This window comes from Streptomyces sp. IMTB 2501 (assembly GCF_001953885.1).
Taxonomy (GTDB): domain Bacteria; phylum Actinomycetota; class Actinomycetes; order Streptomycetales; family Streptomycetaceae; genus Streptomyces.
Window position 1 is genome coordinate 1 of the sequence record NZ_MQUS01000018.1, and the last position, 179,478, is coordinate 179,478.

General features: G+C 70.5%; 144 protein-coding genes, 1 tRNA gene and 14 pseudogenes. 100 read left to right on the forward strand and 59 right to left on the reverse strand.

Going from position 1 to position 179,478, the window contains the following annotated elements:
• On the forward strand, positions 1–618 hold a 618-nt coding region (locus AV521_RS27815), incomplete at its 5' end, for a universal stress protein (protein WP_107481043.1).
• A gap of 471 nt (positions 619–1,089) precedes the next feature.
• A complete protein-coding gene (locus AV521_RS27820) occupies positions 1,090–1,428 on the forward strand; it encodes a hypothetical protein (protein WP_076091883.1) in 339 nt (112 codons plus the stop codon).
• A 360-nt stretch (positions 1,429–1,788) separates the two neighbouring features.
• Here AV521_RS27820 and AV521_RS27825 read toward each other — a convergent pair whose 3' ends face one another.
• Both AV521_RS27825 and AV521_RS27830 read right to left on the reverse strand, forming a co-directional pair.
• The gene (locus tag AV521_RS27825; RefSeq protein ID WP_079249428.1) at positions 1,789–2,664 is read right to left on the reverse strand and encodes a sulfite exporter TauE/SafE family protein; all 876 of its coding nucleotides are present in this window, start codon (positions 2,662–2,664) and stop codon (positions 1,789–1,791) included.
• Positions 2,665–2,881: 217 nt separating this feature from the next.
• Positions 2,882–3,538: a phosphatase PAP2 family protein gene (locus AV521_RS27830; protein WP_076091885.1), complete on the reverse strand. Its 657-nt coding sequence runs from the start codon at positions 3,536–3,538 to the stop codon at positions 2,882–2,884.
• 598 nt (positions 3,539–4,136) lie between these two features.
• Here AV521_RS27830 and AV521_RS27835 point away from each other — a divergent pair.
• From AV521_RS27835 to AV521_RS27860, 7 genes and pseudogenes are all read left to right on the forward strand, one after another.
• Positions 4,137–5,591, forward strand: coding sequence for an alkaline phosphatase family protein (locus AV521_RS27835; RefSeq protein WP_079249429.1), 1,455 nt, complete (start codon positions 4,137–4,139; stop codon positions 5,589–5,591).
• Entirely contained in the window at positions 5,591–6,229 is a 639-nt protein-coding gene (locus tag AV521_RS27840; RefSeq protein ID WP_076091890.1) for a hypothetical protein, read from the forward strand. The genes AV521_RS27835 and AV521_RS27840 overlap by 1 nt, the downstream gene beginning before the upstream one ends.
• A 340-nt stretch (positions 6,230–6,569) precedes the next feature.
• Positions 6,570–8,204, forward strand: coding sequence for a penicillin-binding transpeptidase domain-containing protein (locus tag AV521_RS27845; protein WP_076091892.1), 1,635 nt, complete (start codon positions 6,570–6,572; stop codon positions 8,202–8,204).
• A gap of 112 nt (positions 8,205–8,316) precedes the next feature.
• A complete protein-coding gene (locus tag AV521_RS27850; RefSeq protein ID WP_143658656.1) occupies positions 8,317–9,600 on the forward strand; it encodes a hypothetical protein in 1,284 nt (427 codons plus the stop codon).
• 65 nt (positions 9,601–9,665) lie between these two features.
• A pseudogene (locus AV521_RS51145) lies at positions 9,666–9,845 on the forward strand (transposase); the annotation flags it as partial.
• A 63-nt stretch (positions 9,846–9,908) separates the two neighbouring features.
• Entirely contained in the window at positions 9,909–10,604 is a 696-nt protein-coding gene (locus AV521_RS52785; protein ID WP_371917071.1) for a transposase, read from the forward strand.
• Positions 10,605–11,073: 469 nt separating this feature from the next.
• Positions 11,074–12,204 carry a cation:proton antiporter gene (locus AV521_RS27860; RefSeq protein WP_256725707.1) on the forward strand — a complete coding sequence of 377 codons (1,131 nt, stop codon included), beginning with the start codon at positions 11,074–11,076 and terminating at the stop codon, positions 12,202–12,204.
• Positions 12,205–12,731: 527 nt separating this feature from the next.
• Here the strand turns inward: AV521_RS27860 and AV521_RS51155 are convergent.
• Positions 12,732–12,895 (reverse strand): annotated as a pseudogene (locus tag AV521_RS51155) (IS982 family transposase); the annotation flags it as partial.
• 55 nt (positions 12,896–12,950) lie between these two features.
• Positions 12,951–13,424 carry a MarR family winged helix-turn-helix transcriptional regulator gene (locus tag AV521_RS27870; RefSeq protein WP_076091900.1) on the reverse strand — a complete coding sequence of 158 codons (474 nt, stop codon included), beginning with the start codon at positions 13,422–13,424 and terminating at the stop codon, positions 12,951–12,953.
• A gap of 133 nt (positions 13,425–13,557) precedes the next feature.
• Between AV521_RS27870 and AV521_RS27875 the strand changes: the two genes are divergently transcribed.
• Both AV521_RS27875 and AV521_RS27880 read left to right on the forward strand, forming a co-directional pair.
• Complete coding sequence (locus tag AV521_RS27875) at positions 13,558–14,427, forward strand: MBL fold metallo-hydrolase (RefSeq protein WP_076091902.1); 870 nt, start codon at positions 13,558–13,560, stop codon at positions 14,425–14,427.
• Positions 14,428–14,539: 112 nt separating this feature from the next.
• Complete coding sequence (locus tag AV521_RS27880; RefSeq protein ID WP_076091904.1) at positions 14,540–15,112, forward strand: YbhB/YbcL family Raf kinase inhibitor-like protein; 573 nt, start codon at positions 14,540–14,542, stop codon at positions 15,110–15,112.
• Between the two features lie 87 nt (positions 15,113–15,199).
• Here AV521_RS27880 and AV521_RS27885 read toward each other — a convergent pair whose 3' ends face one another.
• Together AV521_RS27885 and AV521_RS27890 are read right to left on the reverse strand one after the other, a co-directional pair.
• Positions 15,200–16,018: an IS5 family transposase gene (locus AV521_RS27885; protein WP_076091906.1), complete on the reverse strand. Its 819-nt coding sequence runs from the start codon at positions 16,016–16,018 to the stop codon at positions 15,200–15,202.
• A gap of 395 nt (positions 16,019–16,413) precedes the next feature.
• Positions 16,414–17,472, reverse strand: a complete 1,059-nt coding sequence (locus AV521_RS27890) for an IS110 family transposase (RefSeq protein WP_076091908.1) — start codon at positions 17,470–17,472, stop codon at positions 16,414–16,416.
• Between the two features lie 281 nt (positions 17,473–17,753).
• On the opposite strand from AV521_RS27890, the gene AV521_RS27895 reads away from it, so the two are divergent.
• Positions 17,754–18,224 carry a hypothetical protein gene (locus tag AV521_RS27895; RefSeq protein WP_143658657.1) on the forward strand — a complete coding sequence of 157 codons (471 nt, stop codon included), beginning with the start codon at positions 17,754–17,756 and terminating at the stop codon, positions 18,222–18,224.
• Between the two features lie 194 nt (positions 18,225–18,418).
• Here AV521_RS27895 and AV521_RS27900 read toward each other — a convergent pair whose 3' ends face one another.
• The gene (locus AV521_RS27900; protein ID WP_076091912.1) at positions 18,419–19,969 is read right to left on the reverse strand and encodes a restriction endonuclease; all 1,551 of its coding nucleotides are present in this window, start codon (positions 19,967–19,969) and stop codon (positions 18,419–18,421) included.
• 266 nt (positions 19,970–20,235) lie between these two features.
• On the opposite strand from AV521_RS27900, the gene AV521_RS27905 reads away from it, so the two are divergent.
• Together AV521_RS27905 and AV521_RS49450 are read left to right on the forward strand one after the other, a co-directional pair.
• Complete coding sequence (locus AV521_RS27905; protein ID WP_076091914.1) at positions 20,236–21,651, forward strand: hypothetical protein; 1,416 nt, start codon at positions 20,236–20,238, stop codon at positions 21,649–21,651.
• Between the two features lie 245 nt (positions 21,652–21,896).
• On the forward strand, positions 21,897–22,070 hold the full coding sequence (locus tag AV521_RS49450; protein ID WP_179023430.1) for a hypothetical protein: 174 nt from the start codon (positions 21,897–21,899) through the stop codon (positions 22,068–22,070).
• A gap of 488 nt (positions 22,071–22,558) precedes the next feature.
• On the opposite strand, the gene AV521_RS49455 is transcribed toward AV521_RS49450, so the two are convergent.
• Positions 22,559–22,708, reverse strand: coding sequence for a hypothetical protein (locus AV521_RS49455; RefSeq protein WP_179023432.1), 150 nt, complete (start codon positions 22,706–22,708; stop codon positions 22,559–22,561).
• A 968-nt stretch (positions 22,709–23,676) separates the two neighbouring features.
• Here AV521_RS49455 and AV521_RS27910 point away from each other — a divergent pair.
• Positions 23,677–23,943: a hypothetical protein gene (locus tag AV521_RS27910; RefSeq protein ID WP_256725698.1), complete on the forward strand. Its 267-nt coding sequence runs from the start codon at positions 23,677–23,679 to the stop codon at positions 23,941–23,943.
• A gap of 190 nt (positions 23,944–24,133) precedes the next feature.
• Here the strand turns inward: AV521_RS27910 and AV521_RS51160 are convergent.
• A pseudogene (locus AV521_RS51160) lies at positions 24,134–24,412 on the reverse strand (radical SAM protein); the annotation flags it as partial.
• Positions 24,413–24,573: 161 nt separating this feature from the next.
• Between AV521_RS51160 and AV521_RS27920 the strand changes: the two are divergent.
• The 4 genes from AV521_RS27920 to AV521_RS27935 all read left to right on the forward strand — a co-directional run bounded on the left by AV521_RS27920 (position 24,574) and on the right by AV521_RS27935 (position 31,118).
• Positions 24,574–25,017 (forward strand): SRPBCC family protein, encoded by a 444-nt coding sequence (locus tag AV521_RS27920; protein WP_076091916.1) that lies wholly within the window; start codon positions 24,574–24,576, stop codon positions 25,015–25,017.
• Between the two features lie 152 nt (positions 25,018–25,169).
• Entirely contained in the window at positions 25,170–27,638 is a 2,469-nt protein-coding gene (locus tag AV521_RS27925) for an MFS transporter (protein ID WP_076091918.1), read from the forward strand.
• 164 nt (positions 27,639–27,802) lie between these two features.
• Positions 27,803–30,256, forward strand: coding sequence for a SpoIIE family protein phosphatase (locus tag AV521_RS27930; protein ID WP_076091920.1), 2,454 nt, complete (start codon positions 27,803–27,805; stop codon positions 30,254–30,256).
• 142 nt (positions 30,257–30,398) lie between these two features.
• A complete protein-coding gene (locus tag AV521_RS27935; RefSeq protein ID WP_076091922.1) occupies positions 30,399–31,118 on the forward strand; it encodes a bifunctional 2-polyprenyl-6-hydroxyphenol methylase/3-demethylubiquinol 3-O-methyltransferase UbiG in 720 nt (239 codons plus the stop codon).
• A gap of 91 nt (positions 31,119–31,209) precedes the next feature.
• On the opposite strand, the gene AV521_RS27940 is transcribed toward AV521_RS27935, so the two are convergent.
• Together AV521_RS27940 and AV521_RS51165 are read right to left on the reverse strand one after the other, a co-directional pair.
• A complete protein-coding gene (locus AV521_RS27940; protein WP_076092135.1) occupies positions 31,210–32,043 on the reverse strand; it encodes an SDR family NAD(P)-dependent oxidoreductase in 834 nt (277 codons plus the stop codon).
• 239 nt (positions 32,044–32,282) lie between these two features.
• The gene (locus AV521_RS51165) at positions 32,283–32,483 is read right to left on the reverse strand and encodes an RICIN domain-containing protein (RefSeq protein ID WP_143658658.1); all 201 of its coding nucleotides are present in this window, start codon (positions 32,481–32,483) and stop codon (positions 32,283–32,285) included.
• Positions 32,484–32,501: 18 nt separating this feature from the next.
• On the opposite strand from AV521_RS51165, the pseudogene AV521_RS52790 reads away from it, so the two are divergent.
• A pseudogene (locus AV521_RS52790) lies at positions 32,502–33,179 on the forward strand (WD40 repeat domain-containing protein); the annotation flags it as partial.
• On the opposite strand, the pseudogene AV521_RS52795 reads toward AV521_RS52790, so the two are convergent.
• Positions 33,154–33,213, reverse strand: a pseudogene (locus AV521_RS52795) (CGNR zinc finger domain-containing protein); the annotation flags it as partial. The pseudogenes AV521_RS52790 and AV521_RS52795 overlap by 26 nt on opposite strands.
• A 315-nt stretch (positions 33,214–33,528) precedes the next feature.
• Here AV521_RS52795 and AV521_RS27970 point away from each other — a divergent pair.
• Complete coding sequence (locus AV521_RS27970; protein WP_076091924.1) at positions 33,529–33,981, forward strand: WD40 repeat domain-containing protein; 453 nt, start codon at positions 33,529–33,531, stop codon at positions 33,979–33,981.
• Between the two features lie 350 nt (positions 33,982–34,331).
• On the opposite strand, the gene AV521_RS27975 is transcribed toward AV521_RS27970, so the two are convergent.
• The gene (locus AV521_RS27975) at positions 34,332–34,655 is read right to left on the reverse strand and encodes a hypothetical protein (RefSeq protein WP_076091926.1); all 324 of its coding nucleotides are present in this window, start codon (positions 34,653–34,655) and stop codon (positions 34,332–34,334) included.
• Between the two features lie 500 nt (positions 34,656–35,155).
• On the opposite strand from AV521_RS27975, the gene AV521_RS27980 reads away from it, so the two are divergent.
• The 7 genes from AV521_RS27980 to AV521_RS28010 all read left to right on the forward strand — a co-directional run bounded on the left by AV521_RS27980 (position 35,156) and on the right by AV521_RS28010 (position 45,012).
• Positions 35,156–35,989 (forward strand): M55 family metallopeptidase, encoded by an 834-nt coding sequence (locus AV521_RS27980; RefSeq protein WP_076091928.1) that lies wholly within the window; start codon positions 35,156–35,158, stop codon positions 35,987–35,989.
• On the forward strand, positions 35,982–37,298 hold the full coding sequence (locus AV521_RS27985) for a M20/M25/M40 family metallo-hydrolase (protein WP_076091930.1): 1,317 nt from the start codon (positions 35,982–35,984) through the stop codon (positions 37,296–37,298). The genes AV521_RS27980 and AV521_RS27985 overlap by 8 nt, the downstream gene beginning before the upstream one ends.
• Before the next feature lie 3 nt (positions 37,299–37,301).
• The gene (locus AV521_RS27990; protein ID WP_076091932.1) at positions 37,302–39,266 is read left to right on the forward strand and encodes a prolyl oligopeptidase family serine peptidase; all 1,965 of its coding nucleotides are present in this window, start codon (positions 37,302–37,304) and stop codon (positions 39,264–39,266) included.
• Positions 39,263–40,186, forward strand: a complete 924-nt coding sequence (locus AV521_RS27995; protein ID WP_076091934.1) for an LD-carboxypeptidase — start codon at positions 39,263–39,265, stop codon at positions 40,184–40,186. Before AV521_RS27990 ends, AV521_RS27995 begins: the two co-directional genes overlap by 4 nt.
• A gap of 228 nt (positions 40,187–40,414) precedes the next feature.
• Positions 40,415–42,199: a CocE/NonD family hydrolase gene (locus AV521_RS28000; protein ID WP_256725699.1), complete on the forward strand. Its 1,785-nt coding sequence runs from the start codon at positions 40,415–40,417 to the stop codon at positions 42,197–42,199.
• A gap of 117 nt (positions 42,200–42,316) precedes the next feature.
• Positions 42,317–42,868 carry a GNAT family N-acetyltransferase gene (locus AV521_RS28005; RefSeq protein WP_076091936.1) on the forward strand — a complete coding sequence of 184 codons (552 nt, stop codon included), beginning with the start codon at positions 42,317–42,319 and terminating at the stop codon, positions 42,866–42,868.
• 182 nt (positions 42,869–43,050) lie between these two features.
• The gene (locus AV521_RS28010; protein ID WP_076091938.1) at positions 43,051–45,012 is read left to right on the forward strand and encodes a DUF5107 domain-containing protein; all 1,962 of its coding nucleotides are present in this window, start codon (positions 43,051–43,053) and stop codon (positions 45,010–45,012) included.
• 5 nt (positions 45,013–45,017) lie between these two features.
• Here the strand turns inward: AV521_RS28010 and AV521_RS28015 are convergent, their stop codons facing one another.
• Positions 45,018–45,365 carry a VOC family protein gene (locus AV521_RS28015; RefSeq protein WP_076091940.1) on the reverse strand — a complete coding sequence of 116 codons (348 nt, stop codon included), beginning with the start codon at positions 45,363–45,365 and terminating at the stop codon, positions 45,018–45,020.
• A 217-nt stretch (positions 45,366–45,582) separates the two neighbouring features.
• Here AV521_RS28015 and AV521_RS28020 point away from each other — a divergent pair, with 217 nt between their 5' ends.
• The 4 genes from AV521_RS28020 (at position 45,583) to AV521_RS28030 (ending at position 49,961) form a co-directional block, all read left to right on the forward strand.
• The gene (locus AV521_RS28020) at positions 45,583–47,013 is read left to right on the forward strand and encodes an NAD(P)/FAD-dependent oxidoreductase (RefSeq protein WP_179023434.1); all 1,431 of its coding nucleotides are present in this window, start codon (positions 45,583–45,585) and stop codon (positions 47,011–47,013) included.
• Positions 47,014–47,063: 50 nt separating this feature from the next.
• Positions 47,064–48,911 carry a transketolase gene (locus AV521_RS28025; RefSeq protein ID WP_076091944.1) on the forward strand — a complete coding sequence of 616 codons (1,848 nt, stop codon included), beginning with the start codon at positions 47,064–47,066 and terminating at the stop codon, positions 48,909–48,911.
• A gap of 88 nt (positions 48,912–48,999) precedes the next feature.
• Positions 49,000–49,140 (forward strand): hypothetical protein, encoded by a 141-nt coding sequence (locus AV521_RS49470; protein WP_179023436.1) that lies wholly within the window; start codon positions 49,000–49,002, stop codon positions 49,138–49,140.
• A 146-nt stretch (positions 49,141–49,286) separates the two neighbouring features.
• Positions 49,287–49,961 (forward strand): GvpL/GvpF family gas vesicle protein, encoded by a 675-nt coding sequence (locus AV521_RS28030; RefSeq protein ID WP_076091946.1) that lies wholly within the window; start codon positions 49,287–49,289, stop codon positions 49,959–49,961.
• Positions 49,962–50,002: 41 nt separating this feature from the next.
• On the opposite strand, the gene AV521_RS28035 is transcribed toward AV521_RS28030, so the two are convergent.
• Positions 50,003–50,824 carry a class I SAM-dependent methyltransferase gene (locus tag AV521_RS28035; RefSeq protein ID WP_076091948.1) on the reverse strand — a complete coding sequence of 274 codons (822 nt, stop codon included), beginning with the start codon at positions 50,822–50,824 and terminating at the stop codon, positions 50,003–50,005.
• A gap of 194 nt (positions 50,825–51,018) precedes the next feature.
• Here AV521_RS28035 and AV521_RS28040 point away from each other — a divergent pair, with 194 nt between their 5' ends.
• From AV521_RS28040 to AV521_RS28050, 3 genes and pseudogenes are all read left to right on the forward strand, one after another.
• The gene (locus AV521_RS28040; protein WP_076091950.1) at positions 51,019–51,672 is read left to right on the forward strand and encodes a histidine phosphatase family protein; all 654 of its coding nucleotides are present in this window, start codon (positions 51,019–51,021) and stop codon (positions 51,670–51,672) included.
• Positions 51,673–51,825: 153 nt separating this feature from the next.
• Complete coding sequence (locus tag AV521_RS28045) at positions 51,826–53,445, forward strand: ABC-F family ATP-binding cassette domain-containing protein (protein ID WP_076091952.1); 1,620 nt, start codon at positions 51,826–51,828, stop codon at positions 53,443–53,445.
• A gap of 48 nt (positions 53,446–53,493) precedes the next feature.
• Positions 53,494–53,801: pseudogene (locus AV521_RS28050) on the forward strand (DUF6158 family protein).
• Positions 53,802–53,832: 31 nt separating this feature from the next.
• Here AV521_RS28050 and AV521_RS28055 read toward each other — a convergent pair.
• The gene (locus AV521_RS28055) at positions 53,833–54,210 is read right to left on the reverse strand and encodes a DUF2795 domain-containing protein (protein WP_076091956.1); all 378 of its coding nucleotides are present in this window, start codon (positions 54,208–54,210) and stop codon (positions 53,833–53,835) included.
• A 1,102-nt stretch (positions 54,211–55,312) separates the two neighbouring features.
• Here AV521_RS28055 and AV521_RS46760 point away from each other — a divergent pair.
• The 3 genes from AV521_RS46760 (at position 55,313) to AV521_RS28070 (ending at position 58,310) form a co-directional block, all read left to right on the forward strand.
• On the forward strand, positions 55,313–55,573 hold the full coding sequence (locus tag AV521_RS46760) for a hypothetical protein (protein ID WP_079249432.1): 261 nt from the start codon (positions 55,313–55,315) through the stop codon (positions 55,571–55,573).
• 212 nt (positions 55,574–55,785) lie between these two features.
• Entirely contained in the window at positions 55,786–57,042 is a 1,257-nt protein-coding gene (locus AV521_RS28065) for an aminotransferase class I/II-fold pyridoxal phosphate-dependent enzyme (RefSeq protein WP_076091960.1), read from the forward strand.
• Positions 56,925–58,310, forward strand: coding sequence for an MBL fold metallo-hydrolase (locus AV521_RS28070; RefSeq protein ID WP_256725700.1), 1,386 nt, complete (start codon positions 56,925–56,927; stop codon positions 58,308–58,310). Before AV521_RS28065 ends, AV521_RS28070 begins: the two co-directional genes overlap by 118 nt.
• 28 nt (positions 58,311–58,338) lie before the next feature.
• On the opposite strand, the gene AV521_RS28075 is transcribed toward AV521_RS28070, so the two are convergent.
• Both AV521_RS28075 and AV521_RS28080 read right to left on the reverse strand, forming a co-directional pair.
• Positions 58,339–58,950 (reverse strand): DedA family protein, encoded by a 612-nt coding sequence (locus tag AV521_RS28075; RefSeq protein WP_076092139.1) that lies wholly within the window; start codon positions 58,948–58,950, stop codon positions 58,339–58,341.
• Positions 58,951–58,964: 14 nt separating this feature from the next.
• Positions 58,965–59,738: an MBL fold metallo-hydrolase gene (locus AV521_RS28080; RefSeq protein WP_076091962.1), complete on the reverse strand. Its 774-nt coding sequence runs from the start codon at positions 59,736–59,738 to the stop codon at positions 58,965–58,967.
• An 85-nt stretch (positions 59,739–59,823) separates the two neighbouring features.
• Here AV521_RS28080 and AV521_RS28085 point away from each other — a divergent pair, with 85 nt between their 5' ends.
• The 6 genes from AV521_RS28085 to dnaK all read left to right on the forward strand — a co-directional run bounded on the left by AV521_RS28085 (position 59,824) and on the right by dnaK (position 67,960).
• Positions 59,824–60,255: a hypothetical protein gene (locus AV521_RS28085; RefSeq protein ID WP_076091964.1), complete on the forward strand. Its 432-nt coding sequence runs from the start codon at positions 59,824–59,826 to the stop codon at positions 60,253–60,255.
• Between the two features lie 165 nt (positions 60,256–60,420).
• Positions 60,421–62,514, forward strand: a complete 2,094-nt coding sequence (locus tag AV521_RS28090) for a phage holin family protein (RefSeq protein ID WP_256725701.1) — start codon at positions 60,421–60,423, stop codon at positions 62,512–62,514.
• A gap of 101 nt (positions 62,515–62,615) precedes the next feature.
• Positions 62,616–63,677, forward strand: coding sequence for a MoxR family ATPase (locus tag AV521_RS28095; protein ID WP_076091968.1), 1,062 nt, complete (start codon positions 62,616–62,618; stop codon positions 63,675–63,677).
• Positions 63,678–63,733: 56 nt separating this feature from the next.
• The gene (locus AV521_RS28100) at positions 63,734–65,467 is read left to right on the forward strand and encodes a hypothetical protein (protein WP_107481048.1); all 1,734 of its coding nucleotides are present in this window, start codon (positions 63,734–63,736) and stop codon (positions 65,465–65,467) included.
• Positions 65,468–65,533: 66 nt separating this feature from the next.
• On the forward strand, positions 65,534–65,959 hold the full coding sequence (locus AV521_RS28105) for an OsmC family protein (protein WP_076091972.1): 426 nt from the start codon (positions 65,534–65,536) through the stop codon (positions 65,957–65,959).
• A 132-nt stretch (positions 65,960–66,091) separates the two neighbouring features.
• Positions 66,092–67,960, forward strand: coding sequence for a molecular chaperone DnaK (gene dnaK / locus AV521_RS28110; protein WP_076091974.1), 1,869 nt, complete (start codon positions 66,092–66,094; stop codon positions 67,958–67,960).
• A gap of 43 nt (positions 67,961–68,003) precedes the next feature.
• On the opposite strand, the gene narJ is transcribed toward dnaK, so the two are convergent.
• From narJ to AV521_RS28135, 6 genes and pseudogenes are all read right to left on the reverse strand, one after another.
• The gene (narJ, locus tag AV521_RS28115; RefSeq protein ID WP_076091976.1) at positions 68,004–68,498 is read right to left on the reverse strand and encodes a nitrate reductase molybdenum cofactor assembly chaperone; all 495 of its coding nucleotides are present in this window, start codon (positions 68,496–68,498) and stop codon (positions 68,004–68,006) included.
• A pseudogene (gene narY, locus AV521_RS50115) lies at positions 68,498–69,028 on the reverse strand (nitrate reductase subunit beta); the annotation flags it as partial. The gene narJ and the pseudogene narY, both read right to left, overlap by 1 nt.
• 12 nt (positions 69,029–69,040) lie before the next feature.
• A pseudogene (locus AV521_RS50120) lies at positions 69,041–69,379 on the reverse strand (hypothetical protein); the annotation flags it as partial.
• A gap of 77 nt (positions 69,380–69,456) precedes the next feature.
• Positions 69,457–70,266 carry an SAM-dependent methyltransferase gene (locus AV521_RS28125; RefSeq protein WP_076091980.1) on the reverse strand — a complete coding sequence of 270 codons (810 nt, stop codon included), beginning with the start codon at positions 70,264–70,266 and terminating at the stop codon, positions 69,457–69,459.
• Between the two features lie 37 nt (positions 70,267–70,303).
• Positions 70,304–71,167, reverse strand: a complete 864-nt coding sequence (locus AV521_RS28130; RefSeq protein ID WP_076091982.1) for a helix-turn-helix transcriptional regulator — start codon at positions 71,165–71,167, stop codon at positions 70,304–70,306.
• 98 nt (positions 71,168–71,265) lie between these two features.
• Positions 71,266–72,099, reverse strand: a complete 834-nt coding sequence (locus tag AV521_RS28135; RefSeq protein ID WP_076091984.1) for a helix-turn-helix domain-containing protein — start codon at positions 72,097–72,099, stop codon at positions 71,266–71,268.
• Positions 72,100–72,135: 36 nt separating this feature from the next.
• Here AV521_RS28135 and AV521_RS28140 point away from each other — a divergent pair, with 36 nt between their 5' ends.
• The 3 genes from AV521_RS28140 to AV521_RS28150 all read left to right on the forward strand — a co-directional run bounded on the left by AV521_RS28140 (position 72,136) and on the right by AV521_RS28150 (position 74,461).
• Complete coding sequence (locus AV521_RS28140) at positions 72,136–73,269, forward strand: ADP-ribosylglycohydrolase family protein (RefSeq protein ID WP_076091986.1); 1,134 nt, start codon at positions 72,136–72,138, stop codon at positions 73,267–73,269.
• Positions 73,270–73,400: 131 nt separating this feature from the next.
• On the forward strand, positions 73,401–73,706 hold the full coding sequence (locus AV521_RS28145; RefSeq protein WP_076091988.1) for a 4a-hydroxytetrahydrobiopterin dehydratase: 306 nt from the start codon (positions 73,401–73,403) through the stop codon (positions 73,704–73,706).
• A 5-nt stretch (positions 73,707–73,711) separates the two neighbouring features.
• On the forward strand, positions 73,712–74,461 hold the full coding sequence (locus tag AV521_RS28150; RefSeq protein ID WP_076091990.1) for a class I SAM-dependent methyltransferase: 750 nt from the start codon (positions 73,712–73,714) through the stop codon (positions 74,459–74,461).
• Between the two features lie 67 nt (positions 74,462–74,528).
• Here the strand turns inward: AV521_RS28150 and AV521_RS28155 are convergent.
• Positions 74,529–74,909, reverse strand: a pseudogene (locus AV521_RS28155) (glycoside hydrolase family 48 protein); the annotation flags it as partial.
• Between AV521_RS28155 and AV521_RS28160 the strand changes: the two are divergent.
• A pseudogene (locus tag AV521_RS28160) lies at positions 74,902–75,939 on the forward strand (glycoside hydrolase family 6 protein); the annotation flags it as partial. The pseudogenes AV521_RS28155 and AV521_RS28160 sit on opposite strands and share 8 nt — an antisense overlap.
• A gap of 35 nt (positions 75,940–75,974) precedes the next feature.
• On the opposite strand, the gene AV521_RS28165 reads toward AV521_RS28160, so the two are convergent.
• Complete coding sequence (locus AV521_RS28165; RefSeq protein WP_076091992.1) at positions 75,975–76,739, reverse strand: phytanoyl-CoA dioxygenase family protein; 765 nt, start codon at positions 76,737–76,739, stop codon at positions 75,975–75,977.
• Between the two features lie 156 nt (positions 76,740–76,895).
• On the opposite strand from AV521_RS28165, the gene AV521_RS28170 reads away from it, so the two are divergent.
• A complete protein-coding gene (locus AV521_RS28170) occupies positions 76,896–77,825 on the forward strand; it encodes a trans-aconitate 2-methyltransferase (protein WP_076091994.1) in 930 nt (309 codons plus the stop codon).
• Between the two features lie 103 nt (positions 77,826–77,928).
• Positions 77,929–78,630: an SDR family oxidoreductase gene (locus tag AV521_RS28175; protein ID WP_076091996.1), complete on the forward strand. Its 702-nt coding sequence runs from the start codon at positions 77,929–77,931 to the stop codon at positions 78,628–78,630.
• Positions 78,631–78,643: 13 nt separating this feature from the next.
• On the opposite strand, the gene AV521_RS28180 is transcribed toward AV521_RS28175, so the two are convergent.
• Complete coding sequence (locus AV521_RS28180) at positions 78,644–79,351, reverse strand: glycoside hydrolase family 75 protein (protein ID WP_076091998.1); 708 nt, start codon at positions 79,349–79,351, stop codon at positions 78,644–78,646.
• A gap of 211 nt (positions 79,352–79,562) precedes the next feature.
• Between AV521_RS28180 and AV521_RS28185 the strand changes: the two genes are divergently transcribed.
• Entirely contained in the window at positions 79,563–80,174 is a 612-nt protein-coding gene (locus AV521_RS28185) for a hypothetical protein (RefSeq protein WP_076092000.1), read from the forward strand.
• Between the two features lie 82 nt (positions 80,175–80,256).
• Here AV521_RS28185 and AV521_RS28190 read toward each other — a convergent pair whose 3' ends face one another.
• Complete coding sequence (locus AV521_RS28190) at positions 80,257–81,093, reverse strand: aldo/keto reductase (protein ID WP_076092002.1); 837 nt, start codon at positions 81,091–81,093, stop codon at positions 80,257–80,259.
• Positions 81,094–81,418: 325 nt separating this feature from the next.
• Between AV521_RS28190 and pqqA the strand changes: the two genes are divergently transcribed.
• Genes pqqA through AV521_RS28230 form a run of 8 tightly spaced genes read left to right on the forward strand, consistent with a single transcriptional unit; the run spans position 81,419 to position 92,245 of the window.
• Positions 81,419–81,586 carry a pyrroloquinoline quinone precursor peptide PqqA gene (pqqA, locus tag AV521_RS47875; RefSeq protein WP_107481047.1) on the forward strand — a complete coding sequence of 56 codons (168 nt, stop codon included), beginning with the start codon at positions 81,419–81,421 and terminating at the stop codon, positions 81,584–81,586.
• Complete coding sequence (pqqC, locus tag AV521_RS28195; RefSeq protein WP_076092004.1) at positions 81,583–82,299, forward strand: pyrroloquinoline-quinone synthase PqqC; 717 nt, start codon at positions 81,583–81,585, stop codon at positions 82,297–82,299. Before pqqA ends, pqqC begins: the two co-directional genes overlap by 4 nt.
• Complete coding sequence (gene pqqD / locus AV521_RS28200) at positions 82,296–82,577, forward strand: pyrroloquinoline quinone biosynthesis peptide chaperone PqqD (protein WP_076092006.1); 282 nt, start codon at positions 82,296–82,298, stop codon at positions 82,575–82,577. The genes pqqC and pqqD overlap by 4 nt, the downstream gene beginning before the upstream one ends.
• Positions 82,574–83,674, forward strand: coding sequence for a pyrroloquinoline quinone biosynthesis protein PqqE (gene pqqE, locus AV521_RS28205; protein WP_076092008.1), 1,101 nt, complete (start codon positions 82,574–82,576; stop codon positions 83,672–83,674). Before pqqD ends, pqqE begins: the two co-directional genes overlap by 4 nt.
• Positions 83,671–84,906 (forward strand): glycoside hydrolase family 105 protein, encoded by a 1,236-nt coding sequence (locus AV521_RS28210; protein WP_076092010.1) that lies wholly within the window; start codon positions 83,671–83,673, stop codon positions 84,904–84,906. The genes pqqE and AV521_RS28210 overlap by 4 nt, the downstream gene beginning before the upstream one ends.
• Positions 84,903–85,688, forward strand: coding sequence for a heparin lyase I family protein (locus AV521_RS28215; protein ID WP_076092011.1), 786 nt, complete (start codon positions 84,903–84,905; stop codon positions 85,686–85,688). The genes AV521_RS28210 and AV521_RS28215 overlap by 4 nt, the downstream gene beginning before the upstream one ends.
• Positions 85,689–85,700: 12 nt before the next feature.
• The gene (locus AV521_RS28220; RefSeq protein ID WP_256725702.1) at positions 85,701–90,200 is read left to right on the forward strand and encodes a glycosyl hydrolase family 28 protein; all 4,500 of its coding nucleotides are present in this window, start codon (positions 85,701–85,703) and stop codon (positions 90,198–90,200) included.
• A gap of 14 nt (positions 90,201–90,214) precedes the next feature.
• Positions 90,215–92,245, forward strand: coding sequence for a PQQ-dependent sugar dehydrogenase (locus AV521_RS28230; RefSeq protein WP_076092013.1), 2,031 nt, complete (start codon positions 90,215–90,217; stop codon positions 92,243–92,245).
• 28 nt (positions 92,246–92,273) lie between these two features.
• On the opposite strand, the gene AV521_RS28235 is transcribed toward AV521_RS28230, so the two are convergent.
• The 4 genes from AV521_RS28235 to AV521_RS28250 form a co-directional block, all read right to left on the reverse strand.
• On the reverse strand, positions 92,274–94,100 hold the full coding sequence (locus AV521_RS28235; RefSeq protein WP_076092015.1) for a long-chain fatty acid--CoA ligase: 1,827 nt from the start codon (positions 94,098–94,100) through the stop codon (positions 92,274–92,276).
• A 229-nt stretch (positions 94,101–94,329) separates the two neighbouring features.
• On the reverse strand, positions 94,330–94,704 hold the full coding sequence (locus AV521_RS52315) for a hypothetical protein (protein ID WP_179023438.1): 375 nt from the start codon (positions 94,702–94,704) through the stop codon (positions 94,330–94,332).
• 192 nt (positions 94,705–94,896) lie between these two features.
• Complete coding sequence (locus AV521_RS28245; RefSeq protein WP_076092019.1) at positions 94,897–95,100, reverse strand: hypothetical protein; 204 nt, start codon at positions 95,098–95,100, stop codon at positions 94,897–94,899.
• 448 nt (positions 95,101–95,548) lie between these two features.
• A complete protein-coding gene (locus AV521_RS28250) occupies positions 95,549–96,418 on the reverse strand; it encodes a LysR substrate-binding domain-containing protein (RefSeq protein WP_076092021.1) in 870 nt (289 codons plus the stop codon).
• 193 nt (positions 96,419–96,611) lie between these two features.
• Here AV521_RS28250 and AV521_RS28255 point away from each other — a divergent pair, with 193 nt between their 5' ends.
• Positions 96,612–97,628: a bile acid:sodium symporter family protein gene (locus AV521_RS28255; RefSeq protein ID WP_079249433.1), complete on the forward strand. Its 1,017-nt coding sequence runs from the start codon at positions 96,612–96,614 to the stop codon at positions 97,626–97,628.
• Here the strand turns inward: AV521_RS28255 and AV521_RS28260 are convergent.
• On the reverse strand, positions 97,578–99,455 hold the full coding sequence (locus tag AV521_RS28260) for a sialidase family protein (protein ID WP_076092026.1): 1,878 nt from the start codon (positions 99,453–99,455) through the stop codon (positions 97,578–97,580). The two genes, AV521_RS28255 and AV521_RS28260, sit on opposite strands and share 51 nt — an antisense overlap.
• A gap of 132 nt (positions 99,456–99,587) precedes the next feature.
• Positions 99,588–100,505 carry a zinc-binding dehydrogenase gene (locus tag AV521_RS28265; protein ID WP_076092028.1) on the reverse strand — a complete coding sequence of 306 codons (918 nt, stop codon included), beginning with the start codon at positions 100,503–100,505 and terminating at the stop codon, positions 99,588–99,590.
• 128 nt (positions 100,506–100,633) lie between these two features.
• On the opposite strand from AV521_RS28265, the gene AV521_RS28270 reads away from it, so the two are divergent.
• Together AV521_RS28270 and AV521_RS28275 are read left to right on the forward strand one after the other, a co-directional pair.
• Positions 100,634–101,074: a MarR family winged helix-turn-helix transcriptional regulator gene (locus AV521_RS28270; RefSeq protein WP_076092030.1), complete on the forward strand. Its 441-nt coding sequence runs from the start codon at positions 100,634–100,636 to the stop codon at positions 101,072–101,074.
• A gap of 19 nt (positions 101,075–101,093) precedes the next feature.
• Positions 101,094–101,621, forward strand: a complete 528-nt coding sequence (locus tag AV521_RS28275; RefSeq protein WP_076092032.1) for an isochorismatase family protein — start codon at positions 101,094–101,096, stop codon at positions 101,619–101,621.
• A gap of 4 nt (positions 101,622–101,625) precedes the next feature.
• Here AV521_RS28275 and AV521_RS28280 read toward each other — a convergent pair whose 3' ends face one another.
• Positions 101,626–102,345: an SDR family oxidoreductase gene (locus tag AV521_RS28280; RefSeq protein WP_076092034.1), complete on the reverse strand. Its 720-nt coding sequence runs from the start codon at positions 102,343–102,345 to the stop codon at positions 101,626–101,628.
• A gap of 149 nt (positions 102,346–102,494) precedes the next feature.
• Here AV521_RS28280 and AV521_RS28285 point away from each other — a divergent pair, with 149 nt between their 5' ends.
• On the forward strand, positions 102,495–103,322 hold the full coding sequence (locus AV521_RS28285) for a LysR family transcriptional regulator (RefSeq protein ID WP_371917070.1): 828 nt from the start codon (positions 102,495–102,497) through the stop codon (positions 103,320–103,322).
• 71 nt (positions 103,323–103,393) lie between these two features.
• On the opposite strand, the gene fdhD is transcribed toward AV521_RS28285, so the two are convergent.
• The 4 genes and pseudogenes from fdhD to AV521_RS28305 all read right to left on the reverse strand — a co-directional run.
• Positions 103,394–104,242 (reverse strand): formate dehydrogenase accessory sulfurtransferase FdhD, encoded by an 849-nt coding sequence (gene fdhD, locus AV521_RS28290; protein ID WP_076092036.1) that lies wholly within the window; start codon positions 104,240–104,242, stop codon positions 103,394–103,396.
• A gap of 7 nt (positions 104,243–104,249) precedes the next feature.
• Positions 104,250–105,710, reverse strand: coding sequence for an NAD(P)H-dependent oxidoreductase subunit E (locus tag AV521_RS28300; RefSeq protein WP_079249434.1), 1,461 nt, complete (start codon positions 105,708–105,710; stop codon positions 104,250–104,252).
• A 4-nt stretch (positions 105,711–105,714) separates the two neighbouring features.
• Positions 105,715–105,942, reverse strand: a pseudogene (locus AV521_RS50125) (molybdopterin dinucleotide binding domain-containing protein); the annotation flags it as partial.
• Positions 105,934–106,739: pseudogene (locus AV521_RS28305) on the reverse strand (2-dehydropantoate 2-reductase); the annotation flags it as partial. The pseudogenes AV521_RS50125 and AV521_RS28305, both read right to left, overlap by 9 nt.
• 195 nt (positions 106,740–106,934) lie before the next feature.
• On the opposite strand from AV521_RS28305, the gene AV521_RS28310 reads away from it, so the two are divergent.
• The 4 genes from AV521_RS28310 to AV521_RS28320 all read left to right on the forward strand — a co-directional run bounded on the left by AV521_RS28310 (position 106,935) and on the right by AV521_RS28320 (position 110,303).
• Positions 106,935–108,269 (forward strand): OFA family MFS transporter, encoded by a 1,335-nt coding sequence (locus AV521_RS28310; RefSeq protein ID WP_076092038.1) that lies wholly within the window; start codon positions 106,935–106,937, stop codon positions 108,267–108,269.
• Entirely contained in the window at positions 108,244–108,378 is a 135-nt protein-coding gene (locus AV521_RS51185; RefSeq protein WP_256725703.1) for a hypothetical protein, read from the forward strand. Before AV521_RS28310 ends, AV521_RS51185 begins: the two co-directional genes overlap by 26 nt.
• A gap of 147 nt (positions 108,379–108,525) precedes the next feature.
• On the forward strand, positions 108,526–109,473 hold the full coding sequence (locus AV521_RS28315; protein ID WP_076092040.1) for a beta-ketoacyl-ACP synthase III: 948 nt from the start codon (positions 108,526–108,528) through the stop codon (positions 109,471–109,473).
• A gap of 152 nt (positions 109,474–109,625) precedes the next feature.
• Positions 109,626–110,303, forward strand: a complete 678-nt coding sequence (locus AV521_RS28320) for a GntR family transcriptional regulator (protein ID WP_076092042.1) — start codon at positions 109,626–109,628, stop codon at positions 110,301–110,303.
• Positions 110,304–110,402: 99 nt separating this feature from the next.
• Here AV521_RS28320 and AV521_RS28325 read toward each other — a convergent pair whose 3' ends face one another.
• The 5 genes from AV521_RS28325 to AV521_RS28345 form a co-directional block, all read right to left on the reverse strand.
• Positions 110,403–111,812 carry an OFA family MFS transporter gene (locus AV521_RS28325; protein ID WP_079249435.1) on the reverse strand — a complete coding sequence of 470 codons (1,410 nt, stop codon included), beginning with the start codon at positions 111,810–111,812 and terminating at the stop codon, positions 110,403–110,405.
• Position 111,813: 1 nt separating this feature from the next.
• Positions 111,814–113,181, reverse strand: coding sequence for an MFS transporter (locus AV521_RS28330; RefSeq protein WP_076092044.1), 1,368 nt, complete (start codon positions 113,179–113,181; stop codon positions 111,814–111,816).
• Positions 113,182–113,409: 228 nt separating this feature from the next.
• Entirely contained in the window at positions 113,410–115,542 is a 2,133-nt protein-coding gene (locus AV521_RS28335; RefSeq protein WP_076092145.1) for an acetate--CoA ligase family protein, read from the reverse strand.
• Between the two features lie 4 nt (positions 115,543–115,546).
• Positions 115,547–116,779, reverse strand: coding sequence for a formyl-CoA transferase (frc, locus tag AV521_RS28340; RefSeq protein WP_076092046.1), 1,233 nt, complete (start codon positions 116,777–116,779; stop codon positions 115,547–115,549).
• An 11-nt stretch (positions 116,780–116,790) separates the two neighbouring features.
• Positions 116,791–118,473 carry a thiamine pyrophosphate-binding protein gene (locus tag AV521_RS28345; RefSeq protein ID WP_076092048.1) on the reverse strand — a complete coding sequence of 561 codons (1,683 nt, stop codon included), beginning with the start codon at positions 118,471–118,473 and terminating at the stop codon, positions 116,791–116,793.
• 285 nt (positions 118,474–118,758) lie between these two features.
• Here AV521_RS28345 and AV521_RS28350 point away from each other — a divergent pair, with 285 nt between their 5' ends.
• Together AV521_RS28350 and AV521_RS28355 are read left to right on the forward strand one after the other, a co-directional pair.
• Positions 118,759–120,195 (forward strand): aldehyde dehydrogenase family protein, encoded by a 1,437-nt coding sequence (locus AV521_RS28350; RefSeq protein ID WP_076092050.1) that lies wholly within the window; start codon positions 118,759–118,761, stop codon positions 120,193–120,195.
• A gap of 178 nt (positions 120,196–120,373) precedes the next feature.
• A tRNA-Leu gene (locus AV521_RS28355) sits at positions 120,374–120,458 on the forward strand.
• A 318-nt stretch (positions 120,459–120,776) separates the two neighbouring features.
• Here AV521_RS28355 and AV521_RS28360 read toward each other — a convergent pair.
• The 4 genes from AV521_RS28360 to AV521_RS28375 all read right to left on the reverse strand — a co-directional run bounded on the left by AV521_RS28360 (position 120,777) and on the right by AV521_RS28375 (position 123,834).
• Positions 120,777–121,181, reverse strand: a complete 405-nt coding sequence (locus tag AV521_RS28360; protein WP_143658659.1) for a recombinase zinc beta ribbon domain-containing protein — start codon at positions 121,179–121,181, stop codon at positions 120,777–120,779.
• 438 nt (positions 121,182–121,619) lie between these two features.
• Positions 121,620–122,774 (reverse strand): MAB_1171c family putative transporter, encoded by a 1,155-nt coding sequence (locus tag AV521_RS28365; protein WP_076092054.1) that lies wholly within the window; start codon positions 122,772–122,774, stop codon positions 121,620–121,622.
• On the reverse strand, positions 122,771–123,295 hold the full coding sequence (locus AV521_RS28370) for a hypothetical protein (protein WP_076092056.1): 525 nt from the start codon (positions 123,293–123,295) through the stop codon (positions 122,771–122,773). Before AV521_RS28370 ends, AV521_RS28365 begins: the two co-directional genes overlap by 4 nt.
• A gap of 35 nt (positions 123,296–123,330) precedes the next feature.
• A complete protein-coding gene (locus AV521_RS28375) occupies positions 123,331–123,834 on the reverse strand; it encodes a hypothetical protein (RefSeq protein WP_256725704.1) in 504 nt (167 codons plus the stop codon).
• 423 nt (positions 123,835–124,257) lie between these two features.
• On the opposite strand from AV521_RS28375, the gene AV521_RS47880 reads away from it, so the two are divergent.
• Complete coding sequence (locus AV521_RS47880) at positions 124,258–125,340, forward strand: cell cycle transcriptional regulator TrcR (protein ID WP_218639369.1); 1,083 nt, start codon at positions 124,258–124,260, stop codon at positions 125,338–125,340.
• A gap of 44 nt (positions 125,341–125,384) precedes the next feature.
• On the opposite strand, the gene AV521_RS28385 is transcribed toward AV521_RS47880, so the two are convergent.
• Positions 125,385–126,101: an IclR family transcriptional regulator gene (locus AV521_RS28385; RefSeq protein ID WP_076092058.1), complete on the reverse strand. Its 717-nt coding sequence runs from the start codon at positions 126,099–126,101 to the stop codon at positions 125,385–125,387.
• Between the two features lie 273 nt (positions 126,102–126,374).
• On the opposite strand from AV521_RS28385, the gene AV521_RS28390 reads away from it, so the two are divergent.
• The 4 genes from AV521_RS28390 to AV521_RS28405 all read left to right on the forward strand — a co-directional run bounded on the left by AV521_RS28390 (position 126,375) and on the right by AV521_RS28405 (position 133,453).
• Positions 126,375–127,427, forward strand: a complete 1,053-nt coding sequence (locus tag AV521_RS28390) for a hypothetical protein (RefSeq protein ID WP_076092060.1) — start codon at positions 126,375–126,377, stop codon at positions 127,425–127,427.
• 63 nt (positions 127,428–127,490) lie between these two features.
• Positions 127,491–128,324: an ACP S-malonyltransferase gene (locus AV521_RS28395; RefSeq protein WP_143658661.1), complete on the forward strand. Its 834-nt coding sequence runs from the start codon at positions 127,491–127,493 to the stop codon at positions 128,322–128,324.
• A gap of 30 nt (positions 128,325–128,354) precedes the next feature.
• Positions 128,355–132,002, forward strand: a complete 3,648-nt coding sequence (locus AV521_RS28400) for an SDR family NAD(P)-dependent oxidoreductase (protein ID WP_076092064.1) — start codon at positions 128,355–128,357, stop codon at positions 132,000–132,002.
• A gap of 161 nt (positions 132,003–132,163) precedes the next feature.
• A complete protein-coding gene (locus AV521_RS28405; protein ID WP_179023440.1) occupies positions 132,164–133,453 on the forward strand; it encodes an MATE family efflux transporter in 1,290 nt (429 codons plus the stop codon).
• Positions 133,454–133,479: 26 nt separating this feature from the next.
• Here the strand turns inward: AV521_RS28405 and AV521_RS52320 are convergent, their stop codons facing one another.
• Positions 133,480–133,758, reverse strand: coding sequence for a DDE-type integrase/transposase/recombinase (locus tag AV521_RS52320; RefSeq protein ID WP_079249438.1), 279 nt, complete (start codon positions 133,756–133,758; stop codon positions 133,480–133,482).
• Positions 133,759–134,687: 929 nt separating this feature from the next.
• Between AV521_RS52320 and hppD the strand changes: the two genes are divergently transcribed.
• The 7 genes from hppD (at position 134,688) to AV521_RS28445 (ending at position 141,745) form a co-directional block, all read left to right on the forward strand.
• Entirely contained in the window at positions 134,688–135,788 is a 1,101-nt protein-coding gene (gene hppD, locus AV521_RS28415; RefSeq protein WP_076092070.1) for a 4-hydroxyphenylpyruvate dioxygenase, read from the forward strand.
• Positions 135,785–136,957: an alpha-hydroxy acid oxidase gene (locus tag AV521_RS28420; protein WP_079249439.1), complete on the forward strand. Its 1,173-nt coding sequence runs from the start codon at positions 135,785–135,787 to the stop codon at positions 136,955–136,957. The genes hppD and AV521_RS28420 overlap by 4 nt, the downstream gene beginning before the upstream one ends.
• A complete protein-coding gene (locus tag AV521_RS28425; RefSeq protein WP_076092072.1) occupies positions 136,954–137,868 on the forward strand; it encodes a phytanoyl-CoA dioxygenase family protein in 915 nt (304 codons plus the stop codon). The genes AV521_RS28420 and AV521_RS28425 overlap by 4 nt, the downstream gene beginning before the upstream one ends.
• Positions 137,865–139,184 carry a PLP-dependent aminotransferase family protein gene (locus AV521_RS28430; RefSeq protein ID WP_076092074.1) on the forward strand — a complete coding sequence of 440 codons (1,320 nt, stop codon included), beginning with the start codon at positions 137,865–137,867 and terminating at the stop codon, positions 139,182–139,184. The genes AV521_RS28425 and AV521_RS28430 overlap by 4 nt, the downstream gene beginning before the upstream one ends.
• On the forward strand, positions 139,181–140,116 hold the full coding sequence (locus tag AV521_RS28435) for a DMT family transporter (protein WP_076092076.1): 936 nt from the start codon (positions 139,181–139,183) through the stop codon (positions 140,114–140,116). The genes AV521_RS28430 and AV521_RS28435 overlap by 4 nt, the downstream gene beginning before the upstream one ends.
• Positions 140,117–140,220: 104 nt before the next feature.
• Positions 140,221–141,321: a prephenate dehydrogenase gene (locus AV521_RS28440; protein ID WP_076092078.1), complete on the forward strand. Its 1,101-nt coding sequence runs from the start codon at positions 140,221–140,223 to the stop codon at positions 141,319–141,321.
• A 46-nt stretch (positions 141,322–141,367) separates the two neighbouring features.
• The gene (locus tag AV521_RS28445; protein WP_076092080.1) at positions 141,368–141,745 is read left to right on the forward strand and encodes a 5-carboxymethyl-2-hydroxymuconate Delta-isomerase; all 378 of its coding nucleotides are present in this window, start codon (positions 141,368–141,370) and stop codon (positions 141,743–141,745) included.
• Positions 141,746–141,862: 117 nt separating this feature from the next.
• Here the strand turns inward: AV521_RS28445 and AV521_RS28450 are convergent.
• Together AV521_RS28450 and AV521_RS28455 are read right to left on the reverse strand one after the other, a co-directional pair.
• Positions 141,863–142,424, reverse strand: a pseudogene (locus AV521_RS28450) (transposase family protein); the annotation flags it as partial.
• A gap of 216 nt (positions 142,425–142,640) precedes the next feature.
• Complete coding sequence (locus AV521_RS28455; protein WP_076092082.1) at positions 142,641–143,399, reverse strand: DeoR/GlpR family DNA-binding transcription regulator; 759 nt, start codon at positions 143,397–143,399, stop codon at positions 142,641–142,643.
• Positions 143,400–143,570: 171 nt separating this feature from the next.
• Here AV521_RS28455 and AV521_RS28460 point away from each other — a divergent pair, with 171 nt between their 5' ends.
• From AV521_RS28460 to AV521_RS52800, 18 genes and pseudogenes are all read left to right on the forward strand, one after another.
• The gene (locus AV521_RS28460; RefSeq protein ID WP_076092084.1) at positions 143,571–144,803 is read left to right on the forward strand and encodes a sugar MFS transporter; all 1,233 of its coding nucleotides are present in this window, start codon (positions 143,571–143,573) and stop codon (positions 144,801–144,803) included.
• A 17-nt stretch (positions 144,804–144,820) separates the two neighbouring features.
• On the forward strand, positions 144,821–145,405 hold the full coding sequence (locus tag AV521_RS28465) for an HAD family hydrolase (protein WP_371917072.1): 585 nt from the start codon (positions 144,821–144,823) through the stop codon (positions 145,403–145,405).
• A complete protein-coding gene (locus AV521_RS28470) occupies positions 145,402–146,013 on the forward strand; it encodes a GPP34 family phosphoprotein (RefSeq protein WP_076092088.1) in 612 nt (203 codons plus the stop codon). The genes AV521_RS28465 and AV521_RS28470 overlap by 4 nt, the downstream gene beginning before the upstream one ends.
• Positions 146,014–146,247: 234 nt before the next feature.
• On the forward strand, positions 146,248–147,516 hold the full coding sequence (locus tag AV521_RS28475; RefSeq protein WP_076092090.1) for an aspartate aminotransferase family protein: 1,269 nt from the start codon (positions 146,248–146,250) through the stop codon (positions 147,514–147,516).
• Entirely contained in the window at positions 147,513–148,466 is a 954-nt protein-coding gene (locus AV521_RS28480) for an inositol monophosphatase family protein (RefSeq protein ID WP_076092092.1), read from the forward strand. Before AV521_RS28475 ends, AV521_RS28480 begins: the two co-directional genes overlap by 4 nt.
• The gene (locus AV521_RS28485) at positions 148,463–149,500 is read left to right on the forward strand and encodes a zinc-binding dehydrogenase (protein WP_076092094.1); all 1,038 of its coding nucleotides are present in this window, start codon (positions 148,463–148,465) and stop codon (positions 149,498–149,500) included. Before AV521_RS28480 ends, AV521_RS28485 begins: the two co-directional genes overlap by 4 nt.
• Entirely contained in the window at positions 149,497–151,374 is a 1,878-nt protein-coding gene (locus tag AV521_RS28490; RefSeq protein ID WP_076092095.1) for a beta-galactosidase, read from the forward strand. The genes AV521_RS28485 and AV521_RS28490 overlap by 4 nt, the downstream gene beginning before the upstream one ends.
• A gap of 98 nt (positions 151,375–151,472) precedes the next feature.
• Complete coding sequence (locus tag AV521_RS28495) at positions 151,473–153,668, forward strand: aminotransferase class III-fold pyridoxal phosphate-dependent enzyme (RefSeq protein WP_076092097.1); 2,196 nt, start codon at positions 151,473–151,475, stop codon at positions 153,666–153,668.
• Positions 153,665–154,069 (forward strand): nuclear transport factor 2 family protein, encoded by a 405-nt coding sequence (locus AV521_RS28500; protein ID WP_076092099.1) that lies wholly within the window; start codon positions 153,665–153,667, stop codon positions 154,067–154,069. The genes AV521_RS28495 and AV521_RS28500 overlap by 4 nt, the downstream gene beginning before the upstream one ends.
• Before the next feature lie 10 nt (positions 154,070–154,079).
• Complete coding sequence (locus AV521_RS28505) at positions 154,080–160,223, forward strand: non-ribosomal peptide synthetase (protein WP_076092101.1); 6,144 nt, start codon at positions 154,080–154,082, stop codon at positions 160,221–160,223.
• Positions 160,220–161,416 (forward strand): cytochrome P450, encoded by a 1,197-nt coding sequence (locus AV521_RS28510; RefSeq protein ID WP_076092103.1) that lies wholly within the window; start codon positions 160,220–160,222, stop codon positions 161,414–161,416. Before AV521_RS28505 ends, AV521_RS28510 begins: the two co-directional genes overlap by 4 nt.
• A 56-nt stretch (positions 161,417–161,472) precedes the next feature.
• The gene (locus AV521_RS28515; protein WP_079249441.1) at positions 161,473–161,682 is read left to right on the forward strand and encodes a ferredoxin; all 210 of its coding nucleotides are present in this window, start codon (positions 161,473–161,475) and stop codon (positions 161,680–161,682) included.
• Entirely contained in the window at positions 161,679–163,082 is a 1,404-nt protein-coding gene (locus AV521_RS28520; RefSeq protein WP_076092107.1) for an FAD-binding oxidoreductase, read from the forward strand. Before AV521_RS28515 ends, AV521_RS28520 begins: the two co-directional genes overlap by 4 nt.
• Positions 163,079–164,305: an MFS transporter gene (locus tag AV521_RS28525; protein WP_079249442.1), complete on the forward strand. Its 1,227-nt coding sequence runs from the start codon at positions 163,079–163,081 to the stop codon at positions 164,303–164,305. The genes AV521_RS28520 and AV521_RS28525 overlap by 4 nt, the downstream gene beginning before the upstream one ends.
• Positions 164,287–165,126 (forward strand): TauD/TfdA family dioxygenase, encoded by an 840-nt coding sequence (locus tag AV521_RS28530; protein WP_076092109.1) that lies wholly within the window; start codon positions 164,287–164,289, stop codon positions 165,124–165,126. The genes AV521_RS28525 and AV521_RS28530 overlap by 19 nt, the downstream gene beginning before the upstream one ends.
• A gap of 29 nt (positions 165,127–165,155) precedes the next feature.
• A complete protein-coding gene (locus tag AV521_RS28535; protein ID WP_076092111.1) occupies positions 165,156–166,448 on the forward strand; it encodes an ATP-grasp domain-containing protein in 1,293 nt (430 codons plus the stop codon).
• Positions 166,449–166,493: 45 nt separating this feature from the next.
• Positions 166,494–167,561: a histidinol-phosphate transaminase gene (hisC, locus tag AV521_RS28540; RefSeq protein WP_076092113.1), complete on the forward strand. Its 1,068-nt coding sequence runs from the start codon at positions 166,494–166,496 to the stop codon at positions 167,559–167,561.
• Between the two features lie 120 nt (positions 167,562–167,681).
• Positions 167,682–167,816 (forward strand): annotated as a pseudogene (locus tag AV521_RS52800) (IS5/IS1182 family transposase); the annotation flags it as partial.
• 613 nt (positions 167,817–168,429) lie between these two features.
• Here AV521_RS52800 and AV521_RS28550 read toward each other — a convergent pair.
• From AV521_RS28550 to AV521_RS28580, 7 genes are all read right to left on the reverse strand, one after another.
• Positions 168,430–169,356, reverse strand: coding sequence for a 4-(cytidine 5'-diphospho)-2-C-methyl-D-erythritol kinase (locus AV521_RS28550; protein ID WP_076092117.1), 927 nt, complete (start codon positions 169,354–169,356; stop codon positions 168,430–168,432).
• Complete coding sequence (locus tag AV521_RS28555) at positions 169,349–172,396, reverse strand: non-ribosomal peptide synthetase (protein WP_179023443.1); 3,048 nt, start codon at positions 172,394–172,396, stop codon at positions 169,349–169,351. Before AV521_RS28555 ends, AV521_RS28550 begins: the two co-directional genes overlap by 8 nt.
• A gap of 49 nt (positions 172,397–172,445) precedes the next feature.
• The gene (locus tag AV521_RS28560; RefSeq protein WP_076092121.1) at positions 172,446–174,293 is read right to left on the reverse strand and encodes a non-ribosomal peptide synthetase; all 1,848 of its coding nucleotides are present in this window, start codon (positions 174,291–174,293) and stop codon (positions 172,446–172,448) included.
• Positions 174,260–174,979, reverse strand: coding sequence for an SDR family oxidoreductase (locus AV521_RS28565; RefSeq protein ID WP_076092123.1), 720 nt, complete (start codon positions 174,977–174,979; stop codon positions 174,260–174,262). The genes AV521_RS28560 and AV521_RS28565 overlap by 34 nt, the downstream gene beginning before the upstream one ends.
• Positions 174,976–175,701 carry a 2-C-methyl-D-erythritol 4-phosphate cytidylyltransferase gene (locus tag AV521_RS50130; RefSeq protein ID WP_218639371.1) on the reverse strand — a complete coding sequence of 242 codons (726 nt, stop codon included), beginning with the start codon at positions 175,699–175,701 and terminating at the stop codon, positions 174,976–174,978. The genes AV521_RS28565 and AV521_RS50130 overlap by 4 nt, the downstream gene beginning before the upstream one ends.
• Positions 175,702–175,803: 102 nt before the next feature.
• On the reverse strand, positions 175,804–177,117 hold the full coding sequence (locus AV521_RS28575; protein WP_076092125.1) for a condensation domain-containing protein: 1,314 nt from the start codon (positions 177,115–177,117) through the stop codon (positions 175,804–175,806).
• Positions 177,114–177,932 (reverse strand): leucyl/phenylalanyl-tRNA--protein transferase, encoded by an 819-nt coding sequence (locus AV521_RS28580; RefSeq protein ID WP_076092127.1) that lies wholly within the window; start codon positions 177,930–177,932, stop codon positions 177,114–177,116. The genes AV521_RS28575 and AV521_RS28580 overlap by 4 nt, the downstream gene beginning before the upstream one ends.
• 172 nt (positions 177,933–178,104) lie before the next feature.
• Here AV521_RS28580 and AV521_RS28585 point away from each other — a divergent pair, with 172 nt between their 5' ends.
• Positions 178,105–179,385 carry an MFS transporter gene (locus AV521_RS28585; protein WP_179023445.1) on the forward strand — a complete coding sequence of 427 codons (1,281 nt, stop codon included), beginning with the start codon at positions 178,105–178,107 and terminating at the stop codon, positions 179,383–179,385.
• Positions 179,386–179,478 lie beyond the last annotated feature (93 nt).

A 179,478-nucleotide genomic window follows, 5' to 3' on the forward strand; every position in this document is an offset into this window, starting at 1 on the left:
GTCACCGTCGGCGAGCCGCTGATGGTGCTGGAGATCGAGTCGCGCACCGCTTCGCTCGTCGTGGTGGGCAGCCGCGGGCTGGGTGCGTTCAGCGGCCTGCTGCTCGGTTCCACCGCCGTGCATTTGGCCGCGCACGGCCGTTGCCCGGTGCTGGTGGTGCGGGGCAGACCGAAGCCGACCGGTCCCGTGCTGTTGGCGGTGGACGGCTCCCCGGCAGGCGAGCGCGCTGTCGAGTTCGCCTTCGCCGAAGCGACGATGCGCGGTGCGGACCTGCTGGCCCTGCACGTGTGGAACACCTGGAGCGAACGGGCCTACGAAGGGCCGGGCGACCCGCTGAACATGGTGGTCGACATCGACCGGCTCCGCGAGGAGGAGCAGCGGCTGCTGGACGACACCCTGTCTCCGTGGCAGACGCGCTACCCCCAGGTCACGGTGGAGCGGCGCCTGGTGCGCTCCCGGATCCGCCCGGCGCTGATCGAAGCGAGTCACGACGCGCAGCTGGTCGTAGCCGGCGCACGTGGCCGCGGTGGCTTCACCGGCCTGCTGCTCGGCTCGGTCAGTCAGGCCCTGCTGCATCACGCACACTGCCCTGTCGCAGTGATTCGCGGCAACGAGTGACCACGGTTTTCTGCCCGTTGGGGGTCGGTCGTCCGACGTGGAAGACGGGGCGCAGGCTTGGAAACTTCCGACGGGGTATCAGGCAGACGACAAGAAGGGCTTCGTGGATCACGTCGCGCCATTCCCATCGGATGCGCAAGAGGCAGAATCCGTAGGTCTGCAAAACTCCGTGATCAAGCACGCTGTGCATGGTTGGCAACCGGAAAGCCCCATGCCGCCTACCCGTGGGGCAGCTTCAGGTCGCGGCCCGAGAGCCGCCGACCTAATCTGGCAGAGAGGCCTTTGCACCTTGGGCATACCGAGCGTGATGCTGCGGGGCCGGCCCCGAGACGTGGCCTTTGCATTCGGTCCGGCTGCAACGTCACACGTGACCGTCGGCAGGTCCACCGTCGGCTGAAGCAGATGCTTCAAACGTGGCCAGACGCCCGTTTCTTCACCGCATGATTCTGGTCTCCCGCCAAGGAGGAAGCCATGCATGCGAAGCAACTCAGAGTCCTCCTCGCAACCCCGGTGGCCGCCGCCGCACTTCTGCTCCCGCTGTCCGCGAACGCGCAGGCCCTCGTGGCGCAGTCTGTGTCGGCGGTAGCGGTCGCACAGCCCGACTCTCCCAGGGTCACCCCATACGACCAGGGCTACAAGGACGGATACCGGGACGGCCTGACGTACGCCCGTGACTGCATCCGCGGCGACTCTCGTGGACGGAACGGCAAGCCCGGGGCTTCTGCTGAGTACAACCGCGGCTACGTCGCCGGCATCATTGCGGCATACCGCTACGGCCACCGGACCTATTGTGGATTTGGGCGCTCCTGACAGGTGGTGCCCCGGCCGCCGGGCCTTTTTACGTCCGGACGGCAGGTCGGCGCGGGAGCGGGGCCCTGTCGGCAGCGAACGGGATCGTCACCTCATGCGCGGCAGCGTGTGCTGTGCCGGATGCCCTGGCAAGGTGAGCGGAGCGGGCAACGGGCTGGGCAAGGTCGAGGTGAAGTTCCGGTGGGAGACCCGAGCCTCGTACGGGGAACCGCTTCGGCAGGCTCTTGGGCGAAGGGGACCATTCGGGCAACAAGAACGGGGGACGCCTCTGTCTACGGTCCGGGTGGATAGTTCTGGGTGTTCCCGGAGTACCTGTCTGGGTCGACAAGGACGCTTGTGAGGGCGGCGGCGTCCTGTCGGTCAGCGCCGGAACAACAGGAGAGCGCTCGCGAGGAGTGTCAGGAAAACGCCGTAGACGCGGGTGAGTCGACGGGGGCTGGTGCTGATCGCCAGGCGCGCACCGAGGTAGGAGGCCGGTACGGCGAGGCCGGTGTAGGCCAGCGCCACCCGCCAGTCGATGTGACCGAGCGCCCAGTGGGCAAACGTGCCGGGCACCGCCAACGCGGCGGAGACCGCCAGTGACGTGGCCAGCGCCCGCTTGACCGGCAGCCGCAGCACGAGCAGGTACAGCGGGGTGAGCAGAAATCCGCCGCTGTTGGCCAGCAGCCCCGACACGAGTCCCACTGTGATGGCGACCGCTACCAGCCGGACCCGCAGGAAGCCCGCCTCCCGCCGGCGCTCCGGCGGTTCCTGCGGGTACACCACCAGGCGCACCCCGATCGCCGCGACCACGCCCTCGGTGGTCCGTACCAGCAACTCGCCGCCGACGTACGGGGTCAGCAGCGCTCCGCCGACCGTCGCCGGCACCCCGACCGCGATACTCCACGCCAGTGTGCGCCGGTCCACATAGCCCCGTTCCCAGTACGCCCCGGAAGCAGCCAGGGTGATCGGCACCGTGGCCGGCAGGGGAGAGCCCAGGGCCAGGAATGCCGGAACCCCGGCTGCGTGCAGCAGTGGCGTGCCCACAGCGGAACCACCCGCGCCGAACAGCCCGGCGAAGAACCCCACCGCCGCGCCGGTCAGGGCGACGACCCACCAGGTCTGGGTGAAGTACCCCGGATCTGCGCCAGGCCACCGGGTCTCCAGCGCGGTGCGGATGGCTGGAGCGAGATCAAGGCCCTGGGCGACGTGCGGGTACCCGAGGTCCACCAGGCTGGGCAGGCAGCGGCGGATCATCAACAGGGCAGGGAAGACGAGCGGTTGGAACGCCGTCGGGTCGGAGTCCGCTGCGACACCGCCAGATCCAGCTGACAGTTCCGGCGGATCGGCTCGAAGACCCACTCACGCGAGCTGTACACGAAGAGGTCTCCCGACACGGCCTTGATCAACGAGTACAGCGTGACTGGCCGAACGGCCCAAGCGCCTCATTACGCCGAGAGCGGCATGTCACACCTCATCGGACCGGGCAATCCCTCTCCGCCCCGGCGGGTGCTGTGGTGAGGACAGGGCGCAGCATTCCGGTGCTCAGGCGGGTGACGAGGGGAACGGCGACCCGGCCCAGGAGACGGCTGACAAGGTAGGCGACGGGCAGGGCGAGGAGGGCTGCGCCGAGCACGTCATGGGGATAGTGGTCGCCGAGGTAGACGCGGGTGAAGCCCTCGAAGAAGGCGAAGACGGTCGCGATGACGGACAGGCGGCAGTCGAGCAGCCACAAGGCGGCAACCGTGGCGAAGGCGGTGGTGCTGTGGCCGCTGGGGAAGGCGTAGTCGCTGCGGGCGGGACAGGCGCTGACGAAGTAGGCGTGCGGTACGGAGTAGCACGGCCGCACCTCCGCGATCAGCTTCTTGGCGACCTCGGCGACTGCGAAGGCGGCCACGACGGCCACGGGTGCGGCCAGGGCGAGGGTCATGGCGCGGGCGTCGTGACGGCGGGCGTTCCACCAGCCGACCAGCATCAGGACTGCGAAGACGCCCAGGCCGGCGTTGGTCCACAGGGCGAGGGGGGTGTTGAGCCACTTCGTGTCGTGGGCGAAGTCGGTGACGGTGGTGAACAGCGAGCCGTCGATGCCGGATCCGTCGAACGCGAGCTGGACCGCAGGGTGGACTGTCATCGGGTCGAATCTCCCAGGTCAGTGCCATGGGCCGGGAGTCGCACATCAACGCACCGACATCCACGGACTTGCGGAAGTCCGGATGCCGGTGATGTGCGGCCATGGGGTAGCGCACCGCCTGGACACGCCGCTGGTGTGCGGACGAGGCCGGGCGATGACCTTCTACATCATGTAGAAGGTCTACGTGACTGTAGACGATCGCTGGGGAGGTAGCCAACCGATGAACACGGGACAGGTTCCAGGCGTAGGCCGGGCGGTCGGCGCGCTTGAGACGGAGACTCTGGCCATGCTTCAGTCCTGCGGGCAGGCGCTGAGGTCCGGCGAGGTCCCGCCGACGCCTCGACGGCAGCCTGGCGTACAGCGCGGCATTGCTGTGCCGAACCCCTGTCGCCCCTCGGCCTCTTGCGCTGTGATGCGCACCCCCTTTACCGCATCCCGGCACTTCTTGACGATCGGATAGCCCTCCGTACTGCCACTGTTCGCCAGTATGACGTGGGGAGTTGGGGGTGGAGTCGAGATGTGTGTTGCCTGTGGGGGGACAGTGCCTCGGGCGGCGGGGGAGGTCTTCGCCGCGCGTTGCCTTCGATGAAGGAGCGGCATGGCAGGGTTCATACGCGGGCGCCGACGGTGGCGTCTTGCGGCGGGGGCGGCCGTCGTGGGTGCGATCGCTGCGGTCACGCTGGTGCCGGGCTCGGCGTCGGCCCATGAGGAGCACCACCCCGCGGCCCACAAGGTCGGCCACGTGTGGACGATCATCCTGGAGAACAAGTCCTACGAGTCCACGTTCACCGGCCTCAACCAGAACAGCTATCTGTGGAAGACGCTGCCCAGCTACGGGGAGCTGCTGACGCAGTATTACGGCACCGGCCACTACAGCCTGGACAACTACATCAGCCTGGTATCCGGGCAGGCCCCGGCGCCGGACAACCAGAACGACTGCCCGCAGTACAAGAACGTCGCGCCGGGGACGCCTGCGGCCGACGGCCAGGTCAACGCGTCGTCGGGCTGCGTGTACCCGTCGTCGGTGAAGACCCTGTTCAACCAGCTCGACTCCAAGCGTGTGCCGTGGAAGGTCTACGCCCAGGACATGGGCAACACCGCCACGCGGGAGAACGCCTACCAGTGCGGCGTGCCCGGCAGCCCGTCCGGCAGCGGCGTGCCGGACCCCGGGGGTGCGACGGCGGCGGACCAGTACGTGCCCAAGCACAACCCGGCGGCCTGGTTCCACTCCGTGATCGACAACCCGAAGGACTGCGCGAACGTCGTCCCGCTGAACGGGCTGCCCGCCACCGCCGGCCACAAGGCCGTCTCCGGTCTGGCGCAGGACCTCAAGAGCGAGGCGACCACGCCGCGCTTCTCCTGGATCACCCCGAACAACTGCTCCGACGCGCACGACGCGACGTGCAAGGGCGACAACCTCTCCGGTGACCCGAACAACCACCAGGGCGGCCTGTATGCCTCGGACAAGTTCCTGGAGAAGGTCGTCCCCGAGATCATGGCCTCGCCCGCGTTCCAGCACGACGGCATGATCCAGGTCATCTTCGACGAGGCGTTCCCGCCCTACAAGATGTACGGCAACTCCATCGCCGACTACACCGGCAACGCCGACAAGAGCCTGAACACCCCCACGGACACCGCCCAGTCGGTGGTGGCGTGCTGCAACGAGCTGCCCGGACCGAACACCTCCCAGCCCGGCGACCAGGCGTTCGGCCAGGACACCACTCCGGGTGGCGGCATCACCGGCGCGGTGTTCATCTCCCGCTTCATCAAGCCCGGTTCGGTCAGCGAGCAGCCCTACAACCACTACAGCTGGCTGCGCAGCATGGAAGACCTCTTCGGTCTGCGCACCGGCGGCACCGACGGCCGCGGCCACCTCGGCTACGCCGCCGCCGACGGACTGCGCCCCTTCGGCCCGGACGTCTACAACAACCCCAGCGGCAACGCTCTGCCCCCGGCGCCCTCCGGAAGCATCGTCTACCCGGCCGTCGCCAGCCGCCACGACCGGGAACACCCGATCGTCAACCCCACACCGGCCGGAAGCACCCAGCACTGATGACCGACTCGCGCCCGGTGGCGCACGGTCGGCCCGGCATCCGCCGGGCCGGCCCCCGCCGCCCGATCCCTCACGCCCTCGGCCTGGCCCTGGCGGCAACCGCGCTGGCCCTGACCGGCTGCTCCAGCCACGCCGCACCGGCCTCGGCGTCCACATCCGCCTCCGACAGCGCCGCCGACACCGTCAAGAACCTGGGCGCGGTACCGATCCCCACCCCGCCCACCGCCCAGGCCACCCCGACCGCCGACGACAAGCACCTGCAGCTCGTGGCGATGGGTGACGCAGTCCACGCCCGCCTGCCCGGCGTCCAGGCCGTCATCCGCGCCTCCGGCCCCGCCGAGGACCTGCCCACGCGCAGCGGCAGCCGCCCGCCGGACCACACCACCGGCACGATCACCATCAGGGCCGACCAGGTCACGGCACCCCTGGCTGTGCGCGCCGGCGACTTCTCCTCCCACGACGAACAGGGCAAGAACGTCGCCCTGACCGCGACCTCGGCCAACAGTGTCACCGCGTCACCCGGGCACTCGGCGACCCTGACGCTGCACGGCACATTCCGCTCGGGCGCGGCCGAACTGACCTGGCGCCACGCGGGCAAGGTCATCGCCATCTGGGACTTCAACATCGAACTCGACTGACAACACGGCTGCGCAGCCCCGCCTCGTCCGCTTCGTCGGGGCTGCCTGCGGCCCATCGGGCCTGCTGTGGTACCCCGAGGATGATGATGTTACCCCGGTGCCCGAAAGGTTCGGTGACCGATGTAGTGTTCTGTCGACCGGCCTCCCGGCGGGGGAACGTGAGCCGTGGGGCAACGAGGAGGGCGCGGAGTCGGGAGGGCTGGAATCCGTCCGGGGCTCCGCGCCCTGCACCCTCGTCCAGAGCGCTGTCCCTCTTCGCTGGCTCGGCAGGCTGGGCTGCCCGGGGCGGGAGTCTGGCGACGGGTGGTGCGGAGATGTCGTCGTGAGAGGGAGCGGGCACGTGCAGGGAGCAGCGAAGATCGCGGTTGTCGGGGGTGCGGTGTCGGTGGCTGTCGCCGGGGTCGCGTTCACCTGCTATGCCCTGGGACAGCCGGGGGCGGGCGGCGATGCCTCGGCGGCCACGCGTTCCGGCGGGGCGAAGCCGGTGAACACTACCCCGCCGTCTGCCCAGGAAGTTCTCAGCACGGCGAAGGCGTTCCTCGCCGCCTGGCAGGCCGGTGACACGGCGAAGGCGGCGGCGCTCACCGACAACGCCAGCGAAGCGGGCACGCAACTGGCCTCCTTCAAGAGCGGTCTGCACGCCACGTCGCTGACGCTGACCGGTGGCAAGCGCGTGACCGGCTTCCAGGTCCCGTTCTCCGTGGGGACGCACCTGGACTACGCCGGGCAGAAGTCGACCTGGTCCTACGACTCGTCGCTGACCGTGGTGCGCGGCACGGACGGCCACGCGGTGGTCAAGTGGATGCCGTCGGTGCTCTATCCGAAGCTGGCGGCAGGTCAGTCGGTGGTGGTCGCGTCGGCCGGCGCCCCACCGGTCAAGGCAGTGGACCGCAACGGCAAGGTACTGGCCGCGGCCCAGTACCCGTCGCTCGCTGGGATCCTCAGCCAGTTGCAGGCCCAGTACGGGACGAAGATGCAGGGCACTCCCGGCAGCGAGATCCGCGTCAAGAACGCCGACGGCAGCGCCGGGCGGGTGCTGCGAGTGCTCGCGCAGGGCAGGGCGGGAAAGCCGCTGCCCACCACGATCGACGCGAAGCTGCAGGCCGAGGCGGAAAACGACGTCAAGAAGCAGGGCCCGGACGCGTCGGTGGTCGCCGTCCAGCCCAGCACCGGTGACGTGCTGGCGGTGGCCATGACCCCGGCCAAGGGCTTCGACAAGGCGTTCCAGGGCACCTACGCGCCCGGCTCCACCTTCAAGGTGATCACCGCCTCGACCCTGCTGGAGAGCGGCAAGTTCACCCCGAGTACGCCGCTGAACTGCCCCCAGTACTTCTCCTACGGGGGCCTCACCTTCCACAACGTGGACAAGATGAAGATCGACCATGCCAACCTGGCCATGGACTTCGAGGCGTCCTGCAACACCGCCTTCATGTCGACGGTCCAGGTCCTGCCGGACGGTGCGGTGGAGAACGAGGCACGTGACGTGTACGGCTTCGGCCTCCACTGGAACACCGGCGCGCCCAGCTTCGACGGGAGTGTGCCGACGACCGGCGGCGCCTCGAAGGCGATGACGTACATCGGCCAGGGCAAGGTCCTCGTCAGCCCGCTCGACATGGCATCGGTGGCCGCCACCGCCAAGGCAGGCGTGTTCCACCAGCCGGTGATCGTGCCGGTCTCCGTGGACAACCGGCAGATCGCCAAGGCGCCCCGGCAGATGAGCGCCTCGGCCGACGCGGCCCTGCGCCAGCTGATGAAGCTCACGGCACAGCAGGGCACCGCGGCGCCGACCATCGGCAATCTGAGCGGCGACGTCGGTGCGAAGACCGGCACTGCCGAGGTGGATGGGCGGCAGAAGCCCGACAGCTGGTTCGTCGCCTACCGTGACGACGTGGCGGCGGCGGCCGTGGTGCCCGCGAGCGGTGAGGGCTACAAGTTCGCGGGGAAGATCGTCACCGCCGTCCTCGCCGCGAGCTGAGACAGCAGCAGGACGACTCAGCGAGTGACCTTGGCGACCGACAGCTATGAATGAGTGGGCTCTGCGCAGTGCGGGTCGGACCCGGACAGCTCCCTCGCCGACGCTGACGGTCGTGGGGCAACCCCGGGCCCGCGCCGCCGTGTGGATGTCCGGGGCAGGAGTCGCGCTGTTCGCTCTGGTGGGCGCGAGCGCACCCAACCACAACACCCTCAGGGCACCGATCCCGTGGCTCCGGCTGCCCGTCATGCCTGGCACCGTCTCCATGGCGCTCACCTGCGCGGCCATCGTGCTGTCGTGTGTGGGCATGCTCGGCATGCTCAACGCCCATGGGCAGGGCTGGAGTCCGAACCCCAGGCTCCTGCTCCGCGTCGGCGTGCTGGCCGTGCTCGTCGTCGCCGATCTCACCCCGGTCGGCTCCTCCGACACCGCCAGTTACGCCGCGTACGGCCGTATCGCCGCGCTCGGCGGCGACCCGTACCTGACGACCCCCGCCCAACTGGGCGGTGCCTACGCCCATCTGGTGAGCGACTCATGGCAGCACACCCCGTCCGTGTACGGGCCGATCGCGAGGTGGTGGCAGGCCGTCGCGGCCTTCGCCGGAGACGATCGGCCCTGGCTGACGATATGGGTGCTGATGCTCGCGAACGCCGCCGCGTTCCTGGTCACCGGCTACCTGCTGATATGCACCGCCGACGATCCGATCCGGGCCGGCCTGCTGTGGATCGCCAACCCGCTCCTGATCGGCGTGCTGGTCGCGGGCGGGCACCTGGACACCCTCGTGGCCTGCCTGGCCGTCTGCGCGGTCCACTTGGCCCGCCGGGCGACCCGATGGCACCACGACCTGATCGTCGGCGGGCTGGTCGGACTGGCGTGCGGCGTCAAAGTGAGTGCCGCTCTGCTCGGCGTCGGACTCGCCTGGCCGATGCTGCGTTCAGGCAACTGGCGACAGATGGTCCGACAGGCAGGCGCGGCCGTGCTGACGCTGGTCCTTCTGTACGGCGCTTACGGTTTGCACGCCCTCGCCCCGCTGTCCGCCGCTTCCCATCTGGTGTCCACCCCCTCGCTGTGGGCGGTGTTCGACCGGTTCGCCGCCGCGGTCCTGAACCCTCGCGCGGCCGAGACCGCCACCGGCGTCCTGTGGCCCCTGCTCCTGCTCGTGCTGGCCTGGATACTCCACCGCCGCGTCCCGGCGGACACTCCCGCGGCCGTCGCCGTACCGTTCGTGCTCGCCTTCGCCTGGGTCCTCGCGGCACCGTGGTCGATGCCCTGGTACACCGCTCTCGCCTGCGCACTGGCCGCCTTGTCCCGCCCAAGCCGCCTCACCCAGTACCTCATCGCGACCACCGCCGTCCTGGCCCTGGTCCACAACAGCGGTGGTCACGGCTGGACGTGGTGAAAGACCACAGGGGGTGTGACCCAGACATGGTCTGAGGGCGGGCACGCTGGGGTGCCTCCAAGGCCAAGACCGACGCGGGCGACAGCATGAAGCTCGCCGACTACCTGCGCACCGACGGCCACCTGCTGCCCCGGCTGGAACCCACCGAGCAGGCCACCCTCGACCTGCAGGCCCTCACCCGGACCCGGGCCGACCATGTCGAGGCCAAAGTCGCCGCCCTCAACCAGCTCGCCGCCCTGCTCGACGAGCACTGGCCCGGCGGCAAAGCCGTCTTCGCCAGCCTGGACAGCGACATCGCCCTGGCCTTCCTGGAGCGATACCCCACCCCGGCCGCCGCGACCAAGCTCACCGCCGGACGGTTTCAAGCCTGGTGCAAGCGCCGCGGGTACTCCGGCCGCCAGCCCGGCAACGTCCTCATCGAGCGCCTGCGCGCCGCTCCGAAGGCCGCCTCCCGTCTCAGCGACACCGTCGTGGCTCAACTCGTCAGCATCCAGGTGGCGCAGGTGCAGGGCATACGCGCCACTATCCACGCCCTGGACAAGGCCATCGCCGAGGCGGTCGAGACCCACCCCTACGCGCCGCTGTTCGCCACCATGCCGCGCATCGGCACGGTCAGCCTCAGCCAGGTCATCGGCGAGATCGGCCCGATCCTGGAACGCGCCCAGACCTGCGAACAGCTCATCGCCGAGGCCGGCGTCGTCCCCGTCACCCGCGCCTCGGGCAAGTCCCGCACGGTCGCCTTCCGCTTCGCGACCAACCGCAGAGCCCGCGTCGCCCTGACTGTGTTCGCCGACAACAGCCGACACGGCAGCGAATGGGCCGCCAAGATCTACAACGACGCCCGGGCCCGCAAGAAGCGACACCCGCACGCCATCCGAATCCTGGCCCGCGCCTGGCTGCGCGTGATGTGGGCCTGCTGGCGCGACGGCACCTGCTACGACCCCGTCACTCACCAAGCCAACAACAAGATCAACACGCCCGTCGAGAAGCCTCTGCCAGCATAGAGGTTGACTCAGGAAACTCACATGCTCACCGCCTTCCCGTACTGACAGGCAGGAAGAGGCTCAGGTGTCGCCTGGTCGGACGACCGTCATGATGCGGATTTCATTACTCATCATGTCACCGAACGGCATGATTTGAGGCTTATCGCGAGGCTGTCAGGAATACTCCGGAAACGTGTCACAGGCCGCTGTGATCAACCCCGACGGCGGGCGCCGGGTGGCGGGGTCAGACGCGGCAACGCGCGCGGCGACCGCATCGACGCCGGGCCGGGCGTACCGCTCCGGGGAGGCGAAGCCGCCCGTCGCGGCCCGCCCCCCGCCCAATCGTGATCCGGCTGACGACTACAGGCCGCGTGTGTCGGGACAGGAATCCCCTGCCGCTGTGGGGACGATACTGGCCGGGCGCGGCAGGCTGTCCGGGGTCTGCCGGACGGCATGTCAGAGGTGTGACGTGGATTTTGCGACGTTGGCGGTGATCTCGCTGGCGGCGCTGCTTGGCCCGCTGCTTGCGCTGCCGCAGCGCTGGCACGTGCCCGTCGTGGTCGGGGAGCTGACCGCGGGGGTGGTCCTCGGGCCGAGCGGCGTCGGCTATCTGCGGCCCGGTAACGGGACCTTCGCCTTTCTGGCGGACATCGGCTTCGCGCTGGTGATGTTCGTCGCCGGGTCGCACGTCCCGGTCCGGGATCCCGGCATGCGTGCCGGACTGCGGGTCGGGGCCCTTCGCGCACTCCTCGTGGCTGTGCTGGCCGTGCCGTTTGGCCTCGGGATCGCCGCGCTGTTCGGTACCGGGCATCCGGCCTTGTACACGGTGCTGCTGGCCTCGTCATCGGCGGCGTTGATCCTGCCGGTGATCGACTCGCTGCAGCTGCGGGGCACGCCGGTGCTGGAGCTGCTGCCGCAGGTGGCACTCTCGGACACCGCCTGCATCGTGGCGCTGCCCCTGGTCATCGAGGCGCAGCGGTCCGGGAGAGCGGCGCTGGGGGCGCTGGCCCTGACGGCCTGTGCGGCCGTCTGCTTCGTGCTCCTGCGTCACCTCGAGCGGACAGGAAGCCGGCGGCGCCTGCACCGGCTGTCACAGAATCGCAAGTGGGCCCTTGAGCTGCGCATCAGCCTGACGATCGTCTTCCTTCTCGCGGCTGTGGCGGTGCGCACGCACGTCTCGATCATGCTGGCCGGGTTCTGCTTCGGGCTCGTGGTGGCGGCCATCGGAGAACCGCGGCGACTGGCCCGCCAACTCTTCGCGGTAACGGAGGGATTCTTCGGTCCGCTGTTCTTCCTTTGGCTCGGCGCCTCACTCGACCTGCGCCAGCTCGGCCGGCACCCCTCGTTCATCCTGCTCGGACTGCTCCTGGGAACAGCCGCCGTCGCGGTCCACGCCGCGATGCGACTGACCGGCCAGCCCGCCTCGCTCGGCACGCTCTGCGCGGCGCAACTGGGCGTGCCCGTGGCCGCCGCGACACTCGGCTCTCAACTGCACGTGCTCAAACCCGGCGAAGCCGCCGCACTGATGCTCGCAGCGCTGGTGACCATCGCGGCGGCGGGCGGCGCGGGCAGCCTGGCCGCCCGCGCCGCGCCGACGAACGCCCCAGCCACGAGCCAGTAGCCCACTGCCGATGCGGTCAGGGGTCCGAGGCCGACCAATGAAGACAAGCACCACCATCAGGGCGGGGCCTCGGCTCAGGTCAGCGTAAGGATGACGAACAGCACCCCGTGTGGCCCCGGCCTCGGGGCTGATGCGTTCGCAGGCTTCGAGATCAAGTAGCTGGAGAGCCGCCGAGGATCCAGCGTCGTCGGCCTGAGGGAACTCGCACTGGCTCGCGCCCCTGGCCGCCATCTCACCAACCTTTTCCGCCTGCACCACGTTCCATCCGCCCCGCCCCGGCACTGCCGATGGGAGGGTCAGGAGCGCGGTTACGAGCAGACGCTCCAGGTCTGGCAAGCGTCGCCGCGCCGGCGGTACCCGAGCACCGTCGCTCGACCCCGTTCGGCCTGGACTTGCAGAGGCAGCTCCTGCCGGGTTGGGCCAGCCGCACAACCGAGGGAGCTCCGGCCTGTTGCTGCCTGCTTGATCACCTCTCATATGAACAGACGGGGCGAAGGCAGCCATGCCTTGCAACCGCTTTGACGGCAGCCGAGATGGGCCTGCAGCACCGCCAGCGTGACCAGCTCCGCGTCGCTCAACCTCGGCGCGATACCCACCGACGGGCGCCAGGTGCCAGCTGAGGTGATTGTTTCAGCAGGTCGTCGGCCCTCACGTACAGGGCGGTGGCCAAGCTGTCGAGATCCGGCTCCACCGATGTCTCCGCCTCCCCTCGAGCTGAGGAACATGGAGTGCGAGGCGGGACCTCGCTACCGAATCAGGTGATCACACTCTTCGACGGCACTTTCGTAACTGCCCAGAAGGAAGGTGTGGATCGCCGTCAGTTGGTCGCCGGAGAAGGCGGCCATCAACCGGCGGCTGCGGGCGTCCATCCCTTCGTAGAACGAAGCGATCCGTTCGAGTCCTGGTGCCGAGGCTTCGACGAGTACGCGTCGGCGGTCCTGCGGGTCCGGTTTACGTCTGACGTATCCCGCCTTCTCCAGGCGGTCGATCATGTGCGTGACCGCGCCGGTGGTGCGCCCGAGCTGAGAGCTGAGTGCGCCGGCAGTGGAGGCTCCGGCGCGGTTGAGTACGTGCAGGCAGAGCAGATCGGTCTGTGCGATGCCGAGTTGCTGGGCGATCAGGTCGTTCAGGCGTCCCAGAGTTCCGGCGAGGTCCGTCATGGACGCAATGATCCGGTTGGCCAGTTCGTCGTTCTGGTCGTCCTGCGGTTTGACGGGCATGCGAGGCACCATTTATCTTCGCGATTCAGATACTTAGTTTTGCAGATACTGTACCCGATGCATCACTTCTGCGGACTGGAGGGTCTGATGCCGACCCCGGTTCGGGTCGTGCTCCCTTGGAAGGAGTCCTGCCATGGACGGCTGGTATGTGGACGACCGCTGCATCAACTGTGATGCCGCCCGACAGCTCGCGCCCGACCTGATCGGCGAGGCCGGCGGACGTTCGAAGTTCCTGCGCCCGCCGAACAGTGAGGCGGAGACGCGGCGCCTCCAAGCGGCCGCCTTCGCCTGTCCCACACGCTCGATCCGCCCGGCGGCCGGGCGGCCGGACCAGGCGCTCGACCCTTTTCCGATGGCCCTGGACGCGGGCGTACTGATGTGCGGGCACAACTCCAGGCACACTGCCGGGGCCAACTCGTACCTGCTGCTGCGGCCGTCCGGTACGGTCATGATGATCGACACACCTCGCTGGAGCCCTGAACTCGCCGAGCGTTACGCGGCTTCGGGCCTCGTCACCGATGTGCTGCTCACACACCGGGACCACGCCGCACACGGCCGCCGCTACGCGAACCATTTCGGCGCCCAGCTGTGGATCCACGAAGGCGACCTCGACGCGGCACCGGACGCGGACCAGGTGATCCGGGGCCTGGAACCCGTGGAGATCAGCGAGGGAGTCACCGCCCATCCACTGCCGGGCCATACCCGGGGCAGCATGCTCTACCTCGCGGATGACCGGTACTGCTTCAGCGGAGACAGCTTCTACTGGTCACGCGCCACCGGTGATCTGAAAGTCACGGAGAGCGTGACCTGGTACTCCATCGAGGAGTTGGCCGCCTCCTTGGCCAGGACGGCCGGACGCCTGCGATTCGAATGGATTCTGCCAGGCCACGGTGACCGCCACCGCCTGACCGCCGACGAGATGTCCCGGCGGCTGCGAACACTGGCCGAACGCACGCGGCTGCTGGAGCCCAGGCCGATCGACTTCACGGCCGTCCGCTGGTGAGGGACCGGCCCAACCGGCAACAGCATCCGCGCAGCCGCACGCCCGACATCGCCGTCTCGGCATGCAACGCGCCCGAGCAGACCCATCCACGTGCTACAGACAAGGACGCACCATGACGATCCTGGGAACCCTCCTGAAGAACAAGCGCGCCGGCGAAGCCAACCTGGCCTGGAACCTCCCCGCCATGGCCGGCCCCGAGGTGCTGGGCCTTCACAGCGCCGATTTCGCACACGAGAGCGTCATCCCCAAGGCCCACGTCGGCAAGCGCGCCGGCGGCGAGAACCGCTCTCCTGCTCTGGCCTGGAGCGCCACACCCGAAAGCACCGCCGAACTGTTGCTGGTCGTCGAGGACATCGACTCTCCCACCCGCACCCCGTTCGTCCACTGTGTTGCCCTACTCGAACCCGATCTCGTCACGCTGCCCACCGGAGCCTTGAACGCAGGGAGTCCGGTCCAGGGAGTGCGGGTACTTCGCTCAGGAATGGGCCGCGGCTACCTGGGCCCCGAACCGATCAAGGGACACGGCGTGCACCGGTACGTCTTCCAATTGTTCGCCCTGCCCACCGCCATCACCTCGGCAGAAGGCAACACAAGGCTGGACACAGCCAAGCCCAGAGCGGTGCTCGCCACCGTGAGCGGTCCGGTCCTGGCCCGCGGCCGCCTCGACGGTCTCTACACACGCTGACATCGCACCGACGGCGCAACAGCAACGCTAGAACGTTCCGTTACACCGGGTTCAAGCCCACACAACCCACGCCTTGGAAGCAATCATCTAGTCAAGGGTGGTCTTCAGGCGACGCCAGCAGATGATGCTGCAGCCGAGGCTGAGGAAGGCTTCGTGGAGGTCGTCGCGGATCTCCCAGCGGATGCGCAGGCGGCGGAACCAGTGCAGGAGCGCGAAGGCGGCTTCGACGACCCAGCGGTGGACGCCCAGGCCGGAACCGTGCCCGGTCCCACGGCGGGCTATGACCGGGCGGATGCCCACCTCACGCACGGCACGGCGGTAGGTGTCGTAGTCGTAGCCGCGGTCGGCGTACAGCATGCCGGGGCGCCGGCGGGGCCGCCCTCGCTTGCCCCTGACCGGCGGCACGGCGCGGACCAGGGGCATCAACTGGGTGACGTCGTGGCGGTTGCCGCCGGTCAGCGAGGCAGCGAGCGGGATGCCGTGTGCCTCCACGATCACGTGGTGCTTGCTGCCCGTCCTGCCCCGGTCCACCGGGGACGGCCCCGTCTTCGCGCCGCCCTTCATCGCCCGCAGATGCGAGCCGTCCACCGCGGCCCGGGAGAAGTCCAGCAGACCGGCCGCCCGTAACTCGGCCAGCAGCAGCTCGTGCAGCGCCTGCCACACCCCTGCCTCCTGCCAGTCCCGCAGCCTGCGCCAGCACGTACTTCCCGAGCCGTAGCCCAGCTCCTGCGGCAGGAACTCCCACGGGATGCCCGTGTACAGCACGAACAGGATCCCGCTGAGTACCTGCCGGTCATCCAGACGCTTGCGCCCCGGATACCGCCTCCGGCGTTCGACCACCGGCAGCAGCGGAACGATCCGCTCCCACAACCCGTCCTCGACCTCCCACGGCCTCCGCTGCCCCACACCCCACCCCGATCCACCGGATGCAAGAACAACACCGACTAACGGCCTGTCATTCCAAGGCAACAGTCGGTCATTTTGCTAGGAGCCCTGATATGTAGGCCGTTTTGTCAAGTGGGCGTGTGAATCTGGCCTCTTCCCGGGTGGGAGGGGCTGCGGTAGGGGCCGGTGGGAGCGTGTCCGGGGTGTGCATGTCGTGGCGACGACGCGCGGTCAGCCTGATATGCGCGGGTTGGATACCGCATGACCGAATGTGCGTCGGGAACGGGCCGCTTGTCTAACATCGGGCGTGGCCTGCGGAGACAGGTTGCCCATAGGGCTACCGCGGGTCGTTCCTCGCGCTGCACGGTCCCCGGACACGCTCCCACCGGCGGTTAGCGGGAGGAGTTGATGCCGTGTCAGTCCTCCATGATGGCCAGGCTCCAGCACCATCCGGACAGTTCCCGGGCGACGGCCACCGCGCTGACAGTGGAGCGTTTGCGGCGCGCGTCCAGATTCGTCCAGCGTTGGTGCAGACGGCGGTTGCCCTGCTCTGCGCGCTGGCGGACCGGGGCGGGGGCCCGGTCGAGCCGGGCGCGCAGGGCGACACCCGGGCGCCGGTAGGGCCGGCGGTGGTGCCAGGCCGCCTCCACCAGCAGCCGCCTGGCGTGGGTGTTGCCGGTCTTGGTGATACCGCCCTGGCGCCGCTGGTCCCCGGAGGAGTCCTCGCTGGGCACCAGCCCCAGGAAAGCGCCGATCGTCGAGCCGGTGAAGCGGCGCCAGTCACCGATCTCGACCGTCAGGCCGAACGCGGTGAGCGTGCCGACCCCACGCAGGCAGGACAGACGGGCCACGACGGGAGCCCAGTCGGGCTGCCCGGCGAGCTCGGTGATGGCCGCATCCAGCCGGGCCCGGCGCGCTTCAAGGCCCAGCACCGTCTCCAGTGCCTCGTCATAGGCCACCCTCAGTCCCGCCTGGTCGAAGCGGTGGCCAGTCAGCCACTGATGATGCACCGCGGTCCAGGCTTTGCCGTCGGTGTAGACGATGCCCTGGCGCAGCAGCAGCTTGGACAGCCTGTGGCGCGACCGCATGAGATCGGCGCACACGTCATCGCGGGCCCGGGTCAGGTCCCGGGCAGCCTCCTGCTCGATGGCGGGCACCCGCACCGCGGGCAGTTCGTCCAGGTGCAGCAGCTTCGCCAGCCGCTGGGCATCACGCTTGTCGGTCTTGACCCGGTCCCCGGCCGGCCGCTCCATCTTCGACGGGGCCGCCACCACACACCGGATGCCGATCTCGTCCAGGGCCCGGGCCAGCACGAAGCCGGTCGGCCCGGCCTCATAAGCGACAGCGGCCGGCTGCGGCAGAGCCTGAGCCCAGGCCACCACATCGGCGGTGTTCGCAACGAGGCGCTCGCTGAACACTTCACCGGTCTCGTAGTCCAGCGCCCAGGCCGTGGTGGAACGCGCATGGACATCCAGGCCGACCGAAGTACGCTCNNCGACTCCGAGGCGGTCACACCCACCGACGCTTCATACGGTCTAAGTGGCCGGTCATCGTGGACGAGGCCACATGGCGGGCGGCGAAGCACGTCCTTGAGGACGAGAGCCGGGCGACGAGCCGGGGACCGGGCCGGCGGTGGCTGCTGTCGGGGATCGCCCGGTGCGGTGTCTGCGACGACGGGACGACCGTGACGTCCGGGTCGCGGGGCGGCCCGAAAGGCACGCGGGGGCTCACGGCGCCGCTGTACCGGTGCCGGAAGATGAAGCACCTGGCGCGCGGTACGCAACCGATCGACCTCACCGTCGAGGAGTACGTGATCCGGCGCCTGTCGCGCTCCGACGCCGTCGATCTCCTCGTCGACGAGACCGCACCGAGGGCGGAGGAGCTGTGGGCGAAGGCCGTTGCCTTGCGGTCCCGAATCAGGTCCCTGACCGACGAGTTCGCGGATGACGACGATGCGGACGCCGCCGTATTCAAGGCCGCTATCCGCAGGATCAAGGCCCGGCTGGCTGACGTCGAGGCGCAGATGGCGCACCTGCAGCGGGCGCGCATCCTGGTGGACATCGTGACCGCCGAAGATTGCGCCAAGGCCTGGAAGGATCTGACGCTGGACCGGCAGCGCGCGGTGGTCGAGACGCTGGCCACGGTAACGCTCCTGCCCGGCCGTCCGGGCAGGGCGCCGTTCGATCCGCGAACGGTACGGATCGAGCCGCTCCAGGGGTTGGGCTGATCCCGCGGGCGGAGCAGCCCGCGCAAGGGGTGCGTGTTCAAGGCGCACCCTTACGGCGGATGCCGCTCGCTCGCCCCTGTGTGACTGTTGACTCGCAGGGCCCCACAGGTTGCCGATGGCCAGTTTTCGCCCGGACGGCCGGGCACCGACGGGAAGATCGGCAGACCAGTTCACGGCCACGTGGTCGTCACAGATCAGGCTGTAGGCGCTGCTTGAGGAGTCGTCGCCTGCGGTCGGCCGCTTCCACGCCCAACAGCCGGTCGCTGCTCGTCGCCACCCTCAGACTCCCACCACTCGGCGACAATGCGCAGCGCGTGGGCGTCTGAAGTCCTGGCCCGCTCGTACGACCACAGTTCGTAGCGCTCCTGCGGCTTGCTGAGGGGATGGTACGAGCGCAGGTTGCATACGATCACGCCAGTGCGATCGATGTCACTTGCCAGATCGTCGGGCGGCTGGAGGTCAGTGCCGTAGAAGGGATTCACCGCCAGGAGGCCGACGACCCAGTCTTCCCCGTCCCAGCGCTGATCGGCGGGCTCGATGACGTACCCCAGCACTTGCAGCGGGATGCGGCTGTCGAATCGCTCTCGGGTGACTGACCGTTCGACCAGTGGACGGAAGTAGCCGCGGCTGGGGACGTCGAACTGCCGGTAGAGCTGCTGCAGCGAGCCAGGGTCCAGCGGTATTCCGATGAGCTGGAAGGAGACATTGCAGCGCATGACGTGGCGCGTTTCGTCTGCGGAGATGCTGCCTGACACGGTGTAGAAACCGCCGTCACAGACTTCGAAGTAGACGAACTCCTCGCTGTGGTGGGGATCTTCAAGCTCACTGGTCCGTCCTTCCCAGTTCCTGAGGGCCTCGGCAAAGCCATCGGCGCCACAGCCATGCCAGTTCCGGCCATGCTGCTGGATGCTCCACTGACTCCGCTCTCCCATCCACCCCAGTTCGTTCAGCGCTTCAAGGAGGCGGAGGAGGTCAGGCTGGCCCCATGCGGTGACCGGCATATCCAGGCACACGCCGCTTCCCGCAGCCGGCACCCAGTCGACATCGGGCAGGTCGAGGCAGAAGACCCCGGGGCTGAACCCTCCTGCTCCGTAGAACCATGGCACCGTGTTCCCGCTGCCGTTGAGCAGCCTGTAGCGGCTCGTAGGCAACTTCCCTGCCTTCTTGCCCGAACTGCGGGCGGCCTTCTCGGCCTCACGCTCCTTTTCGCCGCGATGGACACGCCCGTGGACAACGAGTTCATCGTGTTTCAGGCGAAGAAGGCGGTCCAACTCTTGCGGGTCCCTCAACGCCCTGAGGATGTCGACCTCGTCGAAGACGAGGACCAGTCCATCCCTGCGGTCCCCGACGATCGCCTCGCCCGCTTGCTCGGTGATCCCGGACATGGTGAACAGCAGAGCCACAACAGTGCCGTCGAGACGGCCCAGGCGGCTGCGGACCGCATCTACGACCTTGGATCCGGCAGGTCGGCGCTCCCACTTCGCTTCGACGAGATAGCGGTGGCTGTGGGAGATGACCGCGAAGTCGGTCTGCCGGGGGCGCGCCATCCTCGGGTTGTGCACGACCTGGTAGTGAGCCTGTCGGAACATCCGCTCCAGCAGCGCTTCCAGCTTGTAGCCGCGGCGCTGCGCGTTGGAGACCGACCGCAGAACGGCCAGATCCCGGAGCAGATCCGACTGATGCCAAGGCTCGATTTCGAGGTCGTCGTCCGCTGAGTCAGGGCGTTCCTCGTCGTGGATGGCCATGACTGGTCATCTTGGCGTACGGCTACGACAACGCGGCCCCGCCAGCGGGGCCGGCTGCCCCAGGGCACCCACTCATCGCTCAAGGCCCGTCATCACGAGGTGGCGGGCTGGACCTCGCAGACATGAGAGCCCTTTCACTGCGCACAGAAGAAGGGGAGGATGACGACTGGGAACCCGACTTCGACGTCATGTGACGACGATGCCGGGCACCTTGCGCGCTTCGAGGGCTACTGCCGGAATCCCCCATTCTCTGCGACCATCTGCCCATGGTCGGCAGCAGTGATCGTGCAACGCTTCGCGCCCTGCTAGACAACGCCGTCGCGCCTCTCAGCAACCTCACGCACACCGTGCTGAGTCAGGCCTTCGAGCGATTGGGCATGCCGGCGATCCCCCAGAACGCCGGCAGCAAGCCGACCCGGGTTGAACAGAGCCTTCACCAGGTACCCGACACGGAACTGCCACGACTGGCCCAACGCGTCCTACAGCAGCAGGACTTCCCCTTCCCTGTGCGCCCGCCGCTCCGCCATCAGCTCGAAGACCTGCTGTGGGAAGAGGGCGCACCACCCAGCATCCCCAAGAAGGCCCGCCGTGAACTGGCGCGCGCCCTGTATCTCCCGGATCTCACCCAGCACCATGACCGCTTCCTACATCTACTCGATCGCCTCTGGGTGATCGAGGGACCGGACCTTTCCTTCGACGAGGCCAGCGCGCTGCTGCTGAACGGCACGCGCCCGGTAACGCTGAAGGACCTCATCGAGAAGCACGTCTTCCGCAACAAGGAGGACTGGTCGACCGAGCGGCTCTTCGACAGCCTCGGTGCGTACGAGGCAGGGGACGCCAGGTTCGCCCGCTTCCTGGAAGGCCTGGTCTCGGCGGACGTTCTCCTTGACGAGCACCTGCAGGAGAAGACAGCCAGCACGATCAACGATCACCTCCGCGCCCATGGGATCGAGTTGCGGCCAACCAGCAACGACGGCGGCTACCCGCTCTTCACCCTGGTGTCGACGCGCCTGCACAGCAACCGGAAGCCGAAGAACATCATTTTCGCTTCCCTCGGGAAGCCGGACATCCGTTTTCGGTCCTCGGTGGACAACGACATCGAGATCGTCGGTGGGCCACCAGGTGCCACCCTTGTCTATGACCGAGAGATTCCTGTCGAGGGATTGCGTTGGCATGACCTGCACCGCTGGTGGCAGGACGCCCACGGGTTCACCAGCGAGAGCGACGCCGGTGAAGATCTTTACCAGCGGCTCCTCAGGAGCCTGCCGGGCAACTCACCCGGTCAGAGGAACCTCTTCACGGCCTACCGTACGGCTCGCCCCTTCTGCGCGGATGACCTTGCCCTCCTGCCCGAGGTATGGCTGCACTGGGATCCCAAGACCGTTAAGGAACGCGGCCCCGAAGCGTTGCTGCGTTCCCGCATGGACTTCCTTCTGCTGCTGCCCTTCGGACAGCGTGTCGTCCTTGAGATCGACGGAGTACAGCACTACACGCGCGACAACGGCCGTACCCCCGACACGGCCAAATACGCGGACATGGTCGCCGCCGACCGGGATCTCAAGCTCAGGGGCTACGAGGTCTTCCGCTTCGGCCACGACGAAGTGAAACGGCCCGAGGACGCCAAGGATCTTCTACTCCAGTTCATCCCGGACATGTTCAGCCGCTTCAGAGGCAGACTCTGAAGCCGCAGAGGGGCCCGCTGCCGCGGGACGCCGTCAGGGCCGCGCTCGCTGAGCAGTGCCTGAGGAGCAGGGATGAGCCTCCGGGACCGGCCAGGTTCCGGAGGCTTCGTCGTCATCGTCCCGCCCCACTGCCAGCACGGGCGTAAGCGTTCGTTGCCCAGATGCCCAACGCCTTCACTCCGATCACCCCCGCGGAGCCGTAAACGCTCGTATCCCAGCCCCGGGCGCAGCGGGACACTGGACGCGTGTCACGAGGACTCGGCCGAGTGCAGCGGGCCGTGCTGGCGTACGTGCTCAGCGAGCCCGGCGGCCGCAGCAATGTCGACGGCACCCCGCTGGCCGCCTCGGTCACCCGGCCTCGCCTGCGTCATCTACGGCATTTCCGCGCGGCCTGTACGGGCCGGTGCAGGACTACGTAGACGGCGTCCTGGGCGACTGACGCGTTCCTGAAGTGTGGCTGCTGCTGGTGCGTCGGTTACAGGCGCTTCGCTGTGCGGTCGCGCAGCAGCAGCCACTGACTCGTGTCGGCGCCGCCTGAGCTCGCAGCCGGTCCATGCGAGGCGAGGCGAGGCGAGGCGGGAGGGTGCCCCCTGCGGGCAGGGCCGCCGCGCGAGTGGATAGGGGCGGTGGTCGCGCCCCGCTCTGGGCGCGGCCGAGGTCGTCAGCCGGTGGCGGGTCCGGCCGCCTGGTGCTGCAGGAGTTCGAGTTCGGCGAGCGCGTTGATGAGGGCGCTTCCGCATACGCCGTCGATCTCGGTGTCCGGCCCGACGCGGGTACCGTCCCGGCGACGGCGTCATTTGTTGGGGGCCCGGTCGCTGGCGAGCGAGAAGCCGGGCCTTCGGCATGTGCTGGATGGACTGGCCCCTGTCGGTCTGGTGCTGGAACACCGGCCTGGTGGGGGCCGCTTCTAGGCGGCGATCGGCTTCGGCTCGGTCGGCTTGCGCCGGAGCAGGGCTTTCAGGCGGTCCCGCTGCTCGGGGGTGAGTGGGGGCGCCTGGTCGGCCAGTTCCTGGGCGTAGCGCCGAATGTCGGCGATCTCCGCAGCGGTCAACGCCATCAGTGATCTCCTCGCCAAGGCGTACATCCTCGACGGCGGCCATGATGCTGGACCGCGGCGTCACCGGGCCGGGCAGTTCGCGGCATACATTCCGGTTGGATCGGCCGGCAGGGGAGTGAGGCAGTTCCGGGGGCTCCGACGGCGCCGGCCCGTCGTCCGGCTCCCCGGGGACCGAAGCGCCCTCTGGTCAGGGCATCGGTATCCGTGCGCTGTGCAGCTGCAGTCTGGGGCGTCGGTTCGCAGCCGCAGTGGGTTGAGCGCGGTGCCTGCTCGGCACCGGCTGCCGCCTTGCGAGCCCGGCCTGCCAGGGCTGTCAGCCCTGCGTGGTGTGCGGCTATCGAAGCGGCAACGGCGCCCCCGGCTTGGATGGCCAGTAGGGGGATCGGACGGAGGGCGACAGCGGCCCCAGCTGCAGTCTGTGAGTTGCGCAAGCGCTCGGTAGGCGCCGCACGGTCGGGACGGGAAACGGTCCTTGACGAACGCAGTGTGTCTTACCTGGGCAAAGGACCGGAGCGTCGCTGCGGGGCCAGCCACGCTAGGCCGGTGGTGCCGAGAGTGTTGCCATGCTCCCACGATTCTATCGCGGGGAGTCCCCGATGCGCATTTCTTCCTGAACGCCTCCGACGCACCGTTCCGCTCACTTTGCGTGAATCTGTGTAATGATCATCTGGAGTTGGGGACCTGTCCCCGAGTGGTGGTCCCGACCACGGTCGGCCGGTGCAGGGTTGCTCTCCCCGTGTGCCCCTCTCAACGCGCGCATGTGTATCATGCCCGCGCATCCACGCCGGCGGAGGCATCACTCACTGGCGAGTTCACCATGGCGCAACCGTCGCCCGGCGCCCACGGCGGATGATCGTGCACCCGCCACACGGCCGCGCGATCCCGTCAGGCAGTGCGGGGGCTCATCGACGGGCCCCCGCCTCTCCGCGAACGCCGACGAGATCTTCCGCAACCTGAAGAATCCCAAGATGGCGTCGACCTGGAACAGGCAGGCCGCCACCATGGCGCCCGGCGCGTTCACACGCTCCGTCGGCAGGCGCCTCGCGACCGTCGCCACCGCCCACCTCCAGGTCCGCGACCTCGACCACGGCCTCGAACTCGGCAACCGCAGCGTCGACATCCTCACCCGCGTCCAGTCCGGCCGGGCCATGGACTACGTGGCCGAATTCAACACAACCCTGGCCCCCGTCGGTTACAGGCGCTTCGCTGTGCGGTCGCGCAGCAGCAGCCACTGACTCGCGTCGGCGCCGTCTGAGCGCGCAGCCGGTCCATGCAGCAGCACGGCGTAAGCCGTCCTCTCCGCCTTGCTCGGGGCGGCATACTGGCCTGGCGCCTCCGGGGTTGGGAATGACTTCGTCATGCCTTTCCAGGCCTTGTCCGCGTTCGGAGTGCTGAGCATCGGTCCTCCCGGGCTCAATAGGGTCATGCAGTGCAGTACAAGCACGCGTGCGTGCAGCCCCGATACGGGTTGACCGTCCACTCGAAGGGCATGCGCGAGGCGCCCGGCACCCGGTTCAGCACCGAGCGCGCCCGGACCTCGTGGAAGGTGATTCCTCGGAACTCGGGTGTGTCGAAGGTGCGCGTGGTCACGGCGTCCGCGCCGAACAGCGCGGCCTCGGCGGCCCGGCCGTGCTCGGCGCGCTCCCCGGACGCCGCGGACTCGCCGGACGCCGCGGACTCGACGGTGAGGTTCTCCCAGCGCATGACGCCTCCTCGGTAGCACTGTCGCACAGAATAGAACAACTGTTCCCATGATCGTGCGGCCCCTGGTGAGGAACCTCGATGGCGCCCCCCGATTTGGGTGGCCGGGCACCGGGGTGGTTGGCTTGCCCCAACCCCGAGAAACCAGGTCCTGGAGGAACGCAATGGCGCAGGTCGAGGCCACTACGGAGCGGGTCGTCGCGGCGGACGCGGAGAAGGTGTTCGACGCCCTCGCCGACTACCGCGGCACACGGCAGAAGCTGCTGCCCGAGCACTTCAGCGAGTACGAGGTCCGCGAGGGCGGCGATGGTGAGGGCACCCTCGTGCACTGGAAGCTCCAGGCCACCAGCAAGCGGGTGCGCGACTGCCTGCTGGAGGTCAGCGAGCCCACCGACGGCGAGCTGGTCGAGAAGGACCGCAACTCCTCCATGGTCACCACCTGGCGGGTCACCCCCGCCGGCGAGGGCAGTTCCCGGGTCGTCGTCACCACCACCTGGAAGGGTGCCGGCGGAATCGGCGGCTTCTTCGAGAAGACCTTCGCGCCCAAGGGTCTCGGCCGGATCTACGACGCCCTGCTCGCCAACCTCGCCGCCGAGGTCGAGAAGTAGGCCCAAGCGCCCACCGGTGAAGGGGTGTTGCGCCCCTTCACCGGTTCGAGTGGATCTCCCTTCCCGTCCGAACCGGCCCGTAACTCACGGCAGTTGTTCGCAGTTGTCGCCTTGTGCGCGACATGTGACAGGTGTGACGAGGGGAGCGGTACGTGGGCGGGTCGACTCTGGTGACACACGAGCCGGTCACCACACCGGCGGCGGGGGAGGGGAACGCCCCCCGCGAGGACACCGCGGCACCGCCCCCGCCCGCACCGGCCGACCGGCTCGGCGCGCGCCGGGTCCGATGGGTGTTCTTCGGGCTGCTGCTCGCCCTGCTGCTCGCGGCACTCGACCAGATGATCGTCGCGACCGCACTGCCGAAGATCGTCGGCCAACTGCACGGCCTGGACCGGATGTCCTGGGCGATCACCGCCTATCTGCTCACCTCCACCATCGGTCTGCCCCTGTACGGCAAGCTCGGCGACCTCTTCGGCCGCAAGGGCGTCTTCCAGTTCGCCATCGCCGTCTTCGTCGTCGGCTCCGCGCTCGCCGGCCGCGCCCAGTCCATGGACCAGCTGATCGCCTTCCGCGCGCTCCAGGGCGTGGGCGCGGGCGGCCTCATGATCGGGGTGCAGGCGATCATCGCCGACATCGTGCCGCCCCGTGAACGCGGCCGCTACATGGGCCTGATCGGCGCCGCCTTCGGCCTCGCCTCCGTCGCCGGACCCCTGCTCGGCGGCTACTTCACCGACCACCTCTCGTGGCGCTGGTGCTTCTACATCAACGTCCCCTTCGGCCTGGTCACCCTCGCCGTCGTCACCCTCGTCCTGAAACTCCCCACGCCCGCCGCACGCGGCCGCCGCGGGGGCTTCGACGTTCTCGGCGCGCTGCTGCTCGCCGCCGCCTCCACCTGCCTGGTACTCCTGACCAGCTGGGGCGGCACCGAGTATGCCTGGGGCTCGCGGCAGATCACCGGCCTCGGCGCCGGCGCGTTCGCCGCCGTCGTCCTCTTCCTCGTCGCCGAGCGCTTCGCCGCCGAACCCCTCATCCCGCTCCGGCTGTTCCGCGACTCCGTCTTCAACGTCAGCGCGCTGGTGGGCCTCGTGATCGGCGTCGCCCTGTTCGGCGCCGCCAGCTATCTGCCGACCTTCCTGCAGATGGCCGACGGGGCCAGCGCCACCGAGTCCGGGCTGCTGATGCTGCCCATGATGGCCGGGATCGTCGGCGCCTCCGTCATCGGCGGTCAGCTCATCAGCCACACCGGCCGCTACAAGATCTATCCCGTGCTCGGCGGCGCCGTCTCCGCCGTCGGCATGTGGCTGCTGTCCCGCCTCGAAGTCGGCACGCCCCGGCCGCACTACAGCATCTGGATGGCCGTCCTCGGCGCAGGTATCGGCATGGTGATGCCCGTCCTCGTCCTCGCCGTGCAGAACTCCGTACGGCCCGCCGACCTGGGCACCGCCACCAGCGCCAACAACTACTTCCGGCAGATCGGTGGCAGCGTCGGCGCCGCGGTCTTCGGCACCCTCTTCGCGAACCGGCTCACCGACGCCCTGCGCAGGGAACTGCCGCCGCGCGCCGGCGCCCGGCTGCCCGACCCGGAGTCCATCACCCCGCAGCTGGTCCACGCGCTGCCGCCGGCCTTGCGCGACGCCTACATCCGCGCCTACGCCGACGCGATGCCCCGGATCTTCCTCTACCTCGTCCCGGTGCTCGTCCTCGGTGTGCTCATCGCCTTTTTCCTCAAGGAGAAACCCCTGGTGTCCCACCACACCGCCGAAACCGAGCCCGGGGACGAGACCGTGAACGCCCCGATTCCGCAGGCCCGCCCCCAGCCTTCGGCCGGGGGGACCCCCATCTCGCTTCGCTCGCCGTACGCCGCCGGAATCCCCGTCTGCGGTACGGTGCAGCACCCCGACGGCACCGTGGTGCCCCGCGCCGCGCTCACCCTCATCGACATCGCCGGACAGCAGATCGGGCGGGGCGCGAGCGGCGAGGACGGACGGTACGCGCTCAGCACGCCCGGCTCCGGGGCGTACGTGCTGATCGCCGCCGCCAGCGGGCACCAGCCGCAGGCCGTCTCCGTCACCGTCGGCGAACGGCCCGTCGAGCTAGACGTCCTCCTCGGCGGCGCCGGACGCCTCGCCGGCAGCGTGCTGACCGCCGACGGCAGCCCCGTGCGCGACGCCACCGTCACCCTCACCAATGTGCACGGCGAGGTCGTCGCCAGCACCCGCAGCGGCCGAGAGGGCGGCTATGTCATCACCGAACTGGTCGCCGGCGAGTACACCCTCGCCGCCAGCGCCCCCGCCTTCCGCCCGGCCGCGCTCCCCGTCACCGTGCAGGCCGCCCGCGAGAGCAGGCAGAACGTCGAACTCGCGGGCGGCGCCGTGCTGCGCGGCACCGTCCGGGCGAGCGGCGGGCGGCCCGTGGAGGACGCGCGCGTGACGCTCCTCGACGCCGCGGGCAACGTCGTCGACACCCTCACGACGGGAGCGGACGGCACCTTCCGGTTCGTCGACCTGTCCTCCGGCGAGTACACCGTCATCGCCGCCGGTTACCCGCCGGTCGCCACCGTGCTGCAGGTCGCGGGCGGCGGCCGTACCGAACGGGACCTGCAACTGGGCCACGAGGACTGACAGAGCGCCAGAGGCGGCGCGCGCGGGGCGCTGAGCTGCGCGCCGGTGCGATCCGGTGAAACCAATTCCAGGATTGCCACACATCGCGACCAGCCGCCGCCGTACCGTAGTGACGGGCGGCACAGATCGTTTGCGTACAGCCGTGGGGAGAGAGGGCCTGGGCCATGGACCGTGGCAGCGAGCGGGACACACCTCCCGGGCGCGACGACGGCAGTGCGGCGGCCGGCCGGATTCCACTGGCCGTGGTCGTCGTCGACCGCGACGGCCGGGTGTCCCACTGGAGCAGCGGCGCACGGCGCCTGTTCGGTGCGAGCCGGGAGGACGCCGTCGGGCATCCCGCCGCCGATCTGCTGCCGGTCTCCGGCGCCCTCCCCGAGGACCCGCACGGCGATCGGATGCCGGACGCCTACGAGGTGTACGACGGACTCGGCCCCGATCTGGAGGCCTCGCTCGGCGGCCACACCGCCTACGCCACCGCCGGCCGCGCCCGCCTCGTCCCGCACGGCGAGGAGTCCGGCGGCGAGCGGCTCGACGTGCTCTGGTGGGCCTACCCGCTCGTCGGTCCCGGCCCGTCCCGGCTCCTGGTGCTCGCCGCCGACGCCACCCGGCTGCGCGAGGAACGCGGCTACGACGACGAGACCGCCGAACGCATCTCGCCCGGCTTCGCCCGCCACACCGAACTGCCCGCCTCCGACGAACTGGAACGGCGGCTGCCCGAGATCCTGCCCAACATGGGCCCCGGCCCGAGCGGCCGCATCGTCTCCCAGGTGCTCGAACTCGGCTATCCGGTCCTGGAGTTCAGCCAGTTCGACCGGGTGCCCGTCACCCCGTACTGGGGCGTGCCCCGCCGCCCGGGCCGCAGGCCGGCCGAACCCGTCGTACCGCAGCAGCGCTCCGCACCGCCGCTCGTCCCGGTCGGTGCCGAGCAGGACCTGGAGTACGCCGCGGTGCGCGAGCGGCTGGAGTTCCTCAACGAGGTCAGCTCCGGCATCGGCTCCTCCCTCGACCTCGGCGCGACCATCCGCGAGGTCACCAGCGCCGCCGTACCCCGGTTCGCGGACTTCGCCGGCACCCATCTGCGCGCGGCCGTCCTCGCCGGCGAGGGCTTCCCGGACGGACCGCCGGACGCCAGCACCGTGATGTTCCGGGTGTGGGTCGAGCACAACGACGAACCGGGCCGCTGGGACGACACCGTGCCCGTCGGCGAGGCCTTCGCCTTTCCCGAGCACACTCCGTTCTACAAGTGCATGGTCACCGGCGAACCGGTCCTCGTCCCCCGGGTCACCGAGGAGCTGAGCGAGCGTATCTCCGGCGAGTTCGAGAAGCGCGACCTCAGGCCGCTCATCGGCGGCCGCTCCCTGCTGATCGTCCCGCTCAAGGCCCGCAACGTCGTCCTCGGCTTCATGGTGCTGATGCGCCGCCCGGACCGCCCCGCCTTCGACGACATGGACCGCACCACCGGCGCCGAACTCGCCGCCCGCGCGGGCCTCGTGCTCGACAACGCCCGTATGTACACCTACCAGGAGAACGTCGCCGACACCCTGCAGGACAGCATGCTCCCGCAGGTCACCCCGCGGATGGCCGGCTGCGACATCGCCACCCGCTATCTGCCGGGCACCCGGCTCGGCCGGATCGGCGGCGACTGGTTCGACACCATCAAGCTGCCCGGCTCGCGCACCGCCCTCGTGGTCGGCGACGTCATGGGCCACGGCCTCAACTCGGCCGCGATGATGGGCCAGTTGCGCACGGCCGTACAGACCATGGCCACCATGGAGACCCCGCCCGCCCAGCTGCTGCGCAACCTCGACGACCTGGCCCGCCGGCTCGGCGACACCTACCTCGCCACCTGCCTGTACGCCGTCTACGACCCGATCCGCGGTGACCTGCACCTTGCCAACGCCGGTCACATCCCACCCGTCCTGGTCCGCGCCGAGGACGGCAGCAGCGAACTCCTGGAGCTGCCCACCGGCGCCCCCATCGGCGTCGGTGGCGTCCCGTTCGAGACCACCCGGATCAAGGTCGCGCCCGGCGACCGGCTGGTGCTGTGCACCGACGGCCTGGTCGAGGTGCGCGGCTCCGACATCGGCGAGGGCCTCGCCGCGCTCTGCGAGTCCGCCGCACACCCCGCCGCCTCCATGGACGACGCCTGCGACACCATCATCCGCGCCCTGAACACCCACGGCGGCCGCAAGGACGACGTCGCCCTGCTCATGGCCCGCCTCAACGGCATCCCCGACGACCACGTCGCCGAATGGCGGCTCGACGCCGGACCGCACGAGGTGGCCCGGGCCCGCCGCCTGGTCCGCGAACGACTCCTGCGGTGGGGTCTGCCGCAGGCCGTGGAGACCGCCGAACTGCTGGTCAGCGAGGTCGTCACCAACGCCGTACGGCACGCCGTGAGCGAACCGGTCGGGCTGCGCGTGGTCCGCACCGACGCGCTGCTGTTCGAGGTCACCGACGACGAACCCGGTCTGCCCGCCATGCTGAGCGCCGGCCCCTACGACGAGTCGGGCCGCGGCCTGCGCGTGGTCAGCCGGCTGGCCCGGGAATGGGGCGCCAGCGCCACCGGGCACCGTAAGACCGTCTGGTTCGAACAGGCCGTCGCCGGACGGGGATGACCAAGGGGGCGTGCGGTCCGCCGGTGTACGCCCCCGGGGTTGACCGGTGTCCGTACATCCAGTGAAGGTGGCCTCCCGCCCCTTGCCTCGCCCGAGACCCCCGCGATATCCCGATCACGGAACCGAACCGTGGGGAGAGCGCATGAACGTCTCGGACAAGTACCGCAGCAACTGGGAGAGTTACTGGAGCGAGACCTCCGAACAGGAGGGCGAGGCGATCTGGGACTGCGATCCCGCTCTCTCCGCCGAACCGCACAGCGCCCTGCTCCTGCCCCACGCGGACCCGGCGCGCACCATCGTCGACCTGGGCTGCGGCAACGGCACCCAGACCCGCTACCTCGCCACCCGGTTCGCGCGCGCCGTCGGCGTCGACCTCTCGCACGCCGCCGTCAAGCACGCCCGCCGCGCCACGCCGGACGACACCGTGGAGTTCCAGCAACTCGACCTCACCGACACCGACGCCGTACGGGCCCTGCACCAGCGGCTCGGTGATGCCAACGTCTATATGCGGGCCGTCATCCACCAGAGCGAGCCCGAGGCGCGGCCGGCGGTCGCCGCCGCCGTCGCCGAGATCATCGGCACCGAGGGCCGCGCGTTCGTCGTCGAACTCACCTCCGGCTCCCGGGAGGTGCTGCGGCGCGCCGCGTCCCAGCCGAGCGGCCCGGGGCCCAAGCTGCAGCGTGTCTTCCACCACGGACTCAAGCCCGCCGACGCCGATGACGCGGAGATCCCGCGCGTGCTCGCCGAGGCCGGTCTGAAGGTCCTCGCCGACGGCGAAACGACCCTGCCGCAGACCGAGTTCCTCACCGACGGCACCCGTATCGACCTGCCGGCCCGCTGGTTCGTACTCGCCGGCGAATAGGCCGACCCGACAGGTCACACGGGTGGCGACGCTCCCCGGTGAGCACGCGACGACCCCCGGCGCGTCCCCGCGCCGGTGTCGTCGGGGGCGCTCACCGGGGAGCGGTGGAGACCTCGTCGCCGCGGGGCGCGACGCGGAAGTCGAAGGCGAGAGTGCCCGGATCCAGGGCCGTCGCACCGCCGTCCACGGTGAGCACCGCCCCGTTGACGTACGACGCCGCCGGGGACAGCAGCCAGCCGATCGCCTCCGCGATCTCGCGCGGCTCGCCCGGTCGCCCCTGGGGCAGCAGCCGGGTCGCCTCCGCGTAGGCCGCCTGTACGCCCCCACCGCCCAGGCCCGTGTCCTCGGCGAAGCGGGCCATGCGCCGGTCGGCCATCTCGGTCCGTACCCAGCCGGGACACACGATGTTGGCCCGCACCCCCTGCCTCCCGTAGTCGACGGCCACGGAGCGGCAGAGCTGGAGCAGGGCCGCCTTGGAGGTGGCGTACGGGGCGTTGCTCGTGCCGTTGCGCAGCGCGGACACCGAAGCGACGGCGACCACCGCCCCCTTGGACTCCAGCAGATGCGGGATCGCCGCGCGCAGCAGCAGAAGCGGGCCGGTGACGTTGGTGCGCATCACCTCGTCCCAGTCCCGTAGCGTCAGGTCCCCGACGGCTCCACCGCGCCCGATTCCCGCGTTGAGCACCACCCCGTCGACGCGGCCATGTGTCTCCAGGGCCGCCCGGACGAGGCCGTCGGCCGCGTCGGGCTCCCCGACATCGGACGGATACGCCAGCGCCCCTGTCTCCCGCGCGAGGCGTCGCAGGGGTTCGGCCCGCCGACCCGAGGCGACCACATGGTGGCCCCCTTCGCTCAGCAGCCGCGCCGTGGCCTCCCCGATACCCGAGCCCGCGCCGGTCACGATGACAACTCGCTTGTCCGCCACCACAGTCAAGCTCCCTTCGCCGAGTGCCTCCCGAACGACCGACTCTAGATCCGGGGGCTCCGCCACTGATCATTTCCGGACAGGGCCACGGGTCCTGACGGAGTCGACGAGGAACTGGGCGACATCCACGACCTGGATGGACCGCACGCAGATCGTCGATCGGGCCGGCGAGCAGAACCCACCCGTACGGCGACGGCGCCACCCGGCCCGGCACATCGCGTGCCGGGCCGGGCCGGCGGTCAGAAGTCCCAGCTCTGGCTCGGCGCTCCGTTGCAGCTCCAGCTCACCAGGAGCTGACCGGGCGCAGGGCTGCCCCCCAGGATGTCGAGGCACTTGCCGTTCATCCGGCTACGGATCTCGCTGCCGTTCCGGTACCACCTCTGGTTGATGCCGTGCGCGATCCCCGGCATCCGTCGCTGCCGGCCACCCTCCCCGGCCACACCGACGCGGTCACCTCGGTGGCGTGCAGCCCGGACGGCCACACGCTGGCGACCACCGGCGACACCACCGCCAGGCCGCGGGACGTCACCGACCCCGCGCACCCGCGTCACGTCGACGTGCTGCGCGGCCACACCGACGCGGTCACCTCGGTGACGTTCGGCCCGGACGGCCGGACCGTGGCGACCGGCAGCTGGGACCACACCGCACGGATCTGGGACATCGGCAGCGGCCCGCGGACGCGGCCACCGGCCGTCCTGCTCGGCCATCCCACCATCGTCTGGTCGGTGGCGTTCGCCCCTGACGGCCGGACACTCGTCTCGGTCGGCGGGTCCACCCTGTTCTGGGCTGTCACCGACCCGGCACACCCGAAGCTCGGCAGCGCGGTTCCCGGTGGGGCCTATCAAGCCGCGTTCAGCCCGGACAGCCGTGTGCTCGCCGATTCCGACCGGCTGCTGGACCTGCGGGACCTGTCGCTCGGGACCCACGACGACGTGGTCACGTCCGTGGCGTTCGCCCCTGGCGGCCACCTGCCCGCCAGCGTCGGCTGGGACGGCACCGCACGGCTGTGGCAGGTCACCGGTGGCCGGGCCCTGTGGCCGCTGGGCGTCCTGCGCGGGCACACCAGGTTCGTCCGGTCCGTGGCGTTCGGCCCGGACGGGCGCACCCTCGTCACCGCCGGCGAGGACACCACCGTCCGCGTCTGGGACGTGACCGGTCCACGAAGACCGCGTCTCAGATCGATCCTCACCCCCGGCGCCGGTGAAGTCGCCGGGGCCGGGTTCGGCCCGGACGGCCACCTGCTGGCCGTGTGGGCGCAACATGCGGCCGGACTGTGGGACCTGGCCGATCCCGCCCGTCCCCGGCCGCTGAGCCGGATCGCCGAGGGCGGTCCGGGCGTCACGATGGCGTCGTTCCGGCCGGACGGCCGCACGCTGGTGACGAGCACGGGCGAGTCCGGCTCGCTGCGGTTCTGGGACATCGGCGAGCCGCGCAGCCCCCCGGGAACTGCCGTCCCCGTTCCGGTCCGACCCGCTGACCGACGGCATGTTCAGCCCCGACAACCGGACACTGGCTGCCGTCCACCGGACGGACAGGACGGTCTGGCTGATCGGCATCAGCGACATCGGCCGCCCGGCGAAGGTGACGCGACTACGGGCGTCCGGCTCCTGGCTCTACGCGCTGGCCTTCTCCGCGGACGGCCGCCGACTGGCAGCCGGCGCCGCCGACGGCAAGATCCTGCTGTGGGACGTGAACGGCGCGGCTGCTCCCGCCGTCCTCACCGGCCACTCGAATCCGGTACCCGCCGCCGTGGCGTTCGGCCCGCACGGCAGCACCCTGGCCACCGGCGGCGACGACTTCACGATCCGGCTGTGGGACACCGGCCTGGACAGGGTCGCCGCCCGCCTCTGCGACAGCGCGTACCCGCGGATCACCGGAGCCGAGTGGGCACGGTACCTCCCGGCGGTCGACTTCGCCCCACCCTGCCCCGCCATTTGACATCCGTCAGCGCCCACCCCAGTACAACTCTCAGAGGACTCGGTCCTGTCGACGTCGGCCGGAGCGCCGGGACGTCGCAGCCGGTGGCTGTGCCGTGTCCGGACCGCGGTGTCCCGTCGGTGCCGTGGCACGGTGACTGGCGGCGCAGTCTTCCGGATGGCGAGGAGCTGTCGTGGTGTGCCCGGCGCCCTGTCCCCGCACGCGCGGACGCCCTCCGACTTGGCCGGAGGGCGTCTGAGGCATGGTGGAGGTTCGGGCATCCGCGGCCTGCCGCGGTCGGCGGACGTTCTTCCAGGATCCTGAGATGCGCTGGAGCAACCGCGTGGTACGCCGCCTGGGACCCCTGTGCGCTACTTGCCGAAGACGACGGTGTTGTTGCACCCCTGGCTGGAGCCGATGTTGGTGGTCTGCGGGCCGGGTGAGCCCTCGCCGTTGGGCCGTTTGCCCTCCCAGCCGTTCTCTACCCCGGACTCGCCCTGTACGTCGACGTTCTCTTCGGCCGTCGTGCATGAGGTGCTCTGGCCGATGACGACCGAATTGCTCTCTCGGCCGTGTTGTTCGTGCCCGCGTTTGTGCCCGTGCCCCTGCCCGTGGGCGTAGGCGGTGCCGGCGCCGAGGAAGCCGACGGTGCCGAGGAGGACGGCCACGACAGCGGTCTTGCGAGGCTTGCGCATGTCTTCTCCGAGCGTTGAAGCGGCCGCGTACACGATCCGCCACGTCATAAGTTGACGAGAGGTTAATGCGCAAATGCCCGATATCTGCTCGTCGGCACGCCGGATCGTCTGATCAACGAGCACGGGCGTCGGCCCGCAGACCGGCCCAAGTCCCCTGTGTGGACAGGGCATCACGAGGCCGAACGCGGTCGTAGGCGCTGCGCGCAGAACCACTCGTGTGGCCGCGCCGCGAGCGCGAGACGACGTGGTCCATTCGGCGCTGAACTGCCGTCGACGCGTGGGGAGGACGTGCACCAGCCCCCGTGACCTGGTGCGACCCGGTGAGGGTGAGACGGTGCCGGCGTTGGTTGGCAGCCGCTGCCCCGGTTCTCGGTGACGCGAGTCGCGCAGAAAGTCGGGCCGCAAGTCCGTGGTTTCCGCGGTGCCGAGGTCCGGCAGTGCGCTCAACCTCCTTTCCGCATCGTAGGAAGTTCCCCCGTCGGCGCGTAACGTGAAGCAATATGAAGATCCTCATCAGTGCCGACATGGAGGGGGCCACGGGTGTCACCTGGCCGGCCGACGTGCTGCCGGGGACGCCGCAGTGGGAGCGGTGCCGGGCGATGTTCACCTCGGACGTGAACGCCGCCGCGGAGGGCTTCTTCGACGGCGGCGCCGACGAGGTGCTCGTCAACGAGGCCCACTGGACCATGCGCAACCTGCTGCTGGAGCGGCTCGACGAGCGCGTCGAGATGCTCACCGGCCGGCACAAGACGCTGTCCATGGTGGAGGGCGTGCAGCACGGCGACGTCGACGGCATCGCGTTCGTCGGCTACCACGCGGGCGCCGGCACGGAGGGCGTCCTCGCCCACACCTACCTCGCCAACCAGATCACCGGTGTGTGGCTGAACGACGTACGTGCCAGCGAGGGACTGCTCAACGCGCATGTCGTAGCCGAGTACGGCGTACCCGTCGTCCTTGTCACCGGCGACGACGTGGCCTGCGAGGACGCGCTCGGCTACGCCCCGGAGGCGCTGAAGGTCGCCGTCAAGGACCACGTGTCGCGGTACGCGGCGGTGTGCCGGACCCCGAATCGCACCGCAGGCGACATCCGCGCCGCCGCCAAGGAGGCCGCCCGGCTTGCGGTGCGTCACGCACCCGTCGAGGCCGGGCCGTTCACCGTCGCGGTCGAGTTCGACGCGGAACACCTGGCCATGGCCGCCACCGTGGTGCCCGGGGTCACGCGGATCGGGGAGCGGAAAGTGACGTACACCAGCGCCACCATGTATGAGGGGATCAGGACGTTCAAGGCGGTCACCACGATCGTCTCCGCCGCCGTGGAGGAGCAGTATGGCTGACCAGCAGGCCGATGAGCTGTCCCTGGCCGAGGCCGTGGAGTTCACCTCCGGCCTGATCCGGATCGACACCACCAACCGGGGCGGCGGGGACTGCCGGGAGCGGCCGGCGGCCGAGTACGCGGCCGAGCGGCTGGCCGGCGCGGGCCTGGAACCGCTGATGTTGGAGCGCACCCCGGGCCGTACCAACGTCGTCGCCCGGATCGCGGGCACCGACCCGTCCGCCGACGCGCTGCTGGTCCACGGTCACCTCGACGTGGTGCCCGCCGAGGCCGCCGACTGGAGCGTGCATCCGTTCTCCGGCGAGATCCGCGACGGGGTGGTGTGGGGGCGGGGAGCCGTCGACATGAAGAACATGGACGCGATGATCCTCGCGGTCGTCCGCGGCTGGGCCCGCCAGGGCGTACGGCCCCGCCGCGACCTCGTCATCGCGTTCACCGCCGACGAGGAGGCCAGCGCCGAGGACGGCTCCGGATTCCTCGCCGACCACCACCCGGAGCTGTTCGAGGGCTGCACCGAGGGCATCAGCGAGTCCGGCGCCTTCACCTTTCACGACGGCGCCGGCCGGCAGATCTACCCCATCGCGGCGGGGGAGCGGGGCACCGGCTGGCTGAAGCTCACCGCGCACGGCCGCACCGGTCACGGCTCCAAGGTGAACAAGGAGAACGCGGTGACCCGGCTCGCCGCCGCCGTCACCCGCATCGGCGAGCACGAGTGGCCGCTGCGGCTCACCCCGACCGTCCGGGCCGCGCTCGCCGAACTCGCCGCCATCTACGGCATCGAGCCCGACTTCCGGGACGTGGACCGGCTGCTGGAGAAGCTCGGCCCGGCGGCCACGCTGGTGGAGGCGACCGTCCGCAACAGCGCCAACCCGACGATGCTGAACGCCGGTTACAAGCTGAACGTGATCCCCGGCCAGGCGGTCGCCTACGTCGACGGCCGCTGTCTGGCGGGCGCCGAGGAGGAGTTCACCACCACCCTGGACCGGCTGACGGGCCCGGACGTGAGCTGGGAGTTCGCGCACCGCGAGGTGGCCCTGCAGGCGCCGGTGGACGCGCCCGTCTTCGCGAAGATGCGGGCCGCCGTGAAGGAGTTCGCACCCGAAGGACACGTCGTGCCGTACTGCATGTCGGGCGGCACGGACGCCAAGCAGTTCTCCCGGCTGGGCATCACAGGCTATGGTTTCGCCCCGCTGAAGCTGCCCGAAGGCCTCGACCACCAGGCGCTGTTCCACGGCGTGGACGAGCGCGTGCCCGTCGAGGCGCTGCACTTCGGCGTCCGGGTGCTCGACCGCTTCCTGCGGACGGCCTAGCGGATGGGGGACCAGGTGCGGACGTCGCCGTACGGATCGTGGCCGTCGCCGGTCGACGCGGCGCTGGCCGCCGCACACGACGGGCAGCCGGAGTGGGCCGGCTTCGTCGGGGACGAGGTGTGGTGGACCGAGCCCCGCCCGGCCGAGGGCGGCCGCCGGGCACTGGTGCGGCGGACGGCCGAGGGCACCGAGGAGGTCGTGCTGCCCGCGCCGTGGAACGTGCGCAACCGCGTGGTGGAGTACGGCGGCCGGCCCTGGACCGGGGCGGAGCGTGACGGCGCACCGCTCGTCGTGTTCTCGCACTTCGCCGACCAGCGGCTGTACCGGTACGAGCCCGGTGGCGAGCCGCGTCCGCTGACCCCGGTCTCCGCGGTGGGCGCGGGCCTGCGCTGGGCGGACCTGCACCTGGACCTCGCGCGCGACGAGGTGTGGTGTGTGCTGGAGGAGTTCACCGGGGACCACCCCTCGGCCGTACGGCGGGTCCTGGCGGCCGTACCGCTGGACGGATCCGCCGCCGGGGACCGGTCCGCCGTACGTGAACTCACCGACGGCCGGCACCGGTTCGTCACCGGGCCCCGCGTCTCGCCCGACGGCCGCCGGGCGGCCTGGCTCGCCTGGGACCATCCGCGGATGCCGTGGGACGGGACGGAGCTGCTCGTCGGCGAGATCGGTGACGACGGCATACTGCATACGGTCCACACGGTCGCCGGCGGGCCGCGGGAGGCGATCGCGCAGGCCGAATGGTCGGCGGACAACCGTCTTCTGTATGCGAGTGACCGCAGCGGTTGGTGGAACCTGTACCGAGACGGTACCCCGTTGTGCCCGCGCGAGGAGGAGTTCGCCGGCCCGCTGTGGAAGCCGGGCCTGCGCTGGTTCGCGCCGCTGGACAACGGTCTGATCGCGGTCGTACACGGTCGGGGGTCGACCGTACTCGGGATACTGGACACGGAATCCGGGGAGATCGTCGACGCCGCGGGACCGTGGACCGAGTTCGGCGCCACCCTCGCCGTGCACGGCGGGCGCATCGTCGGCGTCGGCGCCAGCCCGCGCACCGGGTACGAAGTGGTCGAGCTGGACACCGCCACCGGCCGGGCCCGCGCCATCGGCGCCCGGCACCGGGACGCCGTCGACCCCGTGTACTACCCGGAGCCGCGGATCCGCACCTTCACCGGCCCGGACGGCCGCGAGGTGCACGCGCACGTCTACCCGCCGCACCACCCCGAACGGGCCGCGCCCGACGGCGCGGCGGCGCCGTACGTCATCTGGGCGCACGGCGGCCCGACCGGCCGGGCGCCGCTCGTGCTGGACCTGGCGATCGCCTACTTCACCTCGCGGGGCATCGGGATCGCCGAGGTGAACTACGGCGGCTCCACGGGATACGGCCGGGCCTACCGGGAGCGGCTGCGTGAGCAGTGGGGTGTGGTCGACGTGGAGGACTGCGCGGCGGTGGCCCGTGCCCTCGCCGAGGAGGGCACCGCGGACCCGGACCGGCTCGCGATCCGCGGCGGCAGCGCGGGTGGCTGGACCGCGGCCGCCTCCTTGACCACGACCGACGTCTACGCCTGCGGCACCATCGTCTACCCCGTCCTGGACCTGGCCACCTGGGGCCCGGAAGAGACCCACGACTTCGAGTCCCGCTACCTGGAGTCGCTCATCGGGCCGCTCGCCGAGGTGCCGGCCCGGTACGCCGAACGGTCGCCGACCACCCACGCCGACCGGCTCACCGTGCCGTTCCTGCTGCTCCAGGGCCTGGACGACGTGATCTGCCCGCCCGCCCAGTGCGAACGCCTCCTCGCCCGGATCGCGGGCCGGAGCCTGCCGCACGCCTATCTGACCTTCGAGGGCGAGGGGCACGGGTTCCGGCGGGCCGACACCATGGTGCGCGCCCTGGAGGCCGAACTCTCCCTTTATGCACAGGTGTTCGGGCTGGACGTACCCGGGGTGCCGAGGCTGGAGCTGCACACGTGAAGGAACTGACACGGCCGGAGCGGCTGGCCCCGGGCGCCCGGGTGGCCGTCGTCGCCCCCAGCGGACCGGTGCCGGAGGAACGGCTCCAGGCGGGCCTGGACGTGCTGCGCGGCTGGGACCTCGACCCGGTGGTGGCACCCCATGTGCTCGACGTGCACGGCGAGTTGGGCCATCTCGCGGGCAGTGACGCCGATCGCGCGGCCGACCTGCAGCGGGCCTGGTGCGATACGTCCGTGGCCGCGGTGCTGTGTGCCCGTGGCGGCTACGGCGCACAGCGCATGGTCGACCTGCTCGACTGGGAGGCGATGCGCGCGGCCGGGCCCAAGGTGTTCGTCGGCTTCAGCGACGTCACCGTCCTGCACCAGGCATTCGCCACCCGGCTCGGCCTGGTCAGCCTGTACGGACCGGCCGCCGCCGGGGTCGACTTCGTCAAGAGCGCCCGCGCGCAGGAGCATCTGCGGGCGACCCTGTTCGCTCCGGAGACGGTGCGGACGCTCGCCTCGGCCGGGGCGGCGCTGGCGCCGGGGCGAGCCAGGGGGGTGACGCTCGGCGGCTGTCTGAGCCTGCTGGCCACCGACCTCGGCACCCCGTCCGGCGGGCCCGGCGCCCGGGGTGGGCTGCTGCTCCTGGAGGACGTGGGTGAAGCGCCGTACCGCGTGGACCGGTTGCTGACCCAGCTGCTGCGCTCGGGCTGGCTCGACGGGGTCGCCGGGATCGGGCTCGGATCCTGGCGCGACTGCGGCCCGTACGAGCGGCTGCGCGCGGTCCTCGCCGACCGGCTCGGCGGACTCGGTGTGCCCGTCGTCGAGGAGCTGGGCTTCGGGCACTGCGACGACGCGATGACGGTCCCCTTCGGGACGGCCGTCGAACTGGATGCCGAATCCGGCACGTTGACGCTGGACGAGCCCGCACTGTGCTGAGCTGAGGCGACGCCCGCCGGCATCAACGAGTGACCACCACTGATTCGCTGAGTGACCGTAACTTAATCACTGCGCACGACGTTCACCGGGTGCCTGGCCCACCCGTCCACTGAATCTTCGTCAAGAAACCACGTGCAGCCGGATTGACCCGCATCTGACACGTGTCACAGCATGCTCCCCGGCCAGACCTACTGGTCGGTATTCGTGTGCCTCAGTGTGGAGGTCCCCGTGCCCCGACGTGTGCCCCGATCCCGTGCCGCCCTCGCCGCCCTCCTCGGCGCGGCCCTCACCGCACCCCTCGCACTCACCGCCGGCCCGGCCCACGCGGGCGGCCAGTACACCGTCACCCCGCTGAAGTTCACCGTGCGGGCCGACGGCCGCAGTTGCGCGGTCGACGCCGACCTGTACCGTCCCGCCGGGGTGGACCGCGCCCACCCCGCGCCCGCCGTGCTCGCCACCAACGGCTTCGGCGGCAGCAAGTCGGACGGCTCCACCGACGCCATCGGCAGGGCATTCGCCGCGCGCGGCTACGTCTCCCTCGTCTACTCCGGCCTCGGCTTCGGGCACAGCGGCTGCCTGATCTCCCTCGACGACCCCCGCATCGACGGCGAGGCCGCCTCCCAACTGGTCGACTTCCTCGGCGGAAAGCGCTCCGCCGACGACGGCACCCACGCCGACTTCGTCACCCTCGACGCCCCCGGCGACCCACGCGTCGGGATGATCGGCGGCTCCTACGGCGGCGCGATCCAGCTGGCCACCGCCTCCGTCGACCACCGCGTCGACGCCCTCGTCCCCCTCGCCACCTGGAACGACCTCGCCTACTCCCTCGACCCGAACAGCGTCGTCGGCGCCCGCGACGTGCCCGGCGCCTTCAAATGGCAGTGGACCAACGGCTTCTATCTGATCGGCGAGAGCCAGCCGCTGACCACCCCGAGCCTCGACCCGTCCCGGATCAACTCGCTGGCCTGTCTGCACTTCGTCTCCGGCGTCTGCGCCACCGTGCGCACCCTCAACTCCGGCGGCTACCCGGTCGACCGCACCGCCCGCATGCTCGCCTACGCCCGCAGCGTCTCCCCGACGGCCTACCTCCCCCGCGTCCAGGCGCCCACCCTGCTCGTCCAGGGCCAGGTCGACTCCCTGTTCAACCTCAACGAGGCGACGGCCAGCTACCGCACACTCAAGGCCCAGGGCACCCCGACCGCCCTTATCTGGCAGTCCTGGGGCCACAGCGGCGGCGTCACCGACCCCGCCTCCGGCGAACTCAATGTGGTCCAGGGCAACTTGGAGACCAGTTACGTCGGCCGCCGCATCCTCGCCTGGTTCGACCGCTATCTGCAGAACCACAACCACACCGACACCGGCCCGGCCTTCGCCTACTACCGCGACTGGATCACCGACCCCGCCCACACCTACGCCACCGCCGACCGGGTCCCCACCCTCAGCCAGACCCTCTACCTCTCCGGGGACGGCAAACTGGTCGACAACCGCGCCAAGGTGGCCCGAGGCAGACGCGGTTACACCAACTGGCTCGTCCCGACGAGCCATTCGGAAAGCTCCCTGGCCGGAACCACCGGCCTGCCCGACCCGGCGCCGTACGACACCCCGGGCACCTACCTCGCCTGGACCGGCGTCCCCCTCACCAGGGACCTCGATGTCGCCGGCGCCCCGCAGGTCACCCTCAAGGTCGTCTCCCCGAGAGCCGAACGCACCCAGAACTCCGGGGACGCCGCCGACAAACTGGTGCTGTTCGCCAAGCTGTACGACGTCGCGCCGGACGGCACCCAGACCCTCGTCCACCGGCTGGTCGCTCCGGTCCGGGTGCCCGATGTGACCAGGAGCTTCACCGTCACTCTTCCGGGCATCGTGCACCGGTACCCGGCCGGGCACCGCCTGCGTTTCGTCGTCGCGGCGAGCGACGACGCCTACTTCGGCAACCGGGGGATCAAGCCGGTGACCGTGGTCAGCGCGCCCGGCGACACGGGGGTGGTGCGGCTGCCGGTCACCGGCGGCTGAGCCGCACCGGGGGGCGCCGCCCGCCGTGCCGCGTGCGGTGCCCCGCCCGCCGTACCCGACCCCGGGGCGTCGAATATCCGCGAGACGTGCCCGGCGAGGGCGCCGTAAGCTGGCCGGATGCCGCACATCGCGCCTCACTACCTCGCCGAGGGCCCCCGCGTGGCCATCCGTCACCTCACCCTCGGTGACGGTCCCGAGTTCACCGCACGGGTACGCGAGAGCAAGGACCTGCACCGGCCCTGGCTGTTCCCGCCGGACACGGACGAGGCCTACGCCACCTACGCGGGCCGGCTGATCAAGGACGAGTCCAAGGCCGGATTCCTGGTGTGCGACAAGGACGGCGGGGACATCGCCGGGTTCATCAACATCAACAACATCGTGCGCGGCGCCTTCCAGTGCGGTGCCCTCGGGTACGGGGCCTTCGCGCACGCCGCCGGGCGCGGTCTGATGCGCGAGGGTCTCGACCTGGTCATCGGATACGCCTTCGGCCCGCTGGGGCTGCACCGGCTGGAGATCAACGTGCAGCCGGAGAACGCCGCCTCGATCGCCATGGCGCGGGGCGCCGGGTTCCGCCTGGAGGGCTTCTCCCCGGACATGCTCTACATCGACGGCGCCTGGCGCGACCACGAACGCTGGGCGCTCACCGCCGAGATGTGCACCGGCGCCTGACCCGACGTCCGACCCGGCGCGTCCCTCGCCCCGCGCCGCCTCGGCCCCGACAGCACCGTCCACGACCCCGGCTTCGACCCGGACTGCACGGGCGGGCGAGCTCCTCACCGCCCCGGTCGTGGACGCCTTTGCGCAATCCTGACCGGTACGTCCCCTGGCCGACTCCCCGCGCGCCGGGTTCCATGGTGATCGTGACGAGGATCCGACGTGAGGTACTGACGCTGCCCGCCGCGCAGTTGGGCCCGGACAACCCCCTGCCCCCGCTGCGCCCCCTCGACGAGGTCCACCGCATAGAGGACCGCGACCGGGACGGCACGCCCGCGGACATGGCCCGCCAGCTCGGCCAGGACCCGCTGCGCAGCCTGCTCCCGGTGCGCGTCCGCGACGGCTACGACAGAGCCCGCGAGCCCCGCGCCCTCGACGCCCTCGTGATCGAGAACGACCGGCTGCGCGCCACGATCCTGCCCGGCCTCGGCGGCCGTGTCGCCTCGCTGCTCCACCTGCCCACCGGACGTGAACTCCTCCACCGCAACCCGGTGTTCCAGCCCGCCAACTTCGCCCTCAACGGCGCCTGGTACTCCGGCGGCATCGAGTGGAACATCGGCGCCACCGGCCACACCACCCTCTCCTGCGCACCCCTGCACGCCGCCCGCGTCCCCGCACCCGACGGCGGCGAGATGCTGCGCCTGTGGGAGTGGGAGCGGCTGCGCGACCTGCCCTTCCAGGTCGACCTGTGGCTGCCCGACGGCTCCGACTTCCTCTACGTCGGCGTCCGCATCCGCAACCCGCACGAACGTCCCGTGCCGACGTACTGGTGGTCCAACATCGCGGTGCCAGAGGAACGCAGGGTCCTCGCCCCCGCCGACGAGGCTTGGCACTTCGGTTACGAACGCCGGCTGCGCCGCGTACCCGTCCCGTCGTACGACGGCGTCGACCGCTCCTATCCCCTCAACAGCCCGTATGCCGCCGACTACTTCTACGAGGTGCCGGAGCGCCGCCGCCGCTGGATCGCCGCGCTGGACGCCGAGGGCCACGGGCTGGTGCAGACCTCTACCGACACTCTGCGCGGCCGCAAACTCTTCGTATGGGGCCACCGGCCCGGCGGTCGCCGCTGGCAGGAGTGGCTCACCGACCCCGGCACCGGCGGCTACTGCGAGATCCAGGCCGGCCTCGCCCGCACCCAGCTGGAACACGTTCGCCTGGACGCGGAGAGCGAGGTGTCCTGGCTGGAGGCGTACGGCCCGCTGGACGCACCGAGCGAGGGGGAGTGGACCGGGGCCGTCCAGGGCGCCGAGGACCGCCTGGAGTCGGCCCTGCCCCGCGCCCGCGTCGACCAGGCCTACAGGACCTGGAAGCCGTACGCCGACACCGATCCCACCGAGATCCTGGCCGCCGGATCCGGCTGGGGCGCCCTCGAAGTGCTCCGGGCCGACTGGAAGCTGCCCGGCACCCCGTTCTCCGAGGCCACGCTCGGCGACGCCCAGGCGCCCTGGCGCGAACTGCTGCGCACCGGGTCCCTGCCGGAACCGCGCCGGGTACGCCCGCCCGGCGAGACCCTCGTCGCCCCGCACTGGCGGGACATGCTGGAGACCGCGCCCGCCACTCCGCACACCGAGTACCACCTCGGTGTCGCCCAGTGGCACGCCGGCGACCGCGCCCAGGCCGTCCGCAGCTGGGAGCGCGCCCTCCCGCTCGCCCCCTCCCTCTGGCCGCTGCTGCGCTGCCTGGCCGTCGCCGACCAGGAGTCCGGCCACCACGAACGGGCCGCCGAACGGTACGCGGACGCCTTCGACGACCTGTGCCGGGAACGGCGCGACGACGGCGCGGCATGGACCGCCGCCGTGGCCGCGCTCGGCCGGGAAACCCTGCAGGCGCTGCTCCGGGTACGGCGGACGGCGGACGCCCGCACCGTCTGGAACCGGCTGCTGCCCGCCGTCCGCCGGCGCGGCCGGTTCCGGCTTCTGGAGGCCGAACTGCTGCTCGCCGAGGGACACCCCGCCGAGGCGAGGGCCGCCTTCGACACGGGGCTGGAGGTCGCCGACCTGCGGGAGGGCGAGGAGGTCCTCGGCCGGCTGTGGTCCCGGCTCACCGACGAGCCCCTGCCCGCCCACCACGACTTCCGGATGCGCCCCGATCCGGCCTGAGCGCCTCAGCCCCGCTGGTCCACGTACTCGAACACCGACCCGTCCGGATGCACCGCCAGCAGATTCCGGCCCACCGGCGTCGGCACCGGCCCCGCGAGGATCAGGGCGCCGAGGTCCGTCAGCAGCCGGTGGGCCTCGTCCACGTCCTTCACCGCGATGGTCGCCGCCACCTTCCGCAGAATCTCCAGCTCCTCTTCCGGCCCGCTCATCAGAAGAAAGGCCCCGATCGCGGCCACCTGCACCCCACCCCGCTCGAACCGCAGGGCTCTGCCACCCGACAGCCGCTCGTAGAACGGGACCGCGGCTTCGAGGTCATCGACGCAGATACGCAGCGAGGCGCCCAGAATCTCCATACACCGGAGCCTAGTTGGGACGACGGCGGGGCGGCCAACCCGAGGGGCGCCGGGCTGTGTCGATATGCGGCTCCGCCGCGTGGGCGCGGCCGGCCCCCACGAACCCGCACCCCGCCACGCGGCCCCGGAGCCATCCGGGTGACCGGCGCAGTGTTTGCGTGCCCCCGCAGGGGCTACGCGGAATGCCTCGAACGAGCCGTACCGCCGGAGGCGCCCCGTGAGCCGACCTCACGTCGTGATCGTCGGCGCCGGTTTCGCCGGGTACCGGGCTGCCCGCACGCTGGCCCGGCTGACCCGGAACCGGGCCGACATCACCCTGCTGAACCCGACCGACTACTTCCTGTACCTGCCGCTGCTGCCCCAGGTCGCCGCCGGCATCCTGGACGCCCGCAGGGTCACCGTTTCGCTGCCGGGCACCCTGCGCGGGGTGCGGCTGGTGCTCGGCGAGGCGCACCATGTCGACCTCGACGGCTGCGGAGTCCACTACAGCGACCCCGAGGGCGGCATCGGCACCCTCGGGTACGACCGGCTGGTGCTGTGCGTGGGCAGCGTCAACAAGCTGCTGCCCATCCCCGGGGTCGCCGAGCACGCGCACGGCTTCCGCGGCCTGCCCGAGGCGCTGTACCTGCGCGACCACGTGACCCGGCAGGTGGAGCTCGCCGCCGCGGACGACGACCCGAAGAGCCGCGCCGCCCGGTGCACCTTCGTCGTGGTCGGCGCCGGATACACCGGCACCGAGGTGGCCGCGCACATGCAGTTGCTCACCGACCGGCTGGCCCGCCGCAACCCGCTGTCCGGCGTCCGGCCCCGCTGGCTGCTGCTCGACGTCGCGGACCGCGTGCTGCCCGAGCTGGACGAACGGCTCTCCCGCACCGCCGTCCGGGTGCTGCGGGCCCGGGGCGTGGACGTGCGCACGGGCACGTCGGTGAAGGAGGCCACCCATGACGGGGTGCTGCTCACCGACGGGGAGTTCGTCGCCTCCCGGACCCTGGTGTGGTGCGTGGGCGTACGCCCGGATCCGCTGATGGAGGCCGTCGGGCAGCCGCTGGAGCGGGGCCGGCTGATCGTCGATCCCCAGCTGCGGGTGCCGGGCCGGCCCGGGGTGTTCGGCTGCGGGGACGCGGCCGCCGTACCGGACCTGGACCGTCCAGGGGGCTTCGCGCCGATGACGGCCCAGCACGCGTGGCGGCAGGGCAAGGTCGCCGGGGAGAACGTGGCCGCCTCGCTCGGCCTCGGGCGGCGCCGGCAGGCGTACCGCCATCGCGACCTGGGCTTCGCGGTCGACCTCGGTGGGGTCCAGGCCGCCGCGAACCCCTTCGGCATCGCGCTGTCCGGCCCGGCGGCCGGCGCGGTCACCCGCGGGTACCACCTGGCCGCGCTGCCCGCGGGCCGCGTCCGGGTGGCCGCCGACTGGCTCCTGGACGCCGTACTGCCGCGCCAGGGCGTCCAGTTGGGCCTCGTCCGGTCCTGGGCGGTCCCCTTGGACACGGCCTCCCCGGAGCTGCCACGGGTACCGGGTGGACCCGAAAGGACGGGCGGACCGGAAAAGACGGGCGGACCGGAGCAGGCCACCTCCGCCGGCGGCCCGGACCACCCCGCCCCCGGCCCCGTCCGGCGCGCCGACCCCCCGGACCCCGCCGCCGAGTGACCCCGCGGGCCGTGACCCCACTCGACACCCGACTCTGTGCAAGGAGACTCATGAACACCGCCGAACTCGCCGAACTGGGACAGCAGTTGCGCGTGGACAGTGTGCGGGCGTCCGATGCCGCGGGGTCCGGGCACCCCACGTCCTCGATGTCCGCCGCCGATCTGCTGGCCGTCCTGCTGGCCCACCATCTGCGCTACGACTTCGAGCGCCCGGAACACCCGGCCAACGACCGCTTCGTGCTGTCCAAGGGCCACGCTTCGCCCCTGCTGTACGCCGCGTACAAGGCCGCCGGTGTCATCGAGGACGGCGAACTGCTCACCTTCCGCAGGATCGGCAGCCGGCTCGAAGGCCATCCGACGCCCCGGCGGCTGCCCTGGGTGGAGACCGCCACCGGATCCCTCGGCCAGGGCCTGCCGGTCGGCGTCGGCATCGCCCTCGCCGGCAAGCACCTGGACCGCACCGGCTACCGGGTGTGGGTGCTGTGCGGCGACAGCGAGCTGGCCGAGGGCTCGGTGTGGGAGGCCGCCGAACACGCCGGGTACGAGCGCCTCGGCAACCTGATCACGATCGTGGACGTCAACCGGCTCGGCCAGCACGGCCCCACCCGGCACGGCCACGACCTGGACGCCTACGCCCGCCGCTTCGAGGCCTTCGGCTGGCGCACGCTGGAGGTCGACGGCCACGACGTCGACGCCATCGACCGGGCCTACGGCGAGGCGCTGGCCACGGACGGACAGCCCGTCGTGGTCCTCGCCCGCACCCTCAAGGGCAAGGGCGTCGCCGCTGTCGAAGACCGCGAGGGACACCACGGAAAGCCGCTGGCGGACGCCGAGGAGGCCATCGCCGAGCTCGGCGGACCGCGCGACCTGCACGTCCGGGTCAACGAGCCGCCGGCCGCGGCGGCGCTGCGCGACCTGACCACCGAGGTGCTCCAGCTCCCGCGCTACGACAAGGGCGACGAGGTCGCCACCCGGGACGCCTTCGGCGCGGCGCTCGCCGCGCTCGGCACCGCCCGCGGCGACGTCGTCGCCCTGGACGGCGAGGTCGGCGACTCCACCCGCACCGAGGAGTTCGCCAAGGCGCACCCCGAGCGGTTCTTCGAGTGCTACATCGCCGAGCAGCAGCTGGTGGCCGCGGCTGTCGGCATGGCCGTGCGGGGCTGGCTGCCGTACGCCTCGACGTTCGCCGCGTTCTTCACCCGGGCTCACGATTTCGTGCGCATGGCGTCCATCAGCGGCTCGGGCATCAACCTGGTCGGCTCGCACGCCGGGGTCGCGATCGGGCAGGACGGGCCCTCGCAGATGGGCCTGGAGGATCTGGCCATGTTCCGCGCCGTGTACGGCTCGACCGTGCTGTATCCCTGCGACGCCAACCAGACCGCCCGGCTGGTCGCGGCCATGTCCGGGCTGGACGGCATCCGCTATCTGCGTACCTCGCGCGGGAAGACACCGGTGATCTACGGCGCCGAGGAGGAGTTCCCGGTCGGCGGCAGCAAGACGCTCCGGTCGAGCGAGGAGGACCGGCTGACGGTCGTCGCGGCCGGGGTCACCGTACCGGAGGCGCTGACCGCGGCCGACCGGCTCGCCGAGGACGGCGTCCGGGTGCGGGTGATCGACCTGTACTCCGTCAAGCCCGTCGACACGGACACGCTGCGCCGGGCCGCCGAGGAGACCGGCTGCCTGCTCACCGTGGAGGACCACCACGCCGAGGGCGGCCTCGGCGACGCCGTCGCGGAGGCCTTCGCCGACGGCCGGCTCGTGCCCCGGCTGGTCCGGCTCGCGGTACGCACCATGCCGGGCTCGGCCGCGCCCGACGAGCAGTTGCACGCGGCCGGTATCGATGCCCTCGGTATCGCGGCGGCGGCCAAGCTGCTGGTGGAGGAGGCGATCGTGCGATGACCGGCATATCCGCCACGGCCGACGGACCACCGGCGATCTGTGGCGTACGCCGGGCTGCCGGGCCACGGCCTTCGCCGACGGCCGGCCCGTGTCCCGGCTGGTCCGGCTCGCGGTACGCACCATGCCGGGCTCGGCCGGGCCCGACGAGCAGTTGCACGCGGCCGGTATCGATGCCCTCGGTATCGCGGCGGCGGCCAAGCTGCTGGTGGAGGAGGCGATCGTGCGATGACTGGCATATCCGCCACGGCCGACGGACCACCGGCGATCTGTGGCGCACGCCGGGCTGCCGGGCCAGGCTGGAGCTGACGAACCTCGCCCGTTTCCTCACCCCGCAGGGAGCCGGCAAGGAACCGGGCCGCGCCCGAAGGAGACGCCATGACCGGACCGCGTTATGTGTACGCCGTCTGCCGCCCCTTCGGGACGCCCCTGCAGGCCGAGCTCAAAGGCGTCGGGGGCGCCCCGCCGGCGCTGCTGCGCCACCACGACCTGATCGCGGTCGTCAGTACGGTCCCGGCGGCGGACTGCTGCGAGGACGCCCTGAAGGCGCACCTGGACGACCCGGACTGGCTGGACGCGACCGCCCGCGCGCACCAGGGCGTGATCGACGCGCTCACCACGGTCACCACCCCGCTGCCGCTCCGGCCGGGGATCGTCTTCCAGGACGACTGGTCGGTGCGCATGATGATCGAGGCCCGTGAGGACGAATTCCGGCGCACCCTCGACCGGCTGGAGGGCCGGGTGGAGTGGGGTGTGACGCTGTACACGGAGCCCGCCGAGCCCGCCCCCGCGCGGGCCGAGGCGTTCGCCCGGTCGCTGCACGAGCTTCTCTCCCGGCACGCCGAGGACTCCCGGCTGCACACCCCCGAGATTTCCGGGCTGTCCACCGTGCCCGGCCGGAACGTCCTCGCCGCGGCCTATCTGGTGCCCCGCGCGCAGTCCGAGGAATTCGTGGAACTGGTGGATCGCGCGCGGGACGAGGCACCCGGAATCCGCGTGGAACTCACCGGCCCCTGGGCCGCCTATTCCTTCACGGGGGAGGTGGTGTCGTAACTGTCTTCCGGGAATCCGGGAATCAGGGCTGCCTTCGGGAATCAGGCCTCCTTACGGCACAGAATCTCTCCGTGCAGGACCGCGAACCAGCCGTCCTCCCGCCGGCCCCACTCCCGCCACGCCCCGGACACGGCCCGCAGCTGATCCACGGTGGCCTGACCGCCCTGCGTGGCGCGTTCCGCGTAGGCGGAGGCCAGGGTGCGGTCCGCCCACAGACCGCTCCACCAGGCCCGCTCCTCGGGCGTGGCGAACGTCCAGGTGCTGGAGGTGACGGTGATGTCGGTCAGCCCGGCGGCCAGCGCCCACGCCTTCAGCCGGCGCCCGGCATCGGGCTCGCCGCCGTTGGCCCGGGCCACCCGTTCGTACAGGTCCAGCCAGTCGTCCAGGCCCGGCACCGCCGGATACCAGGTCATCGCCGCGTAGTCCGCGTCGCGTACCGCGATGAACCCGCCGGGTTTGGTCACCCGCCGCATCTCGCGCAGCGCCTGCACCGGGTCGCCGACATGCTGCAGCACCTGGTGGGCGTGGACCACGCAGAACGTGTCGTCGGGGTAGTCCAGCGCGTGCACGTCGGCGACCGCGAAGTCCACGTTGCCCAGTCCGCGCTCGGCGGCGGTGGCCCGGGCCTGGTCCAGGATGCCCGGCGCGTGGTCGACGCCGGTGACCTGGCCGTCCGGGACCAGTTCCGCCAGGTCGGCGGTGATGGTGCCCGGCCCGCAGCCGATGTCCAGGATCTTCATGTGCGGCTTCAGGGAGCCGAGCAGATAGGCCGCGGAGTTGGCGGCGGTCCGCCAGGTGTGCGAACGCAGCACGGACTCGTGGTGCCCGTGCGTGTAGACGGCGGTCTCCTGCGCTTTCGGCATGGTTGTTCCCCTTCACCCTCGTCTCCGCTGGTACGGATCACCGTACGCGCGAATGCCGAATAATGAGACTGGCGTCTCGCCATATGGGCACGATGGAGAAGGCCGGAGCTGTTCGGTGGCCGGTTACTCTGAAGTGCCCGTTTCTCGTGCCTGTCTGCGCCGGGCGCCCGACCGGCGCGTAAGGAGACCTCCGGATGCGCCTCCTCCTCGTCCGTCACGGTGAGACCCCGTCCAACCTGGACCACCTGCTGGACACCGCCGTGCCCGGTCCCGGGCTGACCCCGCTCGGCGAGGCACAGGCCGCCGCACTGCCCGAGGCGCTCGCCGGGGAGGACATCGAGGCCCTCTACGTCTCCACGATGCTGCGCACCCAGCTCACCGCCGCCCCGCTGGCCGCAGCCCGGGGCCTTGAGGCGATCGTCCGCGACGGCGTGCGCGAGGTGGCGGCCGGCGATCTGGAGATGCTGCCCGGTGAGTCCCCCGAGGGCCGGGAGTACATGCGCACGGTGTTCGCGTGGGCGGCCGGCGACACCGGGCTGCGCATTCCCGGCGGGGAGAGCGGCAAGGAGGCCCTCGCCCGGTACGACGCCGTGATCGAGGAAGCCGCCGCGAACGGCGCCGGCACCGTCGCCGTGGTCAGCCACGGCGCCGCGATCCGCATGTGGACCGCCGCCCGCGCCGACAACGTCGACGTCGCCTTCGCCGCCGCCCACCTCCTGCGGAACACCGGCGTGGTCGTCCTGGAGGGCTCCCCGTCCGACGGCTGGAAGGTCCTGTCCTGGGACAGCGCCGCGGTGGAACCTGCGGGGGAGGCCGGCCCGACGGGGGAGGCAGTGGAGACGGCATAGCAGCCGGTGGGGACGGCGGCGGGGGGAGCCGGTGCGGCCGCGGAGCGGCGCCACCGGGGCGGCACGGACCGCCGGCCGTGCACGCGGAATGTTCACGGAGCCGGCGGATAAGCGTTTGCCCCGGTACGGCCCGTCCCCGGAGAATGCCTGCCCATGGGACATCTGGAAGCCGCGCACCTCGAGTACCACCTCCCCGACGGGAGGACCCTGCTCGGGGACGTGTCCTTCCGGGTCGGCGAAGGCGCCGCCGTCGCCCTGGTGGGCCCGAACGGCGCCGGCAAGACGACCCTGCTGCGACTGATCTCCGGCGAGCTGAAGCCGCACGGCGGCACCGTCACGGTCAGCGGCGGGCTCGGCGTGATGCGCCAGTTCGTGGGCTCCGTACGCGACGAGACGACCGTACGGGACCTGCTCGTGTCCGTCGCCCCGCCCCGCATCCGCGAGGCCGCACAGGCGGTCGACGAGGCCGAGCACGCCATCATGACCGTCGACGACGAGGCCGCCCAGCTGGCGTACGCCCAGGCCCTCGCCGACTGGGCCGAGGCGCGCGGTTACGAGGCCGAGACCCTGTGGGACATGTGCACCACCGCGGCCCTCGGCATGCCCTACGAGCGCGCCCAGTGGCGCCAGGTGCGCACCCTCTCCGGCGGCGAGCAGAAACGCCTCGTGCTGGAGGCGCTGCTGCGCGGCACCGACGAGGTGCTGCTGCTGGACGAGCCGGACAACTACCTCGACGTGCCGGGCAAACGGTGGCTGGAGGAGCAGCTGCGGGAGACCCGCAAGACGGTCCTGTTCGTCTCGCACGACCGTGAACTGCTGGCCCGGGCCGCCGAGAAGATCGTCTCCGTGGAGCCGGGGCCGGCCGGTGCCGACGCCTGGGTGCACGGCGGCGGCTTCGCCACCTATCACGAGGCCCGCCGGGAACGCTTCGCCCGCTTCGAGGAGTTGCGCCGCCGCTGGGACGAGAAGCACGCCCAGCTGAAGAAGCTGGTGCTGAGCCTGCGTCAGGCGGCCTCCGTCTCCCATGAGCTGGCGTCCCGGTACGCGGCCGCCCAGACCCGGCTGCGCAAGTTCGAGGAGGCCGGACCGCCGCCGGAGCCACCGCGCGAGCAGGACATCACCATGCGCCTCAAGGGCGGCCGCACCGGTGTAAGGGCGGTCACCTGCAAGGGACTTGAGCTGACCGGCCTGATGCGGCCGTTCGACCTGGAGGTGTTCTACGGCGAACGGGTCGCCGTCCTCGGCTCCAACGGCTCCGGCAAGTCGCACTTCCTGCGGCTGCTCGCGGGCGACGACGTCACGCACACGGGAGAGTGGAAGCTCGGCGCACGCGTCGTACCCGGCCACTTCGCACAGACCCACGCGCACCCAGAACTCCAGGGCCGCACCCTGCTCGACATCCTGTGGAAGGAGCACTCCCAGGACCGCGGCGCTGCCATGTCGAGGCTGCGCCGCTATGAGCTGACCCAGCAGGCCGAGCAGTCCTTCGACCGGCTCTCCGGCGGCCAGCAGGCCCGCTTCCAGATCCTGCTGCTGGAACTGGAGGGCGTCACCGCGCTGCTGCTGGACGAGCCCACCGACAACCTCGACCTGGAGTCCGCCGAGGCCCTCCAGGAGGGCCTGGAGGCCTTCGAGGGCACGGTCCTCGCGGTCACCCACGACCGCTGGTTCGCCCGCTCCTTCGACCGCTACCTGGTCTTCGGCAGCGACGGCCGCGTCCGCGAGACCCCGGAACCCGTCTGGGACGAACGCCGCGTGGCACGGGCCCGCTAGGACCCGTGCCGGGCCGGGACGGTTGGATGCGGAGGCCCGGGAACCCGGATGTTCGTACAGTGGTCTCAGGAACACGGACACGACGAGCGGGGCACCACATGACCGGAGTCGATCCCAGCCGACTGGACGATCAGCAGCTCATGAAGGAGCTGGAGACGATCCACCGCACGCGCCACGACACCCTCCTGTACGGCTCGAACGACGCGCTGCGGACCCACAACGAGCGCATGGCGCAGCTGGAGGGCGAGTATCTGCGCCGTAACCCGCGCCGCCTGGTCAGCGCGGGCCGCACCCGCGAGGGCGCCCGGGACCGGCGGTGCGGCGAGGCGGCGGCTCCGGAGGCGTCCGGCACCTGAATTCACGCGATCCCGGCCGCTCGGCCCCGGCTCATCGGCCGCTCGCCAGCGCCTCGGCCAGCTGCTGCACGTTCTCGTAGCGGGCCGAGTGCGGCAGCCGTGCCACCCCGTCGGCCAGTGCGCCCGGCGCGTTCCGCCGGCGCAGCATACGGGCCAGGTCACGCGCGGTCGCCGGGAAGCAGCCGCGGCTCAGCGTCCGGGCCAGCTCCGCCCGCATCCGCTCCAGCGACGCCGGCGAACCCAGGCCGCCCACGGGCCCGCTCCACACCTCCGGATCGTCGTCGGCGGCCGGTTCCGGATCGTGCCACTCCTCCACGCGCGTCGGATGCCGGGACCTCAGCAGGTCCTTCAGCTCGTGCTTCATCTCGTCGTCCCGGTGAACGCTCAGCCGGTCACTGCCTCGCTGCATGTCTGCCTCCACAGGGGACTCGTCCCTGCCTGGTCCTTGCCCGGCAGGAACTCCTGCACCTTCGCCGACACGGCCGTCGCCTCCCGGTCGCCCGGTCGGTACCTACCGAGTCACCTGCTCAGGGGACGGAAAACCTCGGAAGCCGCCCTGTGGTGCGGTACGAAGCCGTAAGGCGGTTTACGAGCTGTACGGCGCGGCGCACGATCGGCGCGGCCGCCGTGTGTCACCCGGCCGGCCGCCCGTGTCCCGCGAATGGGGTCCGGCCGCGCGCGCCGCGGCGCCGTGGGGGCTCTGATGGCAGCGGGGGCACGCCCCGTGCCCCCTGCCCGTGACGCCGTCCGGCAGTGCCGCCGCACCGCCGTACCGGTGCCCGACGCACCGCCGTCCGGCGTACCACCACCGCCGACCGTTCCGCCGTGCCCGCCGAGGAGCCCGTTCCATGCGCCGCACCGTCCGTGCCCTGTCCGTCGCCTTCGTCGCCGGTGCCGCGCTCGCCCTGGCCGGGCCCGCCGCGTCCGCCGCCGAGGCCGTCCCCGGCTCCGTGTCCCCGACTCAATCCGCCGCCCCGGACGGCGTCCCCGGCTCCGTGTCCCCGACTCAATCCGCCGCCCCGGACGGCGTCCCCGGCCCGTGCGCCGCACCGCAGCGATGCGGCGTGGGCCAGGACGCAGGCCGCACCGCATGCCGGGACGGTGAGCCTTGCCCGGGCCGGGACGGTCTGGGCCGGGACGGCGTGGCGCCGGGCGGTGGGGGTCTGGATGGTGTGGGGTCGGGTGGCGTGGGTTCGGGTCGTGGGGGTCTGGATGGTGTGGGGTCGGGTCGTGGGGGTCTGGACGGTGTGGGGCCAGGTGGCGTGGGTCCGGGCGGCGGTGGTCCGGACGGTGGCGGGCCCGGTGGTGGGGCCTGTAGCGCGGGCGGGCCGTGTCAGAGCGGCGGGGGTTGCAAGCTGGGTGAGCCGTGCCAGGGCGGCGCGGGCTGTCAGGTGGGCGAGCAGTGCCAGAGCGGCGGGGGTTGCAAGCCGGGCGAGCCGTGCCAGGGCGACAGTCATGGATGTGCCGGCGGTGGAGCCTGTCACGGCAACGGTCACGACTGCACCGGCAGCATGGCGTGCCCCGACGATGGCCACACCTGTGGGAAGCCCGGCGACCGGCAGGACCACGGTACCCACGGCTGCGACCCGGGCACCTCGGAACACCCGCCGCCCGCGGAACACGGAGTCGAGGCCGGCGTCGGAGGCAGCTTCACCGACTCGGTCCCCGCCCTCGCCGCCGGAGCCGCCTGTATGGCCGCGGCCTGCGGCGGAGCCGGTTACCGGCTGTACGGCCGTCGGCGCGCCGCGGGAGCCCGGCCCACGGACGTGTGACCGGGCAACAACAGGCCACTCCCATGCCGGGCCGTTCGGTGGGTACACACCCTCACGGGAACACCGGCAGCCGGACCCCACACCGACCGACACCACAGGCCACGACCCCCAGTCAGGAACACACACCACACAGCAGCCCACGACGACACATCCCGCCCCGGCCGCCCCGGCCCGGACCGGCGGCACCCGGCACCAGGACTGCGGAGGCGGACATGCGGCGGACGGACCCCGAGGGCCACGGCCCGGTTCGCTACGGCCCACACCTGCCCGACGACGGCCTCCCCGTACTCCCCGACCTCACCGCCGTACTCGCCGCCGCGGCGTGCCGCGCCGGCGCCCAGCCCGTCGGTGGTGCCCCCGCCCTCCTCGAAGCGGCCTGCGGCTACTGGACCCGGCGCGGGCTGCCCACCGTCCCCGACCACGTGGCTGCCGGCCCCGGCGCCCCCGCGCTGCTGCTCGCCGTCACCGCCGCGCTCGCCGGAGACGGCGCCGACGTCCTCGTCCCCCGACCCTGCGCCGCCTGGTGGGCGCCGTACGCCCGGTTGCTCGGCCGGCCCGTCTTCCATGTGCCCACTCCCGCCGAGAGCGGCGGCGTCCCCGACCCCTACGCCCTGCTGGAGACCGTCCGCCGGGTCCGCGCCGAGGGCGGCGAACCCCGGCTGCTCGTGCTCTCCGTCGCAGACGATCCCACGGCCACCGTCGCCCCGCCCGAACTGCTGCACGAGACCATCGAGGCCGCCACCGCCGAGGGACTGCACCTGGTCAGCGACGAAACCTGGCGCGACACCCTGCACCGCCCCCACGACACCGTCCTGCTCAGCCCCGCCGAGATGCGTCCCGACCAGGTCACCGTCGTCACCGACCTCGCCGGATCCCTGTTGCCGCCCGGCTGGCCCGCCGCCGTCGCCCGCTTTCCGGCCACCGAACCCGGACGGCACCTCCACGCGCGCGTGCTCGACATCCTCACCGCACTCGATGCCCGCATCGCCGCACCCGTCGCCGCGGCCGCCGGCTATGCCCTCGACGAACCCCCGCCCGTCACCGAGCGCCGCGAGGCCACCGTACGGCTGCACGCGCGCGTGGCCGCCGCCGCGCACGCCGCCGTCGTCGCCGCCGGCGCGCTCGCCCGCCCCCCGCAGGCCGGCCGCCACCTGTACGCCGACCTCGGCCCGCTGCGCGAACCCCTCGCCGCGCAAGGCGTCGGCGACGCACAGGAGTTGGAGGACCTCCTCACCGCCCGGCTCGGCATGCCCGCACCGGGCGGCCACCGCTTCGGCGACGACCTCGGGGCACTGCGCGTACGACTCGCCACGGGCCCCCTGCTCGGCGGCACGGGCGAGGAACGCATGGAATGCCTCACCTCATCCGCACCATTGGAACTGCCACACGTGCAACGGGCGTTGACCTCGTTGACGTCGGTCCTCGACGATCTCCGCGACGACGCTCAGCGATGGGAGCCTCCTCGATGACGCAGCAGACGCATGAGCCCGAGGCACACGAACCAGAGACGTACGAGCCGGCGACGTACGAGCCCGAGACGTACGAGCCCGGACCGGCAACGACCACCACGTCGGCCACGACGACCGCACCGCCCCGCACCACCCTCGCACCGGCCCCCACGGCACCCCCTTTCCCACCGCTGGCCGAGCTCCGTCCCCTCGGCGAACACCGCGTGTGGCCACGGACGTTCCACGACCGGCTCACCGCCCCGCTGCCCGGCCTCAAAGCCCTCGCCCGCTTCGCCCGCGAAGGCGCCGTACGCCCCGGTCCCGGAGGTCTTGCCGGCATCCCGCGGCTGCCCTGCGAACCCGCCCCGCTGCCCCGCGTCGACACCCGTACCCTCGCCGTCACCTGGGTCGGACACGCCAGCTGGGTCGTCCGGATCGGCGGCCTGACCGTCCTCACCGACCCCGTCTGGTCCCGCCGCATCCTCGGCACCCCGGCCCGCATCACCCCGGTCGGCGTCCCCTGGGACACCCTGCCGCGCATCGACGCCGTCGTCATCAGCCACAACCACTACGACCACCTCGACGCCCCCACGCTGCGCCGACTCCCCCGGGACACCCCGGTGTTCGCACCGGCGGGCCTCGGCCGCTGGTTCCGCCGCCGGCGCTTCACCCATGTCACCGAGCTGGACTGGTGGGAGGGCGCCGAACTGCATCCAAGGGGCGGCGCCGCAGGCGCCTCGGCCGACGGTGGTGGCGGGCGACGGGCGGGCGTCCGCTTCGACTTCGTCCCCGCCCACCACTGGTCCAAGCGCACCCTCACCGACACCTGTCACAGCCTCTGGGGCGGCTGGGTCCTCACCGACGCCGACGGACAGCGCCTCTACTTCGCCGGCGACACCGGCTACGGCCACTGGTTCTCCCGCATCGGCCGCCGCTACCCCGGCATCGACCTCGCCCTCATGCCCATCGGAGCCTACGACCCCCGCTGGTGGCTCAAAGACGTCCACTGCGACCCCGAGGAAGCGGTCCAGGCCACCCTCGACGCAGGCGCCCGCCGCATGGCCCCCATGCACTGGGGCACCTTCGTCCTCTCGGCAGAACCGGTCCTGGAACCGCTCACGAGAGTGCGGGCGGCCTGGGAGCAGGCGGGGCTGGAGCGGGACGACCTGTGGGATCTGCCGGTCGGCGGATCAAAGGCGCTGGAGTGGAGCGCCCCGGAAGGAGCGCGGGGCTCTGCCCGACACACGGCTGCCGCCGCGCGGGCGCGAGAAGGCGCGATAGACCGGTAGCCCGAACACGACCGCACCTGCGACGGCGCTACCGAACCCGCCGCACCACACTTGGCATCGCACTGATCACCAAGGTCAGCGTGACCGCCACCACAACCCCCTCCCAGGGCTCCTCGAACAACGAACCCCCCAGAATCCCGATCACTTGATACGTGGCCGCCCACGCCAGACACGCGGGCAGATTCCCCCGCACGAACCTCCGCGACGGCCAGTCGGCCATCAGACACGCCAACATCACCGGAATACGACCGGCAGGCACCAGCCGGGACAACACCAGCACGGCAACCCCGTGCTGGGCCAGCTTCTCCCGCGCCGACACCAGCCGCGCCTCCGGAGCCCTGGACCGTATCGCCTCCAGCCACCGCGACCCGTTGCGCGACCGCATCCCGCGCCGCCCCAGCCAGTACAGCGCCGCATCTCCCAGAAACGCGGCCAGCGAAGCCGTCACGAACACCAGAGCCAGCGAGAACGGCGCCGTCTGATGGAACGCCACCACCGCCGCCGAACTCACCAGCGCCCCGGTCGGCACCACCGGCACCAGCGCCCCGATCAGCACCAGCAGAAACAACGACGGATAACCGATCGCCTGCTGCGTCGACTCCGGCGGCACGGTCGACGTGGAGGCGGCGAGCGACGCCACGGAGGCCGGCCATCTCACCGCGCGACCTCCAGCCGCACACTCTCCCCGTGCCCCAGCTTGTGCACGGCCACTTCCGGCGCCGCCACGGCCGCCAGCCGTACGAACTCGTCACCCGGCGCATGGAACTCGTGCGGACGCACCGCGTCCATCCCGATCGGCCAGTACGTCCCGTAGTGCACCGGCACCGCGGCCCGCGGCGCCAGCCGCGCCAGCGCCCGGGCCGCCCGCTCCGCGTCCAGATGCCCCGCACCCAGGTACGGCCCCCAGCCCCCCACCGGCAGCAACGCCACGTCCACCGGCCCGACTTGCTCGGCCATCGCGTCGAACAGCCCGGTGTCCCCGGCGAAATAGGTCCGCGCCTCGCCTTCGACGACATAGCCGAGCGCGGGCGAACGGTGCGGCCCCACCGGCAGCCGCCGCCCGTCGTGCGACGCCGGGACCACCCGCACCAGCAACTCACCGATCCGCACCTCGTCCCCGGGCACCACCTCGGTCACGCGCAGCTGTCGCAGCCGGCGCAGTCCCGGTACCGCCCGTGGTGCGCCCCGGGGTACGAGCAGGCGTGTGCCCTGGGCGAGGCCGGCCAGCGAGGGCAGATGCAGATGGTCGGCGTGCAGATGCGAGACGAGCACCACGTCCGCGAGGCGCGCCCCGGCCGGCGGCACGGCACCCCGGCGCCGCCGCAGATGGGCCAGCCTGCGGGCGAACAGGGGATCGGTGAGCACCCGTGTGTTCGCGTCCTGCACCGTGCAGGTGGCGTGACCCCACCAGGTGATCTCCACCGGCACCCTCTTCGCCTCCTTCACGCGACTCCCCGAAGCCTACGGGCAGGAGTAGGGTCGGCGACGAAACCCGGAGGTGAGGGGGGACGCCATGGGACAGCTGCGGGGTTCCTCCGACGTGCCCACGACGGTGCGGGTCACCGCGATCGCGAGCCTGACGCCGCTGGAGGAACTGGAAGCGGACCCGTTCCTCGTCGACTCCCGCAGCCAGCACGCCATGTGCGCCCGCTGGGCAGCCGAACGGGGCTACGTCATCGCCAGGGAACTTCTGGTCGGCGGACTCCGCTTCGACCACGGCGCACTGTGGGACGGCGTCCGGCCCGGCGTGGACGTCTTCGTCGCCCCCAGCATGCGCGTGCTGCGGCGGGCCTTGTCCTCGGTGGAGGCGTTCACCGCCGAGTGCGCGCGCCGCGGCGTACGCGTCGAGACCGTAGGCCGGGCCGAACCGTCGTACGACGCCCAGATGAAGGCCCGCGTCCACCGCCGCCTGTCCATGCCGACGGCCGGCTACGACGGCCGCTGACACCCCGGCCGAACCCAACTGAACCCACCTGAACCCATCTCGCCGGTATGACAGGGTGGAGGGCGGCCCGCAGGGCCGACGAGGCGAGACGGGTCCTTGCTGCCGAGGCGGGGGAGGGCCGGGACGTGAGGTGTACGGGGCGTGCGAGGCATGCGGTGGCGGCGGATGGTCAGTCAGATCGGGCGGAGCATCGCCGTATGGGCGGTCTCCACCCTCACCATGCTGGTCCTCGCCGCGCTGCTGCCCGACTTCCAGCTCCAGTCCGCCGACGGTGACAGCGCCACCCGTATCGCCGTCACCGCCGCCTGCGGCGCCGGCGCCTTCGGTGTGCTGTCGGCCGTGGTCTGGCCACTCCTGGTCAGGCTCCTGCTGCTCGTGCCCGCCCTCGTGCTCGGCCTGCTGGTCTTCTTCCTCAACGGCTCCCTGCTGCTGCTCGCCCTGCGCATCACCCCCTCCGGCCGCGGCGCGGCCGCCCCCGAGACCGCCGTCATCGTGGCCGCGGTGATGTCCGCCGTGGCCTCGGCCACCGGCGCGGCCCTCGCCGTACGCGACGACGAGACCTACCGGCGCCGGCTGCACCGCCTCGCCGCCCGCCGCCGCAGATCCGACCCGCCCTGCCCCACCACCACCGGACTGGTCTTCGTCCAGCTCGACGGCGTGGGTCACGACGTCCTGATGGACGCGGTCCGCAAGGGGCTGATGCCGACGGTCGCGCACTGGCTGGGCGCGGACGCCGTACGGCAGACGGCCGAGGGCATACGGCCGACCGGCCGCCGTCCACGGCCCACCCACCGCCTCACTCCCTGGCGCACCGACTGGTCCAGCCAGACCGGTGCCAGCCAGCTCGGGATCCTGCACGGCAGCACCTTCGACGTGCCGGCCTTCCGCTGGTACGAGAAGGACCGCGGGGAGGTGATGGTGTGCAATCGGCCGACGAGCGCGGCCGACCTGCAGCGGCGCGCCACAGCGCATACCGGCGACGGCGGACTGCTCACCGTGGACGGCGCCAGCCGGGGAAACCTGTTCAGCGGCGGCGCCGGTGAACAGGCCCTCGTGCTGTCCATCGCGGCCCGCCGCCGCAGCCGCGAGAACCGTTCCCGCGCCGGGTACTTCGCCTACTTCTCCGACCCCGCGGGCGCCGTCCGCACCGCCCTGTCCTTCGTCGCCGAGGTGGCCCGCGAGATCGGCGAGTCCACCCGGGCCCGGCTGCGGGGGCAACGCCCGAGGGTGGGCCGCGGGGGCCTGTATCCGCTCGTCCGCGCCTTCGCCACCGTCGTCGAGCGGGACGTCGTCGTCGCCGCGGTGATGGGTGACATGCTCGCCGGACGCACCGCCGTCTACGCCGACCTGGTCGCCTACGACGAGGTCGCCCACCACTCCGGCCCGTGCAGCCGGGACGCCGAGAAGGTCCTGCGGCGCCTCGACCGGTGCCTCGCCCTCCTCCAGCGGGTCGCCGAGCACGCCCCCCGCCCGTACCGCCTCGTCGTTCTCTCCGACCATGGACAGAGCCCCGGCGAGACCTTCCACGCGCGCTACGGACTCACCCTCGGCGACCTCGTCAGGGCCGGCTGCGGGCTGCCTGTGCCGCGCCGGGCCGAGCACACCCACAGTGGTGCCGAGGCCCGCGCCGCCGTCCGGGCGGCGCTGCGCCGGCCCGTGGAGGAGAAGGGCGAGCGGCGCCGCCCCGACCGTGGCTCCGAGCCGATCGTGCTCGCCTCCGGCAACCTCGGCCTGGTCTCCTTCCCGCACGTGCCCCACCGCATGACGAAGGAGGAGATCGACGCCCGCCACCCCGCCCTGCTCACCACCCTCGCCAACCACCCCGGTATCGGCTTCCTGCTGGTGCGCAGCGCGGAGCACGGCGGCGTGGTGCTGGGCGCCCACGGCGCCGAGATCCCGCTCGCCCGGCTCGACGCCGAGCCGGGCCCGCTGGCCCGTTTCGGCGCCGGTGCCGCCGACGCGGTCCGCCGCACCCACTCCTTCCCGCACACAGCCGACATCATGGTGAACTCGGCGCACGACCCGGCCGACGGCGAGGTCCTCGCCTTCGAGGAGCAGATCGGCTCCCACGGCGGTCTCGGCGGCGCCCAGTCCCACCCGTTCCTGCTCTCGCCGCTGGAGCTGTCCGCACCGGTCGACGGCGGCACGGAACTCACCGGCGCCGAGCACGTCCACCGCGTGCTGCGCCGCTGGCTGCGCGAGCTGAACGGCCCCCAGGTCCCGCTCACCGATGCCGCCGAGGAGGAGCGGGCCGCCTGAGAGGAAGAGCGGGCCGCCGGAAAATCGGCTGCGCCCACCGCGCCGGACACCCACACTGATCGAGTCGTACATCGCTCGAAAACCCCCAAGGATGCTCCGCGTTGCAGGCTGCCGTCACCGTCACTCCCGCCCGTGTCCCCGAACTCCTCCTCGGCCTCGCCACCGTCCGGCCCGTGTTCCTGTGGGGCGCCCCCGGCATCGGAAAGTCGTCCCTGGTACGGGAGTTCGCCGACTCGCTCGGACTGGAATGCGTGAGTCTGCTCGGTACGCAGCTCGCGCCCGAGGACCTGATCGGCGTTCCGCAGATCCGCGACGGGCGCTCGGTGTTCTGCCCGCCGGAGGCCATCGCCCGTAACGAGCCGTACTGCCTGTTCCTGGACGAGCTGAACGCGGCCACCCCGGATGTGCAGAAGGCGTTCTACTCGCTGATCCTCGACCGCCGTATCGGGAACTACGAGCTGCCCGCCGGGTCCATCGTCATCGGCGCCGGGAACCGGGCCACCGACAACGCCCTCGCCCGGCCGCTCGCCTCCGCCCTGGTCAACCGGCTCGCCCATGTGCATCTTGAGGTCTCTGCCACGGACTGGCTCGCCTGGGCGGCCGGGAACGGCATCCATCCCTGGATCCTGGACCACCTCACCGACCGGCCCGACCACCTGTGGTCCAAGCCGCCGAAGACCGAGGAACCGTTCTCCACCCCCCGCTCCTGGCACATGCTCTCCGACGCCCTGCACTCCTTCGGGCCCGACCTCGACGAGCCGACCCTGACCGTCCTCGCGCACGGCACGCTCACCCCGGCACACGCGACGGCGTTCTGCGGCTACGTCAAGGTCGTCCGCAGCCGGTTCGGGATCGAGGCGATCCTCAGGGGCGACGCCCGCTGGCCGCACCGCCTGCAGGACCGCGACCTGCTGTACTACCTCGCCGAGTCGTTCCGCGGCCGGCTCGTCAAGGAGCTGCCCGCCGTCAAGGAGCACATGTCGGCGAACGGCCGGCAGGTCGCCTACCGTGCCAAGTCGCTGCTGGTGCAACTCGCCGAGATCTCCGTCGAGGTCGCCCAGACCGTCATCGCAGCAGGCGACGACGGCAACCCCGTGCTGCCCTCATGGTTCCTGGTCGAGGCCGCTCGTGACATGCCCCGGCTGGTGGAGGCCCGGCGGTGAGCCGTACCCCGCAGAAGAAGAAACGCGACCTGGCCGGGGAGGCGTTCGCGGAGGGGATGCGGCTGCTGAGGGCCAACCCGGCGCTCGCCGCCGTCGAGTTCGGCGTGTGCCGCAGCGAGAACTGCGACCTTGCCCCGCAGGGCGGTCTCCTCGTCGTCGACTCCGACGCCACCGTGCACGCCCACCCCGACCGGACCGCCGACCCCGGCGCCTGGGCCCGGGCCCTCGCGCACGCCGCCCTCCACCTCGGATTCGGGCACGTCCCGGCCGCCAAGGGGCCGCGCGAGCAGCCCGACCGGTACGACCTCGCCGCCCGCTGCGTCGTCGTCAACCGTTTCCTGCTCGGATTCCCCGTCGGCACCACCCCCGAGGACCTGCCCACGAGCTACCCCGACGGGGACGAGGAGCGGCTCGCCGCGCGCTGGCGGGCCCACGGCCTGCCGCCCGCCTACGAGCGCTGCGGCACCGCCGGCGGCGCCCCCGACCAGGTGCTCACCGCATGGCATGCCTGGCAGGGCCCGGTCCCGGACCGGCAGCTCGCCTTCGCCACGGCGCTGACCCGCACCGTCTCCGCCGCGATGGACATGGCCGGCGGCCGCCGGGACACCCTGGACGGCGAGCGGCTCCCGCGGCGCCCCTGGGAGCGGGCCCTCGGCTGGTTCGTCTCCTCCTACCCGCTGCTCGGCGGCATCGCCGCCGGCATCAAGCTGGTCGCCGACGCCGAACTCGCCCGCGCCCACGGCATCGCCGTCGCCGCCGTGGACCCGGCGGCCGGCGAGATCTACATCAACCCGCTGCGCACCTTCGACGACGAGGAGTGGCGGTTCATCCTCGCCCACGAGATGCTGCACGCCGCGCTGCGCCACGGCGACCGCTGCGGCCCCCGCGACCCCTACCTGTTCAACGTCGCCTGCGACTACGTGATCAACGGCTGGCTGGTCGAGATGCGGGTCGGCACCATGCCGGAGGGCCTGCTGCACGACCCGCAGCTGACCGGCCTGTCCGCCGAGGAGGTCTACGACCGCCTCGCCGGCGACCTGCGCCGCATCCGGCGCCTGGCCACCCTGCGCGGCAAGGGCACCGGTGACGTCCTCGGCGCCCCGCTCGGCCCGCCCGGCGACTACGTCGACCTGGACGAGTTCTACCGGCGTGGCCTCAGCCGCGGCCTGGACCTGCACCAGGCGCAGGAGCGCGGCTTCCTGCCCGGCGGCCTCATCGAGGAGATCCGCGCGCTCAGCCATCCGCCGTTGCCCTGGGACGCCCGGCTCGCCCGCTGGTTCGACGAGTTCGTGCCGCGCCCGGAGCCCGTACGGTCGTACGCCCGCCCCGCCCGCCGCCAGGCCTCCACCCCCGACATCCCGCGCGCGGGCCGCTGCTTCCCGCCCGAGGAGGTAGCTCGCTGCACCTTCGGGGTGGTCCTGGACACCTCCGGCTCGATGGACCGCACCCTCCTCGGCAAGGCGCTCGGCGCGATCGCCTCGTACGCCGAGGCCCGGGACGTACCGGCCGCCCGCGTGGTCTTCTGCGACGCCGCCCCGCACGACGCCGGCTATCTCCCGGTCACCGAGATCGCGGGCCGGGTACGGGTGCACGGGCGCGGCGGCACCGTCCTGCAGCCCGGTGTCGACCTGCTGCACCGGGCCGAGGACTTCCCGCCCGCCGCACCGCTGCTGGTGATCACCGACGGCTGGTGCGACGTGCTGCGGGTGCGCCGCGAGCACGCCTATCTGATCCCGCAGGGACGTCACCTCCCGTTCACTCCGCGTGGGCCGGTCTTCAGGGTGCGATGAGCCCGGATGTGATCGGATAGGGACACGGAAAACCCCGTAACGGGATCCCATGCGAAAGGAACCATCGTGGCCACCACGCGCACCGCACACACCGTCTGGGAAGGCAACCTGCTCGAGGGCAACGGCGTCGTCACCTTCGACTCCTCCGGCATCGCCCAGCAGCCGGTCACGTGGGCCTCGCGCTCCCAGGACGCGAACGGAAAGACCAGCCCCGAGGAGCTGATCGCCGGCGCCCACTCCAGTTGCTTCTCCATGGCCCTCTCGCACGCCCTGGCCGGCGCCGGCACCCCGCCCACCCGGCTTGAGACCAAGGCCGACGTCACCTTCCAGCCCGGCGAGGGCATCACCGGCATCCACCTCACCGTGCGCGGCGAGGTGCCCGGACTGGACGCCGAGGGCTTCGCCTCGGCCGCCGAGGACGCCAAGAAGAACTGCCCGGTCAGCCAGGCCCTGGCCGGTACGACGATCACCCTGACGGCCGAGCTGGCCTGACGATCGTACGTCCCCGGATGCCGCGTCCCAGGTCGGGGGGCGCGGCATCGCCGTTCCCGGCCGCTGGGGCATTGACAGCGCCGTACGCACGTTTTCTGCTGATAGTGACGCCCTGGCGGAAGGGGACGAACCATGGCACGTGCGGTCGGGATCGATCTCGGGACGACGAACTCGGTGGTCGCCCTCCTGGAGGGCGGCGAGCCCACCGTCGTCACCAACGCGGAGGGTGCGCGGACCACACCGTCGGTGGTGGCGTTCGCCAAGAACGGGGAGGTGCTGGTCGGCGAGGTCGCCAAACGGCAGGCCGTGACGAATGTGGAGCGCACGGCCCGCTCGGTGAAACGGCACATGGGCGACGCCGGCTGGCGCTTCCCCGAGCAGGGCTCCGTCGACGGCACCCGGCTGCGCGCCCAGGAGCTGTCCGCGCGGGTCCTGCAGAAGCTGAAGCGGGACGCGGAGGCCTACCTCGGCGAGGACGTCACGGACGCGGTGATCACCGTACCCGCGTACTTCGACGACGCCCAGCGGCAGGCCACCAAGGAGGCCGGCGAGATCGCGGGCCTCAAGGTGCTCAGGATCATCAACGAACCGACCGCCGCCGCCCTCGCCTACGGCCTGGACCGCGGCGAGGAGCAGACCGTGCTGGTCTTCGACCTCGGCGGCGGCACCTTCGACGTGTCCCTGCTGGAGATCGGCGACGGCGTCATCGAGGTGAAGGCCACCAACGGCGACACCCACCTCGGCGGCGACGACTGGGACCAGCGGGTCGTCGAGCACCTGGTGAAGCGCTTCAAGGGGGGTTACGGCATCGATCTGGGCGCCGACAAGATGGCCGTGCAGCGACTGCGGGAGGCCGCCGAGAAGGCCAAGATCGAGCTGTCGTCGTCCTCGGAGACCACGATCAACCTGCCCTACATCACCGCCTCGGCCGAGGGCCCGCTGCACCTGGAGGAGAAGCTGACACGAGCTCAGTTCCAGGAGCTGACCGCCGACTTGCTCGACCGCTGCAAGAACCCCTTCCACCAGGCCGTCCAGGACGCCGGGATCCAGCTGTCCGCGATCGACCACGTCATCCTCGTCGGCGGCTCCACCCGGATGCCCGCGGTGACCGACCTGGTGCGTGACCTGACGGGAAAGGACCCGCACAAGGGCGTCAACCCCGACGAGGTGGTCGCCGTCGGCGCGGCGCTCCAGGCCGGTGTCCTGCGCGGCGACGTCAAGGACGTGCTGCTGCTCGACGTCACCCCGCTGTCCCTCGGCATCGAGACCAAGGGCGGCATCATGACCAAGCTCATCGAACGCAACACCACGATCCCGACGCGCCGTTCGGAGATCTTCACCACCGCCACCGACAACCAGCCCTCGGTCGGCATCCAGGTCTACCAGGGCGAACGCGAGATCGCCGCCTACAACAAGAAGCTCGGTGTCTTCGACCTCACCGGGCTGCCGCCCGCCCCGCGCGGCGTCCCGCAGATCGAGGTCGCCTTCGACATCGACGCCAACGGGATCATGCACGTCTCGGCGAAGGACCTGGCGACCGGACGCGAACAGAAGATGACGGTGACCGGCGGATCCGCGCTGCCCAAGGAGGACATCGACCGCATGATGCGGGAGGCGGAGCAGTACGCCGAGGAGGACCGCAACCGCCGCGAGGCCGCCGAGACCCGCAACCAGGCCGAGCAACTCGTCTACCAGACCGAGAAGTTCCTGCGCGACAACGAGGACCGCATCCCAGCCGACACCAGGTCGGAGGTCCAGGAAGCGGCCACGGAACTCAAAGGGCTCCTGGACCGGAACGCGGAGACCGGCGAACTCCGTACCGGCGTCGAGAAACTCGCCACCGTCAGTCAGAAGATGGGCCAGGCCATGTACGCGAACGCCTCCTCCACCGGCGGCGAACCGGGCCCGGCCACGGGCGGGGGCACCCCTGGCGACGAGGAGGGCGTGGTGGACGCGGAGATCGTGGACGAGGACAAGGACACCAAGGGGGGCGCGGCCTGACAGGGGGAGGCGATGTAGGGCAGGGCGCCCCACAGGACGGTCGTCACGGCTGCGCCCCGGTGTGTGCAGTCGGCAGTGTGGCGCACACCGCGTCCAGGACGGCTGCATACGGTGTGCCGTAGTCGGTCAGCCGGGCGCGCAACTGCTCCAGCCCGTCGCGGTATTCGGTCAGCAGGCTGGTGTCGCCGGTCCGCGCGGTGAACTCCAGCACCGCCGGCAGGAAGTCCGGCAGCTCCTCGTCGCTGAACTTGAGGCCGTGCTTGCGGTAGACGTCCCTGAAGCGGACCAGGGACATGCCCCGCCCGCGGGAGTCGCCGTCGTGCCACCGGCTCAGGTACAGGCTGTGCCGGTTCTCGAAGTCGAAGACCCGCACATAGTGCGCGGCCAGCTCGCGTGCCGGGGTGACCGCCGCATGATCGGTGAACGTCCGCAGCTGCGGGGCGGCTTCGCGCAGCAGCGGCAGCCGGGCGATCAGGTCGTTGTCCGGGTAGGTCAGGCAGAGCGCCGCCGCCTGGTACAGCACCGCGTCCGAGGGCATCAGATCTCCTTGGCGTCGGCCGGGTCGTTGGAGGTCTGCCGTCTGCGCAGGCTGTGGAAGTTCTCCACGGACACCAGCGGCAGGCTCCGGCGCCCGGAGTCCTGGCCGAACGGGCCGTCGCCCATGCCGGGCCCGCCGTCGTGATCGAGGCTGCAGCCCGCGCGGAGCCCCGAAATCGCGGTCTCCTCCGGACGGCGGGCGTCGCCGACGGTGGCGGTCGGGATGACGCACCGGTCCTCGCACTCGGCGACGGCCCGCAGCCGGTACATCGCCTCGCTCTCCTCGGGCTTCATCCCGGCAGCGGCGACGACGGACGCGCCCGGTTCCTCACCGAGGCTGAGCGCCCGCATGTGGGAGCGCATCGCGGGGAGCTTCTCCGGCGAGATCCGCAGCGTGTCGATCGCGCCGGACAGGTTCTCCGCGTCCTCCCCGTCGTGCCCGCTCCCGCTCCCGCTCAGCGAGTCCACCACCGGTGACGGCGGCGGGATGTACCAGGCCACCGGCATCGTCCGGTACTCCGGATGCAGCGGACAGCGGGCCTCCGCCATAGCCGGGAACGGCGAGAACCCGGCGATGCTGTCCGGGCGGCAGGTCCTGAAGGTGTGCGTCGGTGCGGCGGCGACGATCTCCACCGCTGCGTCCCAACTCGCCGGTATCAGGCCGCCCTTGCCGCGCGCAAACGGGGCGCCGCGCAGGCAGCACCGCGGCTCGTACTCCGGGCGGTCCGGGCTCACCGAGGGACGGTCCGTCTCCTGGGTCTCCCAGGTGGCGATGCCGTATTTGGCGTGCAGGTCGGGTACGGGCGTGCCGGGCCGGAAGAAACGGGCGACGGACAGGACGGCCGCGCCGGGTTCCTTGGGCCGTGTCTGCGTGTCGGTCACGTGCGCTCCCTCGGCTCACCCCGTGGTCAAACCTAGGGGCGAGCCCGGGAGCGCACCTTTTCACAGACCCGTACGGGTCACGGCTTGACCGCCACCCCCGCGTACACCGGTACGACCCCTTCCGCCTGGGCCGTCACGTCCTCCGGGTCCGGGCGCCAGCCGCACACCGGGATGACGCCGGGACCCAGCAGGTCGAGGCCGGTGAAGAAGCGGGAGAACTCGGGCAGGGTACGCGGGTGGAAGGGCGTGCCACTGTGCCGGAACAGCTCGGCCGCCCGGGCCACCCCCTCGGGGCTCAGATCCTGCGTGACCTGGGACAGGATCAGGAAGCTGCCCGGCGCGAGATGCCGGACGTACCTCTCGACCAGGCCGTACACATCGTCCTCGGCGTCCGACAGATAGTGGGTCAGCGCCACCAGGGACAGGGCGACGGGCCGGGAGAAGTCCAGGGACTCACCGGCCTGGCGCAGGATGGTGTCCGGGTCGCGGACGTCGGCGTGGATGTAGTCCGTGCCGCCCTCGGCCGAGCCGTGCAGCAGCGCCTCAGCGTGCCGCAGCACGATCGGATCGTTGTCCGCGTACACCACCCTGGACTCGGCGGCCGCGCCCTGGGCCACCTGGTGCAGATTGGGCTCGGTCGGGATCCCGGTGCCGATGTCCAGGAACTGCCGCACCCCGGCCTCGGCCGCCGTCCGGACGGCCCGGTGCATGAACCGGCGGTTGGCCCGCGCCCCGCGCACCGCCGTGCCGTCCGCGGCGAGGATCTTCCGCGCCAGCTCCTCGTCCACCGGGTAGTTGTCCTTGCCGCCCAGCCACCAGTCGTACACCCGGGCGGGATGCGGACGGCTGGTGTCGATCGGTCCTGGCACGGCATCGGGTGCGGTCATCAGATGTGTTCCCCCATGGGTCGATCCGGACGGAATGTCACAAGGTCTTGCGGAACTCCCGCAGCAGGGTCCGCGTGCGCTGCGTCGACGCGGCCCGCGCCGTCATATGGTCCAGCACTTCCAGGTGCGCGGCGACCTCACGACGGGAGTCCAGATACAGCGCGCCGGTCAGGTACTCGGTGAACACCATGTCCGGCAGCTCCGGCTCGGCGAACCGGAACAGCGTGAACGGTGCGTACGTCCCCGGATGCGGGCCCGCCGCGAACTCGGCGACCTGCAGCGTGACCCGGTCCCGCTCGGCGTACTCCAGCAGCTTGTCCAGCTGGTCCCGCAGCACTTCGGGCCGTGCGCTCACCGGGCGCCGGAGCACCGTCTCGTCCATGATCACCCACAGGTGGGGCGGGTCGTCCCGGTCCAGCAGCCGCTGGCGCTCCATACGCAGCGACACATGCCTTTCCACGGTGCCGGGCGAGGCCTGCCCGATCGTCCCGGCCTCCAGCACCGCCCGCGCGTAGTCCTCGGTCTGCAGCAGACCGGGTATGAAGTGCGGCTCGTAGGAGCGGATGATCCGGGCGGCGCCCTCCAGGCTGACGTACAGACTGAACCAGTCCGGGAGCACGTCGTGGAACCGCTGCCACCAGCCCGGCTGGTTCGCCTCCTCGGCCAGCCGCACGAACGCGGCCGCCTCGTCCTCGGCCACCCCGTAGGTGTCCAGCAGCACCTGCACGTAGGGGATCTTCAGTGCGACCTCGGCCATCTCCATCCGCCGTACGGTCGCCGACGCCACCCTGAGGACCCGGGCGGCCTCCTCCCGGCTGAGGCCCGACGCCTCGCGCAGCTCCTGCAGCCGTTTGCCGAGCACCACCTGGCCCACGGTGGGCGCAGCCCGCCGCTCACTCATGCCACGCCCTCCCCTCCGCGCCGCGACACCCCGGCAGTCTGCCATGTGATCCCCCTTCGCACACGGTTCCGAGGGGATCAGGAGGCGCGGAGGTGCGGTCAACCGGCCAAGGCGTGCAGGTACTTGGCGGTCGCCGGGTCGGCCGGCAGGAACGTCTCGATGGCGAGTTCGGCGACGGTGACGTCCATCGGCGTGTTGAACGTGGAGATCGACGACACGAACGACAGGACCCGGCCGTCGTGCTCGATGCGCAGCGGCAGCGCGAAGTACGCGACGGGCTCGGCCGGTTCGTCGTCCGGCGCGTCCTCGGGCACCGGGTAGGCGGCCACCTCCTCGTACAGGGCGCGCAGCTGGTCCGAGCGCCGCAGGGCGATCTGCCGCTCCATCTGCGCCAGCAGATGCCCGCGCCACTCGCGCAGATTGCGGATGCGCGGCGCCATCCCCTCCGGGTGCAGGGTCAGCCGCATCGCGTTCGGCGCCGGTGCCATCAGCTTCTCCGGCACGCCCTCCAGCAGCAGTGTGACACCCCGGTTCGCGGCGACGACCGTGTAGCCCGCGTCGACCACCAGGGCCGGGTAGGGCTCGTAACCCTGGATGAGGCGCTCCATGCCCTCGCGCAGCGCGTCCAGCGCCGGATCGTCCAGCGGGGTCTCCGGGTAGTGCGGGGCGTAACCGGCCGCCAGCAGCAGGGAGTTGCGCTCCCGCACCGGCACGTCCAGATGCTCGGCGAGCCGCAGCACCATCTCCTCGCTCGGCCGGGACCGGCCGGTCTCGATGAAGCTGATGTGCCGGGCCGAGGAGTCGGCGCGCAGCGCCAGCTCCAGCTGGGAGACCCGGCGCCGCTCCCGCCAGGCGCGTAGCAGCGGGCCGACGCCCTTGCCGTCGGCGGGGGCGGTGGCGGACGGGGAAGGGGCGGCGGCGACAATGGTCATACATCCGACCGTAGTCCAGGAGTTGCGGAGAATCCCATGCACGAGCCGTTGGCGCTGCCATGGCCGGCGTCGTCCCGTCAGATGCACCTGCAGGCCGCGGCCGTGTACCGGGCCAGGGTCCGCGGCTGTCTGCTCGGCGGTGCGCTCGGTGACGCCCTCGGCTACCCCGTGGAGTTCTCCTCCCTGGACCGGATCCGCGCCACGTACGGCGCACGCGGCGCCACCGGTCTCGTCCCCGGCGCGCACGGAGCGGTCGGTCTGATCAGCGACGACACCCAGATGACCCTGTTCACCGTCGAGGCCCTGATCCAGGCGCACGCACGGGAACGCGCGAAGGGCATCGGCGGCGCCTGGTCCCAGCTGCTGCGCCAGGCCTACGAGCGCTGGCTGGAAACCCAGTCCAAGCCCGGCCCGGTCACCCAGGCCCAGCCAGGCACACCGGCCGGGGTACAGGCCGGGGTACAGGCCGGAGGCCTGGTCACCGAGGCCTGGTTGTACTCCCGCCGCGCCCCCGGCAACGCCTGCCTGTCCGGCGTCGCCCAGATGTACGCGCCCGACCCCGCGCTCCCGCTCGACGGCACGCCCGGCGAGGTCAACCCCGACTCCAAGGGCTGCGGCACGGTCATGCGCTCGGCCCCCTTCGGCCTGGTCAACACCGCCGAGGGGGCCTTCGCCATGGCGGCGCGGGGCGCACAGATCACCCACGGTCACCCCACCGGCTACTACGCGGCCGGAGCGTTCGCCGCGATCGTCGCCCACCTCGTCGCCGGAGACTCCCTGGAGGGCGCGGTGCTGCGCACGCTGCGGCTGCTGGAGCGGCACCCCGGCCACACGGAGACCACGGCCGCCCTGCGCGCCGCCCTGGACCTCGCCGAAGGCGGGGCACCGACGGCCGAGAAGGTGGAGTCCCTCGGCGCGGGCTGGGTCGCCGAGGAGGCCCTCGCCATCGGCGTCTACTGCGCGCTCGCCGAGCCCCGCCCCGAGCAGGCGCTGCTGCTGGCCGTCAACCACTCGGGCGACAGCGACTCCACCGGTTCCGTCTGCGGCAACCTGCTCGGCACGCTGCACGGTGACACCGGCCTGCCGCACAGCTGGGTGGCCCAGGTGGAGGGCCGGGCCCGCATCGCCGCACTCGCCGACGACCTGGCGGCGGAGTGCGTGCGGGGCTGAGGACGGCCTCGCGGCGGAGTACGAGCCGGGGTACGAGCGTGGCCCGCGTGGCAGGCTGACCTCGTAGCCGTACCCACACCCGCACCCGTCTCCGTACTCCGCCGTCCGCAGTCTCGAAGGGAGATCCGGCCATGGCCGTAGAACCGCTGTCGCAGAAGGAGATCGAGGACCGGCTGGCGGAGCTGCCCGGCTGGTCGGTGGAGGGGGACCGGCTCACCCGCTCCTACCGCCTCGGCTCGCATGTCGCGGCGGCGGCGCTGGTCATGCACATCGCCGCCGTCCAGGACGAGCTGGACCACCACTCCGACCTCACCCTGGGCTACAACACCGTCTCCCTCGGCGTCCACACACACAGCGCGGGCGGCGCACTCACCGTGAAGGACTTCGCGCTCGCCCACAGGGTGGAGGACATCGCCCCAGGTCACGGCGCACACTGAGGCGCGTGCTCGATTACGACAAGGAAGCCGACGCCTATGACGCGTCCCGGGGCGGCGAGGCCCGTGCCTCGGCGGCCACCCGAGCGGTTCTCGGCCTCATCCCCGAAGGGCGCGGCCATCTCCTCGACGTGGCGTGCGGCACCGGCATCGTCACCCGCCGCCTGGCAGCGGGCCGCCCCGGGCTGCGGGTGACGGGCGCCGACCTCACCGCCGCCATGATCCGCCGGGCGCGGGCCCGGCTGCCCGGCGCGATCGTACGGGCCGACAGCCGCCGGCTGCCCTTCCGCACCGGCACCTTCCACGCGGTCACCAGCATCTGGCTGCTGCACCTGCTGGACGACCCCGAGGACGTCCGCGCGATCGTCGCCGAGTGCGCCCGCGTGCTGCGCCCCGGCGGTGTCTATGTCACCACGGTCGACAAGGCCTCGGCCCACGACGTCGGCAGCGACATCGACGCCGTCCTCGCCCCCCGTCCCCGCCGCACCGCCCAGGACGCCGCCGCCACCGTCACCGGGCACGCCGCCCGGCACGGTCTCCGGCCGGCCGGCGACACCGTGTTCCCCGGCGTCGGCCAGGGCCGCAGCCCGCGCGCCACCATCGCCGACCTGCGCCGCGGCTGGTTCACGCTGCTGCCACCGGGAGAGCCGCGCACCGAGGAGTTCGCCGCCCGCCTGTCCCGCCTCCCGGACCAGGACCTCCCGCGCCCCGACCCGGTGTTCGCGGTGCGCGCGTACCGGAAGCCGGCGGCGGGTTGAAAGCGCCGGAAGGCAGCGCTCAGGGGCGCCGGCCTCGTCCGGCGCCCCTGAGGTGCCGACGTACCCGCTATTCGAGAAGCTCCGCGTACGACCCCATGGCCAGGGCGATGTCCGCCTGGGCCCAGAAGCGGTGGTACGTGAAGACGGGCGCGGCGCCGCCCTTGAGGTAGGTCTCGATCTTCGACCAGGCCGGGTCGTTCTTGTAGAAGGACCTGAGCGAGGTGAACGTGGACGACGAATCGATCGCGTCGCCGTTCGGCATCGTGCCGCTCCAGCCGCTCGGCACGTACACGCTGTCGCCGAACCGGCTGTAGTCGCTGCGGGTCTCGGGGACGGCGATGCCCAGGCTGTCCCGGTAGTTGTCCCACATGCCGTCCAGCAGCGCCTTCGCCGTCGACTTCGCCGTCGCGTCACCGGACTTGGCGCCGTAGTACGTCAGCGTCCGGCTGGTCGTCTACGACCTGCCAGGGCGGGACTGCGCCGCCCTCGCCTCCAACGGCGAGCTCGGGCCCACCGAGATCGACAAGTACAGGACACAGTTCATCGACCCGGTCGCGGCGATCCTCGCCGACCCCAAGTACGCCTCCCTCAGGATCGTCACCACCATCGAGATCGACTCGCTGCCCAACCTCGTCACCAACACCGGCAGCCGGGCCACCGCCACGGACGCGTGCAACACCATGCTGGCCAACGGCAACTACGTGAAGGGCGTCGGCTACGCCCTCGCCAAGCTCGGCGCCATCCCGAACGTCTACAACTACCTCGACGCCGGCCACCACGGCTGGCTCGGCTGGGACGACAACTTCGCCGCCGCCGCGAACGTGTTCAAGCAGGCGGCCACCAGCGAAGGGGCGACTGTGGACGATGTACAGGGCTTGATCACCAACACGGCCGACTACAGCGCCCTGAAGGAGGGCAACTTCACCATCGGCGACACCGTCAACGGCACCTCGGTGCGCCAGTCGAAATGGGTCGACTGGAACCGGTACGTCGACGAGCTGTCCTTCGCCCAGGCCTTCCGCAACGAGCTGGTCTCGGTCGGCTTCAACTCCGGCATCGGCATGCTGATCGACACCTCCCGCGACGGCTGGGACGGCACCGCCCGCCCGACCGGACCCGGCCCCAGGACCAGCGTGGACACCTATGTCGACGGCGGCCGCTACGACCGCCGGATCCACGTCGGCAACTGGTGCAACCAGGCCGGTGCCGGCTTCGGCGAACGCCCGCAGGCCGACCCGGCGCCCGGCATCGACGCCTATGTGTGGATGAAGCCGCCGGGGGAGTCCGACGGCTCCAGCACCGCCGTCCCCAACGACGAGGGCAAGGGCTTCGACCGGATGTGCGACCCGACGTACACGGGCAACGCCCGCAACAACTACAACATGTCCGGCGCCCTGCCGAACGCGCCCTTGTCCGGACACTGGTTCTCCGCCCAGTTCCAGCAACTGATGCAGAACGCCTACCCGCCGCTGTCGTGACCCCGGCGCGGTGACCGTCCGCCGGGGCCGGGCCGCTATCGGCCGAGGCCCCGGCGGATCGCCTGTTCCACCGGCGAGTACGACCCGTCGGACCGCTCCAGTTCGTGCGGCAGCACCGGAAGCAGGGGCGGCTGCGCCATGAAGCGGGGCCGGGTGCCGTGGTGCGGCTGGGCCGTGTGCACCAGGAAGGGATGGCACACATAGACGTCGCCGGGGCGGCCGGTGGCGTACGCGAGCGGGCGGTGGGCCGAGGCCCGGTCGAGCAGGGGGCCGAGTTCCAGGATGGAGGCCCCCGCCTCGCCGTACGGCTCCAGCAGCGTCGGCACATCCAGATGCGAGCCGACCCGGATCAGGGTCGGGGCGTCGGCTTCGGTCACGTCGCTGAACAGGAACAGCATCAGCAGGGCGCGGTCCCTGGAGCGCAGGTTGGCGAAGTACCACTGCTCGCCCTCGGGGAGATAGCTGCCCTCGATGTGCCAGCCCGCGTCGTTCGGCTCCTCCGGATGCGGGAAACGGAGCGGAAAGGTGCCCAGCGAATACCGCGGCTCCCACCGTCCCTCGCCGACGAGCAGGTCGAACGCCTCATGCAGAGCAGGGGAGTTGGCGGCAGCGGCGAACGGCCCCTGCGCCATGCCGTCCACCCGTACCACCGGCTCCTTCCATGTGTCCGGGTCGTCCGGGTCGTACCCCGTCTCCCGCCACAGCAGCTGTGCGCAGTCCGCGGCGACACGCGGAGGGAAAGCGCCCTCGATCTTCACGAAGCCGTCCGCAAGGAAGCGCCGCACCAGTTCGTCGTCCATGGAACGACATGGTTGCTCCGTCCTCGCTCGCGCGCACCATATTTTTTGCCGCACGGCGTTGCCGTATCGGCAATTTTTTGCGGCACCGGCAACGAAAGTGGCGTGCGCCCGTGAGCCGTCGCACGCTGGCCGCATCCGAGCGAGAGGCTGATCCCCATGACACACGACCACCACGGCCACCAGGACCACCACGGGCACTCGGCACACCAAGGCCACGACCACGGACACGGTCATGGCCACGGCGGCGATGTCGACTGGGCCGCCTTGGCGGCGCTGCTGGAGGCGGAGGCCGAGGTGCACAGCCCGGCCTACGCGCGCGCCCTGGCCTGGCTGGGCAAGGAGGTGACCGAGCCCGGCCTGATCGTGGACGCGGGCAGCGGGCCGGGGGTCGTCGCGTGTCTGATGGCGGAGGCGTTCCCCGGCGCACGAGTGGTCGCCGCCGATGCCTCGGAACCGCTCCTGGAGCGCGCCCGTGCCCGGGCCGCCCGGCAGGGTGTCGCCGACCGTTTCGACACCCTCGCCGGCGAACTGCCGGAATCCCTCAAGGAGTTGGAGTACCCGGCGGACCTGCTGTGGGCCAGCCGCAGTCTGCACCACCTCGGCGACCAGAAGGCCGCGCTCACCGCGTTCGCGGCCCGGCTCGCCCCCGGCGGCACGCTGGCCGTCCTGGAGGGCGGCCTGCCCAGCCGCTGTCTGCCCCGCGAGATCGGCTTCGGCCGTCCCGGACTGCAGGCCCGCCTCGACGTGGCCCAGGAGGAGCGCTTCGCCCGGATGCGCGCCGAACTGCCCGGCGCGGTCGCGGAGACCGAGGACTGGCCCGCCCTGCTGTCCGCGGCCGGTCTGAAGCACACGGGCAGCCGCAGCTTCCTCCTCGACGTGCCCGCGCCCGTTCCGGACCGGGCCCGCGCCTTCGTCGTCGCCGCGCTCACCCGTGCCCGGGAGATCCACGCAGACGCCCTGGACGCGGAGGACCGTGCCACCCTCGACCGTCTCGTCGACCCCGCCGATCCCGGCAGCGTCCACCGGCGCCCCGACGTCTTCCTCCTGACGGCACACACCGTGCACCGGGCCGTACGACCGGTCTGACGGAGGCCGCCGCCGCGAGCCGCCGTACCTGCGCCCGCACTTGACTTGGAGAGTGCTCCAAGTGATGAACTCCCCGTCTCGTCATCACCCAGGGGGATCTCACATGAACGACTCTCCGGTCGCACTCATCACCGGCGGCGCCACCGGCATCGGCGCCGCCGTCGCCCGGCAGTTGCTGGCCGCCGGTCACCGGGTCACCGTCACCGGCCGTACCGAAGCCCGGTTGCGGGACTTCGCCGACGGGCTCGGCGATCCTGGCGAACTGCTGACCGTCGCCGGTGACGCGTCGGCCTTCGACGACATACAGGATGCTGTCGGCCGTACGCTCAAGGCATACGGCCGACTGGACACAGTCGTCGCCAACGCCGGCTTCGCCACCCACGACACCGTCGCGGAGGGCGATCCGGCCGGCTGGAGCGAGATGGCGCTCACCAACGTCCTCGGCCCGGCCCTGCTCATCCGGGCCTCCGTCGAGGCGCTGAAGGAGACACGGGGCCGGATCGTCCTCGTCGGCAGCGTCGCCGGGTTCGTGAACACCCCGGGCAACCTCTACGGCGCCACCAAGTGGGCGGTCACCGGGCTCGCCGAGAACACCCGGCGCCAGGTCACGGAGTTCGGGATCGGAGTGACGCTGGTCGCCCCCGGCCGGGTGGAGACGCCGTTCTGGGACGGCCTCGGCAGCCTGCCTCCGGGGCGCTTGCTGACCGCCGACCAGATCGCCGACTCGGTGGTCTGGGCGATCCGGCAGCCGGCCGGGGTCGACGTCAACACCGTGGTCGTACGCCCGCTTGGTCAGCCCAACTGACGTACGGCACAGGTCAGTTGTTGGCCAGGAACTGCTTGGCCAGCTGGTCGCCGAGGGAGACCGCGGCGCTGTGGCTCTCGATGGGGGAGACCTTGGAGTTCTTGAACAGGATGTAGGTCACGCCGGAGTCGGCCCCGCCGGTCTTCGGGTCGGGGTCGATGCCGAGCGCCTTGGCGGTGGCGTACGACGCCTCGCCGATGATCTTCGTGGGGCCGGTGTCGCCGACGACGGCGTACTCCACCTTGTTGTTGTAGATGACCGCGACCACGCCGCCGCCCTTGATGCCGGCGCCGGCGTAGTTCCAGATGCTGCTGGCGCTGGGCACCACGACGTACGGCAGCGACTCCGCCTTCAGCGGCTTGCCGTCGGATTGGTGGAAGGCGGTGTCGTTCTGGTACCAGGGGTCGCGGCTGCTGTTGCAGTTGGTGGTGGTCTGGCCGTCGCAGTCGATGTCCATGTCGGCCTTCCAGAACACCGCGCCGTTCTTGCCGCACACGGGGACCGTGGCCGGCGTCTCGTCGTCGGTCTTGTATTTGCCGTTCGATATCTGCGAACAGGACGTCACCTTGGCGAGCAGGTCGGCCGCGCTGACCGAGCCCTCCTGGGCGGAGGCCGGGGCGGTCCGCGCCGCAGTGCCGGCGGACGCGTGTGCGGGCAGCACTCCGGCGGCGAGCAGTGCGGCACCGGAGGTGGCGGCAAGGGTCAGGGTACGAAGGCGCACGGGTGGGGGCCCTTCTGTTAGGAAAGTTTCCTTACCAGTGCCGAACACCGTGGACCCGTGTGCATGTCCCCGTCAAGTCTCCGGTTGCGAACTCTCGAATCCTGTGCGTATTGCGGTGATTTGTAGTGATGGCAAGACTGAAGAAAGCGACTTTTCCGTATATACCTGCCGCCGTCGGCCGATACGGTCACGGCTCCGGGAGGCGAGGGGCATGTTCGTACGAACGGTGTACGCGACCGGTGATCCGGCGCAGCTGGGCACGGCCCTCCGGGCCCTGAACACCCAGGGGCACGACCTGCTGGAGGAGCGGCCCGGCTACCGCGGCGCGGGGGTCTTCGTCGACCGCGACCTCGGAAAACTGCTCACGGTCAGCTGGTGGGAGTCCGCGGAGGCGCGCCGCAACAGCGACGAGGTGATGAGCGTACGGCGGCCGGAGCTGCTTGAGCCCTTCGCTGGGACCGTCGCGGTCGAGAACTACGAGGCCGTCGTCTTCCACCCGGGGCAGCGCACCCTCCCCGGCGGCGGGCTGCGGGTCACCCGGCTGGAGTTCGCGCCGGCGGACGCGGACCTCGCCGCCGACACCTTCCACGCCGGCGTGCTGCCGCGGCTGGAGGTCCTGCCCGGTTTCGCCGGGGCGGCCCTCTTCCTGGACCGTGAACGCGGCCGCGGCATGGCCGGTGTCCTCTTCGCCAACCGTGGCTCACTCGCGGCGTCCCGGGCCGGTCAGGCTTCGGTGCGGCGCGAGGGTGCGGCCAAGGCGCACATCACGGTGGTCGCCCTGGAGGAGTTCGAGGTCGTCCACGCGGACGTACGGGGCGACTGAGCGACGGCGCCGGAGACTGCGGACGGCCGTCGGCCCCGCTCTGTGCGGGCGGGGCGGACGGCCGTGCGGTGTGTGGCGGGCGTCAGGCCATGTCGAAGGTGGCCGGGTCGGGGCCCAGGCGCCGGTCCTCGTTGAGCGCGCTGATCGCCGCGAGGTCCTCGACGTCCAGGCTGAAGTCGAAGACCTCGATGTTCTCCTTGATCCGCGACGGTGTCACGGACTTCGGGATCACGATGTTGCCGAGCTGGACATGCCAGCGCAGCACGACCTGGGCCGGCGTACGGCCGTGCTTCTGGGCGATGGCGACGATCGCCGGCACCTCCAGCAGGCCCTTGCCCTGGCCGAGCGGCGACCATGCCTCGGTCGCGATGCCCTGCTCGGCATGGACCTCGCGGGAGGCGTGCTGCTGCAGATGCGGATGCAGCTCGATCTGGTTGACCGCCGGGATGACCGAGGTCTCGGCGAGCAGCCGCTCGAGGTGCTCCGGAAGGAAGTTGGACACGCCGATGGCGCGGACCCGGCCGTCGGCCAGCAGCTTCTCGAACGCCTTGTAGGTGTCGACGTAGCGGCCGCGCGACGGCAGCGGCCAGTGGATCAGATACAGGTCGACGTGGTCGAGACCCAGCTTCTGCAGCGACGTGTCGAAGGCGCGCAGCGTGGAGTCGTAGCCCTGGTCGCTGTTCCAGAGCTTGGTGGTGACGAAGATGTCCTCGCGGGGCAGGCCGGAGGCGGCGATGGCCTTGCCGGTGCCCTCTTCGTTGCCGTAGATCGCCGCGGTGTCGATGCTGCGGTATCCGGCTTCCAGCGCCGTGGCGACGGCCCGCTCGGCCTCGTCGTCCGGAACCTGCCAGACGCCGTAGCCCAGCTGGGGCATCTGGACGCCGTTGTTGAGGATGATCGGGGGGACCTTGCTGCTCACGAGCCTCGTGATCCTTAGGTTGTCGACAGGTGTTACTCCATCCTCAACGATCACGCGCCGCGCCGCATTCCTGACCGCGCGATCCTTTTCAACTGACCGGTCAGTCAGTTCCCTCGGCGGAGATTGGCCGGAAACGCATCCGAGGTTTTCGGTCCAGACCATTGACCGGAGCCCGTCGTCCCGCAACTCTGTATCGCGCCACCGGACGAGTCGATGAACCCGGTGCATACATGTGAACCGGCCCTGACCAGGCCGCTGCATCCATCCTGTTTCCTTCTGCCTTCCTTCTGCGACTCCTCACCCTCAGGAAAGTGAGTACGCGCCCATGAACGAGAGCCCCTTGCTGTCTCCTGTGACGCACCGCTCCACCCCTCAGACATCGGATGAAAAGGTCTGGCGAAGCCCGAGTTACCACATCGTGGAGACCGCGCTGGAGGTGACCGCGTACGCGCTGGCCGACCGTCGTCCGCCCCAGCCGCCCCCGGCCGCATGACCGCGGCACCACCGGAACTCGACAGCCGTGCCCTCTGGCCGGCCGCCGAGTTCACCGCGCGGCTGCGCGCGGTCACCGCGACCCGCTACCACGACCTGCACCCCTTCAACCAGCGGATGCACCGCGGCGAACTGACCCCCGCCGAACTGCGCCGCTGGATCGCCGCCCGCTTCCACTACCAGCGGCACATCCCCGTGAAGGACGCGCTGATCCTCGCGGGACTCGACCGGCCGGAGGACCGCCGCGCCTGGCAGTGCCGCATCCACGACCAGGACGGTACCGACGACACGGGGGGCGGTATCGAGCGCTGGCTGCGGCTCGGCGAGGCGGCCGGCCTCGCCCGCGAGGAACTTCTGGACGCCTCCCGGGTCCCGCCCGGAGTGCGCTTCGCGGTGGAGGCCTACGTCACCTTCTGCCGCCAGCGCCCGGTGCTGGACGCCGTCGCGGCCTCCCTGACCGAGCTGTCCGCCCCGGACCTGATGCGCACCCGCATCGCCGCCTTCGAACGCCACTATCCGTGGATCGACCCGGCGGGCCTCGCCTACTTCCGCACCCGTGTCACCCAGGGCGCCCGCGACGCCGAGCAGGCTCTCGCCCTGGTCCTCGCCCGCGCCCGCACCCAGGAGGAGCAGCAACGGGCTGTCGCGGCACTGGAGTTCAAGTGCGAGGTGCTGTGGGCTCTGCTGGACGCGGTGGACCGGAGCGGGCCATGACACCGGCGCCGATCGCACGGGGCAGGCCTTGGCGCCCGGCGCTCGCCCGGGGTGTGGTGTTGCGGCACGACCCGGTCCGGGGCGCCGACCTGTTGCTGCTGCCCGAGCGGGTGGTGGTGCTCGACGGCGGCGCCGGCGGTGTGCTGCGGCTGTGCGACGGCGCCCGGGACGTGCCCGCCGTCGTCGCCGAGCTGGCCGTACGCCACCCCGGCGCGCCCGTGGCGAGCGAAGTCCCGGAATTCCTCGACCGCTTGTGGAAGGAGGGCTGGCTGAGATGACCGAGCCTCCCGCTCCCTGCGACCCTCCCTGGGCCCTGCTCGCCGAACTCACCCATGCCTGCCCACTGCGCTGCGGATACTGCTCCAACCCCGTCGAACTGGTCGGCCGGTCAGCAGAGTTGACCACGGAGCAGTGGTCGGAGGTCTTCCGTCAGGCGGGCGCCCTCGGCGTCGTACACACCCATCTGTCCGGAGGTGAACCGCTGCTGCGGCGCGATCTGCCCGAGCTGGTGGCCGCCGCCGACACCGCGGGCCTGTACACCCAGCTCGTCACCAGCGGGGTGGGGCTCGGCGAGCGGCGGCTGGCCGGGCTGGCCGCGGCCGGGCTGCGCAGTGTGCAGCTGTCGGTGCAGCACGCGGACCCGGCGGCCGCCGAACGCATCGCGGGGGCCCGGTCGTTCGCGGCGAAGGAACGCGCCGCCCGGCTGATCCGCGCGGCGGGGCTGCCCCTCGGGCTGAACGCCGTCCTGCACCGCGGCAACCTGGACGACCTCGACGGCCTGGTCCGGCTCGCCCTCACCTGGGGCGCCGACCGGATCGAGCTGGCGCACACGCAGTACCACGGCTGGGCCGCCCGCAACCGTGCCGCCCTGCTGCCCATGCCCGCCCAGGTCGAGCGGGCCCGCGCCCGGGTGGCCCGATGGCGGGAACGGCTCGGCGACGCACTGGAGATGGTGTGGGTGGCCCCCGACCTCGTGGACGCCACCGCGAAACCCTGTATGGGCGGCTGGGGCGCCGTCTCGCTCACCGTCGCCCCGGACGGCACGGTGCTTCCCTGCCCGGCCGCCGCCACCCTCCCGGACCTGGACCCACCGAATGTGAAGGAGCGTCAACTCTCCTGGATATGGCGGGAGTCGAGGGCCTTCGCCGCCTTCCGTGGCGAGGCCTGGATGCCCGAGCCGTGCCGCGGCTGCGCCCTGCGCACGGTCGACCACGGCGGCTGCCGCTGCCAGGCGTACGCCCTGACCGGCGACGCCGCCCGCACCGACCCGGCCTGCCGGCACGCCCCGGAGCGCCACCTCGTCGACGCCCTGGTGCACGGCGCCGCCCGCGCCCCGCACCCACCCGCGTACGTCTACCGCGAAGGAGGACCATGAGACGCCGACGCCTGCGCGCGGCGCTGACCGCCGCCGCGCTCACCACCGCCACCCTGGCCGCGATGCCCGCCGCCGTACCGCCGGCGAGCGCCGTCCCCGCTCCGGTCGCCGTATCCCCGGCGAGCGGCGCACCCGTTGCCGCGGCCCGTCTTCCGGCCGTCACCCGCGACTGGTCCACGGCCGTCGTCGACTCCACCATGGCGCGCTACACCCCGGCCACCATCGGCGGCTGGTCGTACCCGGTGGGCCTGTACCTCTACGGCCAGTACCTCGTCTACCGGCGCACCCACGACCCACGCCTGCTGTCCTACATCAAGTCCTACGTCGACCGGTTCGTGAGCGGCGACGGCAGCATCGGCCAGTCCTTCGACAGCCTCGACAGCATGCAGGCGGGCCGGCTGCTGGTGATCCTGCACCACGAGACCGGCCAGGACCGCTACCGCAAGGCCGCGCAGAAGATCCGCGACCGTCTGAACAGCTATCCGCGCACCTCCGACGGCGGCTTCTGGCACGCCGACACCAGCAGCCGGGCCCACCAGCTGTGGGCGGACGGCACCTACATGGTGAACCCGTTCCTGGTCGAGTACGGCGCGGAGTTCCACGACAGCGCGTACACGGACGGGGAGGCCGCCCGGCAGCTGTATGTCTACGGCCGTCACCTCCAGGTCGCGAACGGCCTGCTGCGGCACGCCTACGACGAGTCGAAGTCGGCGAGCTGGGCCGATCCGGCGACCGGGCTCGCCCCCGAGTACTGGTGCCGGGCCGTCGGCTGGTACGCCATGGCCCTCACCGACGTGCTGGACGCGATCCCCGCGGACCAGTCGCAGCGGCCTCAACTGCTCGGCATCCTCCGCGCGTTGGCGTCTGCGCTGGAGAAGTACCAGGACCCGGCGTCCGGGCGCTGGTTCCAGGTGATGGACAAGGGCGCCCGACCGGACAACTGGACCGAGACGTCCTGCTCCAGCATGTTCACCTACGCCCTCGACCGCGGCGCCCGGCAGGGCTATCTGGACCAGCGCTTCGGGGCCGTGGCCAAGCGCGGCTATCAAGGCGTGCTGGCGCGGCTGTCAGCCGGCACCGACGGCCGTACGAACCTGGCCGGCATCTCCGTCGGCACCAACGTCGGCGACTACGCCTACTACGTGGGCCGCACCCGGGCCACCAACGACTTCCACGGGCTCGGGGCCTTCCTGATCATGAACGAGCAGCTGCGAGGTGATGTGGTGTCATGAGCACATCCAGAAGGTCCGTGCTGGGTGCCGCGCTCGGCGGTGCCGCGGCGGCCACGACCGGCCTGCCGGCCGCCAAGGCCCACGCCGCTTCCTGGCAGTTGAAGTGGTCACCGTCCGCGAACTCCGACGGACTCGGCGCCTTCGAGACCGTCGAGGACGACCGCGCCCACTCCCACCCGGCGGGCCACCCGCACATCTTCGCCACCGGCGACAACTGGCGTTTCAACATCCACACCGTCGACCGGGACACCTCCACCGACCGCCAGCGCCAGGAGGTCACCGGCCTGCGCACCGGCGCGAACAGCTATCTGAAGTGGACCGAGGGCCAGACCTGGCGGATCACCTACTCGATGTACATCCCGAGCACACTCAAGGCGACCACCACCTTCACCCACATCATGCAGATGAAGCAGCCCGGCGCCGGCACCTCGCCGATCGTCGTGCAGTCGCTGCGACGCCTGAACGGGAAGCAGACGATCGAACTGCGGCTCGCCACCGACGACATCCTCGTCGGCCGCGCCGACCTCGACCCGCTGCACGACCGGTGGACCGACGTCGACTTCCAGATCGAGGTCGGCAACGGCTCGGCCGGTTCAGTCCGCTGGATCCTGAAGAGCGGCTCCGCCACCGTCGTCGACCAGGCGAAGACCGGTGTCGACACCTTCCTCGCCGACCGGGTGCGCCCCAAGTGGGGCATCTACCGCTCCCTCGGCGACACCTCCGGATCCCTCCAGGACACCTACCTGCTGCTCACCAACCTCCGCGGCTACCAACTCGCCTAGAGGAGCGGTCCCGTGAAACCCCACATCGCCGGCCCGAGACGGGCGGCGGCGATCGTCCTGTGCGCCCTCGCCGTCGTCCTCGGCCTCTCCCACCCCTCCGCCCTCGCGGCCCCGCACCCCGCCACGCCCCGCCCCGCCACCGTGTACGACGTACGCGCCTTTGGCGCCAAGGGCGACGGCTCCGCCAATGACACCCCCGCCATCGACAAGGCCGTCACCGCGGCCAATGCGGCCGGCGGCGGCACCGTCCGTTTCCCGGCCGGCACCTACAAGTCCGGGAACACCATCCACATGAAGAGCCATGTGACACTCCAGGTCGACCGGGGCGCCACGATCCAGGGTTCTTCGGCGAACATGTACGACCCGCCCGAGTCCAACCCGAACGACAAGTACCAGGACTACGGGCACAGCCACTTCCACAACGCGATGATCTACGGCGACAAGCTGACCGACATCGGCTTCACCGGCGACGGTGTCATCGACGGCGCGGGCAGTCTGATCACCGGAAACCCCAGGTCCGGCCAGGCCGACAAGATCCTGTCGCTGACCCGCTGCGACGGACTCCGGCTCGGCGACGGCCTCACCCTGCGCCGCGGCGGCCACTTCGCCGCCCTGATCAACGGCTGCGCGAACGTCGTCTCCGACCGCCTGACCATCGACACCGCGAGCGACCGCGACGGCTGGAACGTCATCTCCACCACCAACGTCGCGATCACCGACGCGCACATCGCCGCCAACGACGACGCCCTGGTCTTCAAGAGCGACTACGCCCTCGGCGCCAGACTCCCGAATGGCCATGTCCGGGTGAGCGGTTCGGTGCTGTCGGCGCGCTGCTGCAACGCCCTGATGTTCGGCTCCGAGACCTGCGGCGACTTCTCGGACTACCAGTTCGAGAAGATCCGCATCGAGGGCGCCGACAAGTCCGGCCTCGGCATGGTCTCCATGGACGGTGCGAAGATCTCCGACGTCCACTACCGCGACATCACCATGACGAACGTCCACTCGCCGATCATGGAGAAGATCGGGACGCGCCGACGATGTGGCAACAGCCCCGGTGTCGGATCGATCAGCGACGTCACGTACGACAACATCACCGCCACCGGCAACAGCCCCTCCTTCAGCCCCACCCTGTGGGGCGAGAACGGCCACCCGATCAGCGGGGTCACCTTCACCGACGTCAACATCACCGTCCCGGGCGGCAACGGCACGATGTCGACCGGCGTACCGAGCAACGACCCGAAGGACTACGACCCGAAGAGCATCGGGACCCGGCCGGCGTACGGCTGGTATCTGCACAATGCCGACGGCATACAGCTCACCGACAGCAGTGTGCGATCTGCCGCCGACGACGGCCGGCCCGCCGTCATCGCCGACACGGCGAGCGATGTCCGGCTGACCCGGTTCACCGCGCGGAAGGGCACCCGGTCACCCCACGACATCGGCTTCCAGAACGTCACGGGCTACTGCCTGACCGACAGCCACACCACCACCGGCGGCACGCTGCGGGTGTCGGCGAGCGGATCCAGCGAGCACTGCGGCACACCGGCCCGCCCGCTCGACCTGGAGAACCCCCGCCAGGCCTTCCTGCGCGCCTCCGTCGGCGGCCTCTTCCTGCACTGGGGGCTGCGCACCGCCCCCGCCCACACCAACTGCGGCGCCTGGGAGAAGGACGTCACCAGCGGCGGCTGGACACCGGACTACTGGGTCGGCGAAGCCAGAAAACTGCACACGCAGTACCTCGTACTGGCGACCTTCCACAGCCGGCTCGGCTACGCCCGCCCCTGGCCGTCGAAGATCCCCGGTTCCTGCTCCACCAAGCGGGACTTCCTCGGCGAACTCATCAACGCCGCCAAGGCCAAGGGCATGAAGGTCATCCTCTACATGACCGACGACCCCCAGTGGCACGACGAGGGCGGCCACGAGTGGCTCGACTCGGCCGCGTACTCCGCCTACAAGGGCACGAACGTCGACCTGACCACCCGCGACGGCTTCGGTCAGTTCTCGTACGACAACTTCTTCGAGGTCATGGACCGCTACCCGGACCTCGGCGGCTTCTGGATCGACAACGACAACGACTACTGGCTGACCCACAACCTCTACCAGCAGATCTACCAGAAGCGCCCCAACTACACCCTGAGCAACAACAACGAAGACACGCCGATCATGGACATGATCAGCAATGAGCAGAAGACGGAGATGACGCCCGCCTACGACTACCCGCAGGCGCTCTACACCGCCCAGCCAAGGCTCACCGAGGCCGACTTCAAGCTGCCGTCAACCGGCGCCTGGTGGTACGACGGCTCCGATCCCACCGTCGACCGGGGGCTCACCCTCGGCCGCCTCGTCACCAACGCGGGCTCCTCGGTGAAGGCCCTGATGGCCGAAACCGCCCAGGTCAACGGGAAGTTCCCGGCGAACCAGGCCGCCTTCAACACCTTCGCGGACGGCTACCTCGACCCCATCTGGGAATCCCTGCACGGCACCGAGGGCGGCGGCTACATGTACGGCGGGCTCAAACCCGGGTTCTGGAACGACGGCGCCCACGGCGTCACCACCATCGCCAAGGACGATCCGGACCGGCAGTACATCCATGTCCTGACCCCGCCGAGCACCAGCACCCTGCGCATCCGCGACAACGGCTACCGCATCGCCTCCGTCACGAACCTCCGCACCGGAGCACCGGTTTCCTGGACGCAGTCCGGCGGCGCGCTCACGCTCACCGGCCTCGGCGGCTGGGACCCGTACGACACCGTCTTCAAGGTGATCACCGCCGGCCGCCAGGGCATCGCGACCGGCGTCAAGGTCACCGCGAGCGCCTCCGCGAGCGGCCACCCGGGCTCCGCCGCGTCGGACGGCGACTACCTCACCTACTGGGACAACGGCAAGACCCTGCCCGTCACCCTCACCTTCGACCTCGGTACGGCGAGGAAGGTTCAGTACCTCGGCCTCAACCAGCGCGAGGACTCCGTCGCCTACGCCCGCTCGGCCACCGAACAGTCCGCACGGATCAAGGCCTACAAGGTCTACCTCAGCGACGACGGCAAGAACTGGGGCAGCCCCGTCAGGACCGGCCAACTCCCCAGCGCCCGCGGCATCCAGGGCATCGACCTGACCGCGACCACGGCCCGTTACGTCCGCCTCGAAGCGGACTCCACCTGGGCCGCCTCGACCGACACCACCCGTTACCAGCGGCTGCGCATCGACGAGGCCTGGATAGGGACGTCGTACGCCACCCCGGCGGCCACGTACACCCCCGATTCCGGCAACGGGCAGTCCCTGCGCCCGGCCATGGGCTGGAGCAGCTGGAGTTTCGTACGGCGGGAGCCCACCGAGGCGAAGATCGAGGCACAGGCCGACGCCCTGGCGGCGAGCGGTCTGAAGGACCACGGTTTCGGCTACGTCAACCTCGACGACTTCTGGCAGAAGTGCGATTCCAACGGGTTCGCCGTGGACTCCTACGGCCGCTGGACGGTGGATGCCGCCAGGTTCCCGGGCGGCATCAAGGCCCTCGCCGACCATGTCCACGCCAGGGGCCTGAAGTTCGGCTTCTATGTCACCCCAGGCATCGCCAGGAACGCCGTCCTGAAGAACACCCCGGTCGACGGCACGCCGTACCACGCCAAGGACATCGCCGACACCTCGAAGACCGAGAAGAACTACAACTGCAAGAACATGTACTACCTCGACTACTCGAAGCCCGGTGCCCAGGAATTCGTCAACTCCTGGGCCAGGCAGTTCGCTTCGTGGGGTGTCGACTACCTGAAGATCGACGGCGTGGGCAGCCAGGACATCCCCGACGTCCGGGCCTGGGACAAGGCCCTGCGCGCCACCGGCCGGCCGATCACCTTCGCCCTGTCCAACAACCTCCCCCTCGACCACGCCTCCACCTGGCGCGCCCTCGCCAACAGCTGGCGCACCCAGGGCGACGTCGAGTGCTACTGCGGGCCCGGGGACCACGGCAGCGGCTATCCGCTGACCGACTGGTCGCATGTCTCGGCGCGTTTCGACGCGGCCGCGTCCTGGCAGCCGTACGCCGGACCCGGCGGCTGGAACGACCTGGACTCGCTGGAGATCGGCAACGGCGACCAGGCCGGTCTCACGGCCGACCAGCGCCGCTCTCACCTCACCCTGTGGTCGATGGCGGCCGCACCGCTGCTGCTGGGCACCGACCTCACCCACCTCGACCCGGCCGACAGGGCGATGCTCACCAACGACCGGCTGATCGGCGTCGACCAGGACGGAGTGGCCGCGCGCCGGATCGTGAAGAGCGGCGTCCAGCAGGTCTGGAGCAAGCGTGAGAGCGGCGGTTCCTATGTGGTGGCGCTGTTCAACACCGGTGCGTCCGGCAGCGCGACGGTCTCCGTGAACTGGTCGCAGGTCGGCTTCACCGGCTCCGGCGACGTCACGGACCTCTGGTCCGGTGCCCACAAGGGCGTGATCGCCGATTCCTACAGCGCGACGCTGCGGCCGGGCGAAACCCGGCTGATCCGTGTGAACCCGGTCAACAGCTAGCCGAGGGGACCCTCATGAAACACGAAAGAACACTCGTCCGCGCCCTCTCCCTGGCCCTCGCCGTGCCCCTCGTCGCGCTGAGCCACGGCACCGCGAGCGCGGCCACCGACTACCAGGCCGAGGACGCCCTGATCTCCCAGGGCGCCGTCGCCACCAACCACACCGGCTACACCGGCACCGGCTTCGTCGACTACACCAACATCAAGGGCTCCTATGTGGAGTTCACGGTCGACGCGGCCGCCGCCGGGCCCGCGTCGGTCACCCTGCGCTACGCCAACGGCACCAGCACCGACCGGCCGATGGACCTCTCCGTCGACGGGACCGTCGTCGCGCCCGCCGTCTCCTTCCCGGCGACCGCCGACTGGAACACCTGGGCGTCCAAGTCCGTCAGCGTCACCCTGAAGGCGGGCAGCAACAAGATCCGGGCGACCGCCACCACGGCCGCCGGCGGCCCCAACCTCGACCGCATCAGCCTCGGTACCCCGTCCGACACCCAGGCTCCCACCCGTCCCGGGCAGCCCTCCTGCTCGGACATCGGCGAGGACCGCCTGACCCTGTCCTGGGGTGCGTCGACGGACGACACAGGGGTGGCGGCGTACGACCTGTACGAGCATGGAAACAAGCTGGGCGAGGCGCCCGGTGACACCACCACGAAGACACTGACCGGGCTCGCCCCGAACACCACCTACGACCTCACGGTCATCGCCCGTGACGCGGCCGGCAACACCTCGCCCGCCAGCCCGGTCGTCGACTGCACGACCAGGCCCAGCTCCGACACCACCCCGCCGACCGCACCCGGTACATTGCGCTCAGCCGGCATCACATCGAACACGGTCGACCTCAGCTGGGGTGCCTCCACCGACGACCGGGCCGTCACCGCCTACGACATCCGCAGCGGCACCACCGTCTACAAGACCGTCACCGACGGCACGTCCACCACGCTCACCGGGCTCGCCTGCAACAGCCCCTACGCCCTGAACGTCGCCGCTCGCGACGCCGCCGGCAATGTCTCCCCGCCGAGCAACACGGTGTCCTTCACCACCAAGGCCTGCGCCACCGACGGCGGTGTCCCGTCCTCCATCGCCACGCTCTCCACCGGCTGGACCATCCCGTGGGGCACCTACTGGCTGCCCGACGGAAAGACCGCACTGGTCACGGAGCGGGACGACTTCCGGGTCTGGAAGGTCACCAAGGACGGGACCAGGACCCAGGTCGGCACCGTCCCCGAAGCCGTCACCACCAACGGCGAGGGCGGCCTCCTCGGCGTCGCGGTCGACCCCCAGTGGCAGACGAACCACTACGTCTACTTCATGCACACCGCCGCCGAGGGGAACCGGGTCGTGCGCATGACCTACGACGGCACGAAGCTCGGCGACTACAAGATCCTGCTGCAGGGCATCAAGAAGAACCGGTACCACAACGGCGGCCGCCTCGCCTTCGGCCCCGACGGCTACCTCTACGTCTCCACCGGCGAGGCCCAGCAACCCGACCTCGCCCAGGACAAGAACTCCCTCAACGGCAAGATCCTGCGTATGACCACCGACGGCAGGCCGGCCCCCGGCAACCCGTTCGGCAACTACGTCTACTCGTACGGCCACCGCAACCCGCAGGGCCTCGCCTTCGACCGCAACGGCCGGCTGTGGGAGGCGGAGTTCGGCAACAGTTCCAAGGACGAGCTGAACCTCATCAAGCCCGGCGCCGACTACGGCTGGCCCCTCTGCGAGGGCAGCTGCAACGTCGCCGGCATGACCAACCCCAAGGCCACCTGGAACGTGAACGAGGCCTCGCCGAGCGGCATCGCGATCGTCCGCAACGTCGTCTACATGGCCTCCCTGCGCGGCGAACGCCTGTGGCGCATCCCCATCAACGGCGGCACCGAGAGCGTCGGCACCCCGACCGCGTACTACGTCGGCACCTACGGCCGGCTGCGTACCGTCACCAAGGTGCCGGGCGCCGACCAGCTGTGGCTGTCCACCACCAACTGCGACAACAACGGAGGTGCCGCGGACGGATCCGACAAGATCTTCCGGGTGACCATCAGCTGAGGCCGACCGGAGCGGAGTTGACGTCGCGTCAGGTGTGGTAGAGGGCCTCGACCTCGGTGTCGTACGCCTTCTCGATCGCCTTCCGCTTCAGCTTCAACGACGGTGTGAGCAGGCCGTGTTCCTCGGTGAACGGCTGCGCGAGGATACGGAAGGTACGGATCGACTCGGCCTGCGAGACGAGGGTGTTGGCGGCGACCACCGCCCGCCGCACCTCCGTCTCCAGGTCCGGGTCGCGCACCAGCTGAGCCGGGGTCATCCTCGGCTTTCCGCGCATCTGCAGCCAGTGCTCTACGGCCTCCTGGTCGAGGGTGACCAGGGCGGCGATGTAGGGGCGGTCGTTGCCGACGACGATGCACTGGTTGATCAGCGGATGGTCGCGGACCCGTTCCTCCAGCACACCGGGGGAGACGCTCTTGCCGCCGGAGGTCACGAGGATCTCCTTCTTGCGGCCGGTGATGGTCAGATAGCCGTCCTCGTCGAGCGAGCCGAGGTCGCCGGTGGCCAGCCAGCCCTCGTGCAGGGTCTCGTCGGTGGCCTTCGGGTTGTTGAGATAGCCCTGGAAGACGTTGCCGCCGTGCAGCCAGATCTCCCCGTCGTCGGCGATGTGCACGGTCACGCCCGGGATGGCCTGGCCGACGGTGCCGTAGCGGGTGCGCTCGGGCGGGTTGGCGGTCGCGGCGGCCGTCGACTCGGTCAGGCCGTAGCCCTCGTAGATCTGCACACCGGCACCCGCGAAGAACAGACCCAGCCGGCGGTCCATGCCCGAACCGCCGGACATCGCGTTGCGGATCCGGCCGCCCATCGCCGTGCGGACCTTGGAGTAGACGAGCTTGTCGAAGAGCTGGTGCTGCATGCGCAGCCCCGCCGACGGGCCGGGCCCGGTGCCCCACGCCTTGGCCTCCACGGCCTCCGCGTACTTCACCGCGATGTCGACGGCCTTCTCGAACGGCCCCGACTTGCCGTCCTTCTCGGCCTTCCGGCGGGACGCGTTGAACACCTTCTCGAAGATGTACGGCACCGCGAGGATGAACGTCGGCTTGAACGCGGCGAGATCGGGCAGCAGGGCGGCGGCGTGCAGCTGCGGCTGGTGCCCGAAGCGGACCTTGCCGCGGATCGCCGCGATCTCCACCATCCGCCCGAAGACGTGCGCGAGCGGCAGGAACAGCAGCGTGGACGCCTCGTCGCCCTTCTTGGAGTGGAACACCGGCTCCCAGCGCCGGACCATGGTGTCCGCCTCGAACATGAAGTTCGCATGGGAGATGACACAGCCCTTGGGACGGCCGGTGGTGCCCGAGGTGTAGATGATGGTGGCGATCGAGTCCGGGGTGACCGCCTGCCGGTGCCGGTGCACCAGCTCGTCGTCGAGGTGCGCCCCCGCGTCGTACAGCTCCTGCACACAGCCCGAGTCCAGCTGCCAGAGCTGGCGCAGCTGCGGGAGGCGGCCGATGACGGTCGCGATGGTCATCGCGTGGTCCTCGTGCTCCACGATCGCCGCGGACACCTCGGCGTCGTAGAGCATCCAGAAGCACTGCTCGGCCGAGGACGTGGGGTAGATGGGCACCACCTGGGCGCCGATCGCCCACAGTGCGAAGTCGAACAGGGTCCACTCGTACCGGGTGCGGGACATGATCGCGACGCGGTCGCCGAAGCGGATGCCGCGCGCCAGGAGGCCCTTGGCGAGGGCCAGGACCTCGTCGCGGAACTCGGTGGTGGTCACGTCCCGCCACTGCCCGGAGGCGTCCTTGCGGCCGAGGGCCACGTGCGTGGGGTCCGTCTGGGCATGTTCGAAGACCACGTCGGCCAGACCGCCCACGGGCGGTGCCGACGTGAGCGGCGGGTTGGTGAACTCGCGCAAACCTCGCTCCCCGATCCTCGCTGCATGGTCACGCCCGTGATGCTCGGCACAGCGCGGTGAAAGCTACCCCACGCCGTCATCGGGCGGGAGGGGGTCGGAAACCGAGCAAACCACACGTTCCTCCCGAGTGGTGACCGGAAAATGCCCTCACATGGGGAAGGGCCGGACACAATACTGACGGGTCAGTAAGTTTCGGTGCCGTAATCTCCACCGAATCTGTACGCGTCGATTACGGCGCACATCGCCCTGATCTGCGCATATAGGGCACCGCCCGGCCGGGTGAGGCACACGGGCGCCGTGGCCAGCGGCGGGCCGGCACCGCCTGCTCCACCTCCGCGCGGGGCACCTTCGCCGGTGTGCGCCTGCCCACCCGCACGAGCAGCAGTCCCAGCATCACCAGCGCGCCGTTCAGGCCCGAGGTGAACGCGGTGTGCAAGGTGTGGTCCGGGAAACCGCCGCGCAGCGCACCGGCGCCGCCGCCCGGCAGCGTGCCGGTCATCCGCGAGGTGAGTACGGCGCCGAAGACGGCCACGCCGTGCCCGTACCCGAGCCGCCGGACCGTGTTCACCGCGCCGCCCGCCCTCCCGGCCCGCTCCGAATGCACCGCCGCGAGCACCGCCCCGGCCGCGGCTGGCGGCCGACGCCGACCGGCACGCCCCCGGGCATCAGCGCCGTCCGGCACGCCTGGCACAGCGTGCCCGAGGCGATCAGCAGCAGCCCGCCGCCCGCCGTCAGCCAGGCCGGCACCCGTGCAGCAGCCGCCCCGCCAGCACCGCGACCACCATCGCCTCCACCGTCATCGGCGCCAGCTCAGGCCGCCGCGCACCGTCTGCCAGTCCGGCATCCTGTGCCGCAGCCGCCCCATCAGCACCGGAGAGCCATCGACGCCACCGTCATTGGCAGCAGCAGCCCGCCGCCCGCCGCCCGCCGTCAGCCAGTCCGGTACCCCGTGCAGCAGCCGCCCCATCAGCGCTGTGACCACCATCGCCTCCACCGTCATCGGCGCCAGCTCAGGCCGCCGCGCACCGTCTGCCAGTCCGGTACCTCGTGCAGCAGCCGCCCCATCAGCGCTGTGACCACCATCGCCTCCACCGTCATCGGCGCCAGCTCAGGCCGCCGCGCACCGTCTGGCAGTCCGGTACCTCGTGCAGCAGCCGCCCCGCCAGCACCGTGACCACCATCGCCTCCACCGTCATCGGCGCCAGCTCAGGCCGCCGCGCACCGTCTGCCAGGCCGGCATCCTGTGCCGCAGCCGCCCCGCCAGTACCGCGACCACCATCGACACCACCGTCATCGGCAGCAGCGTCAGCCCGCCGCGCACCGGCGTCAGTACCCGCCAGGGTCTGCATCCAGATCGACAGAAACGCGATTCCGCTGAACGCCGGAGACCACGCCCTTCCTGCGCCAGGTCAAGAAGGCTCACCTGCCCGATGCCCCGCTGACGCGCCTCAGCCGCCCCGTCGGCTCAGGCGCTCTCCGCCCGCCAGGATCGCCGCCGCGAGGGCGTTCGCGGCCTCCTCGGCGGTGCCCCGGCGGCGGCCGTGGACCAGTACGAAGTCGGTCTTTCCGAGGTCGGGCAGGCCGGCGCGGTCCGGAAGCCGGAAGAGGCCGGGCGGGATCAGGCGCCTGGAGTGGGCCATCACCCCGAGCCCGGCGCGGGCCGCCGCGATCAGCCCGTTGAGACTGCCGCTGGTGCACACGATCCGCCAGTCGCGGCCCTCGCGCTCCAGCGCCTGAAGCGCCCGGGCCCGGGTGATGCCGGGCGGGGGATACACGATCAGCGGGACGGGCCGGTCGGCGTCCAGGCGCAGCCGCTCGGCGCCGATCCACACCAGGTCGTCGCGCCAGACCAGTTCGCCCCGCGGATCCTCCGGGCGCCGCTTGGCCAGCACCAGGTCCAGCTTCCCGGCGGCCAGCTGCTCGTGCAGGGTGCCGGACAGCTCCACCGTCAGCTCCAGGTCGACCTCCGGGTGGTCGTAGCGGAAGCCCTCCAGGATCTCCGGCAGCCGGGTGAGCACGAAGTCCTCCGACGCCCCGAACCGCAGCCGGCCGCGCACCCGGGTGCCGGTGAAGAACGCCGTCGCCTGCTCGTGGACCTGCAGGATCCGACGGGCGAAGCCGAGCATCGCCTCGCCGTCCTCGGTCAGCTCCACCGCATGGGTGTCCCGGGTGAACAGCTGCCGCCCGGTCGCGTCCTCCAGCCGGCGCACATGCTGGCTCACCGTGGACTGGCGCAGCCCCAGCCGGTGCGCGGCCTGCGTGAAGCTGAGCGTCTGGGCCACGGCGAGGAAGGTGCGCAGCTGGGTCGGGTCGTACACGGCAGGCAGCCTACCCGGCTATCGGATTTCATGATGACAGTCAGAGTGGTATGCGGGATTCCCGATCGGCGGCCCGAGGAGGACGATGAAGAGGGGCCCTGCGGGCCTGATGCGGAACGACCTGTCAACGGACGCGTACAGACACGCGCACAGCAATCGGAGCACTGTGAATCGCCTGCGCCGGCCGAGTTGGATGCCGATCGACCCGTACATCGTCCTGCTGCTCGGAACCGTGGGCCTCGCGGCGCTCCTGCCGGCCCGGGGCACCGCCGCCGGCGTGGCCTCGGGTGCGTCGACGGCCGCGATCGCGTTCCTCTTCTTCCTCTACGGCGCCCGCCTCTCCACCCGTGAGGCGCTGGACGGACTGCGCCACTGGCGGCTCCACGCCACGGTGCTCGCCTGCACCTTCGTCCTCTTCCCGGTGTTCGGGCTGGCGGCGCGCGGACTGGTGCCGGTGCTGCTGACCCAGCCGCTCTACCAGGGACTGCTGTTCCTGACGCTGGTGCCGTCGACGATCCAGTCGTCCATCGCCTTCACCTCGATCGCCCGCGGAAACGTCCCGGCGGCGATCTGCGCGGGCTCCTTCTCCTCCCTCATCGGCATCGTCGTCACCCCGCTGCTGGCGGCCGGACTGCTCGGCAACAGCGGAGGCGGGTTCTCGGCGGACTCACTGGTCAAGATCGTGCTCCAGCTGCTCGTGCCGTTCCTCGCGGGACAGCTTCTGCGGCGCTGGATCGGTGGCTTCACAGCCCGGCACAAGAAGGTCCTCGGGCTGGTCGACCGCGGCTCGATCCTGCTGGTCGTCTACACGGCCTTCAGCGAGGGCATGATCCGGGGCATATGGCACCAGGTCAGCCTCGCGCGGCTCGGCGGCCTGCTCGTCGTCGAGGCCGCCCTGCTCGCCGCGATGCTCGTGCTGACCTGGTACGGCGGCAGGGCGCTGGGCTTCGGCCGGGCGGACCGGATCGCCATCCAGTTCGCCGGCTCGAAGAAGTCCCTCGCCTCCGGGCTGCCCATGGCCGGTGTCCTGTTCGGCGCCCACGCCGCCCTCGCCGTGCTGCCGCTGATGCTGTTCCACCAGATGCAGCTGATGGTGTGCGCGGTCATCGCCAGGCGCCGGGCCCGGGACCCGGAGCAGGTCCCGGGTGTGGTCGCCGGTTCAGCCGCTCACATGGTCGAGGGGCAGCCACAGGACCGTGTCCTTCGATGACCGCAGCGCCCTCGGATCCGACAACTCCTCGTCGGTGAGGGCCCGGTCCCACACGTGCACCTCGTCGATCGCGCCGGTGTAGAAGGCCCTGCTGTCCATGCGCTGACCGATGTGCACGCCGAAGGGGGAGTTGCTGCTGACCGACCCCGGGACGTCGGCGACGGAAGACTGTGTGCCGTCGACGAACAACGACAGCCTGCTGTCGCCCCTGCGCAGGACCAGGTGATGCCACTGGCCGTCGTTGTATGCGGTATCCGTCCGCACGTACGCGGTCTGCGGCGCGGTCGCTCCGTCCCGTACCGTGACCAGCCCCTGGATGCGGTGGTTCGCCGGTTCGCCACGCACCCACACCTGCGGCTGACTGGCGCCGACGCCGCCCATCCACAGCATCGGCTGCTCACCGCTCGTCGCCGAGTACCGGAACCACAGGGACGCCGTGAAGTCCTTGGTGCCCAGGGGCAGGCTGTCGCGGTACGGCAGGCGTACGGCGTCGTCGGTGCCGTCGAACCGCAGCGCTCCGCCGAAGACCCCGGCCGTCTCCTTCGCCCCGCCGAGCACCGCGGCCGGGCGGGCGTGCCGGGCCAGGTCGGGGGTGACGGGGTCGGGGCCGCGGCGCGGGACGAGCCAGTCCTCGGTGAAGCGGGCGAAGCGGATCTCGTCGCGCGCGTCCACCGCGCCGCCCTCGTAGACCAGGCCCACCGTGTCGCCGTCGACGCGCGCCATGTCCGAGTAGCCGGACCAGTCCGTGGTGACGACCGTGCCGCGGTCCACGCTGTCCCAGGTGCGGCCGCCGTCGTAGGAGGAGCGGATCATCATCGTCCGCCGGTGGTCGGGGTCGGCGGGGCAGGCCAGCAGCAGACGGTTGCCGAGGCGAAGCAGCGAACCCTCCACCATCGGGGCGTACAGGTCCGGCAGGTCGTGGAAGGGCGCGGTGAAGCTGGAGCCGCCGTCGCGGCTCACCGCTTGGGTGCGGTGGCCCAGATCGGTGCCGTCCTGCTCCCGGGCGCTGACCAGGATGGAGCCGTCCTGGCGCTCGGCGAGGGCCAGTTCGGAGGGTTTCTGGCGGAAGGTGCCGTCGTCGGCGATGGGCCAGGTGTCCTGGGCGCCGATCCGCCAGTGGCCGCCGTGGTCGTCGCTCACGATCAGCGCCGCGTGGTTGGCGGTTGTCCGGTTGCCGTCCCAGGTCTCGGTGTTGACCCCGAAGACCAGCCGGCCCGCGTAGCGGCCCCGGGTGAGCTGGATGCCGTGTGCCGGCCCGGTCGCGTACCAGGAGTTCCAGTCGCCGGGCAGGATCTCCGGGCTCAGATCGCGAGGGGCGGACCAGGTCCGGCCGTCGTCGTCGCTGTACTGGATGTGCGGGGTACGGTCGCAGGGCACGGAGCAACTGGCGCTGTCGGTCCGGCCCGTGTTGTACGTCTCCGCGAGCCAGACCCGGCCCGTTGCGCGGTCGACGATCGGCGCCGGATTGCCGTGGGTGTCGCCGCCGCCGTCGGTGACCACCTGCAGCGGGCCCCAGGTGCGGCCGCCGTCGGTGGAGCGCTTGAGCACGATGTCTGTGTCGGCGGCGTCCCCGCAGTTGAGGACCCGGCCCTCGGCGAAAGCCAGCAGCGTGCCGTCGGTGGTCTGCACGATCGCCGGGATGCGGACGCACGCGTAGCCGGGATCCTGGGAGGCCTTGAACAGGACCTGCTGCTCGAACGCGGGGGAGCCGGTGGAGGGTTGGGCAAGTGCGGGGTGGGTGGCAGCGAGAGGCAGTGCGAACAGGGCCGCCGCCGAGCAGGCGGCGGCGAGCGCGGTTCTCGGACGGGCGCGAAGACCTGACGGCATGGAGGGACCTGCCCTTCATCGGCCGGACATCTGGACATCCGGACATCCAATGTCCAACGTGCGCCCCATCGAAGGTAGTTGGGGGCAGACCGTCTCACAAGAAGTGTGCGGCATGCGGCGGGTGTGAACGCCCTACGGGCGCAGCACCACCTTGCCGAGGTTGGCCCGCGTCTCGATCACCTCGTGCGCCTTCGCCGCGTCCTGAAGTGCGAACTCGGCATGGACGGCGGGCTTCAGGGAGCCCTCGGCGAAGAGCCGCCACAGCTCCTGACGCCACTGCTCGTACAGGTCCGGCCGGCCGCGGGCGATCAGGGCCATCTGGAAACCGATCACCGACTTGGCGCCCACCAGCAGGTCGTACGCCTGGAGGGTGCCGCCGCCCGAGCTGTAGGCGACGAGGCGGCCGTGCGGGGCGAGGGCGGCGAGGGCCGGGGTGAGCAGGTCGCCGCCGACGGCATCCAGGACGCAGTCGACCGGATCTCCCCAACTGCCGTCGGTGTACTGCATGCAGTCGTCCGCGCCCAGTGAGCGTACGAAGTCCGCCTTCGCCGGGTCGGACACGGCTCCCACCACCCGCCCGGCACCCCGCGCCCGCGCCAGCTGCACGGCGAGGTGGCCGATCCCGCTCGCCGCCGCCGTGACGAGGACCGCCTCGCCCGGCGCCTGCCGCGCCGCCTCCAGTGCCCCGTACGCCACCAGGCCGCTGCGCACCAGCGCGATCGCGTCCACCGCGTCGGCGCCGTCCGGTATGGGGGAGGCCATGGCCTCGTGCAGCAGGGCGAAGTCGGCATACCCGTGCCCGAAGCACATTCCCGTCACCCGGTCGCCCGGCCGGAAGCGGGTCACGCCCTCGCCGGCCGCCACCACCTCGCCGGCGATCTCTCCGCCGAGGGCGATCGGCTCGGCGGCCTCGGTGACCTTGCGGACGACGGGCAGGGTGACGCCGATCGCCGCGCAGCGCACCAGCAGCTCGCCGGGGCCGGGCTCGGGGGCCGGGACCTCCTCGACGAACAGCGGGCCGCCGGTGGACTCGTACCGGACACGACGCATCGCACGCACCTCCAAGGCCGGGCGCGGCCCGGCGCATCGATCGCCGGGGCACCCAAGAAGTCGTTGGGAGTCCCAACGATAGCGAAAATTCGTTGGAGGGTCCAATGATTATCGGATAGGCTGCCGGCATGGCCGACGAAGCGCCCCTGACCGCGATCCGCTCCCTGCCGAGCTGGCTCCTCGGCCGTGCCGCCGCCCGGGGGCGCGGTCTGGTCGCCGACGCCCTCGCGGCCGAGGGGCAGAAGATGTGGCACCACGTCGTCCTCTCCGCCGTCCGCGACCTCCAGCCCGTCGCCCAGGCCGACCTCGGCCGCGGCGTCGGCCTCGACCCCAAGGACCTGGTCGGCGTGCTCAACGACCTGCAGTCCGCCGGCCACGTCCTGCGTGCCCCCGACCCCCGGGACCGGCGCAAGAACGCCGTGACCCTCACCGACGAAGGAGCCCGCCTCCTCACGCGCTGCGAGAAGGCGGCCCGCGAGGCCAACGACGAGCTGCTCGCCCCGCTGTCGGCCGCCGAACGCGATCAGTTCATGGGCCTGTTGATCCGGATTTCCGGCACGGACGGCTGACGGCGGCTAACGTTCCGTCATGACCGCAGCTCCCGCGCTCGATCCGCAGCGCACCGCCCTGATCCTCGTCGATCTCATGGAACGCATCGTCGCGCTGCCGCTGGAACCCCGCAAAGGCACCGAAGTACTGGACACCGCCGAGGTGTTGGCGGGCACCTTCCGCGCCGCCGGAGCGCCCGTCGTCCTCGTCCGGGTCGAACGCCCCTCGACCGCCGAACAGCCGCCCGGCAGCGGACTCGTGCCGGGCCTCGCCGCCGACGGCGACCTGGAGGTGGTCAAGCGCACCATCGGCGCCTTCCAGGGCACCGGCCTGGACGAGCGGCTGCGCGAACGCGGCGTCACCACCCTGGTGTTCGGCGGCATCGCCACCAATCTCGGCGTCGAGTCCACCGCCCGCGCCGCCGCCGACCTCGGCTACGGCCTCGTCTTCGCCGAGGACGCCATGGCCGCCTTCACCGCCGCCGAGCACGAGGCGTCCGTCCGGCTCGACTTCCCCCGCCTCGGCACCGTCGTGACCGCCGCCGAGGTACGCCTCGCCGCAGCCTGACCCATCAGACCAGCGTGCCGCCCCCGTCCACGACCACCACCGACCCGGTGCTGTAGCCCCCACGCATCAGATACAGGTACGCCTCCGCCACATCCGCCGGCTCGCCGACCCGCCCCACCGGCAGCGACTCGGCGGACGACCGGAACAGACACTCCCGGTCCGCCTCCGGCAGCTCCCGCCACAGCTCGGTGCGCACCACCCCGGGCGAAACCGCGTTGACCCGCACCGGTGCCAGCTCCACGGCCAGCGCCCGGGCCAGCGACTCCATCGCCCCGCACAGTGCCGACGCGGCGCTCGATCCGGGCATCGGCCGGCGCCCCGCCGTCCCCGTGGTCAGCACCACCGACCCACCCGGACGGATCGACCCGGCGCCGTACTTGACCGCCGTGTACGCACCCCACAGCCGGGTGTCCATGAATTGCCGTGCCCGGACGACATCCGCCCTGGCCAGCGGTTCCAGCAGCAGCGACTCACCCGCTGTGTAGACGAGGTGGTCGAAGGCGCCGGCCCCCGTGAAGAAGCCGCGCACCGCGTCCTCGTCCGTGGCGTCCAGCAGCTGCCCCTCGGCGCCGTCGCCCAGCAGCTTCAGTGCCGCGTCCACGCTCTCCTGCCGGCGCGAGGCGACCACCACCCCGGCGCCCTCCCGCGCCGCGCCCTCGGCGACCGCGAGTCCGATACCCGACGTGCCCCCGATGACGACGATCCGCTGTCCTTGCAGGCTCATACGGTGCCCCTTTCCTGGCTGCCCGGCGGGAGGTCCTGGTCGCCCGCCGGGATCCAGCCTGCGACGGCCCCCGGCCGGCCGTCCAAGACCTCTTCCAGCTGTGGCGATACCCTGAAGGCATCGCCATCGGTACGACGGAAAGGGCGGCCATGGACCTGGACCTGGATCTGGATCTGCGGAAGGTCCGCTACTTCGTGGCCGTCGCCGAGCTGCTGCACTTCGGCCGTGCCGCCGAGCGACTGCACATCGCCCAACCTGTGCTGAGCCGTCAGATCCGGGCGCTGGAGAAGGACTTGGGTGCCGAACTGTTCCTCCGGGACAGCCATGGCGTGACGTTGACCGATGCGGGAAGTCAACTCCTCGACGACGCACAGCAGTTGCTCGCCATCGCTCGGGGCGCGCGACGCCGTGTGCAGCGGGCCGCGCACGGGCACCGGCGGCTTCTGGTCGGCTTCCGCGCCGGTGTCGTCGTCACCCATGCCCTGCGCGCCTTCGCGGCGGCGCACCCGGACGTGGAGACCAACGCCCGCCGGGTCGAGTGGGACGATCAGGAGCGGCTGATCCTCGACGGGACCGTCGACATCGCGTACGTACGGCGACCGGTCCGCGAGGACGGGCTCGAACTGCGTCCCCTGTACAGCGAGACCCGCGTGGCAATGCTCCCGGACGGCCACCGGCTCGCCGGTAAGCCGGAGCTGTCGCTGGCCGACCTCGACGGGGAGAGATGGCTCAGATACGCGGATCCGCTGCCCGGCGACCTGCCGATCCGCACCATCGAGGAGAAGTTCGAATGCGTGGCCGCGGGCACCGGCATCACGCTGGTGCCACGCTCGGTCGCCGAGCAGTACTTCCGCCCGGACATCAGTTACGTGCCGGTCGCCGACGCAGAACCCGACCAGGTGCTGCTGGCCTGGGCGGCGGGCCGCCGCTCCCCCCTGATCACGGCGTTCGCCGAAGCGGCGCAGTCCCTCGGCTGAGGCGGGGCCCGGCGGCGCAGGGGGCGCTCCCCGCCGGCCGGGGCCCCGCCGCCGTGCCGCGGGGAGGCGTCTCAGCCCTGGGCGGCCGCCTCTCGCAGGGCGATGCGGTCCTCACCCGCGTACACGTTCATCGAGCTGCCCCGCAGGAAGCCCACCAGGGTCAGACCCGTCTCCGCGGCCAGATCCACCGCCAGCGACGACGGCGCCGACACGGCCGCCAGCACCGGGATGCCCGCCATCACCGCCTTCTGTGCCAGCTCGAACGAGGCCCGCCCGGAGACCAGGAGGATCGTCCGCGACAGCGGCAGCTCGCCGTTCTGCAGCGCCCGTCCGACCAGTTTGTCGACCGCGTTGTGCCGGCCGACGTCCTCCCGTATGTCCAGCAGTTCGCCGTCCTCGGTGAACAGGGCCGCCGCGTGCAGGCCCCCGGTCCGGTCGAACACCCGCTGGGCCGCCCGCAGCCGGTCGGGGAGGCTCGCCAGCAGCTCCGGGGTGACCCGGACCGGGGGAGTGTCGGCGATCGGGAAGCGCGCCGTCGTCCGCACGGCGTCCAGACTGGCCTTGCCGCACAGGCCGCACGAGGAGGACGTGTAGACGTTCCGCTCCAGGGTGAAGTCCGGCAGCGTGACGCCCGGCGTGGTCTTCACGTCGACCACGTTGTACGTGTTCGACCCGTCCGTGGTCGCCCCCGCGCAGTAGACGATGTTCTGCAGATCGTATGCAGCAGCCAGTACACCCTCGCTCACCAGAAACCCGGCCGCCAGCGCGAAGTCGTCGCCCGGGGTGCGCATGGTGATCGCGAGCGGCTTGCCGTTCAGCCGGATCTCCAGGGGTTCCTCGGCGACGAGTGTGTCCGGCCGGGTGGAGAGCGCCCCGTCGCGGATGCGGAGGACCTTGCGTCGTTCCGTGACTCGTCCCATGTCCTGATCAGCCCCGGTTCTGTACGTGCTGGTAGCCGAAACGGCCCTTGATGCAGAGATTGCCGTGGGTCACCGGATTGTCGTGCGGAGAGGTGACCTTCACGATCTCATTGTCCTGCACATGGAGCGTGAGGGTGCAGCCCACTCCGCAGTACGCGCACACCGTGGCCGTCTGCGTCTGCCGCGACTCGTCGTACGCCGGGGCACCCATGGTCAGGATCGGCAGGACGTTGACCAGCGTCTCCACGTTGTTCTCGACCGTCGGCCTGCCGAACAGCCCCTTCTCCACGGGGAACGGCGGCTTCGAGCGCGGCTCGCCCCGGTACCCCTCGATGGAGTTGAACAGGGCCGTCTCCTCCCCGCAGATGTACGCCCCCGCGCCCCGCCGGATCTCGATGTCGAAGGCGTAGCCCTGACTGAGGATGTCGTCGCCCTGCAGACCGCGGACGCGCGCCTGGTCGACTGCGTGCTGCATACGTTGCACCGCTCGCGGATATTCGCCGCGGATGTAGAGGAAGCCCCGGTGCGCGCCGATCGCATATGCCGCGACGGTCATCGCCTCGACCAGTGCGTGCGGGTCGCCCTCCATGATCACGCGGTCCTTGAAGGTGCCCGGCTCGGATTCGTCGGCGTTGCAGACGAGGTGGTGCGGGTGGTCGGGCCGGGACGCCGTGGCCTGCCACTTGCGGCTGGCGGGGAAGGCGGCGCCACCGCGCCCCACCAGACCGGAGTCGCCGACCTCGCGGATGACTCCGGCGGGCCCGAGCGCGAAGGCCCGGCGCAGCGCGGTGTAGCCGCCGTGCGCGCGGTAGTCGTCCAGCGAGGCCGGGTCGACGACACCCACCCGCCGCAGCAGGACGAGGTCCTCCTGGCCCGCCTGGGGCACCGCCACGGCCGCCGGGGGCTCCTCGGGCGCGGAGCCGGGCGCGTCGGCCGCGCGCAGGGCGCCATCCACGGTCGCCGGCGCCGCCACCGCCGTACGCACCGGATCGCCCGCCCGGATCGCGAGGGCCGCAGGGGCGCGTGCGCACAGGCCGAGGCAGGGACTGCGCTGGACACCGACCCCACTGCCGAGTCGCTCCGCCCCACCGGCGCACAGGTCGTCGGCTCCGGCCGCCGCGCACGCCAGGTCGGTGCAGACGTGCAGCACGGTCGCCGGGCGGGGCTCGACCGAGAACAGCGCGTAGAAGGTGGCAACCCCGTACGCCTCGGCCGGCGGCACGGTAAGCCGGCGGCACAGGTAGTCGAGGGCGCCCTCGCTGATCCAGCCGATCCGGTCGTTGATCGCGTGCAGCCCCGGCAACAACAGGTCGCGGCGGTCCCGGGCCGCACGGCCGCCGCGCGCCCACCGCAGGTCCGCATCGCTGCGGCCGGCACCCTCCCAGGAGGACTCCGGCGGGCCCAACAGGGCGTCCACGGCGGCCCGTTCCTCATCCGTCGGTTCGCTGTCGCCGAAGTGCAGGTCCACCAGATCACCTCACGACGGTCGCGACGGGGAGTTTCTCGATGCGGATCGCCGACGCCTTGAACTCCGCCGTCCCGGCGATCGGGCAGTTGGCCTCGATCGTCAGCTGGTTGGTGTCCACCTCGTCGGGAAAGTGCATGGTCATGAAGGCCAGACCCGGGCGCAGGGCCCGGTCGATCCAGACCGGGGCCACGACCGAGCCCCGCCGCGAGAACACCTGGACCTCCTCGCCGACGCGTTCCGCGCCCGCGAGCCGGCGCTCGACCGAGACGCCGACCGCGCAGCCGAGGGCCTCGGCGACGGAGAGCGTCTCGCGCATCATCGTCTCGATGACCCGGCGGGTGCCGCCGTGCAGACACATCTGCCGCATGGTGGCGCGGGCCAGGGCGCTGATCGGGTTGAAGGAGATGTTCCCGAACAGCTTGATCCAGATGTCACCGCGCAGCTCCGGCCCCACCGGGCACTTCAGCCCGCCGGTCCGCATGGCCTCGCTCAGGTCCCGGCAGCGCGGCGAGAGGCTGCGGTCCGGCTCGCCGACGGAGAACCGGGTGCCTTCCAAGTGCCGTACGACACCGGGGGACTGGAGTTCCGTGGCCGCGTAGACGACACAGCCGACGGCCCGCTCGGGGGCGAGGACCCGGCTGACGGCGCCGCCCGGGTCCACGCTTTCGAGGCGGTGGCCGTCATAGGGGCCGCCGTGCCGGTGGAAGTACCACCAGGGGATGCCGTTCTGTGCTGCCACCACCGCCGTGCGCTCGTGCAGCAGCGGTGCGATCAGCGGCCCGCACGCCGCGTACGCGTTGGCCTTCAGGCCGAGAAAGACATAGTCCACCGGGCCGACCTCGCCGGGATCGTCGGTGGCGTGGGGCGCGCGGTGAAGTCGCCGCGCAGGCTGAGCACACGTACTCCGTGCTGCCTCATGGCCGCGAGATGCGGTCCACGGGCGATGAGATGCACTTCGGCGCCGGCGCGGTGGAGCGCGGCACCGACGTAGGCGCCGATGGCGCCGGCGTCGAGAACTGCCACTTTCACGGGGCACTCCGTTCGGTTTGAGAGATACCGCGGAGGTCGGAGACCGAATCCTGTCGACGAAATATTGTCTGCAGTATGGAGTTTGGCTCGACAGGGGTTCGGACGCCGGCCGTTCGGCGCTCCGGACGTCGCTCCTCGCATACGATCGATCCGTTGTCTTCTCAACTACCTTGTGCGGACGTACCGTTCGGGTTCATGAGCAGTCCCCCTGTCGCCCCCGCGGGCTGGAGCCGCTGGCTCGTCCCGCCCGCCGCCCTCTCCGTCCATCTCTCCATCGGCCAGGCCTACGCCTGGAGCGTGTTCAAGCCGCCGCTCGAATCCGCGCTGCACCTCGACGGCACCCAGAGCGCGCTGCCCTTCCAGCTCGCGATCGTGATGCTCGGTCTGTCCGCCGCGTTCGGCGGCACCCTCGTCGAGCGCAACGGACCGCGCTGGGCCATGACCGTGGCCCTGGTCTGTTTCTCCTCCGGCTTCCTGATCTCCGCGCTCGGCGCCGAGACCAAGCAGTACTGGCTGATCGTCCTCGGCTACGGCTTCGTCGGCGGCATCGGCCTCGGCATCGGCTACATCTCGCCGGTCTCCACCCTGATCAAGTGGTTCCCGGACCGGCCCGGCATGGCCACCGGCATCGCCATCATGGGCTTCGGCGGCGGCGCGCTGATCGCCTCGCCCTGGTCCGCGCAGATGCTCTCGTCCTTCGGTGGTGACAACGATGGCATCGCCCTCGCCTTCCTGGTGCACGGGCTGTCGTACGCCGTCTTCATGACTCTCGGCGTGCTCCTGATCCGGGTGCCGCGCACCGAGGGCCGTGCGAACACGGCGGACGTCCCGAGCGCGGTCGAGGGGGTGCGGGTCTCCGCGAACAGCGCGGTACGCACCCCGCAGTTCTGGTGCCTGTGGATCGTGCTCTGCATGAACGTGACCGCCGGCATCGGCATCCTGGAGAAGGCCGCCCCGATGATCACGGACTTCTTCGCCGCCAGCTCCACCCCCGTGTCGGCGTCCGCGGCCGCCGGGTTCGTCGCCCTGCTGTCCGCCGCCAACATGGCGGGCCGCATCGGCTGGTCGTCCACCTCCGACCGGATCGGACGCAAGAACATCTATCGCGTCTACCTCGGCGTCGGCGCGCTGATGTACCTGGTCATCGCCCTCTTCGGGGACTCGTCCAAGCCGCTGTTCGTGCTCTGCGCACTGGTGATCCTCTCCTTCTACGGCGGCGGCTTCGCCACGGTCCCGGCGTATCTGAAGGACCTGTTCGGCACCTACCAGGTCGGCGCGATCCACGGCCGGCTGCTCACCGCCTGGTCCACGGCCGGTGTGCTCGGGCCGCTGATCGTCAACTGGATCGCCGACCACCAGAAGAACGCCGGCAAGCACGGCTCGGACCTGTACACCCTGTCCTTCGGCATCATGATCGGGCTGCTCGTCGTCGGCTTCGTCGCCAACGAGCTGGTCCGTCCCGTCCACGTCCGCCACCACATCCCCGCCCCGAGGGAGGCCGCCGATGCCGAACGACAGCAGCCCGCCTAGCCCGGACCGCCGTGCGCTGATCGCCTTCGCCTGGCTCTGGGTCGGCGCGCCCTTCGCCTACGGGGTGTACGAACTCGTACAGAAGGCGACACAGCTGTTCAACAGGTGAGTCCTGCGAAAGGCCGGGCGTCCGAGCGTCTGCAAGAAGCCGACAACTCGGGCGCCCGATTCCTGTGGCTTCACCTGCCGTCGTACTCGTGGGTCACTGATCAGACTGGGGGATCCCGCTACCCACGGCCCACGAGGGGACCCCGCCATGAACGGCTCGCGCATCGCCGCCATCGGCCACTATCAGCCCGCCCGGGTGCTCACCAACGAGGACCTGGCCGGGATGGTCGACACGAGCGACGAGTGGATCAGCAGCCGGGTCGGCATCCGGACCCGGCACATCGCCGGCCCCGACGAACCGGTCGACGAGCTGGCCGCGCACGCCGCCGCCAAGGCCCTCGCCGCCGCCGGTCTGACCCCCGCCGACATCGACCTGGTCCTGGTCGCCACGTCCACGGCGGTCGACCGGTCCCCGAACATGGCCGCCCGGGTCGCCGCCCGGCTCGGCATCCCGCAGCCGGCCGCGATGGACGTCAACGTGGTGTGCGCCGGGTTCACGCACGCGCTGGCCACCGCCGACCACACCGTCCGGGCAGGCGCGGCCACCCGGGCGCTGGTCATCGGCGCCGACAAGATGTCCGACGTCACCGACTGGAGCGACCGCACCACCTGTGTCCTGGTCGGCGACGGGGCCGGGGCCGCCGTCGTCGAGGCGTGCGCGCCGGGGGAGGAGCCGGGGATCGGGCCGGTGCTGTGGGGGTCGGTGCCGGAGATGGGGCACGCCGTGCGGATCGAGGGCACCCCGCCCCGGTTCGCGCAGGAGGGCCAGGCCGTCTACCGCTGGGCCACCACCCGGCTGCCGGCCATCGCCCGCAGTGCGTGCGAGCGGGCCGGTGTGGGCCCGGAGGACCTCGCCGGGGTCGTCCTGCACCAGGCCAACCTGCGCATCATCGAACCCCTGGCCGAGAAGCTCGGCGCCGTCAACGCGGTGGTCGCCCGCGATGTCACCGAATCCGGCAACACATCGGCGGGCAGTGTCCCGATGGCCTTCTCCAAGCTGCTCGAACAGGGAGCGCTCAGCGCGGGCGATCCGGTGCTGCTGTTCGGCTTCGGCGGCAATCTGTCGTACGCGGGGCAGGTCGTACGCTGCCCGTGAGTGGATGGCGTCAACCGTTGTGTGAATGAAGTCCGGTGCCCTGGGCCTGGATTTTGCGCACCGTAGACTGTAGACAAAAGACAATCGATACTGAGAGTCCAGCGTCCACGCGTCAGACCTGTCCAGTCAGACCGTCCAGGAGGGGGACCGCGATGTTGTCGACCGGACTGCCGCACGGGGCAGTGCCCAAGCTCGAACGGCCCGGACCGTTGCGCGAGCGTGTCTACGAGGCACTGCTCGAACTCATCACCACCCGCGCCCTGCAGCCCGGCCAGCACCTGGTCGAGAGCGAGCTGGCCGGGCACCTCGGTGTCTCCCGGCAGCCGGTGCGCGAGGCGCTGCAGCGGCTCAACACCGAGGGCTGGGTCGATCTGCGGCCCGCGCAGGGCGCGTTCGTGCACGAGCCGACCGAGGAGGAGGCCGACCAGCTGCTGACCGTGCGCACCCTGCTGGAGGCGGAGGCGGCCCGGCTGGCCGCACTGCACGCCGACGCAGCCGGGATCCAGGCGCTGGAAGAGGTGTGTGCCGAGGGCGAGAAGGCCGTCGCCGCCGACCAGGTGGACCGCGCCGTGGCCCTCAACGCGGCGTTCCACGCCAGGATAATGGAACTGGCGGGCAACGCGGTCCTCGCCGAACTCGCCGCCCAGGTGGACCGCCGGGTCCGCTGGTACTACACCCCGGTGGCCCGGCAGCGCGGGCGCCAGTCCTGGATCGAACACCGGGAACTGATCCTCGCGATCGCCCACAACGACCAGGAGCGGGCCGCCCACCTGATGCGCGCCCACACCGAACACACCCGTCGCTCGTACCACGAGCGCCAAGGATCCTGACCACGTACGGATGCCGGCCGCGACGAGGGCCAGGGCATGCGTGTTCCCCCTCCCGCGATCGGTGAGCGGACCGTGGAGGGGGAACACCGCGAGGCTTGTTCAGGACATCGGCCGCGTCCTCGGGGCCGTCGCGGCCGCCGTACGGCCGTCCCGGCCCGGCTGGCGCAGCAGCAGCGCGATCGCCGCCGCCACCATCGACACACCGCCGGCCAGCGCATAGGCGCCGTTGTAGCCCCAGGCGCCGACCACCATGGAGCCGAGACCGCCGCCGAACAGGCCGCTGACCAGCTTGCCGCTGTAGACGAGGCCGTAGTTGGTGGCGTTGTAGTTCTCGCCGAAGTAGTCCGGGGTCAGTGCGGCGAACATCGGGTAGAACGCGCCGCCGCCGAAGCCGGACAGGAAGGCGAAGAACAGGAACAGCCACTCGCTCTTGATGTCACCGGCCCAGATGACGCCGAACTGGGCGAGCCCCAGGACCACGATGACGAACACCAGGGACGTCTTGCGGCCCCACAGGTCCGACAACCAGCCGACGACCGCCCGCCCGACGCCGTTGATGACCGCCATGACACCCATCGAGGACGCCGCGACCAGTGGGCCGAAGCCGATCTGTTTGGCGTAGTCGACCTGGAAGGAGATCCCGAAGATCGACACACCGGCGGTCATGACGATGCTGACCCACATCAGCGGCAGCATGCCGGTCCTGATGGCCTCCTTCGGGGTGAACTGCCGCACCGCCGGCGGGTTCTTCGCCAGGCTCGCCACGCTCTTGCCGCCGGCGGAGTGCGACAGCGGGTCGACGTCGGCCGGCCACCAGTTCTTCGGCGGGTCCTTGAAGAAGAACGCGCACACCGCGACGACGATCAGCACGTACACGCCGATAAGGTCCAGCACCTCGTCGTAATCGCGCGTGTCGAAGGCGTAGTTGAAGACGAAGATGAAGGGCAGCGAGCCGTAGGCGAAGCCGCCGTTGACAAAGCCGGTCTTCGCGCCGCGCCGTTCCGGGAACCACTTGCCGACCATGTTGATACAGGTCGCGTAGATCAGCCCGGAGCCCACACCGCCCACGACACCGAAGCCGAGGATGGCCGGCATCACGTTGTCGAGGTGGGACAGGGCCAGGAAGCCGAGCAGACACATCGCGGCGCCCAGGAACATCGCGCAGCGCGCCGTGAGGATGCCTCTCTCGCGCAGCCAGCCCGCCGGGAAGGCGATACCGGCCTGGAAGAACACCCAGACGCTCAGGATCCAGAAGGTGTTGCTCTGGTTCCAGCCGTGCGCGGCGGACAGCGTGTCCTCGGCGGAGCCGTAGGCGTACTCCGAGACACTGATGGCCATCATCGCGATCCACGGCAGATACACCATGAGCTTGCGGGAGTGGCCGAGGATGTCACGGTCCGCCTCGCCGACGCGGTAGACCCGCCCCCGGGAATCGGTGACTTCGCGGTACGAACGGTCCGCCGAACCGGGATCGGCCGGCGTGTTCCTTGTTGTCGGATCAGCCGTCATGTCAGGCCATCTCCTCGCCGAGGGGGTGGGGATTGGGGACGACGCGCCGGACGCTGAGCCTGCCCGGCGCTCTGAGGAACAGCGCCACCACGGCGCAGACGAGCCCGGTGCAGCCCGCCAGCAGGAACGCGGAGTGGGGGTCCCGCGCGGCGTACGCGGCGGCGCGCGTGCCGCCGCCGGCGGCGACCGGCAGCAGCCAGGCGCCGGTGAGCAGTCCGTGGACGCTCGCGCTGTGGTTCTCACCGAAGTGGTCCGTGGCCAGTGCGGTGACCAGCGCCAGGACCGCCGCACCGGCGGCGGCGGTGACCGCGGCACAGCCCAGGAGGAGCACCCCGCCGCCCGCCCGGGCCGCCACAAGCATCCCGAACTGGGCGGCGGCCAGCAGCAGACAGGCCGTGATCAGGGCCGTGCGCCGCCCCGAGCGGTCCGACAGAGCGCCGGCGGCCGCGGCCCCCGCGGCGCCGCCCGCGACGGTCACCGACCACACCGCCTGGCCGCCGAGCCCGAGTTGTCCGCCGTACGCCGTGAGCAGGCGGATGCCGAGCACGGTGACGCCGGCCGCGCCGAGCAGGCACAGCCACATCAGCCACAACACCGGGCTGCGGGCGGCCTCGTGCAGGGTGTGGTGGCGTACGGCGGGCGGGTTCTTCTCCCGTGCGCGCCGGGCGACGGGATCCGCCGGCACGGCCCGTGGGTCGGGACGCGGTGGCCACCAGTTCCGCGGCGGGTCCTTGAGGAGCCGGCCGGCCCCGGCCACGACCACGGCCGCTCCGGCTCCCGCGGCGGCGAGCAGGACCTGCGGGTCGGCCCCGCGCACCGGGGCCAGGAGGAACGGTACGGCCCCGAGGGCGAGCCCGCTCGCCACCGCTCCCGTGGGGCCGCCCCGGCGCTCCGGCCACCACCTGCCCGGCAGCGTCAGACAGGTCCCGTGCACCAGCCCGGCGCCGGCACCGGCGGACACGGCGAAGACGAGCCGGACGGCGGCGCGGTCCGGAGCGGCGGCGAGCGCCAGATATCCGAGGAGGGTGCCGAGCGCTCCGGTCGCCATCGCCGCGCGGGCGGAGAGCCGGCCGCTGTCCCGCAGCCGCCCGGCCGGTACGGCGACGGCCGCCTGGGACAACGCCCACAGACCCACCGGCCAGTACAGGTCCCCGCCCCACCGGTGAGCGGCACGGAGACCGGCCTGCGCCGCTACGAACGCGTACGCGGCACCACTGATGCCCGCCAAACCCGCCCAGGGCAGGACGACCATCCAGATCCGGCCACGGCCCAGCAGGTCGGCGTCGCTCTCGCCGACCCGGTAGACGCGGCCCCTGCGGTCCCTCACCTCCCTGCACAGCACGGAGGCGGGGGAATCGATCGTTTCCATCGTGCGACTCGCACCCCTTGCGTCGAAAGTTCTGGCCGGCGCCCCCTGTCCCATACCTTTCGTGCGCGCTCGGGTCCCGGGGCCGGCCGACGCGCACCGCCGGCCGGCCCCTCCGTCACTCACGTCATGAACCGGCCCCCGGCAACCCGGCCGCCCGCGCCCACCGAGCGGTGTCCAGCCCGGGGACAACCCCCGGACCCCCGGCCGGTGCCGGAGCGGGCCCCGTCATCACAGGAGCCCCGCGGCCCGCGCCCACCGATACTTCGCACCCAGCGCGGCCACCGGCTTCTCCGTCGTGTACGGGTACGCCACGACCCCCCGCTCGAACAGGTACTGACAGGCCTCCTCGACCTCGACGTCCCCCGCGAGCGACGCCACGACCGGCTTCTCGATGCCCCGCTCGCGGAACTCCGCGACGACCCGCGCCGTCAGCTCCGCGAACACCGTCGGCGGCGTGACGATGGTGTGCCAGTAGCCGAGCACGAGCGCGTGGATCCGCGGATCCTCCAGACCGAGCCGGATCGTCGCCTCGTACGTCGACGGCGGCTCGCCCCCGGTGATGTCGACCGGGTTGCCGGCCGCGCCGAACGGCGGGATGAACCGGCGGAACGCCTTGTCCAGGTCGGGCGGGATCTCCATCAGGGACAGCCCGTTGTCGGTCACCGCGTCCGACAGCAGCACACCGCTGCCGCCCGCGCCGGTGATGATCACGACGTTGTCGCCCCGGGGGGTGGGCAGGACGGGCAGGGCACGGGCGTACTCCAGCATGTCGTTCAGCCCCGGCGCCCGGATGACTCCCGCCTGCCTCAGGATGTCGTCGTACACGGCGTCGTCGCCCGCGAGCGCCCCGGTGTGCGAGCCGGCCGCCTTCGCGCCCGCCGCCGTACGGCCCGCCTTCAGCACCACGACCGGCTTCTTCGGCACCGTCTCCCGGGCCGCATCCACGAACGCCCGGCCGTCCTTGAGGTCTTCGAGATGCATGGCGATGCACTCGGTGTGCGGGTCCTCACCGAACCAGGTCAGCAGGTCGTCCTCGTCCAGGTCCGACTTGTTGCCGAGTCCTACGATCGCCGACACACCCGTCTTCGTGGTGCGGGCGAAGCCCAGGATCGCCATGCCGATGCCCCCGGACTGGGAGGTCAGCGCCACCCCGCCCCTGACGTCGTACGGCGTGCAGAACGTGGCGCACAGATCCTGCCAGGTGGAGTAGTAGCCGTAGATGTTCGGGCCGAGCAGACGGATGCCGTGCCGCTCGGCGATCTCCACGATCCGCGCCTGCAGTTGGTGCTCGCCGGTCTCGGCGAAACCGGACGGGATGAGGACGGCGTTCGGGATCTTCTTGCGTCCCACCTCCTCCAGGGCCGCGGCCACGAACGGGGCCGGAATGGCGAAGACTGCCACATCCACCTCACCGGGAACGTCCGTGACGCTCTTGTACGCCTTGCGGCCCAGAATGTCATCGGCCTTGGGGTTCACCGGATGGATCTCCCCGGAGAAACCGCCGTCGAGGAGATTGCGCATGACCGAATTACCGATCTTGCCCTGCTCGTTGGACGCGCCGATGACGGCGACGGACGAGGGCTGCATCAGCCGGCGCATCGTCGACAGGATTTCGTCGCGTGTATACCGCCGACGAGATGGTGCCGACGACTCGGCGAGGATCACCCGGATGTCGGCGGCCATCGCTCCGTCGGGCGTGGCGATCACCGGATTGAGGTCCACCTCGGCGATCTCCGGGAAGTCCGCGACCAGTTGGGAGACCCGCCGGATCTGTTCGGCGACCGCCCACCGGTCCACACCGGCCTGCCCGCGCACCCCGCGCAGGATCTCCGCCGACCGGATGGAGTCCAGCATCGACACCGCCTCGTCGGCGGTGACCGGCGCCAGGCGGAACGTCACGTCCTTCAGCACCTCGACCAGTACACCGCCGAGCCCGAACGCCACCACCTTCCCGAACGTCGGGTCGGTGACCGCGCCGACGATGACCTCCTGCCCCTGCGGCAGCAACTCCTGCACCTGCACGCCCTCGACACGGGCCGCGGAGTCGTACGCACGCGCGTTCTCGATGATCCCGCGGAAAGCGGCCCGTACGTCCGCCGCGCCCTCGACGCCCACCACGACCCCGCCGGCGTCGGTCTTGTGCGGGATGTCCGGCGAGACGATCTTCATGACCACCGGCCCGCCGAACCGCGCCGCAGCGGCCACCGCCTCGTCCACGTCCGCCGCCAGTGCCTCGCCCGGTACGGCGATCCCGTACGCGTCGGCGATCACCTTGCCCTCGGGCGCGGTCAGCGCGGTACGGCCCTCGGCGCGCACCGCGGCGAGGAGGGCGCGCACCTTCGGTACCCGGTCTTCGGCCATCACGTCAGATCACTCCGTTCGACTTCAGCAGGCGCAACTCCTCGTCATCGAGGCCGAGTTCGCCGACGTAGACCTCTTCGTTGTGCTCGCCGAGCAGCGGTGAACCGGTCACCTCGACGGGGGAGTCGGACAGTTTGATCGGGCTGCCGACGGTGGTGAATTCGCCGCGTTCGGGGTGGGGGACGCGGACGACCATCTCGTTGGCGGCGAGTGAGGGGTCCTCGACGATCTCCTTGGTGGAAAGGATCGGCCCGCACGGGATGTTGTGCGCGTTCAGCTTCTCCAGCACGTCCCACTTGGGCAGGGTGGAGGACCACTCCTCGATCAGCTGGAACATCTTGTTCAGCTTCGGCAGCCGGGCCTCGGGGGTGGCCCACTCGGGGTCCTCGGCCAGCTCGGGCCGGCCGATCAGCTCGGTGATCGGCCTCCAGCCCACCGGCTGGACGATGACGTAGACGTAGTCGTTGGGGCCGCCGGGGGCGCACTTGACGGCCCAGCCGGGCTGGCCGCCGCCGGAGGCGTTGCCGGAGCGGGGGACCTCGTCGCCGAAGTCCTCGTTGGGGTACTCGGCGAGCGGCCCGTGGGCGAGGCGCTGCTGGTCGCGGAGTTTGACGCGGCACAGGTTGAGCACGGCGTGCTGCATGGCGACGTTGACACGCTGGCCGCGGCCGGTGCGTTCGCGCTGGAAGAGTGCCGCCAGTATCCCGGCCACTGCATGCACTCCGGTGCCGGAGTCACCGATCTGAGCGCCGGTGGCGAGCGGGGGGCCGTCCTCGAAGCCGGTGGTGGCCATCGAGCCGCCCATGGCCTGCGCGACGACCTCATAGGCCTTGAAGCCGGTGTAGGGGCCGTCGCCGAAGCCCTTGATGGAGGCGTAGACGATCCTGGGGTTGATCTCCTGGATGCGTTCCCAGGTGAACCCCATCCGGTCCACCGCACCGGGACCGAAGTTCTCCACCATCACATCCGAACGGCGGATCAGCTCGGTGAGCAGTTCCTTGCCGCGCTCGGTCTTGGTGTTCAGGGTGATGCTGCGCTTGTTGCAGTTCAGCATCGTGAAATACAGCGAGTCGACGTCGGGGAGGTCGCGCAGCTGTTTGCGGGTGATGTCGCCGGTGGGGGCTTCGAGCTTGACGACGTCGGCGCCGAGCCAGGCCAGGAGCTGGGTGGCGGAGGGCCCGGACTGGACGTGGGTCATGTCGAGGACGCGGATGCCCTCAAGTGCCTTTGCGGTCATGGGCGTCGACCTCACTTGTACATGGTCTGGTTCATGGTTCCGGGGGCGTAGGCGTCCGGGTCGACCCAGACGTTGATCAGCGACGGCTTGCCCGACTCCCGGGCCCGGCGCAGCGCGGGGGCGATGCCGGCGGGGTCGCGGACCTCCTCGCCGTAACCCCCGAGCAACTGGGCGAACTTGTCGTACGCCACGTCGCCGAGGGTGTTGCCGACCCGCTCGCGGTCCTTGCCGTACTTGACGGCCTGGCCGTAGCGGATCTGGTTCATCGAGGAGTTGTTGCCGACGATGCCGACGAAGGGCAGGTCGTAGCGGACCAGGGTCTCGAAGTCCCAGCCGGTGAGGGAGAAGGCGCCGTCGCCGAAGAGGGCGACGACCTCCTTGTCCGGGCGGGCCTGCTTGGCGGCGAGCACGAAGGGGACGCCGACGCCGAGGGTGCCCAGCGGGCCGGGGTCCATCCAGTGACCGGGCGACTTGGGCTGGACCACCTGCCCGGAGAAGGTGACGATGTCACCGCCGTCGCCGATGTAGATCGAGTCCTCGGTGAGGAAGTCGTTGATCTCGCTGACCAGGCGGTAGGGGTGGATGGGCGAGGCGTCGGACCTCAGGCTCGGCAGCCGCTTCTCGATCGCGGTCTGCTCGGCGGCGCGCAGCTCGTCCAGCCATTCCTTGCGCCTGGACGCCCCACCGTTGACGCGCCCCAAGGCCGCCTCGGTGACCGACTTCAGGACCAGGCCGGCGTCGCCGACGATGCCGAGGTCGATGTCCCGGTTCTTGCCCACCGTGCGGTAGTCCAGGTCGATCTGGACGACCTTGGCGTCGGGGGAGAGGCGCTTGCCGTAGCCCATACGGAAGTCGAAGGGGGTGCCGACGATCACGATCACATCGGCGTTGGAGAAGGCATGGCGCCGGGAGAGCTGGAAGTGGTGCGGGTCGCCGGGCGGGAGCGTGCCACGGCCGGCGCCGTTCATGTAGGCGGGGATGTTGAGGGTGCGCACCAGCTCGACGGCCGCTTGCGTGCCCCGGGTCGTCCACACCTGGCTTCCCAGCAGGATCGCCGGCTTCTCGGCGTGGACGAGCAGGTCGGCGAGCTGCTCCACGGCCTGCGGATCGCCCGCCGAGCGGGTGGAGGCCCGATAGGCGCCGGGCTTGGGCACCCGGGCCTTGTCCGTGGGCACCTTCGCGTCCAGGACATCACGGGGGATCTCCAGGAACGAGGGCCCCGGCGCACCGTGGTAGCACTCGCGGAACGCCATCGACACCATGTCCGCCGCGCGAGCCGTGTCCGGTACCGTCGCCGCGAACTTGGTGATCGGCGCCATCATGTCCACGTGCGGAAGGTCCTGCAGCGACCCCATCTTGTGCTGGGTCAGCGCACCCTGCCCGCCGATCAGCAGCATCGGCGACTCCGCCCGGAAGGCGTTGGCGACCCCGGTGACGGCGTCGGTCGTCCCCGGGCCGGCGGTGACCACCGCGCAGCCCGGCTTGCCCGTGATCCGGGCGTAGCCGTCGGCGGCGTGTGCGGCGACCTGCTCGTGACGGACGTCGACGACTTCTATGCCCTCGTCGACGCAACCGTCGTAGATGTCGATGATGTGGCCACCGCACAACGTATAGATGCGGTCGACTCCCTCGGCCCTCAGTGCCTTGGCGACCAAGTGCCCACCGGAGATCACGTCTTGGGTGTCGTCGGGCATGGCGAAGTCCTGTCCCTTTCGTAGGGGTCTGGGCGGCCCGCAGTTGTCCTATGTTGTCCCGTATGCGTACTACGGTACGCCGTATGCGGTAGATTGCATACAGTCGACGAATACTGTATGAAGCTTGTTATCCCGCATCCCGGTGGGCGGTGTCCAGGGGGCGTGCACGCTTTTCAGTCACCGAAATTCGGCCACTCTCCGTCACTGGCGCTGACTCGACGGTGACTCACCGATATCTGCGCAGGCGTCGCGCCACCGCGACGAGCCGGCGGACAGGAGCCGCGCATGGACCTGTCCGAACACCAGGCACGACAGCTGTTCGAGGAGTACGGCATCCCCGTGCCGCGGGCCGAGGTCACCGACTCGCCCAAGGAGGCCCGCGAGATCGCCCGCCGGCTCGGCGGCCGGGCCGTGGTCAAGGCCCAGGTGAAGACGGGCGGGCGGGGCAAGGCGGGCGGGGTCGGGCTCGCCGCCACCCTGGACGCGCTCACCGCGCACCGCGATCTGCTCGCCCTGCTCCTCGTCTGGGAGATCGGCAAGCCCTGGCGGCTCGCCGTCGCGGACGTGGACCGGGCGATCGACGGCGTGCGCTGGTACGCCGACGGCATCGAGCCCATGCTCTCCGGCCGGACCCCGCTGGACGGACCGGTCTCCAACATCGCCGGCTGGAACTACCCGATGAGCGTGCTGGTGCACGCCGCCCTCGTGCAGGCCCTGGCGGGCAATGCCGTGATCGCCAAGACCTCGACCGACGGCGGGGTGGCCTGCCTCACCCTCGCCATGGCGCTGGCCGCCCGCGAGGGGGTGCCTGTCACCCTGGTCGGCGGCAGCGGGCGGGAGCTGAACCAGGCGCTGGTACGGGCGCCGGAGATCGGTTGTGTGTCCTTCGTCGGTGGCCGCGACACGGGTGCCGACGTCGCCACGGCCATCGTCGGCCTCGGCAAACGGCACATCCTGGAACAGGAAGGGCTCAACACCTGGGGCATCTGGGACTTCTCCGGCTGGGACCGGTTCGCCGCGGTGATCCCCAAGCTCTTCGACTACGGCAAACAGCGCTGCACCGCCTACCCGCGCTTCGTCGTCCAGCGGTCCCTGTTCGACGCGTTCCTGGACGCCTACCTGCCTGCGGTCCGCGCCGTCCGCGTCGGTCATCCCCTGGCGGTCGCGGACCCCGCCGACCCGCTCCCCGAACTGGACTTCGGTCCTCTGATCAACGCGGCCAAGGCCAAGGAACTCACTGACCAGGTGGCCGAGGCCGTAGACCGGGGCGCCGTACCCCTGTACCGGGGCTGCCCCGACGACGCGCGTTTCCTTCCGGGCCAGGACACCTCCGCATACGTCCACCCGGTCACCCTCCTCAACCCGCCGCCGTCCTCCCCACTGCACCACGCGGAACCCTTCGGTCCCGTCGACACGATCGTCCTGGTCGACACCGAGGCCGAGCTACTGGCTGCCATGAACGCGTCCAACAGCGCACTGGTCGCCACGCTCGCCACGGACGGCCGGGCCACCTACGACCGGCTCGCCCCGCAGATCCGCGCCTTCAAGACCGGGCACGGCGTTCCCCGCTCCCGCGGCGACCGCGCCGAACTGTTCGGCGGATTCGGCGCCTCCTGGCGTGGCGCCTTCGTCGGTGGCGACCTCCTGGTACGCGCCGTGACCCAGGGCCCGGCGGGGGAGCGACTGTCCGGTAACTTCCCGGAGTACCAGCTCACGCGTTGACCATCACGGCGCGTATACGAGATCTCGCATCCTGCATACGGTCGCCGATCTCGGCGGCCCGGGCTTTCTCCGGGCCGCCACCCACCACACGGATACGCAGGTGAAACGCACTCCGAAACCTTGGTATTGTTGTCCATGTCGCCGCGGGGAGCACTTCCGGCAAGGCGACAGACACCTAGTCCGGGTGGCGGAATGGCAGACGCGCTAGCTTGAGGTGCTAGTGCCCTTTATCGGGCGTGGGGGTTCAAGTCCCCCCTCGGACACTCCTTATAGCGATACGGAATCGAGGGCCTCGACCTTACGGTCGCGGTCCTCGTTGCGTGTTCGTAGCTGATAGTGACGCCCAGGTCGTCGTAGAGCGGACCTTTCCTCTCGACGGCGGCGGTCTGGATGCGCTCTGCAATATCTCCAAGACTCTCAGCAATCTGCCAGATCTGACGCGCGTCGAGCGGGGATTGCTTCTTCCGGCGGACGGTGGGGGCGCGTCGAGCTTCTTCTGTGCCGCGTCCTTGTCCCGCTGGGCCTCGTTGATCCACTGGGTGACGACGGCGGGGTCGGCCCCTGGCGTCGAGGGCTGCTTGCTAGCGGGCGAGCCGCCGCGCGCAGTCCTTGATCGCGTGGCGTGCTTGGGCCTGCTCGGGGGTCTGGGGCTCTGCGGTGCTTGCTGCGACGCTCGCGTGGGTGAGCGCAACGATGGTGGCGGAGAGCCGGTCGGGGGCGAAGGCGCGGGCGATCCACCGGTCCAGGGCCTGGCAGACGATGTCTTCGCGCAGGTAGACGGTGCGCGGGTGGGTGAGGTCGGGGTAGAGGGCTGCTTCTTCCTCTTTGAACTCGCACCGGTAGTAGACGCTGCTGCGGATGCTGGCGGGCTGCATCTTGCGCCCGCACAGGCTGCACCGGACCCGGCCGCGTAGCGCGTAGGGGCGCGCGCCCCGCTTTCCGGCGCGCTCCTGTCGCCCCTGGTTGCGGGCGCGCTGTGTGCGCACGGTGCGGGCGGCATCGAAGAGATCGGGGCTGATGATCGCTTCGTGGGCGGGCTCAACTGGTCGCGCGCGTGCGCATCGCGAGTGTTCCGGACGAGCAGGGCCGATGCATGGGAATCGCGGTGGCTTCCGTGATCCCGCTTGGCGCGTCGGCCGCGACCATGGACGCTCGGAAGCGGGCATGAGGTCCAGCGCGCATCAGCCGATCGATGGCGCACACACCGCGGTGGCTTCCTGCCGTCGGCTCGCTGTCCGGGTGTGGTGTCCGGGCATGCGGACTCTCGGCGTGCCGAGCGGTCATGCCCAGCACCTTGAGTGGACCGCCCAGCAGTTTCTTGGTCTGCTGGTGGTACACCTGCCCCCACGACTTTGACCAGCACGAATGGGGGAGTTCAAAGTCCGGGTGCCGTTCGACTTCCGCCTCGTAGGCCGCGGTTGGGGTCATCGTCGACGGGCGCCTCCACGTGGCGAGGCCGAGCGGTATGCCCTGGCCATCCGTAGCAGGAAGACCGTCTCGCCCGCGAGATCCCTGCTGCCGGACGAGCCGAGATTCACCTTTTGCCGGGTGGGTGCGGAGTCTTGGAGCTTCGCGTTCAGTGCACCCTTGATGAAGTGGGCCAGTTCGTGGGCGCCCAGGTCCGCGGCCTTGCCCCACCGTGGTGACTGGCCGGGTGACCGGGGTGCCGGGGCAGGTGGGATGTAATCGGTGAGCGCCAGAATCGCGTCCCTCGTTTCGATGACCCTGCGATAGGAGAGCACGCTGTACGGGACCTGGGGCCACAGCACGTCCCATATGCGGTGCCGCGGCTTGGCCAGGGCTACGTGCGGAACGGCGGTGACCAGATCGTTCCACATCGGCCACAGGCGCCAGGCGACGGCGATGTTCGACAGTGCCCGCCGGAGCAGGACGAAGGCCGGCACCATGATGGCCAGGGCGCGCAGCACGGCGTGCAGATCCATGAGCAGTGCGAGCCAGGGCAGCGGCCATGGTCCGCCGGTGGTGACCCGGACGAGATATCCCAGCCAGAAGACGCTCACCAGTCCCGTACCCAGGCCGAACAAACGCAGGCTCATGGCCAGGGACCGGTTTCCGGAAGCCGTGCCATAGCGCAGGCACAACAGGACGCAGAGGGCGTTGGCCACCAGATGCGTGCTGATGAGAAGCAGCCAGTAGAACCGCGAGGGCGCCGGTGGGCCGGTGGCGGGGACGCCGATGCGCAGGTGTGGCCCGGCCGCGAGGTCCAGTGAGAGCAGGACGGTCAGGACGGAACCGACCGCGAGGCCGAGGGCAATCCTGAGCCGGCGTACGTCGGTGGTGGCCTGGGCGACGAAGTACAGCACTGCTCCCGCGGACAACACACCTAGAACATTCCGGATCACGGCGACCACGTTCGCCTCACTGTGGCGAGTGGCCGCGCCGATGACGGAGGGCAGATTGAGCGTCATCGCTGCGGCCGCGGTGGCCACGGCCAGCCAAACGGCACGCTGCGGCGCCGAGCGCAGGCCGGCCGGGCCGCGCAGCAGTACGGCGATCCACAGCAACAGCACGCTGGGCAGTTCGAGCCGGGCGCCGAGTGCCGCGACGCCGTGGGTCACGGTGTGTCGCGCGGCCGGTCCACGCCCATGGCCACTTCCAGCCGGCCGAGGATGCCGTCCGGTTGCTGACGGTACGGGTTGTGGATACGGCTGCCGAGGAGGCTGGCGAACAGCTCCGCTTCCTGTTCCTCACGTGTGGCGTAATTTGTACGCCGAAGGAGGCTTTGTACCGAGCGGACATCGAGATCGGGCAGGAGCGCCCCCCAGCTGCCCTCATCGTCCATGGACATCGTGCGGTGATTGAACAGCAGGTGCCCGATCTCGTGGAGGACGATGTGCTCCTGGTGGAGCGGCGCGGTGCGGTGTTCGTAGAAGATGTGGTCCTCGGTATCCGTGGCGAGCCACAGTCCGCACATACCGTGGGTGGATGCCTCGGACGGCAGAGTATGGAGACGCAGCGGTCTCGCGCGCCGGGCGGCGAGATGTTGGCACAGGGCCTCGACGGACAGGGCGTGGGGGAGGTCGAGCCGGTCGATGACCGCTTGACAGCGTCGACGCAGCTTGAGGGATCCGTTCGACATGAGCGTCCGCGTCGGGGGCCTTTCTGGTGGGGAGATCACTGCCTGTGGGCTTCGCGGCGGTCCGGCTGTTCGCCGGCGTCGTGCTCCTCCTCTCCGGCCCGGTCCAGGTTCTCCACGCGGCGGGCTTCGTTGACGATGGTGAGGAGGGCGTCCAGGCTCCCGGGGGACAGCCCCTCGGCGCGCAGCGCGAGGCGGCGCACCTTGGCGTCGCGCAGCGCGGCGGCGAGCGCCAGCTGCGCGGTGATCCGGCGCGAGACCTCGTCGTTGACGAAGTACTCCAGCGGGACCCCGAAGAACTCAGCCAGGACGCCCAGTTGTTCCAGCGTCACGTTGCGCTTGCGGCCGGTCACGAGCTCCCACAGATAGGTCGCCGAGATCGTGCCGCCCGTGCTCTCCCGGATCATCCGGGCGAGCCGTGTGTAGCCGGGGCGCTTGTGCTCGTCGGGATACAGCGCGGCGATCAGTCCACCGAGCCGGTCGCCCAGGTCGTGCAGCAGAGGTCGCGCCGTCTCACCGGGAGTTGACTCACCACTGTCCATGGGTCGCCTTTCGGGCTGCGAAGCCGTGGCCGCGCGGGTGGCTCCGGGGCCTGCAGTCGTGTCCGCTGGAGTGGACGGAGCCCACCCGCCTTCAGTGTGGCCGCTCTTGCGCCGTGTGGTGATCGTATTCCGGTCAACATCAGCACGGTTGACGTCGGAATCGTTTCGTTCGAAAGCGAAGGAGGATCGAGTCGTACGGAGTGCCGGTGGAGGGCGATGACCTGGCAGGGGATGTCGGCGGCGGCTTTCGGAGCCGGATCCACATCTCTTGGGAGGCTGTGTACCGTGGTGGCCGGAGCAGTGCGGTCCGCTGTGGCGGACACGTTGACGTTGTGCCGTCCGCTGTCTAGCGTCGTGGTGCGTCTCGGGCACTGTGTGCATCAGACCTTTGTCGGCCCCTTCACCACAGTGGAAGGAAGAGTCGTGTCGGTGGGCTTAGCGCGACGGGCGGACCGCCCGGACGAGGCGGCGGACCAGACGGCAGAGCGAGCGGCGGACCGGGCGCCGGACCAAGCGGCGGATCGGTGGCGGACGCACCCGGACGGCCGGTCCGGGCCCGTCACCCTGCCGCTCGACGAACTGCAGCTCGTGGACTCGCCGCGCACTGGCGGCCTGGACACGGCCCATGTGCACAAGCTCGCCCGCATCTCCACCCCGCTGCCGCCCATCCTGGTCCACCGGCCCACGCTCCGCGTCATCGACGGCGTGCACCGGGTGCACGCAGCCCGGCTGCGCGGCGACGACCGGATCGACGTCCGCTACTTCGTGGGCACCGAGGAGGACGCCTTCGTCGAGGCGGTACGGCGGAACACCTCGCGCGGCCTGCCGCTGACCCGTGCCGACCGTACGGCCGCCGTTGTGCGGATACTCGGCACCCACCCCCAGTGGTCGGACCGGCTGATCGCCTCGGTGGCCGGGGTGACCGCGGGCACCGTCGCGGCGGTGCGGAGGCGTTCAACTGTCCAGGACCAACAGTTGAACGTGCGCAGGGGACGGGACGGCAGGGTACGGCCGGTGGACCCGGCCGAGGGCCGCAGACGCGCCGGACTGTTGCTGGGCGAACGGCCGGACGCCACGTTGCGGCAGATCGCGGTCGATGCCGGCATCGCCCTGGCCACGGCCCGCGACGTCAAGGCGCGCATGCGGCGCGGCGAGGACCCCGTGCCCCGGAGGTTCCGCGGACCCGACACGACCGCCGCCCCCGACGCGCCCACGCCGCCCACCCCGCCTGCGCCGCGCGCGGCGGCGCAGCCCGCCGCGGGGGTCGGTGACCCGGGCATGGCGCTGCTCTTGACACAGCTGCGGAAGGACCCCTCGCTGCGGCTGACGGAGGCGGGCCGTGCGCTGTTGCAGATGATGAGCGTCCCGCTGCTGCTGCAGGGCGACAGGGCGCAACAGTTCGTGGAGGCCGTACCCGGGCATCGCACCGCCTCGGTCGTCCAGCTGGCGCGCGGCTGTGCCCAGCGGTGGCTGGAATTCGCGGAGGAACTGGAGCGTCGTACCTGAGAGTGAGGCCGAATCCGGCTTCGTGGAACTGGACTTGGGCCGGACTAGAGGTGATCGGCGCCCAGATCCTGCGAGATGGCGCGGGCGCAGCTCCTGACCGCGGAGACCAGGTGCTCGAGCACCGCCGCGTTCTCGCGCACCTGCGCTGCGAGCGCGGACACGCTCACGGCGGCCACGGTCGCCCGGTGCCGGTCGTGGACGGGCGCGGCGATGCAAACCAAGCCGTCGCGCACCCGGTCCGGCGCGCTGGCCCAGCCCCGCTCCCGGGTGCCGTGCGGCAGCTCCGGCGCGAGGGCAGCGGCGCCACTCACCCCGGGGCGATGGGCCGCCAGCACCGTGCCGAGCGCGGTCCCCATGACCGGTACCACCTGTCCCGTCTCCTGGACCTGCCGGGTGCTGTCGCGCCGGAAGACGTGATGGACGATCAGCACGCCCGCGGGGTGCGGCACCCCCACGCGCACTGCCTCTCCCGTTGCCCTGGCCAGGTCGTCGGCCCAGGCCAGGGCTCGCGCGCGTAACTCGTGGGTGCGCAGCCAGGTGCCGCCGAGGCGCACCAGTTCGGGGCCCAGCCCGTACGTGCCGGACTCCGCGTCCCGCTCGACCAGGCCCTCCTGCTGGAGCGTGCGCAGGATGCCGTGGACGGTGCCCTTCGGCAGGCCCAGGGCGGAGGCCGTGTCGGACAGGCCGTACCGGCCCTCCCCGGTGCCGAACAGCCGCAGGACTGCCGCAGCGCGGGACAGGGACTGGATGGAACCAGGCATGCTGTGGCCTCCTCGGGTCCGGCCGGCACCGACGGCACCGCGGGCGTGAGTGTGCCATGCATCGAACGCGCTGAGGAGACCATTCAACGGCTCTCCCACGCCGCGCGGGCAAAGAATCATCAACAAAAGCGTCCGGACAGCGGCGTCCACTTCGCGGGAAAACAAAAACGGGCGATTGCGGGTTGAAATCACTTGCTCGCCCGCTTCCGGTGCATGCAGGATGCAGGCAGTGAGCTATCCGTATTCCATCGCCGGACGGAGTATTGGACCCCCATGCAGCATCCGACGAGTATGCAGACCATCAAGAGCCTGCGCGGGATCGTCAGTCAGGATCCAGCCGTACATCTCAATTGCCGGGTGCATCAGACGTTGGCACTGGTAGCCGCGCGGACGTCCGCGGCCGACCTTCTCTATTACCGGTCCCTTTATGATTCGTACCGGATCTTCGATCACTGCTATCTACGGAAGGAGTTGCGTTGGTCGTATCCCTATCCCTACACTGAAGAGGACAGCCTGAACAGGCTGGGATTCACCAGAGAAAGCAGGGATCGCATCGATCTCGATGAATTCCTGGAGCTGGTCTCGGCGGGAATCTCCCGGGATGAAGCGGTCTCCTTCTTCGCACCCCGGGCAGAATTCGAGTACCAGGCCGACTACCTGGACCGCATGGGACTTCCCCGGTCGGGTTTTCTCCCGCACTCCTTCCTCGCCTGCGGCGTGGACCGGCCGGTCACCCAGCTGCTCATCAGGGACGATGCCACCGACAACCACGAGTTCACCGACTTCGTCGTGCCGTGGCGCATCGTGCGGGCCGGCTGGGAGGCCGCTCCCGAGCAGTGGTTCACCGACGTGCTGGTGCTGCACAGGACCGAGGAGGCTCCGGCCGGCTCCTTCGCAGACGTGTACGGCGCGCACGTCCTCGGTCTGACCGACGAATTCGAGATGTACGACCTCCTGCACGACCGGCTCGCCGGCGAACACGACGGCTGGCCTGTCTACGCCGCCCCCGGCCTCAACTGCCTGTCCATGCTGGCGGGAGCGCGCCTGCAGTTCTGCCGCTTCCTACGGCACACCCGGCACTCCGACCGGGTCAAGGAGACGTACCGGCGCAACATGAAGTCCCTGTGCGCCGTACTCGACGAGGCGACGCTCAACCACGTCGCCCGGGATCCCGCCGCGGACGACCGGATCAAGCGCGGCCTTTACGCCCTCAAGCGGCGTGAGACGAGCGCGCTCCGGCTGCTCCGGCAGGAGATCGAGAAGTTCCAGGACGCCGGCATCGAAGCGGTGCGCTTCCCCGAGCCGGCCACGCACGGATCCCGATGACCGGCCGGCCGGGCCGAGAACGCCCTCGTCCCGGCGGCAGAGCGTACCGAAAGAGGAGATCAATTGCGCGCAAGGATATTCCCCGGGCAGGGAGCCCAGCGGCGCGGCATGGGTGCGGACGTCTTCGAGCGATTCCCCGAACTCACCGCCCGCGCGGACGAGATGATGGGCTGCTCCGTGGCAGAACTGTGCAGCGAGGACCCGGAGGGAAGGCTGCGGCAGACGCGCTACGCGCAGCCCGCCATCTACTTCGTCAACGCCCTTCTGCATCTGGCGGACAACGGCGAGCCCGAAGGATTCGACTACTTCGCCGGACACAGCCTCGGCGAGTACAACGCGCTGGTCGCGGCCGGCATGCTGGAGATCGTCGACGGACTGGAACTCGTCTGCCGACGCGCCGAGGCGATGGCCGAGATCACCGGCGGCGCCATGCTGGCCGTGCTCGGCCTGACCCCGCAGGAGGTCGAGTCCCTGCTGCTCGCCGAGGGCGTGGCGGCCGTGTACCTCGCCAACTGGAACTCCGACCGCCAACTCGTGGTCGCGGGGGACCGCGCCGGAGTGCGTGCGTTCGGCAGGGCCGCCGTCCGCGCCGGCGCGACCAAGGTCACCCCGCTCAACGTCAGCGGCCCCTTCCACACCCCGCTCATGAACCCCGCCCGGCTGCGCTTCGACAAGGCGCTCGCGGGCTGCGTCTTCAAGCCCGGTGATGTACCGGTCGTCTCGTCTACCACCGGCGAGATCGTCGACCACACCGGCGTCCGTGACGTGCTGAGCACGCAGATCAGCACGCCGGTGCAGTGGGTAAGGACAGTCCGGGCCCTCCGGGAACTCGGTGTGACGCGGTTCAGCGAAGTCAACGGCACCACCCTGACCAAACTCGACGCCCAGATCGGCTGACTTCCGCACGCCCGCGGACAAGGAGCAGGAATGACACGCGATATCGCCATCATCGGTATGTCGGTCGAGCTTCCCCAGGTGAAGAACACCGACGAGTTCTGGGATCTGATCGTCGCCGGCCGCAGCGTGAGCAAACCCTTCCCGGAAGCCCGGAGCAAGGACATCATCGACTATGTGCGGTACGCGCGCAGCACCGCCGTGAAGCCGCCCATCGACACCTCTATCGAATTCCACGACGGATACTTCCTCGACGACATTGCGGAATTCGACTACGGCTTCTTCGGCATGACGCCCCGGCAGGGTGCGATGGCCGACCCGGTCCAGCGGATGCTCATGAAGAACGCGTATCTCTCTCTGGAGGACGCGGGCTACACCGGCCCCCGCATCAAGGACCGCAACACCGCCGTCTTCGTCGGCTACAACGTCAACCCGGGGCAGACATACGGCGACTTCCTGACCCGGGCCGACCCGTCCCTGACCCCGCTCAGCCTGACCGGGAACATGGGCACGATGCTGGCCAACCGGATCTCGTACCAGCTGGACCTGCACGGGCCGAGCATGGTCGTCAACTCGGCCTGCTCGGCCACCCTGGTCGCCCTGCACCAGGCCAAGAACGCCCTGCTGGCAGGCGACTGCGACCTGGCCGTCGTCGCCGGTGCCCGTATTATCCTCGCCCCCCTCAAGAGCGCCGACCGCAACCTCGGCATCGAGTCCTCCGACGGTCTGACCCGGCCGTTCGACGAGCGCGCCGACGGCACCGGCTTCGGCGAGGGATCCGGCGCGATCGTGCTGAGCCGGCTCGACGCGGCCCTCGAACGCGGCGACCAAGTCTACGCCACGATCAAGGGCAGCGCCGTCAACCACGACGGCCACTCGGAGATGATTACTGCGCCTGATGAGGCGTCGCAGACCCAACTGCTGCTCGACGCCTGGGCCGACGCTGGTATCGACCCGCGCACCGTGGACTACGTGGAGGTGCACGGTACGGCGACGCGCATCGGCGACCCCATCGAATTCGAGGGGCTTCGGCGGGCGTTCGCCCACCACACCGACGACAAGCAGTTCTGCGCCGTCGGCACGGCCAAGGCCAACGTGGGCCACCTCTTCGAGGGCTCCGGGGTGATCGGAGTGATCAAAGCCGCGCTGACCATGCAGCACAAGACGGTGCCGCCCATGGCCAACTTCGAGAAGCCCAACCCAAAGATCGACTTCACCGACGGGCCGATCTACATACCCACCGCCGCCGAACCGTGGGACCCGGCCGAAGGAAAACGGCACTGCGGCGTCAGCGCGTTCGGCATCGGCGGGACCAACTGCCACGTCGTCCTCGGCGCGGCCCCGGCGACGCCCGGGGCGAGCACGCCGCAGACCACGGCCGGCCCGCAGATCTTCACACTCAGTGCGCAGAGCGAACGGTCACTGCGGCTGCTCGTCGAGGCATATGCCCGCTACCTCGCCGGGCCCGCCGCCGAGCGGCTGAGCCTGCGGGACGTCTGCCACACCACGCGCGTCTCCCGCTCCGCCCACCGCTACCGCCTCGCCCTGCCGGTGTCCGGCATCGCAGAACTAGGCACCGCGCTCACGGCGTTGGCCGAGGGCCGCAGCGACGAGCTGCCCACGGTGTACTCGAACCTGGAAGACTGGCCGGGCCCGGCGCAGCCCGACGACTCACCACTCGCCCGTTACGTCCGCGGCGAGGACGTCGAGTGGAGCGAGCACGAGGGCACCGCGACCGGCCGCATCGTCAAGCTCCCGTCCTACGCCTTCGACGAGAGCCGTTGCTGGTCGCCGTTCCCCGACACCTGGGCGGAGCGCACCCCGGCCGGCCCCGTCGCCGCCGTGCAGGACAACCCCGTCACCCACGACATCGTCTTCCGCGAAGAGCCCCTTGCGGCCGACTGGCCCGGAGGGGTGCGGGCGTTGGCCCTCGTCGACCCGGCGACCGACGCCGAGGCCGTGCTGGGCACGATCCCGTCCGGAGAACTGCACGTCCTGCGGCTCGTAGCAGAGGGCGCCGACGTGGCCTCGGGTACCTTCTCCGTCACGGAGGAGAGCCTCCAGGACCTCGCCGCCCACGTCCTCGAAGGCCGATACACCCACATCATCCACGCCCTCGCCCTGGAGGACACCGAGGCATCCGACATCCAGACCCTGGACCGCCGGGTCACCAAGAACCTCTACAGCCTGTTCCTGCTGAGCAAGGCTCTGATGAACGCCGGAGTGCGGGGACGGATCGTGGCCCTCACCCGCAATGCCTGCGCGCTGGTGGACGGTGCGTCCGTCGGCGCCCCGGAGAACTCCGCACTGGCGGGCCTCGCCAAGGTGATCGGGCGCGAGTTCCCCTACCTCAAGACCCGCGTCCAGGACCTGGACGAACACGTCACGCCCGACCTGCTGTGGCGCGAGATCGTCCGGCCGGAACCGGGCCTGCACCTTCTTCGGGACGGGCGCTCCTACCACGAGGTCTTCGAGGAACTCCCCGATGTCGGCACCGGCACGGAGCAGGACTACCTCAAGGCCGGCGGCACCTACCTCGTCACCGGCGGCACCGGCGGCATCGGACTGGCCGTCAGCGAGATGTTCGCGACCCTCCAGCCCGACATCGACCTCGTGCTGGTCAGTAGGTCGGGCGCCCCGGACCGGGCGGACTGGGAGCGGCTGATCGCCACGCACCCCGACGGGAAGCCGGCCCGAGTGGCCCGTGCGCTGACCGAGATCGAGGGCATGGGCGCGCGTGTCCGTGTTTACGCGGCCGACGCCGGGGACCCGGACGCGCTCAGGGAAGTGGTCGAGGATGTGCAGCGCAGGTTCGGCCGGATCGACGGCATCGTCCACGCGGCCGGCATCCCGGGACGGAACCTGATCTCTCTGCGTGATCCGAAGGACTTCGCCGATGTGGTCCGGCCGAAGATCTACGGCGCGTACGTCCTCAACAGCGCGACCACGGGCGTGAGTCCCGACTTCATCCTGCACTTCTCGTCGGTCGCCGTCGTCTTCCCCTCCTCCGGGCAGGGCGACTACGCCGCCGGCAACTACTACCTGGACACCCTCGCTCGTATGGGCAGGACCGACGGCTGCCACGTCGTCGCCGTCGACTGGGTCGCCTGGCGAGAAATCGGCATGGCCGTGGACTACGGGAGTAAGCTCGATACGACCTTCAAGGCCGTATACACGAACACCGGCTTGGGCATCGTCGACAAGATGCTGCGGTCCCGTCGGCGTCGTGCGTTCGCCGGGGAGGTGAACTACGACGGTAACCTGGTGCACATCTTCAAGTCGTTCGACATGGCGCTCGGCGACACCGTGAACACGAAGATGAAGCAGGCCGAGAGCGATCTGAGGGACCGTCTGCGCATCTCCTCGGAACAGAAGCGCAAGCAGATAGACGCGGTCTCCGTGGAACTGACCGGGCGTGAGGGCGGTGTCTACCGCGACGCGGAGATCACCGTCGCCCGCTGCTTCGCCGACGCCCTCGGCTACCCGACGCTGGACGTCGAGGACGACTTCTTCAACATCGGCGGCGACTCCCTCATGGCCACCACCGTCGCGTCCAACATCGCCACGTGCCTGCAGATCGAGTTCGACGCCGCCGACCTGCTGATGGAGCGCACGGTCTCCGCCGTGGCGGACGCGGTGGAGCTGATGCGGGACGAAGCCTCGGAGGAAAGCCCCGTGTAGTGGGGCACCGAACCGGCCGGACGGGGCTCGGAAGAGCCCGGTCCGGCCCATGGACACGCACGTGGTGGGGTCACATGACCAAAGACGTACTGAAACGCCGACCGCAGAGCGAAGGCAAGCACAGATCCGAGCTGAGATCGCTACTGGGATTCAGTCTCCCGATGTCGGTCGCCAACTATGTACAGCAGTCCTATCTGCTGGCCGACAGCATCATCGTCGGCCACTACGTTGGCGTCGACGGGCTGGCCGCCGTGGGCGCTGCTCAGCCGATCTTCTACCTGGTCAACGCCGTCTTCCTCGGTCTGGTGAGTGGTTTCGCCATACGGTTCGCACGCATGACGGGATCCGGCCGTGCCGAGCGTCAGCAGGAGGCGGTCATCGGCCTTGCGGCGTTCGCCGTCGTGTGGGCCGCGTTGTGCATCACGCTGGTCTTCAGCGCCACGGGTGTCTTCCTGCACGTGATGGGGATTCACGGCGCCGTGGCCCTCGGCAGCACGACGTATCTGCACACCCTGTCCCTCGGGTTCGTCGGTGTGTTCGGCATCGGCGCGCTGGGCGGGTTCCTGCGGGGGCTGGGCGACTCGCGCACGGTCATGTACATGATGGTCTTCAGCAGTCTCCTCAACATCGCCCTGGCCTGGAGTTTCGTGGCCCTGCTGGGACTGGGAGTGCGCGGCGCGGCCCTGGGCACGGTGACGGCCAGTTCCGTCGCCTTCGTCGCCGGCCTGGTGCTCGTGGCCCGTCGGCACGGGATCCACCGCTACCGCAGCACCCTTCCCGAACTGGCTCGGCAGGCCGGCTCGTCCCTGCGGCTGGGCTTTCCCGTCGGCATCCAGCACATCATGCTCTCGCTCGGCACCATGGTCCTGACGTCGCTGATCGCGCCCTTCGGGACGGCCGCGATCGCCGCGTTCAGCATCGCCTCCCGGCTGGAGACCTTGGCCGGCCGCTTCTATCTGGACCTGTCCGGAGCAGTGACGGTGTTCGTCGCCCAGTACACGGGTGCCGGGGAGGCCGAGCGGGCACGCCGGACCCTCCTCGATGCGCTGCGCCTGTGCTGGTGGGTGACCCTCGCCGAGTGCGCGGCGGTGATTCTCGTACGGCACGACATCGCCGCCGCCTTCACCACCGACCAGTCGGCCCACGCGATTGTCGGGACCTACATCCTCATGACGTACCCCTTCTTCCTCCTGTACTCGGCGATGGCGGTCGTCCACGGATTCCTCAACGGCATCGGTCGCACTGTCTTCCCGCTGGTGTGCACGATGCTGTCGTTCCTGGTCGTCCGCATCCCCACCGCGTCCGTGCTGAAGGGGCAGCTGGGCCTGGACGGCATCATCTGGGCCGTTCCGATCGGCTGGTTCGTCGGCCTGGCCTACACCGCGTTCGCCGTGCGCCGGTACATCCAGGACGCCCGGCGGTTCATACCCCTCCAGACCAACTCCGTCTAAGCTTGAAGTTGAGGGACCTTGTCAAGTTACGGATGGGGTTGGCAAGTTGGGGCATGCGGATGGTGCTCGGGTGCCCTGTCGGGCCCTGCGGTCAGGCGTGCGTGGGCGCCCCGGTGACGGTCTTCCAGACGCGGAACCGGTGGATCGGAGCGGAGCTTGTCGGTAACGATCACGCGTGGCACGTACTTGAGGCCCTTGAGGAGCTTGCGGAAGAACCGCTTCGTGGCACGGGTGTCGCGCTTGTTCTGGACCAGGATGTCCAGGACGGTGTCGGCCTGGCCGACCGCGTGCCCGAGGTACCGCATCTTCCCGTTGACCTTGATGAACACCTCGTCGAGCCATTTTCGCCGGGCCGGGGCTGCCAGTCGCGCAGGGACTTGGCATAGGCGGGGCCGAACGTCGCGCACCAGGCGCGGATCGACTCGTACGTCACGGTGATGCCGCGGTCGAGGAGGAGTTCCTCGATCTCCTGTAGGAGAGCGGAAAGCGGTGGTACAGCCACACAGCGTGACCGATCACCTCTGCCGGGAACCGGTACCCCTTGTACGACGGCGCCGCCTCAGCCTCCACCGCGAACCCCTCCCGCGATGACCAGCACCGAATCATCTCGCGCCCCCGCAGACAACTTGACAGCGCCCGTACGGCGGTTTCGACGCTCTGGCTGGTTTCATCCCCGAAGGAGAACCATGTTCGGCATTGTCGAACGGCGCGTCGAGGGGCGCGCAGTATCGGGGCGGCGCATGCGTACGGTGAACTTCACTCAGCTCCACCAGGGGACATCAGGGTCCCGCCCATCGCGGACAGGGTGACGGTCGGACCGACGGGTCGAAGCGACCGGAGGCGATCCCGCGTTCCGGGTCGCGGCCGGCGCACGGGGCAATGCCGCGGCCGGAGTTGTTGTGGGCGATGCTGGGCGGCGCAGGATCCGCAGGAGATCCGGGTGGGAGGCGGCCGTCCGGGCGGTGAGGCGAAAGCCCGCCCGCATCTCTGGAACCGTAATCCGTGGGACCGCTGCACCGGAAGGTCTTGACGCGGCTGGGGTGGCTGGGTTTTGCTTCCCAAGTTCGGTATTATCGAACGCCGTTCGTAAAAATACTTGGCGATCCGGTACGTCGCCCATGGCAGCGGCGAGGGGATCGAAGGAGCGCCAGTCATGCGGCTCCCCCGCCGCGCTCTGCCCGTGAGGGCGGTTTGGTGTGCCTGCGCACGTTCCCGGACGAGAGATTGGATCAGTGTGACCGCCCACTCCATCGACCATGTCGAGTTCTATGTCGGTGACGTCAACCAGGCCTCCCACTACTACTGCGGCACCTACGGATTCCGGGTGGTGGCCGAGGCGGGGCCGCTCACTGGACTGGCGGGCGCCCGCTCGCTCGTCCTGGCGCACGGCGGAGTCCGCCTGGTGCTGACCTCCGCCCTGCACGCCGACCATGCCGCATCGCACTTCGTACGCAAGCACGGCGACGGCGTGCGCGATGTGGCCGTGCGGTCCACCGACGCCGTCGGCGACTTCGCGCGGGCGGTGGCCGCGGGGGCCGTTCCGGTCGCCGAGCCCGAGACGTTCGAGGACGCAAGCGGCCGGGTCGTCCGGGCCACCATCGCCGCGGCCAACGATCTGGTGCACACCTTCGTGCAACGTGACGAACCGTCAGGGCCGTTCCTCCCCCAGCGGTACCTCTCCGTCACTGACGGACGGGCGCCGGGCCCCGAACTGCTGCGATCCATCGATCATCTGGCCTTCTGCCTGCGCCCCGGCTCGCTGGACGCCATGGTCGACTTCTACCGGCGGACCCTGGGGCTGAAGCACACCTACGACGAGTACATCGTCGTCGGCGGCCAGGCGATGGCCTCGAAGGTCGTCCAGGACGAGACTCGGGGCATCACCTTCACCATGGTGGAACCCGACCCCGTCGGCGACCGGGGACAGCTCAACGACTTCCTGGACGGGTTCGACGGCCCCGGTGTGCAGCATGTCGCCTACGGCACCGACGACATCGTGACGGCGGCCCGCGAACTCCGCAGCTGCGGTGTGGAGTTACTCTCCACACCGGTCGGCTACTACGCCACGCTGGCCCAGCGCGGGATCGAGGTGGGCATCGACCCGGCGGTGCTGCAGGACCTGGGCCTGCTGGCCGACCGGGACGAATGGGGCCAGCTGGTGCAGGTGTTCACCCGGTCCCCCTACGCCCGCCGGACGGTGTTCTTCGAGCTGATCCAGCGGCTTGAGGCCCGTACCTTCGGCAGCGGCAACATCAGGGCCCTCTATGAGGCCGTCGAGCGCGAACGCGCCGAGAATGCGGTCGTGGCGGGCGCCGCGGCGAGGGCCGAGGGGTGACCGCGCCGGCGACCCGGCAGGCCGCACCGCCCGACGAGCGGCCTGGTGTCCTGCTGTCCCCGCGGGACTACGAGGCGGCGGCCCGCGCCCGGCTGGAGCAGCCGGTGTGGGACTACATCGCGGGCGGCAGCGGTGACGAGGTGACGCTGCGCGAGGAGCGTGCGGCGTACGGCCGCTACCGGCTGCGCCCCCGGGCCCTGGTCGATGTGTCGCACTGCGAGCTGGGCACCACCCTGCTCGGCCGGCCCGTGGAGTTCCCCGTGGGGATCGCACCGATGGCCTACCACCGGCTGGTCCACGCGGACGGCGAGACCGCCACCGTCCGCGCCGCCGGAAGGGTCGGCGCACTCACCATCGCCAGCACCTTCGCCAGCAAGACGCTGGAGGAGACCGCCCGGGCCGCGACCGGACCACTCTGGCTGCAGCTGTATGTGATGCGCCGCAGGGAGATCACCGAGTCCCTCATCCGCCGGGCCGAGGCCGCCGGCTACCGGGCCCTGGTGATCACCGTCGACACCCCACGGATGGCTCGCCGGGAGCGCGATCTGCGCAACGGCTTCGGCCTGACGCCGCACGTGCGACCGGCGAACCTCGATGACGGCCAGCAGACCGGCCTGCACCAGGGCCGCTCCGGCAGCTCCACGCTCGCTGCGCACGCCGCCCAGCACCACGATGCCGCGTTCACCTGGGAGGACCTGGCCTGGGTGCGCTCCCTGACCGGCCTGCCGCTGGTGCTGAAGGGCGTCCTGACCGCGGAAGACGCCCGGCGGGCAGCCGGGCTCGGGGTGGCGGGGCTGATCGTCTCCACCCACGGCGGCCGCCAGCTCGACGGCGCGGTACCGGCGTTGGAGGCGCTGCCGGAAGTGGTGGCGGCCGTCCAGGGCCGGTGCGAGGTGCTCGTCGACGGAGGCGTCCGCCGCGGTACTGACGTGCTCAAGGCACTGGCGCTCGGAGCCCGCGCTGTGCTGATCGGCCGCCCCGTCCTCTGGGGTCTCGCCGTTGACGGCGAGGCCGGGGTCGAGGCGGTCCTGTCCACCCTCCGGGCGGAGCTGGAGGAGGCGATGGCGCTGACCGGCCGGCCCCGCCTCGACACCATCACGCCGGACCTGCTCCGCCCTTCCGCAGATCCTCCATACCCCCGCACCACCGACGACAGGGAACTGGCATGACGAAGGACGCCCGCTTCACACTGACCGCCGCCGAGCAGGAGCTGTTGCCCTCGGACGAAGAGGTGCAGTTCTACCAGGAGCATGGCTGGTATCTGTCGAAGAAGCTGCTCACCGACGAGGAGGTCGACCTGCTGGACTCCGCGGCCGACCGCTTCTACGCCGGCCATCGGGACCGCACCCTGCCCAAGCAGCCGCCCCGGCTGGCGTACTGGGAGCCGGAGAAGGGCGATGTGCACCGGCACAACGACTACATCTTCTACGAGGACGACACCATCCGCGGCATCCTGTCCAAGCCGGTCATCACGGCGGTCGCGGCGCGGATAGCGGAGACGAGCCAGATACGCCTGTGGAACAGCACCCTCATCCACAAGCCGCCGCGCGCGGACGACGAACGCAACATCGTGCCCTGGCACTTCGACCGCCACTACTGGCAGACCTGCTCCTCCGATGAGATGCTCACCGCCTTCATCCCCTTCCACGACTGTGACGAGGAGATGGGCACGATCACGATGATCGACGGCAGCCACCGCTGGAAGGAGACCGGCGGCGACGACTCCACCAGCCGCCACTTCGCCGACCGCGACCGGTCGGATCTGGAGGAGACGCTCGCGCAGAACGCCGCGTTCAACAACGCGGAGGTGCGCAAGGTGCCGGTGAACATCCCCAAGGGGCACATCAGCTTCCACCACTGCCGCACTTACCACGGCAGCGGCTACAACGTCAGTGACCGGCCCCGCCGCGCCATCTCCTTCCACCTTCAGGACCGCACCAACCAGTGGCGGCCCTACGAGCTGTCCACTGGTGAGCTGGTGGTCTACAACAACGACGTCCTGGTCCGGAAGGACGCCAACGGCAACCCCGACTACACCGACGAGGACTTCTGCCCCGTCCTGTGGGAGGACGCCCGGTGAGTCCGGTTCCCCCCACCACCGTGCTGTCGACGCAAGGCCTGCACGGCTCGCTCGGTGATCCGCTGATGGAGGTGATGAACTTCCTCAACGAGGTCACCTCCCGCCACCCCGAGGCGATCTCCTTCGGCCCGGGCCGCCCGTACGAAGGCAACTTCGAGGTCGAGCAGATCGGCGACTACCTCGACGCGTACCAGCGCTACCTCACCGAGGAGTTGGGCCGCTCACCCGACGAGGTCCGCACCCTGCTGTTCCAGTACGGGCGCACCAACGGGCAGATACATGAACTGGTGGCCCGCGCCCTGCTCAACGACGAGGGCATCACGGCCGATCCGGCGTCCCTGGTGGTCACCGTGGGCTGCCAGGAGGGGATGTTCCTGGTCCTCCGCGCGCTGTTCGCCGACCCGTCGGACGTGCTGCTGGTCTCCTCGCCGTGCTACGTCGGCATCACGGGGGCGGCCCGGCTGCTGGACATCGAAACGGTCCACGTTCCCGAGGGCGAGCAGGGGTGCGATCCGGATGTCCTGCGGCAGACGGTCGCCGCGCTGCGCGCCGCCGGGAAGCGGCCGCGAGCGTTCTACGTGGTGCCGGACTTCTCCAACCCGACCGGCACCTGCCTGCCAGTCCCCGCGCGCCGCCGGCTGCTCCAACTGGCGGAGGAGGAGGGTCTGCTCCTCCTGGAGGACAACCCCTACGGGTTCTTCACCCGCGCCGGCAGCGGCCTGCCCACGCTCAAGGCGCTGGACGACCGGCAGCGGGTGATCTACCTCGGGTCGTTCGCCAAGACCTGCTTCCCCGGCGCCCGGGTCGGCTATGTGGTCGCCGACCAGCAGGTTCAAGCCGCGGACGGCAGCCGTACCCTCCTCGCGGACGAATTGTCCAAGATCAAGGGCATGGTGACGGTGAACACCCCGGCGCTCAGCCAGGCGGTCATCGGCGGCATGCTGCTCGCCCATGGCTTCCAGCTGCGGGAGGCGAACAAGCCGGCCGCGGACTTCTACGAGGAGAACCTGAAGGTCCTGCTCGGCAGTCTCGACCGGCTGCTTCCGCGCGCCCGGCGCGAGGCGGCCGGAATCAGCTGGAATACGCCTGCGGGCGGCTTCTTCCTCACCCTGACGCTCCCGGTACCGGCGGACAACGCACTGCTGGAAGAGTCCGCCCGCGAGCACGGAGTGATCTGGACACCGATGAGCTACTTCTATCCCGACGGCGACGGCGGCCGTCACCAAATCCGTCTCTCCCTGAGCTATCTGACTTCGGAACAGGTCGCCGAGGGCGCCCGCCGACTGGTCGGGCTGCTGGAACGAAGGTGCGCATGAACGCCGTTCTGTACGTTGTGACGGTGCTGATCTGGGGCTCCACCTGGCTGGCCATCAAGGGCCAACTGGGGGACGTCCACCCCACGGCGTCGATCGCGTACCGGTTCGCGCTGGCCGCCGTGATCCTGCTGGCGTGGGCGCGGCTGCGCGGGCTGCCGCTGCGCTACCCGCTGCGGGTGCACGGTCAGTTCGTCCTCATGGGCGGGCTGATGTTTTCCACCAACTTCGTCTGCTTCTACTTCGCCGAACAGCATCTGACCACCGGACTGGTCTCGATCACCTTCGCGATGTCGCTGCCGGTGAACATGGTCTTCGGCCGGGTCTTCTTCCGGCGATCGATCACCACGAAGATGCTGGTCGGCGGGGCAGTCGGGCTGCTGGGGATCAGCACAGTGTTCTGGCCGGAGTTCCAGAACTTCGGCTTCTCGTCCGGGTCAGGCCAGGGCATCGTGCTGTCGGCCATCGGCACCCTGGTGTTCTGTCTGGGCAATGTGGTCTCCGGCAAGACCCAGGCGGCGGGCATCCCGGTGGTGCAGGGCACGGGGTACGCCATGGCGTACGGAGCGCTGCTGATGGCCCCGTTCGCCGCGTTCTCCGGGCACGGCGCGCTGTTCCAGCTCAGCCTCCAGTACACCGGCTCGCTGCTCTACCTCGCGGTCTTCGGTTCGGTGGTGGGCTTCGGCGCGTACCTCACTCTGCTCGGCAGGATAGGCGGGGAGCGCGCCGCGTATGCCATGGTGCTCTTCCCGATCGTGGCGCTGCTGCTCTCCACGATGTTCGAGAAGTTCACCTGGACGGCCCGGGACTTGGCGGGCGTGGCGCTGATCCTCATCGGCAACGCCGTGATGCTGATCAACCCGGCGCTGCTCCGCCGCCTGACCGGCCGTCCCGCCCCAGCGGAACCGACCACCCCCGCCACCGCCGACCGCTGACGCCCGTCCGAACGACCGTCCCAGACCCGCTTGCCGCCCCCGGCCGGACCCGGGACGGATACCCCCATTCGCCGCCCACACCGTCACGGCCGAGGAGCGTCACCTTGCAAACCGCTGCAGTCGTCGGCACCGGTCTCATCGGAACCTCCATCGCCCTGGCACTGACCAGGCGGGGAGTGCGAACCCACCTGATCGACCGCGATCCTGACAGCGTACGGATCGCCGTGGCACAGGGCGCCGGTACGCCCGACCCACCCCCCGAGCCGGTGGACATCGCGGTCATCGCCGTCCCCCCGTCCCACACCGCCCGAACCCTCGCCGATCACCAGAACGCCGAACTGGCCCGGGTCTACACGGACGTGGCGAGCGTCAAGACGTTGCCGCACACCGAGTGTCTGGCCCTCGGGTGCGACACCACGACCCTGGTGGGCGGGCACCCGCTGGCCGGCAGGGAGCGCTCCGGACCGCTCGCGGCGCGCGCCGGGCTCTTCCAGGACCACCACTGGGTGCTCACCCCCGCCCCGGAGACCAGCGAGTCCGCGCTCAATCGGGCCCTGGAACTGGTCGCCCTGTGCGGCGCGGTGCCAGTGCTGCTGGACCCGGCAGCCCATGACCGGGCCGTGGCGCTGGTCTCCCACCTCCCCCATCTGATGGCGACGCTCACTGCCGCCCGGCTGCTGGAGGGCGAGGAGTACGCGGTAAGGCTGGCCGGCCGCGGGGTGCGGGAGGTGACCCGGGTCGCGTCCGGCGATGCCGGGCTGTGGGCGGACATCCTCGCCGCCAACGCTGCCGCCCTCGGCCCGCTGCTTGCCGCGCTCAGCGCGGATCTGGCGACCGTCGGGAACGCGCTCAGCCGGCTGGCCGCGGACGATCCGGAGTCGCAGGGCGAGGCCCTGGCGGAGCTGACCGGGGTGCTGCGCTGCGGCATGGACGGCCGGGCCCGCATCGTGCCCCCGTACGGCGGTGCGGCGGCCCGTCCGCACACGATGGTCTCGGTCGCCGTCGGTGACCGGAACCGGCCGCTGGAGCGACTGCTCGGCGATGTGGACGACGCGCGGCTGGATCTGGAGGGCATGGTCCTCCCGGACGCCCGGGACGCCCGGGACGCGCCGGTCGCGGACGGCTCGGTCGGCCTGATGGTGGCACCGGACTTGGCCCGCCCGCTCACCGAAGCGCTCAGAGACCAGGGCTGGACAGTCCACTGACGTCCGCTCCGTAACCCCTGCACCCACCCCTGAAGGAGAACCGGAAATGCCCCACATCGTCGTCGATCACGACGCCACCCTGCTGGAGTACCTCGACCGCCGCCGCTTCGCACGCGAACTGCACGCGCTGGCCGCGCGGACGGTCGAGGGCATCACCGTCGAAAGCTGCAAGACCCGCTTCCGCTGCGTCGATGAGGCGGTCATCGCGCACGACGAACCCCAACGGGCCCTGGTCCATGTGGACTTCGCGATCCTGCCGGGCCGTACCACGGAGACCAAGTCCGAACTGGGCCGGGCGGTCATCGACCTGTTGCGCAGCCACACGGCAGCGGCGACGGACGTGACCGTGCATGCCTCCGTCGAGGTCCGTGACCTCGACGCGGCATACACCAATCACGTGACGCCGGCGAGGGAACAGAGCTGAGGATCACCGGGCTCACCGAGTGCCCCCGCGGCTCCCCCGGCTGAGCAGAGCGAAGGCGGAACAGGTCAGCGAGCGATTCCCGACCATCAACGGAGACATGACGGAACGCCATGAGCTTCTGAGGGGCGTCGTTACCCATGGGCCTGCTCCTATGCAGGCGCAGTCGGCGAGGACCGGGATGCCTTGGCGTTCGCAGATCCGGATGATCCGGTGGGTGCGGCCCGTGCTCAGGTCGTGCGCGCGGCCGGGCAGCGCGGGGGAGATCCACAGCAGCCGGCCACAAGGATCGGTCACCAGCTGCACGTTCACGCCATGTCGGCGGTATTTGGCGGAGTGGTCGTCCCGGCCGTCGCCCAGGCGGTCGCACTCCGCGAGGGTGCCATCGAGCAGAACGTAGTGGGGATCAGTTTCGCGCAGCACCTTGAGCAGGCCCGGTGCACGCTCGGCGAGCAGGCTGATCACCGCGGTGGTGCAGGCATGGGCGGTGCCCACCGAGACACCGAAGCCGACGGCGAATCTGAGCGAGCGTGTCGTGCCTGCGCGGGTACGTCAGAGCAACCAGGGGACGCTGGTGCGGTGGGAGTTTGCGCCGTCGGTCACCCTCGCGGGTGGCGATGGGGATAGTGACCCACTCGACCAGGGCGTAAGGCAGGTCGAGGGCGGCAGAATACGGAACCAACGCGGCCCCTGTGCCTGTGGGTTGAGACTTCGAACACCTCCCCCAACGGCACGGGAGCCTCGTGCGTTGCGCACCTCGTCGGCATCATCCGATCGGTGGCCGTGCCGAAAACGCTCAGTGGCTCAGCGCCGAGGAGCTGCGGGCTCTGGCCGCGTAGCGCGGGATCCCGGGTGATTGCAGGAGGGGAGGGACCGCGGGGGCTTCCCGCCCCGCGGTTCAGTCCTCCGTGGGATGGATGACCTGGACCCCACGTGCCTGCATCGCCTCGACCACCGGGTTGTCCGGCGCCGCATCCGTGACGACCAGTGTGATTTCCTCCAGCGGGCAGATCCGGCCGAGCGCCGTGCGGCCGAGCTTGTCAGCCGTGGCCACCAGGATGACCCGCTGGGCCGCTTCGAGAGCCGCACGCTTCACGCGGACGTCGTCGAGGTTGTAAGCGGTGGCCCCACGGGCCGGGTCCACCCCGCAACAGCCCAGTACAAGGGTGTCGAAGCACAGGTCCTTGAACGTCACGGCGGGCGTGTCGCCGTAGAAGGAGAGCTCCCCCGAACGGACCTGGCCACCGGGCAGCAGCAGCTGGATGCCGGGGTATGCGGAGAGGGCGAAGGCCGCGTGCAGTGACAGAGGAGTGACCGTGAACTGCCGGTCCTCCATGGCCTTCGCGACGGCCACGAGGGTGGTGCCGGTGTCCAGGGCGATCGTTTCCCCGTCCGTCAGCAGGGACAGCACCGTGCGCGCGAGCCGCTCCTTCGTCTCCGCGCCTGACATCGCGCGGATGGCATACGGCGGCTCGACCCCGCCCGGCAGGTTGCTCACCGCGCCGCCGCGCACTCTGCGCAGGGCACCGCGGGACTCCAGAAGCTCCAGATCCCGGCGGATAGTCATCTCCGAGGTCCCTGTCGCGCGGGCGAGGTCGGCGACGGTCGCGCGGTTCTCGCGCATGAGCAGCTCGATCACGAAGTTGTGTCTCTCCATCACGTTCACGTCAGCGATGGTATCGGCCAACCACGCGGGATGGCGATTGGCGAGCATTCAGACTGTTCGAATGGACGTGAGATGTGAGAGAGTCGGCATGTTGATCTCATGTGAACTGTACTTTTCTGGTGGGTCGGATGTGCGTTCACCAGTCGTCCCTTGAGGAGTTCGATGTCCACAGCCCAAAGAGCCGATCCGTCCCGGGCCGCGCAACCACTGCTCACGACCGTGGCGATCGTCGCCTCCTGTGTGGCATTCGTGGTGATCGGAGCCCTCCAGGCCCTGTACGGGCCCGCGATCCCCGCGCTGCGCAAGGACTTCGGTATCAGCCCCGCCGTCGCCGGGCTCAGCCTGAGCGGACACTTCGGCGCGGCGGTGGTCGGCGTGCTCGGCTACCACCTGCTGCGCGAACGACTGGGCCACCGGATCCTGCTCGGCGCCTCCTACCTGCTCATGGCACTGGGAGCAGTGGTCTTCGCCACCGCGCCCGACTGGCCCCTGGCCCTGGTCGGCACCTTCGTCATCGGCCTCGGCTTCGGCGGTGTCGACTACGGCCTCAACCAGTTGTTCGCCGTCGCCTTCGGCCGCCGCAGCACCGCGATGCTCAACCTGCTCAACGGGCACTTCGGCGTGGGCGCGATCGCGGGGCCCGCCCTGGTGGGGTGGCTCGGCGCCGGGCACTACCCGGGCATCTTCCTCGGCGTCGCCGTCGTCTGCGTACTCATCCTGTTCACACTCGGCGGCGTGGCCTCCCGGGAACCCGAGCCCGTCGCCGAGGCCACGTCCGGTACGGGTGCGCGCGTCGCGCCGATCATCGCCGCGTTCATCGGCGTCTACGTGCTGCACGTGGCCATCGAGACCGGAGTCGGTGGATGGGAGCCCACCCATCTGGAGACCGTGGGCTTCGCCGCCGCGACCGCGGCCACCGCCACGTCGGCGTACTGGGCCGCCATGACCATCGGCCGCTTCGTCGTGGTCCCGCTCTGCCTGCGCTTCTCGGCGCCCGCGATCCTCACCGTGTGCTGCGCGGGCATGGCGGGATTCCTGCTGCTCGCGACGCTTCCCTCGGCGGCGCCCTACGCCTACTTCGGGGTGGGCCTCGCCATCGCGCCGATCTTCCCCACCTGTCTGCCCTGGCTGAACCGGGCGGTGCCCAGCGTCGCCGCGGCCGGCGCCTATGTGATGGCCGCGTCGATGATCGGCGGTGTCGCCTTCCCCCCGCTGCTCGGTGTCGTCATCGACGCTCTGGACGTCAAGGCGCTCCCGGTCGTCCTGTTCGCCCTGGCCGGAGTCTGCCTGCTGCTCAGCTTCTGGCTGCGCAGCAACGCCCCCGATCCCGACGGGCTGACCGCAACGAACCCCGGCTCCGCCGGGACCACCAGAACTTCGGAGGTGCAGACATGAAGGCCGTCCTGTTCGACATGTTCGGCGTCCTGGCCCGTGTCCAGTCGCCGGCATCGCAAACTGTGATTGAACAAACAGCCGGCGTGAGCGGAGAGCGTTTCTGGGACGCCTACTGGGGGCTGCGCCCCCCGTACGACCGCGGTGACGTCATGGGTCCCGCCTACTGGAAGAACGTGAGCGAACGGCTCGGCACGCCGTTCACCGGCGGGCAGGTCGACGACCTGATCGCAGCAGACCTGGCCAGCTGGAGCGAGATCGACCAGGAGAGCGTGGACTTCCTGGCCGAGCTGGCCTGCCGGGGCGTGCGGCTCGGACTTCTCTCCAACATCCCGGAGGAGCTCGCCGTCCACTACGAGGCCACCCAGAAGTGGCTCGGCCACTTCAGCGTGGTCGGACTGTCCTGCCGGATCGGCAGCGCCAAACCGGAACCGGCCGCCTACGAGTGGTGCAGGCGTGAACTGGCGCTGCCCGCCGAGGAGATCCTCTTCGTGGACGACCGTTCCGACAACGTTCTCGCGGCCTGCGAGGTCGGCATGCGCGGCCATGTCTTCACGGGTGTCGGCACCCTCGCCGCGGCGCTGGGGGAGGGGATCACGGGGTGACGCCGACACCTCTTCTCCTGGCGCTGTGCGGCGCGGGAGAAGGAGGAGCCTGGCCGTGGCCGTCCCGGATCGAAGCCGGACGCGCGATCGCCGGGGCGGCGCTGTACGAACTCGCGCTCGCCCGGCGGTTGGAGCTGACGGACGACCGTGTTGTGCCGTGCGGCGTCGGCACGACGGATGATGTGGTCCAGGACGAGGTGCTTCGCTGCGTCCGCGCGGCCGGCCGGCCGCTGCCGCCCTGGGAATGGGTGGAGACGCTCGGCTCCGGCGCGCTGAGGCGCGTCGAGGAGGAATGTGCCGGAGCCGCCGTGCTCGGCACGCTCGGTACGTGTGTGAGCGAGGCGAGGGCGCGAGTGCGTCGCGCCGCCGAACGGGCCGACGTCTCGGACGCCTCTGCCCTGGCGGCCGCCGTGCTGCTGGTCGCCGCCCGCCAGGGACACCTGGTGTGGCCGACGGCCCTGCCCGCGGACCGGGCGCGCCACGCGGCACAGGCGCTCGCGCTGTTGGAACGCGGCGTGCCGCATGCCGGCCGGGCACTGGGCAGTGCCTCGGCCGCGGTGCGGCACTCGATCGAGACTTCTGCCGCTGCTCTGGCCTTCCCCGGATAGCAATCGCTTGCGGATTTCCGCCCGCCCTTGCCAGCGAGGCATTCGATGTGATCTTGTTGTTGCGGGGGTGTTGAGTGAGTTCCGAGCACACCGCAATTCCACTCCGCCCGTCTCCTCTGCGCCGTAATCCGCATTGACGCGGACGTGTTCAGTGGCCGGATTTAATCCACACAACTCTTCAACCATACGGAATTTGAGCGGGCGTGTGCTCCAAGTCTGTCTCAGGGGGAAATAATGGATGCCAAGACAGTTACCGATCACCTCTATTATCCCGTCAGCGCACAAAAGATGGACCGGGGTGAAGGCGTCTATCTGTACGACTCTGACGGAAACCGATACCTGGACTGTGCGTCGGCGACGTTCAACCTCAGTCTCGGTTACTCGCACCCCGCCGTGATAGCGGCGATGAAGGGCCAGCTCGACAAGGTTGTCCATCTCACCTCCTCGTACCAGAGCGATCCGATCAACGGACTGGTGCAGCGGCTAGTGGAGACCTCGCCGGCCAATCTCACCCGGGTCCATCCCAAGGTCTCCGGCGGGTCCTCGGCCAACGAGGGCGCCATCAAGATGGCGCAGCACGCCACCGGGAAGTCCGAGGTCATCACGTTGTTCCGCAGTCACGTGGGACAGACGATGATGATGGCATCGATGTCAGGAAATGCGTTCCGGCGCGAGCCGTTCCCGCTGCTCTACCCGGGCAGCCTGCAGGTTCCCGACCCGTACTGCTTCCGCTGCTTCTACGGGCAGAACAAGGAAACCTGCGGCCTCATGTGCGTCGACCGCATCGACGACTTCATTGAGTACGCGAGCAGCGGCCGGGTCGCGGCTGTACTGATCGAGCCGATTTCCGGAAACGGCGGGAACATCATGCCGCCGGACGGCTATATGCAGAAGCTGCGGGCCTTCTGTGACGAACACGACATCGCCCTCATCTTCGACGAGATCCAGACGGGCATCGGCCGTACCGGTCACATGTTCGCGGCCCAGCATTTCGATGTGGAGCCGGACGCCATCACCACGGCGAAGGGCCTCGGTGGTTCCGGCGCGCAGGTCGCCGCCATTCTCACCAACGAGCGCCTTTCCGGACTTCCCGCGCATCACCACTCGTTCACCTACGGGTCGAATCTCCTGGCCGCCGCGGCCGCGAACGTCACCCTCGACATCGTGCGGCAGCCGGAATTCTTGGCGAATGTCAGGAACACCGGTGACTATATTCTTGAGCGGCTGCGCGACATGCAGCTGCGCTATCCGGCCATCGGCGACGTCCGCGGCGTCGGCCTGATGATCGGCTTCGAGATGTGCGAGCCCGACGGCAAGCCCGCGGTCAAGCTCACCAACCACCTGGCGAGCGCGGCGATGGAGCACGGGCTCATCCTGCGCACCTCGCGCTACGGCTACGGAAACGTCCTCAAGATCCGTCCTCCGCTGATCCTGACCATGGCTCAGGCGGAGGAGATCTGCGACAAGTTGGAGAACCTCTTCATGTCGGAGCTGGCCCAGTGAAGAAGCTGCTCAAGGGCCTCGGCGAACACGTCCGCGCCGAGCTGCTGACCTACGGCCGACAGGGCCTGGCCCGCCAGGTGCACGGCGATTCCCCTGGCGGCGACGCCCAGTTCGACGTCGACGAGGTGGCCGAGAAGGCCGTCCTGGACTACCTGCGTGCCCACGCCGAGGTGCCCGTCGCCGTCTACACCGAGGACGGCGCCTTCGTCGAACTCGCCCCCGACCCGCAGTATCTGCTTGTCGTCGACCCCATCGACGGCACCCGCCCCACCTCGGCCGGCCTTGAGATGGGCGTGGTCTCCATCGCTGCCGCCCCCTACGGCGACGGCAAGCCGACCCTCGCCGACGTCACGGCCGCCTTCCTGCTGGAGATCAAGAGCGGCGCCTGGATCTACGGTGACGACACCGAGGGCCTCTCCAGCGGCGGTCACCCCACCGCCGTACCGCGGCTCAGCCGGACCACCGACCTGGCGAAGATGTTCTGGTCCATCGAGTTCAACGGCCACCCCATGCACCTGATGGACGCGGCCTACTCCCATCTCGTGGACCAGTCGGCCAACACGGGCGGCGTGTTCGTCTTCAACAGCGCCAGCTTCTCCATCTCCCGCATCATCACCGGACAGCTCGACGCCTACGTCGACATCGGCAACCGGATCCTGCGTGACCACCCCGAGACCGAGGCCGAGTTCCTGCGCGTCGGACGCGGATCGATCCTGCACCTGTTCCCGTACGACATCGCCGCCGCGGTCTACCTCGCCCGGCAGGCCGGTGTCGTGATCACCGACGCCTACGGCGACGACCTGGGCTCGACCTCGCTGGTCGACCTCGGGCCGCTGAACCAGAAGTCGTGCATCGCCGCGGCGACGCCCGAACTGCACAAGCAACTGATCGACTCCATCCGATGGCAACTGGGCCGTGACACCGCGTCGGCCGTCAAGGGGGACGCATGAAGGCGCTCACGCTGACCGGGGACCGTTCCCTGGAACTGGTCGACCGGCCCAAGCCGGAACCTCACGAAGCCACCGACGTCGTCATCCGCATCGTCCAGAGCGGAATATGCGGCACCGACCGCAGCGTGCTCGTCGGCAAGTTCCCGGCCGAGCCGGGTGTGGTGATGGGCCACGAGGCCGTCGGCATCGTCGACGCCACGGGCCCCGGTGTGACCCGCTTCGCACCCGGTGACCGGATCATCATCAACCCCACCCTGTACTGCGGCAGTTGCGTCACCTGCCTGGAAGGGCACTGGAACTTCTGCGGCAACAAGGCCGGAACCGAGGTGGGGCTGGACTACGACGGCTCCTTCGCCGAGTTCATGCGCCTGCCCGAGCTGTTCTGCCACGCGATACCCGACGGGATGAGCTTCGACCGAGCCGTCGTGGTCGAACCGCTCGCCTGCGCCCTGAACAACATCGAGGCCGGCCGGCTGCAGCCCGGCGAGACCGCGGTGATCGTCGGTGGCGGTCCGATGGGCGCCGTCACTGCCATGGCCGCCGCCCGCTACGGCGCCCGGGTCCTGGTCGTCGAGCCCGACCCGGTCCGTCAGTCGCTGGACCGGGAGATCTTCGCCGCCCCCGAGTTCGAGGGCCGGATTACCGTCCATGCCCCGGACGACGCCGAACTCACCCACCGCGGCCATCTGGTCGTCGACTCCGTCGGCAACCTCCTGGAGCAGAGCCTCGGTTACGCCGCCCAGCGAGGACGGGTCGTCGTCATGGGCTTCAACAGCAACGCCACCGCCACCGTGCGTCCGCTGCAGATCCTCCAGCGGGGACTGCAGATCATCGGCGCCGGCGACTACAACAGCATGATCTTCCCCAAGGCCGTCGAGCTGGCTCGCTCGATCCCGCTGGAGCGGCTGATCACGCACCGCTTCCCGCTGGAGGACCACGCGGAGGCCTTCAAGGCCCTCGCCGCGGTGCCGGGCGCCGACTACGCCGCGCTCAAGGTCGTCCTCGTACCGGACCAGGACGGGAGCACTCTGTGAGTGCCAGGCTGAATGCGGCCCTGATCCCCGGCACGGACCGCCCCGTCGTCATCGGCGAATACCCCTACTACCGGGCCGATCCGGCCAACTGGGCAGGCAATCTGCGGGAGTTGCGCTCCCTCGGCGTCGACGTCGTCTCGTTCTACCTGCCCTGGCGGTTCCACGAGACCGGCGAGGGCGAGCAGCGCGCGTTCGACTTCCACGGCAAGACCGACCCGCAGCGCGACGTCGTACGGCTGATCAGCCTCGCCGCCGAGGCGGGCCTGGCCGTCCTGGTCAAGCCCGGCCCCTTCATCCACGCGGAAGTACAGCTCGGCGGGCTCCCCGACCGGCTGTGCGACTCCGGACGCACGCCCTACCGGGGGCTGACCGGCGACCTGCTCACCTCCCAGGCCAAGCCGTTGCCCAGCCTCCTCGACCCGGCCGTCAAGGACGAGGTCGCCACCTGGCTGCGGGCCGTGGCCGATGAGGTCGTGTCCCCCACGGCCGCCCCCCGGGGCCCGGTCGTCGCGCTCCAGCTGGGCAACGAGGGCATGTCCGGTGACGTGCACATCGCCATCGACGCCCAGGACGCCTCCCCGGCGGCCCGCGAGGAGTTCGCCCGCTGGCTGTCCGCCCGGGGACTGACCGACGAGGCGGCGCGCGCCGGCGACGAACTCGCCGACTGGCCCAGCGCGCTGCGGCTGCTGTGGTCGCGCTGGTCCGGCGAGGCCATCGCCGGGCTGTGGGACTGGATCTCCGACCTGTTCCCGGCCGGCCCCGCCCGGGTGGCCAATGTGCCCCTGGCCCGCGCCATCGGACCGGACGCCACCATCGACGCCTGGGCCGCCCGGCACCGCGCCCTCAAGGGATCCCGGCACCTGATCGGGCACACCGAGTGGGTGGGCAACCCGGCGCAGAGCCCGGAGGCCTTCTCCACGCATCTCGGCGAGATCCTGCTGGGAGACACCGATGTGCTCGAAGCCAACTGGGGCTTCACCTGGGACGACGAGTCCTTCGCCGGTCCGCGCACGCCCCTGTTCAACGCCCTGCTGGCCCTGACGCTCGGATCCACCACGGTCAGCGTCTATACCGCCTGCGCGGCGGGCACCTGGGGCGAGTTGATCGACATGGACCCGGAGGGGCTGCGCGCCGAAGGCGTCGACCCCGCCCTCCACGCGCCGCCGTACTGCCCCGGCGCGCCCCTCACGGAGGCCGGTGACCACAACCCCACCGCCGAGAGTCTCAAGCTGCTCGCCCGCTTCCTCGACCAGCACGGCGCCGCCCTGGCGGGAAGCCGGCTCGACCGCGACGCGGATCTGCTCGTCGACCGTGCCCTGGCGGAGGCGGGCGCGTGGCAGCGGGAGGGGAAGACCGTCCTCCAGGAACTGACCGAGGCTGTTCACGAGCAGCTGCGGGACACCCATCGTCTGGTCGGCCTGCGCTGGCTCGACGAGGCCCCGCACCGCACCGCCCAGGACGCCGCCGGTGCCCTTGGTGTGCTGCGCGCGGGTCACCCCGGCGCGAGTACCGCACCCGTCGAACTCAGCGTCGCCGCGGGTGTTCCCGCGCACGGTGCCGTGGCCGAGTTCGTCGCCGGGCTGGCCACGGACGTCCGCCGCTGGACGTCCGCCCATCGGCGTGCCGTCGCCCTCACCCGGACGGGCCCCGACGGCACCCGCTTCATCGGTGCCTTCAACCCCACCGGCACGGACGACCGGGTCTCCGGTGCCGACGGCGACTGGGCCGTCGAGTTGCCCGCGGGGACCGCGGCGCTGGCCGTCTCCCGGGAAGGCAAACTCCTGGGCTGGCTGGCGACGCCCACGGCGTCCACCGCCGTCACCCTGACCTGGGGCGGTGAACAGGCCGACGCCTTGCGCGTGACGGCCTCCTGAGAACGCGGGCGGCGGGACAGCGAACCTGACCTCGCTCTCCCGCCGCCCGTCCGCGGACCGACGAACACCCCGAACCCGCTTCGAGCCCAGGTGTCGCCTTGTTCCAGAACCACGTCCAGAACCACGACGTCGCATCCGCCACGGCCACCACCGTGTTCCGCCCCGCGGGTCGCGACACCCTCACCGCTCTGCGCGACCTCATCGAACAGGAGCATCCGATCTTCGCGATGCCCTCCTGGTTCGTGACCGCCGACTCCGCCCACGCCGGCCACTTGATCAGCGAGTTCCTGCGGGAACTCGGCGGACCCGGGACCCCTGCGGCCTACCGCAGCTTCTTCGCCAACTCCCGCTACGAAGCCCTCCACGGAGCGGTGAAGCTGCTGCGCCACCGCGCGGCCGATTCCGCGGCCCGGCACCACGGACGCGTTCTCGTCCTCGATCCCGATGGCACACTCACCCGCCGCGCCGACCCGCTCGGCGACGGCCCCGACCGGGCGCTCGCCCCCGGGCTCCACAGCCACCCCACCCTTGCCGCCCTGCGCACGGCCGCCGACGGCGCCGACCACTGCGGCCTGGTGCTGCGCGGCACGGAGCGACTCGGCGCGGACGACCTGGCCGATCTGGCCACGCTCGTCCGCGACGTCCGGGCCCGCGGCACCCGCATCGCCTTGGACCTGTCCGACGTCGACCCGCTGGCCCCGCCGTCCGGCACCGTCCGCGCCCTGCGACCCGACCTCTTCGTCCTCGGCGAGTCGCTCACTGGCTACGAGGTGCCCTTCGGCGCCTTCGCGGGCAGCCCCGACCTGTTCGCGCCCTGGTCCACCCCCTCGACCGGGTTCCTGCACTCCAACACCTACGGCGGCAACACCGTCGCCATGCGCGCAGTCAAGGGCCGGCTGCTGGGACGCTGGGACGAACGGCACGCCGTGCACCGCGTCCTGGCCGCCACCGCCCACGACTGGCAGCGCACCCTCGACCTGTACGCCCGGCACGTCAACCCGATGACCGTCCGGATGCACCGCAAGCTGCGGGGCGCCCTCCACGTGGTACGCGCGAAGGGTTCCCGGCTCACCGTCCAGCTGGACTCGGGCCGCCGCCTCGACCTCGTCGACGGACTGTGCGGTGCGGGTCTCGGCGTGGCCGGGCACAACCCCGTCGATGCCCTCACCGATGTCGTCCGCACACACGACACGGAACGCGACTATGTCGCCGAACTCCAGCGCGTCCTCGCCCGGGACACCGGGCTGCCCCACACCTACCCCGCCGTCAGCGGGGCCTCTGCGGTGGAGAGCGCGTTCATCCTGGCCCGGCTGGCCCGCCCCGAGCGGCGCCGGATCGTGGTCTTCAAGCACAACTACGGCGGCAAGACCCTGGTGTCCCTGCTGGCCACCGCCGCCGAGCGCACCCGTGCCCCGTTCGGGCCGCTGTACGAGGACATCCGCTACATCGACCCGTACACCCCGCATGCCGCCGAGGAGTTCCGCAAGGAGGCGGCGACCGGAGAGGTCGGTCTGGTCTGGATCGAACTCGTCCACGGCAGCTCCGACTCCTACGCGCCCATTCCCTCCACGCTGCTCGACGCCGTCTCCGAGGGCCGAGAGCCGCACGGGTACCTGGTCGGCGTCGACGAGGTCCTCACCTCGTACTACCGCTGCGGCACCCGGTTCGCGCACCAGGGCAGGCTGCCCGAGATCGACCTGATGAGCCTGTCGAAGGCGCTCAGCTACGGCTGCTTCCCGACCGGGGCCGCCCTGGTCTCCGACGCCGTCCACGAGGCCGCCCGCCGCACCGCCCCGCAGCTCGTCGAGGAGCTGCGCACCCGGCACGCCCACCAGCTCGGTGCCCATTTCTCGCTGCAGGCCGTCGCCCAGGTCGACGCGCTGCACCTGGACCGGCGGGTGGCGGCCCTGTCCGCCGTAGTGGACAAGGGGATCGCCGCGATGGACACCGGCCCCGTCGGCGTCGTCGGGCGCCGCTTCGCCGAGGGCCTGCTGGGCCGCTTCGAACCTCGCGTGCCCGGACCGCTGCGCCGCGTCGTCGACCCCGAGGGCGAGTGGATGACCTTCGCCCTGATCATCTGGTGGATCACCCGGGCCAGGGCCTTCGTCGTCTACGACGTATTCCTGCTGCCGCTCGTCGCCACCGAGGACGAGATCCGCCAGGTGATGCGCGGGGCCCGGGAACTCTCGCGCACCTCCCCGTACCGCCTCCTCGCCCAGGTGGGCCTCTTCCATCTGGGCGAGCGGGCACGCGCCTTCGCGCGCACCCTGACCACCGCTAGGAGCACCGCATGAGCCAGCAGAACGTCGATGTCGTCCGCCGTTTCTTCCAGCTCTTCGACGAGGGACGGCTGACGGACATCGAGGCTCTCCTCACCGACGACTTCGAGTGGGTCTACCACGGTCCGAAGTCCCTGCCCTGGGCCGGCACGTACCGGGGCGTCGAAGGATTCCGGCAGTTCTTCACCATCGTCCGCGACCTGATCCAGGTGCAGGAGTGCGCTGCGTACGACTACCTGGACGCGGGCGACCGGGTCGTCGTCCTCGGCGTCAGCCGCACCCGGGTGCTCGCCAACGACCGCCGCTACGAAGCCCAGTGGATGAACGTCTTCACCGTGCGCGACGGTCTGATCTCCCGCTACCTGGACCTCTACGACACCGCCAGCGTGGTCGAGGCCCTCGGCCAGGAGCACTGAACCAGAGCACATGAACGCAGCCAGAGCCCACACCCTCGGCGACGCCTTCGCCGATGTCGTACGCGCCCGCGCCGAGCACACCGCGCTCGTCCACGGCGAACTCCGCCTGACCTACCGCCACCTGGCCGGCTGGGCCGCGTCCGTCGCGGACCGTCTCGGCCGTGCCGGGGCCGCGGGTGCACCCGTCGGCATCCGTGCCCCCCGGTCCGCGGGGACCGTCGCCACCGTCCTCGGCGCGGTCCTCGCCGGATGCGCCTACGTACCCCTTGACCCGGACGCGCCCGACGCTCGGTTGTGCGCCCTGGTGGAGGACTTCGGCTTGCGCACCCTGTGCGTGGCGCCCACCGAGGCCGACCGGCTGCGCACGCTGCTGCCGGGAGTGCTGATCTTGACCGTCGACGCGGAGATGCCGGACCCCGAACCCCTTGCCGTCGCGCCGAGCGCCCCGGACACGCTCGCCTACATCATCGCCACCTCGGGCACCACCGGGCGGCCCAAGGGCGTGGAGGTGGAACACCGTGGCGTCCTCACGCTCGCCCGGGCCCCGGAGGCGGGGTTCCGGCCCGACGACGTGGTACTCCAGCTCGCCCCCCTCCATGTCGACCCGTCCGTTTTCGAGATCTGGGGCGCCCTGCTGAACGGGGCCACCCTCGTCCTGCCCGAAACCGCCCGGCCCGGCGTCCACGACATTGGACGGGAGGTGCGCCGGCACCGGGTGAGCGTGCTCCGGCTCGCCGCACCGCTGTTCGCGCTCGCCATGGAGCACATCACCGACGCGCTGCGCGGACTGCGGCTGTGCGTGTCGGGCGGTGACCGGGCCTCGGCCGATGCCGTGCGCGCGGCACTGCGCGAGTTGCCCGGCTGCCGGATCGTCAACGGCTACGGGCCCACGGAGACCACGGTCTACGCCTGCTGGCTGGTGCTCGACGCCCGGCACCCCTACGCCGACGACTGGCCGGACGTGCCGATCGGCCGCCCCTTCGCCGACGCCACCGTCCACGTGGTCGACCCCGACCGGCGGCCGGTCGCCCCCGGCGAGGAGGGCGAACTCTGCGTCGGCGGGCCCGGCGTGGCCCGCGGCTACCTGGGCCGGCCCGACCTCACCGCCGACCGCTTCGTCCCCGAACCCGGTCGGCCCGACCGCACCGCCTACCTCACCGGCGACCGGGTCCGGCTGCTGCCGGACGGCAACCTCGCCTTCCTCGGCCGCACCGACGACCAGGTCAAGATCCGGGGCCACCGGGTCGAACCGGCCGAGACGGAACGGGCCCTGCTCGCCCATCCCGCGGTCCGCGAGGCCGCCGTGGTGGCGCACGGCACCGGCGAACGGCGCAGGCTCGCGGCGTTCGTCGTCCTCCGGGACGTGGCCCCCGAGCCGGCCCTCATCGCCCACGCGGCGACACTCCTGCCGTCGCCGCAGGTCCCGGCGACGGTGACGGCGCTGGCGCAGCTGCCGGTCACCCCGAACGGCAAGACCGACCGGCCCGCCCTCGCCCAACTGGCCGCGCGGGCACCCGACATGGCCGGGTCCGGCCTCCCGGACACGTCCACCGAGCATGTCGTGGCGGACCTGTGGCAGGAGGCGCTGGGTGCCTCGGTCGGCGCGGACACCGACTTCCTCGCCGCGGGCGGCGACTCGCTCACCGCCATGGTCGTACTTGCACGCCTGGAGCGCGCGACCGGCGTGGCCCTGTCGGTCGGGGACCTGTTCCGCGTGGCCACGGTGCGCGGGCTCGCAGCGCTCGTCGACGCGGCCGCTGCGGCCGGGACCGGCACGTCACTCGCCGTGGAACGGCAGCCCGACGGCACCTGCACCCCACCGGCCGCCGAGCGGCAGCCGGACACACACGGCCGCGTTCCGCTCCTGCCCGGGCAGGAGGGCATCTGGTTCGAGCAGCAGGCCAGGCCCGGGAAGCGGTACGTCATCTCCCGCACCTTCCAGGTGCGGGGGCAGGTCGACGTACCCCGGCTGCGCCGTGCGCTCACCCGGCTCGGGCAGCGGCAGACAGCCCTGCGCACCGTCGTCCGGCAGGACACCGACGGCTGGTGGCAGACGCCGGACGCGGATCCCGGCGCCGCCGTGGACCACCACGACATGACCCGGATGCCGCCGGCCGAGCAGCAGCATCGGATCAGCGCGCTCATCGCCGCCGGGACGGCCGCCGGCGAGGCGTCCCCGCTCGTCCGCACCCTGGTGGTCACCCTCGACGAGTCCGCCGCCGTCGTCCACTTCGACATCCACCACATCCTCGCCGATGACTGGTCCCTCGACCTCTTCTTCACCGAGCTGTCGGCTCTCTACGACGACCCGGCGGCCCAACTCACGCCGCTGCGGCTGACATTCGCGGACCATGTGCGCGAGACCCTGGCCCGGCTGCCGGAACGCGAGGACGCCGCGCTGGAGTTCTGGCGCGGCGCTCTGAAGGACGGCGCGGCCACTGCCGACCTCGTCACCGATCACCCCCGGCCGGCCGTACTCAGCGGCGCAGGGGACCGCGTCCGGCTGCGGATCGACGCCGCCGAGAGCGCCCGGTACGCCGAGGCCGCCCGCCGGCACGGCATCAGCCGCTTCATGTTCTGCCTGGCCGGCGTGTACACCGTCCTCGCCGCACACGCCGAACGCGACTCCCTGTGCCTCGGCAGCCTGGCGACGGGCCGCGGGCGGGCCGGCACCGAGGACCTCGTCGGCTACTTCGTGAACCTGCTGCCGATCCGGGTCGAGGCCACCGCGGACACACCGGTCCCCACCCTGTTCCGGCGGGTTCGGGAGGCCTGCGCCGCCGCACACGCCCACACCCACGTGCCCTTCCAGACGGTGTGCCGGGAACTCGGGGCCGCGGGTGTGTCCCGCGGATCCAGCCCCTTCCGCGCGGTCGTCAACCACCAGCAGCACCCGCCCCGCCCGCTCCGGCTGGGCTCCGCGCCCGTCGAGCCCCGGCCGCCGGCCGAGGACGACACCGCAAAGTTCGAGCTGACCTTCACCTTCCACGAGTCGTCCCAAGGACTCGCTCTCGACGTGGAGTTCAGCACCGACCTCTACCACCGGGACACCGTCGAGCGGCTCGCGGGCCAGCTCGTCGCGGTGCTGGGCCGGCTCACCGACGCCGGTCCGGACACCGCCCTGCGTGACATCGAGTTGCTCGAACCCGGCGAGCGGGGACAACTCCTTGCCACACCGGCGTCCGAGCGGCTCCCGGCCCACCCGGACGCCACCCTCACCTCGCTGTTCGCCCGTGCGGCCACCGCCCACCCCGACAAGACCGCCGTGGTGGGGGAGGACACCGCCCTCACCTACCGCGAACTCGACCGACTGTCCGACGAGATGGCCAACCGTCTCCTCGCCCAGGGCGCGCGCCCCGGTGAGCGCGTCGCCCTCTGCCTGGAGCGCATGCCCCTGCTGATCGTGGCCGTCCTCGGCGTGCTCAAGACCGGCGCCGCCTACGTCCCGCTCGACCCGGCGTATCCGGCCGAGCGGCTGCGGTACGTCCTCGCGGACGCCCAGGCCCAGGCGCTGGTGACCTCGAAGGACATCGCCGACCGGCTGTTCCGACCCGGTACGGAAACCGACGGCCTGCCGCCCGTCCTGGACATCGACTGGCTCGTGCTCCCCTCGGACGAGCCCCCGCCCGCGCGGGCGGGGGCCTGCGCCACCGACCCTGCCTACATCATCTACACGTCCGGCAGCACCGGCCGGCCGCGCGGCGTCGTCGTCTCCCATCGCTCGGTCGTCAACACCCTGCACGCCAGTCTGGCCCGCCACCCGTTCACGCCGGACGACGTCTGGCTGCAGCTCACCTCGCCCGGTTTCGACGTGGCGGCCTACGAACAGCTCATGCCTCTCGTCTCCGGAGGCACCCTGGTCTACTGCGCGGACGCCACCCGCGGCGACGCCGCCGCACTCGTCCGGGCCCTGCGCGACTACGGCGTGACCGTGATGGTGATCGTCCCCTCGCTCCTGCGCGCGCTGGGCCGGCCGGACCTCGCCTCGGTACGGGCCCTGATCGTGGCCGGCGAGCCCGCCGACCCGCACGACACGCGCCACTACGCCCAAGGCCGCGTCGTCATCAACGGCTACGGCCCCACCGAGGCGGCGATCCTTGCCACCACCCACGAGGCCGGACCGGACGAGGACCGCGGCAGGATCCCGATCGGCCGGGCGCTGCCGGGAACCACCACCCATGTCATCGACCGCCACGGCAGGCTCGCCGCCACGGGAGTCCCGGGGGAACTCTGGCTGGGCGGCGCGGGGCTCGCCCTCGGCTACTGGAACAACCCCGAACGCACCCGCGACCTGTTCACCACCGTCCCAGTCCTCGGCGACCGGCGCCTGTACCGCACCGGGGACCGGGTACGACGGCTGCCCGACGGCACCCTGGACTACCTGGGCCGGCTCGACACACAGATCAAGCTGCGCGGTTTCCGCATCGAACTCGGCGAGATCGAGGCGACCCTGACCCGCCATCAGCACATTGGTGAGGCCGTCGCGGTGCTGGTCGGCCAGGGATCCGACGCCGACCTCGGTGTCGCCTACGTGGGCACTGCCGACGAGCAGGAGGCGCGCGCCCACCTCGTCCGCCACCTGCCCCGCCACATGGTGCCCCGGCTCGTCGTGCCGGTCGCGCACATCCCGACCAGCAGCCACGGCAAGGCCGACCGCATCACGCTCGCCGTCCGCCTCGCGGCCCACGCGCGCGACCACGGCTCCACCGAGGAGACCGGCCGCGCCGCGAGCCCGCTGGAACAGGAGCTGCTGGCCCTGTGGCGTGAGGTCCTCGGCAGTGGCCCGTCCATCGGGCTGTCGGACGACTTCTTCGCGCTCGGCGGGCACTCGCTGCGCGTCATCCGGCTGCTCGGCGAGCTCGAACGACGCTACGGCCACCGGATACCGGTCCGCGACTTCCTCGCCGAGCCGACGGTCAGGGCCACCGCGCGTGCACTCGCCCGCCCCGACGCCGGCACACGACCGGCGACCGTGCTCCCCGAAGACGTAGTGCTCGACCCCGGCATCACCTTCGCCGGGCCCGTCGCCGTGCCGCGCCGCACGGACTCCGTCCTGCTCACCGGTGCCACCGGGTTCGTCGGCAGCCACGTCCTGAGCGAGCTGCTGGAGCGTACGGAGGGACCGGTGCTGTGCCTCGTGCGCGCTGCGACGCCCGAAGCGGCCCGCGCGCGGCTGGCGCAGGCGGCCCGCCGGTACGCGCTCGCCCTGGACGCCGCCGACCCCCGGATCGTGCCGCTGCCCGGCGACCTCACGCTGCCCGGACTGGGACTGGCGGGAACTCCCTGGCTGGACGCGGCCCGCGCCGCGGCCACTGTTCTGCACCTGGGCGCGGAGGTCCACCACCTCTCCGGCTACCAGCACCTCGCCGCGGCGAACGTCGGCGGGACCCAGGAACTGCTGAGGATCGCCGCCGAGGGCCGGGCCGCCCGCTTCCACCACGTCTCCACGCTCGCCGTGCTGCGCGAGCACACCCCGGACGGCCGCCCGCGCACCCTGAGCGAGTCGACACCGGCCGAGCACGAACGCCACCCGCGTGGACGCGGCTACGCCGCGGCTAAGTGGGCCGCCGAACAGCTCGTCCGCCAGGCCGTCGACCGGGGAGCCGACGCCCGGACGTACCGGCTGGGCCGCGCGGGAGGCAGCGCGACGACCGGCGCGCTCAGCCGCGACGACATGCTCACCCGGCTCCTGGTGAGTTCGGCCGCCCTCGGCTGCTACCCCGACCACCCGGGCCTCGCTTCCGACGCCCTGCCCGTCGACGTGATGGCCCGCGCCCTGGTGGCGCTGGCCCTCGCCGACGCCCCGCCGGGCACGGTCCGTCATCTGCACCATCCCCGCCGCAGCGGGCTCGGCGTCTTCCTCGCCGGCCACGACCGGCGCACCGGCTCCCGCACCCGCCCGGTCGCCCTGCGCACCTGGCTGGGGCGGCTGGACGACGCGGTGGCCCGGGGCACCGAACTGCCCGCCCTGGCCTACCGGGAGCACCTGCGCGAGCTGTGCGACACACCCGACCGGGCGCAACCGGCCGACTACCACAACGAAGCCACTCTCGCCGCCCTGCACGCCCACGGCATCACCCCGCCCGACTGGGACGACACCGTGGTCGACCGCTGGTGGCAGTACCTCGCACCGACCGGAGAGACGAGCGAATGACGGAAGTGCTGTATCCCATGGCCCGCCAGTGCCCGTTCGCGCCGCCCGAGGAGGTCACCCGGCTGCGCGACGAGCCGGAGGTGCCCAGTGTCCCTATCTGGAACGGCGTACGCCCGTGGCTGTTCACCCGCTACGAGGACGCCCGGCTGGTGCTGAGCGACCCCCGGTTCAGCGCCGACAAGAGCCGCCCCGGCTACCCGCTCTCCAGCGCTGTCGCGGCCGCCGAGACGGCCGTCGAGCCGACGCTGCTCATCATGGACAACCCCGAGCACGACGCGCTGCGCCGCCTGGTGCTCAGCGAGTTCACCGTCCGGCGGGCCGAGGCCTGGCGCCCCGCCGTGCGCTCTGTCGTCACGGGCTGCCTCGACCGGATGCTGAACGGACCGCGCCGCGCCGACCTCGTGGCCGATCTCGCGCTGCCCGTCGCGCTCTCGGTGATCTGCGAGTTCCTCGGCGTGCCCCTGGCGGACCGGGAGCTGTTCCGGTCGCTCACCCACACCATGAACGCCGTCGCGGGCACCACCGAGACCGCAGCCGCGGCCCGTCAGGAACTCCAGGACTACCTCGAATCCCTCGTGGCCGCACGGGAGAAGGACCCCGGGGACGACTTCATCGGGCGCATGGTGGTCCGGCATGTGCGGACCGGGGCGATGAGCCGCCGCGCCCTGAGCGCGATGGCACTGCTGCTGCTCACGGCGGGGCACGACACCACGGCCAACATGGTCTCTCTCGGCATCCTCACCCTGCTGCGCCACCCCGGCCGCTTCGCCGCCCTGCGCGATCACGAGGACCCCCGGCAGCTCGCGGACACTGTGGAGGAGCTGCTGCGCCACCTCACCATCGTCCAGCGCGGCATCCGCCGGATCGCCACCGAGGACGTCGAGGTGGGCGACCGTCTCGTGAAGGCGGGGCAGGGGGTGATCGCGGCGATCAACGTGGCCAACCGGGACCCCTCGCGCTTCCCCTCCGGCGAGGACTTCGACCCGGGCGTACGCGCCCACGGCCACCTCGCCTTCGGCTACGGCCCGCACCAGTGCCTGGGCCAGTCCCTGGCGAAGGTCGAACTCCAGGAGACCTACCACGCCGTCGCCCACCGGCTGCCGGAGCTGCGGCTCGCCGTGCCCGTCGAGGAGATCCGCTTCAAGTCGGACATGGCCGTCTACGGCGTCCACGAACTCCCCGTGACCTGGTGAAACCTCCGCACCCGGGTCGCCTGTCCGCCCACTTGACCGCCAAGGAGCCAACCACCTTGAAGATCACCCTCGAACCCGGGCGATGTGTCGGAGCCGGGCACTGCGTCCTGTCGGCACCCGAGGTCTTCGACCAGGACGAGAGCGACGGCGTCGTCATTCTGCTCGACACCGAGCCGGACGCCGCGCTCGCCGACGCCGTCCACGAGGCGGCGGACCTCTGCCCGGCCCGCGCGATCCTCGTCGGCGGCGAGGACGGCACCCCGTGAGCCTGATACAGCGGCTGCGGGACGCGGTGGGCGGCGCCGCCGTGCTCACCGATCCGGACGCGACCGAGGGCTACGCCCGCGACATGATGCCGCTCGCCCCGGCGGGCCGCCCCCTCGCCGTGGTGCTGCCCGCCGACACCGCGGAGGTGCAGGCCTGTGTCCGCGCGTGTGCCGAAGCCGACGTACCCGTCGTCCCGCGCGGTGCGGGCAGCGGTCTGACCGGCGGCGCCAACGCGGTGGACGGATGTGTCGTCCTGGTCACCACCCGGATGGACCGGATCCTCGAACTCGACGCGGACAACCGCCTGGCCGTCGTCCAGCCCGGAGTCGTCAACCGGACGCTCCGGGACGCTGCCGCCGCACACGGCCTCTTCTACCCGCCGGACCCCTCCAGCCTCGAATGGTGCACACTCGGCGGCAACCTCGCCACGGACGCCGGCGGCCTGTGCTGCGGAAAGTACGGCGTGACCAGCGACGCCGTCCTCGGCCTCGAAGTCGTCCTGGCCGACGGCTCGTTGCTCACCACGGGCCGCAGAACCGTCAAAGGCGTGGCCGGTTACGACCTGACCCGGCTGTTCGTCGGCAGCGAGGGCACGCTCGGGATCATCGCCAAGGCGACGCTGAAGCTGCGTCCGCTGCCCGCCGCGCCGGGCACGATCGTCGCCGCCTTCGACTCCGTGGAGCGGGCCGGGGAGGCCGTCAACCGTGTGGTCCGGGCCGGGCTGGTGCCCTCCCTGATGGAGATCATGGACGCCACCTCCCTGCGGGCGTCCGCCGAGTACCTGCGGGCGGACCTCGGCGCGGGCGACAGCGGCGCCCTGCTGCTGTGCCAGTCGGACGCGGGCGGCGAGCCGGCCTCCGCCGAACTGAACGCCATGGAGCGGCTGTTCAAGGCCACCGGCGCGCAATGGACGCACGCGACCACGGACCCGGCCGAGGGTGGTCTCCTGCTCCGGGCCCGCCGGGTGTCCCTGCCGGCACTGGAGGCGCGCGGAGCCTGCATGACCGAGGACGTGGCGGTGCCCCGTACCCGGATCGCCGAACTCATGGCCGGCTGCGAGGAGATCGGGGCGCAGGCCGGGCTGACCGTGGCCGTCGTAGGCCACGCGGGTGACGGCAACATGCACCCCACCGTCCTGTACGACGGGGCCTCGGCGGAGCAGTACGCCCGTGCCCGCGGCGCCTTTGACGCCATCCTCGCCCTCGCCCTGTCGCTCGGCGGCACCGTCACCGGCGAGCACGGCATCGGCAAGCTCAAGACGGAGTGGCTGGAGAGGGAGCTGGGGCCCGTTTCGATGCGGGTGCACCGGCAGCTGAAGGACGCCCTCGACCCCGCGGGCCTGTTCAACCCGGGCGCGATGTTCGCCCGCCGGCGCCCGGCTGGCGGGCCCACTCCGTGATCACCCGTACCGTCCGCGCCGTCGCGGGGCTCCCCGCACCTCTGCGCACCCTGTTCTTCACCACCCTGATCTTCCGTACGGGCACCATGGCCTATCCGTTCCTCGCCGCCCACCTGCTGGTGCACGAGGGACTGGGCACGGGCACGGCCAGCACCGTCCTCGTCTGCTTCGGCGTGGGCGCCCTCGGCGCCGACCTGGCGGCGAGCGTCCTGCTCGGCAGGGTGACCGCCCGTGCGCTGATGCTGGGCGGCCTGGCCCTCACCGGGGCGGTCCTGGCCGTGTTCCCCTTCCTGCACGGCCTGGCGCCGCTGGCCGCCTCCGTCGTCGTGTGGGGCTTCGCATACGAGATCTTCACCCCGGCCGCATACTCGGCGACCGTCGCCGCCGCCGGTTCCGAGGAGCGCAAGGTCGCCTTCTCCTGCTACCGGCTCGCCATCAACCTCGGCATGGCCGCCGGGCCCGTCGCCGGCGGGCTGCTCTTCGCCGTCGAGCCGCGGCTGGTGTTCTGGGCGAACGCCGGCTGCGCCCTGGCCGCCGCCGGACACCTCGCGGCACGCTCGCGTGGAGCGTCGTCCGCCCTCCCGGCAGGACGCGACACCCCGAAGACAGGTGTCGTCCCGCGCACCCGGTACGAACGGACCCGTTTCTGGACGATCTTCGGTCTCTCGTTGCCCGTCCAGCTCGCCTACTCGCTGCCGTCCGTCTTCGTCTCCACCTACGTCATCGTCGGACTGGGGCTGCCCGGGTACTGGGCGGGCGCCGTCTTCGCCGTCAACGCGGCGGGCATCGTCCTGTTCGAGGTCCCCCTCAACGTACGGATGGCCAGGACGGGACACCTGCCCACCCTGCTCCTTGGCTACGGCCTCGCGGGCGCCGGCTTCCTGCTGATGGCGCTGTCCGGATCGGGTCCGTCGCTCGTCCTGTCCACGCTCGTGTGGACTGCCGGGGAGATCGTCGTGTTTCCGGGGCTCCTCGGCTACGTCAGCGAGCTGTCCGGCGAGGCCTCGGCGGACCGCAACCTCAGCCTCTACTCCACCGGCGTCAACATCGCCTTCATCCTGGCGCCCTACCTCTCCCTGCTGCTCGCCCGGCCGTCCGCCCCCGGCGTTCCGTGGGCCGTCGCGGGCGGCGCCCTGTGCGTCGCCTGGCTCCTGCTGACGGTGGCCCGCAGCAGCCCTCACACCTGGTACAAGGAGGAACCCCCATGCACCGACGCGATCTGACCCCGTTCATCGGCGTCGAGTACACCGGAGTCACGCACGAGGACCTGCGGAGCGAGGAACTCTTCGCAGACGTCGTCGACTCCGTCCACCGGCGCGACCTGGTGGTGCTCCGGGGCATCCGGCTGACACCCGAGCAGCAGATCGGGCACGCCGCCCGCCTCGGCACCCCCGTCCCCTTCCTGCTGAGCGACTGGCGCCACCCGGAGTTCGCCGAGATCCTCGTGTCCTCCAACGAGCGCCGGAAGAACAAGCCCGTCGGTGTCCCCCGGGTCGGAAACTTCTGGCACCAGGACTCGTCGTACAACGCGCGCCCGGCCGAGTACACGGTGCTGCACGGGGTGAACGTGCCCGCGGAGCACGGCCACACCCTTTTCGCGTCCGCCGCCGACGTCCACGACCGGCTGCCCGAGGAGTGGAAGACCCGCCTGGAGGGCCTCACCGGACGGCACACCCTGACCAGGCAGCAGCGTATCGAGTCCCGCCATGTGGGCCTGTCCATCGCCGAGATGCGGGCCCTGGTCGCGCACGAGTACCCGGCGGTCGAGCACCCCGTCGTCCGCCGCGACGCCTTCACCGGCAGGCGCTTCCTGTATGCCGCCCGCGAGTACATGGAAGCGGTCGTCGGTCTTGACGCCAACGGCAACGAGGAGTTCTTCGACCTGGTCGACTCCCTGGTGCAGGACCCCGCGCATGTCTACGAGCACCACTGGACGCGCGACGACCTGCTGATCTGGAAGACCGCGACCACCTACCACCGGGCGACCGACCTCCCGGAGGGCGTCGGCCGGACCGTGCACCGCATCAGCGTCGCCGCCGCCTGACCGGCCGCGCGGAAAGGACCCTACCTCCCATGAGCCACCCTGCTCCGAGCCGTCCTGTCGGCGTCGTCGTCGACGGGTACTCGATCGGCAAGTTCCTGCCCGCCGCGTTCCGGCGGCTCGGCGCCGACGTCGTCCACCTGCAGTCCACCCCGGAGTTCCTCGCCTCGGTACCGCCCCCGGACCTCGGGCCGTACATCGCCAACGTGGTGCACGGCACCGGCGACTGGGACCGCACCGCCAAGGAACTCGCCGCCTACGCCCCCGTCGGCGTCCTGCCCGGTCAGGAGACCGGCGTCCCTCCGGCCGACGCCGTCGCCGAGCGGCTGGGCCTGCCCGGCAACCCGGCCGCGACCTCCGCCGTGCGCCGCGACAAGTACCGGATGATCGAGTCACTGCGCGCTGCCGGGCTGCGCTGCGCCCGGCAGTTGAAGTCCGCGGACGCCGCCGAGATCGTCGACTGGGCCGAGCGCGACGCCGGTTACCCCGTGGTGGTCAAGCCGCTCAGCTCGGCCTCCACCGACGGTGTCTCGATCTGCCGCAGCGCCGAGGAGATCCGCACCGCCGCGGCCGCCGTGCTCGGCACCTACGACATCTTCGAGCGCCGCAACGCCGAAGTCCTCGCGCAGTCCTTCCTGCGGGGCCCCGAGTACATCGTGGACGTCGTCCGGGGCCCCGGCGGCGGGCGCCATGTGTGCGGGGTGTGGCGGTACGAGAAGACGGAGACCGGAACCAAGCGGATCTACGACAAGGACATCCTGCTCGACCCGGACAGCCCCGAGGTGCCCGTCCTCGTCGACTACGTGGACCGCGTCCTCGACGCCCTCGACATCCGCTTCGGCGCCGCCCACGCCGAGGTCGTGCTGACGCCCGAGGGTCCCGCACTCGTTGAGGTCGGGGCCCGGCTCAACGGAGACATGGTGCCCGCCGTCCACGACACCTGCATGGACGGCAACCAGGCGGACCTGCTCGCCCTCGCCTGCGTACGGCCCGAGGAGTTCCAGCGCAGGTATGCCGGCCACACGATGTACCGCAGGCACCGGGAAGCCCTCGTCGTGCACGGGCAGACCACCCGGGAAGGAATCGTCGAGGAGATCGACGAGGACGTCCTCGCCCGGATCGCCGCCCTGCGCACGGTCCGCCTGGCCGTGCCCCGACTTCGCCCCGGAGATCGGATGCGCCCGACCACCGATCTGCTCTCCAGCCCGCTGCGGGTCTTTCTGGTCGGGGACCGCCCCGAAGACCTGCTCGCCGACCACCGGCGGATACAGGGCCTGCAGGACGGAGTCTTCCGGCTCGCCGAGCCGGCCGGGGCGAGGCGCTGATCCGCTGTATCGCCCCACGCCGCACGCACGAAAGGAAGCTGCCCCATGGGTGTTCCCACCCGAGCCGATCTGGTCGGCATCCCGGACTACATCATTCCCGGCCAGCCTCCGGGCGCGATCCTGCTCAACTCGAACGAGAGCTCCCTGCCGCCGCTGCCCTCGGTCGTCGAGGCGGTCACCCGGGCCGCAGCCGAGGGAAACCGGTACCCGCAGTGGTTCTCCGAGGACCTGGTGGCACGGCTCGCCGTCGAGCTGCGGGTCCCGGAGTCCTCGCTCGCGATCGGCTGCGGTTCGGTGAGCCTGTGCCAGCAACTCGTCCAGGCCTACTGCGGACTGGGCGACGAAGTGCTCTGTGCCTGGCGTTCGTTCGAGGCCTACCCCGTCTTCGCGCGGGTCGCCGGGGTGCACGCCCGTACCGTCCCGCTGGATGCCGAGCACCGCCATGACCTCGCCGCCATGGCGGACGCCCTCTCCCCGGCGACCCGCGTGGTCTTCGTCTGCAACCCCAACAACCCCACCGGCACGGCGGTAAGCGCCCGGGACGTGCGCGAGTTCGTGGAGCGGGTCCCCGACGACGTCCTCGTGGTCCTGGACGAGGCGTACCGTGAGTTCGTGACGGACCCGGACGTACTGGACGGCGTCCCGCTCACCCGTGAGCACGAGAACGTGGCCGTCCTGCGGACCTTCTCCAAGGCCTATGGGCTCGCCGGCATGCGGGTCGGGTACTGCGTCGGGGCGCCCGCCGTCGCCTCGGCGGTCAACAAGGTCGCGGTCCCTTTCGCGGTCAGTCGGCTGGCACAGGCGGCGGCGATAGCCGCACTGGCGGACGTCGAGGAGGTGGGCGAGCGCTGCCGGACCGTGGCGGCGGAACGAGAACGAGTGCGGGACACGCTGCTGAGGGCGGGCTTGCGCGTCCCAGCGTCCCAGGCGAACTTCCTCTGGCTTCCCCTGGGTTACAGGTCGAGGGACTTCGCCGCGTTCTGTGCTCGTCGCGGTGTCGTGGTCCGGCTCTTCGGGGACGAGGGGGTACGGGTCACGGTCGGTCTACGGCAGGAGAACGACGTCTTCCTGCAGGCGGCGGAAGAGTTCGCTGCGATCACACTGCATGGGTAAGTTGCCTCGCCGGTCATACCCATACCTCGGCTCCCCGAGGCTAAGAGGGCGTCTGATCTGGGTAGTTGGTGTTCTGGGATGTTTTTGTGACTGGCACCGTTGGTGGTCGTTGCATGAGGCGTGAGTGTTCGTCGTCCGTACCGCAGTGACGTGTCCGACGCCCGTTGGGCCTTGATCGAGCCGGTCTTCACCGCCTGGTGGGCGAGACGGACCGGACCCGGCACGGCGGCCCGGGTGCACGACCTGCGAGAGATCGTCAGAGAAGAAGCGAAGTTGGTCCGCTGGCATAGGTTGAAGACACTGTTCAGCGGCGTCCATCTGATCCAAGGTGGGCGCGTAATGCCAGGTCAGAGCACCCTGTCCGGGGGCGTCAGCGCAGTTGGTGAGAGTTGTGTGAGACCGGGTGAGTCGCGAACCGCCACCGCTCTGGCGCAGTGTCAGTCCACTAGATTCGAAGCGGGTGCTTTGACCAGGAAAAATGGAGAAGCGCAACTGGAGCATCAGTGGCCCAAGCACCATCCGAAGAGGCTCACTGATCCCCACATACCCCAGATCTTCCTCATCACGAGGCTGTGTTCATCAAGGGGAGAGAGGGAAGCCACCGCACAATCCCCGCGAACCGGTGGGACCCCGCTCGCCCGCGGGACTCGCAGCGCTCAAGGTTTGTCGACGAAATCGAAGCCCAGGTCTTGTCGCGCCGGCCGGCCGCCGAAACCGCACCATGCACGGATCGGGCCAGCGTGGCAACCGAAGTTGGTGCGCTGGCCCGAGCTTCGACCGCAACGCCAGTCACGCCCTCGGGGAACCGGTAGAGCAGTGACGGTACGCTGCTCGGTCTTGGAGCAGCCCCCTGGTTGGCGCGGGCGCTTCAGACAGGTGCCGGGCCAGCGACGGGACCGTGGGCCGTGCGTACCGATGAGCAGGTCCCAGATTCCTGCAGAGCAGTAGCGAGGCGACTCGCACTGTGCTCGTTGGCTGTCAGAAAGGCACAGCTGGCGCCAGTGCCGCAAAGCACTCCGCCAAGGGCTCCCCTTTCCACACCCGCTTTGAGGGTGTCGACCAGGGACGGGCGTAGCTTCATGGCGGCGGGTTCCAGCTCGTTCTGCAGCGCCGCGCCGAGTGCCCACACATCGCCGTTCGCGAGAGCCTGTACCGCTGGCGCAGACGGTCTGGGCCGAGGCACGGGCCCGTCGGCCACTTCGAGCCCAGCTGTTGCTCGGAGGCGGTCATGTTCGGCGAACACCGCGGGAGTCGACAGCCCGGTATCCGACAGTGCAAAAGCCCAGTGGTACATGGCGCCGACCGGCAACGGTTCGAGTTTCTCGCCGCGTCCACGCCCCAGCGCCGCTCCGCCCAGCAGGCTGAAGGGTACGTCGCTGCCCAGTTCGGCCGCGAGCCGAAGGAGAAGCGGACGATCAGCGCCGGCGCCCCACAGCGCATTGCAGGCGACCAGTGCCCCCGCCCCGTCGGCACTCCCGCCGGCCATTCCTCCGCCGACCGGAATCCGCTTGAGAATGTGGATATGGACGTTGGGCTCGATCCCGTACTGCTTTGCAAGCAGCCGAGCCGCCTGGGCAGCCAAGTTGGAGTCATCCGTTGGCACACGATCGGCCTCAGGACCGGAGACGGTCACCCGGAGGCCCTCACTCGGGACGACAGTGATGTCGTCATAGCAGGACACCGCGAGGAAGACGGTGGCGAGCTCGTGAAACCCGTCGTCGCGTCGTCCGCCGACTGCCAGCTGAACATTGACCTTGCCCGGTGCCTTGACGGTCACTGATCGCTGATCAGGCATGCTCTGTCACCTCGTTCACCAGTGCGTCGAAAGCCGCGGCGATGTCAAGGACGGTGTTCCGTGGCACTGCCGTCGGGTCGTAAGTCAGTCGCAAGGTTGCCTCTCCCGCACGGTTTGGGCTGGGCCAGACCTCCGCTGCCAGCTCCGCGACGGCGCCACGGGCCGTGGGGCGGTGCAACTCGACCGCGCAGCCATCCAGTTCGAGGACGGGTCGTCTGTTGTCCTGAAGAGCGAACACGGTCTGGAACAGGGCCGACCGATCCCCTCGGCGGTGTCCAGAGAGCTGGGTGACTTCAGGGAGGGACAGTTCGGAGTGCGAAAGGACTTGCCGCAAGGTGTGCCCTGTGCGTGCGACGGCCTCTGCGACGGATCCCTGGGACCTCGACACTGGTACACAGACCGTGCCCGTCAGGCAACCTACGGCAACGGCGCTCAGCGCCGTGCCGCGGTGTGCGACGGGAATGCCGACGGCGAAGTCCTGGCTGGCGGTCACTCTGGCAACTGCCTCCGAGTACAGCGCGAGCATGACGGTGAAAAGGGTCACTCCCTGCCTGTCTGCAAGCCTGCCACAGGCCTCCACCGCCGGGCGCTGGATCAGTGTCTCGACCGGCTCCGGGCCGGCTGCGTCGGGCACACTGACGGCCGGGAAGTCGAGGGCTTGGACGTTTTGCAGAGCGCCCCTCCAAAACGCGCGGCAACTGTCTCCAACTCCGCCGCCGGCGGACTGATTGTGCTCCTGCCACAGGGCCGCGAAGGTTGGCGCCGGATGTGCGAAAACCGGTACCCTGCCTGCTCGGCGAGCACGGTAGGCGATCGTCAGGTCATCCATCAGCAAGGCTTCGGACCAGCCGTCAAAAGCCGTGTGATCGACGGAAATTCCCAGCCTGGTGATATTCGGACCTGGCAGGACAGCGACTCGCCAGACCTCTCCGGCCTCGATATCGAACGGGCGACGGAGCAGGTCCAGGAACCACTCGTTGTCCTTGTCCGGTTGCCCGCTTGCCGACCGGACCTGCACCTCCGGGGCCGGTGCTCCTGCCTCAATCTCGGCGACGGGCTGATCCAGAAATGTATACGCGCACCTGAGTGGTTCATGCCGCTGGTGCAGGTCGCGTAGAGCTGCCTGCAGTGCGGTGACGTCGATACTTCCCGAGATGTGCCAGTCCATGAGGCAGTTGCCGCTGGCCGGGTCCGGTGCGACCATCCCTTCCAGCCAGGCTTCGGCTTGAACAGGTACGAGAGGGACAGGCCCTGATGGCTTGACGGTCGACTCCGATGAGCCGGGGAGCTCTTCGGCCAACGCATTCTCGACGAGTGCGCACGCCTGCTTCACGGAGGAGTGCTGGAGGAACAGGCCCACCGGAACGGCAGTCCCGAACAGGGCATGAATTCGGGCGCAGATTCGCACCGCTTCCAACGAGGTCCCGCCCATGGAGAACAGGGGATGATCATTCGACCGGAAGCGTTCGCCGAGTACTTCTGCGAAGATCTCGGATATCCCGCCTGCTGTCCCTTGACCTGGCATGGGCTCGCTCTTCGTCCAGGCTGTGGCAGGCAGCAAGTCCAGAAGCGCCTTCTGGTCGAGCTTGCCGTTCGCTGTCAATGGCGTCTGGTCAACGGCGATGACATGCTGCGGCACCAAGTGGTGAGGCATGGTCTTCGTGAGCACATGTGGGAGGGCTTCCAGGCAAGTCCTTGGCTCGCCGACGACGAACGCGGCCAGGGCCCCGTACGAGCCGTCGGGAGCGGGCACAGGCAGCACATGACAGTTCTGCCCGCCGAGGGCGTTGCTGACAGCCTGCTCTACGAGTGCAGGTTCTACGCGATGTCCCCGGATCTTCACCTGCCGGTCTGCGCGCCCGGCATAGTGCAGGTTCCCTGTCGTCGACCACCAGCCCAGATCGCCGGTGCGGTAGAGACGGTAGGAGACGCCGTCGATTCTCGCCTCAAGGAAGGCGTTGCTGGTGGCCTCGGGGTTGTTCGCGTAGCCGAGTGACAAACCACCTCCGCCCAGGTAGATTTCGCCGACCTCTCCGGGCTCGCATGGTGTGCCGTCCTTCAGCACCAGGACGTCGGTGTCGGCAACCGGCCTGCCTATGGGGACGTCGCCACCCTGTACGTCCTCGGCGGTGACCGCATGGGTGGTGGCGAAGACCGTGCTTTCGACGGGTCCGTAGCCGTTGATCAGGCGGATCTCGGGATAACGTGCCAGAAATGCTCGTGCGTGGGTGCTCGACATGCGTTCCCCGCCGGTCAGTACCAGGTGGATGCCGCGGAAGCAGTCCTTGGTTTCGTCCTCGTCGACGAGCAGGTTGAACAGTGAGCTGGTCAACCAGAGACTGTTGACGCCACGGCGCTCGACCAGAGTTCGGAGTGTGTCGGGCAGCAGGTAGGAGCTCTCGCACAGCACACTCGTGCCACCGTTGAGCAGAGCACCCCAGAGTTCCAGCGCGAAGGCGTCCCACGCAGCGGGCGCAGCAGCGGGTATCACGGTGTCTTGGCCGAACCATGTGCGCCCTTCCTGGGCGACTACCCGAGCCAGTGCCCGATGCGTGGAGATCGAGCCCTTCGGCTCCCCCGTGGTGCCCGAGGTGAAGAACACGCAGAACGGATGGTCGTCCGCCAGCTGTATGTATCTGGGTGTGGCAGCAGGGCCAGCCAGGGCCGTCGAGAGGGCATCCTCACGGAGGGCGAGCACGGCTCCTGCGCCGCAGACCGTTAGTGTGTCCGCCCAGGTGACGATTGCCGACGGCGCCAGCCGGGTGGTGAGGCGTGTGACGTGGTCCACGGGCCAGGCCGGGTCCAGGGCCGAGTAGGCGGCCCCTGCCTTGAGCACTCCGAGCATCGCTGCGACCAGTTCGATGCGGCGAGGCAGCGACAAGGCCACGAAGTCGCCTTGTCGCACGCCCAGATGGATGAGCTGGTCCGCCCAGGCGTCGGAGACGCGGTCGAGCTCTTCGTAGGTCACCTGACGGTGTGCGTCTATCAGGGCTGTCCTGTCGGGTGCCTGGGCAACCCGTCGGCGGAACAGGTCGGGCACCGACCTGACTGGTTCCCAGTCAGTGAGGTCCGGGCCGGAAGGGGCGAACTCAGCCAAGCCGGCTCACCGCCAGGCAGTAGTCGGCGAACGCGGGATGGTCGAAAATGAGTCGGACAGGGATGCGCTTCCCGGTCTCCTGACGGCATCGCATGGTCATCTGGGTGGCCTTGAGGGAGTCCCCGCCCAGGTCGAAGAAAGTGTCTTGCGGGGCCACCTCGGGCACATCGAGAACGACTTTCCACACGTTGAGGAGTCCTGCACGCACATCGGTCGAGGACGAGAGGGGACAGGGACCCTGTGCGGGGGACAGGGCGAGCAGGGCCTTGACGTCGGCCTTGCCCGTGACGGCCATGGGTATGCGGGGCACGACGGCCAGGACGGGCACCATATAGTCGGGGAGTAGAGAGGACAGCTGACGGCGTACCTGATCCAGCTCCGTGGTTGCGCTGGTAACCACCCATGCCATGAGCGTGCTGGAGGCCTGCGATTGCTGGAGGGCCACAGCCGTGTCCAGGACTCCCGAGCACTTCCGCAGCGCCGCTTCCACTTCCGCCAGTTCCACCCGGTACCCGCGGACTTTCACCTGGTCGTCAGCGCGCCCCAGAAGGTCCAGCATTCCTTGGGAGTTCCGGCGCGCCAGGTCGCCCGTCCTGTAGATCCGGACGGCCTGCGTGCGCCCGGGCAGGTTTAGCTGGGTGAAGCGTGCCTCCTCAGCGGGTCCAGGGCGGACGTACCCACGGGCCAGTTGGGGCCCTGACACACATATCTCGCCAGAAGCCCCGTCCGGAACCGGCTGGAGGGCGCTGTCGAGAAGCAGCACCTCTGTGCCCGGCCATGGTCGACCGATCACTGGTGATTCGCTGTCGGACAGCGCGGCGCCCATCACGTCGACCGTGCATTCAGTGGGCCCGTACAGGTTGTACACGGCCGTCTGGCTCAGAGCCCGCAGCGTGGACCACGTTCGGGCATCGACGGGCTCACCGCCGAGTACCAGGCATCGCAGGCGGCCGACGGCCTCCAGGTGACCGGCGATCAACAGTGCTCTGACCTGTGTGGGAGTAGCGTCCAGGGCTTCAATGTCATGCCGGTCGAGAAAGGCTGCGAGCCGGTCAGGATCGCGTCGAGTGTCCTCGTCCAGGACGTACAACGTGCGCCCGTAGGAGAGATGGGCGAATTCCGAGAAGAACGCGTCGGTCGTTGCCGGATTGTTGAGCGCTACCCGACCTTGGAATGACCTCAGCGGCGCGTACAAGTGGTTCTCGTGTGCCTGCGCCATGGCTGTCAGGCTGCCGTGCTCCACCCTTACCCCTTTGGGGCGCCCAGTCGTGCCAGAGGTGAAGAGCACGTACGCCAGACGTGAGGAATCCGGCTGTGGCAGAAGGCCTGTTGTGCCTGCCACGTCACCGGGGGAAGTGACAGTCTGCAGAGTATTGCCGTCAAGACCGACTTCAATGATGGTCCTGCCCAGGGACTCTGCCAGCGGTCTCAGATGTGCAGTGGTGAGGACTGCGAATATCTCGCTGTCCTCGACCATGTGGAGGAGGCGGTCGAGCGGCGCACGAGGGTCAAGTGGCACGTAGGCGCCACCGGCTCGCCAGATGCCCAGCAGGCAAGTGAGGAGTTCGGCGCTGCGGGGGAGAAGCACCGCTACGGGCATCTCCGGGCGCACTCCTGCGGCGAGCAGTGTATGTGCGAGAGCATGCGAGCCCTCATCCAGTTCCGCATAGGTGAATTCCGTGCCTCCGCCGACCACGGCCGGACGGCCGGGATGACGGTGCGCGATGCCGACGAAGCCTTCGTGGAGCAGCTGGTGACTGCCCCCGGCGTCCGGAACCTGCTTCATCCTGTCCTCGTTCCGTTCCATCAGTTCTCTGAGGCCGCGCTGCGCATGCTCCACAGCAGGGTCCGCATGGTCCTTGGTTGTGCAAGCGCGTAGACGATGGCCTCGGCGACGTCATGGGGGCGCATCATGTCCTGGAGCTGAGGCATCCCGGGGTGTCTTCCCTGGCCCATGGCGAACTCGGTAGCCGTGGCGCCCGGGCACATTGCGGTCACACGTATCCCGGCCTGGCGGAGTTCGCGGTCCATGGAGCCCGCCAGCCCGATCAGGGCGTGCTTCGTGGCCGCGTAGACGGCCTCTTCAGCCTTGCCACGTAGGCCGGCGACGGAACTCACCAGAACGATGTCTCCGCCTTGCGCGAGCATCAGTGGCACAGCGGAGCGCACGCACCAAATGGTCCCGGTGACGTTGGTGTCGATGAGCTCTCGAACCTGAGCGTCATTCAGGTCCAGGATGCCTCCGTAGGCGCCGACGCCTGCGTTGGCGACCAGGCAGTCCACCCGTCCGAAGGTTTCTACGGCCAGAGCGAACAGGTTGCCCACCTGCTCCATGGACCGGATGTCCACTTCAGCCCAGGCCACTCGTGAGCTGCACAGACCGTTGGCGATTTCCTTAAGCCGGTCACCTCGCCGCGCTCCCAGCACCACCTTCGCGCCCTGGGCGTACAACGCTCGGGCTGTGGCTTCACCGATCCCAGAGCTTGCGCCGGTGATGACGACCACCTTGTCCTGGAATTCGGTCACCGAGCCTCCAGCGGCCTCTGAGCGAGCGTGGCGGTGTGCGTGTGGACTGCCTCGGCGAGCACCAGGTCGTGCTGGTAGGTGATTTTGAAGTTGGCGGGGTCGCCGGGGGCGCTGAGCACGCGCCCGCCGCATGCGTGCACGAGACCGGCCTCGTCGGTCCAGGTGCTTCCGGTCGCCGCTGCTGACCGGTAGATGTCTGCCAGGCAGGAACGGTGGAAGACCTGAGGAGTCTGCGCAGCCCGGAGCGGATGTCTGTCGACAGGTTCGGCCAGCAGGGGACCGTCGGCAGCCATATGGATGCTATCCGCAAGGGGGATGACAGGGACTATTCCGCAGGGCTGCAGATGAGCCTCAGCGCCGACGGCAGCACGCACATGTGCCAGCAGGCTGTCCACCGTCCCCGGGCGTGTGAAGGGCCGCGCGGCGTCTGTCACAGCCGCCCAGTTCGCCTCGGGAGGAAGGGCGGACAGGCCGGCGCGAGCGCTCGCCTGCCGGGTGGTGCCTCCTGCGACGACACGGATAGGCAGGGTCGGCTCGCTGCGGCGGACCAGCTCCTCGACGTCACTGAGCGTGTCCTCCGGGGCGGTGATCACCACTGAGGACACCTGTTCGTTGGCGGTCACCGCCTCCAGGACGTGTATCAGCATGGGCTTGCCCGCGAGGCTGACAAGGGCTTTCGGGCCGAGGCCGAGCCGCTCACCGCTCCCGGCGGCGAGGATCACGACGCCTGTGTTCCAAGTGTCCTCAAGGGAGTATGGGTGGTGCTGGTGCAGTGTCACTTGATGTCCCCGTTACTGGTGATGTGAAGTGTTTCGACAGGGCCGTCAACCCGTGAGATGGCCTGCCACCCGGGCCATGAGTTCGGAGACCAGGTCGGGCTCGAACTTTCCTGTGGAATAGCCGGCTGTCAGCACCATGTGCTCCCGGCCATCCTCGAGATCGACACTGATCCAGGGGATGTCTTGCAGGGCACTGGATTGTGGCGGCCAGAACAGAGAGGCGTTGAGGCCAGGGAGGGAAGGGAGGACCGGACTCGCCTGGACGTTCAGATGAATGTAGGGCCGGTCTGGGCGACGGTTGCGGAGCTGTGGCGCGAAATGATCGAGGAGGACCTCGAACGGCATCATTTGGTGCTCCAAGGCGTCGACCATAGCCGCACGGGTGATGGCGGCGATCTGATACAGATCAGCCCCGAGGGGAGTGTCAGCGCGCAGCAGTGTGCGGTTGTTGAGGTAGCCGATCATGCCCTGCGTCGCATCGGTGAAGCGACGCGATGACGGGTGGAGCACACCACCCTCGGTCTGACCTGTCATGTCCCGCAACGCGGCGAGCACCGCGGCTGCAGCGAACGCCGGGAGCGACAAGTAGCCGCCAGAGAACCGACGCCGACGCGCGTGAACGACGTCAGCAGGAAGCGACTGCCGCCACAAAGCGCCGGAACCTTCGACATCTCGCACGGGAATCCGGGTGGGAGGGAAGGGACCGAATCCGTCCCAGACGCTCTTCCAGTGAACCAAAGCGTCCCCGGCCTCAGGGCTCTGCAACCAGTCACATTCAAAAGCGCTGAATTCCCCGAAGTCCGAGCCCCCACCGTCGTCGGCCAGATCTGCGGTCGATCCACAGGCCAACTGCTGGTAGAATCGACCGAATTCACCCAGAAACACCTGGATCGACTCGCCGTCGAAGACCATATGGTCCACTGCGACGGTCAGGACGTAATCCTCCTCGTAACGCAGGAGGGATCCCCGAAAAAGTGGGAACTCATCGGGGGCGAAAGGTTCCTGCACCTTCCGGAAGGCCGCATCCTCGGCCCGCTGCCGTGCCGGCTGCGGGATGCCTCGCAGATCAACCCGTGTCAGGTTCCAATGAACCTGATCGGTTGGGAGTAACAAGCCGCTGCCCGACGGCTCGTAGTCAGGGAACGTTGTGCGTAGTGCCGTGTGCCGTCGTGCGACATGGGTGAGGACCTCTTCCAAGAGATCGGGGTTCACCTCGCCCTGTAGACGCAATCCGAACGAGCACGGCGGCTTTCGCCACCGCTCCGCACCTCGTGCCAATGCCAGACGCCCAGCCTGATTTCGGGTTACGGGCACCGTGCGGGTGCCGGCAGGTAAGTGCCGCGGGATAGAAGTCTTCACTCGATTGCCCTTTCCACCAAACGCGCAACGGCTTGTTCGCCGCTCGGGATGCGCTGCGGCGTGCCATCGTCGGCCAGCAGCTCAAGGTAGGTCTTTCGCGACATGGGGGAGGCGCCCATGCTGACGGTGTAGTCGCTTCTGACCTGGGCATCGAGCGCCTGTAGCCCGACTCTGGCCGCACGTTCGGCCAGATCCGCAATCGCCGCCTTGGCTGCATCCGGCACCCGATGGAAGGCCGATTCCATAACGAAGACTTTTCCCAGAGACAGGCCAAACAGTCCACCGACGAGACAGCTCTCCTCCCAGACTTCGAGGCTCTGGACCCTGCCGGCCTCGTGGAGGGATGTCAAAGAATGCATGTAGTCGGCCATCAACCACTGCCTGTCGCGGTTCTCCCGGCACCCCTTGAGGACCTCGTCAAAGCAGCGGTCAACGGTGGTTGTCCACGATGTCTGGCGCAGCCTTCTTCGTAATGTCCGGTTGATGCGGATGGAGCTCGCCGGAATTACATACCTGCTGGCTGGGGACCACCATAGAATTGAGTACGGATCGGCATTTCCCGGAAGTGTAGGAACCGTGCCGTCTTCAACGTCTACCGCATAGGCCGTGCGATTTTCCGTGACCCGGTCCGGTTCGGCTGTCGGCTCACACAACAGTCCCCGTCGACATGCTTCGAGGAGACTCTCAGCCGTCAGTTCGCCCCCAATTGCCGCAGGCAGTCCATCGACGAGACCCAGAGTCGCGCAGCTCCAGATGTCGCCAATCTCTTCGCCACCAGCAGGTTTGTGGCATGCAGATATCTCAGCTCCGCCCAACGATGATCCCCCGTATGCGTCGCGAAAGCCAACACTGGGCTAATGTAACAACAACAAGCGTCCGCGAGGCAAGCCGCTCTGTCCGATTTTTGCCCGCGCGCCCTCAATGGCGGGATGGGTCCGCTTGATTCCTGATGGGCCGTTCGTTGGGTATGGTGAAATTAGGGGTTTCATGCTTGGTTCGAAGAAAAAAGCAGCTATTTATGTGCCATCCAGCCGAGGGTTCCGGCGCTTACTTTTTGCCCAAGTCATATCGGGATTGGGTGACGGTTTTACATTGGTCGCCATTCCGTTCGCAGTACTGCAGATGACTGGCTCCGCTACTTCTCTAGGCTTGGTCCTGGCAGCCCGACTGGTGCCCCAGGCGGCGGCCATGATGCTTGGCGGAGTCGTGGGTGACCGGGTGTCACCCGGTCGGATTCTCCTGCTGTCACACATCACACGCGCGGCTGTGCAAGGTGCCATGGCTGCCGCTGTCACGTCGAAGGCAGGCGGTGTCGTGCTGATCTCTGCGCTGTATGCGCTGCACGGTGTTGCAACGGCCTTCCATTACCCCGCTTCTCGTGCGGTGGTTCCCCGTCTTGTCGAAAAGAACGACCTCCAGGCCGCCAACGGGTTGTCCTCCATGGCGTCCAGTTCGACAACTACCCTTGCCCCCCTGATCGGAGGTGTTCTCGTTGCCGTAGCGCATGCCGGAGCGGCGATCGCAGCCGATGCGTTCACCTTCGCAGCCGCCGCACTTGCCGTTATGCCTTTGACGGGCCTCAAGGCAAGTCGGACCGTCGTGACGTCGATGCGTCATGAATTCGTCGCCGGACTGCAGGAGATCCGTTCACGGCGATGGTTGTCGACCGGTATGGCCTACGCCTCGCTCTTCCAGTTCTCCGTACTCGGGGCGGTGACCGTTCTCGGTCCCACGGTGGCACTCAGGCACTACCAAGGCTCCTCGGCCTGGGGCATCCTCCTGGCTGCGGACGGTATCGGGAGTCTTGTCGGAGGCTTCGCCGCCACCCGGTTCAGGACTCGCCGATCCTTGCAGGTCGGTTACCTCGCGGTGCTGCCCGGCACCGTCGCAGCGCTCAGCTGCCTGGCCTGGACGCCGCCGTTCCCGGTGGCCGTCATCGCATTCGCCTTGTACGGCCTGTCTCTGACCTGGTTTGACACGCTCTGGCACGTCGCACTCCAAAGCCATGTGCCGGAAGAGTCGTTGGCCAAAGTCTTTGCCTTTGATGGCGTCATCTCGCTGGCGTTGCGGCCGGCCAGCCTCGCCGTAATAGGCCCATTGGCCGCTGCGCTGGGGTACTCGCGCAGCCTCGTCTTCTGCATGTGCCTGATGGCCGCGGCCACGCTACTGGTCCTCGCCACCAGTCGAATCCCGGAGCCGACCGTTGCGGCCGCCGAAGACCAGCAATCGAACGAGGCCTCTCCTGCCCCAGCCGAGGGGTGTCTGTAACGGAACCCGCTTCCTGACCCCGTAGGCTTCAAAATGGCTTCATCGGCTGGATCTGCGAGTTTGTCGGTGGTCAGCCTGCCTGCCGGTACTCGT

Coding starts and splice junctions, on each gene's coding strand:
- AV521_RS27820 (WP_076091883.1), top strand. CDS start 1,090: ATGCATGCGAAGCAACTCAGAGTCCTCCTCGCAACCCCGGTGGCCGCC.
- AV521_RS27825 (WP_079249428.1), bottom strand. CDS start 2,664: ATGATCCGCCGCTGCCTGCCCAGCCTGGTGGACCTCGGGTACCCGCAC.
- AV521_RS27830 (WP_076091885.1), bottom strand. CDS start 3,538: ATGACAGTCCACCCTGCGGTCCAGCTCGCGTTCGACGGATCCGGCATC.
- AV521_RS27835 (WP_079249429.1), top strand. CDS start 4,137: ATGGCAGGGTTCATACGCGGGCGCCGACGGTGGCGTCTTGCGGCGGGG.
- AV521_RS27840 (WP_076091890.1), top strand. CDS start 5,591: ATGACCGACTCGCGCCCGGTGGCGCACGGTCGGCCCGGCATCCGCCGG.
- AV521_RS27870 (WP_076091900.1), bottom strand. CDS start 13,424: ATGCCCGTCAAACCGCAGGACGACCAGAACGACGAACTGGCCAACCGG.
- AV521_RS27875 (WP_076091902.1), top strand. CDS start 13,558: ATGGACGGCTGGTATGTGGACGACCGCTGCATCAACTGTGATGCCGCC.
- AV521_RS27880 (WP_076091904.1), top strand. CDS start 14,540: ATGACGATCCTGGGAACCCTCCTGAAGAACAAGCGCGCCGGCGAAGCC.
- AV521_RS27895 (WP_143658657.1), top strand. CDS start 17,754: ATGAAGCACCTGGCGCGCGGTACGCAACCGATCGACCTCACCGTCGAG.
- AV521_RS27900 (WP_076091912.1), bottom strand. CDS start 19,969: ATGGCCATCCACGACGAGGAACGCCCTGACTCAGCGGACGACGACCTC.
- AV521_RS27905 (WP_076091914.1), top strand. CDS start 20,236: ATGGTCGGCAGCAGTGATCGTGCAACGCTTCGCGCCCTGCTAGACAAC.
- AV521_RS49455 (WP_179023432.1), bottom strand. CDS start 22,708: ATGGCGTTGACCGCTGCGGAGATCGCCGACATTCGGCGCTACGCCCAG.
- AV521_RS27910 (WP_256725698.1), top strand. CDS start 23,677: ATGGCGTCGACCTGGAACAGGCAGGCCGCCACCATGGCGCCCGGCGCG.
- AV521_RS27920 (WP_076091916.1), top strand. CDS start 24,574: ATGGCGCAGGTCGAGGCCACTACGGAGCGGGTCGTCGCGGCGGACGCG.
- AV521_RS27930 (WP_076091920.1), top strand. CDS start 27,803: ATGGACCGTGGCAGCGAGCGGGACACACCTCCCGGGCGCGACGACGGC.
- AV521_RS27935 (WP_076091922.1), top strand. CDS start 30,399: ATGAACGTCTCGGACAAGTACCGCAGCAACTGGGAGAGTTACTGGAGC.
- AV521_RS27970 (WP_076091924.1), top strand. CDS start 33,529: ATGTTCAGCCCCGACAACCGGACACTGGCTGCCGTCCACCGGACGGAC.
- AV521_RS27975 (WP_076091926.1), bottom strand. CDS start 34,655: ATGCGCAAGCCTCGCAAGACCGCTGTCGTGGCCGTCCTCCTCGGCACC.
- AV521_RS27980 (WP_076091928.1), top strand. CDS start 35,156: ATGAAGATCCTCATCAGTGCCGACATGGAGGGGGCCACGGGTGTCACC.
- AV521_RS27985 (WP_076091930.1), top strand. CDS start 35,982: ATGGCTGACCAGCAGGCCGATGAGCTGTCCCTGGCCGAGGCCGTGGAG.
- AV521_RS27990 (WP_076091932.1), top strand. CDS start 37,302: ATGGGGGACCAGGTGCGGACGTCGCCGTACGGATCGTGGCCGTCGCCG.
- AV521_RS28005 (WP_076091936.1), top strand. CDS start 42,317: ATGCCGCACATCGCGCCTCACTACCTCGCCGAGGGCCCCCGCGTGGCC.
- AV521_RS28010 (WP_076091938.1), top strand. CDS start 43,051: ATGGTGATCGTGACGAGGATCCGACGTGAGGTACTGACGCTGCCCGCC.
- AV521_RS28015 (WP_076091940.1), bottom strand. CDS start 45,365: ATGGAGATTCTGGGCGCCTCGCTGCGTATCTGCGTCGATGACCTCGAA.
- AV521_RS28025 (WP_076091944.1), top strand. CDS start 47,064: ATGAACACCGCCGAACTCGCCGAACTGGGACAGCAGTTGCGCGTGGAC.
- AV521_RS28030 (WP_076091946.1), top strand. CDS start 49,287: ATGACCGGACCGCGTTATGTGTACGCCGTCTGCCGCCCCTTCGGGACG.
- AV521_RS28035 (WP_076091948.1), bottom strand. CDS start 50,824: ATGCCGAAAGCGCAGGAGACCGCCGTCTACACGCACGGGCACCACGAG.
- AV521_RS28040 (WP_076091950.1), top strand. CDS start 51,019: ATGCGCCTCCTCCTCGTCCGTCACGGTGAGACCCCGTCCAACCTGGAC.
- AV521_RS28045 (WP_076091952.1), top strand. CDS start 51,826: ATGGGACATCTGGAAGCCGCGCACCTCGAGTACCACCTCCCCGACGGG.
- AV521_RS28055 (WP_076091956.1), bottom strand. CDS start 54,210: ATGCAGCGAGGCAGTGACCGGCTGAGCGTTCACCGGGACGACGAGATG.
- AV521_RS46760 (WP_079249432.1), top strand. CDS start 55,313: ATGGCGTGCCCCGACGATGGCCACACCTGTGGGAAGCCCGGCGACCGG.
- AV521_RS28065 (WP_076091960.1), top strand. CDS start 55,786: ATGCGGCGGACGGACCCCGAGGGCCACGGCCCGGTTCGCTACGGCCCA.
- AV521_RS28070 (WP_256725700.1), top strand. CDS start 56,925: ATGCCTCACCTCATCCGCACCATTGGAACTGCCACACGTGCAACGGGC.
- AV521_RS28085 (WP_076091964.1), top strand. CDS start 59,824: ATGGGACAGCTGCGGGGTTCCTCCGACGTGCCCACGACGGTGCGGGTC.
- AV521_RS28090 (WP_256725701.1), top strand. CDS start 60,421: ATGGTCAGTCAGATCGGGCGGAGCATCGCCGTATGGGCGGTCTCCACC.
- AV521_RS28100 (WP_107481048.1), top strand. CDS start 63,734: ATGCGGCTGCTGAGGGCCAACCCGGCGCTCGCCGCCGTCGAGTTCGGC.
- dnaK (WP_076091974.1), top strand. CDS start 66,092: ATGGCACGTGCGGTCGGGATCGATCTCGGGACGACGAACTCGGTGGTC.
- narJ (WP_076091976.1), bottom strand. CDS start 68,498: ATGCCCTCGGACGCGGTGCTGTACCAGGCGGCGGCGCTCTGCCTGACC.
- AV521_RS28125 (WP_076091980.1), bottom strand. CDS start 70,266: ATGACCGCACCCGATGCCGTGCCAGGACCGATCGACACCAGCCGTCCG.
- AV521_RS28130 (WP_076091982.1), bottom strand. CDS start 71,167: ATGAGTGAGCGGCGGGCTGCGCCCACCGTGGGCCAGGTGGTGCTCGGC.
- AV521_RS28135 (WP_076091984.1), bottom strand. CDS start 72,099: ATGACCATTGTCGCCGCCGCCCCTTCCCCGTCCGCCACCGCCCCCGCC.
- AV521_RS28140 (WP_076091986.1), top strand. CDS start 72,136: ATGCACGAGCCGTTGGCGCTGCCATGGCCGGCGTCGTCCCGTCAGATG.
- AV521_RS28145 (WP_076091988.1), top strand. CDS start 73,401: ATGGCCGTAGAACCGCTGTCGCAGAAGGAGATCGAGGACCGGCTGGCG.
- AV521_RS28165 (WP_076091992.1), bottom strand. CDS start 76,739: ATGGACGACGAACTGGTGCGGCGCTTCCTTGCGGACGGCTTCGTGAAG.
- AV521_RS28170 (WP_076091994.1), top strand. CDS start 76,896: ATGACACACGACCACCACGGCCACCAGGACCACCACGGGCACTCGGCA.
- AV521_RS28175 (WP_076091996.1), top strand. CDS start 77,929: ATGAACGACTCTCCGGTCGCACTCATCACCGGCGGCGCCACCGGCATC.
- AV521_RS28185 (WP_076092000.1), top strand. CDS start 79,563: ATGTTCGTACGAACGGTGTACGCGACCGGTGATCCGGCGCAGCTGGGC.
- pqqA (WP_107481047.1), top strand. CDS start 81,419: ATGAACGAGAGCCCCTTGCTGTCTCCTGTGACGCACCGCTCCACCCCT.
- pqqC (WP_076092004.1), top strand. CDS start 81,583: ATGACCGCGGCACCACCGGAACTCGACAGCCGTGCCCTCTGGCCGGCC.
- pqqD (WP_076092006.1), top strand. CDS start 82,296: ATGACACCGGCGCCGATCGCACGGGGCAGGCCTTGGCGCCCGGCGCTC.
- pqqE (WP_076092008.1), top strand. CDS start 82,574: ATGACCGAGCCTCCCGCTCCCTGCGACCCTCCCTGGGCCCTGCTCGCC.
- AV521_RS28210 (WP_076092010.1), top strand. CDS start 83,671: ATGAGACGCCGACGCCTGCGCGCGGCGCTGACCGCCGCCGCGCTCACC.
- AV521_RS28215 (WP_076092011.1), top strand. CDS start 84,903: ATGAGCACATCCAGAAGGTCCGTGCTGGGTGCCGCGCTCGGCGGTGCC.
- AV521_RS28230 (WP_076092013.1), top strand. CDS start 90,215: ATGAAACACGAAAGAACACTCGTCCGCGCCCTCTCCCTGGCCCTCGCC.
- AV521_RS28245 (WP_076092019.1), bottom strand. CDS start 95,100: ATGACGGTGGAGGCGATGGTGGTCACAGCGCTGATGGGGCGGCTGCTG.
- AV521_RS28255 (WP_079249433.1), top strand. CDS start 96,612: ATGCCGATCGACCCGTACATCGTCCTGCTGCTCGGAACCGTGGGCCTC.
- AV521_RS28260 (WP_076092026.1), bottom strand. CDS start 99,455: ATGCCGTCAGGTCTTCGCGCCCGTCCGAGAACCGCGCTCGCCGCCGCC.
- AV521_RS28265 (WP_076092028.1), bottom strand. CDS start 100,505: ATGCGTCGTGTCCGGTACGAGTCCACCGGCGGCCCGCTGTTCGTCGAG.
- AV521_RS28270 (WP_076092030.1), top strand. CDS start 100,634: ATGGCCGACGAAGCGCCCCTGACCGCGATCCGCTCCCTGCCGAGCTGG.
- AV521_RS28275 (WP_076092032.1), top strand. CDS start 101,094: ATGACCGCAGCTCCCGCGCTCGATCCGCAGCGCACCGCCCTGATCCTC.
- AV521_RS28280 (WP_076092034.1), bottom strand. CDS start 102,345: ATGAGCCTGCAAGGACAGCGGATCGTCGTCATCGGGGGCACGTCGGGT.
- AV521_RS28285 (WP_371917070.1), top strand. CDS start 102,495: ATGGACCTGGACCTGGATCTGGATCTGCGGAAGGTCCGCTACTTCGTG.
- fdhD (WP_076092036.1), bottom strand. CDS start 104,242: ATGGGACGAGTCACGGAACGACGCAAGGTCCTCCGCATCCGCGACGGG.
- AV521_RS28310 (WP_076092038.1), top strand. CDS start 106,935: ATGAGCAGTCCCCCTGTCGCCCCCGCGGGCTGGAGCCGCTGGCTCGTC.
- AV521_RS51185 (WP_256725703.1), top strand. CDS start 108,244: ATGCCGAACGACAGCAGCCCGCCTAGCCCGGACCGCCGTGCGCTGATC.
- AV521_RS28315 (WP_076092040.1), top strand. CDS start 108,526: ATGAACGGCTCGCGCATCGCCGCCATCGGCCACTATCAGCCCGCCCGG.
- AV521_RS28320 (WP_076092042.1), top strand. CDS start 109,626: ATGTTGTCGACCGGACTGCCGCACGGGGCAGTGCCCAAGCTCGAACGG.
- AV521_RS28325 (WP_079249435.1), bottom strand. CDS start 111,812: ATGACGGCTGATCCGACAACAAGGAACACGCCGGCCGATCCCGGTTCG.
- AV521_RS28330 (WP_076092044.1), bottom strand. CDS start 113,181: ATGGAAACGATCGATTCCCCCGCCTCCGTGCTGTGCAGGGAGGTGAGG.
- AV521_RS28335 (WP_076092145.1), bottom strand. CDS start 115,542: ATGGCCGAAGACCGGGTACCGAAGGTGCGCGCCCTCCTCGCCGCGGTG.
- frc (WP_076092046.1), bottom strand. CDS start 116,779: ATGACCGCAAAGGCACTTGAGGGCATCCGCGTCCTCGACATGACCCAC.
- AV521_RS28345 (WP_076092048.1), bottom strand. CDS start 118,473: ATGCCCGACGACACCCAAGACGTGATCTCCGGTGGGCACTTGGTCGCC.
- AV521_RS28350 (WP_076092050.1), top strand. CDS start 118,759: ATGGACCTGTCCGAACACCAGGCACGACAGCTGTTCGAGGAGTACGGC.
- AV521_RS28370 (WP_076092056.1), bottom strand. CDS start 123,295: ATGTCGAACGGATCCCTCAAGCTGCGTCGACGCTGTCAAGCGGTCATC.
- AV521_RS28375 (WP_256725704.1), bottom strand. CDS start 123,834: ATGGACAGTGGTGAGTCAACTCCCGGTGAGACGGCGCGACCTCTGCTG.
- AV521_RS28385 (WP_076092058.1), bottom strand. CDS start 126,101: ATGCCTGGTTCCATCCAGTCCCTGTCCCGCGCTGCGGCAGTCCTGCGG.
- AV521_RS28390 (WP_076092060.1), top strand. CDS start 126,375: ATGCAGCATCCGACGAGTATGCAGACCATCAAGAGCCTGCGCGGGATC.
- AV521_RS28400 (WP_076092064.1), top strand. CDS start 128,355: ATGACACGCGATATCGCCATCATCGGTATGTCGGTCGAGCTTCCCCAG.
- AV521_RS28405 (WP_179023440.1), top strand. CDS start 132,164: ATGTCGGTCGCCAACTATGTACAGCAGTCCTATCTGCTGGCCGACAGC.
- AV521_RS52320 (WP_079249438.1), bottom strand. CDS start 133,758: ATGCGGTACCTCGGGCACGCGGTCGGCCAGGCCGACACCGTCCTGGAC.
- AV521_RS28425 (WP_076092072.1), top strand. CDS start 136,954: ATGACGAAGGACGCCCGCTTCACACTGACCGCCGCCGAGCAGGAGCTG.
- AV521_RS28435 (WP_076092076.1), top strand. CDS start 139,181: ATGAACGCCGTTCTGTACGTTGTGACGGTGCTGATCTGGGGCTCCACC.
- AV521_RS28445 (WP_076092080.1), top strand. CDS start 141,368: ATGCCCCACATCGTCGTCGATCACGACGCCACCCTGCTGGAGTACCTC.
- AV521_RS28455 (WP_076092082.1), bottom strand. CDS start 143,399: ATGGAGAGACACAACTTCGTGATCGAGCTGCTCATGCGCGAGAACCGC.
- AV521_RS28460 (WP_076092084.1), top strand. CDS start 143,571: ATGTCCACAGCCCAAAGAGCCGATCCGTCCCGGGCCGCGCAACCACTG.
- AV521_RS28465 (WP_371917072.1), top strand. CDS start 144,821: ATGTTCGGCGTCCTGGCCCGTGTCCAGTCGCCGGCATCGCAAACTGTG.
- AV521_RS28475 (WP_076092090.1), top strand. CDS start 146,248: ATGGATGCCAAGACAGTTACCGATCACCTCTATTATCCCGTCAGCGCA.
- AV521_RS28485 (WP_076092094.1), top strand. CDS start 148,463: ATGAAGGCGCTCACGCTGACCGGGGACCGTTCCCTGGAACTGGTCGAC.
- AV521_RS28500 (WP_076092099.1), top strand. CDS start 153,665: ATGAGCCAGCAGAACGTCGATGTCGTCCGCCGTTTCTTCCAGCTCTTC.
- AV521_RS28505 (WP_076092101.1), top strand. CDS start 154,080: ATGAACGCAGCCAGAGCCCACACCCTCGGCGACGCCTTCGCCGATGTC.
- AV521_RS28510 (WP_076092103.1), top strand. CDS start 160,220: ATGACGGAAGTGCTGTATCCCATGGCCCGCCAGTGCCCGTTCGCGCCG.
- AV521_RS28530 (WP_076092109.1), top strand. CDS start 164,287: ATGCACCGACGCGATCTGACCCCGTTCATCGGCGTCGAGTACACCGGA.
- AV521_RS28535 (WP_076092111.1), top strand. CDS start 165,156: ATGAGCCACCCTGCTCCGAGCCGTCCTGTCGGCGTCGTCGTCGACGGG.
- hisC (WP_076092113.1), top strand. CDS start 166,494: ATGGGTGTTCCCACCCGAGCCGATCTGGTCGGCATCCCGGACTACATC.
- AV521_RS28550 (WP_076092117.1), bottom strand. CDS start 169,356: ATGCCTGATCAGCGATCAGTGACCGTCAAGGCACCGGGCAAGGTCAAT.
- AV521_RS28585 (WP_179023445.1), top strand. CDS start 178,105: ATGCTTGGTTCGAAGAAAAAAGCAGCTATTTATGTGCCATCCAGCCGA.